The sequence below is a fragment of the Chitinophaga varians genome (assembly GCF_014529945.1).
GTDB lineage: Bacteria > Bacteroidota > Bacteroidia > Chitinophagales > Chitinophagaceae > Chitinophaga > Chitinophaga varians.
Genome location: NZ_JACVFB010000001.1, coordinates 1326447 through 1557132, shown reverse-complemented (window position 1 = coordinate 1557132; position 230686 = coordinate 1326447). Strand labels below are relative to the sequence as shown.

Genomic DNA, 230686 nt, shown 5'->3' with positions numbered 1-230686 from the left:
AACGATACAAAGGTACCCACAATGCCCGGTCTCCAACAGCTGTAAAATTGCCTTTTTTACGGGGTGATGCTGACAACAACTCCTTTCAACGTTTTAATTCACTCGGCAGGTAACCGAAGTGTTTTTTGAAAGCAGCGGTAAAGTGCTGCGGATTTTTATAGCCTACCATAAAGGAGATATCTGCGATGCTGGTCTGGCCTTCCAGCAGCTGTAGCCGGGCTTTCTCCATACGTACTTCATTCATATAACCAAATACTGTATTGCCGAACATTTCCTTGAAACCCTTCTTCAGTTTAAAATCGTTGAGACCGGCTTTAGTGGCCAGTTCGATGAGGGAACAGGGCTCCTGTAGGTTGTCTTCGATCAGCGACTTCACATGCAACAGTCTTTCGGCATCTCCGTTTCTCAGCACGGAGCGTGGTCCATCAGGTTCAGCGGCGCCCAGTTGCGCCAGCTGCATCAGCAACAGCTCCGTCACCTTCGCCTCCAGGTACACTTTTCTCAGGATATCCCCATAGGGACAGTGCAGGATTTCATAGATCACATTTCTCATCGTCGGCAGGATGGGCAGGCTTTTGTTGCCGATGAGTACCGGCTGGCCTTTTTGCAGCCCTTCACCGAAATCGCCCAGTGGCGCCAGCTCCGGCCCCATCATCCGTTCCAGAAAAGGCCGCATCAGTTTTATCTCCAGCGTAAAACGCCGGGTAGCGGTATATTGTAGTTTTCCTTTCACTTCCGGGAAAAAGAAGAGCTGGTGGCAACCATCGAAAATGGTCACGTTTCTGCTGCCTTTGTTGTTGCCGGTATATTCGGAAAAGCCTTTCAGCTCGAAATGCATTTTAAAGAAAGGGAAATCGTGACTGACTTCCAGCTCCAGTATTTTATCATGCCGGATATTACGGTGCTCGATGCAGATACCGTTGAGCAATATCTCCCGGGTAGTACCATGAAAGCCTTCCAGTCCAGTCTCATAGAGCGTTTCCGTGATTCCACCGGCTGCGGCGAAATTGTCCGGGAACTCCCGGACGATCATATTTTCCTTCCAGTCGCTGCTTCGTAAAATTGTTCTCATCCCACGATTCCTTTTTTTGTCATCAGGTGGTCAACTCCGTTCTGCGGCATTAAATACTCCGTTTCGCGTTACAGTCCCTTTACCGGGTGGCGTAACTTTGCCGACCAACCTGCAAATTTTTGTCAAACTTATTACGGGTGGCACAACCTGTACGCTCAAAAAGGGAATATTTCCGATCAATAAGGGAATTTCCTGTTTGGGTGCAGGCATTACTATGTATTATGACTAACAACTGTTCTATAAGATGAAGATGAGATTGAACCTATTTCTGTTGCTGGCACTGACCTCCCTTTTTTCCGCCGCACAGGCGCAGATCAGGCCGAAAGGCAGTATTGCCGGCATCGTAAAATCCAGTGACAACCAGCCCGCCGCTGATATCATTGTGTTGTTAAAAGGCACCCACCGCGGCACCGTTACCGATGACAAAGGCCGCTACCAGTTCGATAACCTCGCTGCCGGCGATTATATGCTGGAAGCGTGCTTCGCAGGCCTCAAACCTCAGCAGGTGAAGATTATACTACGTACAGGCGAAGACGTTACCGTTGAACCCATACGCCTGGAAGAGAGCACCCAGAAGCTACAGGAAGTAGTGGTGGTAGGCGCCGTGGAGAAATTCGCCAAAAAGAAAAGTGACGATGTGGCCCGTATGCCGCTGAAGAACCTGGAGAACCCACAGGTATATACCGTAGTGCCTAAGGAACTGCTGCAGGAGCAGCTGGCTGTAGACTTCCGGAGCGCCCTTGCCACTGCGCCCGGTGTCAGCAATGTCACGCTGGGCGTAGGCTCCGGCGGTGTAGGGCTGGGCATGCGTATGCGCGGCTTCAGCGGCTCCAACGCTGCCGGCGCTATCCGCAACGGTATGGCCACCAACTGGGTGTCTATGAGCGATCCGGTGAACCTTGAAAGCATTGAGGTGATCAAAGGCCCTTCTGCCACTCTGTTCGGCTCTTCGCTGGTCACCTATGGTGGTCTGGTGAACAGGATCACTAAAAAACCTTATGACTACTTTGGTGGCAACATCAGCTATACCGCCGGCAGCTGGGGCCTGAGCCGGGCTACCATCGACATCAACACCCCGCTGAACGCTGAAAAAGGGATGCTGCTGCGCGTAAATGCCGCGGTGGACGTTCAACGTACTTTCCAGGACTATGGCCGCAGCAACACACAGGTGATAGCCCCTGCTTTTACCTATAAAATCAATGACCGCCTGACACTGGACGTGGACTTTGAATACTTCCGCACCAAACGCAACTCCACCTATATCGGATTGGGCAACCCCGGTCCCCTCAAAGCAAAAAGCCTCGATGAGCTGGGCCTCGACTTCAACTACTCCTATACCAGCAATGACCTGCAAAGTGAAGCCAAAACCTTCAACGCCTTTGCCAAAGCTACTTACAGGATCTCTGACAAATGGGTATTACAGACCTTGTTCTCTTATGCCAATACCGACAACAATACCAACTACCTGTTTCTGCTGATCAATACCGATTCCACCATGCAACGGCGGACAATGTACATCCCGAGCATCTTTGGTGTTAATCAGATACAGCAGAACTTTACCGGTGATTTCAACATCGGCCGTATGCGCAACCGGTTGCTGGCAGGACTTGACTTCACCCAGATCACCACCACAGACAACCGGTGGATGATCAACTTCTATGATACGGTGAAAATAAACCGCCCGCCGGCTTTCATCAACCTGGAAAAATACCGTCAGCGTATTGCCAATATGCCGGCGCCTAATACCGTGGGCAGAAGGAACCAAAAAACTTACAGCGCCTACGTATCTGATGTATTGAACATTACCCCGCAACTGATAGCCATGGCCAGCGTACGGGTAGACCGATTTGAAAGTGAATACGACGACTACGGCCAAACGGCAGTATCTCCCAAATTCGGCCTGATCTATCAGGTAGTAAAAGATAAAGTTTCCCTTTTCGGTAACTACATGAACGGCTTTACCAACGTGCCTCCCGGCACCATCGCAGAAAAGCCGGCAGAAAAAACCACGTTCAAACCGGAACATGCCAACCAACTGGAAGGTGGTGTTAAAGTAGAATTACTACAGGGCAAACTCTCCGGCACTGCCAGCTACTATAACATCCGGGTACAGGATAAGCTGCGCCAGGACCCTCACAACCCCACCTACTCCATACAGGACGGCACACAGGAAAGCCAGGGCTTTGAAGCTGATCTGATCGCCAACCCGGAGAAGGGACTGCATATTATCTTCGGCTACGGCTACAACGAAAGCAAATTCACCCGCGCCGCCGCCAATATCGATGGCAAACGCCCCGCTTCCACGCCTGCCCATGTCGGCAACCTATGGATCAGTTATACCGTTCCCCATGGTAAGGTAAAAGGACTGGGTGCAGGCTTCGGTGGCAATACCCAGAGCGATTGTTATCTGAACGATACCAATACGTTTACCGCCAACGGTTTCACAAAATTTGACGCCACGGTATTTTATGATCGGCCCAAATACAGGCTGGGACTGAAGCTAAACAACGTCACCGACAAACATTACTGGACCACCGATTTCTGGGCCAATCAACAGCCTACCCGTCACCTGCTGGCCAACGCTGTATTTAAATTCTGATCATCCCGGGGGCTAAAGCCCCGGGCTACGAACTTTTTACCTGTAATATGAATACCAAAAACAACAAAAAATCATGGCTGGCAAGGTTGAACAGCTGGCTGCATCTGTGGCTGGGCATCTCGTCCGGCATTATCGTAGTGATAGTGGCGCTTACCGGCACCCTGTTCGTTTTCTGCGATGATATCATCGACGCGCTGGCCGGCAAAGCCCTGCATGTGGAGGTCATCAAAGAAAAAAAACTGACGCCTGAAACACTGGTGGCAGTGTTCCACCAGGAGCATCCTGACCTGAAAGCCTTTAGTTTCCAGGCTTACAAAGATCCGTCCCGCTCCTCCCGCATCGGGGCGGCGGATAAAGACGGCCATTTCAATTTCACCTGGATAGACCCTTATACCGGCAAATGCCTGACCACCAGCGGCGCTTATTATTTCTTTTATGTGGTGGCCCATGTGCATAGCGGCGAAATGCCATTCGGCAAAACCGGCAACCTTATCGTACAAATCGCCACCTGGATATTTTTAATAGAGCTGGTCACCGGATTGATCCTGTGGTGGCCCGTTAAATGGACACCCGCTACGCGGCAACAGTCTTTCCGCATCAAGTGGAAGGCCAGCTTCAGGCGGGTGAACTACGACCTGCATAATGTGCCCGGCTTTTACAGTCTCCTGCCTGCCCTGATGCTGACCGTCACCGGCCTGATCATCGTGAATGATACCGTAAAACGCTCCACGCACCAGTTGCTCGGCAGCCAACCCGATGCGTTTAAAATGATGCGCAAAAAAGCACTGCCTTTTGACAGCGCCCGGCCATTTGTAGCGCTGCACACCATCCTGGACGACTTGCTGCAGGCGCCGGATGCCGAGCAGGTACGCCTGTCTATCCCTAAAGACAGCGCCACCACGCTCTTCGCCATGTCTGGCCGCGAACTGGGCCTCAAAGCCCTCGATGGCCGGATGATGATGATAGACCGCTACAGCGGCCGGGAGATGACGTTTCCATCCGTTATCCATCGCAGCCTTGCCGTAGACGGCATGAACATGAACCTGCATATCGGCTTCTGGGCGGGATGGCTGGGTAAAATACTCACGGCCATAGCAGGACTGATCTGCGCCACCCTTCCCGTCACCGGATTCCTGATATGGTGGGGCCGCCGGAACAAAAAGAAAAAACGTGTAACCCATCCCGTTAATACCGCTATCACTCAATCATCATGAGAAAATTATATTGTCTGCTCTTCGGACTGCTATATGCGATGACTTCCGCCGCACAGGGGAACGTCTCCATCGGTAAAAAATATTCGCTGCCTTCTGTGATCCTTGGCGAAAAAAGAGATTACTGGATATATCTGCCCCCGGGTTATGACGATACTACGTATGCTCCTGCCCGTTACCCGGTCGTGTACCTGTTGGATGGTGATGCCAATTTCCATTCCTTCACCGGCATTCAGGAAATATTGGCGCAGGGGCCGTATGCCAGCATACCGCAAATGATCGTGGTAGGCATCCTCAATACAGACCGTACCCGCGATCTGACACCATCACCGGCGGGCCGGAAAGCTTATTACGACCCGAAAGCCACGCTCTATGCCAACAGCGGCGGCAATGAACGGTTTATCGCTTTTCTGCAGAAGGAATTACGGCCACATATAGACTCCGCCTATCGTACTTCCGGTTACAATATTTTACAGGGCCACTCTTTCGGCGGGCTCACGGCCGTTAACCTGCTCTTGCATCACACCCGGCTGTTCAACGCCTATGTGGTCATTGATCCCAGTCTCTGGTGGGACCAGCAGCTGATGTTACGGCAGGCAGACAGTATCCTTCCCCGGAAAGATTTTACCGGTACGAACATCTACGTAGCGATGGCCCACAAGGTAGTGGTACCGCAGGATACCACCACCGACCATCCCATGGCCATCCGTGCGTTTTCGCAACAGTTACAGCGGCGGCAGCCGCAGGGGCTGCGGTGGCAATTTCATTATTATCCCGAAGATGATCATGGGACCGTGCCGTTACCGGCCGCATTCGATGCGTTGAAGTTTATTTTCAGCGGACATCAGGTGCATGTAAAACAGGCCGTGCAAGACCCTTCCCTGATCACAAAACATTATGCGGAACTTTCAGCGAGGCTGGGCTTTACGTTTAAGCCTACAGAACGTTACCTCGACTGGTTGGGGAGCTATTGTCTGCGTATAGGCAGGACCGATCAGGCGGCCGCTATTTTCCGGATGGCTGCGGACCTATACCCGCAAAGTAAACATACCATGGAGCAGTTAACAAAAACCAGGCAACGATGAGGCATTGGCTTCATCGTTGTCTGAAATACTTAATTTGTTCCAGTCTGATATTAGCTTGTTCTTCAGTGAACTCATGTCGGGGCAAACTTTCCACCTGATGGAAACCGTTGCAACGAAGTTCTTTCACATCCGGCCCGATAGAAAACAGGTTGTATTCCCTGCAGGAGTTGCATTGAATAATCCACCAGTCCGTATCCGGCACACCGTGCCGTTTCTCCAGTACGAGCGCCTCCAGCGACTGGCCGCAACCCGTACAGGTTTGCGATCGGACTTCCAGGACCTCCTCTTCTTTCTTTCCCCTGAAAAAATCCACCACTTTCATCATAGTGATGAAAAAACTGCCGTAGCGCCATTTATTCAGGTCATCTTTCAGGTCAACTCTCACAATACCTGCCAGCTCATAAAAAGTATCACAGATGAAATCACGGTCTTCCGTATCAAAAACATCTTTGTTCAGCATTTTAAGTGCATCTTTCAACAGCTTTTTGTACTCTTTTTCGGTAGCATCTTGTCTGGCTGCCACCATCAGCTGGTCGGCGAAATGATTAAAGAACCGTTCCAGACCGTCGCGTATTTCGTCATCAGAAGGGTTCAAACCTCTGTCCCTGTATGCGGAATAAGAAAATTTGCCACGCTCTTTAAAATTAGACAGGGCGGTAATAAGGAATGGTTGCGTGTTCATGGCTGCAGATTGTTCCGCCAAGATAACTTATTACCACCAACTTTCGTGATTTAATGTGATGAAAAACGGCGCTGTGGTTTATCATAGTGTTATCTAGTGTTAACGGGCAGGCAAAAGCGTCCATCAATTTTCCCGGATACCCGCAGAGCGTCCGGTTTTCACCCAATAGCTCCTCACTGTGACCAATATACGTCCCGGGTTGTTACCCTTGGATGACTATTCCGTTTTCAATGATTTTATCGGGTTCATTAAAGCCGCTTTCACCGACTGATAACTCACCGTCAGCAATGCAATGATCAGCGCCAGCAAACCTGCCAGCGCCAGCATCCACCATTGTATTTGTATGCGGTATACAAAATCTTCCAGCCATTTGTCCATGATATACCAGGCCACGGGTACTGCGATGATAAAGCCGACGAATACCAGTTTGATGTAATCTTTACTTAAGAGGCCAACGATATTGGTCACCGTAGCGCCCAGCACTTTCCGCACACCGATTTCTTTCCGCCGTTGTTCCGTGGTATACGCCGCCAGTCCGAATAATCCGAGCGATGCGATCAGGATGGCCAATATCGTAAACCCACCAAACATTTTACCCAGGCGAGTTTCTTTTTTATACAGTTGATCGAAATGATCATCCAAAAACTGGTATTCAAACGGATAGGGCGTGTATCGTTTGATCGCCTTTTCAAACAGTGCGATGGTGCCTTGCAGATCTTCCGGCCGTATGCGGGCAGATATGTATCCGGTAGGCGTTTGGTCGAGCGTCAATACCAGTGGTCCGGGCACATGATGAATGGAATTAAAATGGAAGTCATGCACCACGCCGATAATCGTTCTTCTGCCGTGGCCATCGGAATAATCAAATCCTTTCGCGAGGGCTTCTTCCGGCGTCCAGCCGAGGGCTTTGGCAGCCGTTTCATTGATCAGGGCAATTGGTGCGCCGAGCGTATCGGTACCGAAATCACGTGAGAAACCGCGGCCGGCAACAGTAGTTAGTCCATATACGTTCAGAAAATCGTAGTCGATGCCCGTTGTGCGGCTGGCCAGTCTCTCCCCATTGCTGCCGGGCCAGTTGAGCATGGCCTGGTTGGTAATAAAACCGGTAGGGAGATACAGTGAATAACTCATGGACAAGATGCCGGGGTGACTGAGCAATTCCTTGCGGATCGTGCTGTAGTTGCGGCTCACTGCTTCATCGCTTACCCGGACGGCCAACACCTGTTCCCGGTTATACCCCAGGTTCTGATGCTGTACCAGTTGCATCTGCCGGTAAATGATAAAGCTTCCTGCCACCAGCACGATAGATACCGCATATTGCCCTACAATCAGCGCCCGTTGCAGGGAAAAACTGCCGGCGCGGATACCCTGTTTGCCTTTAAGCACCTGTGCCGGCCGCAATGCCGTCATCAGGAACGCCGGATAGCTGCCGGACAACAGGCTGACCAGCAACACCAGTAGCAGCAGGCCTGGCACCAGGAAAGGATTACCGATATAATCCATATGGAGGGAGCGGTCCATCAGCTGACTGAAAAACGGCAGCAACAGATGCGCCAGTCCCAATGCCAGCACCAGGGCCAGCGTTGTCATGATCAGGGACTCCCCGAGGAACTGCATCATCAGTTGACCGCGCATAGCGCCTGCCACCTTGCGCATCCCTATCTCCTGCGCCCTGCGGGCAGAGCGGGCCACTGCCAGGTTAGTATAGTTTACACAGGCCAGCAGCAGGATAATAAAGCCGATGGCCAGAAACAGGTACACATATTTATCGCTGCCACTTTGCTCAAACTCCAGTGTGTCGAGGTGTTGTGATTGCAGGTGAATGGTTTTCAGCGGCTGTAGCAGAAACCGAAGGCGGTCTTCCGGCCGCCAGCGCGACAGATGTTCATCGATGTAGGCATCCAGTTTTTGTTTGAGCTGCGGCGCATCGGCAGGATTGGCCAGCATGGCATAGGTGTAGATGCCGTTGTTCATCCAGGGGTCTTTCACCGAACAATCCAGGTAGTGAGGATCGGCGGTAACGGGAAGGATATACTGAAACTGCAGATGGGAAGTGGCTGGCACATCGGCCAGTATACCCGTCACCGTATGTGGCTGGTCGTGCTGATAGAGCAATGTTTTTCCCATGGCGTCTGCCGTGCCGAAGATCCTGCGCGCCATGGAGGCCGTGAGCACAATGCCGTTGGGCGTTTTCAGCGCCGTGGCAGGGTCGCCCTGCAAGAACGGGAACGTGAATATCTGCAGGAATGCAGTATCGGCGAAGATGCCCTGCTCGCGGAAATGGCGGTCGCCTACACTCAGCAGCGGATTGTTGGCCGGTTCTACCGTGGTAGCCGCCTTTACTTCGGGAAACTCCCGCTGTAGTGCGCCTGCCAGTGCAGGGGAAGTGGTGGCCCAGTAGTCCTGCCCTTTGGAAACAGGCCGTTGCTGTATCACCCTAACGATCCCGTCTGCATTGGCATGAAAACGGTCGAATGCCCATTCATGCTGCACAAACAGCAGTATCAGGATAAAACAGGCCAGCCCGATGGCCAGGCCGAAGATATTGATAAAGGAATATCCCGGGTTGCGTAACAGGTTACGCCAGGCGATCTTGAAATAATTCCTTAACATGGCGGTGATCATTTAAGCTATGAGGCAACAAGAATGCTGCCGCTTCCTGAAAATACACTATTAACGCCGCTTTGCAGCATTCCCGGGGCAAAATGCCTGTCCACATATGAACGACTGTTGTCCGGAACCGGACAACCAGACAGCCGATCCGATGTCAAAAATCATTATAGACAAAACTGTCTATAATAAAAAATAGCTTTAATTTTGATGATTATGGCCAGACCAGGAAATCCAAAAGAAAAATTGTTGACCACCGCTGCCCGGTTGTTTTTTGAGCAGGGGTATCAGGCTACGGGCATCAACCAGATACTGGAGGAAGCCGGCGTGGCAAAAGCCAGCCTGTATACACATTTTGGTTCCCGGGAAGCATTGGCGCTGGCTTATCTCAAGGAGGCGCGTACTGCCTGGTTCCGTGCTTTCACGACGGTCGTGGAGAAAGAAAAGAAACCGGTTGGCAGACTGCTGGCGATTTTCAGTTTTCTGGAAGAGAGCTTGCCTGCCCATGATTTCCGGGGATGCCGCTTTATCAATATGCAGGCTGAACTGGCGGGAGAAAGTCCGGTCCTGCATGCACAGATCAAAGCGCATAAGCAGCAGCTCCGACGTTACATCCGCCGGCTGGCCACCGATGCCGGCAAACCGTCCCTCACCGGTGATACGGCCTATCTGCTGTTTGAAAGCGCCATCGTGGAAAGCATGGTCCACCGCGACCTGTGGCCGGTAAAAACAGCGGTTAAACAGTTGAAAGCATTACTATCTGCCTAATTTTTTTCCACCCATAACAGACAAGTTTGTCTATAATTATTTTTTTGAGAGATGAAAAACGACTATCATACCCTGTTGCTCGACCAGCCGTTCGACACCATACTGGCGGCCGCTAAGGCGGCCATCACAGACAATGGCTGGCTCTTATTGCACGAAATCAATCCCCAACAGATACTCGCAGGACAGGGCTATCACCTGCCCGCCACCCGGCAGCTGTTTTTCTTTCACCCCTCCTATCTGCACGCCCTGTGGGAACAGGATGCCGCGGCGGTGATGGAGGCGCCGCTGAAACTATTGTTACAGGAGTTGTCCCCGCAACAAACAGCAGTGCGGTATTTTGATATAGATCATCACTTTGAAGGATACACGGCCCATATCAGCAGCATCGTCGCCGCCATTAAAACAAAGCAGGCTGCCTTGCTGGCACAGCTACAGGCAGTCTCCTCCAGTTGACCGGACTACCCTGCTTCTTGGCATCGGACTACGTTCGCCGGTATATTTATCCGTATACTTGCATGAATCAGTATTGAGACCATGACACCATTAGACCCAACCGCGTACCCTCAGCTGTTAGCCTCGCTGAAGGCCGCGCCCATCAATACCCTTTTCGCACAGGCAGTAGTGGATGGAAAGGTTAACGGGAAAGTATATACGGACCATGCCACCCATCCCACTACGTACTACATTGTGCATCCCTATGGTATGTCGCTGTTGTGGGGAGACAGTAGCGATGAGGCGTTTCTCCGGCAACTGAAAGACTATGTGGACAATACGCAAGGGCAACGGCCCGGCGAGGAATGGCTACAGGCCTTCCCTGTCAGCTGGGACCCGGTGCTGGACAAGCTTTTCAGAGATGAACAGCAGCAGCCGGTGGCACATGTGGAGCGGGACACCCGGCTTAATCTCACATTCAACGCCGACAAATACCGCGAGCAGCGCAAACAAGTGCCCGCGGAGGCGCCCATACAGATCACCACGGTGAGCCATGCAGCCTTTGACAACATGACCGGCACCGTTATCCCTACTCACTTCTGGAACAGCGCCGACGAGTTTGTCAGCCAAAGTATTGGCTACAGCGTGTATTACAATAATACCCTCGCTTCCCTCGCCTTCGCCGCTTTTATCGATCATGAAGTGCTGGAAATAGGCATCGAAACCTGTGCCGCCTTCCGGGGGAAAGGACTGGCTTATCATTCCTGTGCCGCACTGATCGACTATTGCCTTGAAAGAGGCCTGGAGCCCATATGGGCCTGCCGCGGCAGCAATGCCGGCTCGCGCAAACTGGCACAGCAACTGGGTTTTGAGGTCTCCCGGGAACTACCTTATTATAAGTTGTTGTTATAATACGCTATCAAAAGAGATGGTCGCCCGCAGAACTTTTTACTTCTGTTAACTGTTCTGACAGGTGACCATTTTCTTTTGTATGAAACACATCCTTCTGGCTATCCTACTGCTTTCGTACAGTAGGATTACATCTGCACAGCACCTGCTTGATGATGAGGATACGCTCCGGATTGGAGGTATACGTCAGGTCATTTCCGTCAAAGGCAATGCGGAGGGCCCGCTGTTACTGTTTCTGCATGGAGGACCGGGCGAGTCGCGTATACCGCAGATGGAGAAGATCACCCATGCCTTGCAGCCATATGCCATCATCGTCATGTGGGACCAGCGGGAGACCGGCAAAACCCTGGCGGTAAATCGTGCACCCCTGCCCGTTACCCTGCAACAGGTAGAACAGGATACCGACGAACTGGTAAAGGTACTGCTGCAGCGGTTCCGGCGGCAAAAACTGTATCTCATGGGTGAATCGTGGGGTACCATATTGGGGTTCCATACGGCAGCCTCTCATCCGGAATGGCTGGAGGGACTGCTGGTGGTATGCCCGGTCATCAACCAACAGCCCAGCGAACAATTGGCACTGCAAAAAATGAAAGTATGGGCAAAAGAAAATAAGCATGCGGTCGCCCTGCGGGAATTGAATACCGTGAAAATCCCCTTCACCAATAGTGATCAGCTTTATTATTCCCGGAAATGGATGCATGCCATGGACGGAGAACCCTACGCTGATACCACGATGGTGCGGTCTTATTTCGCCACCTGGTCGAAAATCTGGCTGGCGCCCTGGAACGAAGCCGCCAGGCAGAATCTGCCGGTCACCCTGCCCCGTCTCCGTTGCCCCGTCTATTTCTTCCTGGGCGGAAAAGATTATCAGACCAATGCACAAATCTCCAAAAGCTACTATCAAAAGCTGATAGCTCCCCGCAAACAGTTGTACTGGTTTAAAGACGCCACCCATATGGTCATGATCTCGGAGGCAGACAGCATACAAAAGATCATACTGGATGATATATGGAAGACTTCCCGGTAAAATAACTATCTCCTGACAATATAAAATTCAACCCTGATGTGCTATTTTCAAAAAAATTAGTACATTTGACCTAAATTTATATTTTATGAAAGCAATCATCATCGGTGGCGGCATAGGCGGCCTCACGACCGCTATTGCCTTGCAGGAACAGGGTTGGAACTATGAGATATATGAAGCGGCACCCGAATATAAAGCGGTGGGCGCCGGCCTTCTGCTGGGGGCCAATGCCATGAAAGTATATCAGCGGCTGGGCATAGCAGACGCATTGATACCACAGGGCGGACACCTGGAACGGTTGTACATAAAAGATTATAAAGGGAATGTTTTGCAGCAGATCGACAACGACCTGCTCCAGCAGCAGTATGGCTCCCGCAGTCTGCCCATACACCGGGCCACCCTTCAGGCCGCCTTGCTGGGGTATCTGGACGAGCCGGTGAGGACGGGGAAAAAATGCATCGCAGTAACAGAGACATCAGAAGGCATTATCGCCCGGTTTGAAGATGGCAGCGAAGCCAAAGGAGACATCCTCATTGCGGCAGACGGCATACGGTCAGCCGTGCGTGAGCATTACATCGGCAGCCAGGGCTATCGTTACTCCGGACAAACCTGCTGGCGCACCACCGTTAACATGACGCTGCCGGAGGCTGAACGGATCGTCACCTCTGAAGTGTGGGGCCGCGGCAAAGGTATCAGGGCTTCGTTTATGCATGTGGGTGGCGACCAGGTATATTTCTGGTTCACCAAAAGGCTTCCGGAAGGTATTCCGCTGACAAATGAAGAGGCATTGGCCCTGATCCAACGGGAGCTGGCAAATTTCAGCGGACATATGAAAGCCGTAGTGGCCCGCATCAATCCATCCCAACTGATACGGTCCGATCTTTACGACCTCGCCCCTACGAAGAATTGGCACAAAGGACGGGTGGTGCTGCTGGGTGACGCCGCACATGCTACCACACCCAATCTGGGCCAGGGCGCCAGTCAGGCTATTGAAGACGCCTACGTGCTGGCCGACTGCCTTTCCCTCCACTATGATCATGAGACCGCTTTCCGGCACTATGTGACCCGGCGGATGGCGCGCGCCCATAAGATCGTGCGTATATCCTGGCAGATGGCGCTGCTCACCAACTGGGAAGGAGGCATAGCCGTGGGACTCAGAAACTTTATGGTGCGTAATATGCCGGCCAGCGCCACCAAACGTCAACTGGACTTTTTATACAATATTGAACTGTAAATTTCCAGGTCGCCGGTATCGGTATTGCATAGCAGGATGATGGTGTTGTGGTCGTCCACACACCGCAGCAGACTACTGTTGAAGCCATTCATACTTCCATAAAAGCTTAAGGATCTTTTCCTGCAATACCTGTTCCCCATGATTATTTCACACATGAGAACTTAGGGTTTTCTCTTATTTGGTAACTTGCTATTCCAACAACTCCCAACCCTTGCCACATGAAAATAACAACGCTCCTCACCGCTCTCTCCATCGGATATTTTCCGGTAGTGGCGCAATCCACCAAACTGTTTGAGATCATACAGACGAATGTCCCGGATACTTCCCGTCAAAAAAGTACCAAAGACTTTTCCGGAAAAACCCGCTACTTCTTTGAAGATGAAGATTACGTAGTGAACAAAACGTGCAGTGGGGAATGGGGTGGCACGGTTTATTTCAGGAACAGAAAAACGGGGATGACATATGTTTGTGAGGCCACTTGTCCAGTGATCATCCATAAATTGAATGGAAAATACCTGGTTTCCTGCACACTCAAACACCTTTCCGGTTCATCCAGTGTAATTCAGATCGACCATCCAGACTCCCTTCAGGTATATACCAGGCCGGTAAAAGGCAAACGGGGGTTAATATCGGTGCGGGACGCCGAGTCAGCCTCCCGAAAAGGATGTATTACTTTACTGGAAGCCGGCCGTATCATTATACTCGTCAGCTTTCCTTATAAGGGTCGGTTGTACCACATCACCACAGACGATGCGCATACCTATGTATCTAAGATTGAAGACGGACGGTTTGTGCACCTGGACGTTGTTTCCGACAAAAGCCTATCGACGTTTGACGGTGGTGTTATCACAACCAAAGATGATCATTACATCGTCTTTTTCCATGAAAATATCCGGAAAGGTTATCTGGACATATCCGGCAACAGAATTGAGGTGAACACTTATCCGGAATGATCAATGAGGTTATCGGGGTAAGTAATAGTCCTTTTGGTGGCAATGTTTTTCACCCGCAGTGAGGATATCATCCCATGCCTGCCCTTTAGCATAAATTGATATCCATTCGGTACCGTTGGAAGCCGAAAAACAGATGGCAATGTTTCCGGCTTCTGCCTCCTCCCCACACTTTTTTACGGCACTCAGCGTATTGCCGGAATTAGGCGTATCGTTGAAAGACGGCCTGTAAGTATGTGGAAATAAGTCATTAAAATCTACCGCATCGGGTTTCAGCACAATGATGATGGAACCCCGTGTCCAGGTTCTCGCATTCCATAAGTATGCATGTCCGGTAAGACAGTCTTTGGAGGTATCCAACCGGAATTTTCCCTTATCACTTATCAGGATATCCGCATTGGCCTTATATAATTCGCTGTCCTTTTTTATGCCAAAAACCAGGGCGTACAGGCAGTTTTCCAGTAGCGGCCGGATCACCGTCTCATGTCCCGGCATCGGCTCCGTTTCTTCATAGTCGTGGTACAACGCTCCCGGCGGAATAAACTCTACAGACAACGGCCTGAAATATGCTGTTCCCATCTTATTTTGTTTGTCAATTATCTTTTTATCTATATTAGATCATCCCAAATACTCGACTATGCGTTTCTGTGTTTTCTGTAAAAACCTTCTGGTGATGATAATCCTGTTATACAGCCTTACCGGTTGCAAAAACAAACAGGCGAGCGCTCCTGCATCAGCAAAACAGGAGGCTATTCCCACCAGCCTGTACATAGACCATGACACCATCCTGACCACCATCAACCACGATACGCTTCGCCTTACGACAGAAGTGTATAATACCGTTGCTGATTATTTCCCGTCCCTGCTTTCCCCATCCTATGCCACGCATCCGGACGTACTATATCTCTCCGGGACCGGCAGCACCGGTGTATTTGAAAGCGAAGCCGGTCGGGATTATTTCTGCGAAGTTTATTATTTTTTTATGATGCAGCAAAAAAAGGCCATCGCACAAAATGGGACCCGGCTGCAATTACAGAAACTATTTTCTGCGATCAATGACCTGGAAGGCAGACTACACTGTGGTGGTACTTACTTCGGCCATCGACAGGGCAGGCTTCCAGCTTATGCAGTATATGCCGCCTACTACTATCCCGAGTACCAGACGGAAAAGACTTATGACATCACGCCACAAAAACGTCATTATATAGCGATGCTGCGGCAAATGACAGCAGACGAGATCACAGAAGATGATTGTATTGGCGCAGAACGACGGGCTATATCGGAGCAGCTGGCCAACATCGACAAACTGATCACCAGCAAGTTCTATCTCCGGGAATGCCTGACCTTCCAAAACGGGGGGTACGATTTTGAATAACTATTTACCGCATTCAAATGTCTTCCACAGCTGGTCCATCTGTTGCCATACCGTATGGCCGGCCGGTCTGGGCGACAGCTCCACGAACAACGCCTTCCGTTGGGCCGCTGCGCAGTCTTTTACATGTAGGGCAACGTGTAGCCGTATCGGTTGTACGCCCATATAGTCCAGCATATCAATTTCGCCAATGAACGTTTGTGCATCACCGGGCGTACTTTTTATCGGTGTCAGTTGCACCTTCACCGGCACTACTTTATCTGCCGGTATCCGTCGGGGACCGATATTACGGCCGACCAGTCCTTCATAATATGCTTTTAGATAAGATTCAAGGGTGGCTTTGTCCAGTTGTGGCTTTCCTTCCAGCCACCACAGAAAGCAGTAGCTCCAGTACGCTTCACTTTTCTGATCTCCCCAGCCTGGCAAAAAGCGCAGGTCTTCATATCCCTGGTATTGAATGGCCGGCGCGAAGTCGATGGGAAATTTCATCCTTTCCACCGCCCATCCCGTGGGTGTTCCCAGCTGATAGTTGCCTGGCACATTTTCCGGCAGGAAGCGCAGTTTACGCCGCACCCATTGCACCAGTTCTGTTTCATCCACAATAGACCAGGAATGTGGATTGCGTTCGCCATTAGCATTGCGACCGGGATATTTAGCCTGCATGAGTTCAGCTTCTTCATTGCCTTGCTGCTGCAGGCGGCTGATCATTTCAGAAGCCGCCGCGGCATTGACATCATAGAGGCTGTTACGTCTTTCTTTGATTTGCCAGGCCATGTCCAGGTCGTGGTAGCTTCTTACTGCCACGTGTTGCAGGAAACGCTCGTTGCCCGGCGCATCGCTGCCCATATAGAACGGGGAAATGGCCACGTAACGCGGCAGACTGCCGGGCAATTCCCCCAACTGGTCGGCCAGCATCTTTTTGACCATCTTTCCCTCATTGGTGCTCCTGGCACTGAAGTCTCTTTTGATGAATTTATCGTATCGCTGTAACAGATCAGGCATGTCTACCGGGCCATCCACAGAAAACACCGCTTGTGGCTGCACCGGAAATGAGGCCGGCTTCTCCCGGCACAATTCCGTATACCGCAAGGCCAGCGAGCCACCAGCTGAAAACCCACCTATCACAAACCGATTCGGGTCTGCCTTGTACCGTTGTATGACATCTTTCAACACCGCGTTGAGCCGTTGCTGCAACTCCTCCGACAACACTAAATTTTGCCCGCCACCTACCGCGATGGTCAATATATCGTTGGTCCAGGCGATGTTTTGTAATTTACTATTGGCAAACACCGCTTCCGGAGGATCATTGAAACCAGGCATCAGCACCATAACGCCCTGGATCTGACGGGACGCGGGCTGCAATGCGATATAGTAACCTGTGGAAGAAGCGGCGGAATCTACCACCACCGGCTCAAACTGCTGGGAAAAAGCTGAAACAGAGAGACAACAAAACAGGGTCACGCAGCGGGTAAAACGTGCAGGCATAAACGAGGATTTGTATCCAAGTTAATGCGCCGTCTTTTAAAAGAATGTTAAATCCTCCCCTGCCAGACAACCTCGCCTGTCTATTCTGCATAAAACCTTTTGGGATAACCTTCTATAAAATATTCCAACGTAAAGAAGTCGTCAAAAGAAGCCGGGGCTGTTTCCTCATAATATTGATTGACGACCTGTAAAAAGCCCTCCAGGTCAGGAGCGATCACGTTCCGGTCGCTATCTCTGTGCCAGAACTCCACCAGCTGTCCTTTTGTGCCCGTGAAAACGCCACCGGTATCGTAACAAATATAATCGCCGCCACCGTTATGAAAAATGGGAATCCAGGCTGCATGCCACCAGTTCTCCACGTCAAAATCAAAGCCAATCATGCCGGTCATTTCTTTTGCGACTTCCAATGCCTCCTGCAACGGCAGGAAACCGGAGTTATTGACAAACGCTTCGTAGCAGTCATCTCGTTGTCCGTTCTTCCACTGATAAAGGGTTTTGAGGTCTTCGGGCAATGTAATGGCATATGACTTTTCCAGTGCGGCTATCGCTTCTTCTGTCAGCGGGGCATTCAGGTGCGTGTAAAATTCCGGTCTCAATTGTGACAGGTATTGATCCAGTGTGGTTAACTGTTTTTGCATGGTGGTGGTATTTTGCATTAAAGCGTTATTCGGTTATCCGCAAGATAAGTCTTTCGATCATTTCTTTTTCTCCTCCAATTCCTTTATCAAATCTATAAATGGTTTTGTACCCGGCATCAACGCTTCACACCGTTTGGCCCACAGCAGGGCATCTGTCAATGCTTTGTTTTCAGACGATGGCAACAGCACAAAGGCTTTCGCGGCGGTATACAGCTGCTCGCTGATTTCTCTGGAATAAATTTCGGTGATGATTTTTCTCTCTTCCGCGAAGCCGGGAATTTTTGTACTGTCCTTCTCCCCTGTTAAAAAAGGCTGCATGATTTTATCATAGCGCCGTTTGTCTTCAGCACGAGCAGCATCTGTTGAAACCGCATAAGGGCGCGCTGCCATGATATAACCCGCTTTCTTTAGCAGCTGGTAGTCTCTGATCTGGCTGCTATACACAAGATCAAGGCGGTTAAGAAAAGCTTGTTGACCCTCCTGCAGCCCCGACAGCTGTCGCCCGAATGCCAGCAGCGCATTATATTCCAGCAGCCGCTTCTCCTTTAACGCCAGGCCGGCGCCGTTTCTCACCAGCTTTTCAAAGAGGCGACCGGATACTTTTGCTTTGGCGGTATCACTTAACTGATGATAGTGATTCATCAGGTATACGACCGTCGCGGTGTGTGTTCCGTTGACATGCCGGGCGAAGAAGAGCAGCGTACTGTCATCTTCCAGCACCGGTGCAGGGATGGTTTTAAAATAAGCGTCCAGCACTTCACTGTTGTCGAGATCTGCTTCCGCGAGGCGACGGAGATAATCCCTCAGGAACTGCGGGCTGCGGTCCCCTTCGGCGAACAGCTTTTCCAGATTGCCCGGATTGTGCTTGTCTGCGCCGGCCTTTACCGCCACATCGGCCAATCCGATGAAAGGCGCCTTCTCTCTTTCGCCCGTCACTTTGTGTACAACATAACCGCCACTGTTGAGGAACAAAAAAGTCGGATAGGCGCCCACGTTATACCTGCGGGATAGCTCCACGCCCTCTCCTTTTTCAGCATCCAGCTTATAGGCAATAAAATGAGCGGCATATTTCCGGGCTACCGTTGTGTCGGTAAACACTTCCCTGTCCATGTACTTGCAGGGGCCGCACCATTCAGTATATACATCCACAAATATCATTTTCTGCTGTCGGGTCGCCTCTTCCTGTACTTCCTTCCAGGAACCGTTAAAGAAAGATATGCCGTTTTGTGCCCGTGTAAGTTGGGCGGTAAAGATCAGGGTACAAAAGAAGATCAACTTTTTCATCGTCCGGAGGGTATTATGGTGGAATCGCCGGTAAATATAGAAAAAACAGGGAAAGGAAGAAATGTGGGGAAGTTTCTTTCTGCCCAGGCGTATGCGAGGTATCGGATCCGCTTATCAACAAAAAAAACAGATCTTGCACTTATAAAACGTTGGACGATGGGGCGCAAAAAAACGGTCATACCCATACATACACTGGAAACAGCCCATGGGGAAGGGATTGCCATACGCCAGCTGCGGGCCGCCAGTGCGGGAGATATTTATCAGCCGGAGGCCCACCGGGATGATCACTACCTTTTTCTGCTGGTAGAAAGTGGCCGTTGCCGCTTTATGATCGACTTTGAACAGTATGATATCAAACAGGGAGAAGTTATCTACGTATATCCGGGACAGGTACATGCCTGTGTACATGCAGATCACGTACAGGCGATCGCGTTATCCCTCGCACCGGAGCTGATACCGGCTGTTTACAGCAGCGCGCTGGAAGCGGTGAATGGCATGCAGCAGCCGACCTCCCCGGATACAGCTGCAACCGGCCTGCTACTCCAGGGGCTGCGATTGCTGGAGCAACTGCTGGAACAACCGGCAGACCTGCCTTTCCGTCAACAGATGCTCAACGGCGGCATCGACATCTGCACCGGTATTTTCACCGGAGTTTACCAAAACAGTAAACCGGCCGGCCATCATAGCAGCAGGCCGGAGACCATCATGCGCCAGTTCAGGGCTTTGCTGGTCAACAACTATCTTACCTTAAGGACACCTTCCGCCTATGCGGCAGCATTGCATATTTCCGCTACTTACCTCAGCGAAACCGTGACCGCCCAGTCGGGCTTTACCGTCAACCACTGGATACATGAGCAGCTGATGCTGGAAGCCAGGCGCCGCCTGTACCATACGGATGATACCATCAAAGAAATTGCGCATGGACTGGGATATGAGGACCACGCTTACTTCTCGCGGTTGTTCCGGAAAAAAACAGGCATCACCCCGCAGCAGTTTCGCGCGCAATCCCGAAAATAGTACCAGGCATCCCGGCGTTTGTCCATTTTTTGCGAGCCGTTAGTACAGGAGCTTTGCAGGCAAAACGTACAACCATGGCAATGAAAGTAATCATCGCAGGAGCCGGCCTTGGTGGCCTGTGCCTGGCTCAGGGCTTAAAAAAAGCGGGAATAGATTTTACCGTATATGAAAAAGATGCTGCGTTCAATAGCAGAACGCAGGGCTACCGCATCCGGATAGACTATTCCGGTCAGGAGTCGCTGTCCACCTGCCTCCCGGCCGATTTGTATGCCGCCTTTGAAAATACGGCTGCCGTGCCGGCGCCGGTGTATACCCTCGATACGCGCATGCAGGCGCTGGACAACAAATGGGTAGACCAATGGATAAAAGATGAAAGGGAGATACCTGCCGATCTGAAGGCCGACCGTCATACCCTGCGGCGGGTGCTGATCAGCGGTATTGAACAACAGGTGATTTTCGACAGAGACCTCACAGGATACAGCGTACAGCCTGACCAGACGATACAATGTTTTTTTGCCGATGGGGAGACCGTCACCGCAGATTTGCTGGTGATAGCCAATGGCGCCGCTTCAGCGCTCACCGCCAGCTGTTTTCCCGGCACCGGTTTACATGACACCGGCAATGTGTGCATCTATGGTAAAGTGCAGTGGGACGAGCAACGCCGGCAGCTGCTTCAACAGGGCACCAGTGTCATTTTCGGGGAAAATATCGCCGGTATCATTGACGTGATGGAATTCAACCGGATCAGTGACGCAGCGGTGACGCCACCGGAAGATTACCTCTACTGGGCGCTGATTGGGCAGCGCAGCAGTTTCGGGTTACAGCAGGACCAGTCACTGAGGTTATCTGTTCCTGCGCTGCAGCAGGCTATCGGGCAGGCCACCGAGGCGTTTCCCGCCGCATTAAGTCCCTTGTTCAGCGGTGCAGCCGTTACTGCCAGCGCTATTGTTCCCGTACGGCATTCCGTGCAGGGCCGGCGGGCAGATAACGCACCGGTGACGGTCATGGGCGACGCCATTCATACCATGAGCCCAGCAGCAGGACTGGGCGCCAATACCGCTTTACGGGATGCTGCCGCGCTGACAGCACACCTGAAAAAAACGATCGACAGTGGATTGTCACTGATGGAAACATTAAGAAATTATGAAGATCAGATGCTGACTTATAGCGCAGCAGCCATCGCTGCTTCCAAAAAAGGCAGTGCTTTACTTTACAACAGCGGGGAATAAACTGAAATTTAGTATATTAGAAGTAGCACCCGGAAACCGTGACGTTGAGCAGTGTACCGCTGATGTATATAGATGATCCACCACCGACAGCTTGTCCGTACGAATAGGTTTTGACTATTAGATTATAGAACTAATTGATTTTTCCTATATCCCTGTTGCCCTTACTTTTACAATCCGCACCAATACCGGTGCAAGCACATATTCCTTCCATACCCAAAATTGAAACAAATGGAAAATGAAGTAAAAGACATCAGTAAATGCCCATTTCATAATGGCACAATGAAGCACAATGTTGGCGGTGGTGGCACCAGAAACCCTGACTGGTGGCCCAATCAATTGAAAGTAAGTATACTCCGTCAAAACTCGTCTTTATCTGATCCGATGGATAAGGATTTTGACTATGCCGAAGCTTTCAAAAGCCTTGACCTGGAAGCTGTAAAAAAAGACCTTCATGCGCTGATGACCGATTCTCAGGATTGGTGGCCGGCAGATTTTGGCCACTATGGTCCATTGTTCATTCGTATGGCATGGCATAGTGCCGGCACCTATCGTGTGGGTGATGGTCGCGGCGGCGCAGGCGCGGGGCTGCAACGATTTGCGCCCCTGAACAGCTGGCCCGACAACGTGAGCCTCGATAAGGCCCGCAGACTGCTGTGGCCTATCAAACAGAAATACGGCCGTAAACTTTCATGGGCCGACCTGCTGATCCTGACCGGCAATGTGGCCCTGGAATCCATGGGCTTTAAAACATTTGGTTTTGCCGGCGGCCGTGAAGATGCATGGGAACCGGATGAATCCGTATACTGGGGCTCAGAAAGGACCTGGCTGGGTGGCGATATCCGCTATGCTCACGGCTCTCCCGGCGTAGTAGAAAACCACGGCGTAACAGTGACAGACGAAAACCCTGATGGAGACATCCACTCACGTAATCTCGAAAAACCGCTGGCAGCCGTTCAGATGGGGCTTATCTATGTGAACCCGGAAGGACCTGACGGCAATCCTGACCCGATCGCAGCCGCCAAAGATATCCGTGATACCTTCGGCCGTATGGCGATGGATGACGAAGAAACTGTTGCCCTCATTGCCGGTGGCCACAGCTTCGGTAAAACCCACGGCGCCGCTCCTGCCACCAACGTAGGCAAAGAGCCGGAAGCCGCCGATATGGAATTACAGGGCCTTGGCTGGGCTAACAGCCATGGCACCGGTAAAGGCGCAGATGCCATCACCAGCGGACTGGAAGTCATCTGGACCAAAACACCTACCCAGTGGAGCAATAACTTCTTCGAAAACCTGTTTGCCTACGAATGGCAACTTACCAAAAGCCCGGCCGGCGCACATCAGTGGGTGGCTAAAAATGCCGACAGCATCATCCCCGACGCTTATGACGGTCAAAAAAAGCACCGCCCCACGATGCTGACCACCGACCTTTCCCTGCGCTTTGATCCGGCTTATGAGAAGATATCCAGGCGTTTTCTGGAACATCCGGACCAGTTTGCAGATGCTTTCGCGCGGGCATGGTTTAAACTGACCCATCGTGATATGGGCCCTCGCAGTCGCTACCTCGGCGCCGACGTACCAGCAGAGGTATTGCTTTGGCAAGACCCTATTCCGGCAGTGGACCACCCGCTGATCGATGAGCAGGATATCGCCGCCTTAAAGACAAAAATCCTGGCTTCCGGCCTCACCGTATCGGAACTGGTGTCCACCGCGTGGGCGGCCGCGTCTACCTTCCGTGGTTCCGACAAACGCGGCGGCGCCAACGGCGCCCGTATACGGCTCGCACCTCAAAGATACTGGCAGGTCAACAATCCATCTCAACTGGAAAAAGTGTTGGGCAAGCTGGAAGGCATTCAGCAAGAATTCAACAGTGGCGGTAAAAAAGTTTCGCTGGCCGACCTGATCGTACTGGCCGGTGGCGCAGGCATCGAAAAAGCAGCTAAAGATGCGGGACAGGCAGTGACCGTACCCTTTACGCCCGGCCGTATGGACGCCTCCCAGGACCAGACCGACGTGGAATCAGTAGGCTTCCTGGAACCACTGGCAGACGGCTTCCGCAACTACCGCAAAGCTAAAATCCCGGTATCCACCGAAGAGCTGCTGATCGATAAAGCACAGCTGCTCACCCTCACCGCGCCGGAACTGACCGTGCTGCTGGGTGGCCTGCGCGTGCTGGAGATCAACTATGACGGTTCCAAACACGGCGTCTTCACCACACGCCCTGGTCAGCTGACCAACGATTTCTTCGTGAACCTGCTCGATATGGGAACAGCGTGGAAAGCTACCGGTCCGGATAAAGAAATATACGAAGGCACCGACCGCAGCACCGGAAAAACAAAATGGACCGGCACCCGCGCAGACCTGGTATTCGGCGCCAACGCTGAACTGAGGGCCGTTGCAGAAGTATATGGCAGCGCAGATGCGCAGGCTAAATTTGTGAAAGATTTTGTGGCCACGTGGACCAAAGTGATGAACCTCGACCGGTTCGACTTACACAGATAATCGTCTTATACGATGATAAAAAACAGCCTCCATATAATATGGAGGCTGTTTTATTTTTAGTCGTTCAATCCTTTTCCTTCCAGGATATAAGGCATATATTTTTCGATCCTTGCTATTCTCGTTTTGGATTGTTTGGCTGCGGAGAAGTACAGCAGATAACCTCTTTGCCGGCCGGGTGTCAGGGCTTCAAAAGCTTTCTTCAGCGCCGGCTTTTTATCCAGCAACTGCTGAAACTCTTCCGGCATATTAAACTCCTCCGTCTTTTTATATTCCACTCTAAAACCGGCTTTCTCTACTTCTATCGCTTCATACACATAGGATTTGATGGCACGTGTTAGTTTGACGATCTCCCGCACATTCGTAAAACGGATCTGGCGGGTAGCCTGTACATTTTCTGTCTGTATCACCAGGATACCTTCCGGATCGGCCATCAGTGCGCCTTTGAAGAACAGCAATGCACAGTACTCTTTGAATCCGTGCATCAACACAACGTTACTGTTGTTGTAGGTGTAGCAGGGAACGCCCCATTTTAGTTCTTCCGTTAGTTGACAGTCAAGCAGTATCTCTCTCAGTTTCTCAAATTCTTCGCGCCACGTTTCGGATCTTTCCATAAATGCGTCGACTTTTTCTGCGCCGGTTTTTGCCATAGAAGTAGGTTTTGGCTGGATTTTATTATTAAATGCTGAATTGGTTTTCCACCGCAATATAATCTGTATTCCCGAAAATATGCAGTCAGGAGCTATCTTTGAAAGCGTTTGTTATTTTTCCGGCAATCGTTATCTTTATTTCATGGCCATGTGATCTGTTGCAACATCTATCATCCACATCAAACCTCTTTTTGTTAAACTCATTCTATGGAAAAAATCACGCCGGGGGATATACGCTATTCCGATCTCGCAGAAAAAAGATTCAACAAACGTTATACAGGGAAGCCTGAATACATTGTATTACCTGCCTCTACAGCAGAAGTGACCGCAGCCGTGCAGGAAGCAGTGAGTAGTCAGCGGAGGCTGGTGGTGCGCAGCGGCGGGCATTGTCTCGAAGGGTTTGTGTCTGATCCGGCCGTGCAGGTATTGCTGGACCTCTCGCTCATGACCAATATCAGTTACGATGCCGCGCGGGCGGCTTTTATGGTAGAAGCCGGCGCCACTGTAGGAGAAATGTATCGCAGGTTGTTCCTGGGCTGGAGCGTAGTACTCCCTGCCGGAGAGCATCCGGGCATAGGCATGGGCGGACACGTGGCAGGCGGCGCCTTCGGCTTTCTCTGCCGGGAATATGGCCTGGCAGCAGACTATCTCTACGCCGTGGAAGTGGTGACCGTTGACACTTCCGGAAAAGCGCAGGCTGTCATCGCCACCAGAGAAAATAATGACCCTCACCGGGAACTATGGTGGGCGCATACCGGCGCCGGTGGCGGCAACTTCGGTATTGTTACCCGTTACTGGTTACGCGCACCGGATGCCACCGGCAACGATCCGTACACCGCGCTGCCTAAAGCACCGTCTGCCATTACCACTTTCAGGGTTTCCTGGGAATGGAAAGAATTTGATGAAGGAGCATTTAACCGGCTCGCAAAAAACTTCGGCACCTGGTGTCATCAGCACAGCAAGCCGGATTCCCCCACCCTGCCGTTGTTCAGCATCCTTTTCCTGAACCACCGGAACATCGGTAAACTGGAAATAAAAGGGCTGGCCACCGGAGCAGATGCACACCGGCTGATAGACCATCATCTGGCTGATATAGCCGTACCCGTTGGTATACCTTATTCGTTGCAGATCGAAGAAAGCCCGTGGCTGCGTTTTGCGCTCAATCCGTTCCCGGAGCTGTTTCAACCCGGCATGGACAGTGTGGCCGCCAAAGTAAAAGACGCCTATTTCCGTGCGCCGCTGACCGACAGCCAGATTGCAACGGCCTACCGGTACCTGACTGCGGAAGCGCCTATCGGTGGCGGATTAGGCATGGCCACCTACGGAGGCAAAGTAAATACCATTACCCCGGATGCCACGGCCACGGCTCAACGAAGCTGCATCATGGACGTAGCATGTAATACCGGCTGGCTAGATCCCAAAGGCGCAGCACCCAGCCTGGAATGGGTCCGTAATTTTTACAAAGATCTTTTTCCTGACACCGGCGGCGTACCGGTCCCCAACGAACAAACCGACGGCGCCATGATCAACCATCCGGACACAGACCTTGCCGACCCGGTATGGAACAAATCCGGCACTCCCTGGTATACCCTTTACTACAAAGACAATTACCCGAGGCTGCAACGTGTGAAAGCCAAATGGGACCCGTTGAATGTATTTCATCATGCCTTATCAATACAACCAGCCTGAAAAAAACGAAGCGGTGCACCGACGTGCACCGCTTAACTTATCTGCGATTATAAAGAAATCAGCTGACACCGCTGAAAAACATGTTACTGAGCTTTATAGGAGAAATCCTTGATATAAGCGCCTCCACCAGCTACAATAGTAGCATTCTCATTTGTTTGTACCTGACCGTTTATTTCAGCCTTATAAGTTAAGATAATCGGCTCTCCGTCCATGTTCGTACATGTCACTTTCAAAAAGGCAAAATCAAAAGGTTTAACGGTTTCCAAGACATAAGTCTTGGTACTTCCCAAAAACTTTCTATCGTCTACGCTAACATTATCCTGATTTCCCTGTTCTGCACCATTGATTTTCCATACGGGTGCGCCGTATTGACTGGCATCGTGATTACCTGCCTGTGCAGAAAAGCCGAGGTCGTCCATGTCGGAGACACCGTTTGCAGTAATCGTATATTTGATCGTTATCTTTTTGGCGGCAGGCGGATCATCTTTTTTGCTGCAACCGGTAAATGTAAAAGTGGCAATAGCCGCCAGACACAGTCCCCAAACAATGTTTTTTGCTTTTTTAGTTCCCATTTATGTGTATTGAAGGTTAGAATGAATGCAGCAAAGGTAGGCTGGTACTGTACCTGGGACAATACCGGGAAACCAGCATTTTACCTTACTGGTTTTGGGAACTATTGCCGGTACTATTACCGGGGCGATGTAAAGAACAAACTAAACCATAACACCTGATACTTAGCGGCATTCGACCAGTAGGCATGATCGTGCGCGCCTGCTGATTCTATATAAGTATGCGCCACATGGTGTTGGTCCAGGTATTCGTGCAGCCTGCGGTTATAAGCCAGGAAAGGATCTGCTGCCCCACAGCTGATCACCAGTTGTTGCTGACTGAATACAAAATACCGGGCATTGTCCATCACGTTGAAGTATTTCCACTTGGTGCTGTCTGCCCCTACCAGCTTATCGATACCAAAATCCGCCACCAACGGGAGGAAGTCCACCGCGCCGCACATACTTCCCAATGCTCCAAAACTATTGGCATGTTTGAGTCCCACATACAGCGCTCCGTGACCGCCCATACTCCAACCCATCAGGCCGCGCTGATCGCGGACCGCCATCGTAGGATAATGCTGATCGATATAACTCACCAACTCCTCTCCCACAAAGGTTTCGTACTGGCTGTTTTTTCTAACCGGGCTGTTGATATACCAGCTGTCAAACCCGCCGTCCGGGATAATAAAGAGGATACCATACTGATCTGCGAGTTCCGGCAACGACGGGATATCTTCCTTTAACGTACGGTCGGGGTTACCACTGTATCCATGCAGCACATATACCGTTGGAAAACGTTGTCCCGCTTTCGACTGTTTAGGAGATATGACCAGCGTACGTATGGGTTTTCCCATGGCGTTACTAAAGACAGCCAGTGTATCCACGGTGGCGGCCTTCACATGCGCAACAGGCGCCAGCACCAGCGCCAGCCACAGGGCGATGATCAAATGTTTCATATATTCTGTTTTAAGTGATAACAAAGCAACGATTGAACAACAGTCCGAAGCTGCCGCTCCGGTTGCTTTCAACAGCATGAGGCAAAACTAGCACGGTTGTTTAGTATAAACATTTACATATGTTGATGCCGGCAGTTTTTTTTACAACTCTTTACGGATACGGCTTAATTGCGTAGGGGTAACACCGAGGTAAGCAGCGATATGATGTTGGCGAAGACGCTTTACCAGCGTAGGGTGATGCTGGATAAAACTGAGGTACCGTTCTTTGGCGGTGAGGTATTTGAGGGTTATTTCCTGTTCTTCTTTGCGGGCTACCCAGTTTTCTTCGAGATAGTTGATCCAGAAAAAAGCCAGGTCTGTATAATGGTGCATGAGTTGTTTAAACTGTTCAAACCGGAATTCTATCAGCAGCGCGTCTTCCAACGCCTCGATGGCAAAGATGCCCCGCGTCTGTTTCACCAGTGCCGCTGTGGACGCCACAAACGAATGCTCCGCAAAAAAACGTTTGATCACCACGTCGCCGTTTTCCTGTATCGTATAATACGACAGCAGGCCGTGGCTCACGTAGGCAATTTTCTGCGGTATTTCTCCCTGGGAGAGGTATATTTCTTTTTTCTTCAGTTCCCGGAAATGCAGCTGCCCGGCGAATGCCTGCTTAGCCTCCTCCGAAAGCAGAGCATATTGCTCCATGGCAGCAAAGAAACTGGTCAACCTGTTATCCATCCGGAAGGCAATGTAGTTATTATTTTGCTACTGCCGGCCGGCGATAGCGGAGCACTTCCGCTTCAAACCGTGCCAGTGCCGCTTCCAGCTGCCGTAGTTGTTGCTTTTTCAGCGCAGCCGGATATATAAAGCTGTACTGGATACTGTTTATGATCATCTGTTTGATGTCCGCATAATGCAGGGAAGGATAACGGGTGGCCAGTAATACAAATTGCCGGGTGAGGTCTGTCCGGAGTACGCCGGCATCATCTGTACAAATCACTACGGGCACTTGGTGCGTATGATACAGCAGTACCGGATGCTGTTCGTTTTTTACTTTCAGAATAAATTCGTTGCTGCTCAGATTAATTTCAACCGGGACCTTCCTCCGGGCCATACTATCGAGAACTGTTCTGCAGGCGGTTTCATAGGCAATTGCCACACCATGGCCTATTCTTTTGGCGCCGGCCGTCAGTACGGCATCGGTAATATGCGTACGTAGCTGCTCCGGCCTCACCATCCCCATGGCCAGCTCTCCGGCATGCAGGGAATAAGGTACCTCCGGATAAAGACGGCTCAATTGGGCAAACATCAACATATGCAGACGGTAATCCCGCATGGAAACCTCCCCGTCTTCGCGCTTCAGCAAGTTTACGCCTACGACCAGCGAGCGCCGGTTGACCGCTTCGAAAGCCAGCAACAGTCGCCGATACACCTCCAGCGGCGCTTCCAATCTGGATGCCGCCAGCTGATAACGCAGCATAAAAGTAGTGTCGTCGATGTTAGCCTCCTGATGCAGGTGTTCCAGCCGGCGGAAGAAATTGTCCACCGCACTGCCCGCCCCATGCGCCAGCAGTGCGGCCCGGGCTTTATCCAGTATTTCAAATACCGCCAGGCTGTCTTTCAGCGAGGCAGCGACCAGTGATTTTTCCCAGCCGGCATTCTCCGGCAGGGTGATCGCTGTATCCAGCAGCCCGACCTGCGTTTCTATATACTGCACCTGTTCGTCCACTGCCCTTTGTTTCAGTTCCCGCAGGCCTTGCACCATCCCAAACGGAGCCACGAATGACATTTTTGAGAAGGTGGCAAAAAAGTGTTCATCGGAGGGGCGTAGCGATTCATTAAAATCCTTCACAGAGGCCATTCGCAGAAATGCCTGTTTAAGCGAGTCAAAACGCCCATTACGGGGCAATTCCGCAAAATGTTTCCATGGCGCCGGGTGTGCGCGGCCTGGCGTATCTATTTCCGCCGTAGCCGTGTTTATCCAGCCGTTGCTGTCCGAAAGTATCTGCCAATACGTTTCTCCATAAACAGATCCGGAAAAATGATGATGGAGATCGCCTCCTTTGGGCATAGCGGCAAAGAAAGTCGTTAATAACAGCGGATCACGGCGGACCTGTTCGAAGTAATCGCTGACCCGACGGGTGACGTCTTTTTCTTTGGGTATCGTCGTTAACGCCATCAGACCTGTTACACCGGCTGCTAGTATCCTTGTTTTGGTGACTTTCAACATACCGCTACCTGTTTTTTTCTTACTCCCAGGAGCACGAACCACACCAGCATCAATCCGCTTACCAGTATCTCCACCGGCCGGGATACCGTGCGGCTGTCGTCTATAATCGCGGAATAGTCTCCTGCAACAGATACCAGATGCCACATGAGGTACAGTACATTTATCTCCAGGGCCACTTTGAGCAGCCAGTTGATGTTGCTCTTCTGACGCATGGTAAACACCAGTAGTATGGAGGAGACGATTTTGACAACCGTGAGCGGGATGTCCAGGCTCCGGTGCAACTGGCTGAACTGATAAAACTCCCGATGCAGCCCGGCGCTGATGTCGTGGACGCTGTTCATCGTCATGATCATTCCTGGCATGCTCATTTGTATATTGAACAGGTAATACGACTGTAGGCACATCTCTGCCACGCAGGACAGGAAAAGGCCCAAAAACGCCATGATAGCGATGGTAGGAGCTACCGCGTAATGATCCATACAGATGATCAGAAAGGGATATAATATCAGGAGAGACCCTATGATCGTCAAAGCCGTAGACAGGCGGTGCCAGGGTATATCACCCAGGAACAAGACAGCATCAATAGTAGTGTCCTGTGGCGGATACTGCCAGTATACATATTCGCGAAAAGCCAGTGCCAGCAAGCAAAAGAGCATTATAGCAGCGCCGGACAGACAGGCAGCATAGGAAACAGGGCTGTTTTTCATATACGTTTTAATGTATTGAAAAATACACAATTCGGTGGAATTGTATAGCCTTTAGCGGATTATTGTGTTATCAGGCATTCTTCTGTCGCGCCACATTTTCATTCAAAAAGGCGCTGACTTCATGGAAGGAATAGGGTTTTGACAAGAACCCTTTAATATCGTCCAGTAATATCTTTTCTTTCGGGTGAAGGTCTTCTTTAATATTTTCCTTTGACGCACCTGACGTCAACACGATGGGGGCATGAGGTCCTCCTTTGGCCAGGGCTGTTATCACCTGTGCCAGTCTCATATCGGGAAGATAGGCGTCCAGGAAAATGATGGCGTAGTCATGGGTACGGTTCAATTCCACCGCTTTTGCCCCATTACCGGCGATGTCTACCTCAAAGCCCAGGTAAGTTTCGAGAAATCTGCACAGGTATTTTTGTGTAAAGGAATCGTCTTCGATCACCAGTGCTCTTAATCCCCGTCCATCGAAATATTCATTGTATTTAGCTTCTTCTTCCTCTTCAAACGTTGGATGTAGCGGGAACACCAATGTAAAAGTAGTCCCCTTCCCTGATTTGCTGGTCGCCTGAATAGTGCCGCCGAGAAGGGTCACCAGATTCCTGGTAACATACAAGCCAATCCCGCTGCCGGTTCCGGGGTTGCTGGTTGCATAGAGGTCAAATATCCTCGCTACCTGCTCTTCTGACATACCTACGCCCTGATCTTCAATCATAATTTTGAATTTTTCCCCGGCTTCCTGTACGCGTACAAAGATGTTGCATCCCTCCCGGTTATACTTGATCGCATTCTCCATCAGGTTACCCAGGATTTGCTTCAACTTTGCCCTGTCTATGAGGATATTATTGGGAAAAGTGGTTGTCACCATAAACTCAATGTGGATATTTCGTTGTTTCCCATAGTACTGATAGATGGTACGTATATCAGCTATAAACCGCCTGATATTGACAGGCTGGTTATTTGCCGGATTGGGCAGGCCCTGTTCTATTTTGGAAAATACGAGACCATTGTTGATGATGCTTTTAGCATGGTCTACCGAGACATGCAGGTCACTGACCAATTCATGTGCCGACAGTATGCCTGCCTTGCCCAAAACCTTTGCCTTGAGCATTTCGCTGATGGTGAGAATTATCTGGATCGGACTACGGAGTTCATGAGAGTTTTCAGCGATGAAGGCGTTTTTAATATGGTCCAGCTTTTCCAATTCCGCCTTCCTCATTTCGAGTTGGAGCATTTTTTCATGTAACTCTGCATAGAGGTTAAAGACAATCACCATATGCAGAAAAATTACAGGATAAATAATGTAACTGAGCAGGTCATTCTTACTATGAATTACAGCAGGAACTAACCGATGAGAGTAGTTCCATACCATTATCGCAAACAATACGCCCACTATTATCCATGCCAGCCATCTCTCTTTTGGGGAGGAGAAAATTAATATCACCACACCACAGTTAAAGATAAACATGGTATGTATCCCCGCAGCCGGCTCCAGCACCAAACCATAGTAAAGCGTGGCCATGTTTTGTAGCCCGAAATATAAGATGGATGTAAACTTTACATTTGTCGTCTTATTTATTCCCAATAATGCTATAAACGCAGCACATTCTATTACCGAAGGAACTAAAATTGCCAAGGTTGGTTTTACGACAAGATAAATCAGCAGGCCTGCGGAAACAGAGATAAAAGCGGTTATCTGGCTAAAAATACGGATTGTCTTTTTTATCGATGTCACCTTAAGCTCTTCAAGCATTGGGCTATGTTGTTTAACTGCCTTTAACATACAATGAGGTTATCATAACACTAACGTGAAAAAATACTAGCGGGATAACGCAAATACAAGAGCCATGCTTTTACATTTTAGTTATCATGAATGTAACGCTCTGAAGAACTGATACTGTTAATACAATGTTAACGAATGTAATATTAACAAATTAAAACGAGGCGGCACTCAACTAAATTTAACAAAAAACAAGAAAACCTGGCCACAAGCGGCCCGTCTTCTCGCTCCCATCGGCAGCGCATTATAGGGGAACATACAAGAAGTAAAACAGGGCCCGTTTAAAAGAATAAAACAACCCTCAGGGACATAACAGGCCCTCCAACCGCCATGATGCTGCGGAGACTAAAGCTGGCATAGGACCCCGCGTTTAAAAGAAAAAACTCAGTGGGCATGCATCATTTTGATGACTATATCTATCGTTATTCCAAGCAAAACAGCCACTATATAAAAGGAGAATGCGCCGGCCAGGTAGGCAACCAAAGCCAGCAGATAGTTGATGAGCTTCTTTTTATCAAAAAACTGCGCGATGGCCCAGGAGCAGTATCCAATTGCAATTGTGTTGCCGACGGCCACCAGCCTGATCTTCAGCACGCCCTGTGCCAGCGAGAATATCGCTATCATCAGCATGCCCATCCCCATCACAAAACACAGCAGGATCAGTATCTCAAACAAATTGTAACGGTACTTTCTGAACATCAGCTTCAACCACGCCGCGATGAATATGCCCATCATGATATTAGCATAGCCGTAATGCCCTTCAATCCACCTAAAAACCGCCATCATGGCTGTACTGGTGGTAGCGGCATGTTCTTTTTCAATATGGAAAAAGTGGGTAATGGTGGAGTATACCAAAGACGTGATGATGATAAAGATGACCGGCTTTACCAGCTTGTCCCTGTTTTTTGTAATAAACTCCCTGATACTATGGCCAGGCCTGAGCAGCAACTCTCTGATGGTATATAACAACCCTTTTTCAAAATGTAACAGGTGCCGGATCTCGTGCATCATATAATGGCTGTCGACCCGTTTTAACGCGGCAGGATGCCCGCAATGGCCACAGAACTTCTCGCCGAGAGGGGTTTTACAGTTGTTACAGGTTGCTATCGACAGCTCACTCATGAAAAAAAATCTTTACGTCAAAAATCAAAACAAAAAAATTATGAAAGCCTACACTTTAGTGTAAATTTGTCTTGTTCAGGCATACAAATGAAAGACAACCTATATTCCGGTCTGCTGACGAAGAATAAACTGGGCAATATCCCGGAGACCGTTCAACCAAAAGATTACCTCGACGTCGTGAAAGCATTCGCGCGACTGACCTATCAAAGCATTTACGTGATCGACTACACGGACATGTCGTTTGACTATGTCTCGGATAACCCGCTGTTTTTATGCGGCTATTCCGCAGCGGAAGTACTTCAGGCCGGATATGGCTTCTATTTCAGGCATGTACCTCCGGAAGACCTACAGCTATTGACCAGCCTCAATGAAGCGGGCTTCAACTTTTATCAGCAGCTTCCGGCGGAAGAACGGCTCTTGTACAGCATCACTTATGATTTCCACCTGATCAACCGGGACGGCAAACGCATTTTGATCAACCATAAGCTGACACCTCTCTTCCTCAACAGCGAAGGGAAAATATGGAAGGCCATGTGTATTGTCTCGATTTCCCATCATCAGACTGCCGGCAACGTCCGTATTTACAAACAGGGGTCCGACGAAGTGTGGGATTTGGGATTGACGAATAACGTTTGGCGGAAGTCTGACAAGCCAGCACTTACGGAAAGGGAAACGGAAGTAGTGCGCCTGCACGCGCAGGGCCTCACGATCAACCAGATCGCCCAGCGGCTCCATGTAGCGCCGGATACTGTCAAATACTACCGGCGGCGCATCTTTGAGCGCCTGAACGTCAGTAATATGGTAGAGGCCCTGTCTTATGCGGTGAACAGCAAAATTATCTGATAGCGGAATAGATCACTTCATTGACCTTTGTTAAACTCCCCACATCGTTATGATGATTTCTTTCGGAGTGGCCACGATGCGTTACCAGCCCAATGTCCGTCTTATATTCAAAGGCATGGCTTTCTTCTTCCGAAAAAATGAGATGGCTTGTCACAAACCTGGTGATGGTTTCCAGCTGATCTGCCTGTAAGTCCAGCGCTGTATTTTTCAGATGCCCGGCGATAGCGGCCTCAATGCCGGACCGCTCCGACTCCTTTCCGATAGTCAGCGGCAGCAACAGCCAAAACAATAGTGAGGGATCTGTTGCATCATTGTTCACGATGGCCTGCAGTTCCTCCCAGCTCAGCAGCGAAAGGTGGAAATGCCCGCCGGTATTGCCCAGATAGGTGTCGTTAAAAAAATAAACTGTTTCATGGGGATGAAACTCCGCGTAGAATGTCACCGACGCATTGAGGCGGTGCATATAGGTGTGGCCGTTCCATGGGTCGTCTGTTTTGCCCGTCAGTTCATCCAGCCACTCGCCTGTCGGCATGTCAAAATGCTCCGGCAGATAGTCAGTGAGTGTCATTTCCAACATATCATCGGAGGCAAAAGGGAATTGGGCTAGTAAAAACAGGCAGAAATTTCTGTCTGATAAATGAAGGTCCATGCTATTAAATTTATCTGCTCAAGTCCGCCGGTTTTTCTTACCGGCCCGGCCGCAACAACTTTCGCAGCTGGTAAAAGAAGCGCTCTATCAACCGAAGGTCTTGCGTTACTATTTCTGCATTACCTTTCAGCTCCTTGTCAAAGGTAAGCGTTTTATGAAAAGATGTTTGCAGACCGTTGGTCAGCACCACGTTCACATAGTAGTTGCCATCTTTATCCGGCGCATTGGCGATATTTTTCACCTTTCCTTCCACCATACCAAATTCCTGATAAGGATAGTTTTCCAGTTTAAACAATACCTTCTGCCCTGCTTTCACCTTCCCGGAATTGGTGGCAGGCACCTGTAAGCGGCCGATGAGCACATCTTTATCATCCGGCATTACGGACAACAATATATCTCCGGTTTTCACAAACTGGTGTTTTCCCAGGAACTGCTGGAAACTCACTACTCCGGTGGCGGAGGAAGTCAACAGATAATTCTGTTCCCAGGCGTTGAGCGACTTCCGTAGCTGTTCCAACAGTTGCCCCGTCTGCGACGACAGGTTGATTTTATCCTTTTGTGCGCTGATGGCGGCGCCACTGCGTGTTTTTTCCATGCCCAGCATGCCTTCCTGCAGCTGTGATATGGAAATATTGATGTTTTCGAGGTTCTGTTCTGCCTGTAAGAATTTTATTTTCTCCTGATTTAATTCCGCCGGTGACACCACCTTTTCTTTAAAGAGCTCCTGATACCGCTCCCATTCTCTTTTGGAGACTTCATACTTCGACTGCTCCAGCATTTTCTGCTGTTGCAGCGTACGTATCCGGCTACGCGACTCCGCCAGCCCTCTGTCGGCCGCCGCATAATCAGGGGAATAGGGCTGCAGCCGGGCATATAACTGTTCCTCTGTCAGCGCTTTGGCAAAAGCGTTATAGTCTGCCTGGATGTCACCCAACTTAAAGCCTGCCACCATGCCCAGCGGGAAATGTGCTGCGCCCTTGTTGCCCAGCGAGTCCATAATGTTTCGCAGCCGGATCACATCCCGGTAGTCAGCGGTAGACTGTAATACCATCAGTATCTGGTTCTTCGCCACCCGCTGATGGTCTTCCACAAAGATCTCTTCAATCCTGGTGTTCGAGCGTGCTTCCAGCTTCTCCGGTGGATTTTGTGAGGAGATGATGACCTGCGACGGTACAAACTCCGGATACTTTATCAGGTAACTCATCAGCAACACCAGCAGCAGCAGCAGGAAGATGGTCGTGTTCCCCCAGCGCACCATCCAGTTCGGAGGTTGCGCCAGAATATCCTGCACCCCTTCTGAATGCAGATGGATAGTGTCCAGTATTTCTTTTTTAGTTTCCAAGTTCCAATTGATTTTTTACAAGCCTGTAATATTCTTTTCTGAGCGCCACCAGTTCATCGTGACTACCTTCTTCTACCACCTTCCCTTTGTCCAGTACAATGATCTTATCTGCATTTTTTACGGTCGATAACCGGTGAGCGATGATCACCGCGGTTTTCCCTTTCAGAAAACCTTCAAGATTATGCATGATCGCCTTCTCTGTATTGGCATCCAGCGCGCTGGTAGCCTCGTCGAAAAATATGTACTCCGGTGCTTTGTAAACGGCCCTGGCGATAAAGAGGCGTTGTTTCTGTCCCCCGCTGATACCGATACCCTCGTTGCCGATTTTGGCATTGTAACTAAGCGGCAGCGTTTCAATGAAGTCCTTAATACATGCCACTTCCACTGCTTTTTTAAGCTGCTGCCGGTTGATGTCCTCCACCCCTATGGCAATGTTTTTGGCGATGGTATCATTAAACACATAACCTTCCTGCATCACCACACCACACTGATCGCGCCAGTGACGCGGGGATACATGCTGCAGCTGTAAGTTCCCGATCCTGATATCACCTTCACCCGGTTCGTAGAATTTCATCAGCAGCTTCAGCAGGGTTGTTTTACCACTACCGCTGGCTCCTACGATGGCTGTCGTCTTACGATGAGGGATACGCAGGCTCAGGTGCTCAAAAACCGATGCGCCGGCGCCTACGTACCTGAAGGAGACATCGTTCAGGACAATATCCTCTTCTGGTATGTCCATCGACGTTTGCATATCCGCCTGCTCTTCGTCGTCTTTGCTGTGGACCTCTGCCAGCCGCTCCAGTGCTATCTTCGCGTCCTGTGTCTGTTTCACAAAATCTATCAGCTGTATCAGCGGGCCATTCAACTGCCCCATAATGTACTGCACCGACAGCATCATGCCCAGTGTCAGATTGCCATCCAGTACCAATTTGGCGGCGAGGAAACTGACGAAGATGTCTTTCATCTGGTTGATGAAATTGGCGCCCACCATCTGCCACTGCTCCAGCGACAGGGCCTTTAGCCGGATTTTAAACAGCTTCACCTGCATAAACTCCCAACCCCAGCGCATTTGCTTTTCGGCGTTGTGCATCTTGATCTCCTGCATTCCGTTCACCAGTTCAATCACCTTGCTCTGCTCCTGAGATACCTGTGAAAACCGTTTATAGTCCAGTTCTTTTCTTTTTTTCAGGAAGAAGCCTATCCATCCTACTGATAAAGCTGCTCCCAACAGATAAATGAGGAACAACCGGTAGTCATACAGCAACAGTACGATGCTGAAGATAACCAGGTTCACCAGGGAAAAAAGCGTATTAAGCGACGAGTTTGTCAGCAATTGTTCTATCCGCTGGTGGTCATTGATCCGCTGCATAATATCACCGGTCATCCGGGTATCAAAGTAGCTGATCGGAAGCTTCATTATCTTGATGAAAAAATTAGAGACAATGGAAATGTTGATCCGGCTGGACAGGTGCAATAAAATCCAGCTACGGATCATTTCTATGCCCGTTCTACCGATGAACAGCATGATCTGCGCCAGTAGTATCAGGTAGATAAAATTCAGGTCGTGGTTCTGAATGCCGATGTCTACGATGCTCTGTGTCAGGAAAGGAAAAATAAGCGACAGCAGGCTGCCTGCCAGCAAGCCAACCGCCAGCTGTACGATCAGTTTTTTATAGCTGAGAAAATAACTGAACAGGAAGGAGAAGTCCTTCCTGTTACGCGGGGCCTCCGCTTCTGCCTCATAAAATACAGGCGTCGGTTCCAGCAACAGCGCTATTCCTTCTTCATCTTCGGCCTGTTTGCCTCGTCCCATCCAGCCATTGATGAACTCCTGCTGCGTGTATTTTATCAGTCCGTACGCCGGATCAGATACGTACACGAATACACGCCCTGCTGATTTCTTCACTTTATACACCACCACAAAATGCTGTTGTCCCCAGTGACAAATACAAGGCATCGGCGCTTCTTCCACCAGCGTATTGAAGTCTATCTTTACCGCCAGCGTTTTAAACCCCAACCCTTCAGCGGCGGTGGACAGCCCCAGCAAAGAACTTCCCTCCCGCGTGGTTTCCGCGAGCGACCGGATGACCTGGATGTCTGTCAACCGGCCATAGTGTTTACTGACGATTTTTAAACAGGTAGGCCCACAATCCTTCCTGTCCGGCTGCGTATAAAAAGGGAATGTCTTCAGCTTCATATTAGTTGTTTGTCTCTTTCAATCCATACCAGGCAATGGCAGTCTGTTTCATGGGATGTTGCGTCCATTCCTCCCATTCATTGGTATACGGGTCGTAGCCACATTTGAGCGGCTTGGAATGAATATCCTCAGGGTCTTCCACATAAGCCCGGCAGTCGGTGCATACATGCCTGAACTCACAGTCCCGGCACACGGCGATATCATCTTTGCGGATGCTGCCATAACGCTGAAATGACGGATTGTCCAGCACCTGCCGCAGTGAAGCGGTGGTTATATGCCCGAAGTCTTCCTGCATCGAGGGGCAGTTTTTAATATATCCGTTGAGGTTAATGCTCAGTTTTCTGTTGAGACAGGTATTGTAATGCTGGCTTTCGGTAAACAGTTCCAGATTGGAAACAAAATAATTCGCACGGATTTCGCCGCAGGCCGTACAGGAATTGACAGGCCTGTCGAAGAACACGACCGGTACCGAGCCGTCAAATATTTTATCCTGCCGCAGCTCCGGCGACGAGTGTATCAGCAACGACTTTATCCGTGGATATTGTTTCACCAGTTTGTCCAGCAGCTGCAGGTCCTGCGACTTATCGTAGGGCAATACCAGCTTGATATATTTCAGGGTTGTACCATTGAACCGCTCTACAAAGGCACGAATGTTATCTAATGACACGGCATGATAGTACCTGATTTCCAGCGCCTGCACATGCAGGTCAAACAATTCCCGGAAGAAAGACGCGGTATAGTCTATCGCATCGTTGTATTCAATGATCACATTGGTAACATCAGCATAGCGGTCCCAGCTAAGGTCCAGTGGGGTGAGTTCGGGCAACAGCTGATGGTCTTTAAATCCCAGTTCCCGGCTGATCACAAAATCAATGTAACCTTCAATAGTCTCCCGGTTGTCTTCCCCATAATGCGCCACACATTCTTCAATCGCATGTTGCTGCAGGAACAGGTATACGTCCGCCGTGTCATTGGGGATGTGGTAATACCTGCGCAGCTGTAGATCGCAGAGCAGCGACATACCGGCGCCTTTTACTATCCGGCAGTTAGCGTATATGTTTAAATATTCCATCAGAATTTGGATATCACTTTGTAAAAGTTAAAGAGCTCGAAACCTGTTGCGTTAATTTTAGCGGCTTTTTCAAACTTCAGGATGGGGCCGGGTGGCTGCCGTTCAACTTTCTCCAGGAAATACAGCGACAGCGGCAGTCCTTTCTTTTCTCTGAGGTTGCTGGTGAATTTCTTCTTCATGCGATATGCTTTTATGGAGTAACCGGGCCAGTTTCTTTTCCAGATAATAGTTACATGGATAAGACACCATGCCGAACTGCCCTTCAGGATTGATTTCAAGGAAATGATACTGGCCTTCCATGTCCACCATCAGGTCGATGGAGCCTGTCCGGAAGCCCAGTGATTTCATCAGCCCGTCCAGCTTCTTTTCCAGCTCCACGGGCAATTTATAAGGGACCGTTCTGTTAGGTCGTTGTGTATCATAGTTGCGGAAATCCTCTTTGGTTTTCCGGTTGTTTTGGGAAAAAATGGCCATAGAATAGCATTCGCCATCCAGGTAGAAGGTCCGTATCTCGAACTTCTTGACGATTTTTTCCTGTACCAGGGAAGGAAAAAATTTCTCCGGCACCATGCGCAGATTAGCGCTGTTAATGGTTTTGGTGAGCATCTTGTATTGATCACCATCGGCGTCTTCCAGGAAAATGCACTCACTGAGCGGTTTAACAATCAGTTCCCGGTAATTTTCCAGCAGTGCAGCGATGGCCACGCTGGTGGTCACCACTTCTGTGAAGGGCGTGGGAATACCATGTTGACGCGCCAATGCCAACACATGCAGTTTATTCAGCCTGTCTTCTGTGATGGGGTCATTCAGCCATTTGTGCCGGTCGATGGTATGGAACAGGAACGAATGTATTCCGTTGAACTCATCTATCAGAAAGCGTTTCAGCGTGTATTGCGTGTGGAAGTCCGGCTGTTTAAGGCTATATTCCACAGGGTAACTGTTGATCTTCCTCCGGTACCAGACCGCTGCTATGGCTGTATTATCAGGAAGATCTCCCAGGTTTTCAAACTGAAAAAAGTCCTCTCCGTTGACCCGCAGAAATGGTATTTGCAGGTAATCCATCCAGAGGCAAACATGATCGGTCGTGCTTTCGAGGTGTGATTGACTTAATATGAGGATCTTTTGAGACATGGTATGGCGTTGATCACCGGAAGGAAGGACTGCCGGAAGATACCGGCAGTCCCTTGTTTCCGGTCATTCGAATGACGGAAGGAGATGTTATTAATTGTCACGTTTGTGATCACACAGGTAAACATCAGGACCTGAGTAATGCGTTGGCGAGTGAATAGTGGTTCCGCAGGCTTCGGAATCAGCCAGCTCAGAGGTTAACTGATAAAGGCCACCCTTAATAGTTTCCAGGGATTCGATCTTTTTCGCGTTCAGTTTTGTCAGTTTGTTCATTGTTTTTCAAATTTTGATGGTTTACGATACTTTTTCGGGGGGTACTGATTACTTAGGGTCATTCCGGCAGTCAGTTACATAGTGTTGACCATTCCAGGTAGCAGAACTCTGCGTGGTCCTTTCCTGATCGTCGGCCATTTCCATGGAGAGCTGATACAGGCCACCTTTGATACTTTCCGGGGATGTTACCTTTTTGGTAACCAGTTTTTCTAACTGTTTCATGTGCGTTGAATTTTAAATCTGACGTAAAAGTAGGCCGCAGACACATCCCATGGGGAGCAGATGAATATTTGAGTGAGGCTGATCTATATTCGCAGTGTCTGACAAAATATTTGCGGCGAGGCGCTATGCCCGTATGCTGTAATTTTAAGGCAATATCCGGCTACAATTCATCAATAACCGTTAACAACCGGACCTTACGATCATTATATTTACGCGTTAGCACACGATAGCCTTATGCAATACAGCTTATTTTTGGGGGCGCTTGCCTGGTGCAGCCTCTCTTCCACCGTTCTTTCGGCACAACAACAGTATCGGCCTGATCATGCGGAAGTCATACAACGCTACCGTAAAGTACAGCTGCTGGACAGCCTTACCCGCAAAAAAGTATTCCGGCATAACGTAGATGCCAGCTGGCTTCCCGGCGGAACACAATGCTGGTATACCGTTTCTAACAGTCAGGACACAACGAAAATCTACTATCTGGTCAATGCCCTCACCGGCCGTAAAGAAGAAATAAAGGACACCGTCAGGATAAACCAGTTGATAACAGGCAGCACGCCACAGTCGCAGGTAGCACAGCGAGGCCCTTCCCGGTGGCAGGACTTTGAGACTGATTCCGTGTCATCCGACAAACAGTGGATCGCCCGCCTTATTAACGGCAACGTCTATATTCAATCCACCAAAGACAGCTCGTTGACACAGCTGACCACCAATGGCGCTGACAGCGGGCAGGCGGCCCGCTATGAAGCGCTGGCCTGGTCGCCGGACAGCAGGTACCTGGTGGGCTATCTCACGCGTCCCGTCATCGATTCCGCGGTATATCATATCCTGACGGATGTTCCGGGCACCACCCGTGGGCAGCTGCGTTCGCAGCCCTATAAGCAGCCAGGCGACCCATTTCCGGAATATCAGATGTACATTTTCTCCATCGCTGATAAAAAAGTGATAAAGACAGATGCGGAGCCGCTGGACTTCTTCGGCCCGCCGGTACTGCACTGGCGGCAACACCAGCCCCGTTATTTTTTGTATGAGAAAGTAGACCGGGGCCATCAGCGTTTTCGCGTCATCGAAACGGATGCCTATACCGGCACTACCCGTACCATACTGGACGAGCGGTCAGCTACGTTTATCTATGAGTCCCGTCTTTATACCCACTACCTGCCGGAGACCAACGAAATGCTGTGGACCTCCGAAAAAGACGGCTGGCGGCACATTTACCTTGTCAATACCCTCACTGGTACCGTAAAGAAGCAGGTTACCCAGGGCGAATGGGTGGTACGCGGCATCGACAGCGTAGATGCAAAGAAACGGGAGATATGGTTCCGCGCCGGTGGCATGGAGCCGGAAGAAGATCCGTATTTTGTCCATTACTATCGTATAGGCTTCGACGGTAATAAACTGACCCAGCTCACTCCCGCAGCAGGCAACCATCAGGTGTATTTTTCCCCCGACCGGAAATATTATGTCGATAAATACTCCCAGGTGAATGTTCCGCCGGTGAATGAATTACGGCGCACCGCTGACGGAAAACTCATCACCATTCTGGAGCGGGCCGATGTCAGTGCCTGGCAGGCCATAGGCGTGCCTTTCCCGGTGCCCTTCCATGCCAGGGGCCGGGACGGGAAAACAGACATCTGGGGCATCATGTGCCGGCCCTCCGACTACGACAGCACCCAACTATACCCCGTCATCGAAAACATCTATGCAGGGCCGCATGATGCCTTTGTACCGAAGAGTTTCATGAGTTACTATATCGACATGCAACGTTTGGCAGACCTGGGCTTTATTGTGGTACAGATAGACGGGATGGGCACTGCCAACCGCTCCAAGGCATTTCATGATGTATGCTGGAAAAATCTGGCTGATGCCGGTTTCCCGGACCGTATCCGCTGGATCAAAGCCCTGGCTGAAAAATATCCGTTTGTAGATACGACCCGCGTGGGCCTGTACGGTACTTCTGCCGGTGGACAAAACGCACTGGGCGGCCTTCTCTTTCATCCGGAATTCTACAAGGCCGCGGTAGCCTCCTGTGGCTGTCATGATAACCGCGTCGATAAACAATGGTGGAATGAACAGTGGATGGGATACCCGGTGGGTAAACATTACGAAGAACAATCCAACGTCACCAACGCCGGTAAACTGAAAGGCGATCTGCTGCTGATGGTGGGAGAAGCCGACACCAATGTGCCGCCGGAATCCACCTATCGTGTGGTGAACGCCCTGATCAGGAGCAACAAAACTTTTGAGTTTCTGCCGATACCAGGTATGGGACACAGCGATGGTGGGCCTTATGGCCGCAGCAGGCGCAACGACTTCTTCGTGCGTTACTTGCTGCAAGCGACGCCGCCGGACAGGAATAATCATGAGTAAACAGTAGAAAGCGGCGACGCCACCGAAGCGACAGCACCGCTTTCTTTTCTGGATGATTAACAGCGTCTGGTATTAAAATCGGGGCAGATCAAACACCTGGTTTCGGCGGTGTCGTTAGGTCCGTCAATCGTGTCGGTCGGTTCTGTGGGCCTGGTCCGGCCGCCGTTGATTTTTGCCTGCGCGGCGGCATTCAGCGAGGCAATGTTAATTTTGCTTAAAGCCAGTTTTTTGATTGCTTTCTTTTTCATGTGTTAGCATTAGCGGTGATAGAATAAAAGCTGTCGTAGCAGGTGCTACCGCCGAAGCGGTAGCACACATTTTTCCAGGATGATGATCAACAATTTCTCCTGGTGCCTACACAAAACACACAAAAGGTTTCCGCCGTGTCGTTAGTGCCGTCAATAGTGAGATCAGTGTCGTCGGTAGTTTTTCTCCCACCTTGAACTTTTGCCTGAAAAGCGGCATTCAGCGATGCAATTTTGATTTTGCTCAGAGACAGTTTTTTGATTGCTTTCTTTTTCATGTAATTGTGGTTTGAAGTGATAGAATAAAAAAAAAGAGGTATACAGTCCCGGGAGGGACCCTTGGGTTAATACTGATGATAGTGATGACAACAGGCATCGTGTGCAGGCATCGCTTTGTGCCATGCCCAGCCCGACCGTCAGGTTACTGACGGCTTAGATGTTTCGCTGCAACAGATTTTGGTAAAGTAATTATTTGAGTTAAAGCAATTTCTTCGCGCACCTTTGCTACAGGCAACGCTGCCGATGGCAGCTGTAGCAGGTGCTGCCACCTGAAGCAACAGCACCACATTTCATCCCGGAGTGATTAGCAACGCCTGGTGTTATAGTCAGGGCAAATCAAACACCTGGTTTCAACCGTGTCATTAGGACCGTCGATAGTGATAACAGTGTCTCCTGTGGTAGTCGTTCTCAAACCACCGTGAATTTTTGCCTGACCAGCGGCATTCAGCGATGCAATGTTGATTTTGCTCAAAGCCAGCTTTTTGATTGCTTTCTTTTTCATGTAATGTGGATTAGAGGTGATAGAATAAAAACAAAAGTTATACAGCACCAGGCGGGCCGTTGGGTTAATACTTGTTATAGAAATGAAAACAGGTGCGTGTGCCGGCACTGCCTCGTGCCACGACCTGACTGACGGTCCTCATACCGATAGCTCTGATAGTTCGCTGCGACAGATTTTTTTTCGACTGATTTGCTTATTGTGGGTTAAGTATTTGTTTGGGTTAAAAATCGTTTGGGTTAAAAACCGTTGCCCGACGAAAATAGTAAGTGCAACTGCGATCTCCCTGCAGGCCTAAAAAACTTATGTAAAAAATTCAGACCTGGTTTTATGCAGCTTCGTGATCACCCTGGTGACCACGAAGCCTCCCGGGTGATCAGCTGAAACCTGCTCCACTACTGGAACAGTTCATCGCTGAACTGTTCCCAAATGGTGGCTAGCGACTGTTGCATTTACAGGTGCGTTGCTACAAAAGATTGGGTATAGTCTTTAATCAGTTGCCTCACCGTTCTGAAGTGCTGCATGATCTCTTCCTCGCTGCCGGTGGCTTTCGCAGGGTCAGGGAAGTTCTCATGGAACCGTTGTGCGGTAGTAGGGAAAAAAGGACATCTTTCTTTGGCATTGTCACAGACGGTGATCACAAAATCGAAGGGAATATCCCGGTATTCTGTAACGTTGTTGGAGGTATGTGCGGAAATATCAATGCCATCTTCCGCCATGGTGGCGATGGCGCGCGGATTAACGCCATGTGTTTCCACGCCGGCGCTGTATACTTCCGCCTTGTCTCCGGCGAAGTATCTGAGATAGCCTTCCGCTATCTGGCTACGGCAACTGTTGCCGGTACAAAGGACTAATATTTTTTTCATGATGATGGGAGATATAAATATTGATGTTATTTATGCTTTGGCGCTGGTGATGGAAGTGCTGTACCATTTTCTGCGAAGCCGGAAAGCCACATTCACCAGAGCAATCAGCGCCGGCACTTCTACCAATGGCCCGATCACGCCTACAAAAGCCTGGCCGGAGTTGATACCAAAAACACCGATTGCCACCGCGATGGCCAGTTCAAAGTTGTTGCCCGCAGCGGTAAAGGCAATGGCCGCATTACGGGAGTAATCGGCCCCCATGGCTTTACCCAGCAGAAAACTGATGAGAAACATGACGGCGAAATATATCACCAGCGGCACTGCTACCCTGATCACGTCAAACGGTATCTGTACGATTAATTCACCTTTAAGGCTGAACATGACGACGATCGTAAACAACAGGGATATCAGGGTGACAGGGGATATAACAGGAATGAATTTTTCCTGAAACCATTTCTCCCCTTTCCAGGCGATAAGACGGTAGCGGCTGATGATACCTGCAGCAAACGGAATACCCAGATAGATGCCCACACTTGTTGCGATCTCACCGATGGACACGGCCACGGTGACGCCTTTCATGCCGAAAACAGCGGGCAGCCAGGTAATGAAAACATAGGCATAAACGCTGTATAACAGGACCTGAAAGATGCTGTTTAATGCTACTAACCCCGCCGCATACTCGCGATTACCGTCGGCCAGTTCATTCCATACCATCACCATGGCGATACACCGGGCAAGGCCTATCAAAATCAGACCGGTCATATATTCAGGGTAGCCATGCAGGAACAACACTGCCAGCACAAACATGAGGACCGGCCCTATCACCCAGTTCAGCAACAAGGACACAGACAGTACTTTGGTGTTTCGGAACACCTCTCCCATGTTTTCATATTTCACTTTAGCCAGCGGCGGGTACATCATGAGAATGAGGCCCACGGCCAGCGGGATATTGGTAGTGCCGGAAGACAGGGAATTGATAAATCCCGAAGAGGCCGGAAAAAAATATCCGATGGCCACGCCCACCGCCATGGCGCCAAAAATCCATAATGTCAGGTAACGGTCCAGAAAGCCCAGCTGTTTACGCCGGGCCGGATTACAGTTTTGCATGATATCGTCGTAGGTTTTTTAATGCTCATTTCGTTGATACGAATCAGCAGCAGCCCGGAGGGCAGCAAGCCGCATCTGCCGGTTTTTCGGCGTATACCGTTATGCTGTAAATACCGGTGTCGCCTGTACGAAATGCAGCTATTTCCGCTGCATGCAGATAGTTGGCCAGGATATCGTCCGGAATGGTGATGGTCTTCTCCTGCTGAATGGTGATGTTTTTGAAGCCGTTATTTTCGATCATCTCCAGATAGGTCTGCTTTTGTATGGCTCCGGACACACAGCCGGCATACATTTCAGCGGCTTGCTGAATGGTAGCGGGCAATGTTCCCTGTAAGACGATGTCTGAAATACTGAAATGTCCGCCAGGTTTGAGTACCCGGAATATTTCGCTGATGACGCCATTTTTGTTGGGCACCAGGTTCAGTACACAGTTGCTGACTACCACGTCTGCTGCATTAGCGGTGACGGGCATCTTCTCAATATCCCCCTGGCGGAATTCTACATTGCTGAAATGCAGCTTCTCTGCATTAGCGCGGGCTTTTTCAATCATGGCCGGCGTGAAATCGATGCCGATCACTTTCCCTGTTTCCCCCGTAGCCTGCCTGGCCACGAAACAGTCGTTACCCGCCCCGGAACCGAGGTCTATCACCGTATCTCCCTGCTTTATTTTGGCAAATTGCGTTGGTAGTCCACAGCCAAGGCCCAGGTCTGCATCCGGGTTGTAACCTTCCAATGCCGAATAATCATCACTCATGATATTGTATACTTCGGTAGAACAACAGCCGGAACCGCAACAGGAAGCAGCGTTGGTATCCTTGTCCTGTAAGGCAATCTCACTGTATTTCTCCCTTACGATTGCCTTCATTTGTTCATCAGTAGCCATGATATTTCTTTTATTGTATTATTGCAATATTGCGATATATCTACACAAAAAAATATTAACAGCAGGTTTGCTGTAAATCAACATCCTTAAAGAAGCTATTGAAGAGCTCCTTGTATTGTTTCCATACTTTCGGGTTGATACAATAACATACGCTCGCGCCTTCAATTGTACCCTGAATGACACCGGCCGTTTTCAGCTCTTTCAGGTGCTGGGATGTAGTGGCCTGTGCAAGCCCTAATTCATCCACCAAATCCCCACAAACGCAGGCATTCTTTTTTACAAGATATTGCAAAATGGCAATACGGGCCGGATGTGCCAATGCCTTGGCCATCGCGGCTATTTCATTCTGTTGCCGGGTGAATAAATCCGATTTCGTTGCTCCCATATTTTGATTGTATTATTGCAATATTACGATTAAATATTTAACCGCCAAAAGAAATTGTTTTTTAGCCAGTCGTATCTTTACAGCGTAGGAGATCGGTATCATAAAAAAGTTAAACTATGTCTGCTATACCCATTCAGTTAAAGTCCGTTATTACCTGCCCGCATTGCGGATATCAAAAAGAGGAAATCATGCCTGTCAATGCCTGTCTGTATTTTTATATATGCGAAAGCTGCCGGGAACGTCTGAAACCCAGGGCTGGTGACTGTTGTGTATGCTGCAGCTATGGCACTGTACAATGCCCGCCAATGCAGCGGGGGACCAGCAGTTGTTAAATGTCGCAAACACAAACATCACACCCCATCTTTCAGCACTTTGAAAACCATTTCTCTGTAACTATTGCCTATCGGCAGTTCCAGCTTCCCGATCTCCACGTCTTGTAGGGTGAAAGCCGTTACCCGGTCGATGTTCACAATAAAGGAGCGATGTATCCGCAAAAAACGTTTATCGCTGACCGTTGTTTCCATATCACCGATTTTATACTTCGCCATGAAAGTGGAGCCATCTGCCCGATGCAGCACCACATAGTCTTTCACGCTTTCTATGTAGAGGATGTCGTTGACGGGGATTCTGTTGTATTTGTTGCCTGTTTTCAGGAAGATATGATCTTCCTGTAGCACAGGGCGGACCGTAGCCGCCTGGGATTCTTTCGGAGAAAAGCGGGAATAGTAGCGTTCCACCGCTTTGAAAAAACGTTCAAACGTAACGGGCTTCAGCAGATAATCCACGATATCCAGCTCATAGCCTTCCAGCGCGTACTCGCGATAGGCCGTCGTAAAAATCACTGCCGGCGGCTGCCGCAATGTCCGGAGAAATTCAATCCCCGTGATCTGTGGCATCTTGATATCCAGGAAAAGAAGGTCGACCTGCCTGGTTCTAAGCTCCTGTGCAGCCTGCAGCGCATTGGAGCAGGTGCCCACCACTTCCAGGGTGTTCAACTGACCGATATGATTCTGCAACAGCGCTATGGCCAGTGGTTCATCGTCAACAATAAGACATTTTATTTTCACACCTGCTGATTTAAATGCAACTCCAGCTTCGCGGTAAATACCCGCTGTGCTGCCGTAGTTTCAAATGTATGGGTTTCCGGGTAAAGCAACGCCAGCTGTTGACGGATATTCTCCAACCCGATCCCCAGCTGCTGGTCTACCTTTTCACGGAAAGTGTTGCTGATCTCAAAGCTAAACCGGTCCCCGGTCTGCTTCAGCACAATCCTGATCTCCGGCGAACCGGCATCTTCGCCGGCGCCGTGCTTAAAGGCATTTTCTGTCAGCGACAACAATATCAGTGGCGCGATCGCTACTTCCCGCTCCATCTGATGCTCAAAGGAAATGACCAGCCGTTCATCATAGCGGAGCTTTTCCAGTTCGATGTAGTTCTGCAACAGCGTGATCTCCTGTGACACCGGTACATACATTTTCCCGGAACGATACAACAGCGTGTCCAGTATTTCCGATAACCGGGCAATGGAAGGCGATGTTTTAGGCGACTGCAGAATAGACAACGAGTAGATATTATTCAGCGTATTAAACAGAAAATGAGGGTTCAGCTGGGCCTTCAGTGCCCTTAACTCGATATCTGTCTTCTGCTTCTCCAGTTCCATCGCCCGTTTATTCACCACATATTGATCTATCAAAAGTTTGATAAAAATAAATACAGACGCAAAGGAAAATGCCTGAAAGAAGTAATTAAAAAACAGCGACCCCAGGTCCGTAAAAATTTCCGGCACCGACTCCTGCGAAAAAGGCCTTCTACGGACAAGCGGTTCCAGCAGGTACACCACGCTTAACCGGGATAACACCGTTAACAGATAAAGCGCCACCAGCGATGTGATAATCGTACGGTAATAATGTTTCCCGGTCAACAATCGTGGTAATACAAAATAAGCCAGAAAATAGGTAGTCGGGGCAATGATCCAGATATCAAATAAACCCAGCGAGAAAAAATACATGAGTTGTGCGATGGTAATTGGGTCCATATCCCTGACAGCATACCGGGTGGAAGCAAACAGGGTTACGCTCATCCAATAAATAAGATGTGCGGCAAGCCGGTATTTACCGGTGAATTGTATGATTCTTTCAATTAAAGGCATGATCTAAAAGTAGCAAACTTTAGGTCATATCAACCGTAGCGTCGACGAAATTGGTCGTTCCGCATATGAAAACGGGCAGCACGCAGCCAGACGCATTTTTCCACAAGAATCCACTGTCTGTGGTCAGGAATACGGCGCCGGTCGACTTGCCCCAAACGGCCTGCCCGAATGCTTCACATTTGCAGAAACTCAAGTAAAATGAAGCAGATATTCCTGATATTATGTTACCTCGGCATGACCATCCCGGCATTCAGCCAAACCTATACCCTGAAAGGCAGCATCCTGTCGGCAACAGCGAAAGGACCTGTCATCGGCGCTGCCGTACTGTTGCAATCCCAAAAAGACCCCACCCGGCAGTTCCGCACCGTATCCGGCCCTGATGGCGGTTTTAGTCTGGCCCTTCCGGCAGACGATTATACGCTTAACATCCGGGCAATGAATTTTACGCCGTACTTCCGGGCGGTAACACTGCCCAACAATACCGACCTGGGGAACATCCCCCTGACTGACAACGTGAAACAATTGTCGACCGTACAGGTACAGGGGGAAAAGTCCACCATCGAACTAAAAACAGATAAAAAAGTGTTCAATGTGGGCAAGGATATCCTGTCAAAAGGCGGTAATGCCAACGATATCCTGAATAACGTGCCCGCCGTCAACGTAGACATACAGGGCAATGTGTCCCTACGCGACAACCAGAACGTAAGGGTCCTTATAAACGGTAAACCATCCATGCAAACGCAGAACAACGGTTTGTCACAAATCCCCGCCGCCACCATTGACAAAATAGAAGTGATCACCAACCCCTCTGCCGCATACGAAGCACAAGGCAGCGCCGGCATCATCAATATCATACTAAAGAAAAATGCAGCGCTGGGATTCAATGCATCGCTGCAGGCAGGTCTTGCCAGTCCGAAGAACAACAGTGTCAATCTCAACGCCAGCTATAAAACACAGCGGCTCAATCTCTTCACGAATATCGGCTACCGCGATCAGGGCGTCCTGCTTGCGGAAGACATGGTGAGGGTGAATAAAAGTCCTTACAATCAGCTGCAGCAAACCAACCGCGCCGATTTAAACGCCGATAACATCAACTTCTATCTGGGAACGGATTTTTACCTCAACGAACGAAACACCATAACGGCCAGCTACTACCGCACCAAACGCCGTAATAAAGACACCAACAATTCGCTTTATCGTTACTATAACCTGCACGGCACGCAGGACAGCGTCATCAGCCGGCTGGAAGACTACCGGGAGCCGCAGATATTCAATGAGCTGGAACTGAACTATGTCAGGACTTTCAAACAGCCCAACAGAAAATGGACCACCTATATGCAATATGATTTCTGGAACGACGACGAAAACCAGCATATCCGGCAGTTCAACCTTCCCTCAGAAGCTAATGCCATTAACCTTATCACCCGCGACATCGAGAGCAGCAAGGATATTTATTTGCAGAGCGATTATAAACAGCCCTTGCCATCCGGCCAGCTGGAGACAGGCATCCGCGGCCAATGGCGCGCTATACGGAGCGAATACTCCGCTGCACAGGACGGCAAACCACTGGCTGGCAACAACAATAAACTTTTTTATGATGAAAATATATACGCCGCTTACGCGCAATACAGCAACAAATGGAAACGTCTGGAGGCCCAGCTGGGCCTACGTGGCGAGCTGTCCGCTATCCATATCAGTGACCGTGAGCAAACTATCGATAAACGTAAACAATACCTCGACTTCTTCCCTACCCTGCACCTGCAATATGGGTTCAAAGATGACTGGAGCTTACAAGCCAGCTATAGCCGCAGGATCAACCGCCCTAAGTTCTGGCAGCTGAATACCTTCGCCGGCCTGTCGGACCAGCGGTTCCTGCAACGTGGCAATCCGGATATCGACCCCATGTACACCCATGTCGTGGAACTGGCCCTGTTGAAGAAAACAGGCAGCTTCAGCGTAAATCCGGGTATCTATTACCAATATACCACCCACTACTTCGGCGCGGTCATAGAGCCGCAAACCGATGGCAATTTCGTACGGACATGGGCCAATATGGGCAACGAGCATCGGTACGGGCTCGATATGACCACCACGTACAATCCCTATACATGGTGGCGCCTATCATGGGACATCAATTGGTACTCCTATTCCCAACGTGGTGAATATGCCGGTAAAACCTATACAGCAGATAACACCACCTGGTTTACCACCGTTCGTTCGAGCATGCGGTTCCCTAAAATCCTGAACATCGACGGCAGCTTCACCTACCGCGGCAGACGGCAGGAAGTGCAGGTAACAGTGGCGCAACAGTACCGCGCCAACATTGGGTTTTCTAAAGATCTGCTTGGCGACCGGATGTCGCTCACCTTTAGCATCAACAATCTCTTCGACTCCAATATCTCCCTGGAGGAAATGGATGTTCCGGACTATTCAATGTACTACCGCCTTCAACAAAAAGGTATCATCTATACCGGCAACGTCGTATACCGGTTGAACCGGAAGAAAAGCCAGTCAGACCGTTTGCCTGCGGAGAAGTAACACCTCAAAACAGGAAAGCCGCTTACATGATGGATGTAAGCGGCTTTTTATTGAGTTGTTGTCATCAATATGTTAGTGTGCGGAACCTGGCAACAGCGCTATAATATGCACCAGTATATCCTCCTCAAATTCCGTTATCATTAACTTGTAAACGCCTGCACTACCAAAAAAGGGGCTGATCCTATAGTTTTTTACCAGCTGCTGCTTTTTGATGCCGATCGCATAGTACCAGTCGCCGGATGCTGAGCCGGTGATGATCACCATTTCGTCCAGTCGCATGATCTGCTTTCTGCCGAACGGCGGGTTTTCCCTATACACAGCGTTGGTGGCCTTGTCAAACTCATAGCGCACGTTATACCAAAAAATATAGTCTACCAAACCACGGATGACGAGACAGATCAGCAACGCTGCGCATATCACGATGACGCCCTCTCCCAGCCACCTATAAAAAATGGCCAGCAACAGACCGAGCGCCACGGCGGCGATCGCGTACAGCTTCAGGACGGCGGCCAATCGACGATTGGGTTGTAACGAAATCCTGTCTGGCGTTCTTACCACCCTCAACTTATCTTGCAAACTCATCATTGGCAATTATTTCTTCAATGTCGTTTAAAATATTTTGCATGGCCCTTTTGGTAATGCCCTGCGCCAGGGAGGCTGATTTTTCTTTGCCGTCTTTCAGGTAGTATACGTTCAGGGTAGTATTCGTCGTAATAAAATTTGTTCTGAGAGAATACAGTTCAAACTGCTGAATATCCGCGATAGGTATCGTATAGGCTGGCTTAATCAGGGCCATCTTTACGTTGATCACCTTCTGGTCCATGTCTACCACCAGCGATTTAGTGAAGGCGCTCAGTATAAATATCACTGCCAGGGCAAGAAACAGCCACATCACCCAGGGCGATTTGATATAGAAGCCGAGAAAGGCGAGGGCCAGCGCCAGTAGGATCACGAAAATACTAAATCCGTATTGGGGTTTCATTTTGTACACATTACCTACTCTGGTAAAATTTTTGGGTTGCTCCATGGTTTGATGTTCGGGTTATATGATCAGATTTTTCGACATTTACGGACGATGGATGCTACAGGTACTATCCCTCCTGTTGAAGGGCGGATAGTATAACCATGCCCGTTGGCAGGGAGCAAATTACATAAAATCGTTTTCATTTGTGATTTCCGGAAGTTATATTTGTTTACCTGACATATACGCCATGAATAAAGCGATGAAAATTTCCACGGGCATCCTGTTGCTGACTTTCCTCTTCCATCACACCCGGTTGTTCGCCCAGTCCGGGAACACCTATCAGAACCCGTTGCCCGTAAAATTCGGGGACCCTTATGTGCTGCATACCCGAGGCGGTCAGTATTACATGTATGGCACCGGTGGCGTGGCTAAAAATGGATTTGCGGCTTATTCTTCTACCGACCTTGTGCACTGGCAAAACGAAGGCCAGGTGTTTTATGCGGGGAACAAAAATGGCTGGAGTGATTCCACTGCCGCCTGGAATGGGGCCTATTGGGCGCCGGAGGTATATGAACACCAGGGCAGGTTTTATATGTTCTACAGTGCACAGTGGAAAAACAATCCCAACAGGGAAGTGGAGAATTTTCGTATAGGGGTGGCAGTGTCAGACAGTCCGGTCGGACCGTTCACCGACCTGTTTGACCAACCTGTTTTTGATCCCGGTTATCCGGTTATAGACGCTAATGTATTGTTTGACAAAAGTGGTCGTATTTTTCTTTATTACTCCCGTTGTTGTTATAAACACCCGGTGAAAAGTGAAGTGGCCGACCAGGCCAGGAAGAAGGGGTGGTTCGAGGCCATAGAAGAGAGCTGGGTGTATGGGGTTGAATTAAAACCTGATTTCAGCGGGGTGATCGGAGAACCGGTACTGCTCCTGCGTCCGCCTGTAAAAATGGACGATCAGCAGGCAGCGTGGGAAAGCCGTTCTGTTACCACCAGAGAAGTCAACCGCCGGTGGACAGAAGGTTCCGTCATCTTTAAAAAGGCGGACACCTACTACCTGATGTATTCCGCTAATTATTTCGGGGGCAAAAATTACGCGGTGGGATATGCTACTGCCAAAAGTCCGCTCGGCCCGTTTGTGAAGGCCGCCAACAATCCCGTATTGCAGCAAAACACGGACAAAGGTGGTGTGGTGACCGGCACCGGTCATAACAGCATTACCTATTCCCCTGATGGCAAAGAGATGCTTTGCGTATATCATGCCCGCACGCTGGCAACGGGTGATGAACGGGTGGTGTTTATCGACCGGATGAAGATATTAAAAGACGGCAGACTTGTGGTGGAAGGACCTACCACCCAGCCACAGTTGATACCTGGAAACCGGTAGAACGAATACGCGATTACACTCAAATCAGCAGCACATCATATATAAAGCAACATTATATTTTAAATACCGTGCGACGACATTCTTCGAATGGAATTTTTACCTACATTCGATGTGGTGATGATTGTCATCAGGATTCAATTCTCAAAATAACTACGTTAAAATATCTCCTGTAATTCCCTCACTGTTGAGATAACTCCATCAATGTAATAACCATTTCCTCACCATTTTAAATCTATCACTATGACAGAAAACACACAACCCATGATGTCCGCCGGGACAGAATTGTTTAACGACCCTAATTGTACTATTAACATCACTCCCCAGGGTGCCATCCCCAATTATCCGGGAACAGTATCCAACAAAAACATCACCGATGCGCAAAATGCCATCGGTCAGCTGACATTCGCCGATATATGGCGGCTTCCTCCTTTCCGGATTGAGTATGGTACCGTGCGGCTGGACGTGCAGGGCGCCATTGCAGGCGGTGGCCGCAACTGGCAGGTGCAAATCAATGGCATGCAGGGTGGTTCCACTATCTCCGCCACCCTCGTGCAGGGTAACCTGGCAACGGCTTCCTCCTCTGAAAGGCAACAATACGTGCAACGCATGGTGCGCAACGCGCTGGAGCAAAGCCTCGCATCCAGAAACGTGATGAATGTGAATGGCCCCTGCAGATGATTCCGCGCTTTTGATCCCCTGTTGAATACATCAGCCTTCAGGTCGTCGCACCTGAAGGCTGATGACCTTTGCCTATGAATGGCGCAGGTTAAATAGCCGGACGCATAAAGGAATAAGCCCTATCGATACCGCGATGAAAATCGCGACCCGTAGATAGTTGAGCGTCTGCCAGCGGGCTGTTTTAGCCGCCAGGTCTTTCACTACGGCATGCGTTTCCGCTATTTTCTGGAAGTTGATAATGTTAGGCGCGAAAAAGGCAAGCGTCCATACCCTTACGGCAAAGTGGACCGCAAATAGCGCCAGCAGCCAGTTCCTGGCGAAGTCAATTTTCCAGCAAAAGATGATCGCCAGTATAAAGGTGATCTCATGCAGAGAATGAAACACTATCCAGAAGTTCTTCAGGCTGGCTCCCCGCCCGTCCAGCAGCAACCTGAAATTGTCAGGAGGAGCCTCCGTCCATTTAGGCACAAATACCAGCGTTTCAAACAGCTGCGCCCCATTCATGAGGAAATATGCCAGGGTGGTGATATACAGCCATAGTTCGGCCCTTGTAAGATAACTCGTCGTGATATTCATCATTTTTATTGATCTTTTAAAGACAAAGAGCGAAAGAAACACTCCTATCGCTTTCGTTGCATTTTTAAATAAAATACATCTATTTCGATACAAATATAGCACAAAATCGGTTCCTCCAAATTATTTTGCCTACATTTACATCGAATTCGATATAAATCATGGGTGAACTCACAAAACTAATCAGTGCCTGGGAAGAATACATACAGAAAAACAACACTGCCTCCGCAGCAGAATTCTGCATGTATTTTTTAGCGAAAGAGCGTAATCAGCAATTATTCGGCGGGCTTACCCCTCCTGATCTGGACACTACCTTTGCGAAGCTGATAGGGAGGCTGGCGAACATGCAAACGACTTACTCCAAAATGGCCTTGCAGGACCTACCGGGGTTTGAACTGGAGTGGTTCTATTTTCTCAACACCATCTATCATTTAAAGGAAGTCAAAAAAATACAGGTCATACAGTACAACTTTGCGGAACAGACTACCGGCATCGACATACTCAACAAACTGAAAAAACTGGGATACATCACAGAGAGAACTGACCCGGAAGATAAGCGGGCTAAGCTGGTCAGCCTTACCAAAGCGGGAGAAAAAATACTTTTCAAGGTATACCAACTGCTGCATAAGCCCACGCTACTGATGTACAGCGATATCGATCATAAAGACAAACAGGTGGTCGTAAATATCCTGAGAGACACGGAAACCCAACATCAGGCAATACTCTCTAACATTAGAAATAAATCAATAGATGATCTGCTCTCAGAAACACTGGGGGAAGAAAAGATGGCACAGATCATGTCTGAACGGGAAAAAATGTTTAAACATTGGGATGCAAAGCGACGCAGCAAGGAATAGCGGAACACTTACGTCATTCCATGCCAAAGCCTGCGGTCTGCGCAGGCTTTGGCATGGAATAGTACAATATACTTATGCTTCGTTTTCTTTAAACAGTCTGCAATTGAAGTTTTGTTGTACAGTATGAATAAACCACAACCAATCTTCCAGCATGAGCTCACATACAGGTAATGGAATCTCATATCTGTTCTCTTCCTGCTCGATTATAACAGATTCCGCTGTTATTTGAATATCGTTCCTTCCTTCGGTTGGTATTGTTCCACGGAGAGCCTGTCTGACATCATCCAACAACGCTACATAGTGGCTATACGCATACTTTTCGTTAAATAGGTATTCCAGTTTTATATCACCTGGCCGATTAAGCGTTGCATACAAGGTAGTTACCTGATCATTTTCCATGCGCATAAAAAACCAGATGCCCCAGTCCTCTCCCATTGGTATTCCAAGTTCATTATAGGCCTTCCTGTGTTTGGGATAGGCGTTAGCGCTGACTGTTGCAAACCTGACAAACTGCTCAAACCAATGATAGTACAGCGGAGTCGGCAACACCTGTTCCAGTCCATAGTCTTCACTCACATACCGGGTTATATCCGGTTGAATGTCAATATACCCAAAGGGGTCTATTGCTCCTATCGAATCCTCCATCTTAGCAGGTAATGTTCCATCCAACACAGCTTTCACATCTGTCAATTGTTTCAACAGATCATCCATAGGAACGATCGGATTATGATCAAACGTACCCTGCAGCAGGCTTAACTCCTGATCCTGTGGCACTCCAATCGCCACCACGATCTTGGTATATTGTACCAATAACTTGTAATTCATACTACTAAGGTACACTTTCAATAAATGATGTTAAGATACCGCTCGATGGCGAAATGACAACTACTCTGATGGTAACATTGGTCCCCTGGATGTTTAATGCCGGGAAAGCGGCACCACTGGCCGGAGAACCTGCTGTACGGAAAGCATCACTGATATATCCCAGAATCTGATTCTCCGTAAAACTGGCCGGAAACATAGTTGACATATTTCCCGGTTTACGTATCCATATACCGGTTGTGTTCCAGCGATTGTTGGTTAGTATGGTTGTCATGTCCGGCACATACACTTCCGGCCTTATTTGGGCAACGTCCTGTCCTGCAATTTGACCTATGGAGGAATTGGCAATCGTATACCTGTAGGATTCCGGATTTTGCAGCACGGTACGCATACTGTGTATACCTCCCAACTTATACTCTACTGTAAAGCCAGGGGGTAAGCCCCGCAAGGCCGGGTTGGTAACAAAGTCGTTTTTAAGGTCCTCCCATATCATATCCCCCCTGTAGCTATTCCTAAATACGACTCCTCTACCAGGCACGGACACTGTCAGCTTAACTTCCCCATAGATCACATGCATTACCGTCTTATCCGTGATCTGTGAAACGAAATTATTGACTGTGCTGCGGGTGGCACCTAATCTCACCGTAGCCCCTGATAATGCCCGAGTAGACACCCTTCCCGCAGCAACCTCTGTAGCGGTGCCTTGCGGCGTGACCTCCATAAAGGGATGCTCCCCTGCGACAGCGCCGTTTTCGGCCAGATCTACCCAACCGTGGTTGGCTATCAGGTTACGATTGATCTGGGAGCTGAGTTTTTTGGCAGTTTCAATGTCTGCACAGGAAAGCAGCACAATGTCACGGTCGGCCGGTATTTTCTGAGCGATGATCCAGTCTCCCAGCGTTTCTGCTGTGAGTGTCTTATCCACCCCATTGGCCATGACTTTGAACACATCTCCTTCCCCATGCACAACAATATACACGGTGTTAGGATTGGCTCCTTTCATCCAGGTTCCCACGTGTTTCAGATCTTCACCGGCGATTAATATCGAGCGTTTACGAAGCTCTATTGCTTCATTCGCCAGTTCTATTGCTGTTCTGCGACTGGCAGCTTCCAGTGCTTCCTCCAGCAGTCGTCCGGCTTTTGCAGATGCCCAGGCTGTTCTCAGGTTCTTATAAGTAAGTGGCGCACCTTCCAGTAGTCTTCTTGCTTCGGAAAGGGTACCGCTCAACTGTCTGAACTTCGTATAGGCACTCACCGATAGGTTGAGCCCACCCACGCCCATATTGATGTAGTTGGTGGTAGCTACTATTTTATCCCAACCGGCATAGTATTCTTTATCTACCAGCAGTCCCTCCGAGGACAGCCGGTTCTTCTCCGCTTGCACGTATACATCAGCCGCGCTGACCACCCCTGCTACGTCTGTAGTCAGCTGTGTCAGCAGCGCGAGCGAACCGCCGCCCGATTCAGGAGCCAGGAAGAGGGCTGCGCTGATATTCAGTATATTGACTACCGTCCTCGTATTCCGCGCAGACACGGCACGCTTGAAGTCGCGGTGATACAGCCACGCCATATACGCTGGTACGGCTATCTGCTGCCCTTCATCAAAGCCTATTTCCGGCAGATGTATCGCTGCGGTAAGCACTACCGATTCAAATGGATCGTATTCTTCATCATAATTGATATACTGCTGCGGCCATTCCAACCTGGTATTGGGAGCGGAGATCGTCAGCGGGATCACCTTACGGTAGTAGTTCTCCGCCATGTGTATCTTGCCCGTACTGAGGAATTCCACTTTGCTGGTCATGTACGGCCCCACGTTGTATTCTATCGCGTCCTCTCTTAATCCGCCACGGATAGTATACACATTGTTGGACTTGAAGCCAAGCGGGAATTCAGTTTCGCCCGGATAGTAGGTGAAAGGGGGAACACCAAATATCTCGTCTTGGAAAGACCGTTGCGTGGGTGTTATGCCCAGCTGATCGCGGTATATGCCTACCCAGTTGGCCACAACATCTGCTACATCATGCACGTCGTCATATCCTACACCATTGAACCAGGTAGTGCTGTGGTCCAGCAGCTTACGCAGCCATTGGTAGTTATTCGCTTTAAAGCCATCTTTCAGCAACTTCACCCTGCCATCTTCCGGCGTGGTTTTTACCAGATCACCGACAATGAAGGCGCCGTCATTGGAGCTATACCATTTGGGGTCGGTATACCAGTTATTGTTACTACCTTCTTTGGATAACAGCTGTCCCAGGATGTATAACCTGTCACTGATAGGCAACAGCGAGAAGCCACAGGAGGCGTAATTACCGACCAGGATCGTGTGGATCTCATCCTGTCCTTTCTTCGCCAGCACCGCGGCGTGCAGGTCTGCTACCAGTTTGTTGCCATCTACGGAGAATTTCTTCAGCTCCTCTTCCACCCGCTGCTGCAGCTGGTTGTAGAACAAGTCGGTGGCCGTATTGTGACCGACGTTTTCGTTGAAGATCAGTTCTTTCAGCCTGGTACGGACAGTAGCCTGCCATACCGCCGGTTCCAGACAGCTCTTCACATTGGCGAGGTCGCTGGCTTTCAGGTTGGCCAGGGTGTAGAAAGTCAGGTAGTCTTTTACAGGGCTCTCTTTGGTCAGTAGTGTCAGCAGCAGGTCTTTCACAGACGCTTTCGTCTTATCACCGATCGTGAACGGCACGTCCTGATTAGCAAAGAAAAGATCATTGGCCGGCAATGTGAGCAATGGTGCGCCTTTCTGCTGCTCACCAATGCTTTCCACAAACGACTGCTTGTCTTTCGACAGGTCCAGATGAACCACTGAGAAGTCATTATACCTGGTCGATGATCCGCGGTAGGGCGCTGTCAGCGCAGTGGTATTATGGCCGGTGCTGAAACGGGAAGCGTAGGTAACGAAGGCACCATCCTTCACGCCCAGCAGTACCGCGATCGCATCTTCCGGCTTACGTGTGATGGTGATGGTGTCTTCATAGAACGACCCATTCTTCACCTTATATCCCTGGAAGGTATTGCCGTCGAAACGGGCAGAATAGTTGCTATCGCTGATTTCGAAAGACACCAGTGCGCCTAATGGCACAAGTTCTTCCGTCGGCTTTTCATTGTCAGGGGCGCCATGCCGCAGGAAGAAAGTTCTGTCGAGCGTGGAGAACCGCAGGTTCTTCGCTGCAGGTGGCAGCGTAATATAGGTGCCACCGGGAGTGATAAAGGTATAGGTACGGCCCGGCGTATTGTTCAGCGGGTCGAACACCTTCATATCAGAATAGCCTACGCTTTCCTGGTCGGCGTCGTTCTCCAGGAGGCCCCATACGTGGCCCGGATCGTGCACTACGTCCCATTGGTACTTCAGCAACGTATAGCCGTTGCTGTAATCCATCAGGTTGTCTGTAGTACCCTTTGGCAACGTGATACCGGCACTGAAGGTATGTTCCAGGGTGAAGGCACCGTGACCGATCTCGTGAGAAACGGCCCTGGCCACATTCTCCGGACTTTGGTCTTTTGTGAAGAGGAAACCGTATTGGCTTTGCCGCGGCATTTTACCGATCAGGTCCCCGTCTTTCAGGGCCACTTCATTGACCAGGAAGAGGTAAACGGCGTCGTCATCGATCTGATGTGATTTGCGGTAGGCCCTGCACAGCATTTTTTCTTCACCGGTGAAGCTGTTGCTGAGCGCGGCGCTTTTGCTGTCCTGCAGCAGGCTGTCGCCGTTGAGGTCCCAGGAGGTGTTGCTCCGGAAGCTATCGTCCACGGTGATCGTATAGGTGACGCCTACGCCGGCGTATGATTTTTCAAGCGCGCTGCGGATCTCTCTTTCCGGCGCCCAGCCGTTTTTACCCACCGGTACCAGCACCACCTTGCGTTGCTTCGGTGCGTAGCTGGCCACGAGTAATTTACCGATGCTGACCGGTTTACTTTTGACGGCGCATACCGCATATATTTCCTGCGCATCGCCGGCAGGACCGCCGGTGACGGTTATCGTGTAAACGTTGCCGTTATGAGTGGATGGATATACGATGCCTTTGCCGTTGACAAACTTCAGCGTGGCAGTGTCTATACTGTTATCTGTTACCGTGAGGGTGGCTGTTACCTTTTCCTGTTCTCCCGGAACGATGGCTTTGGCACTTACCCGGTAGGCGCCATCCGCCAGCACTTCATAGCTTTTATCCAGCACGGGTTTACCGTAGTAATCCTGTTTCCAGCTGTCGAAGGCGTATTTATTTCCTGCGGCGGCGGTAAAGATCACTTTGGCTTTGCTCAGATCGAGGGTTTTCAATGCCTCCAGCGCCGCCGGGTTACCGGCGAGGCTTTTATCGCGTTTACCCGCTTCCGTTACCTTTCCATTCTTATCGATGTTATACAGGTTGCCGTCGGTGTCTTCCAGCGTTATCGGCAGCGTTTTGTTTTTGGCTTTGTAGTCAATTACTTCCTGTTTGCCCGTCTCGCTGTCAGTGAGGGTGATCGTGCCTTTGTCCGTGTCAACGACGATATTGTCTTTTGTGAAGACGTGGAGTTTGGTGACGATATCCGGTACAACGTCGCCGGTAACGACCTGTCCTACTTCGTCGCCGCCACGCTCATGTTTGATACCATCTTCGGTGAATTTATCGATGCCTTCGGTGATCGCCTGCATCTCGCCTCTGATCACCACCAGGTCGGTATTGATGGTTATCTTTTTAAACTCCAGCGCCAAACCGGTACCAAATCCGGCAGTGATCACCTTTCCTTTTCCACTGAAGAGGCCATCGCCTCCGCTGACTTCCGTCAGCATAACATCAAAATGGCCAATCTTCACGATCATGCCGGCCGACAGGGAGGGCTGCGGCTGCGTGTTCTGGGGCGCCTGCAGGGAGTTGGCATCGCCGCAGGTGAAAGTCCGCGGTGCGTCCGTGGTGAGGGTCACCACCTCGCTAAAAGGACCATACACGCCGGCTACCCGCCACTGGAGCCGTGCTTCGTAAGTACGGCCAGGTTCGAGACTACGAACGTTGAGCAGGGTATCATTTGTTTTTTCTTCCGCATGCCAGTCATACTCCACGCCGTTTTTGGCGGCCGCTCTGTATTGTACGCGGTAGGCATCTACCTGATAGCGCGCATCATTGGCGGCCAGCGGCCATGACAAACGGATGCTGCGTTCACCCGTGCTTTTACCGGACAGTGTCGGTTTGGCAATGTGATTGATCTCGAAAGGATTGGTGCCCAGGTAGGTGAACTTACAGCTCAGGCTATATCCCTGATTGCTGTAGGCATCACGGCCGCTCTGGTCTTTCGCCTGTACAATCCAGGCATACTCCATGCTGTCTGTCAGCGCCGGTTCTCCGGGCCCGTAGGGAATGGTGGTGTTTTGCGTGGTGACCGTATAAATCGGCCTGGTACTGCGAATAATGTAATCGGGGTTACTTCCTTTGGGTTTTATTTCATACAGAGAAAATACATATTCCGTGATATTACCGGCTACCACCCCGGAGGTGTTCCGGCTGCTCCAGCTGAAGGTAAGAAACTGGGGGTCTCTTTTTTCCACCCGGCTGCCACACACAGGCAGATTGAGTAAGGGAGGGTCGTTTTTGCGGAAATAAAAAATGTTGGCGCCCGGATTACTCACCTGTACCGTCTGCCGCCGATAGTCATAGGCCGTAAACGTAATACGGTAGGCCCCTTCCGGGAGGGATTTATTTTTTTCATAGACGTCCCGGCTGAAACCACCTGTGAACGTGATGTTGTCTGAATGGAGATAGTCCGCCAGGTCTGTGCTGCTGATGATAGTAGGTACACCGGCCATCAGCGTCAGCGGCTTCGGCACAAAGTGCTGAGCGGTGCGCATGATCACCGTCCCGTTCTGCTCTATCGTCATTTGCAGGATGACATCATACGAAGGCTTGGTCAGGTCATTTTGTACCAGTATCACCCGCATCTTGTCGCTCCCGGGCACCACATAGTCCGGAAGATACACGCTATACGGCGGGATGATCTGGGTGCTGGCGGTGACGGGGTACTGTTGGCCGGCGACCGTAAGCCGGAGTAACAACAACAGCATCAAACTGAACAGGGGTCGGATAATTCTGGCGATCTGTGTATCTCTCATTGAAAAGAATGTGTGTAGTGAAGGGTATGGCAAACGCATCGTATCCGGGCCTTGACATGTTTTGTCCATGTTTCAGCCGGATGACAGCAGCATCTCGGTATGGGCCATTGTAATGCCTCCCGGGCAGTTACCTTGTTACAATGTTTCTTCGTGTATAGATATAGGATTCGTATTTATTATTACAAATATATTATTAAATATTAAATTAATAATTTTTATAAATTAATTTAATGCAAAATCAGGAAATGGAAAATCGGGGTTACCGGTACGTATACCCCTGCCCGAAAGGCCTGTCTGAAAACGACAAAGCCGTATCCATCTGATGGATACGGCTTTGTCGTTATTACACTAACACTGGGTGCTTAGTGTATACCGGAAGACGCGGCGATATCTACGTCAGCATATCGCCAGGCTTCCTCGAAAGCAGACTTCACTTTTTGTGCTTCCCCGTTTTTTTTCTGAGAGAGCAACGAACGATATAGCCCGATCAATGCCCAGCCATTCTTTTTCCACGTCTGCAAATCCCTGCGGTAAACACTTTCTGCTTCAGGGTATTTCCCGGCATCCTGGAGCGCCGCTCCCAGATAATGCCTGACAGAGAAGAACCAATCGGGCGGTTCGTTGTAATTCAGCTCATCTTCTATGGCTACCGCTTCCTTCAGCAAAGCAATGGACACGTCCGGATAGTGTTGTTTGGCGGCCATCCCGGCAGACAACACCTTAACGGCTATCTGCACCAGATCAGCGGTGGTATTGATTTCCCAAATGGTCAGGTGCCGAAGGGTGGTATCGCGGGCCGCAACTTTGACGCTGTCCAGCTCCTTTTGCGCATCAGCGACCCTGTTCTTCCTTAGAAAGGCCATCCCCCGCGCATAGTGCCAGATAGTCCGCGGATACAGCAGATCTTCTTTCGGCGCAGGCAGCGCCAGGATAGTGTCCCACATACCGAACTTCACCGCCACGTAATACGGGACGGTATAATAATGCTGTAAAGTGCCCCACTGCGGCAGCCGCATGATATCTTCCGCCGTATGCTCCCGTAATTTTTTGGCGGCCTTCCATGCCAGTGCGCCATTACCTTCCAGGGTAGCCGTTGCCGTTAGGAAGTGATAGTTGTGGGGATAATAACCCAGCGGATAGGCCCCCTGCGCGTGGCAGGCGGTGGTGTAACTGCTATCTACCGCCACGGCATGTATATTGGAAAGCGTACCCAAATGATAGTCGCCCGTATTAATATAAATATGGGAAGGCATGTGCGTCAAATGGCCGGAACCGGGCACCAGGGTGTCCAGCAGCCGGGCGCTGGACAGCGCTTTTTCAGGCGTGGCAGATGCTTCCATGGCATGAATATAAAAATGGTGCGCCCCCGGATGTCCGGGGTTGGCTTTGATCAGGTGTTCCAGCACTGCCAGTAATTCCACCGTCCAGGCATGGGGTTTTCTGGTCTGCTTTTCATATAAATCCCAGGGATGCAAATCCATTAATGCTTCTGCATATAATGCGCCGATATCAGGATCAGCAGGAAATTGACTGTATACCTTCTTCATGGCGGCGGCATAGGCAATATCCAGGTGCTTACGGTCGGCCGGAGCCGGCATTTCGTAGCGCGCAGCGAGCGCCCCGATCAGCGCCTTTTCTTTTTCTGTGCCGGAGGCGGACAGCGACCGGGCCTTTGCCGTGGCGACATAAGCACGCTGAAAATTATCTTCTTCCATGCCGGCATTGTAATTGGGGCCTAACACATACGCATATCCCCAAAATGCCATCGCACAGGTGGAATCCAGGCGGGTGGCTTCATAGAAAGACCGCGCCGCCTCGGCATGATTAAAGCCATATGCCAGCATCATTCCCTGGTTAAAGTACTCCTGCGCCTCCTTGTTGCGGGTCGAAATTTTAAAATCGATGCCCGTCAGCCCGTTCAGCTTAGGCGCCTTTTTACCGGAGGCATACCAATCCTTGTCCGTTACCCGCGAGGTATAACAGCGAATACTTTGTGATTTCTTATCCGTAGTCTGCGTTTCCCTGGTGTTGGTGCTGTTATGGCACGCGACCAGGAATAAAATCGAAATAAATGACAGAAAGCGTTGTCTCATGGGAAGCTTATTTGGTTGATTTACTGTTGTATAAGCTCCGCACTACTGGTACTGAAGAATAGGTATAGCGTCATTATTAGCCCTTACTAATGTACAAAAATCAACCTGAAAAGCGAAAATTAAGGATCGAAAAAGGCATTGAGCCGGCGCACCACCGGATAAGCCGGTTAAAATGAAACTACATTTTGTTAATTACTGCAAAGCCATATCTGTCAAAGAAGAGCATATTTGATATGGGCACATGCCTTTACCACGTATTGAAAAAACAACACTATGCCTGAAACTTCCCGGCCAGGGTCTCACCCCAAAGGTCTTTACATCCTGTTTGTCACTGAAATGTGGGAGCGGTTCAACTACTATGGAATGCGTGCGGTACTGATCCTGTTTATGACCAAGGCGTTGTTGTTCACCAAAGTATTTGCCGCCAATTTATACGGAAGCTACACCGGCCTTATCTACCTCACGCCGTTGATCGGAGGTTATATCGCCGACCGTTACTGGGGGAATAAACGTTCCATCATTATCGGTGGTATTGTGATGGCGGCGGGGGAAATCATTCTTTTTGTGAGCGCCTCGCTGTTTCATAGTTATCCTCCGGTATCGTTGCTGTTGTTTTTTTCCGGCCTGGGCTGCATGATTGCCGGCAACGGCTTTTTTAAACCGAATATTTCCTCCCTTGTAGGGCAACTCTATCCTGACGGAGATAACAGAAAAGATACGGCCTACACCATCTTCTACATGGGCATCAATACCGGCGGGGCGCTAGGGCCTATTATCTGCGGACTGGCAGGTGACACCGGTAATCCTGCCGATTTTAAATGGGCGTTTTTAGCAGGAGGCATCAGTATGCTCATCAGCGTGGTAGTGCAGGCCATATTCCATCACCGGTATGTAACAGCGCCGGATGGCAAGGTACTGGGACTAACGCCGGAACGCGTACCGGTGAAGCTACTGCAGCCCATTGCGATCATCTCCGGCCTGGCACTTTTCGCTTTACTGATGATCGGGCTGTTATACCTCGATGCCACCGTCATCAACTACCTTTCCTATCTGATGCTGGCCGCGGTAGTGCTGATCGCAGTCATCATTTTCCGGGATACCACGCTCACGCATATAGAAAAGCAACGGATCAAAGTGATCTTCATCGTTTCATTTTTCGTGATCTTTTTCTGGGCTGCGTTCGAACAGGCAGGCGCCTCTCTGACATTTTTCACGGATGAACAGACGGACAGGCAGCTGAACTGGAGCATACCGGTATGGGCCATTCAGGTGTTGTCCGCCGTTCTGTTGTATGTATTGTACAGCCTTTTCCGGAAGGCACAAAAACAGTTATCCAACCCGGCAGATCGTTTGTTGCGCCTGACGGTATACGGACTGCTATTGTTTTTCCTGGCAGGCATTGCCAGTGTGGATGCATATCTGCTGATGCGACAGCAATACAGCCTGCTGCTAACAGAAATACCCCCCAGCCTCTTTCTGTCGCTCGGCTCTATTTATATCGTTTTGTTCGCGCCATTTTTCGCGTGGCTGTGGCCGAGACTGGGAAAACACGAACCTTCCGCTCCTGTTAAAATGGCCATTGGCTTGCTATTTCTGGCAACCGGTTACTTGTGGATCGCGTTTGGGGTGAAGGACATCGCACCCGGAACAAAAGTGAGCATTATCTGGATCACCGGCATGTACGCCCTGCATGCTTTCGGTGAGTTCTGTTTATCTCCTATCGGCCTTTCTCTGGTCAATAAACTATCGCCGATTAAGTTCTCTTCCTTGCTGATGGCCGTTTGGTTTCTGGCAACCGCCGCCGCCAATAAATTTGCAGGGGTGCTCAGCACCCTGTATCCGGAAAAAGGCAGGACGGTGGTTTTCGCAGGATACGCTATTCGCAATGCCTACGATTTCTTCCTGCTTTTTGTGGTGATGGCAGGCGTATCAGCCATCGTTTTACTCATGATGTCTAAATGGTTATCCGCCATGATGACCGCCCGTAAATAACAAAAGCTCCCGTAAGCCAATGCTTTCCGGGAGCGCTTATTTCATAAAAAAAAGATCATCAGAAGTTAAATGCCTGCATCAATTTCCGGAAGATGGTATTGTTATGGTAAATACCCATAAAAGCCTCTGCCCCGGGACCGTAGGCAAATACCGGCACCATTACGCCGGTATGATCATCGGTAGAAAATTTACCACTGATTTTTCCGGTTGAAAGATCGCCTTCGGCGATGGTAAGGCCACCGGTTTCATGATCAGCCGTTACGACCACCAGTGTTTCGCCGTCCTTGTCGGCGAAGTCCAGCGCGGCTTTGATGGCTTTATCAAAATCGATCACTTCTTCGGTTACATACTGCAGATCATTGGCATGGCCGCCATCATCAATTTTGGAACCTTCCACGACAAGGAAGAAACCTTTTTTGTTTTGCTGCAACAGCTGAAGCGCAGCATTGGTCGTCCGCGCCAGCTGGTCGCCCCTTCCGGCTACCCGCTCTTCTTTTACCAGTCCCACCAGTTTGCCTTGTTTTACCTGCACGATATCATCCGTAGTATACTTTACCTGGTAACCTTTCCGGCTCAACTCCGTGAGGAGATTACGGCCGTCTTTCCGTTGGTCGAAATGTTCTCGGCCTGCTCCGACCAGCACCTCCACACCTGAATTTACATAGTCCGCCGCTATCTCCGCCTGCATGTCACGGGTTTTCTGATGGGCCGCAAAGGTAGCCGGCGTAGCATCCGTAATATCAGTGGTGACCACGATACCGGTTGACAGGCCATGCTGCCGGGCTATTTCCAATATGGTAGGCTGAGGTTTGCCCGTACTGTCCACACCAATAGCGCCGTTATAGGTCTTCTGCCCGATGGAGAAGGCCGTTGCCCCTGCCGCCGATTCCGTCATGTAGTTATTGGCGGAATTGGTCCTGGAAAAGCCGATGCATTTGATCCGTTCCAGGTTAAGCGAACCTTTATTGGCCGTCAGGCCTGCATAAATCTGGGTGGTGCCCATTCCGTCCCCCACCATAAAAATGACGTTCTTTATTTTGGGGCGAGACGGTGGTGGTGTGGAGCTGCACGACATGAGCAGCACCGGCAACAGCAGCCCCACGGCAGTAATATATCTATTCATGTAGTTCTTTTATCCTATAAAATACAACGTCTGTTTTTAAAATCCGGGATTTTGTAACAATACACCCTGGCTCAGGTTGATCTGCGACTGCGGTATCGGGAATATTTCATTCACGCCGGCCTTAAATGACGCGCCTTTCTGACTGTTGTATTTTTTCGCGAAATCATTCAGCACCTTCGCAGCTCTTTTGGTGCGCACCAGGTCATAAAAGCGGAATACTTCCGTCGCGTATTCCACCCTTTGTTCCTGCCAGATGGCTTCCCGCAGTTTTTCCTTATCCGTTACCGTTATATCCGGCAGTATCTGCGCATTGCCTTCGCGGGCGCGTGCCCGCACCTGGTTCAGCACCTGCAGCGCTTCCCGGGCATGTCCGTTTTCATTGGCCGCTTCGGCATACCACAGGAGGATATGTCCCAGGCGAAATACGATCTGATCTTTACCGGAGCTTTTAGGCTGGTCAGGCATTTCGTTTTTCAGGATCAGGTATTTCGTACAGAGGTAACCGGTAGCGCTGGTGCCGGTGTTGCCGATGGTGCCATCCGGCAATACATCGCCTGTTTTGTATACGGTGGCCTTTTTGCGGGGATCGCCAGGCTCAAAGGCATCTACCAGGTCCTGCGTAGGGTTATCATAGCACCAGCCGTAGGACAGCGGTCCGCGGGTCCTGCCATCTCCGTCGCCGGAGCCTTCTTCATCATAGAAGCGGGCATCATACTGGAAGTTGATCTCAAAGATAGCTTCCGCGCCATATTCCCCGTCAATGGTAAAATTGTGATAGTATACCGGGTCCAGGCTGTACTGGTGCGAATCGATGATCTTTTTAGTCCATGTTTCTGTTTCGGTGAATTTCCCCTGCATCAGGTATACCCTCGCCAGCAACGCCTGTGCGGCCCCTTTGGTAGCACGGCCGTAGTCCGCTTTATCCTGTGCGCTCTTCTCCGGCAATACGGGCTCCGCTTCCAGCAGGTCAGCTTCTATCTGCCGGTATATTTCTTCCTTGGTATTTCTGGGGATGTTGTAATCTGTCAGCATTTCTTTCGTCATCAGCGGCACGCCACCGAAGATCTGCACCAGGTTGAAATAGTAGTACGCACGCAGAAACCGGCCTTCTGCTACGTATACTTTTTTGGTATCCTCCTCCATCCCTTTTACGCCCGGCGCTTTATCGATGACGATGTTAGCAGCGTGTATGCCCTGATACAGTGTAGACCAGGCGTTTTCATAGAACGGGTTGGTGGCATTGGCGGTAAAAAATTCTACCTGTATCATGTCCGGATTATCACCACCATTAGCGCGGGTATCGTCTGAACAGACATCTCCGAAAACCCATCTCACATATCCCGGATAGTTGGTGCGGTAGTTGGATTGCAACGCCTTGTAAGCGGCGATCAGTCCCTGCCGGGCGGTAGCCGGCGTGGTAAAAAAAGTAGCGGTAGTCTGCTTACCGTGAGGTTCTATTTCCAGCAATTTGTTACACCCGGAAAACACACCGGCTGCCAGGAAAAGTATCGTTATACCTATTCGTTTCATCATCATGGCTATCAAATATTTTCAGTATTAAAAGTTTACGTTCAGGCCAACGGAAAGTGTGCGCGGACGCGGATAGTAAGCACGATCGATCCCTACGTCCAGCGGATCGCCATCGTTGCCGTCGCGCATACCTACTTCCGGATCGAAGCCATCATATCTGGTGATGGTAAACAGGTTCTCTCCTCCTGCGTACACCCTCACTTTGGCAATGCCCCATCTTTTGAGTAGTGACGGCGGCAGGGAGTAGCCCAGTTGCAGGCTATTGAGGCGCAGGAAGCTGCCGTTTTCAATCCAGCGGTCAGAAGGCCGCATGTTGTTATTAGGGTCCAGGATATTCACGCGGGGCTCTTTGTTGGTAGACCCTTCGCCGGTCCACGACTGCTCTTTATCCGGAGCGAAGTAGTTGGAGATGCCGGATGAATTGGTATAGTGTTTCCAGCCGGTATAAATCTGGTTGCCACCGCGACCGCTGATGGTCAGGTTAAGATCAAAATTTTTATACCAGAAAGAAGCCGTAAGTCCATAGGTACGGGTAGGCCAGGGACTGCCGATATAGGTCTGGTCTTTGTCGTCGATCACGCCGTCGCCGTTCAGGTCTTTGTAACGGATGTCACCCGGCGCTGCGCCAGGTTGCTTCGCCGCATCATCCACCTCTTTCTGGTTCTGGAAGATGCCATCTGTTACATACCCGAAGAAACCGCCGATAGGATGACCGGCCATTGTTTTGCTGACTCTCACGCCGCTGGTGATTTCACCGGCATAAAAGGCGGCGCCGTCGTTCATCAGGCTGGTCACCTCGTTGCGGTTAATAGCATAGTTCAGGGAGATGTCATAACCGAAAGTCTTTTTGCGGTTGCTGTGAAAGCCTACGGTAAACTCAAAACCTTTGTTGACCACATTGCCACCATTGACATAAGGCGCTTCGGATACGCCTACCGAAGCCAGGATGGGCAGGCGCACCAGGATACCGGAAGTGGCCCGGTGATAATAATCCGCCCCTACGGTGATACGGTTATCGAACAAGGTAGCATCAATGCCCAGGTCTGTTTCTTTGGTGGACTCCCATTTCAGGTCCATGTTACCGATGCTGGACGGTGTAGCGCCGAGGAGTACTTCCTGCTCTTTACCACGGCCAAACGGATACGGGATATTTACTTTCAAAGTGGATACGGTGGCGCTGGTAGACAAGGAGCTTTCATTGCCCAGCATCCCCCAGCCACCGCGTAGTTTGAGGTCGTTGATGAAGGTAACATCACGAAGGAAAGGCTCGTTGGACAAGCGCCAGCCCAGTGAAAAAGACGGGAACGTGCCAAAACGGTTGTTGGCGCCGAACTTGGAAGAACCGTCCCGGCGGACATTGACGGTGGCCAGGTAGGTATTCCGGTAGCTATAGTTCAGCCGGCCGAAATAAGACAACATGCCCCATTCGTCGCCGCCACCGCCAACATTCATACCGGAGGAGGCGAGGTCGAGGTATTGCAGCGAGCGGGTAAGGCTGGCATCAGCCGGCAGATTCTGTCCGTAAGCACGGATATACGAATCGTAGGAATGCTGCGCTGTCACGCCCAATAAGCCGTCGATATGGTGTTTACCGAAGCTGCGGCTGTAGTTCAATGTATTTTCCCAGGCCCAGTCTGTTCCGTTGGAAGCTTCCTCTTCGAGGCTGCTCACATCTTCTTTTTGTGAGTTGCTGACAAAGTACACGGGGATATAGGAACGTTCGCGGCCATTGCCCACGTTGATGTTGAACTGAGATTTAAAATTCAGTCCCGGCAGCAGGTCTGCCTGTGCATACATGGAGCCCATCAGCAGCCATCGTTTATTCAGGCGTTGAATATTTTCAACCGCGGCAACAGGGTTGTAGGTGTTGGCAAAAGGAGAAACGCCGTAACTTCCGTCAGGCTTCCTCACCGGCACGGTGGGCGCCATCTGGATGGCGGTGCTGATGATACCCCTGGCATCACTGTCGTAGTCGGAAATGCTGTTCCGCGTGGTGAACGCGTAGTTGAGATTCTCCCCGAATTTCAGCCAGCGTTTCAACTGGTGGGTGCTATTCAGCGATACACCGGTTTTGGTGTAATCCGTTCCTATCACCGTGCCTTTCTGTTTCAGGTAGCTGGCGCTCATACGGTACACCGATCCTTCTTTTCCGCCGGAAAACGCCACTTCGTATTTGCTTATAGGCGCCGTTCTGAAAATGGCGTCCTGCCAGTCGGTACCCTCGCCATAACTATCGGGTTGATCAAACACCGGCGCCAGTCCTCCTGCCTTCAGGGCAGCGTTGTAGTACCTGGCATAGGTAGCCGCATTGGTGAGCCGCAGTTTTTTATATACCTGCTGCATGCCGGTAAACGTATGCAGGTCGATTTTCATGGCGCCGGCGCTTCCCTTTTTGGTTGTTACCAGCACGACGCCGTTAGCACCGCGGGAACCATAGATAGCAGCGGCAGAAGCACTTTTGAGGATCTCTACAGACTGAATATCTTCCGGGTCCAGGTTGTTGATGTTACCAAATGGATTACCGTCTACCACGTACAGCGGATCGCTGTTGTTGATCGTACCGACGCCACGGATGCGGATCATCATGCCCGTACCGGGGGCACCGGAGTTATTGGAAACACTGAGTCCTGCCACCTTTCCCACCAGCGCCTGATCGAGGCTGCCGACGGTCCGGTTATTGAGCTGCTCTCCGGCAACGGAGCCCACTGACCCGGTGATGTCTTTTTTCTCCTGCGTGCCATAGCCTACCACCAGCACTTCGCTGAGCGCGCTGGAGGCTTGTTTCATGACGATGGCCAGTTCACGGGACTTGCCCTCCTCTACCTGTACTTTCATGATCCGCTGCGGTGCGAAGGAGATGAAACTCACCTCCACCGTATATATACCGGGATCTACGGAAAGGCTGAAAGAGCCGTCGCCTTCGCTGACCGCGCTTTTATTCAGCTCCGGGATGCGGATGCTGGCGCCGGGAAGCGCTTCCCCCTTTTCGTCCGTTACCTTGCCGGTGATCTTACCCGGGTTCACTTTCACAGGCTTCATCTCTTTTACGATCACGACGGTCTGGTTGATGATTTCGTAGCGATAGCCGCTGTTCCGTAATAAACGGTGCAGGATATCGCTGAGCGCTACGTTGTTGAAGTTGGTTTCGGCAACTGTTTTTTCATTTAGTGCTGCCTTGTCGAAGGCAAAGGATAATTTGCTGGCGACGGACAATTCTGAAATGGCAGCCGCCAGTGTTTTACCCTGCAGCCGGATTTGCAGCCGGATATGGCTCAGGTCCTGCGCAGTACCGGCAGCGGCGTGCAAACAAAGCGTTCCGGCCACCACCATGCCCAGAAGAAGTACAGAAACTCTCATAAGATGTTTAATGGACCCCGAAAGGTTTTTTTTCATAATTTCGAATCGTTTAAATGGTGATAAACTGTTTAAATACACCGGTATTCACAGACCTTCCCGGGAACTGAATACCGTGCTGAATGATGACGGAAGTTGTTTCCAGCAGCTTCCGTTTTTTTTATGTGTCAGATGGTTTAATACATACTGATTACCTGTTGTTCGATGCGATAGCGCGCCTGCGTCATACTGCATACGATGCGCATCACCTCTTCAATTTTACTGCTGGTAATAATGTTCATAGAAAAACGGACCTTCCTGATGTCCGCTCTCCTGGTTTGCAGGCGATAACCAAAATTGTGCGTCATGACCGCCGCCAGCTCATCAAACGAAACACCGTCGAGGTGAATGCTGCCTTCACGCCAGGCATTGGTGACGCCTGCCGCTTTCGTTTCGGTGAGGTAACTATGATCGGGTTTGTTGTAAGTCAGTTGCTGGTCCGGCAACAGCGTTGCCAGCGTATTCCCGCCCATCACGATGCCAACCTTCCCGGAGGCTACGTTGATGCGAATATCACCCAGTTCAGGATAGGCTTTGATATTAAAGGAGGTGCCGAGCACCAGGGTACTGATCGTGTCGGTATGCACCACAAACGGCTGTTCCGGTTGGGAGGCCACGTTAAAGAACGCTTCTCCCTTTAAATACACGTCGCGGTACCGGCCTTTGAAGCCGGCAGGATAGCTGAGGGAGCTGCCTGCATTGAGCCATACCTCGCTCCCATCGCTCAGTATTACTTTCAACATCTTACCGGCAGGGGAAACACTGCTGAGCAATACCGTTTCGGGTGGAGAAATGGGCTGCTGCTGTTTGAAAAAGAACACCGCACCCGCCAGCCCGAGCAATACCAGTACTGCGGCGGCCATCCGGAAGAAAGACATGGTTCTCCGTTTGGATACCGGCGCCGGCAGGTCGGGCATCTCAGCAGTTATCTGGCTATAGATGCGGTTACGTAGCCGGGTGCGCACCAGCGCCGCTTCGGCCTCGTCCCTGAATACAGGAACGGCCTTGTTATCGAAGGAAGCATACCAGGCATCCAGCCGGGCTGTTTCTTCGGGAGTGCAGTCGCCCTGCGCTTCTTTCTGTAGTAAATCGAGTAATTCGCGTTTGTTCACCTGCGATCTTTTATGAACATACTCGAACAACGCTAACGGATGTACCGGTCTATTTTAAGGCTTAACATGAAGGTAACATTGGTCAGTGCCGGGTTAGCAGCGCAGCCGTAACGGCCACGATCATATAGGTACTGGTATCGTTGGCCAGGTTATACCGGTGGAGCGCACTGCGGATCCTCTTAATGGCCGCACTGATCTGGTTTCTCACCGTCTGATGAGAGATGGCCAGTTCCTGCGCGATCTCTTCATTGGAAAGCATTCGTTTCCGGCTCATCAGAAAAACGGTCTGCATCCGTTCAGGCATACTGCTAATTTCCTTTTCCAGCAAGGTTTCCAGCTCTTTATGCATCAGGTGGGCATCGGGATGGGTTATATAACGGGGAGCCATCAACGCGGAACTTCTCTCGAAAGCTTCTTTCAACAAACTCTTTCTGTAATAATCGATGATCCTTCCTTTCAAAGCCTTGTGGAGGTAGGCCCGGATAGACCCTTCGCCGGCCATCACCGAAGGATTTTTAAGGAGCGAAAGAAACAGCTCCTGCAGGATGTCTTCCGCGTCCGGAGCCGACACGCGCCTGCAGGCTGTTTCGTACAATTCTTTCCAGTATAGTTCATAGACTTTATCAAAATGAGGCCTGCTTTGTTCGCCGTTGCCTGTTTTGCTATCTGATCCGCGCATCCTGCTTGCAATTAGGTGTTTATAATGCCACTGCAAAGCTCTGGTTTGCATGATAAAGTAGTAGCTGTTTACAGTAATTTAATGTGGACACATGAAAAGATGGCGAAAAGATACGGTTGTCTAGTTTAACCGTCCCTGCCTGATAATTCTGATACTGTAAGCATTCACCTCTTTCTTTTGCAGTGTTGCCGGATAATGCAACTCGCCCGCAACATACACATGAGGGGTATACGTAAAGTCCAGCAAAATGGCGCTGTATATATAAACCTGCAGGTCCATGCTCAGTACCGGTTTGGCATCGCCGGTGAGGAACGACGGCTTCTCATAATAAACAGCGGGCCTTATATAGGTTTCCTTTCCGACAGAGCGGTTGATCCACCTCAACATCATACCGCCGCCATACAAAAGCCTGGAAAAGCTCATATTGCCTTCCCGCACATCATCTGTGGCGGTATTGTTACGTGCATCCGCATCGTACTTATAGGTGCCGCTGTGTTTAAACCAGCCTCCTTCAGCAAATACATTGAATTTGGAATGTGCTTTGGCCGCCAGCTGCAACACCGCTGTAGCCCCATAGCTGGCATAACCGCCGCTGATGCCGGAGGTGAATGCGCTCATGCCGATATTCACCTGTGGCTTTACATAGAAGGACACCGGCCGGTTGTTAAAGAACCCGAGGTTAAATCCTGTATGGAGACTGAAGAGGTCACGTTCTTCTATATACGATTTGCTGGCGCCATTGCTCATGATTGGGGCATGTTCATATCCTAAGCCCAGCTGGAATTTGGCTGCAAAGGGCCTGCTGCTGTATCCATCTTTCAACATCGCCATAAAACCTGCGGTGGTTGCCGCCGCGGACGTATAAAGCACGTCCTCTTTCTTGTCTCTGTCTTTGGCTTCTGCTACCCTCACCTGACGGTCTGCCGCCTGCTTAGCTTCCAGTGCCATATTGTATCTTTCTTTGGCGAGCTGCTGGTCGTTCACGTCTGCCGTGCTGCTGCCTGCCGCCTGATAATTGCTCATGGCGCGTGCATAGTCCTTGCCGTTCATGGCCTCGTTGCCTTTTTGCATCAGGCCATTAAAGGTGTTCTTCTGCCTTTCCTTTATGGCTTCTTCCTCCGCGGCTTTTGCTGTCTGCGCTTTGTCCGGCTCGCTGACTCCTGTAGAAAGATCAGCCCTGGCAGCCGATTGACCCGGCAGGCTCTTTAATTTATTAATCGCATCTTTCACGACACTGATCTTATACGGTTCTCCGTAGGTGCCGTTCAACACCCGCTGGGTGCTGTAATAGATGTTTGTTTTGTTGTGGTCGTCCGGAATCTGCGGCAGCAGCTGATTAAATTCCGCGATTAACTGCTGCAGGTCCTCTTTACCGTTGTTGCCATTATTATTGCTGCCGGCGGTCTTGCCGCCGTCCGCATCATCACAATTGACAGCCTTATTGGTGTTGGCATTCTTCAGATCAGCGATGTTTATCCGTTTAACAATTTTAGCCTGCATTTTATGGACGAACGCTATCTTTTCGCCCGGCTGCACCTTGTGTACATCCCCGAAATGCACCTTCCCGTCTTTATCCAGCAGCTCAAAAATAAAGGTAACGGGCATCTTAAACCTTGACCGTACCTCTATATACACGTGTACCTGATAATTCCAGTCGTAGCCCTCCAGGGTCTTCGTTCTGTATTCGAGATAGGAACAGGCTTCGCTATGCCATTCGCTCCACTGCGGTTCTATTTTGGGAGGTGGTTGCACGCAACCCACCGCCAGCACATACATGGAATTTTCCACAGCAGCCTTTGATCTGGCTGCGGCTTTGGCCATGTTGATGGCCTCTGCCTCACTGGCTGCTCCGGACGCCCAGCCGCCCGTTCTGTGCCCGGCCGTATCTGTTGCCGACACTACGGCGTAACATCCATAAACACTCCGGCTGTATTGTAGTTGGGGAAACCTGCCGCCCCGTTGAAGACAATGTTTGTAGGCCTCATTGTCTCTGACACTGTTGGTGTTGTCATATCCGGCCGACCAGCCCATTTGGCGTGTTTCATAACAAAAGTAGACACTCAGCTGGCCCAGGCACACAGGGGTATTGATTGCCAGCAATGCTGCAATAAGTAGAAATCTAATCATTTTGGGAGATTTGTCGTTTGTCGCTGCAGGAAACGCCCAGACCGGGGGTTTCGCTTCGACAAAGTTATCTCCTGGTGAGGCATCAAAAAATAGCCAGGACTAGCTATTTTTATGCCGGCAATGAAGTAGCCCGCTATTACCCTGCCATACGATGCGTCACACCCAACCCTCTCTGATGGCTATTCTCACCAGCTCAACCGGTGTTTTGACAGCTGCTTTCGCCAGGAGGTTCTTTCGATGCGCATTCACCGTATGCAGGCTCACATACAATTCATCCGCGATTTCCCTGCTGCTTTTGCCTTCCACCACACATTTCAGGATTTCCCGCTCTCTTTTGGTGAAAGGATCTGCCGACCGGGTGATGACGCTGGTATCCTGAATATTATAATAGGATGGTTCATCATCCAGGCCGATGAGGGAGAAACAAGGCTTGCCCTCTTGTTTAATATGCGTGATATCGGTATGCAGACTAAGGGTACGATAGTAATTTTTTTCGTCGTAGTCAAGCTGGACAGCCTGATGGAGTATCCGTTGATACTGGTTCCATTTGTTTCTGACACGCACATCGTACTGTACTTTGTATTTCATAATTTTCTCAAAGGGCAATGCTTTGAAAAACTCTACTACCTGATACTCAAAGTTCAGGAAATACGGTTTATCCTCCGGATGGATATTCTCCATGAGGAAGGCAATGGTAAATTCTTCCGGATCATAACCCAGCACACGGGTAATATTACTGTCAACAAAATCCAGTTCGCTTTTATACATATTTAAAATAATGTAATAAAAATTACCTGCCTGGAAGATGTTAAACAGGCGCTTTTGTGCCTCCAGTTGTTGCTGCAATTGCGATTCGGTAATAGTCACATCGCGATCTGTGACAGTTTGCCAGAACTTCCTGGCAGTAAGGTAATAGTCGGTTTGGACCTTAGACATGTGGTTGATTTTGGGATATTGGTTGTAGGTATTCGGTGATATACAGCCCTAAAAATAGGCAATCTGCCAGAGTTATGATAGATTCCTCCCCCAAAAAATAATATATTGGTGATACGGCCTCCCCTTCTTCTCCTGGCAAGCCAATACCGGACAACAGTGTCCGGTTCCGAACATCCGGGCACACAAGGACCCGCTGAAACGTAGTATAGCAGGGACGGGCATAAGTGGCAACCTTCTTGTGAAGGTGGATTCATCCAATCAAAACGCACACCCATGTTTCAAAACTATCTTAAAATAGCCTGGCGTAATCTCAAAAAAGATAAGTTTTATACCCTTATAAATATCCTGGGCCTGTCACTCGCAACAGCAGCATTCCTGTTTATCATCAACTATGTGCGGTTTGAATACAGCTATGAGCAATGCTACCGGAATGCGGACAACATCTATCGTATTACCCTCGACAACTACAAAGACAGCGAATATGTGATGACCGATTGTGAAACGCATCCTCCGTTGGGCCCTCTGGTCAAAAAACAATTTCCGGAGGTGGTAGACTATGTCCGGGTAGAACATATGGAAGAAATTCCCTCCATCAAAACCAATGGAAGAGTTTACAAAGTAGATAATGCCTACGCCGTGGACAATTCCATGTTCACCGTTTTCAACTATGATTTTATAGAGGGGAATGCCAACAGGGCGCTTACCGCCCCTATGCAGGCGGTGATCACACAATCGCTTGCCCGCCGTATGTTTGGCCACGGATCGGCCGTAGGAAAACTCCTGCAGGATGGCGATTGGACCTACACGATTACCAGCGTTATTAAAGATGTGCCGTCCAATACCCACCTGAAATTCGATCTGCTCATTTCCTTCAACTCCCTGCTCAGCAGGGGCATTCAGCTGGAGTCGTGGAATAATAACAACAACTACACTTACGTACAGTTGCAGCCGCATGCAGACCTGGCCGCGTTCAATCATAAACTGTTGCAGGTTTCCAAAGAGAAGCTGAAGATGGACAAGCTCAGAGCAGAGCCTATAAAAGACATACACCTGTTGTCACACAAATCTTTTGAACCGGAGGAAAATGGCGATCTGAAAACCGTGCAGTTTATGCTGGTGATTGCCGTACTGGTATTGCTGGTAGGATCGGTGAACTATGTAAACCTGACTACTGCCCGCGCGGTGGACCGTACGAAAGAAACGGGCATGCGCAAGGCATTAGGTTCTTCCAGAATGTCTCTGGTAAAACAATTCATGACAGAAACGGTGCTGATAAACCTGATAGCGATGGCATTGGCGCTCCTACTGATAGAAGTATTGCTGCCGGCATATGTACAATTGACCGGCCGTCCTATTACCGCTAATTTTTTCCATTCCACCTTCTTCTGGCTCACGGCGGCCGCATTGTTCGTATTCAGCTGTATACTGTCCGGGCTCTACCCGGCGCTGGTATTGTCTGCGGTGAAACCGGTAAGCGTTACCCGCCGGTCATTTACCACGTCTTCCGGCAGCATATTATTCAGACGGGTGCTGGTGGTAGCGCAATTCTCTGCCGCCTTGATTGTATTGTCGGCCTCACTGATCGTGTTCCGGCAACTTTCCTATATGCGTCATCAGGACCTCGGACTGAGCACCGACCAGATTCTGGTGCTCCGCGCACCTGCCGGACAAGGCAAGGTCATCGATTCTATCCGCCGCCAGCAAAGTGCTGCCTTTCTCAGCAGCGTATCACAATTACCACAGGTAGAAAAAGTCGCCGCCACAGATGCCCTGCCAGGCAGCAGTTTACACGACCTTAGCACCACCAGTGGCGTTAGCCTGCTGGGGTCCAACATTGGGTTGAATTATACTTTCTATGCTTACGCGATCGACGAAAACTTTCTGCCACTGATGAAACTCAAATTGCTGGCAGGTGAAAACTTCAGGCCCGGCGTATCTAATGCAGATAAGATGATCCTTAGCCGGGAAGCCTGTCGCCTGTTTGGCTTCAACACCCCCGAGGAGGCGATCGGAAAAAAGCTCACCCTCTCCTGGACCAGTCTCGGTTACAGCACGATTGTCGGTGTAGTGGAAGACTATCACCAACAGTCCTTAAAAACTGCCATGCTCCCCATGATACATTGGTACCGGACCAATGGCGGCGTCTTTTTCTCTGCAAAACTAAACACCACAAATATCGACCAGACCGTTGCAAAAATGCAGCTGCTCTGGCAACAACAATACCCCGACTATCCATTTGAGTACCATTTCCTCGACGAAATGTTCGATGAGCAATACAAGGCAGATCAGCGATTTGGTAAAATCGTGGAGATATTCTCCGCCTTCACGCTGTTCATTACCTGCCTGGGTATTTTAGGGCTCACTGCGTACAACATCACCAAACGCAGTAAGGAAATCGGCATCCGCAAAGTGTTGGGCGCCTCTGTGGCCAGCATTGTCAACCTGCTCTCGCAGGATTTCGTTAAACTGGCAGCTATCGCCATTTTCATCGCTACGCCGCTTACCTGGTATATCATGAGCCGCTGGCTGCAGGATTATGCCTACCGTATACAAATACAGTGGTGGATGTTTGCCATCACCGGCCTGGTAACCGTTGCCATCGCCCTGATCACGGTCAGCCTGCAATCCATCAGGGCGGCCCTGGCGAACCCGGTTAAAGCATTGAAGTCGGAATAACGGAAACCATTGCCATCAGCAGTTTCCCGGAAGGTTGTTAGACAGCATAGCCGCTCCCTTTGAATAAACAGGACGATAAGTCTTATCTTCACCCCGACAAACCAATAGCTTAAAATCAGATATGATCAGGATGACGGAAGAAAAACTCGCTCATAAACTCTCGCTAAAAAAATACTGTGAGCAGATGATCCTCCAACGTATTGCCATCACACAGCAGGCAATGGACGAAGCGCAGGCTGCCGCCAATCAGGAAGGGAAAAGTTCTGCCGGTGATAAATATGAAACCGCAAGGGCCATGAGCCACCTGGAAAAAGATATGCATGCCAGGCAGCTGCTCGCCCATCAGGAAAGCCTGCATGCGCTTAGCGCCGTCAATGTGCAGGTTATCTATAACACTCCCGCAGCAGGCGCATTCATACAGTCCACCCACCACCACTTCTTTATCGGCGCCGGACTTGGCAAACAGGTGGTCAATGGAGAGACGGTCGTTTTTCTGTCTCCCATATCTCCCCTGGCACAACAGCTCATGCGGAAAAAAGTGGGCGATGAATTTGAGTTTAAGGGAAAAGAGCAGATCGTAGCAACCTATTAAGCATCCCGAATTCATTACCGCGACAAAGGAGAACCGTCCCATGCACCATCAAATATTTGCGCCCGGCACCGACCTGGCCACACTCGTGGAATGTTACTGGACACTGGAAAGCCCGAAGGAAAAAACACCTGAAAAAAACACCATCGTTCCTGATGGCAGATTGAAAATGATTTTCCATTATGGCGACCCCTATAAACGATACACTGAAAACGGTGACAGCTTCCTGCTGCCGCCATGTTTTGTGATCGGGCAACTCACACGCCCGCTCGACGTGGAACCCACCGGAGAAACAGGCACTTTTTTCGTTTGTTTTCATCCCTACGGATTTCTACCTTTTACCACCATCCCGATAAAAGACATGGAGAACACGGCCGTTCCGTTGGACCAACTGTTCGGTGAAGAAGGAACAGCCATCGGTCAACAGATTTTAAACGCTCCCTCCACGGCAGCAAGGATAGCATCCATTGAAACGTTTTTATTGAACCGGTTGACCAACACCCAAACCATCGACAACATTGTAAAATCCACTGTTGACACCATACTAACCGCCAAAGGACAGCTCTCTGTTGACGAACTTTCCCAACAAAGTAATACGCACCGCAGACAGCTGGTCCGCAAATTTTCATCCGCTATCGGGCTAAGCCCCAAACAACTTTCCAAAACCATCCGACTGCAGGCCACGCTTAAAATGTTGCTGAACAAACAACCCACCAGCCTGATTGCTTTAGCCTATGAAGGCGAATACTACGACCAGGCCCATTTCATCAAAGACTTCAAAGAGTTTACCGGCCTGACACCGAAAGAATTCTACGGAGATGATCTAAAAATGTCTTTGATTTTTGACAGAATAGACTGAGCCTGTCCCATTTTTACAATTTTATGTTTCCGGCAGAAAATAACTTTGCTGCCGAACATAAAACAATTTAACGATGGAAAACATCATCACCTTCTTCGACATTCCCGCTACGGATTTCAGCAGGGCCGTTTCTTTTTACAAAGCTATTTTAGCCGTGGAGATCAACGAAACCGACCTGTTCGGCACCAAAATGGGATTCTTCCCCAGTGACGGAAAAAACGTGTCCGGCGCCATTGTTCAGGGCAACGACTACCAACCCTCCATGAATGTCGTGGTCGCTTACCTGAACGGCGGTAACGACCTACAGGCCGTATTAGACAGAGTAGCCTCCAACAACGGAAAAGTAATGGTCCCCAAGACGCATATCAGTCCTGAAGTAGGATTTATCGGTATGTTCATTGATTCCGAAGGAAACAAAATGGCGGTCCACTCTATCAACTAAAGCAGATGAAAATATCCGTCCTGAATTTCCTGAAAGACCTGGAAAAGAACAACAACCGGGAATGGTTCAATGAGCATAAAAACCGCTACCAAAGCGCCCGTGCAGACTGTGCGTCCTTCGTGGAAGAACTGATAGCGGAAATGGCACTATTCGATCAATCCATCGGCCATGTAGCTGCGCAGCAATCACTTTTCAGGATATATCGAGACACCAGATTCTCTCAGAACAAAGATCCCTACAAAACCAATTTCGGGGCCAATATAGGGACCGGAAATGCCGGATACTACCTGCATATCCAGCCTGGACAGTCCTTTTTGGCGGGTGGCGTTTATATGCTCGAAAACGACAAACGGAAAACACTACGGCAGGAGATTTCCTATAACGCGGCTGCATTTCAAAAACTGATGCGTGAAAAGGATTTCTGTCATTACTTCGGAGGGTTGAGCGAAGAAGGAAAACTAAAACGTGTTCCCCTGGGTTTTGAAAAAGAAGACCCCATGGCGGAATACCTGAAGCTGAAATGTTTTGTGGCCGTCCATCCGCTTACCGACAAAGCGCTTTTAGAAAACGATGCTCCTAAGAAGCTGGCCGCTATTTACAAATGCCTGAAGCCGCTGAATGATTTTCTCAACGCTCCATTTTTATAGCCTGCAGCCAGGTCACTAAATTGCCGGAAAAGTTTCATTTTTGCAAATGAAATCAGTTTATGGCAAAAGGTACCCAATCACTTGAACAGTTTTACAGGGATAAGTATGGCAGCTTATCTGAAGACCTGCAAAAGAACATCGGTCAATTCAATGTTTTCAGGATTGAAGACAGGATTCGTACCGGTACTACCTCGCCTACCTATATCCGCAGGGATTTCTTTAAGATCATGCTTTTTCAGGGAGATGGTGTATTCCATTATGGCGACAAAAGTATTCCGATAAGCGGCCATACCCTGCTCTTCTTCCATCCCCAGGTGCCGTACACGTATGATCCGCTGCTTCCCGGCACCACGGGTTATTTCTGTGTATTCAGGGATGAATTTTTCAAAGAACAGCTGCGCGTCAACGTAGGCCAGCTGCCGTTGTTCACGATGGGGCCGCAACCGGTGTTTGCGCTGAACGACGACCAAACGCAGGAAGTAAAGACCCTTTTTGAAAAAATGGTCCGGGAGCTGGACTCGGATTACCGCTATAAATACGAGCTGATCAGAAGCTATGTCAGCGAGTTGATGTATGTGGCCATGAAGCTCCAACCGGCCAACGACGTGTATGAGCATCCCGATGCGGCCGCCCGGATCACTTCCGTCTTTACAGAATTGCTGGAGCGTCAGTTTCCCATAGAATCCACTTCGCAACGGTTTGAACTACGCTCGCCTAAGTCCTTTGCAGAAAAGCTTGCTGTTCATGTCAACTACCTCAATCGCGCCATCAAAAAAACGACCGGGCACACTACGACCGAACTTATCTTCGAGCGACTGACAGCAGAAGCTAAAGCATTGCTGAAGCACACTACCTGGAATATTGCCGAGATCAGCTACGTGCTGGGCTTTGAGGACCAGGCGCACTTCAACAATTTCTTCCGGAAACAAACCGCTATGACACCTTCTGGTTTCAGGCAGGTTTGAATTTGACAAATAATGGTTTGTTTCCCACAAAAACCGCGTCTATCAGCGAGGTAACTTTGTGCTTAAAATAGCACTATGAGTAATACAACAGTTTGGTACATCACCGGCGCCTCCAAAGGAATGGGGCTATCCCTCACAAAACAACTTCTGGCCAAAGGACAGCGCGTAGCCGCCACCTCCAGGTCCATCGGCGCTTTTGACGGGATCAAGGGATATGAAGACAACTTTCTGCCGCTGGAGGTAGACCTGCAAAGCGAGCAGTCCATCACCGCTTCGATCGCGAAAACCGTTGAGAAATTCGGGCAGCTGGATGTCGTGATCAACAATGCCGGTTATGGACTGGGCGGTGCTTTGGAAGAACTCACCTCAGCAGAGATTGAAACCAACTTTCAGGTTAATTTCTTCGCGGTGGTACACGTAATTCAACAGGCATTGCCTTTTATGAGAAAACAGCGGTCAGGCCACATCATCAATATTTCTTCGATCACCGGCTTTGCTCCGGGCACCGGATGGACAGTGTATTCTGCCGCAAAATTCGCGGTGAGCGGTCTTAGCGCTGCGTTGACAAACGAGCTGAAACCACTGGGGATCCATGTGACCAATGTGATGCCCGGCCAGTTCAGAACAAATTTTGCCAAAGCAGATTCCATCGCGTACAACAAGCACCAGATTGAAGACTATGCCTACCTCGGGGAATACCATGAAAAGATCAATAGCGTGGACGGCATACAATTGGGGAATCCGGATAAGATGGCAGATATATTCCTGAAACTGGTAGCCAGCCCTAATCCGGCCACAGACCTGTTCCTGGGCAGTGATGCCTACCACCGCGCCAACACCAGGATCACCCAATTGCAGACACAAATGGATACCTGGAAGGAAGATACTTTTGCTACGGATTTTGCGGAATAAAGTATGGGAGGTACGGCATGCCCGCCGCAGTGCCTATCATTATTTTCATGGTTCACCATTTAAACCTGTGTTTCCCATGAAAAAATTATGGCTGTTTGTTTCCTTCGTTACGGTAGGTATTTTTGTCGCCACCCTTTCCTCTTTTGGTTCCAAAGGCGATAAAAATATTGTCAATGCACGTAACGATCATCGTTCATCGACTACAACCTTAGCAACTACCTACTATCCCAGTGCCTGGAATGGCGTGGCTATCCAGCCGGGAGATGCAGGTTTTATGTACACCCGTACCTATCTGGTCAATTATGCCAGCAGCACGGCAACGCTCATGAACGGGCCTACCTATGCGATGTTCGCATTGAGTGAAACCTGCAGATATGAATGGCTGAATTCAAGCATTGACCCTTCCTGCACCTCAGGTTGCAGAACATGGTCTTACTATTACCATCCGGCCCCTACTTTCACTGCCAACATCAACTATCTGGCAGTTGCCTGTTTCGGAGGCGGAGGCGTTGATTTCTTTTCAACGATGAAACAGTAAATACAAGACACTCGTATATTTATTCCCCTGCCCAAGCCCGTCTTAATGCCAACTGTGATAACAAAAGCGGCATTGACGGGCTTGTGGCGTTCTGGCAATCCGGAAACATTTCGGACAAAGATTCAACGGCAGCTCATGCTGGTGGTCATTCCACACCCGTTTCACAATACTGTCTTTTGTTGCCTTATCACCATCAGCCATCATCGCAAGTACCCGCGGATCATCATTGAGCCATCCTTTTTCCTGCATCACGGACCGAATCGATGCTGGCTGTGTATTGTAGCCATATGCCATGGCCTTCTTTGCATCCAGTTCATCTTCTGTCATAAACTTCTCGCAGTATCGATAGATATAGTCTTCCAGTTCGGGGTACAGGGTATGCATATTATAGGTGGTTTTTATTAAAAGTAAACCGGTTTATGGCAGGACCGGGAAAGGTATACAGTAGTATTTACCGTTGTACTGTATTACCAGGCTGCCATTGAGTCCTGTATCAGTTTGCTGTAGTTCCAGTTTGTAAGGGTCTACATTTTCGCTGTCCAGGTCCTGGTACGCCAGCACAGCGATGGCGGCTGCTTTCTTTTCAGCGATGTCATACCGGTAAACTTTATCATCCTTGATGTAAAATACATAAAATACATTTCCCTGCTTCACCACCGGGGCATTGGTGGAATGATGTATGTCCTGGTCCACGATGAAGGTCTCGCGGCTCCTGGTATTGACCAGGTATAGCGTTCCGGGAGTATAGCTTTCAGCCACCTCTTTTTTCAACTGTATACTGATCCAGTCGCCCCCTACTTCCGGCAGCCATACCTTAAAAACGCTGTCCACCCGGAAAAGGGTGTCTCTTTTATCACTTAGGGAGAAGGTATAATATTCGAAGTCCCCCTGTTCCAGAGGCGCTATTCCTGCCCAGGCCACATTGGCTTTTACTCCGTTCAACATCCGGAAACTGTTCCGCTGCAGCGAATCAGGTAAGGCCATCATCTCCCTCTTCAACGTGTAAGGTTTCAGGGTGCCGGGCGCGATCAGGACAGCGGGCAATGAATGGTGTGTGGTGCCGGTTGACGGCGCTAAAAGGCTGTCTGCCGGTGGCGGTACAGCTACTTGCCTGCTGGACGCATGACACCCCGCCATCATGATACTGGCAATGATATAGCTGGTCAGAAAGAGAGAGGTCCTGCCAGTGCTTTTTCTTTTCATCTTCCTTTTTATTTGTCCCACCACCATCTGTAAAGCGACGGTATGGAAGGCAAACATATCACCTTTCATTCTACAAAGCATACGATCCTGTATGATCTTTTTATTAACCGTTGTCGTGTGTTCATGATAGTTATCAAGCTATAAAAGAGAGGGTGTCTTAAAAATAAATTGGAGACACCCTTTTTCCTTTTCAGTTTTTGAGGTAGGTTTATGCACATCATTGATCCGATCATGCAAGTACACCGGCACATTCCAACATATCCGCTCTCAGACTTCATTCAGCACATTGTTTATGTTAGTGGGTCATTATCAATACCTTACATCAAAGAGCTCCCGGAAGGCGGAATAAACCTCGTAATTGAACTGAATGAAAATACCCTGAATACAGTTTATCCGGAAATAAACACCGCCTGCAAAAAAGAGGTGAAGAATGCCTGGATCTCGGGGATGCAGAAACAGGCGATCCTTTACAAAAACAATCCCCATTCTACTATCATCAGTGTCCGTTTTACGGTGGGTGGCTTTTTTTCGCTTACGAAGATACCTATTAGCGCATTAGACAATGTAGGTGTTGAGGCCGAAGCTGTTTTTGGGAGTTCCTTCATGCGATTGTATGAAAAACTACTCAATGCTACCGCCATGGCAGAGAGGTTCTCATTGATCGAAAACTACTTTTTACAATATTCGGTTGAAGAGAACATGGGATACCATATCGTGAGATTTATAAACCAGCATATCGACAAACCCATTGACTGGCTAATACAGAAATCCGGCTATTCTCAAAAGCACGTCATTCACCTGCTTAAAACATATACGGGCTTTTCACCAAAATACCTGCAAAGAATTCATCGGCTACAGCAGGTGATTACTGAAATCCAAAAAAACAAGACCCATATCGACTGGTTCTCCATCATTCACCGGTACGGCTATTTTGACCAGGCCCATCTCATAAAAGATTTTGCCCATTTTTCAGGGTTAAAGCCAACGGAGTATCTGAGATCTCAATTAGCCCTGGATGAAAATGAGCTGGTGCCTGAAATGATCCTGCAATTTCCCAATGATCATCCGGATGCAAAGTAAACCCCCGACTTAGTGACAAGTGTCCCTGGTAAATTTTTTACAATGACAGGAGAAGCCTGCTGACTATTTTTGTACTCAACAAAATAAATACAACAATTATGAAACCTTTTAGCATCAACGTACCGCAAGAGACACTTAACGATCTGTCAGCAAGACTGAAACAAACGAGATGGACGGATGAACCTGGGAATGCCGGGTGGAATTATGGCACCAATCCGGAGTATTTGCGGGAACTGGTGCACTATTGGCAGACAGCGTACGATTGGAGAACCCACGAAGCGGAGATCAACCAGTTTCCCCAATACAAGACCGAAATAGACGGCATTACCATTCATTTCGTTTATGTAAAAGGCAAGGGAGAAAATACCTCACCGCTGATCCTGAGCCATGGATGGCCAGACTCGTTCTATCGCTTTCTCGAGATTGTTCCAATGCTGACCAATCCAACTGAAGGCGGTCATTCTTATGACCTCGTGATCCCTTCCATACCCGGGTTTGGTTTCTCCCAACAAACGGCCCTGAATAGCGATAAGACAGCAGCCCTGTTCAACAAACTCATGACAGCAGTATTGGGATATTCCACCTACTTTGCCGCAGGCGGTGATATGGGTACTTTGATCACGAAGTCGCTGGCCGTGCAGTTCCCAGACAATGTAAAGGCTATTCATTTAACTGATGTAGGCTATCCCAACGGCAGCGAGGACTGGTCAACGATGACACCCGCCGAACAGGCGTTTGGACAACAAATACAACATTGGTTCTTTACGGAAGGCGCGTTTAATATGATCCAGTCAACTAAGCCACAAACTCTGGGTTATGGGCTCAACGACAGCCCCGTGGGACTGGCCTCCTGGATCATCGAAAAATTCCATGCCTGGAGTGATCATGACGGAAATCTCGAAAATTCCCTTAGCAAGGACAAACTGATCACCAACATTATGATCTACTGGGTAAGCCAATCCATTAATTCATCCATCAGAACATACGCCGAGAATGCGCGCGCAGGTTATATGGGGGGGCTGCAATCCTCTCAACGGGTAGGTGTTCCAACGGGGGTGTCGCTGTTTCCCAAGGAAGCCCAATTCCCTAAAGAATGGGCGGAAAGGATGGCCCATGTCGTAAGCTTCAATATAATGGGCAAAGGAGGTCATTTTGCAGCGATGGAACAGCCTGAGAGCTATTCCGGGGAGCTTGCCGGGTTCTTTGGGAAAATGTGATCGCATTGCTGCACGGAGCCTGTTTCTCCGACAGGCATCATTTCATGACCGGAAGGTGTCTCAAAAATAATTTTGAGGCACCTTCTGTCGCATTTTGAAATAAATCATCTCAAAATGAGCTTTTTTTAACGGAGACAGTTATTGAACGATCCATTCCTGAATACCGGCGGCGTTTTCAGCGGGCAGCTGCACTTCCATTTTCAGGGCAGAAGTTTTCACGGGGTCAAACTGCACGGCGTTGTACTGGTCTTTTGCCGTGCCATAGCCGCTAACATTTTTCACCGGCACCCATTCACCGGCGCTTTTGTAATACAGTTTCCACGAAGCGGGTACGCGGCAGCCGCCAAAGGGACCATCATCATACCAGTATACGCTGGAAGAAGAGATGGTATACTCCTGGTCGAAATCGTACTGTACCCATTCCAGGGTGCCTTGTTTAGGCCACCAGTGAAAATACAGGGTGCTATTATCTTTCGAGTCCTTTGGCTCAAACTGGTCGTTCAGCGCCATGTACATCTTTTTGTTCGGGACAGAAGCGCTGACTTTACTTTTAGCAGCGATGGTGGGTATCGGTTTGGGGCGGGCAGCCGCCTCTTCATAGGGAATCCACACCGTCATTTCTCCGGCGCCACGGTTGGCCCAGGCGTAATAGGGTATAGCCGTCACCGTTTGGTGCGATTTTACCAATGCCGTGCTATTTAGCTGTCTGCTGGCCGACACGCCGTCCATCTCCAATACTGTAACGCCATTCAGCAGAGAAGGCTTGTAAACAGCTTTCACCACCGCATTTTTATCTACGATGATATGCTGTACAGAGGCATCTTTATTGTCAGGGCCTTCCAGGCAGTACATGATAGGACCGCGTTGCAGCGCGAAGCGGTTTTTATCTGCTTCCACGAGACTGTCGGCCAGCAGCTTTTGTATGTCCATCGGGAAATCCAGGCTGACCTTGTCGTTCGTTTTCCAGGTGCGTTCCAATACCGCATAACCTTTCTCCAGGCGATATTCCGCAGGCTGGCCGTTCAGGAGGATGCTGATCTTTTTTGGTGGGGTGCCTGGCGCATCCACATAGAGATGGCCTGGTACCGGTTTGTTCTGTGCCCACCCCGGAATGCGGACGTGCAGCGCGAAAGCGGCGGCTTTGGCCGGAGTTACCGTGATCTCCGTTTTCCCGTCCCACGGATAATTCGTGCGTTGGGTAAGCGTCACTTTTCCTGCCGGCAGCGTTATATCGGCCGTATTACCGACAAAAAGATTCACATACAGGTGATCAGCATGCTGGCCATATACGTAACCGGGCATGGAGGGAAGGAAACGGGTCATGTTGGAAATACAACAGGCGCATCCAAACCAGGCACTGCGCTGGTGCTGGCCCATGGAAGCCAGCGGATTAGGATAAAAGAAATGATCGCCGCTGAGGGATACGCCGCTGAGCAAACCGTTATAGAGCGTGCGTTCCATCACGTCGATATATTTCGCGTCGCCATGCAGCAGGAACATGCGGCTGTTCCAGTACACATTGGCAATGGCCGCACAGGTTTCCGCGTAGGCCGACATATTGGGCAAGTCATATGGCTGGCCAAAGGCTTCACCGTTGCCGGTAGCGCCGATACCGCCGGTGACATACAGTTTCCTGTTCACCACGTCCTGCCAGATATTGTCGATGGCAGACAGGTACTGCTGATTGCCGGTCAATGCTGCCACATCGGCCATGCCGGTATACATATAGGCGGCCCTCACCGCGTGTCCTACGGCTTCGTGCTGCTCCGTCACCTTTTTATAGGACTGGTTGTACTCGCCGCTATTAGGTTTACCCGGACCGCGTACATCGAGGAAAAACTTAGCCAGGTCGAGGTATTCCTTTTTGCCGGTTACGCGGTACATCCTGGTCAGCCCCGTCTCCACGATCTGATGGCCGGGAAAACGTTCTTCCTTGCCAAATCCGAATACGCTGACCAGCAGGTCGGCATTTTTTATGGCGATGTTCAGCAATGTTTTTTTACCCGTAGCCTGGTAATGCGCTACGGCTGCTTCAAACAGATGGCCTGAGTTATACAATTCATGGCTCAGGTCTTCTTCTTTTTCCCAGCGTTTGGCGCCCATCCAGGGATGGGGATGGGTGGTTTTCATGGTCCTGAAAGTATAGAGGTAGCCATCTTTCTCCTGCGCCGCGCCAATAATAGCGATCAGCGTGTCCAGATACTTTTCCAGTTCCGGATTTTTCTGCACCTGCAAGCTGTAGGAAGCGCCTTCGATCACTTTATAGAGATCTGTATCATCGAAGGTATACTCGGTCATTTTATCATCTGAAAGTTTGCCGGCGGCGCGTAGGAAATTGTCGATACGCCCCGTCTTCCGGCATTGCTCCAGCGTATAGGGAATAGACACGTCCGCGTTTACTTTTATTTTAGGCGCCCAGAAACTATCCGACACATGCACCTGCGTAAAGGGCACCGGCTGGATGGGATAATCCTTTTTCAGCTGGGCGGGCGCGGTGCTGGCAACTCCCAGGCAAACCAGCCATACTATCAGGATCTTTCTACTGAAAAAATTCATATCAATTGCCATTAAACAATTAAACATATTACGAACTTAAAAAGAGGTGCCTCTGATCATTCTAACCGGCCCATATACAGGACCGGCGCTGTTATTGGCGCGGGCCTGCAATTTTACCGTCACTGTTTGTTTCCCGCGGGTAAGCGCTATCGGCAACGGATATATGATCTCGTGGAATTTGCTGGCCTTGTATTGATTAAGATCTTCGGTGGCGATCTTTTTATCGTCGATGAGGACATCAAAAGTGCGGTAACGATTGTCCATTCCCCAATAATAACACAGCAGGCTGTTCTCCGTAGCACTGTCCACTTTCATGGTGAAGGTCAGCGCGCCGCCTTCCTCCGCGATGCGCCATTTGCGGCCATGCTCTTCGCCGGTATTGGTTTTATCTGCTGCCAGCTGATGATCTCTTTCCGGCTGCATTTCTCCAAGGCGCAGTATATCGACCGTACTGGCTTCTATCTGTTGCTGTCTTCTTTTCTCTGCGGCATATTTTTCCTGTTGCACGGCCCACTCCTGTGGTGTAAAAACGTCCCAGTATACACTGTAATGCTCATTTTGCACGGTACTGAAGGGTACCAGTTGAAGCTCCTGCGGCTGACCTACCTGGTGGGTCCGGAATACGAGCGACTGCTGCGGACCGCGGGCGACCCATTTGGCGGCATTGCGCTCCGGCGTTACCAGCACCGGAATACCAGTAACCGGGTCCGGTTCTTTTTCTCCCAGTATACCTGCGAGTACGACCGGTCCATATAGCAGGGCGATGCGACCGGGATTGTCCGGCATAGCTTCGCTATAGATGCCCATGGGAAGTGTCAGCGTTATCTGGTCGCCATCGTTCCATTTCCGGTCCAGCAAGAGGTAGCCGTCTGCTCCGACGATTAGCTTCGTTTGTACCTTACCGTTAACAGTTACCCGCGTACTTTCCTGTACCCAGCGGGGTTTGCGAATGCGCAAAGGAAAAGATGTTGCCTTTGTGGTGTGGATGGTCAACGATACTTTGTTGTCTGTTGGCAGCTGCGTGGTTTGTTCTACAGTGATGTTCCTTTCACGCCAATGCAGACGCGAAGGGATAAACAGGTTCACATACAAACTACCGTCTGTTCCCTCAAAATAAATGCTCTCACCATATTTCACGTGGTTCTCCATCCCTGAGCCCACGCAGCAGGTAAAGGTGTGGAAGGAATCGCTGAATTCCTTGCGGGCGCCCATTCTCAATGGCACGAAATAACACATCATACCGTTCTGATGGTTTTGTGAGGCGAGGATATGGTTGTACAATCCGCGTTCATAGTAATCCATCAGGTTGGCAGCGGGGCGCAGCGCAAACAGGTGCCGTGTCAACTTCAGCATGTTATACGTGTTGCACGTTTCCATCGTGTTGTCGGTCAGCTGGTCGTTCAGTTTATCCGCCGGCCCCAGGTATTCATAGTTACTGTTGCCGCCGGGCGCATAGGAATGATGGCCCGTCACGGTGTTCCAGAAGAAAGCCGCCGTGGTGCTGTCTTTCCTGCTGCCGGTGAGTTCATAGCGACGGATGCAACCTATCACTTTCGGTATCTGTGTATTGGAATGTTTGCCGGGCAATACGTCCAGCTGTGCAGCCAGGGAGTCGAGGATACGCCTGTCATGAAATTTGAAAGACATGTCCAGATATTTCTTTTCCGCGGTCAGCGCGTAGGTATTTACCAGCACATCATTCATGCCGCCATATTCGCACAACAACATTTTTTGCACCAGGGAGTCAGGGAGATGATGGACGATGGTCCCTGTCCAGTCGGCCATGCCTTTTTCAATCGTCAGCGCCTTTTTATTATCACAGTAGAGGTAGGCGTCCAGCAGACCGGCCATTATTTTGTGTACGGTATACCAGGGCGACCAACCGCCGTTCAGGTCAAATCCGCGGGAACGGATATTGCCTGCCGACACCTGCGCCCACAAGGTATCTTCGCCGGGTATAGCGCCCAGGTAGCCGGTCCGGCGGTGCTCCTGGCATACCGCCAGCTCATCAACGATGTAACTGACCCGGTCGAGGAAACGTTGATCGCCCGTAGCTGCATATTGCATGGCGCAGGCAGAGAGGTAATGCCCGAGGGTATGCCCCGCCAGTCCGGTAGACTCCCAGCCGCCGTAGCGTTCTCCTTTGGCCTTTAACCCCGCATGATTCCGAAAATCTGCCAGCAGCCTGTCGGGCTCCAGTATCAGCAGATAGCGGGCATCTGCTTCCATGGCTTGTCTGAACGGTCCGTCCAGCACCTGCACGTCCCGCAGGGGAAAAGTATATGCCTTCACCGGTACCACTGGTTTCACTTTTACATGAGCATCATGCCTGCCGGGCACATAAGATTGTGCAGCCACATGTGCCAGTCCGCTATGCAGCGCCAGTAAAACAAGGAATAACTGCTTCATAACAACGCCTACTTGTTTATTTTAGCCCTGATCACGTAAAAAGACCAGGGTGTAATTTCTGTACGGATCGTTTTGCCTTTGATGGTGATGTTCTTTTCTTCCGGGGCAATACCCATCGGCTGTTCCAGCGAATTAGTCTCCTGGAGATGGCTGCTCCGCAGGATGGTCAACCGGCCATTGGCCGCCAGGCCTTTTACCCCTTCTACCGCCACTGTTACCGGTTTGACGGAAGACGCCGCGTTTACCAGTTTAATCACCAGTTCGCCACTCTTTTCATCCACTACCGTAGAAGCATATACGCTGTCTTGTCCGGTGATCACCTGGTTATCTTTTAGTATCGGCACCACCGCGGTGCCTTTGTTATTGGCGTAGAGTTTCTGCACGTAGTAGTTGGGTGTGCCATAGGAGCGCAGGTTATCGAACCAGATGAGGTCCGGCGCCCACTGCCACCCGTCCACATGTGCCAGCAGCGGCGCATAAGAGGCCATCTCCACCACATCGGCATTGCGTTCCAGGCCCGTCATGAAAGCCGCTTCCGTCAGAGCGCTCTGCCAGTTATTTTTGTGCTCGCCTTCAATGCCCCTGCCGTGCGCGGCATACTCACCGGCAAAGATCTTCGGCCCTTTGCGGTCGTAGGTGTCGTACCGGGCCGCGTTACTGAGGAACCATTCCGGTGAACTGTAATAGTGCTCGTCGAGGATATCTGCCTGCAATTTGCGGAGCGTATCGTTGAGGAAATTAAATTTATCGCCTGACGGACCGGGGCCCAGACTATTGACCAGCCTGATATCCGGGTATTTATTTTTGATGGCCTTTGCAAACAGCGTATATCTTTCTACGTACTGCGGGCCCCATTGTTCGTTGCCCACGCCTATCATTTTCAGGTTAAACGGAGCAGGGTGCCCCATCTTCGTTCGCAGCGCGCCCCACCTGGTATGAACGTCGCCGTTGGCAAATTCGATCAGGTCCAGCGCGTCCTGGATGTAGGGGTCCAGTTCGTTGACGGCCACCACTTCGGCACTATTATACTGGCAGGCCATCCCGCAGTTGAGGATCGGTAGCGGTGATGCGCCGATATCTTCTGCCAGCAGGAAGTATTCAAAGAAACCGAGGCCAAACGACTGGAAGTAATCCGGCGCGGCGCGGTGGGCAAACTCAGTATTCCAGCGGTTGATGATCAGCTCCCGCTCGTTCACGTCACCCACCGTTTTTTTCCACTGATAGCGGTTCCCCAGTTCGCGGCCTTCCACAATGCAGCCGCCGGGAAACCGGAGGAAACCGGGATGCAGATCGGCCAGTAACTGCACCAGATCGGCGCGGAGACCATTGCCGCGTTCTTTCCAGGTATGTTGCGGGAACAGGGAAATCATATCGGCATCGATGACACCGGTGCCGGTGAAAGTCAGCTGCAGCTTGCCTTTCTGCGCGCCGGCAGTAGCCGTAAAACCGGCTTTATATTGTTGCCAGTTATCACCGGACGGTGATATGGTAGTCGCACCGATGGTTTTACCGGCATCATCGAGCAGCGTGATGGTGAGCTTTACCGCGCTGCCGGCCCGCTGCCGCGCATACAGGGAGAAGTGGTACTGCTCCCCTGCTTTAATGCCCATCCCACGAAAGCCTTCATTGACCAGCGCAAAACTACGTGCAGCCGGCAGGGTTATCCGGGCAAAACGGGGATTGGAACTGTTATTCTCCTTACGGTTGATGATCGTGATCTCCCCTTTGGAAACCGCGTCTTCAGGGATAGTCCAGCCCATCAGCGGAGCGCTGAATTCAAAGGAACGGTTTTTCACCAGCTCCGCATAAATGCCTCCGTCGGCACTGAAATTGATGTCTTCAAAAAAGATACCCCACATGCCGGGAGACACAGTTGCTTTTACGTCTGCTGCCTTCACCGTAAAACTCAGCGGCTGCTGAGCAGTAGATGGAGCAGCGTACATGCCGGCCAACAAGGTCAGGGAGGCGATGACAGATTGTATTTTCATATGCGCTAATTCCTGTTTTTCATGGTATACGAATGTAATGGCATACAGGTTGGCACTACACTTTAATTGTCAATAAAACAATTATATTATTTTATAAAAAAAGTGTTCCCGGCGGGAACACAGGTCGTTGTACGACTACAGCGCAACAGCGCTTGTTACAAAGCGCTGTTGCGCAATATATGCGGATCGGGCACGAAGTTTAGAAACGCATGAAAATTGGCATTATACTTTTTCCGGTCAATCTTGTAGTACCAGGCGCCCTTTTTGGAACTCAGCTTGTCTTTATCGGCCAGCTTCACCAGCAGTTTGGTAGAAAGCACCTTGCGGCTGAAGTTACCTTTATCGAACGTGGTATGATATACGGATTCATACAATTGTTGTAGCTGCGGGATGGTAAACTTGGCTGGCAGCAACTCCAGCAGCAGTGGGTGCAAAGCCGCTTTGTAGCGGAGCTTTTCCTTTGCCAGGTCCACCATCGCTTTATGATCAAAGATCAGGTCAGGATGATGATTGATCGGGAACCATACTGCATGGAAATCTTCGTTGAGCTGTTGCTTGTACTTCTGGATATCTATGAGCGCGGTATAAGCAACAGACACCGTACGTTCCACGGAATCACGGGATGGTGAACTGAAGGCATGCAACTGCTCCATATAAATACCATCCAGTCCCGTGAGATTTTTCAATACCCTACACGCTGCCTCTTCCGCACTTTCATGCTCTTGTATAAAACCGCCTACCAGGCTCCACTTGCCTTTACAAGGCTCAAACCCTCTTTGTATCAGCAACAGTTTCAGTTCCTGGCCATCGAATCCAAAAATGATACAGTCAACGGCGAATAACAACCTGGTCTGCTGCGAGTATCTTTTCATAATAACAAATTAGGAGATGAAAGTACAATATATTGATGGGAATTCCCACACTCCTACCAGAAGCGGATATACAGGGCAGATAACAACAATAAGATGGTTACGATCAACACGGTGGTTGCCGGGGTGATCTTAAACATGGCACGGTCCAGCACAAACGCTTTGGGATTGACTTTGGGCCCTGCGAAACTGATGAGCACCATCACGATCATGGTAAACATAAAAGCCAGCCCCATGCAAATAAGGAAAGGTATCTCATAGCCGCCTTTTCCATTGGGATAAGCCGTATAGCACCAGGTTTCATGACCCAATACCGCTGGTGCAAACTGGTTGAAGAACACACACAGGGTGAAACCCGTGATGATGCCCGCCACCGCAGCCGCGCCGGTAGTACGTTTCCAGAACATGCCCAGCAGAAACATGGCGAACACGCCGGGACTGATAAAGCCGGTATATTTCTGGATAAAAGTAAACCCTCCTTCCCCACCGATGCCCAGCAAATCGTTCCAGGTGAAAAGGATGCCCAGCAGCATGGCCGTTATCACCGTGATGCGACCGGTCCATACCAGTTTTGCCTCTGAAGCGTCTTTCCTGATGTATTTACGGTAGATGTCCAACGTAAAAATAGTGGAGATACTATTGGCCTTCCCCGCCAGGGAGGCTACAATAGCAGCCGTTAAAGCCGCGATGGACAATCCTTTCAGCCCGGAGGGCAGAAAACCCAGAATAGCCGCGTAGGCTCCGTCTTTACTGGACAGACCGGGCAGGTGGCCGTTTTTCTGCAATACATAGGCAGCAATACCGGGCAGCATCACAATCACCGGCATCATTATCTTCAGCAGGCCGGCAAAGAGGATACCGTGCCGGGCGGTTTGCAGATCAGCGCCCAGCGCACGTTGCGTAATGTACTGGTTGCAGCCCCAGTAGTTGAGGTTGACAATCCATTGTCCGGCTGCATACATGAGTATGCCCGGCAGCACGAGATATTTGTTGATATATTCCTGTGAGGAGCCGGCAGTTGGCTTGGCCAATATCATATGAAAATGGTCTGGCGCATCTTTCATCAGGGCATTAAAACCAGCCAGGGCATTATGTCCCAGGCCAAACTTTTCACTCACCAGCGTCAGTGCCATATAGGTGGTGGCCAGTCCTCCGATGATCAACACCCCTACCTGGATCACATCCGTATAACCGATCACTTTCATGCCGCCCAGCGTAATAATGATAGCAAATACAGACAGCGCGATCATCACCACATGCAGGTACTCTCCGCCCAGCAGACCGTTGATGGCCAGTGCGCCGAGGTATAAAATAGAGGTCAGGTTCACAAACACATAGAGGAATAACCAGAATACCGCCATGATCAACGCTACCGTTTCGTTGTAGCGTGTTTTCAGGAACTGTGGCATGGTATAAATTTTATTCTTCAGGTAGATGGGAATAAACCAGACAGCGATAATGATCAGTGCGATGGCGGCGATCCATTCGTAGGCAGCCACGGCAATCCCCACAAAGTAGCCGTCGCCGCTCATACCGATGAACTGCTCAGCAGAGATATTTGACGCAATCAGCGAAGCGCCGATGGCCCACCAGGTAAGCGACCCTTCGGCCAGAAAGAAATCTTTTGTATCTAAGTCGGTTTTCTTTTTCTTCCTGTATATCCAGTAACCATATACGGCCACCACGATGAAATAAATAATGAAGACGAATATATCGCCGGCGGAAAGAACGTTTTGCATAACGGGCGTTTTATTAGCTTAGGGCTGAAGAAGTTGGCATAGCTGCTGCCGGAGCATTCCTGGTGTTTCTCCTGGAATACTCCGGCAGATGGGTTTATTGATAGCAGGCATCGTTCCAGCGCAGCTCATTTCTGAACTCTCGGAGGTCCGTGTTTTTACCGATGAGGGCCAGTTCAATACCAGCCATGTCTGCAAAGTCCTGCATATGGGCAGCGGTCAGGTTCTGGCTGTAACAGGTATGATGGGCGCCTCCGGCCAGTATCCACGCGGTACAGCCTTTTTTCATGTCCGGATAGGGTTTCCATAACACGCGCGCTACCGGCAGCTTCGGCAGGTCCTGCGGTGGCGTCACGGCTTCCACTTCGTTGACCAGCAGGCGGAAACGGTTGCCCATATCCACGATGGAGGCGTTGATAGCCGCACCGGCAGCGGCGTTAAACACCAGCCGCACCGGGTCCGCCTTCCCGCCTATTCCCAACGGATGTTTTTCACAGAAAGGTTTGCCAGCGGCGATAGACTCGCAGATCTCCAGCATGTGGGAGCCCAGCACCATGGGGTCGGCCGGATTAAAGTGGTAGGTATAATCTTCCATAAAAGAATTGCCACCCGGCAAACCGCTGCCCATCACTTTCATGGCCCTTACCAACGCGGCCGTTTTCCAGTCGCCTTCGCCGGCAAAGCCGTAGCCGGCCTTCATGAGGCGTTGTACCGCGATACCGGGCAACTGTATCATCCCATGCAGGTCTTCAAAAGTATCAGAGAAGCCTTTGAAATTTCCTTCTTCGAGGAAGGCTTTCAGTCCCAGTTCTATCCTGGCCGCATCTTTTAGCGCAGGGTCCTGCAGCAAAGCGGCAGATACCGTATAGGCGTCGCCGTATTCTTTCACCAGCACCGCTACGGCGGTATCGGAAACACCGTTGATCACCTGTACCAGATCGCCGATACCGTGGGTATTGCAGGAGAAGCCCAGCTTCGACTCAGCTTCCACCTTATCACCGTCTGTTACTGCTACATAGCGCATGTTGTCTCCAAAACGTACAAAACGCGCGCCCTGCCAGTCGTGCCAGCCGGCAGCCACTCTGGCCCAGGCGCCCAGCTCTTCCAGCACTTCCGGGTCCTGCCAGTGCCCGGTGATCACCTTCCGGTTGATACGCATGCGGCTCATCATAAATCCGAACTCTCTGTCTCCATGCGCGCTCTGGTTGAGGTTCATAAAGTCCATATCTATTTCGCCCCAGGGGATGTCGCGGTTGAACTGTGTATGCAGGTGGCAGATAGGTCTGGACAAGGCTTTCAGTCCACGTATCCACATCTTGGCGGGCGAGAAGGTATGCATCCAGGTGATGACACCGATACAATTGGCCGTGCTGTTGGCTTCCATGCATACGGCATAAATTTCATCCGGTGTTTTTACCGTGGGCTTGTATACCACGGTAACGGGTATACGGGCATCTCTGTTGAGCGAAGCCGCAATTTCCTGGCTGTGGGCTGCCACCTGTTTTAATGTTTCCTCGCCATATAAGTGCTGGCTACCTGTTACAAACCAGATCTCGTAGTTTTTCAGATTAATCATGTTCGTTTGTTTTACTGCCCATAGTAGGAATTGGGTCCGTGTTTACGTTCAAAGTGTTTTTTGATCAGCGCGTCTTTCAGCCGGGGTGCGTTCCCGTTAATGGACTCTGTGAGATAAGCCATTTGCGCCACCGACTCCAGTACGGCGCTGTTGTATACTGCTTTGGCAGGTGTTAGGCCCCAGGTGAAGGGCGCATGGTTCCCTACCAGGACCATTTCTATTTCTTCGTATGACAACCCGCGCTCCGCCAGCGTGTTCATGATCTGGAAGCCTGTCTGATATTCATAGTCTCCCGCAATCATATCATCCGGCATGGGTGGTGCGCAGGGGATATCGATGGTATTATGGTCTGCATGGGTGGTGCCATAGATAGGGATATCACGCTGGCTCTGTGCCCATGCCGTAGCATAGGTAGAATGCGTATGCACGATACCGCCAATATGTTCCCAGTGTTTGTACAATACGGCGTGGGTGAGCGTATCAGAGGAAGGACGTAGCTGCCCGTCCACTGTTTTGCCGTCGAAGTCGACGATCACCATTTTTTCGGGCGACAACTCCGCATAAGGCACGCCGCTGGGCTTGATGGCAAATACGCCCAGCCCGCGGTCTGCCGCGCTGACGTTGCCAAAGGTGAAGATGACCAGTCCCAGTGCAGGCAGCTGCATATTGGCATCATAGGCCGCCTGACGGATATGTTGATACTGTTGCATAGTTAGTCATTGTTGATGGTGGTGGTAAACGCACCTAAGGCTTTATATTTCCGGTACCTGTTTTCGTATAGGCCGGTGTAGCGGCCGTTAGGCTGATAGGTTACTTCAAAGCCCTGCCCCATGGCCTCCATCGCGTCTTCCACTCTGGTGAAGATGCCGGCGGCAGTGGCGGCGAACATCGCTGCGCCCAGCGCGCAGGTTTGTTCCGAGCGGTGTATCCGTATGGACATGTTCATGACGTCGGCCATCATCTGCATAATGAAGGCCGATTTTTTCGCCACGCCGCCGATGCCGATCAGTCCTTTTACCGGCACTCCTTCCCTTTCGAAGCGCTCCACAATGGCTTTGGCGCCGAAGCAGGTGGATTCTGCCACGGCACGGAAAATGCGTGGTGCGTCCGATGCCAGGTTCAGGCCTGTGAGGGTGCCTCTGAGCGACTGGTCCGCATCGGGGGTACGGCGCCCATTGAGCCAGTCGACGCCCAGCTCATCCTGCTCCTGCGGAGAGAGCTGCGCTGCCTGCCTGGACAGTTCGGTGATCATCCTGCCGGAGGCCTCCTGCGCCAGCTGGGCGGCAATTTCCGGCGTTATGAGCGGGGAAGATGACACCAGGTGTTGTAACGGCCACGCCAGTACGTTGCTGAACCAGGCGTAAGCGTCTCCAAAGGCAGACTGCCCCGCTTCCATGCCCATCATACCGGGGATCACGGAGCCGGGCACCTGTCCGCAGATGCCTTTCACCAGTTTGTGTTCCATTTCTTCCATGGGCGCCACCAGCATATCGCAGGTGGAAGTGCCCATCACCTTGCTGAGGTGGTAAGGCTCTATTTGCCCGCCTACAGCGCCCATATGCGCGTCGAAGGCGCCGATGCCGATCACCACGGCCGTGGAGAGCCCCAGTCTCTCTGCCCATTCCGGGCAGAGGTGACCGGCGGCTTCGCCCGCAGTATAGGTCCTGGTAAAAAGCCGTTTGGTAAAGCCCTGCAACAGCGGATCTACCGCAGAGAAGAAGGCATCCGGCGGAAGGCCGCAAAATTCGGTGGCGAACAACGCTTTGTGGCCTGCGCTGCAAATGCCGCGTTTCATCTGCCGGATATGTTTGCCTCCCGACAGCAGGAACGGTATCCAGTCGCAATGCTCCACCCACGAGTAAGTGGCATTCCGCACCGCTTCGTCTGCCCGGAGGATATGCAGCAGCTTGGCCCAGAACCATTCCGACGAATAAATGCCTCCCACGAAGCGCAGGTAGTTCTGTTCAAAGCTGGCGGCCGTAGCGTTGATGGCGGCCGCTTCTTTCAGGGCCGTGTGGTCTTTCCACAGCACAAACATCGCATTGGGATTATCCCTGAAAGCGGGCGTGAGTGCCAGCGGTGTGCCGGTTTCATCTACCGCAACCGGCGTGGAGCCGGTGGTATCCACGGAGATGGCTTTGATACGGGCAGCCGCTCCGGGGCCCGCCTGTTTCAGGCATTGCCGGATGGTGGCTTCCAGCCCCTCGATATAGTCCAGCGGATGCTGGCGGAACCGGCTTTCGGCGGCGTTGCAGTATAGGCCGTCCTTCCAGCGCGGGTAATAAAATACAGCGGAGGCAATCTCCTGTCCGTTGTGCACATCTACAATGATCGCACGCACCGAGTCGGTACCATAGTCTACTCCTATTACCCAGGATGAGCTCATATGAATTATCTGATTGACGTTTATTTTTAAAAAAACAAAAAGAACAATTGGCGGGCGTTATTTCCGTGGAAAACAGCAGGCAACAGGTGCACTATCGCATACATAACGGCTTTGTCTTTTCATAACATGGATTAAAAATCAACACAGCATGTCTTGCTGTTGTGACAATTCAAAAAAACAAAATAATTGTCATATTCACAATTAAAACATCAAAAAAAACTTTTAAAAAAGATAAAACATTGATCTGTAAAGTATTTCCGGCGATAATAATTTTGCTTCCGTGGCCTATGCCCCCCAAAAGCAAGAGGCACCCGGGAAAATGGCGCCTCTGTTAACTCCGCATGTTGAAACACAGGTTATGTCATCCAACTATGTGTACATCATCCCCGAACATCCCATTATCCTGTAACGGGCGATTATTTTGCTACGGCAGCTTTACGGCTGCACGGCCCTGTCTATTCTTACCGCCACCCCGGAGGCGCTTCTACGCCACGAGGCCCGGAAATTATTCCAACACCATCAGAAACCCGCCATCGGGCTTCATTTCCACTTCTTTCACCGACGTTTTTTCGGCAGTGATATGGTTGATATGAAAAGAGAAGGCATCATCGCCATCTGCCATAAGCAGCCCTTTACTTTTACCAAAATCGGTAAGGGCTACCTGTATCTTTTGGGGTACCTGCTGTGCATTGATCCCCGCGATGTACCACTTCCTGCCCGCTCTCCTGGCCAGGACCACATACCGGCCAGGATATCCGCCCAGGAACTTCACATCGTCCCAGGCAGCAGGCAATGCACGCAACACTGCTTTTACCTGCGCGTCCACCTTCGACATGCCTTCCGGAGATTCCGCGTAGTGTTGTATCCCTGAGAGAAACAGGACAGACAATGCCAACTGAAACCCATTACTGGTTTTTCGTTGAACACCGGACGACACCTTGTACAAGTTCACCGGCGTATAATCCATGGGATCAAACACATTGCGGGTAAATGGCAGTACTGTACAAAGTTCAGCTTCCTTGTCAGCGTCCGCCTGATTAAAGGTGACATTCTCAAATCCCCGCACCGCCTCGGTTGTCAGCAAATGGGGATAGGTACGTGCCCACCCTCTTGGCAGGGTAGCGCCATGGAAATTAACCAGGAGTCCATTAGCGGCAGCATCCTGCAGTATGTCGATGTAGTATTTAATAACAGACTGCCCGTCACCGGCAAAGAAATCTATTTTCACGCCTTTAATACCCATGTTTCTGATGCGTGCAAATTCCCGCATGCGGCTTTCGTGGGTGAGCAACAGGTCCTTCGGCGTGTATTTTACGGTATTCCAGTCGCCGGCAGAATTGTACCAGAGCAACAGCGACACATTTTTTTTCTGCGCATAGTCCGCCAGTTCTTTTATCCGGGCATACCCGATCTTCCGGTCCCAGTCAGCATCTATTAAGCAGTATTGCCAGTTCATCTCCGCCGCCAGATTGATGTACCTGATCTGTTCATCATAGGTAATAAAATCATCCTTGGAGTTGATCCAGCTCCAGGAAGCCTTGCCAGGTATGATAAAGGAGGTATTTTGGAGGACAGCCGGCTTCGCTACATCTGTCCCTGCTGTGGAAGTAATAATGGTTTCAAGCGACCCAATGGTCATTACCCGCCATGGTAAAGAAAAGGGCAAAGCAGCATGAGGGAGATAGCCTTTGCCGGTGATGACCTCCCTCGGGTCAGGGAATCCTATTTTAAAGTTACCGGGCGTACTGCCGGATAGTAAACGGGTGGCGCAATAATTACTGTCGAGCCCTGATTCAGTCAGCAACACCCAGCTGTCTTTTACTTTAAATAAGGCCGGGTACACCCAACCGGTTTTGTTCTCTCCCACATTGGCGATGGGCACCTCCCTACGATAATGTTCTTCATAGGCCGGATTGCTGCTTTCCCATCCCGATTTCGCCACCTGCATGGGTTGCAGCCAGGTGGTTGTTTCTCCGGGAAAATTAAACGTGGTATTTTCCTTTATTACCTGTTTAACACCAATCGACCTGCCTGTGAGCAGATACTTAAACGCCACGGCGTCATTGGCCACCTGAAACACAATGGCCATCTCTGTTTTCTTTTCATCGACGTAATGCAGTATCCTTTGATTCGCCTGGTAACTGACGGATGATTTTTTATAATAGATCATCCGGTAGCTGTCGCGCACCAGGCGGGTATCGGAGGCTGATACAAAACTAAGCTGACGCGACATATCGGCATCCGCCAGCTCCAATCCCAGCAAGGAGGAGTCTATCACCATGGTGCTATTGCGCTTCACACGGTAGTAGATGGTCCCTTCGCTTCCGCTCCATACAGATACCTGTATTTGATGGTCCGGACTATAGATCTGCACAGCCGCTGATTGTCCGGCTACACGTGTCAGCGACAGGAAAAAGATGGACAGGATAAATGATACGCTTTTCATAACTATTAAATGTATATATGCCGCTGTAGGGCGGCCGGGAAACGTGGTAACACCAAATGTAATAAATAAATGTCAATATGACTATTATAATTTATGGCCATCATCAAAAAAGCCGGATGTAGGACATCCGGCTTTTTTGCATAAGGAAAGTGATGTTATTTACTCAGCAGTCGCTTGTTGACCACCTGCATCAGTAGTTCGCGCTGACTGCGGCTTACCGGCAGGGTATGTCCGCCTACCTGCACCATGTTACTGTCCAGTTTACTCACCTGTTGGAGGTTGACAATATAGGACTTATGGATTCTCAGAAAGCTGTCTGCCGGCAGCTGTTGCTCCACGTTTTTAAACGTCAGGTAAGCAATGATTTTAGTATGGATGGTCTGGATGAGGACATAGTTCTGCATACTCTCTACGAAAAGAACGTCAGACAGCATCACCTTTTCGTATACCTGTTTATGTTTCACGAAGATATAATCCGTTACCGGGGCTTGAGGCGCAGCGATCGGCTGTTGACGTGCCCTAAAATAATCCTGTGCTTTCAGGACGGATTGGGTAAACCGTTGCAGGGACAATGGTTTCAGCAGATAGTCCAGCACATTGAGCCGGAAACCATCCAGGGCATAGTCCGGATAGGCGGTCACCAGGATCGTCATCGGCGGGTCGGACAGTGTTTCCAGCAGATGCAGTCCACTTATTTTAGGCATATTGATATCGAGGAACATCAAATCTACCGGGGTTGTCTCCAGCGTTTCCCGTGCAGACGCCACATTATGGCAGGTAGCGATCAGCGACAGGAAGTCAAATGTTTTGATATACTTTTTTAATCCTTCCCGGGCTAGTGCTTCGTCGTCTACGATGATACATTTAATTTCCATACGGCAATTTTTATCAGAGAACATTGATTTTTATTTCCAGGTAGACCATAAACAGGTCTGTTGTTTCTTCTATCCGCAGGAAATGCTGGTCCGGATACAGCAGCGTCAGTCTTTTCCGCACGTTGGCCAGTCCTATTCCTTTAGCGCCGGGAGCCGCCTCCGAGGCAGCCGGGCCGTGCTCTTTACTGTTTTTGACCACAAAGAACAGCGTCCCTTCTTCCAGGAAAAGATCTATACGGATAAAGTTGGGCCGGTCCGGAAACTGAGATACATGTTTGAAGGCATTCTCTACAAAGGAAGTAAGGATCAGCGGAGAGATATAACAAAGCGGCGGATGCGGTTCCCAGTTGCAGGTAACTTCCAGCTCATGGCACCGCCGTTTATTTTCCACGTTGACATAGTTCTGGAGGTAAATAACTTCCTGCTGTAAGGGAATGGCGGGCCTGGAGGCATCATAGAGCTGATACCGTAACATATCGGAGAATTCCAGCACCATCTCTGCCGCCTGGCTGGCATCTCTTTCTATCAGCACATGGATGCTGTTCATCATATTGAACATAAAATGCGGGTTCAGCTGGTCCCGCAGCAACGTCAGCTCCGCTTCCAGGTGGGTATTGCGAAGTTTCTCATGATCGATCATGGTTTTAGCATACTCCTGATAAAAACGGATACCGCAAACCGTTCCGCTGGTGAAAAGCATCCCGATGAAGAGGCCGGGAAACATGGTCTGCATGCCGCACGCCTGCGGGTCTGCCATTACTTTTCTAACGCTGTTGCACAGTGTTGGCAAACTGGCATACACGGTGATCCAACTGGTGACGAGACAGATGATCACCGTCAGCATGGCAAACAGCAGCATCTTCCGGTGCTTTATAAAATACGGGAGCATCCAGTAACAGAGGATAAAGGTGATAAGCGTACCCGGGACCGATTCCATCAGCCCCAACTGAAGTGCTTCCCGGTTAGGGAGCCCCTGCATGCGGACCTGCAAAAAGGTGAGGCCCATGTCCATTGCCCAGATAATAAGGATGACAGGCCAGGTTTTTGTCAGGAAGAATGGCTTAGGCATTAGTCGATTTTAATGCAAAAAAGTAAAAAAAAACCAAATGGAGCGCGATTCGCTCCCCGCTCAGTGCTTATTTATAGCAGGTCGTCCGGCATTTCTGCTCATTAGTCAGCAATTCCGGTGTGATGATCAAAATTCATATAGCCGGGTAAATATTCTCTCTTTCTTTGCAAATGTAAACCGGAAACCAGTAGCAGAGAGAGAAGCTACAGCACTTCTCCTCCTGTACTATGCCTTGGCACCGTTGTCATATTAACAAACCATTTGTCTAAGTAAAAACCTAAACTGCAATTTTATGAAACATCGCAAAACGGAGCGAAAAGTTCATCAGTCCCGACTATCTGTAGCCCTGTTGGGAGTTACCCTGTTAGCAGGATCGGCCTGCAATAAGTTACCATTACCAGAAGGAGGCCATGGTACCGGCACCGGTGGGAAAACACCGCCTACCACCCCTGCTCCTGCTCCCGGGCTGCTTACCCGCATCAATATGGGCGGCACCCAGGGACTTATTCAGCTGATCAGCTATAACCAGCAACGGCAGCCTGTGCTGATTACCCAATATGCCGGTAATATGCTAACAGAAAAAGATTCTGTTATTTATGACACCAACGGTAAACTGCAAAAAGTGCTGAACTACTCCCCCGACTTCCTGACAGCCGGAAAATTTACGTTGTCCGGCAATACAAAGTTTGAATGGGACGCTGCAGGCAACATCACGCGGAAAGCAAGTTACGACCAGGAAACAGGCAAGCTGGAAGAAGATGAACAATACACTTATGACGCCAACGGCAATCTGGCCACTGTTACCGCTGTAACAGGCGGCGGTATCAATCTGAAGTTGGTCACCACGTATTCCTATGAGCAGAAAAACATCCATAAGGAGACGGTCACCGATGGCACTAAAGTCATCTCCCAATTGTCTGTGACTGGTTTTGATCAGCACCCCACCCACATCACCCATCCCCTGCTGCGTTATTTGCTGGATGGCTCCGGACACGAGGTATTCAGCGAGCAAAATCCGCTGGAGACAAAGAAGATCCAGTACGTCACCCTTAACGGTAAACAGGACTCCCTCGTAACGGTACAAAAGAATGCTTATGAGTATAACACTGCCAATCGCCCGGTAAAAGTGGCGTTTACCACGACTACCTATAGTGTCGGCAATCAGCAGCCTGTTAACGGTAAAGGAAATATCGGCTACGAATATAGCAAGTAACCAGATTCTTTAGTACAGGAAAGAACAGGAGCATCCGGGCAGGCCGGATGCTCCTGTTATATTTTATCAGTCAATTAAATTTTGATCTCTTAGGTAATCAAAAATCAACTTATCGACCTCGGAGATTTTGTCTTTATCGGCATACTTCAACCATTGGAAATTTTCTATTTCCGAGCATTCTTTCAGCACGCCCCTGTAATTCGCCATGTAACAGGTCATCTTCACATAAATCCCGTCGGGGTGGCTGTCTGCCTGCGCCTCGAAGGTCCCTACAAACTTCAGCGTAGCCGGCTCCAGCTCCACACTCAGTTCTTCTAAAATTTCACGACACAATGCCTGTTCATCGCTCTCCCCTTCTTCCCTTTTGCCGCCAGGTATATAATACTTCTGCTTTCCATGGGATTTTGTAGATAATATCGACTTGTTATTAATTTCTATCCAGGCGAGCTTGTCTATTACTTTCATATATATTTTTCGAATATGGTTTCCTGTAAAATGAGATGCGTAATTTAACAATAAATATTTTTCATCTTCCCCCCAAACTCCGGAAGGCCGGAAAAAATCATCTGCCATTAGATAACTTTAGCGAAAATTTGCTTAAATAGCATTCACGTACCAGATGGTTTCATCTGACGCAAAGGTGATCACAAAAATCAAAGTATGACTATATCCGAATATATCAGTAGTATGCCGGCCGACAGGCAGGCGCTCCTCACCTCGCTGCATGAAACGATCATCGCGAACGACCCGGGTGTGACGCCGGTCATTAAACCAATGATGGGAAAAGAAATGATCCTTTACGAACAGCGTGCCTACATGAAATACGGCCTCGCGAGCACGCAGAAATACATGTCATTGCATTGCCTGCCTATTTACATGAACCCCTCCCTGCATGCGCAATACGAAAAATTGCTGACAGCAGCCAAATTCCAGAAAGGCTGCATCAATTTTCCGGATGCGGATGCCATGCCACTTACCGTAGTAACAGCGCTAATTACGGATTGTGCAGCTATCAACATTGCTGATATGCTCGAAAACCGGAAGAGAAATAAAAAGTAAATATAAGCCCCTGCCCCATGCAATTGTATAACGGTCGTTTGTATCCGGAAGAGATCATCCCCTATCTGGAGCAGTTTGATAAAGAAGGCTATGTAACCGAATTGAAAAATGTCATCGATCTTGGATTTCAGCAGATGAGCCAACACAAATCTGTTGAGATATATACCTGCTGCATTGCCACCAACATCTACGATTTGGAGACAACCGTTTCTTTCGACGATTTTGAGACCAGTGCTCAATATAGAAGGCACTTGTTCGCTGCGCTGGAGAAGCGGTACCGCCTGAAATTCGAACAGGGAAAATTGTCAAAAAGAGACCGCGTGCCAGATATGAACAACATACCACGTAATTACGATGAACCGAATAAATATGCATTCCCGCTTATCGCCCGCGTGAAAAACATTTCTATTCCAAAGAATTTCGAATTTTATACCCAAAGAAAATGCTGGTATGAGATTTTTCCACTTCAACAGGAGGTATTGCAATATGCAGTCGGACAATTGAACAACCTGCCCCAACTACATCCTTCCTTCGAATTGTTTTTTATTGGCATGGAATCAAAGGAAGGATTTATTTACAGAGGGTAAGCGCCCATCTTTTGTTCTACAACACTTTCGCTAAGGCAGCGCGCCTGTTTAGCAGGCATCGCCCATTGTTTTCCCTGAACCGGTGCGCATACCGATACCTCCCCCATGAAGTTTGCAATATTTTCCTTATATTCACTTAAAGCGTTTCCCCTATGCGTTTAAAGTTGCTGACTTTATTGGTCCTGTTATGTATAACCACCAAAAAAGCATCCTCCCAATCCGTGCTGCCAGCCAAAGAAAAAGTATTATTGCAGATGGACTTCGACGATCCCGCTAATCCAATGGTGCCCAATATCATTCACGGTGATACTGCCTCCGCCATTGTGCAGAACGAACACTATGTGCTGGATGCCAAAAAGGCCAGCCGCTTCTGGGCGTTGAGATTAGGTACGCCCGCTGAATATTTACCTACCTGCAATATCCTGGAAATGAAGATGAAGGTAGTGGCAGATTCTTCCCGGGTCCCATACGGGATCCTGTGGCATTCCGTTCAAAGCTCACCGGGGGTCTTCAATGAATTTGCTTTTTGGGTTTATTCAACAGGTGAATATGTCATATTTGCAAAAACGAATAACACCGTTTATACGATCTCCGAATTAATGGAATGCTCCTGTATAAATAAGGGCACTTCGGCTTATAACACTTTACGCATCGAAGAAATACACGCCGGAGAGTTTCGGTTTTTCATCAATGGTAAAATGGTACACCAGGCTATATTAAGGGTTCCGCAGTTTACGACCTTTGGATTCTATACCAATGAGCATACGACGTTGTATGTCGACTATGTAAAATTTGCGGAGCGAACCGAACAGACTAACTAATAGCGCCACTGTCCCGCCAATTCTTTGATTTTCACAATTATTGCTTTGATAACACCAACCGCGAAAGCAGTATGAGGTTATACCTTCGTCTCATGAAAACTCTAACCAGCAAAGTCGGCGTAGCAGACGAAAAAGACCTGATTCTACGGACGCTTCATGATTATCTGCAAGGGCGTCCGGTAAAAGACATCGAAAGGCTCCGGCGGGCGTTTCACCCTGATGCGTACATCAGGACCATCATAGACGGACAGTTGGTCCGGTGGGCGTTGCCACAATACCTCGACCTGGTAGCCCAGGCGACCATACAGGAATGCCAGCCTGAACTCCTTTCCTACACCTGGGATGGTGATACAGGGTCCGCTCACGTGCAGTTAACTTTTGCCACCTTTCGGTTCATTGATCGGTTTAACCTGATAAAGTTAGACGGGCAATGGCTGATCGTGGATAAAGTTTCTTACCGGCAAGAATTGTAACATCTACGATAGTGTAAACACGAAACCCTCCGTGGTGGAGGGTTTTATGTTTTCATGCAGTACGGCTTAATACTATAAACCACTAATGATTCCCGATGGACAATCTTTACTTCTCTTCCTGCAACACTACATGCTTTATGTTTTTCCGGTCGTAAGTATAAGTAATATGTACCAGTCCATCGCGGGTCTGTATAATGGCCGGGTAGCTGAACTCTTCTGTGGTGCCGTTTTCCAGCACCGCAACATCTTTCCATTGTACTCCATCACGGGAAGCCGCTACCCGTAGGCGTGAGCGGCCATTAAACCAATCTTTGCCCGGCAGGTCCGGATTATACACAATCAGTTGTAACCCATTTTTCAATGTCACCGCGTCTGTCCCGGAGTTGGGATTAGGCAGCGATGTTTCTGTTAAAGCAGACCAGGTCACCCCATTATCCGCTGACCACGACTGCACCACCTTGCCTTGTTTACTCCTGCACAAAAGTTGCAACTTTCCGTCATGATAGTGGAGGATACTCGGCTGTATCACATCCAGTTTGGAGCTGGTATCTATCGGGATGACTTTCCATTGGCGCAAATGAGTATCCGTTTGTTCTATCTGAATTCTCCAGTGGCCGCCCTCTTCTTCTACGCTGGACGGACAAAGCACGTTATTCCCCAACACCAGGGCCTTATTTTTCACAGGCCCTATCACGTTAGCAGGCAGGCGCACGGCGGCCGACCAGCTACGACCATTATCTGCTGAGGTTTTCATCATGCCCCACCATTCCCGTGGATTAGGCCCCACCTTGTAAAACAACACCAGTTTGTTCTTCAACGGCAACAATACCGGATTCCAGCACGGATAACGAACCGTGTCGTCCAAAACACCGGTAGCCACTACGGTTGGTGTAACGCCACCATGCGCCGGAATGGTTCCGGCCCAAATTACCACGTCCTTCGCCCCTTCATGCGTTCCGCCGAAGCAGGCCACATGCAGGTTTCCGCCTGCGTCCTCCGCAAGCGTAGAGGCGTGACAATTATTAAAAGGGGGATGAAGGAAGAGCAACTCCTCTTTCACCGTGCGCCAGTGAGATTGCCCCATTGCAGGGAAAACACCTGCAAGCAGGCATAGCAGAACGAATCCGTAGTTTCTCATATTTACCAAAAACAATTACTTTTTGGTAAAATAGGGAAAAAAAATCAGGTTATACAAATGACACAGCGCTCAACAGCAGGCCTGTTCCCCTTGTCTTTAACTGTAAAATCAGCAGTAATACCAGTACTTATTTCATCGCGTAGTTAAGATAACCACCGTCTATTACCACTTCTGTGCCGGTGGTAAAGCTGGCCGCATCAGAAGCCAGGAACAATACGGTCTTTGCAATCTCATCGGCATGGCCCAGCCGTTGCATTGCCGTGGCGGAAGAATACCTGTTGAATATAAATGTTTCTCAGGGAAATGTCAAACATAACGAAGGACGGCAACCCCGTCAAAATCTGTTTCATCTATTACAAAAAAATATCGAATTTACAGTGCTTAATGAAAGTAAAGGACCATTTTAATATTTTGTACCATAAAACTAATTTAAACCATGAAGTCCAAAGTAATTTTATCGCTTTTGTTTCTAGCTACTTGTTTTACTGCCTTTGGTCAGACAAAGAAATCCGAAAAATCTCAAAAACTCAACATGACTATTACTGAAAAAGGCCTGATTAAGGTATCCATCATGTACCCCTATGCAGAGGGTAAAACTTTCAATATGGAGTATTATGAATCTAAGCACATGCCTATGGTCGCAGGTCTTTTAGGATCAAATCTGGTTAAATATACTATTGAAAAGGGGCTTTCAGCCGGTACTCCCGACCAGCCTTTACCTTATATGGCTATTGGTATATTTTATGTAAAAAGCTTAAGTGAATATCGAGCGGCCCTCGCTCCACATCTGGATGCGATTCGTGCGGACTTCGTCAACTACACCAATACCATTCCTTCTATTTTTGTGAGTGAAGTTGTAAAGTAAAGCGAGCTTTCAGAATGCAGTTATATTTCATGATAAAGCCCGCATAGTTGCGGGCTTTATCATGAAATATAACGGTCCTTTTATCAAGGGTTGATTTTGTAAGCCGGGAACGTCCGGAAATCAGCGTAAAATATAGCCTGGCGCACCTTGTTTCCTTGTGGATCAATAATGTAAGGAGGCAGCCAGTCTTTATTGTTTTCATCAGGGAAGGCCATTGCAAAGAAAGTACGGTCCGCACTGGGATCAGCATTGAATACATGAACGGCGCCCTGTACTCCTGGCGGAGGGGATGGCGTATCCCGCACCCGTGTGCTGTACGCATAAAAAGCAATACCTGTTTTATCCCAGATGGTTTCATCCTGCGGATACATAGAAAAAAGCACAGCAGTTCTGTTTGCCTTTTTCACATACCTGTATATAGGCACTGTTCCGGCCTGCTGTTGCGTGAAAGCATAAAATTCTTTTCTAAGCCCATAATACCCGGGGGTTAGCTGCTTATCATACAAGGGCCAGCCGGGAGCACGCGTTGGGTCAACATACAGATCATATGACTTGCCGTCTGCTGTGATCGTCAGATATACCGGAGCCAATGAAGTGTTCTCAAAACCAGCTGGCGGGTCAATAAATTCAACATTGCCTCCGGGCAGGATAGATAACCTGTACTCCTGCATTTTTCGTCTGAATAGTTCCTCTGGTGATACTACTGCATTTTCAACACCATAACTATTAAGACTATAGGTAGTCATAGATTGTGGTGAAGATGCCCTTATCCTCAGCGATATCCTTCCGGTCATTTTGTTAGCCGGTAATGTAGCGTCTATATAATCTGCCACCCCGGTAGTGGAGGTCGCAGTATATGTTTTTGCCGGGCCAATCACCAATGTTTCTGTGCTGCTAATATATACTACATCTACAACAATCGTATTAAACATGTTATCTGGTGTATAGCCCAGATTGTAAGTTGCCTTAAAGGCGGTAGCTTTTGAAGGATCAACAATCAGGTTCTTATTTTGATTGGCGGGTATATTAAAGATTTGTATGTAGAAGGAGGCTTTTACATGTAAAGCCATCATGCAAATTGCTGCAAACATTAAAAGTTTCTTCATGGCCTATTTTTTATTTTCCTCATAATCAGTTAAAGCGTCATCGTAGCTAACCACATTGATGTGATAGATGGAAAAGAAACCATTTTTCTTATCGTAGCCTACGTCACTATCCTTCAGATGGTATTTTTTAACGATGAACGACCGGACAGCTTCTGCTTCAGCGTTAATTTGCAGTTTTTCAGCAGGCGGCGGTGCTGGTGCTTCTGTGGCGGATTTTTTACAGCCGAGCGCGCATAGCAATGCCATGGCACCGGCTATCACCGGACTAAACATTTTTGTGTATTTCATTATGGCGTGTTTTGTTCTACATATTTAAAAGCCGGAGGTAGGATGGGTTTTACATGGTTTCCTGTACTTCAGCGGGCAAAAAAAACTATCTGATAAGGCAAAAGTACCTCATGCCTGTCTTCCCTGATAGTATGAAAACGACATTTTCTGATGGCTGGTGGATACGCTTGTTCTCATGGAAGAAAATCTCAAAAAGATATTATTCTAACTACTGATAGCTGATTTACCGCTGTAAAACCAGACAGCGACAGCGGCTAATACAACCAGAAGCAAATAATGCCAAAGTGCATTGCTCCAATACTCGTTAATCAACTGGCGGCGCGTTGCTTCTGCTGGCCAGCTGGAATAAATACCGCGCTGCTCTTCATGGATTTTACGGAAACGGGAATAAATGTAGCTGTATTTCAAGGGGAAGTCAAAGGTGAAAAAGGATTTCAATTGCTTCATACTTGCGTTTCTCATATCCCGCTTTTTCATATTAACGGTTAACATAACGGCAAAATATACAGCATTAAATCTGTAAGATCAAAAAATATTCTTATCCCTACCCGGGCCTATAAACCTTTGTCCGGCGGGCCATACACATCACAACACAGTCCGTAACACATATCTGATAGAATAAAATACACGTATAATTGTTAAAATATTTGATTTTTGAAAGACTTTATTGTTATTTCGTATCAGAGAAAGGACTTCATTTTATACCTCAAAACTGTAGTAGTACCCCCGTTAGAACCTAGCCCAATAGTTTATTCGAATTTTCCTCACTTTAACTAAACATTTAAACCTATGTCACATTTCACTCGGATCACATTGATCCTGTTTGTCTCTCTTATCCAAATCGGATTATTATCTTGCTCAAAAGGCGCCGAAAGTAACGAATGTAAAAAGTGTGGGCCTATGCCTGTCGACAAAGTGCTTCAGGTTAAGGCCGGAACTATTGAAAGAACATTCAATTTATGGAAAAACGATGGTCGTAACAACAACTACGATTACTGCATCTTGGATGAGCAAACCACTGTGCCAGCAGAAGAAGTAGCTACATCTTTAGATGCCTATCAGTTATCCGGGAACGTGGATATAAAGCCTTCAGAGCTTGTCGGAGTAGCCTATCTCGTCAGCAAAAACCTATCCAAAGGTTCAGCTTATACCATCATAAAACCTGATATTGTAGCGATCATTGTCTATTATGATATCAAAGATCAGATGAACGTAAAGGTTTTGACTCAAGAAAATGGAATGTTTAAAGAGATACACGAGTTAGCGTCAGAGACTAATGTTATATCGTTTAATCACTTTTCAATCCTGGCTTCTAAATATTTCAACCAAGGTGTCAAATCCATTTCTACCGTACTCTTTTCCGATAATAAAAAACAGGAAAATAGAAATAATTCAATCGATAAATTTAGGTACAAGCTGTCAAAATATATCCAAAGACAAATGCTGGCTAAACCTACAACCGGGCCTATCGGTGGTGATGACTTTTATTATGTTAAGCACTTCAAGGATAATGAAATGTGTGAAGGGCCATGTCTTAGAGGTGGGTCTATGAGTTGCGAACGAAGGCCATTCCTAACGTGCAAAAGCTTAAAGGAATGTGTCACCGGCAAAATGCAACCTTGGAATACGTACACGGTAGATAACGATCCGCGCAACCCTACTCTTTATGAATTTCGAGACAATTTTATGATTAAATCCGGGTTGGGTCAACACTTTGTAGAGGATTACTACTATGTGAGTACAGTACTTCAAAATAGCCTTAATGCACAGGTGGCAGGGGAAAGCTATGCTATACTGGACAATGAAGTAATACCAATAGTCAGCAAGTTGCTCACTTCTCCACAGAGTAATGATGTATTAATAAATACCAAGTCCAGAGCGAACCTAATTGCTTATTTGGATAATGTAAAAACCCTATCCAGCGATTCGATGTATTTGGAGATTATTGACGAGTTAAAAGGGAACATACAACATGCCGAGGGAAAAACCGTAAAATATGTGCACGACAAAGTACTCGCAACACAATAAGGATAAGCTTTGCAGCTTACTCACGTTAAAATTTTTCTATTGAAATCCACACAAAAGGGGTTGTATCAAAAATTATGATATGGCCCCCTTTTTCGTACTGATAAGGATATGTGTTATCTTAGTAAAAGCTGATTAACCTGTATAAAGTACGGGAAAGAAATCGGGGTTATACAAAAGGAACTCGACTAAATACTCAACTAAAAAACAAAACCCCGCGACCAGCGCGAGGTTTGTAACTTGTCTGTGATCCCGCTGGGACTATATCAAAGGCTTAATTAGCGCTGCTTTTCGAGGACTCATTAGCTACTGTAGACGATTTTGTAGACTCGTGAAATAGCTTATTTTGTGAGGGTTTGAAAGAACTTGCAAACAGTACAAAGGTACGAAAATCCTTGCCAAATTGGTACAAATCAGAGGAAAATAAATTGAGACTATCTTCGATCTACCGCATCTTAAATGAGTTTGGCTAATTGGCTAATCTGATTCAAATCTAAAATGAGTAGATCATTTACTTCTAGCAAATTTGCCAATAATTTCTTGAAATAGTCTTGGCTGATGGTTAAGTCTTAATCCAACAGTTTGAACAAGATGATATTTTACAAACTCGTCAAATGGAAATGTATCTGTTACTGGATCAGTACTGGAAGTATATTTGTGGTAGGCTTCCAGGCAGTCTATCAAGTCTAGATGTCCATCGCAAAAATATTCTTGAAGCTGTATGAGGGTCTCAATATGGATGATAACAAGCGGAGCAATCTTATTTTCAGGCAATTTTAATTCTTTGATATGATGTTGCATTCGGTCATTAAGAAAATAATTGACACCAGCACATTCCAAACTCACATCTGTGTGGACTATTATCGGGTAGATTATGACATCATTTGTTATGTCGTCAATCCCTGATTTTTGATAGATGCCTTCCAGTAACATCGATACGCTGTTTAGTAGTTGCGTAATTCCCTTACGCTTGCCACTAATATCTCTTTCTAGTCGTTCAGCAATGCCATTTTTTATATCCTCAATTTTTTTTGCGTACTTGACAGTGGCAGGCAACAATATATCCTTAAACTCAAACAAACAGACATTCTGTCCTTTTCGTAGGTAGTAGTCCGGTTCTCCAGACAATAGTTTTTGTTTTAATTCTGCGCCCGATTTACGAACATTACCATAATTAGCAAAACAGCCTGCGATAGTTGTATAAAACAGTACATGCTCAGAAAAACCGTCGCCTAACTGTTGCTTTAACTTGGAAAAAGGCAAGCCTGTGATGGCCGCAAAGTCGAACAAAAAGCCATTATAGAGCTTGTCAACGAAAAACCGAAAATCAAGGAATATAAAGTGGCTATTCTCAAAAGCGAATAAAGGATAGGATCGTATCTGCTTGTAATCATTATCTATAGCAGCATAACCATTAATACTCAGCCGCCGAAAAAAGTCAAAAACTGGCTTATCCCGCAACTCCATCGAGGGAGAAGGTGGTACGGTCGTCATCATTTTCAAAATGGGTGAGATCAAATGCCACAAGTAGTGCTCATAGGAGGGTAGGTTGAGAGCAGTTAGGAATTTGTCTAGGAGTGTCCCATAGTCACTGTGTGTGCTGCAAAATTCAAAAAAGTAATGAATCTTTATCACTTGTATTGCATAATTCTTAAAATTCCGGTTCTCAATATCTCGGATGTGTGCGAACATGATGAGATCGGCATATTTTTCTGTTGTTCCGGTTCCATCCCATTCAAATGCGTCCACCTGATGGTGCAATTCCTCTGCATTAAACCATAACAACAGCTTCAACATTACGCTGTAATCCTCGCTATCTAGATTTCGGACAGACTGAGCATCGGCATGAACCAGCAAGTACTGTATAAGGTTTAGACAAGGACGCCTATCGATAAATTTAAAAGATGGTGCAAGAATTAGTTCATTGTTTTCCATTACAAATTGCAACACCTGCCACTGTGCCGCATTTTTCATTTTTAATATCCAGGAAAACAGGCTCCGAGACTGAAACTCCGTATCATCTCGCTTACGAACGTTGAAAAGGTGCAGTACATGAGCAATAAACTGAACTGCCGCCTCTAGGGGCAGGTGCCTTACTAATTCAACAACATCAACTGCATCATCAAAAACGTCCTTGTAGACAAGTAAGTATTGTCGTTCGAACTTGACTTTATCCATTTCTCTTTTTTGGGTAATTTTAGCGCCGCTTTCGAGGATTCATTAGCTACTGTAAACGATTTTGTAGACTCGTGAAATAGCTTACTTTGTTTGAGTTTGAAAGAATGTGTAATTGCTATAAAGATACGAAAACCCCTGCTGAATAAGCATAAGCAAGGATAAAATAAATTAATGCACTAAATATAGCGTATATACGCTGATAACCGGCCGAACCTATCTACTTATCTTGTAACGCTTCCCCTTTCGCAACGCCCCAGCCTGTTTTAAAATATTCCTTAACTTCAGGATACTTAAACTCAAACCAATATGGGAAAATTTGTTATCACCAAGGACTCCAAAGGCGAGTTCCGTTTTAAACTGAACGCCGGAAATGGAGAAACTATCCTCGTCAGTGAAGGCTACACCACCAAAGCAAATTGCGAAAACGGCATTGAATCTGTACGCACCAATTCTCAGCATGATGAACGATTCGAGAAAAAAACATCTACTAACGGAAAACACTATTTTAACCTGAAGGCCACGAATGGCCAGGTGATTGGCAACAGCGAAATGTACGAAAGTGCTGCCAGCCGTGACGGAGGTATTGCTTCTGTTAAGAACAATGCTCCATCGGCTACCATCGATGACAAAACTGTATAAGAGATCTTTGTACATAGCTGGGCGGAAGGCCCGGCTATGTATCCTATCTATCGACTACTTTAGAAACTCCTGGACACTTCTCTCCTCCAGTCCAGCATACCGGCAAAACTCTGTCACCGTAACAAAAGTATTCTTCCCTTTCCCGTTCATTACTCGTATCTGCTGCAAGATCTTCCTGGCAGTGCGTTCACCTCTACCGGTAATATTCATCACATCTTTTGCATAAATCACTATGCGGTTAGGTACTATTTTCTGCGAAAATGGCATAATCGGAATGGAAATTTTTCTGGATTAAAATGCCGGCTTAGGTTTGGGGTGGTTACCGCAAAAATACTGCATCCTGCGCAGATGTGAGCCTAACGGGCTTGGCTAAGTAAACAGCCCATTTTTTCATTCAATTGTTTCTATATGGCAAGACAAAGTGGAATCATTCCCCTTAAAGGAACAATAGGCAATATCACCTTTTACAAAACGAAAGCCGGACACCTGGCACGTGAGAAAGGCGGTGTAGATGCCAGCCGGATCGCAACAGATCCGGCGTTTATCCGGACCCGGGAGAATGGCGCTGAATTCGGTCGTGCCGGCAAAGCCGGTAAGCTGTTACGCACCGCCTTCCGGGCGCTGCTCCTGAACATCGGGGATAGCTATATGTCCTCCCGCCTGACCCGTGAAATGGTTAAAGTGATCCAGGCAGATGCAACCAATGTACGCGGTCAGCGCAACGTCATTGACGGTGAGGCGGAGCTGCTCAAAGGTTTTGAGTTCAACAGTAATGCCCGGTTGGGCGGTACGTTGTACGCACCGTTTACCACGGCCATTGATCGCGCTGCCGGTACCCTGATCGTCGATATTCCGCCGTTCGTTCCTGTCAACATGGTGGCCGCGCCTGCAGGTGCTACCCATTTCAAAGTTTTGGCAGCTGGTGCAGAAATCGACTTCGAGGCAGAAACGTTCATCAATGGCAATACGGCCAGCGCTGAATTGCCCATCGATGCCACTGCTACCGCCGTCATGGCTTTGACCGTAAACGTGACAGACAACACTATTAAGCCGTTGTTCCTGGCGTTAGGTGTAGAGTTTTACCAGCAAGTTAACGGGGCTTTGTATAGCCTTAAAAACGGCGCTTATAACGCGCTGGCGCTGGTAGACATCTCCGGTATGCCGGCAGCACCAAACCCGTAATAACTGGCCTGTATGGGCCGGCTTTTCCTCACCTCTAAAATTGTGCGTATGAAACTTGCACAACGACTCACGGCATCGACACCACCTTTTTTCAGTAAGGTGCGCAATATAGGTTTGATCTTGACAGCGATTAGCGGCGCCCTGATGGGTATTCCTACCATCCCTGCCATCATCGTAAAAATTGCCGGTTATATCGCTGTTGCCGGTACTGTTATGAGTGGGGTCAGCCAGACAGCAGTGTCAAAGGAAGGCGGTTAGACCGCTGTTAAATAGTTTCCCGGCTAAGGTGTGGTTACCTTTGGGATTTGTTTGGTTGTAAAGGCTTCCGCGCGAGCGGGAGCCTTTACCTTTTGCCCTGTAATTTCTCTTTAGCTTCAAATGCTTCAATTACAGCCATAACGTATTCTCTATTGATCGGTGAAAGTTGTTTGATTTTCTCTGCTAGTGCGTCTTCTCGGTTAATATCTCTTATCAAAAAGTCCAGTGAACTGTCCAGGACTTCCGCAATTCTGGCGGCTATTTCAATTGAGGGTTTTGATTCATCGCGTTCATACTTCCCTATAATATCCCGCGATGTGCCGGTCGCATCGGCCAGCTCCGTCTGTGTTAACTTTTTTTGTTTTCTGGCTATGGTAACTTTTTCACCAAACGTCATAATGGATGATTTTCGCGCTAAACTACTGATTTAAAATTTAATATGAAGTAAGCAGCCTGAATGAACTACCAAACCGAAAAAGTAGATTATTATCAACTTTATATGACAATAAAATGATCTAAAAATCTACAAAGAACAACATTTAAGTTTACTATTATCTACATTTTAGTTATATTTGTAGAAATTAATCAACTTTATGAAAAACCAGCCGAATGAACGAAAAGCCAAACTGCATTATAAAAGTTCGGAACGCCTCTGTCACTGGATAAAAGTGCCATGGTTAAACCTATCCGGCATATGGCTACAACGAGCCGGCTTTGACATTGGAGATAGCATCTCTATTGCTATTGAAAACCGAAAACTGATCATTACAATTACCCGCAAAGCGCCTCCTGAAAAACCATTTTGGCAGAAATAGGACAACTCCATCTGAACACCAGGTGACTGAGGGCGGACTGTATCATGAACCGCCGCCCGCAGGACACCCGGCACTTAACTGTTAACCCAAAACATATTTAATGAAACACCGCAAATCGCCGACTTAGTCCGGCAGCGAAAACCGTATTCTAATAGTTACACCAACAGAATACAAACCGGGAATGCAACATTGTTTTTAACCTCTCCAACCATTTTTATGATTCATGTTTATACTGACACCTCAGTTATTGGAGGTTGTTTTGATAAGGAATTTAAAGAACACAGCAACGCGCTGCTTAATGAGTTCAGATTAGGTATAAAAAAGCTGCTTTTGTCGGATATAGTGATGATGGAGCTGGACCCTGCGAAAGATGAAGTAAAGGCCAAATTAACGGAAATTCCGAACCGTTATAAGATTGAAATCAAAGGGCACCCCAAAGCGATTAAACTAGCAGAAACCTATATTGCGGAAGGAGCCCTGAGCAATAAATGTTATAATGACGCACTGCACATCGCGTTGGCCACGTTGCACGGGGCTGATATCCTCGCCAGCTGGAACTTTAAACATATTGTAAATCGTGACCGGATTAAACTGTATAATTCTATAAATTTGCGTATGGGGTACCGCATAATTGAAATCAGGACCCCGCGTGAAATCTTAAAGCCAAATGACCATGAAAAAAAGTAAAAAGTATGACGCAGTGGCTGAAGTAAGGAAAATCAGGGAAGAGTTGAGCCTGAAGTATTGGGGCCATCCTGATTTATTGTTGAAAGACTTGAAAGAAGCCAGGGAAAAATTTCACCTGGAACAAAAAGCCCTAAAAAGGCGTTAACCCTCCCCCACCTCCTTTTTCTCAAATTCACAACAGCATTAGTAAAGGCTTGCCGATATGGCATATCAGTAATATTTTGCTGTGCCGGTAGGCTTCTGTTTATGATGATTCACCCGTTTAACCAGGTGCGGGGGTGCTGTGTCTTGGTGAGGCCGGGGCCGATCCATTGGGGGGACCGCTGCGGTCCGGAGGCTGCCGAGCGTGAAAGAACCGCTTTTTTAAAGTAAGTAAACAGATAGGCCCGGGGTGATCCCGGGCCTATCTGTTTACGGCATTAGTTTTATGCTGTTTACGGTTGCAAAGTACACCATGACTACCTGCCGGCAGGTCAACTCAGGAAACTCCCGGGCAACGGCTTCCTGCTCGCGTGTGGTGAGTAAACGGCTGGCGCCATTAGCATAATTGTAGATAGCCCAGTAGGTAACAAACTTTTTAATGTAAAACATAATGGTTGTGTTTAGGGGGTTAAAAGGTTGGTGTTCAAACGCCCCCGGGGGCAGCTTTTAAAAGAAAAAAGGGAAAAAAAGAAAGCCCTCTTCGCACCCAGCGCAGGTGGATCTACCAAAAGGAAACGGAATAAATGCGTGGGTAATGTCCTCCAATGGCTTGATATCGCTGGTGCAGGATAAAATGCTGAGGATATATTCTAAAGCTTTATGCCGTAGTCTTTTGGTAGATCCACCTGGTGCTGGGTATTTTTGCTTTCTTCTTTTTCGCTTTTTTCATTTAAATGCTGTCCCATTATGGTCTCCGTTTTATTCTCCCCGTTCATCTCCCAGCTGTTGATCAGAGTACAAACGTTGGGCAGCTATAATCTTCCGCTAAAATAGGATTACTGTCGCCCCGCCCCCGCCGCCCCTCCACCCCCGGCCGCTGCGGCGGCAGCCAGAGCGCAGGCCCTGGAGCGCAGCGGAAGGGCCAAGCGAGGGCGAGCCGCAGCAGGCCGCGCCTTCGACCTATGTCTGGCCGGGAGCGCCAGCGGACGGCAAAATCAAAAATGAAAGGCCGGGGGTGGCGGGCGGGGGGCGGACAAAATGGGCAGCGGAGGGATGGCGGGCATAAAGGCCGCCAATTGTAAAAACAGCCCTTAGCCAGACCGGGAGCTGCCCGAACGAAGGCGGAGGGAGCGCGAAAAGGGTGACAGGACGGAGCGCAGCCCCTGTAGCGAAGCGGAAGGGGCAAGCGAGGGACTGGCGCCCTTTTTGCCGACTGACGCCGGAGTGAGACCTTTATCCAGCCAGCTTTATACCAATTATTAATAGGGATATGTTATTTTAATGATTTGTATTAGTATTTAATCTGTAGATTCGATCTTGTTCTGGACGGAATAAATTCCGACCTACTTTCAAGTTCGAACATCATCAATGGGGACCAAACAAAATTGGATAATGGCATTAATGTCGATATATTTAATAATTCGCAATAGGCAGCTAAAGCATACACCTATTTATCAAGTCGGCATAATGCTTTCGTAATTCAGATGAAGCGTGCCCCGGGACCCCAAAACAGGATAACAAAATAGGAAGGCATGAGCTTTTTTTTGTATACATACAATAATTTTGTTACTATGTCCTCACATAATGTGGAGTTTTTCTATGTACGATATTAAATACAATTGAAGATGACAATAAAGTGCTGGAAAGTGAACTGTGGTGATGCCATCACAATCCGTTCAGTAACAAATGAAGGACGAGCAGTTAACTTATTTATTGATGGTGGGTACCTAGGTACCTACCGGGATACCATCAGAAAGGAGATAAAGTGGTTACAGGAAGAGGGCGAGGTCATTGACCGGTGGATTATAACCCATACAGACCGCGATCACATAGGTGGCGTCATCGCTTTTTTAAGGGACTCGGGAATTAGGAATAAAGAGGCGCTCATTAAGGAGTTCTGGTTTAACTGGAGCAGTTATCCCTACAAACTACCTTCTAATTTACTTTCTACAGAGCAGGGCATGACGCTCAGGGATTACCTGAGAGAAACGGGTAACCTCTCCGAGGAGGATATTGTAGCAGGTGCTGTGGAAGACGACTGGCATGGTTTGCACATCAAGATTCTCTCCCCCAACCGGCAAAAACTCAATGCGAGCAAGCTCGCCTGGGCGGAGGATGAAAGCGAACTAATGGTTTCCGCAGATTTGTCTGACTACAATAAAACAATCGAGGAGCTGCAGGCAGAACCCTTCGAAGAGGATACAGATGTGTATAATGGTAGTAGTATAGCAATCCTCCTGGAAAAAGGCTCATTCCGTGTATTATTACTGGGCGATGCACACCCGTCTGTTATCATAGAGAGTTTACAGAAGTTAGGGTATTCAAAAGAGAATAAGCTGTCAGTAGATTATATCAAACTATCACATCATGGAAGCAGAAGGAATTTTTCACCGCACCTCCTGGAACTCGTATCTTGTAACAACTTTATCCTGCTTGGTAATGGCATCTCCCACAAACTACCGAATAAATGGACACTGGCGCAGATACTGACAAGCGCCCAGCGTACGGAAGAGCCGGTCAACTTTTATTTTAATGATAACAGTGATGAACTGAAGAACATGTTCTCCGTTGATGAGGACGTAAATAAGTATGCATTTAACTGTCACTTTACAGATACTTCCTGTCTAATAATTGAACTGCTTGACCAATGAGTATAGCTTTACCAGCAATAGAACAAAGTGTAACCGTACGGCTGTCTTGCCATGGGCAGGTTGGTACGGGTGTGATATTACCAGCTGGTACCCTTGGATTTATCTGTATCGCAACTGCAAAACATGTCATTACCGGAAAGAAATTTGATAAGCCGGCGGCGAATCTTGTCGTAGACAAGATCGTTGATGGAAACAATGAACTACAAACGGTCACATTAGCTGCCAGTGACTACATTTTCTATTCACAGCCAACAGAAGATATCTGCATTCTGGTCCTGCGAGCGGATCTGTTGCCCATCAATTATAACATAGCAGAACAGCTGCAATTTGTAGACAACATTCATAGACAGGCGGCGTGCAGTATACGCGGATATGCCAGCTTGGAAAAGAACAAGGAAAATGTTTCCATTGCATGTATTCACCAGGAGAATAAAGCAGGTAGTCCCTACCGCTTTAAAATTCAGTCTACAGAAAAATTGGATACTCGGTACCAGGAAGAAACTGAGACAATGCAGGGAATATCCGGCGGCGGTGTTTTTTTACATGATGATGGTATGACACAGCTGGTGGGCATCGTGCTGGAATATGCAAATGTCAACTATTTTTACTGCATTCGGCTTAATGCAGTAAACGAACTGCTTGCTGAGGCTGGTCATGCACTGCTTCCATTTGTGCAGTTGGAAACTGACCCGACGATCAAAAAAGCCATAATGCTCCTGGAAAAAAATGAACGTATCCTGAAAGCTAAGATCCGTGACAAGATCGGTAACCTGCATATCAATCGAATACAGGGCGAAACATTAGCGAAGGAATTATCAGGAGCTCATTTCCTACTAATACAGGGAGATGCGGGTGCTGGAAAGTCTGCTCTGGCCAAACAGGTGGCCATGCAACTCGATGAGCAATCCGGAGTACGCCTTTTCATGTTTAACGGGGAGCAGTTTAGTTATGATAGCATAGATGAAGTATTAATTCAAATGGGCCTGGACGTTCAGATTAAAAATTTACTCAATAGTCCATTATCGCAGACAGAAAAACTCTTCTGGATTGATGGCATTGAGAAAATTATCGAAACAAGCAAAACAGGAGCATTTACGGACCTCTTAGAACTGGCAGCTGGTGACCCATCCGTCAGAATTATGGCCACTTCGCGGAGTTATGCAAATCAACAGTTTCTGTTCCATTTCTCAGCACAATTGCCCCCAAAACGATTGCTTCATGAGGTGACACCTCTATCTAATGAAGAACTAGCAGAGGTAACGGTAGCATATCCAGGTATACACGAGCTTTTGCAAAAAAGACAATTAAACGCGTTTTTAAGAATACCGTTTTACCTTAATTATGCTGTAAAGGCAGCAGCCAGGTTTGAGGCGCAACCGGAAGTAAACCTTTCCGATTTCAAAACTATACTCTGGGAGGAAGTCATTGAAGCAGATACAAAAGAACGGGGACGCGTATTTGAAACGATATCTGTAAAACGGGCAAAGGAAATGTCCTTATTCACCGTTGTCGAGGCAGAAGAGAATATACTAAAGCGTCTTTTGCAAGACCACATAATTATTTCAGAAAATGACATATTAAAGGAGCGATTTACACCCGCGCATGATGTATTGGAAGACTGGGCGCTTTGTCGATATATCAAAAGGCATTTTAAGGGACAAACCGACCCGAAAGTTTTTTTTGCTGCAATTGGAACGGAGCCGGCGATACGCAGGGCTTACAGGCTCTGGTTAACTGATGAACTTCAAACGGCTCCCGAAGAGGTCAACAGTTTTATAAATTCAATTATATCCGAAAAGTCAATTGAACCTTACTGGAAGGACGAAACGCTGGTATCGCTGTTGAGAAGTGACCAGGCGGAAGTGTTTTTTACCCGAAATGAACAAGCACTGTTGGCTCATGACGGTTTATTGCTTCATCGCATAATTAATCTGCTCAGGACTGCATGTCTTGACCCTGTAACCGGTTTTACCTCTTGTGGTAATTATATGGTAACCGGTTCGGGATGGGCTGCCACTATTAGGTTTATCCAGCACCACTCCCAAGTTGTGCTGACATCCGGTAAGATTGTTGATCCGGTATTTCAACTGATAAATGCCTGGTCAAATAAGCTGATTCAAACAGAGAGGTTCGTGTTGCCACCTGAATCAAGGGAAGCAGGCCTTCTATTACTGGCCCTGCTCAACAGGGTGAAACCTAGGGGATATAATGGAAACACGAATCGTCGTGATCTGGATGACCTAATTGATCAAGGGATTCGAACCCTATTCCAGTTGGTGGAGCCTGTTAAGAAGGAGCTGGCTGATTTTCTGCGCACAGCCATTGTCGGAAGCAACCGTACAGACGGGCCTGTCGATTTCCAGGCATTGAGTTTTTACCGGCAAGTGATTAAGTGTGCGTTTGATGATGATGAAAAATCCAATATCTGTCTTTGTATCGTACTGCCCATGGTTGTAATTGAGCTCATCCAGGCAGTAACGACACCGGCTGTAGAAAGACACCGGTATACTAGTTCCAGATTTAGTAGCACTTATGAACGGGAGCCTGAAGAAGCGTATGGGATAGATCTACCGTATGAGTTGACTATTTATACGGCGAGCGCTCTCCATACTCCATTCTATCATTTACTCAAGTATCATCCCTTTGAAACGATTAAACTCATCTTGCAAATAATCAATAAAACAGTAACAAGTTATCGCACCAACCGTCTGGACGAACATGAAGTCTTAGAAGAAATTACGCTTCATTTCGAGGAAGATATTATTAAAAAACAATTTGGGAATTTCACCTGGTGGAGGATGTACCGTGGGAATGCGCATGGTACGCCTGTTTTCCTGCAATGTATGCTGATGGCTCTGGAAAAATTTCTTTTAGAAATAGCGGCTTCTGATGACATTATCACAAGAGAAAATTTTCAGTCTATTTTTGGCTGGCTGCTGCGAGAAAGTGATTCCATAGCCATTACAGCCGTACTCGCCAGCGTAGCCCTTGCATTCCCCGCAGCAGTCGGTAAATCTATTTTACCGCTTTTCAGTGCAAAGGAAATTATTCTCTGGGAAAACGAACGTTCCATTTTCGATTTGCCACAATCTTTCCTATTTCTTCCAGATCGATACGATGAAGAAAGAAAAGTTTCTGACGATTTGCCACACAGGAAATACCTTCAGGGGTTTAGTAGGTTAATCTTTGGGTTGCAGGCAAATGGTGGTAGTATAAGGGAAGAGATCTTTGCTATCCTCGACAGGCATAAGGCAGCCCTCACGACTACTGATGGAATAATCTGGCGGAAAACGCTCGCTGAAATAGACATCCGTACCCATGTGCTGGAAAAAGATGAGGCAACCAAAACTGTTTGGCTTACTCCTTCCTATGACAAGGAAGTACAGGATTTTATGGACGAAGGCAAAAGCAAAATAGAGAAAGACAGTCTATATGTCCAATATAATAACCGTATCCGCAGTGCGTATGCAAAGGATGTTGATGATATGACTGTTTCTGAATGGCGCTCTATTCACAAGTTGTATATGGAATCTGGCGAACGCAGGAGCTATTTTGCACTTCCCGCCCAATTGGCGATAATAGGACAACGAGAACTGGACATTCAACTTATTGCCGAGGAAAGGCAGTGGTGTTTTACAACACTAATTAGTTTTGCAGAAAGCCTGATTTCCACTAGAGAAAACCGGGAGAGATTTATTAGGACGGAAACTTCATTTGATATTCTAGAAATTTTGCCTGTACTTGAATTCCTTCCCAGGTTGTTGGCGTACTGGCCAAAAGAAGCGGAGCAGAAACTTGTTAAATGCCTTATTTTAACTTTACTAACGGCACCGCTCTACGATAATGAAGCTCACCAATTGTTAAAAAGCATCCGTCAGAACCTTTGGGAACTGGATCAACCTTTTGCACAACGATGTGTAAGTTATCTGGTAGCTTACACGTATGCCGCTGAACAACTTTCTGCTCAACATGATCGTTATACTACACCTAACCCTGTACCAACAGAGCAGATGAAAGCAGCCCTTATTTTGTCCGTGCTGGAGGACCAGTACCCGAAACTGGAATATGAGGGATTGCCACTTACTCATATAACCAACAGGTATTTATTTTCCGCGTTCATTATTATACCATATGAAACAAGGGATCCGCAAATGTTGGGATTGTGTTTTTACTATGTAAAATTGCATATAGGTGCATTGGAAGACAATATTCAGGAAAGAAACAGTAACAATTATTCGGATGAACGCCGCCATATTATAGATTTATTCCCCTTAATGATATTGAGAGCTTCGGTATCATTCGGTGAAGAAGTCATGGCCTTCCTGTACAATGCCTATCTGCCTAATCTTCGCTTTGCTCATATTCCCATTCAGCCTCCAAGAGAGGATTTCATCAATAAAATCCTTACTGGCTTTGCAAATACAATAGATGGAGAAGCAAATATGGAGGTGATTAATCGTTTCTGGCATTTGTGGCAGCACTTCCACCAACTAAATGTGAATGCAGGACAGCAGAAGTATGGAAGGACAATGCTGCTGAATTTGAATTGGAAAATGGCAACTACCCATTGGCCTCCACTTGAAGGTCGCGAAGAACTACTATCTGAATTAATTAAATATTATGGCCAGAAGGAAATGTTAGCTGTCATCACACTTGTCACGACAGCAGGTAACCAGACACTCATGCCAGTGGGCATTTCCTGGGTTAAGGAGTTATTGAGCACATCGTCTTTCTCCACAGACTTCCTGAAACATCCAATTTGTGATCTTTTCGTCGAACGTGCCTTTTTTAAGTTTGGCAAAGAAATCCGGAAGAATCCGAAGCTGACATCTGATTTCATAGTTATTCTTAACAGAATGATCTGGCATAATTCAACGGTTGCTTTTTATACCAGAGAGGAATTGATCACGTTCAAGGCTACCTAACCTCTATTAAAGGTTCAACATCCACGACAGTAAAGGAAATAGGCCGGTCAAAAGCAACTTGATTCCGGTTCACAATTCCATAAGCAGATAAGGAGGTTGCTGGAAGGAAATACGGCTTCTTTGATCCGACAAAAGTACTCCTCACCTAGCTTTCAGTCATTTTACTTAGCTTTCAATCCATTCGAAATTTGGTTCACGTTTCCAACACTCTAGGTTTGTCTGTGGCGGTTCCTAAGAATCTCTCCTCTCTCCCTTTGACAACTAAAATAACACTTTGAGAAATGAAACTAGTGCACATTTAATCGTCAACGTCCTCAAATATACTTCTTTCACCAGTGTGTTCAATCGGGCTTGATGCATCCTCTAGCTTTCGTTTTGGCCTAGAAGATTCTAAATCCTCGTTCGCCTCAACGATCCAGTTTCTAACTTGAACCCTTTCGTTACTACAGGCATCCAGTACTTCGGGCTCTCCTAAAAAAACTCTCTCAAGAATATTTAGAGACCGGTTGAAGGTAACCATATAATCGTCAGGATCCATACTATTATCATAATTAGATTCAAAATCAGAGCGGACGTCCGCCAGACGATGTATTAAACCACTGCGTACCTTAGAGAGAAGCGTATCATACTCACTTTGGGTAAAGAGATCACTAGCCTCATCCCGGTCATCAAGTGCTTTCAAATCATCACCTGTAACGCAATATTCTGTTAGAATTTCAATAATTTTTATTCTTTCCTTTTCCGGTAAGAGACCTTCCTTGTATAAACGGATCGCAAGCTCAAGCTCTGCGGAAGCATCAAGGTACAAACCAATTTCGGTTACCTGCTTCAATAAACTTGGATTTTTGTCAATATATGCTACTAAAAAATCTTTATTACAGCGTGAGGTTAAGAAACGTAGTAGCCGTCGTTTAGCGTCCCACAAGGACAGGTGTTCAGTTTTATAAGTGCCACTTTTTGTAAATAACTGCAACCGGCTAACAAGCAAAGGGTACAGCTTTGGGGGAACAACAATTGCATTAACATAACCTATATCACCACAAGTCAACTGTGAAAATAGTTGCTCTATCTTACCACCCTGTAAGTATATCTCCATTAGCTCCGGGTTTCGAATCAATATCTTTGAATAGGCGTCACCGATGGTGGGATGCTTAAACTGCCAAAATGGCCCGCTATCACTACTAGTAGTATGAACCATACTACCATTAAGTGATGCCAGGGCAGAAGTACAACCTGCTAAAGAGCTGCCCAACCTCTTTAAAGCGGTTTCCTCAGACTCTTGGAGTTCAATAGGACTTTCCAGTTTGTTATTACGCATATAAATCAGTCCTAGCGCTGACTTGCAATTAGAATCCAGCCCATCTATAGTATTTAATAAATGTTGCTCCTGGCTTTCCACAAAATGCATAAGCTCGAAATAATCCAATTGAAGACCCCTTGTAAAAGCTGGATCAGAAAGCCTTCTGGCGGTTTCAGGAACAAAACGTTTGTGCGAGGCAATATCATCAAGAAGGGGTTTAATCTTCTTCTTAAAGGAGTTAGGTTGCCTGCCCAGCTTTAGATGATTGTATAGTATCTGCCTTTTTTCATTAAGGCTAAGATCATGAACGTCAATTACAACCTGGCTTTCTTTTAATATTGGAAAGGCGCTATCCTTCAAATCATTTCGGGCAGCATTATATATGTAATCTCGCGAGGTCATTACCACTTTTATGCCTTGGCTTATCATCGTCTTTACTTGGGCAAAAACATGATTCCATGCATGAACAAGAGAAGACTCGTACTGGGTAACTCCAAAAGCGTCGTCGATCCAGAAAAGCTGGTTAGGGTTATCAGGATTCCAATGTTCTATTACTTTTTGTGGTGTATCTAACTTAAGGGTAAGAGCAGACCATTGATCGAGCGCAGACATCGCCAGCATCGAGGCTATAGTTGTCTTTCCTGCCGCTGGTTCTCCAATCAAGAGTACAAAGCCATGATCACTTAAGGCCCTGGATGCCTTATGATAAGATTCGGTGATAACTATTTTTGCAAGATCTTCCTGCATTGAAGCAAGCAACGCCCTCGCCTGCGAATATGCTCGTTCATCAATAATCTGACTTAAATCACCAAGACCGTATAATCTGGGGACAGCGGTCCTTAGCTTCATATTTTCATGTATCTGGTCGCATATCCATGTATATCCATAACAGACAGCGTGTTTAACCCCTCGTTTCTTCAACTCCTGAATGATCTTTACGTCGGTGCTGCCGGAAACGCCGGAATTTGTTATCACCACATAACAATCACACATATTCATTTTAACAAGCCGATCAACCTTCTCTAACTCATCTTTTAGATCAGATAAGGTCAGATTTTTATCTTTCCGTACCGTAAATTTACACTGTATTACAAATTTGCCACTCATCGTTTCCATGCCCTTGGGAGTCCATATTCCTGAAAAAGCACCATCTCTTCCACCATCTTTTGTATCGAGAAATGAAATAACCGTTTGCCCAAGAATCTCCCTCGTAATACTCAAACATAGTTTCTGAAAGCTATGCCAGCCGAGAGAGTGGAGGTTGTAGTTTCTATTTAACATATTTGTTTAACACTGTTGTAAATTTATTATTTCCCTTGATAGTCTTTTACCCTATCATATTTCACTAAGCACAATCGTTATTTACAATAAATCTTTTCAACTATCTTCTAGTTCTAGATAGCCTATCAAGCTCATTCAAACAATTTTTATCCGATATTACTTTAAAGAGCACGCTTTTATCCAGGGTAAGATTAGCTACTTCCTTTTCAGTCCTTTCAAGTTTTCCTTTATCGGGACAACAGCAATAAATATTCGCCTGCGAAAATTGTAGCAATTCAATTAAAGCCATGATTCCAGCATTCATTTCAGCCTGCTCTATTCTTCTAAATGTCCTTATTAACGAATGATGCTTCGATAATGGAAATATAAATTCACTATCAAATATATTCTCCGGATTATCTTTTCTAAAAAGAAAAGGATTATCAGAACAAATATTATTTCCCTGCCCGTTGTATACAAGCTGCCAGTTTTCTAAATCGAGGTTATTTCGGCTCTGCATCATTTGTATCGTAGATATGAAAGGTTTAATACTTCTTGCGAAGTAATCGGAATTAATAATTTCTTTTGTTTTTTCCTCATCAACTACACCTGTTTGGGAATTACGAATTGCCATATTTTTTGTAAAATCGGGATCGCTGAAATACTTTCTCATATAGTATTCGTCATTCCCTGGAAGTCTCCAGAAAACTGTTGAAACAAACTCTTGCAAATGCAACTTTTCGTCAATGGTTAGATCTGGTACACTTGTGCTAGCTTGTATTTTCTTTAGCAAACCTTTATGCCTATCATCCATATAACTATACATCGTTTCTGGAATATCAGTTATCACACCATTGAATTCTATAAGATTTCTATTGTCATAGAATTTTGACTTGGGATAAAAGTTCTTTGGAGATATTTTCTTTCTCTGACAATCATAAATTGAAAATGTGCCATTTTCATTAGTAAACCCATTCAAGTAGAATTGTGGTAGATAATGGTGTTTTTCTGACCTGACCATGTTTGGAAAATAAGTGTAATTTAAATTTTGATTGTCTTTAGCGTATATATTCAATCTTACTTATCTGGCAATTCATCGACAAGTTTTAACGTCCGACAAAATGTTTCTCTTGCCACTCTGCTTACCTCTTAAATTTCTTAGGAAAACTTTCTCTTCAATTTGAATCTCCCTCAACTTTTCAAAATCACCAGATGATGATTTGATAAGCACCTCATAAATAAAATTCATCAGCAATATCAATTTTTAGTACCCTCTTCTTCAAAAAGTAAAGATATCCGCCTATTATTCTTGCTAATAGGACAACAATTGAATAATTGTCCAGCCATTCCTCTTGTTAATGGGCACATGCTGGAAAATCCGCAAGATGAACTAAGCATCTTTCTTAAGTTGCTCTCTAATAGCGAAATACACTGCCTTATAATTGGGTCGATCACTTGGCCATACCATGTTTTTGCCATAATGAAGATCCCAAAGCTTATAACCTTGGACAGCTACTGCCCATAAGTAGTGATCATCATCTATTTTTAAATTTTCCAGATAAACACCAAGTCTATCATCGGTATCGGGGTAACCTTCTGATTTATTGCTTTCCTGAAGCATCAAAATGCTAAATAGTCCGACTAAGATCCCAAGCTCCAAGGTATCCTTGCCAGAAGGAGTTGTTCCTCTTAGGACCAATTCAAGTGCCCGAGCATCTGCCTCTTTTTCTTGATTTATACTTAGAGCAATGCCATCCTTCCGACTCATAGGAGCATTAGCTTTGGTGTGTTGAAGTTCTATATGAGCAAACTCATGGCCAATTACGAATTTCATGGCATTAACACAGACTGCATTGACTTTTTCAATAAGGTCCTGTTGATTTTCGGGATAGTAAGCCGGATTGGGCAGTTTTAGATCCCAATCTTTATTTTCATTCTTTATTAGCATAGCGTAGTCAAATAAATCTAACCCTTGCTTTACTAGTTCTTTGTCCGGCTGTTCATTCTGATTACCTAAATAATTGTTTTTGCCCAGTTTTACCGTTATCTCATGATGAAAAACCATCAAGCTATAGGCCATACACCAGATAAAGGAAGCTAGGCCCTCAGTTACATATATATGTGTATCCATTGCAAAAGGGCTTTTAACGCGAGTATCCATTGCATCATAGGTAATTTCCGGATCAATTTCTCCTTTACCGATAAGCTCCTTGGCATATTCTTTAAATCCGGGAAAAAGGTTCTCAAATTCATGGAGGAAATTATTCTGTAGTACTGCAACTGGTGATTGCCCCTTAAAGCCAAGAGAACGATGATCAATCATAATGAGAATTATTATAGGTTATAATATAAATTCTTACGAGTTCAAGTAACAAAAGAGATAAAATCATATTCTACTTCTACTATGACGTTGGGCGTCTCCTAATAAGCGACCTCCAACTAGGATTTACATCTATATGCATCAAAGACCAAACAGAAAAGCACACTAGCATTAGCTGCCTCATATATAAGGCTTTTATGGGTAGTAGCAGCGTCATTCTAAAATAATTTGAGTGAGATTATTCTCTAAAGCCCGACCATCTGCCTTCACGAAGCATTATCTCGGGCTTGTTCGAATAAGTATGTTTTGCATACGATAGTTTATATTGGATAGATAACGTCTTCGCAAATGCAAACGCGCATTCTAACAATTTATCCAAGACAAATTTTACTTGTTTTTCAGTTGGGATCAAAAGATAATCGGACGCAATTTCTTCTACTGAGAGATACTGTTTAATCAGCGTGAGTTTAGCAATCGATTTTGATCCGAGAGTTCGGTCTCGGTGGGTAATGTCATGACGCAAATCGACTAATACCTCTGTCAGGGTGGCATAGTTTAGATCGAAAACATTATCTCCTTTGCTAATGGCATCTAGAATCGGAAATTCGCCCGTAAGCCATTTCCTAATGGCTGTACCACTTGTAGGACGGTTACTAAACGGTTTTGAAGATATTTTTTGACTATTAACCAAAACCCTGATTTGCTCCCAGGAGGAAACGATGGCTGGCAATTGAAATCCTAACACAGCAGCTCTCTCACTGTCATAGGACAAAAGCGCACTAAATATATCTTTTAAAAATCCTTCATAATATTCCATTGTTGTAGCTAAATTACGAGCCGATTCCCGAGATAGCAATATTTCCATATGTACGCTCTGATGGAATTTTCGAAATACGTCAATAAAATAATTATCAGACATTTGCTTACAACAACAGGGGTTTGCTTTTGTTACTTGGCTACACTAGAATAAACGCAACTTTAAAACAACTAACACAATATAAATATTTATTACCAATAACTACTGATCATGTGCATATTTTCTGTTGGGCCATCTCGACCTCCACAACGGCCTATTCTCATCAACTCAGCCTATTAGTGAAGTGAAGTCAATTTTTCATGATAATGGCTTCCAGTTACATAGCAGATACACATTTTACACATATAATACATAAATTACATATTATAAAACTCAATACTCCTTGGGAACAATGTTCGAATGAAGATGTAGGCGGGTTCCAGTAACGCCTGTGCCGACAAAAGTAATGAACGCAGGATACATAATATTTTTCAGGATGCTTTACCGTCTTTTATCTATGGAGCTGGCATCAAACGCAATCAGGTTGAACATCGCCCGCATCCTACTCCGCAGCCTATTCCCATACATTTCCTTCAGCTCTTGGCTGTTCAGATTCGTTGTCACATGGGTAAGCATCTTACTGGAGATTAACAAATCATACCGCGAAAGTAAAATCTCCCCCATCACATTACAGTTATTCCCCCAGTAGTTCACCGGCTGCTCTACGCCCAGGTCATCAAAGCAGTGCAGCCGCGGCACATTGGTATACGGAAAAAAGGCGTTAGTACTATACCGGCTGATGATGTCGTACCCTATTTTGCTGAATTCAAAACTAATCTGCCGGCAGGATACCATATGCGGCCGGTACGACTCTGGCGTCAGGGCTCTCATGAGCGTCATAAGGGAGGTTTTACCGCATCCAATCTTACCAGTAAGGAGTATGCCCTTATGCAGGTCGATCCCTTCCGCAGCGGCAATTGCTTCGTCCTGCAGGAAGTAGGCCAATAGTTTAACCACCACCGGCCGGTCCACATCATCGAGCCAGAACTGGGGACCGTAGATATTCTTTCCATGTGCTTCCAGCTGCTGGAAGAGCTGGTAGTAATCATAGGGGCTCTGAGTAGCTTTTGTGTTCATTGGTGTGGAGCCTTCCTGCCCCGGTTGATGATCTGGTATGTTTGTCATGATGCTCAGGTTTGGGTGGGTGAATATTGAGTATCCATTTATGGGCGGCGGCCTGCCAGTCGGTGATTAACGTTTTGCCGCCCTGCCGCCAGCCGTTGGCCTGGTAGTGGTGGAAAAATTTGCCGGCTTCTGCTTCCGGGTAGCTGCAGGTGGCAAAGAGTTCCTGCACCTCGGAAAGCGAGGGAAGAATCCGCGGGGCGCCCGGTGGATTTTCCGCACCGGGTGCACCCGGATCGTCCAGGAGGTTTTCAGTTTCATTTTTATTTTTTTTTGTTGGGGGCGGGAGCCTGTTTTCTCCCCCACGTTTATTATTGTTTATATGTTTATTAAAGTGTCCCAGTTTTGAGCAGGTCATGTGGCTCACTTTTGGGCCTCATAGAAGCGGCTTTAGGGTCCTGAAACAGAAATAGCTGTTCAGGGTGAGGATCTGCGATGAAATCGGCCAGGGGAATGATGGATACGTAGCTGGCAGCATAAGCCTGCCGTGCCTGCGCGTAGATGATGTAACGACAATGGTCCAGGTGCTTCAGGCAACGTACATAGGTACTCCGGGAGCCGATGCAGGAAAGGCTCATGACTTCTTCGCGCAAGATGGGAAAGGGATTCTGGAAACGGTGATAGTTCCAGACCTGAAACAATGCCAGGTACAGGCTTACATGATTGGCCTGTAAGCGGGTTTCTTTCCGCACCTGTGCGAAGAAAACATTGAGATGTTTGATGTAGTTGGTATGAGCTGCTAGCGTCGGCATCAAGAACGCTTGACGGTTTTTCGGGTACCTTCCATCAGTTGGAGAATATCGTCGTAGTCGTAGAAGATTAAGCCGCCTATTTTGGTGAAGGACAGTGTACCGTTGATACGCATGTTTTGAAGAGTGCCGGGAGAGATGTCCAGCATGTCGCGGACTTCATAAGTTTTAAGCCATTTTTTGGGTTGGAGAGCCGGAGCGTTGACGAGTTCCCGTAGTTCCCGGAATAATTCTGTTTTGAAGATCGCCAGATCTTCGCGGGTAAGGATTTCTGCTGCCATATGGTTTGGGTTTGTTTGTTATGGCAGCAAAAGAAAAATTATTACTCACGCAAGAATAGTTACAGGGGTTTCACAACCCCTTGTAACTATTTGATAATCAAAATTAAAAATTTGATATAATTATTTTTACAATATTAGAATCGGCGCATGACAGGTAAATTCGGAACTGCTGCAGGAAATAATCGGCTATCAGGCAAGCAACCACGTTTAACCCTTTATGCGACTGATTGATTAGCTTCATGAGTAGATCGCGTACAGACTTAGACACGGCAGCATTGTCGTTGTAGAAATTGTTCCGGAGACTGCTGGGAGAAATACTATCCTGCTTAACGGAGGTGAAGAAGTACGAAAAGAAGTCCAGGACTTCAGCCCTATTCTTGTTTACATAAATACCGCTATCCAGCAACAACTTTAGAATATGGCCGATTTGCGGAACTGAAAAATTGGTTTGCACCTTAAAGTCTTTCCAGCGGCTTAACTCCTCCGGGAGGTGTGCTACACCTGATGTGGCGTTGATTTCCTTGTGGTAAACAATTTCTTCTGCCAGCCACGATTGCATTTTATGCTGAAGCGGAGGACGTTGGGAATTGAATACAAACGCAGGTTTCTGGGTGGCCTGGCTAATCTTCTTCTGAAGAAACATCAGCCGTTCCAACTTTTCCCGGAAGGTGGGAAAAGTGGTCAGTTCTTCGGTGATCATAATGCACCAGTATTCAAAATAGTGTACGTTGTTGAAATTGATAAACAGCAACAGCTCATGCAGCATTTGCGGAAATACGGCCTGCTCTCCACTGACATCGAGTAATTGAAATAACCGTTTATTCATTTCTGTTAGATAGTGCAGCTGCTGGTAGGTGATCGGGGAACTTGTATGGATGCTCTTTGTTAGTTCCAGAAAGGGCATGAATACAACATTTTGCAACTGCTCGTCTACGCCGGAAGATAAGAAGCCGGCTTTCAACAGCCCTACGTCTTCCCGGAATTTCGACTGGGCTTTTAACAGATAGGATGGAGGAACTTTGCAGTTAATGTCGAGGTACCGTTCAAATTTTTGTTCAAGGTGTGTCAGTAATTCAGCCAGATGGAGGTAGAGGATTTTGTAAAGGTTTGACCAGGTGTTCTTTACTGTGGGCTTGGCGTCATCGAAAAGACTTTCTGCCGGCAGGCTTTTGGCTACGCTGGTCATCAGTGTGACCAGCTGTCGCTGGCTTTCTTGTATGAACCATTCTATCTGCTTCTCCTTTCGGAGGTCGTACAGATAGTTGCCGGTGCATTCCAGGATTTTGTTTTTTTCGTTGATGATGTCTTTAATAGCTTGTGTGTAGAACGGTTCGTCAGGGTGTTTTTGTTCGGTTGACGCTTGTTGCAGGTCAACGTGAATAAATTTTTCAAAAAAGGATAATGGGTAATACTGCTGCATATTATTGGTTTTAAAATGTGCGCGAGTATGGATTTGGTTGCGTAATGGTCTTTCATAAATCACATGATCGGGGTCTGGGGTTGTGATACGCTAAGTATCAACAGGGTTTGCAATAAAATATATCGGACAAGAAGAAGATGTTAACGAATTGTTAACCAACCACTTCTAGATAGGTAGGATACAAAAAGAACCAGACTTGGTAAGTTTAAATTATACCGAAGGTCTCTTTAGATAGATTCTCTTATAACCATTCTCATCTAAGGTGAATTGATATTGCCATAATCATATATAATCCACATCTCTATCGAATTATTACCAATAATTCTTAGATTAGAAGTAATAATACGTTTTGATTAATGCTAAATAAATTTTACTGGGCCCTTCCCGCACATCTAATGTCTCGAGATCAGCAACACGTTGAATACGATCTCACAGAATGCTTGAATACATTTAAAGCGAATGAATTTTGGAAAAGAAAAATCGCTTATGATAGTCAAGTTGGGCTAACCCCTGAAAATCTGGCTAAGTTTAGTTCAATAAAAATCAAGTTAATTCCTCATAATGGGGTACATTTCAGAGTACATAACCACAGCCATACTATCCTCACAGATTTACTAGGAAACATAGATTCTGACCTACAATACATAGTTGAGAGGGGTAACCTACGAACAGCAAAAAGCCTTGTTATTGTGACGATAGAATATGAAAGTGATATTCCCTTAATGACAAACTGTAAAAAGGAGAATGAGTTTGATCCTGAGCGTATATTTAGTTTAGATGAAGACTTTCAAATGATTTATCTGGAGTGCCAAACATTGGCCAACGAAATGGCCTCATTTTTTTTGACAGCGCTTCATCTAGTACATCCCACCAGAAACTCTGGTGTTGAAACAGGATTTCAACAGTCAAGTGGGCTAATTGTTTTTGAAAATGATAATGGCAGATACTATAGCGACGCTCATTCTGATATTATCACTCATCCGGTATTAATCGAGAGCAGTAACACCATAACTTTGGCTGGCACCCTGGACATCTTGGCGAATGTTTGGCATAAAGAATTATGGACGATACATAGTTACTTAAAAGCACTGCGCTCAGATCGTATAGAAATAGACAATTTTCTTGATTTAATGTTCACACTCGAAAGTTTTTTTCCAGATCAGGCAAGTGCTGAATTTATTAGAACTACGGCATCTATACTTTGCGGCGACACACTTAAAGATGCACAGGAAATTGATTTGAAATTGAAGGTTGCTTTTAAGATCAGAAACGAGGTTGCTCACGGTGGCATTCATTTCAGAATTATGGATTATTTCGCCTTTGGATCAAAAAAATATTTAATCCTATTGCTGTTTTGGGATCTAAAGACTATTGTTACCAATTTGATGATTCATGCCATGAAAAATCTTCTAAAACCAGAAAACCACCAGCAGAACAAACTCAGTATCACAACCAATGATCTTTACGAAAAATTTTATTCAAAACAAACGAATTAACAAATATTATATATAATAAATACAGCAGCTAGATTACAACTCTAACTGCTATATACTGCTATAAATACTGCTATGCTACAACCTTGCTCAACATGGATTCCGGCAATTTAAGGTTAAACCGGTGCTTCAATACCTGCATATCTTCACTCACTTTGCTGGCTACTATCTTAGCATATATCTGTGTAGTGCGTATGGATTTATGCCCCAGCATGGCGCTCACGGTTTCCAGCGGTACACCGTTGGCCAGTGTTACAGTAGTAGCGAATGTATGCCGCGCCGTGTGAGTGGTGAGGTTCTTCCGAATACCACAGAAATCAGATATTTCTTTGAGGTACCCGTTAAAACGCTGATTGCTTTTAATAGGCAACAGTACATTGTTGGCAACACAATGCGGATGTTCACGATACTTCCGCAGGATCTCTTTAGCTAACGGTAACAGGTGAACGTTTTCGCGGCACCAGGTCTTTTCTCTGTTTTTCACGATCCAGTCATCGCCATCGAAATATTTAGAGATACTATCGGGAGTGAGCAGCAGGGCATCTTTATAGGCGTAGCCGGTGAGCGTCATGAACACATAGGCGTCTTTGGCTTCCTGCAGGCGGGGAATGGAAAGTTCTTTGTGATACAGTATACTGAGTTCTGCAACGGTAAGTATATCACGCTCCGGGTTGATATAGGAACATACATAATCCTGCAAGGGGTTACACTGTAACCATTTCCGCTGAACCGCCAGCTTTAACAGCTGCTTGGTGTTCTTCAGGTATTTCATAGCGGTGTTATCCTGGATACCTTCCGTCAATGTAAGATAGTCGAAGAAATCTTCCGCGAAGGAAAACTCAATTCTTTCGAGGGGGATATCTTTCATTTTGAGAACACCGGAAAGAAAGGCTGTGATCTTATCCTTTGTGGTGAGCCATTTTTTGTAGGTGCTGTTTTCCCGCTTTCCCTTGTCTACTTTTTCTTTGAACTTCCCGTTATGAAAGTCTACAACCTGCAACAATGTTTGTTTTTCCTGATGAACGCCCAGGTAAGCGTTTTTGATCATGGTGGGAGTAACAGTTGCTCCCTGCTTCTTCAACAGGCTGTAATGCCTGAGCAGCTCACCTCTGACATGCTGGATCTGGTTGTTGATTTCAATAACCTCCGCTGATCTGCCGATTACGGCGCTGGCTTTCTTATCAAATTTGGAAGGGTCAACCTGATAGCCGATAGAAAAACCATCTTTAGGTAATCCGGTAACAGTCATACGGACGCAGATGGTTGCTTTACCTTTGGGGTTCAACGTGTCGTACCGGAGATAAAAGAGGATTGATAAATCTTGACTTACTTTCATAGTCTACTAAGTTTTGGTTACCGATTTTTGGTGTTGTTTGGTGATTTTTAGTTTGGCTTGCAAGTCATCAAACCCTTTGCCGGTAAGCATCTCAGAAAAATTCGTCTACAGTAAATTAAAAAATTTTACTGTAGACGAATTTGTAGACTCTCTAAATCGTTTGATATGATTTATCTTTTTATCATAAAAACAGAAAAGCCGCATAAATCCTACGATTTAAGCGGCTTTAATTTCCTTTGATAATCTTGTGGTGATCCCGCTGGGACTCGAACCCAGGGCCCATACATTAAAAGTGTATTGCTCTACCAACTGAGCTACGGAATCATTCCCTTTTCTGAAGGGAGTGCAAAGATAGAAAATTATTTATTCCAACCAAATATATAACAACATATTTTGCAACTACTTACTAAAAATATTTATCGTGTAGTTACGCTTCTTCTTCATCTTCTGTTATTTCTTTTACTGCCTTCTCCGGAAACAGCGTTCCCATATTCTCGAAGCGTGTATTCAGATGCAGCCGCATAGCGGTACGGAAAGCGTCTGCAGTACCGCACTTCAGGATCTCCAACAGTGATTCATGTGAGATGATCTGTTTCACCTTCCAGTCTTTACGCCGCGGCGCATAGGTGGCAAACAGGGTATTGAGCAGGTTCTGGAAAGCGTAGAGTGATTTGTTGCCGGACATTTTATACAATGTGCTGTGAAAACGTATATCCAGTTTCGTTAGTTGTTCTGAGTCCACCGTCATGTTTTCTTCTTCGATGATACGTTGCAGCTCATTGAGGTGACGTTCTTCCTTATGCAGAAACAGAAAATCGGCCATGCCTATTTCCAGCATCAGGCGCACCTCGTACAGGTCCTTCAGCGAGTCCTTGTCCAGCGTACCGGAGGAAAGGATGGTCTTAAAGCCATAGAATATATTCGGCGACGTGAGCACAGTGCCCCGCTTACGTTTCGTTTCAATAAAGCCGAGGATACGCAGCCGGCTCAGTGCTTCCCGCAATACTACCCGGCTTACGCCCAGTGTTTCCGCCAGCTCGTTCTCTTTAGGCAGCGAATCACCCAGCTGATAGCCTTTCTCCGAGATATACTTCAATATTTTCCTTTCAATCTGCTCCGCCAGGGTAAGGTCCTTTTGCATCGATTAAGTAGTATTTATTGTTTTTAATTGTTCCTAAAAATAATCTTTTTGCTGAATCACAGACAATTTTCTACCAATAAAGGTAGAAATTCGAATTAATATGTACTACAAATAAATTAATTTATATACTTTTAAAGCGAAATAAGGCCAACATTTCACTAGTTTTTCAATTTTAAGTACTACATATTATAAGAGAATCGCAAAAACAACTAGTTTAAAACACCCGCTGCAGCATATGTACTACTTAAAGTGAACAAACCCAACCAACATCTAAATATTCACGGTTATGAAAAAACAACATCTACCACGTTTGCACTGGCCGGGAAGCTGGTTACTGGTAGCCCTTACCTGGTTTTCTTTCTTACCGGTAACGGCACGACAACAACCACCACAGGAATCTCCCGCCAGAAAAAATATATCCGTCACCGGTAGGGTCACCGACGCTGCCAACCGCCCTATGCCCGGCGTAACAGTCCTTCAGAAAGGAACACAGAACGGCGTCATCACCGATGCTGCCGGCAACTACCGCCTACAGGTACCCGCAGACGCGACGCTGCTGTTCAGCATTATCGGCATGGACACCCGTGAAATGCCCGTCAACGGCCGCCCACAGCTATCTGTAGCCCTCAGTGAGAAATCCACCTCCCTCAATGAAGTAGTGGCCATCGGCTATGGCAAACAATCCCGCGCCACACTCACCACCGCCATCTCCCGCGTCAACTCCAAAGAGTTTGAACACGCTCCCGGACAAAATCCACTGCTGCAAATGCAAGGCAAAGTGCCAGGCCTCACCCTGCAGGTCAACAGTGGCCAGCCCGGCGCCGATCCACAGATATTCCTCCGCGGCGGCACCACCACCTCGCCGGAAAAAGACGCCCCCCTGCTGATCATCGACGGCATGGTGTCGCAAGGCATGCGTAGCATCTCCGATATGAACACCGACGACATCGAATCGGTACAGGTACTGAAAGATGCAGCCTCCACGGCCATCTACGGCGCACGCGCGGCCAACGGTATCATTATCATCAAAACAAAATCCGGAAAAGCCGGCAAACCACGCGTCAGCTTCGGTTTCAGCTACGGAATGGAACAACAGGCGAAACAATACAAGTTCCTCAGTGCACGCGATTACATCTACGTAAGCCGCAAAAACACGATGGACTTTAACAAAACCAATCCCGACTTCTATCTCACCGGCGGCCGCTATGGCATGTCTACCGGTAATCCACGCAACTCCAAAAACACCCTCGAATTCCTTGACACCTATATACAAAACTACGGTCAGGCCTATGTGGACCACCTCCTGCACGAAGAAGGCTGGGAAACCATGACCGATCCGGTCACCGGCAAACAACTGCTGTTCAAAGGCACCGACTATCAGGATATCACCTTCAACAACGGCCATAAAAAACAATACGATATCAGCGTAAGCGGCGGCAGCGATAAAGGCACCTACTACCTGGGCCTCGGTCATACCAATCAGGATGGTATCATCGCCGGCACATTCTATAAAAACTACAATGGCCTGTTCAACGGTACCTATAAATTGAGCAACAAGTGGACACTCAATACCAACATGAGTTACCAGGTGCGTTATTCCAATTCACCCAATAACGACAACAACGTGTTGAGCCGCTCCGTTACCCTACCGCCTACTTACCGCCTCTATTACGAAGACGGCACTCCGGCGCCGGGAGAAGGCATCGCCTCCTTCCGCAGCCGCCTGCACGAAATCTATTACAAGGAACGGTATACCGATATCAAAGTATATCGCACTACCTTCCAGCTGGGCGCCGACTGGGACATCCTGCCGGGACTGCGCTTCTCCCCTTCTTTTGCCTGGTTTACCACAGAAGGAAAAGAAAACAAGTTTGAAGCGTACAATGAAACCAATCCCAACAGAAATGCTTCGGCAGCACATAACCTAAACAGACATACGCAGGCCGACGCGGTGCTCAACTATGACAAAACCATCAGTGGCCGCCATCATTTCAACGCGATGGCCGGCACCAGCTACATCAACGACTACGACTACAACATGAGCGGCAGCGGCTACGGCGCACCAAATGACAACATCCCCACGCTCAACGCCACCAAAGTGGAAACACAACGTACCTCCACTTCCGAGTCAACGGAAATACTAATGAGCTACTTCGGCCGGTTGAACTACGACTTCGATAACAAATACCTGTTCTCCGCCAGCATCCGCAGCGACGGCTCCTCCCGCTTCTCCGACAATCACCGCTGGGCTGCCTTCCCGGGCGTATCTGCCGGATGGAACCTGCACCACGAAAATTTCTGGGAACCACTGCAACCGGTGATATCACTGTTTAAAATCAGAGGCAGCTGGGGACAGGCAGGCAATAACGCCCTTTCTATTTTCGACTCACAAGGCCAGTACAGCACCTCTCTGAACAGCAACCTGCTGAGTTATATGGGCAACACCGGCATTCTCAATACCACGCTGCCCAACACTGACCTGGTATGGGAAACCACCACTTCTGTGGATGCGGGCCTGGATATCGGATTATTGAAAGACCGCATCACTATCCTGCTGGATTTTTACAATAAGATCACCGACAACCGTTTGTTCGATAAACCGCTCGACGCCACCACCGGCTTCAGTAAAATCCGCAGCAACTACGGCACTATCCGCAACCGCGGCATCGAAGTGGAACTCAATGCTACACCTGTTAAAACGCGAAACTTCACCTGGAACACCAGCATCACTTTCGCCTTCAACCGCAGCACCGTGGTATCCCTGCCTACCAATGGGGAAGCGAAAAACAGGATCGGCGGCAACTACATCTTCGACGCCGGCGCCGGTCAATACGTAAAAGTAGGCGGCCTCGCTGAAGGCGAACGTTTCGGCGGCCGATGGGCCTACCAGCTCGACGGCGTCTATTCCACCGATAAAGACGCCGCCACCGCGCCCTACGACGTAGAAGCCAACGGTCGCAAGAAAACAGGCGGCGACGCCATCTGGCACGACTTCGACAAAAACGATACCATCGACTACCGCGATATGACATTTATGGGGTACATCCGTCCGGATAAACAGGGCGCTATCGTCAACACCCTTACCTATAAAGGCATCAGTCTCCGCATTGTAGCTGACTACGCCCTCGGACATGTGATCGACAATGGTTTCAGAGGAAAAGCCAACGGCAGCTCCCGCAACAACAACCAGGCGCTCACCGATGTTATCAGCGATGATATCTGGAAACAACAGGGCGACCAGGCCAGCATTCCCAAATACACCGTGCAAAGCGATTATGATTATAATTTCAAAAACCATAACCGTGCTACCAACGGACTGGGCAACGATGGAACGGCGAGCAACAACTCCCTCTATTATAAAAAAGGAGACTACCTCGCCCTCCGCGAAATATCGCTGAGCTACAGTATCCGCGCGGCCCTGCTGCAAAAGGCCAGCATCAGTAGCATCGACGTATTCGGCGGTATCTATAACATCTGCTACTTCACCCAATACGACGGCTTGTCGCCCGAAGTGTTCACCGGCGTAGACCCCGGTCTGTATCCACGTCCCCGTCAGTATAATCTTGGTGTGAAAGTCAATTTCTAACTGCAATCTAACCATCATGAACAAACGCTTTCTGATATACAGCTGCCTGATCGCTTTACTGCCGGCCTTTTCCTGTAACAAGGTACTGGAAGTAAAAACCGTTTCAGACATCACCAATGCCAGCTACTGGAAATCACCCGGCGATGTAACCGGCTACCTGACTGGTATCTATGCCCTGCTCCGTGGTACGGTCAACGATAAAAACTATTTCAACACCACTTATTATATGGAAGACCGCAGCGATGCCTTCATCGCCGGTCTGGAAGGCGGTATGTCCACTGCCTGGCAACAGAATCTCAACAGCGCCAATGCGCCCAACTGGCTGAACTATTACAATATCATTTATCATTGCAACCTGCTGCTGAAAAATGCGCCGGGCATCAATTTCCCCAACAGCACCGACCGCGACCGCGCTATGGCCGAGACCTATTTCATCCGCGCCTATACCTATTTCTGGCTGGTACGCACCTGGAGCGACGTGCCACTGATGCTGGAGCCCGTGGCCAGCAGCAACCAGCAACAGCCTTCACGCGCCGCCGCCACAGACATCATGGCACAGCTATTAAAAGATATCGATGCCGCCATCGCGCTGTTTCCAGAAGGTGCTTTCGTCAACAAAAGCCGGGCCTCCAAACCGGCCGCCTTCACCCTGAAAGCAGACGCCCTGCTGTGGAAAGCCAAAGTGCTCAAAGGCAATGACGCCGACCTGCAGGACGCTCTGACAGCGCTGCAACAAGTGGAAAGCACCGCCGGCCTTACCCTGCTCGACAATTTTGCTTCCATCTTCGCCACCAATAACAAGGCAAATGCAGAAATCATTTTTTCTGTTTATTTTAAAAAAGATGAACGGAGCGATATGTATGGCAGTCAGCTGAAACCAAGAGATATCTTTGTGCAGGACGCCATCAACAAAAATGACATTGCAGCGGCTAAAAACGGCGCCCGTAGCCAATATATGCCCAGCCCGAAATTTGAATCCATGTTTACCGACGCAGCCGACAAAAGAAAGAATGCCTCTTTTATCAAAGCCATCGGGCCCAACAATAAACTGATCGGCGTATTTGATAACAAATTCAGAGGCACCAAAGACACAGACTGGTTCTACGACGCCGATATCGTCATCTACCGGTTCGCGGAGATATTCCTGCTAAAAGCGGAAGTACTGGCAGCCCTGGGACGTGTATCCGATGCCGTTACTGCGCTGAACCGCACCCGGACGAGGGCGGGCATCGGCAACTATGCCGGTCCCATGGACAAAACCAGCGTGGAAAAAGAGATTCTGAACGAGCGTTTCCGGGAGCTGTGGCTGGAACAGAAAAGATGGCCCGACCTGCTACGTTTTCACTATGCAGGCACCATCAACGTATATACGGAAGTGCCTAATCTGAACGGGAAAAACGTACCCCTGTATTTTCCTATTCCGAAGGCGCAGATAGACCTGAACCCGAACCTGAAACAAACTGCCGGTTACCAATAAACCCATCATTATGAAACGGACCACCTTTAAAACACTGCTGTTATTCACCGCCGGCCTTTTCCTGCTGGCCTCCTGCAAGGGCGGCGGCAGCGAAAACATGACACCGGCGCCGCCGCCCGGTAACAATGGCGGCAATACCAACGATACTATTCCGTTTATTTTCCGGGAGAAGACCGGCGGCTATAGCTGCTATCGTATACCCGCCATCGTTAGGACAAAGACCGGCATCCTGCTGGCTTTCGCCGAAGCACGCAAAAACAATTGCAAGGATGAAGGCGATATCGACCTGCTGGTAAAACGTTCCACCGATGGCGGCAAAACCTGGAGCGACCCCATCATGGTATGGGACGACGCAGCCAACACCTGCGGCAATCCGGTGCCGGTGCTCGATGAACAAACAGGACGCCTCCATCTGTTGATGACCTGGAACCTGGGCGAAGACAATATCGGGGCTATCAATGCTGGCACCAGCAAAGATACCCGCCGCGTATTCACCACCAGCAGCGACGATGAGGGGCTTACCTGGGCGCCCGCCAAAGAAATCACGAAAGACGTAAAGAAACCGGGATGGGCATGGTATGGCACCGGCCCATGCCATGGCATACAACTTAAACGTGGCGCCCATAACGGCAGGCTCGTGGTCCCGTGTGATTATATGTCGCTCAAAACTGCGGATAGCCCTTCCCGTGATTCTGCCCATGTCATCTACTCCGACGACCATGGCCAGAGCTGGAAACTGGGCGGCGTTGCCAATAAAGACCACGGGGCGGAAAGCACGGTGGCGGAGCTGTCTACTGGACAACTGATGCTCAACATCCGCAACAGCGCCGGCGGCGCCAGGCTGGTGGCCAACAGCACAGATGGTGGCGCTTCCTGGCTGCCGGTCAGGGCCGACTATACGCTGGTAGAACCAGTATGCCAGGGCAGCCTGCTCTCCTGGAAACAATGGCTGTTCTTCTCTAATCCGGCCAGCACCGCCCGGGAGAATATGACCATCCGGCTTAGCACCGATGATGGCAACAACTGGAGCAAATCCTGTAAAATATACGGCGGACCTTCAGCTTATTCCGATATCGTGATGCTGTCAGAAACAGCGATAGCTATCTTTTACGAAGCCGGCTATAAAAAGCCCTATGAAGGGATTGCCTACAAAGTAGTACCTGTCACCGATTTTAAATAGAGAGATATGAAGACCAGCGTTTATGCCTGCCTGTTATGGATGTTCTTTTTGCCGAAGATGCTGCTGGCCCAGCGTGATAGCCTGGCACTGTTCAGCGCGGGCGCCGACGGTTACCGCAGCTACCGCATCCCGGTGCTGCTGACTGCCCCCAATGGCCACCTGCTGGCCTTCTGCGAGGGCAGGAAAGAAAGTGCCGCCGACGCCGGCGATATCGACATCCTCCTGAAACGTTCCGCCGACGGAGGCCGTACCTGGTCGGCCACACAGGTGGTATGGGACGATGGCGCTCACACCTGCGGCAATCCCTGCCCGGTGACAGATGCCGCTACCGGCACCATCTGGCTGCTGCTGACCCGCAACGAAGGAACGGACAAAGAACACGATATCATTCATAAAACGGCGACGCATACACGCACCGTCTGGGTGTCTAAAAGTAACGACAACGGCGCCACCTGGTCGAAGCCGGAAGACATCACCGCTACCACCAAAGACCCTTCATGGGGCTGGTATGCCACCGGACCGGGCATTGGCATACAGCTGCAGCACGGACCGCATAAAGGCAGACTGGTAGTCCCCTGCGACCATAGTTATGACGACAGCAGCGGCCATGTGGCCAAAGGACCTTTCGAATACGGCTCCCACGTCATCTACAGCGACGACCACGGCCAGTCGTGGCAACGGGGCGGCAACATCCGCCCTAAAGTCAACGAATGCCAGCTGACCGAACTAGCCGATGGCCAGGGTGGACTGCTGATGAGCCTCCGCTCCTATTTCGGCCGAGGACTACGTTCCCAGTCCACCAGCCACGACGGAGGCCTCCACTGGAGTGCTCCCGCCGACGTGCCTTCCCTGACAGATCCTGTCTGCCAGGCCAGCATCATCCGCTACCGCTGGCCCTCACGTAAACGCAACGGCATACTGCTGTTCCTCAATCCGGCCAGCGACAAACGTATGAACATGACGCTCAAAGCCAGCACCGACGATGGGCGCAGCTGGCAACTACTGCGCGTGCTACACGCCGGACCGGCCGCCTATTCTTCACTGGCCGTACTGCCCAACGGTGATGTTGCCTGCCTGTATGAAGCCGGCGAGAAAAATGCCTACAGCCAACTCATCTTCCAAAAAATCAGCAAAAAAATTATCCGCCATATCCATCAACAATAAGCACAACGAACACATGAACGACATGACAGCAACACGCATTCAGGGACTGGTGGCCGCACCATTTACACCTATGCACGCCGACGGACGTATCCATACCGAACGGATACACGAAATAGTACAAACACTGATCAGCAACGGCATCAAAGGGATGTTCGTCTGCGGCAGCACCGGCGAAGGGCCGTCCATGACCACCGCCGAAAGAATGGAAACAGCCGCCGCCTTCATCCGCGCGGCAGATAAAAAACTGAAAGTATTTGTACATGTGGGCCATAACAGTCTGCAGGAAGCACAACAGCTGGCTGCGCACGCCCAGGAACAGGGGGCCGATTTTATCTCCGCCACCCTGCCTACCTATTTTAAGATACAGTCCATACAAGGGCTGATCGACAGCCTCGCTGCCATCGCCGCCGGCGCGCCCAGGCTCCCGCTGTTCTATTATAATATCCCCGCGCTCACCGGTATCTCGCTCGATATGGTGGCGTTCCTTGAACAGGCCGCCGGCAAACTGCCTACCCTTGCCGGTATTAAGTACACGGCGCCTTTCATACACGATTTTCAGGCGTGTATGCATGCCAGTGAGGGACGCTACGAGCTGCTGTACGGTACCGACGAAATGTTGCTGAGCGCCCTCGCCACCGGCTCCCATGGCTTTATCGGCAGCACGTATAACTTCGCCGCGCCATTGTACAACGACCTGATACAGGCTTTCACCGATGGACAGCTACAGAAAGCGCAGCAGTGCCAGTTACGCTCCGTGGAAATGGTACGGATCATCGTCAAATACGGCGGACTGCGGGCACAGAAAGCCATGATGCGCATGATAGGCCTCGACTGCGGTAACGTCAGATTACCACTGGCACCTTTTGAAGAGAACGAGTATATTTCCATGGAAAAAGACCTGCGTGCCATCGGTTTCTTCGACTGGTGTACCCGGGTGCCCAAACCATAAAATCCACGTTCATGAAAAAGTTGCTTTTGCTCAGCATGCTGACAGCCAGTGCTTATATCGCGCAAGCCCAACAAGGTCCACCCATTCCTTTATATCCGCAGGGGGTGCCGAATGCCAAACCCGCACCGGCCGGCTATCAGGAAGACGCCGACAGTAACCGCGTACGAATGATCACCCGGCCGGAGCTGATTCCTTTTCCGGCGCCCGCCGGCAAAGCTACCGGCGCAGCAGTCGTGATCTGCCCGGGTGGCGGTTATGGCAGTGTGGTAATAGGCCGCGAAGGATACGCCATCGCACGGCGTTTCCAACAGGCAGGCATCTCGGCTTTCATTGTGAAATACCGGCTGCCGGATGACCGGATCATGCCCGACAAATCGAAAGGTCCGTTGCAGGACGCGCAACGTGCCCTGCAAATTGTACGGCAACGCGCGGCCGAATGGGGCCTTCAACCCGGAAAGACCGGTATCATCGGTTTTTCAGCGGGCGGCCATCTCGCTTCTACAGTCGGTACCCATTTTGAACACCCGGTCATCGACAATCCCGGACAACTCAATCTCCGCCCGGACTTCATGATACTCGTTTACCCGGTGATCAGCTTCACTTCGTATATGCATGCCGGTTCAAGGAAGGCATTGCTGGGAGAAAAACCTGATAGCGCCCTGGTAAAACTGTACAGCAATGAATTACAGGTAACGGCCAACACGCCCCCCACTTTCCTGCTGCATGCACAAGACGATAAAGTAGTGCCGGTACAGAACAGCCTGCTGTTCTACAACGCACTGGTCAACGCCGGCGTAAAGGCAGAGATGCACCTTTATCAGAACGGCGCACATGGCTTCGGGCTGTACAACAAAACCACGCAGGACGATTGGTTTGAGCGATGCCTGCACTGGATGCAGGCCAATAGCTGGATACCATGACCAGCGTAAAATACACGTCATGAAAAAACTGATTCTTCCTTTATTATTGATATGGGGTATGTCTTTCCGTACAACTGTCAGCCGCGGCCAGGAGCCGCCGGCCAGCTATTTCTCCTGGGGACAGCTCCCGGCGCTGCCGGACAACTATGGCTTCGCCGGATCTTTTGCCGGTGTGTCTAACCAGGCCCTGCTGGTAGCCGGCGGCGCGAATTTCCCGGATGGTGGCGCCCCCTGGAATGGCGGCGTTAAACAATGGCACGATCAGATATGGGTGCTGGAAAAACCGGGCGGTCCATGGAAGCAGGCCGGTAAACTGCCGGTGCCGCTGGGTTATGGCGTGTCTGCCACCTGGCAGGACGCGCTGATCTGTGTAGGGGGCAGCAACAAGGATGGTCATACCAACAAGGCGTTCCTCCTCCGCTATGCTAACGGTCAGGTACAAACGGAGCTGTTGCCCGATCTGCCTGTTACCTCCGCTAACGCCAGCGGCGCCCTCGACGGTGACGTCCTGTACATCGCTGGTGGTACCGAGGCGCCTTCCGATACTACTGCCACCAAATATTTTTGGGCAATAGATCTTTCCCGCCCTGCCGGCAGCCGGCGCTGGCAGGCGCTTCCACCCTTTCCCGGACCGGCCCGTATGCTGGCGGTGGCAGGTGTGCAACAACATCACTTTTACCTGTTTAGTGGCGTACATACGTATACGTTACCCGGCGACGCTACTATCCGTCGCACCTTCCTGACAGATGCCTGGTGTTATGGACCAGGCAAAGGATGGCGCAGTATTGCGCCACTGCCCCATCCTGTTGCCGCAGCGCCCAGCCCCGCCTTTACGGCGGGCCAGTCGCAACTGCTGATCTTCGGTGGTGATGACGGAAAGTATTTTGAGCAGAGCGGCCAATTAAAAGAACAGCATCCGGGCTTCTCCGATGATATCCTGGGTTACAATACCATCACCGACAGCTGGGCGGTTACCGGCCGTATGCCGGTGCAAAAGGCGGATGACAGCGTCACTAACCCCAACGGCAGCACGTGGGCGCCGGTAACCACGCCAACGGTGGTCTGGCAGGGGCAGCTGATCATCCCCGGCGGAGAAGTGAGGCCCGCCACCAGAACACCCCGGGTACTAACGGCCACGCCTACACAGCCGCCAAGTGGCTTCCGGCTCACCGACTGGCTCGTGGTAGGATTGTATTTCCTGTTGGTGGTAGGCATCAGCGTAATGGTATCACGCAACATGCAAAACACCACCAGCGATTTTTTCCTGGGTGGTGGCAAAATACCATGGTGGGCCGCCGGCCTCAGCATATTTGGCTCCAAACTCAGCGCCCTCACGTTCATCGCCATTCCGGCCAAAGCCTTCGCCACGGACTGGGTATACTTTCTCAACAACATGATGATTGTAGTGGTAGCACCACTCATCGTTTATTTTTACCTGCCCTACTTCCGCAAGCTGAAGCTCACCAGCGTGTATGAATACCTGGCCATCCGTTTCAGTCCCGGTGTGAAACTGCTGGGCAGCTTTACCTTTCTGATATTTCAGATCAGCCGGTTGGGCATCGTGATATACCTGCCGGCGCTGGTGCTAAGCGCCGTTACCGGGGTAAACATCATTATCTGCATTGTGGCCACCAGCGCCATCACCACTGCATATAGCGCCTCAGGCGGCATTGAAGCGGTTATCTGGACAGAAGTGATGCAGGTGGGCGTATTGCTGGGCGGGGCCCTGCTCAGTCTCGTATTCATCTCCCGTTCGCTGGACGGCGGTTTCGGGCAGGTGTTTACAGAAGCAGCCGCGCACGGCAAGTTCCGGCTGGCGATCCTGCAATCGGATATTACGCAGCCTGTGCTCTGGGTAATTTTTGTCGGCGGCTTCCTGACACAGCTGGTCACCTACTCGTCTGATCAGGTGGTGGTACAACGTTACCTCACCACTTCCACAGAAAAGGAAGCCCGGCAATCGATCTATACCAATGCCCTGTTGGTGATACCAGCCTCGCTCATCTTCTTCCTGGTGGGCACCGCACTCTGGGTATATTTCAGACATCACCCGGCCCACCTGAACCCGCACGGCAATACCGACGATGTGTTTCCATGGTATATCTCCCAACAGCTGCCGGCAGGACTTGCGGGACTGGTGATAGCGGGCCTTTTTGCCGCTACCATGTCCACCATCAGTTCCAGTATGAATGCTATCGCGACGGTGATCACCACCGATTTTTATCCTTTGTTCAGGCCTTCGGCCGATGACAGACAACGATTTGTATTCGCCCGCAGGATGACGGTGATGCTCGGTGCACTGGGCTGTGGCATTGCGCTCTACCTCGTGTCTTTGCACAATACCTCTATCTGGGACCAGTACCTGAAAATCATCGGGTTGTTTGGCGGATGCCTGGCAGGCATGTTCCTCGCCGGTATCTTTATTCCAAAAGTGAATGCGCGGGGAATCATCATTGGCTTTACCATCAGTGCCATTAGCCTGTATTTTGTACAACGATACACCACGATCAACTTTTTCCTGTACCCTGCCGTAGCGGTGGTGATTTGTGTGGTGACCGGGTATGTGGCTTCTATGGGCGGCAGCAAAGAGGCATCTCAGGCAGTATAAAAGCGGGAACTGTTGACAGCGTTGTGTGCAATAATTGCATCAGCATTAGTCGCAGCAACCTTCGTAAGACACTCATTTTCAGCCGTTTTTATTTCGGCATGTTTTTCCCGGTTAATTTTAAAAATCCGTTTTTTATGAAACGCAACCGTCACAGCAGAACGGCTAAAATGAACCGGGGCCGTTCTCATCACGAACAGGATGAACGGACCAACAACCCAACATCCGAACAGAACACGCAGAACCGGGAACAACCTATTGATACTACTAAAAAACATGGTGAACACCGTAAAGGAAAATAACACAAAAAGCCCCGGGCATAAGCCCGGGGTTTATTTTTCCGTGCGTCCCGTCCCTGTTCCCGTTCCCATCCCCATCCCCAGGACTAAAGTCCTGGGCTAAAAGTCTTGGGCTAAGATGTAAAATGAGAATCACGGACTGGGTGCTTATTTTCCTTTGTGCAGCTTCACATCCAGCATCTTCATAAAATATCCTCCCACCACGCTCCTTGCCTGAAACCCTACTTTTTTACCATCAACTGTTTCATGCCAGTCACTTAACGGAACTCGTGTAGGCGTTTCAGTGATATACTTATACAGCGGTTGTACAAAGGGTGTCATATCGTCCGCTAATACTGCGGTCCACATAATCCAGTCAGATTTTGTGTAAGTCTTCCGGCTGTCGAGTGGCAGGCCAAAGGGTTGTTGTTTTCCGAGGTAATAGCTTGTCTCCTTACTGTAAACAGCCTTTGGAAAGAGATGATAATCAAGCACTTTGTCCCATACCATATTATACTTCTGACTCCAGGTGCCCGGCTTGCCGAAGGCCAGCGTATAGTGGTCCCCGTCAGCAGCCAGGTCCTGCCATCTTTTAGCCATATCACGGGCCTGATCGTTGTATCGTGTAGCCGTTGCCGTTTCACCCAGCATGCCGGCCAGCATCGCATATGACTTGATGCCCATGATAGCTTTTAGCGAAAGGTTGGCATTACGCGCCAGATGCCCGGCAAAGTCATCTGTACATAACTGATTAGCCGGATCAAACCCGGCCTGCAGGAGGTAGTCGGCCCAGGTAGTCAGCGTTTTCCAATGTGCTTTCGCGTAACCGGCATTGCCCTCTACCACCGCCAGCGCACCCGCCAGGATCAGCATATTACCGGATTCTTCCACAGGCATATCTTCCCCATATACCTGCCCGTTAGCTAACGGATAAGTACCCAGATCATGCGCTGCAAATGGTTTGGTGTAACGTCCGCTTTCGGAATATTCAAAAATGCCGGTCATCATGCCCTTCAGCAGATCAGGGTTATACAGGAGGAAAAGAGGAGCCGATGGATAGGTAATGTCTACCGTATTAATACAGCCATTGCTGAAATTTTCTTTAGAGAGAAACAACAACTCTCCTTTGGGACCTTTCACCAGTTTGTGGGCGGCCACACTCTGACGGTACGCCAGTTCACACAAAGCAGCATACTGTTCGCCGCCGGCGGCGATGGCATCGGTACGCAGCTCCTTATCAAATGCCTCACATTGCTGTTGTACAGCGGCATAATCTTTCAACGCCGCGTTGAGCGCGTTTTCGATGGTAGCAGCCGGGGTATCTTTCCACCACGCTTTCAGATTGGTATTAAAGTACTGGATGGCGTAGAGGTCATCATATCCAAGCAGGAACAATTGCTCCTTCGGCGCAGTGCCCACCATTCCCAGCGACACGCTGGTGCTCAGCATCTGCTGAAGGTCTTTGTTGCCCTGGCCCGCCTTCCTGCCAGCAAAGCGCTGCGCTGCCTCAGCCGGGGAACTGACATACTGTGAAGGTTTCGCTGACGACGGCGCCCCTACATACAGGTAGCCCCAGTCGATACGCAGGTCATCTCCCTTCTTCTGCAATACCGGCTGCTGTACAGTGCCGGCTTTCAACAGGGACAGCTGCCCGCTGGTAAACTGCTTCGTGGCAACCGGCTGCAACGGCTCATTGACGGCCAGCCCGGTAGACGCGCCAAAATACACCTCCACCGCATGCTGCCGGGTGTCGGTCGCATGAACACAATAGGAAATGTAAGACACCGGCCTGGACATCAACCTAAGGTCCCGCACGAGCAAGGGCGATGTAAAGGTCAAAGTAAGGGCTATCTGTCCGCACCGGAACTGATACACCGTTTGGGTGGCATGCACCGCCACATCCGTCTGTTGTGCAGGCACAATGCCTGTTTCCGGTCCACCGGCGGAGGCACCCAGTACCCGGTACGTGACGCCGTCCACCTTCACCATGCCAGACAACGCCTGCTGCGCGCCTGTCCAGTGAACCGTGTTAGATTGATTCAGCGTGTCGGTATTGGACCAGACACTGAAATATGGATCGTGGGTTATCAGCGGGTAAGCGGGCGCTTTTTGCTGAGCATGGGCGTGGTATCCGGTGATACCTACACATAAAAGGACCAGGATTCTCTTCATAACGGGAATATTAAGCGTATTTTTTACAGTTATGAAAAATAGTAACCTTTTTCAGGAACAAAGCAGAAAAATGATGAGTGGTACTCCGATGGCCATGATTACTGCCGGCTTGCCCGATAGCGAAGCGCAGCGCAGTAATGACGGCAACTTTAAACCGACAGGTCGGATATCAGTGCGAAGATTACATTATATAGCTGACATTAAACAGCAGGTCTTATTGGAGCGCGCTAAGAAAGGATATCATCGCGCATGGATACCAACATCGGGGTGGAAAAAAAACGCAGACCCTGCAAACGCCTTGGAGGCCCTGAGAAGCCTTTTTAGTACGTTATTCAGATCTGCGCGTATCTTAAGTCAGATTATTTCGGAGCGCAAAAATAAAACAATTAAAATAAATTTTCAACTAAAACCAGATAAACCATTGTGGCTGCCAGCGTACTAAACTGGCGACAGCCCAGATGAGTACCGCCATGCCCAGGCTGCCCAGCGCTTTCCGGTTTTTCCAGGAGTAACCTAACAATACCGGCACCTCCCAATATTTCACAATTACATACAATAACAGTCCGCCGAGACCGATCCAGTTGAGCATCGGAATTGTCCGTTGCCCACCGGCCAATACACAGGCACATAACCAGCCCACGGTGAGCAGCTGCAGCCAGATATAGTTCTTTGTTTCGCAACGGGTCACCTCTTCGATCGACATGGGCAGCAGCATACACGCCAGCACCGCCGAGGTGGCGATCAATATTTCCGGCAGCATTGCCGGCAACGACACCAATACGATCCATAACAGCAGCGTGGCAGCAGTATATACGGCCAGCAGTTTATCGGCACGCCGCGATTCCACCGGAAACGGCAGTACCAGCCGCCTCAGTACGGTATGCAGATAAATAACAGGCGGTAAAGTAAACAGCGCCACCATGCCCGGCACCATCACCTCATAGGCGTACCAGTCCTCCGGAACACGGAACATCAGCCAGCCCAGTGCCAGGGTGGCCCCCAATGCCGGCAGCCCCACCTCGATGATGGCTTCCTTAGTGGTGCTACGCCTCTCCAGATGGTCCACCACATGTTCCAGATAACGTTTGATCAGGTCTTGCCGTGTAGCCACCGCCGTTAGCTGCGCCCACCAGGTGAAAACAGCTACCTGTAAAACTACCGTGCGCAACATCTGGTCGCCTATCAGAACACCCCAATAGATGCCGGCCACGCTGAGCAACAGCAGTTCCCAGGTCAGCATGCGCGGTGAGAAGATCCTGCGGAACAAACGATACAGCTTAGCATACAGCCAGCCATATATACGGCTCCAGTAACGGCTCAGCAACTGAATCAGGGAATATGCCGCGATGAGCCCCGCCAGCCCTATCAGCATCCGCGAGGCGGTAAACACGCCACGCAGCGCCTGCAACCGGGAAGGTTGCTTTACCTTATATACCAGCTCTGTATTGGTCAACAGCTCCGTGGCCAGTATACCCGCTTCCTCGCGGTTTACTGCTTTCAGTTCCTGCGCATGCCGCTGCCAGAAACTGTCGGCCACAGGCTGCCCGGCGTACGACTGTAACGTACCGTATTGATATAATAATTTCTTTTGGGAAACAGAAAGCCCCGACAAGGTCTGTGCGAGGTCATAATCCCGGGTTTGGGCGTATGCAGAACAGGTTAACATAACAATGATGACCATGATTACTGCTGATCGAAGCCTACAGCTAATACTCATACAATTCATTTTCTTACAGAAACATCCTGCAATATAAACAAACGGGAGTAGATCTTTCGTTTATATCCCCGATCAGCAGTACCCCGGGGCTGAAGCCCCGGGTATCATGGTCACCACACTTATAATTTTTGGAGCGGGCCGTCTTTCACGCTATACTCCAGTTTCAGCGTGTATCCGCCGCCGCCTTCCACAAAATCTACTTTCAGCGGGTGCCAGCCTTTTTCCAAAGCTACCTGGCCGCTTTTCTGTAAAGGAGCATGCCAGCCATCGTTGTTCACCACCGTTTGGTTGTCGATATAAAGCATACCGCCGTCATCACAGGTGAGATAGAAACTGTAGATGGCCGTTTCCGGCGCATAAAAATAACCCTGCAGGCGGGCGCCGAAGGCTTCGCCATGGCCCAGCCCCTCCGGGATGATCACCTTGTCGGTATGCAGCGTACTATCCGGTGTAGCCTTTATTTTAGCCGTGGTTTTGAATGCGCCTTTGAAATAGTCCAGCTGAAAGCCTGTCGTAGCCGGCTTGTTGGCCAATGCTTTAGCATACGCCTCCTGACGGTAACGAAGGGTGTATATGTCCCCGCGGTTGCCCATCGGGCTGAAAGCCGCCAGCTTAAAGGTTTGCGGAGCCGTTACCGGCAACGCCGCCGGCAAAACGGGCGACTGTGGGCCGGGAATGGAACCGTCGGTAGTGTAACGTATAGTCATGCCGGTTAAAGGAGCCTTTACTTCCAGCATGCCTTTATCGACAAATACATTGTCTTCTGTAAAGCCTTCCAGGTCAGGTAAGCGGTAATGTACGCCCAGCTGATCGAGGCGGGCAAATTGTTCGTTTAACCGTTGGAGGTAGTTGTCATAATGCTGCCGGTGTGTCCATAATACCTCGGCGAGGGCGGTCATACGGGGCATGAACATATAGTCCGCACGTTTCTCGGAAGGGATGTACTCCGTCCAGATATTTGCCTGTGCGCCCATGATCGTTTTCGCTTCCGTGGCGGAGAGGCCTTTGGGCACCGGTTCAAAGTGGTATACATTGCCGAGGGAGTTCCGGTCGGGAGTAGCGTCGAAGTAGAGCGGATTGCCGGGCGTCATGATCACCTGATTGCCGTGGCGGGCAGCTTTCACCGGAGCGTCGGGCACCCAGGCGCGCCAGTACATGAGGATGGCCGTGGGACTGATACCGCCTTCCAGGATCTCGTCCCAGCCGATCAGCACTTTGCCCTTGCTATGGAAGAATTTCTCCATTCTTTTAACGAAGTAGCTCTGCAGCTCTTCCACACTTTTCAGGTTGTTGGCCTTCATCACTTCTGCGCAGCGCGGTGAGGCAGCCCAGCTGGTTTTCTCCACTTCATCGGCGCCGAGATGCATGTATTTAGAGGGGAAAAGCGCTGCTATCTCCGTATATACGTCTTCTGCAAAACGGAAAGTGCTTTCGTTACACGGACAGACAGGCGTAGAGAAATCCTTGCCCCAGCCGGATTTACCGTCGCAGGTCAGGAAAGGATAGGCGCGGATAGCGGCCATCATATGGCCCGGCATATCTATTTCCGGGATGATCTCTACGTGGCGGGCCGCCGCATAGGCGATGATGTCTTTCATCTGGGCCTGCGTATAGAAGCCACCGTAGAGGGTTTTACCATCTTTATGGATAACATGCTCCTGGTCGATCTCCATGTCCGGGTTCTCTTTGGCTTTCTGCATGCAAACAGAATCCTGGTTGTTCCATTCTCTCCAGGCGCCTACGGAAGTCAGCAGGGGATATTTTTTGATTTCGATGCGCCAGCCCTGATCGTCCGTCAGGTGCAGGTGCAGTTTGTTCATCTTATACAGCGCCAGCAGGTCGATGAATTTCTTCAGATAGCTGACAGAGAAAAAGTGGCGGGACACGTCGAGGTGCATGCCGCGCCAGGCATATACCGGATGATCTGTCAGCTGCATAGCCGGAATGGCCACCGACCGGAGGTTGCCGGTAGTGCGGCCTTCGATGGTGGCCGGCATCAGCTGTCGCAGCGTAACGATGGCCCTGAAAAAGCCGGCCGGTGATTTAGCGCCAATCTGCAACTGCTGCGGCGTTACCTGCAGGGTATAATCTTCCTCCCCTGCCAGCGTCAGGTCCTGCTTCAGCACAATAGCGTTGCCGGAAGCGATGGTAGCTGTTTTCAGCGTAGTGCCAATACCCTGTTTCACCAGTGCCTGCAGCTGTGCCGCCTCATTGGCAAATGGGCGCGCATTAGCAGGCAATACCAGGCGGGTATTGCCGGTAATGGTAAAGACTCCCTCCATCGGGACCAGCTGCTGCGGATAAGGAATAATCGGATAACGTTTTTCCTGGGCACGGGCGGAATGAAGCCCCATGCCCAACGCCAAAGACAGCGTCAGAACGAAAACTCTTCTCATAAAAAATTCTTGTTATAGCATGATTTCCAACAAGCAAACCTAACAAGAAAAGAAGGCGCTTCCTAATGGGATATTCCCATTTTCGGGTCTTATTTTATAGGTCGGTCGCTAATTTCAGGCGCTCGAAGAAGGTGGTTTCATCCAGCTCCCTTACCTCTCCCGGTTGCATATCCCCCAGCTCCATGTCTTCAATAGACACACGGATCAGACGCTGGCAGCGGTGATTGAGCGCGCCTACCATTTTGCGCACCTGATGGTATTTGCCTTCCGTGAGGGTGATCAGCAACCAGGTATGCGGCGCGCGCTCCGGTGTTTCCGAAGGACGGAGCAACAAGCCGGCGGGCCTGGGTACAATAGATGCTTTATGAGGTACCGCCATATATTCCAGCTGCCCCGTAATAGGGATCCGGACACCTGTTTGCAACCGTTGTAATGTCTCCGGCAACATATGCCCTTTGACCCGTACGAGATAGGTACGCTGGTGTGGCCGTTCTCCCTGAAACAGCAACCGGGTTATTTTTTTGTTGGTCGTGAGCAGCAGCAATCCTTCCGAATGGTTGTCCAGCCGGCCGATCGCATGCGTCCCTTCCGGAAATTGAAAATCCAGATCACCCAGCAGATTCACTTTGTCTTTATCAGAACTGATGAACTGGGAGACCATGTCATATGGTTTGTAGATAATGAAATAACGGTGCCTCATGTGGCTGCAAATTGGCACAATTCAGCGGAATTTCCATAAAGGCTTTCCCGGGGGCGGCTCCGGGCGGGACAATGCAGGTGATTGGGTATATAAAGGTTCGTTGGATAACAGTCCCAGCATCACCGGCGTGCCGGCCAACTGAAACGGCATCCCCGCATAAGGCTGGGCCAGTATCACCCGATGCTGATAGTTTTTATCGTAGAGGACGAACATAAACGCTTCTCCCGAGATCTGCATTTTATCATCGGTGTACAGGGCATCTTTCACGTAAACAGCATACAGAGGATCGTTTTCGCGGAGGCGTTGATCAAACCAATCGTCTGCTGTGGGGAGGCAGGGCGCCTCTTCCATTTGCTGTCCTTCGGCATTCACCAGCAACAGAACAGGGCTCAGGGAGGCAGCGTGGTTATTTTTCAAACCGGCCACATATTCCAGCATTAGCGAAAAATGGTTCATCAATTCATTGGAAACATCCTGTAGTCCCTGCATAGCAGACAGTATTAGGCTTACGTCCTGACTGGTAAAAACCAAACATACAGAATATTACTGATAAAAAAACGATCATTAAAAACCCCGGGCTAATGCCCGGGGCTACCAATTGTTTATCTTAATGATGTGATAGTTGTTCCAGAACAGTAGGATCTTGTATTTCATGGTCCCTTGCCAATAACAGCACTTTGGAGATCAGCTCTGCTGACTTCGGGTCTTCGTCCACAAACGGGAGGAAAATCCGGCCTCTGTGCTGGGAGTGGACGGGCAGAATAGAAATATATCTTCCCGGCAACTGATGCACTACCGCGCTTCCCAGGTGCACGCTGTATTCGCCTAATTTACCTTTGATGGTGGCGTGATTACCGTTCACCTTCACGTTCGGGAGCTTAAAGAGCCGGACGGTTTCTTCCAGCAACACCTTTCTCATTTCAATGGAAGAGTGGCTGGCTTCCGGATCTACCCCGCCCACATGGGCTACGCTCACCACGAGGTCCAGATCGCGCATCACTTCACTGAAGATCAGCGGAGAAATATCTTTAAACGCTACCGGCGTATATGTTTTAAGATCGTGGAACTTAATCGTCTCCAGCGTGGGGCTTTCCACTTCCGCTGGTGAGAACCAATCGGCCATCGCATATATTTTGGCGACGAAGCCTTCCTTGTGAAACACTTTCTGCAAGCCCTCCTCGTAGTCCACTTTCCAGCCTCTGGTTTTGAGCAGGGCGGCTGTCTGTGTGGGCTGCACCTGATGACCGGCATAACGGCGGGACACCGACACCTCTTTCAGTTCATCTTCCAGCGGCACGTACAGCTCCCGGAAAATCTGTTTGAACGGCTGCTGAACAGACTTCTCAAAGCAGTAGCGCTGATAATCGCTCCACACGCCTGCCTGATGCAGGTCGCTGCTATGTGCAATGCGGATGGCATCTTTGGCGGTGAGCTTCGTCGCTTTTCCGTTGGCGTCTGTGAGGCTGCCGCTGTGATAGAAGCCGTGCGCCTTATCGGTGATGAACACCAGTTTTTCCAGATGTTTGGCAATCACCGGATGTTCAAACAGCGTGGAGATTTCCTCAAAAGTAAACACATCGCCGCGTACCATGGCATCTTCCAGTCCTTTGCGGGAACGGCGGAACTGCTCACGCAGCGTTTTCCGGTACTCGTTCAGCTCCTCTACTTTCTTATCCTTTTTGTATTTCGGAGGAACAGCCTTTAACTGCTTATCCCCTTTGAAGGCCACCACATCAGCCTGACCTTCTTCGTCTATCACCAGTCCAATCATCACGTCGTCGTACTGCACCTGTGTTTCTTTAGACAGAATGCCCTGCACCTGCCGGGTTTCCATGGCCCACGTCAGTCGCTGCGGATCTGCATAACCTGCGTTACGCGCCAGGTTTTCCATGGCAATTCTCAGTGCCAGCGCTTCGCTGGATTGTTTCTGTGCGCCAAACTGGCGACTTTCTTTTTTAAACTGCTGAAGATATTCATAGCGGGCCAATACGTCTTTTTCCGGATTGGTTTTGCTCAATGGTATCAGGCCATAGAGGCGCAGGTAATCCTGATCACGCTTTTCTTTTACCTTCTGCGTCACTTCCTTGATCTTCAGGTCGCCGGTGATAACGTCAGCGTATAAACGCGCACGACGGTGCGCATTACCATCACTGATAAATTTGGCCGCTTCGTATACGATAGCCCAGCGTTGTTTGCCCAGTTCTTTATAGGCTTTTACAAACCAGTCTTTGTCTACCGCGCCATCTTTAAAGTCTTGCAGGTCTACCGCAGAATAACGGGCAATTTCACTTTCCGCTTCCGCATTTTGTTCATTGCCGGCTGATTTGGTATGGGCGTGCATCCACCAGATGGCGGAGTCCAGTCCTTTCCAGCCCAGGTGCTGGCTCACAAACTTTTGCCACTGTGGCGCGTAGACGGCAGCTTCTATCAGCTGTGCTTCCGTCAGTTTGACTTTCTTCACCGTTTCATCGAACAGCTCCCGGGTATCTTCCGGCAATGGGAAACAGCATTTCAGCAGCAGGCTGAATACTTTCTGTTTGCTCATGGCTTCGGTGTTATAGGTATAGACATACCCACGATTGAGCGTTGTTTTCCCGAGGCCGGCCCATATTTCACCAAAACGTTTAACGCCGTAAATAGCTCCCAGCACCTGCACCATATGGGTTACAGGCGTAGCGGAGTCTCCCCTTTTCAGTTCAATATCGAGGAAATGCTCCCTGACCTTCAGGAACATCTTTTCGAGGAAGGGATGTTGCTCAAAGTAGTGGTCTTTGTTTTTGCCTTTGCGGCTGCCGGACAACGTACGCATGTTCTCCGGGCTGATCAACCCGCGGTACATCTCACTTTCAGATATTATCCCGGCTTCAAATGCGCTGATGAATACCTGCAATGGTGGCAGATAACCTGGCGCCATTTCCGGCAAACCGGAGAACTGCCGCCAGTGGTAAAGGTTCCAGCAATCTTCTATCAGCTGCTTGTCGGTGGGCATCGTATATAAATACTCCAGAAAACTTCCGATCTTCGAAATGCTTTGCCAGCCCGTCACACCATGATAAGCTTTTTGTCTGAACTGTAGCAATTCCGGGGACAACGCATTAAACACCCGTTTACAGCCTCCTAAAAGAAACGCTTCCCGTTGTTCAAACGGATGAATTAACTGAAGAACGCTGGCCACTTGCCGTACCGGGTGATTGTAGTATTGATAACGACGATTGTTACTCAGCGTTTCCGGTAGTACGTTTTCGTAAACGGGCAGGAACTGTTTCATGATAGCTCCCCCATCCCCTTCATGCTCCATGTTATGCGCGAGGTTCATCAGGGAAGTCAGTAAGAAAATATCCCGTGGCGTAAGGCCGCTTTCCTGATACCAGGCCTCCCATACTTCCGGCAGCGGATAGTACGAATATTTCTCTTCGTCAGAAGTGAACTTATAGGTGTATATCTTGCGGTTCTGGAAGCTGTTGCTCAGCAGCACCATGGATTTGGAATTGTCATAGTTCTCCACTTCGTATTCGTAAGTGGCATGTTGCTGAAACAAATCAATGAGTTTAGTGAACTGTTCATGCAACTGCTCCAGGGGCATCGAGAAGCCGTAAGGCCCTTCCGCCAGGCATTTGCCATAGTAATCGTTGGGATCTGCCGGCGGTAGTATTACCGGCGAGATAGCAGCCGGGTCATATAATCCGTAGCCAGTCTCCGCAGAGTAAGACAATACATTGTTGTCTTCCGAAAGTTGTGATAATAATATTTCTTCTTTCTGGGAGACATTTTTTCTTTCTCTGAAAGTGGTGATCCATCCGGCACGCTGTGTAGCGAGACGATTACCTTTTTGGAGACGCAGCGCGATATCCAGTCCACCGAGGCGTTGCTCCACATCGCCCTGCAGGAGCTTCTCTGTTACCGCGGTCACGATATCGTCCTGCTGGCTCAGCACCATGTCGATTGCCTTGCTCCTTACGGAGGCGCCTTTACGTTTTAGTATATCCGTAAACGTTTCCATTTCCGGCAGCGTAAATTGCTGGCCATGGAGGGCGTTAAATGCAATAGACACCACATATTCTCCTCTGTCTTTCAGCAGGCGCAGCGCGAAGTTTCGCTGAAATGGCGTCAGCGGCCCCTGTTTTTCCTCCTGTTGGTGGCTATACGGAGAATACCCTTTCAACAGGCTACGGGACAGTTGTTCACGCAGGGAGACATTCATCTCATCAAAATACCCCAACACCATCTCCAGCCTGTCTTCCCGGTCATTGATCATTTTGATCATCGCATCGAACACGTTGTTACGTTCATATTTGATGGTCAGCCACGAGAATATATTTCCTTCAAATGTTTTTTCCTTTTCTTTTACCTGTTGAATGATGGCATGGAGCCTGTCGAACAGCTCAGGGAAGTAGGTATCATAATGGGCTGCGTTATAGTGGACCTTGTTGTTGATGATCACCACTGCTCTGGCTATTACGGCCAGGTCGGTATCCAGCAGGCCTCTATAGGCAGCCGGCATGTCTACATTATAGTAACTGGTTTCCACGGCGAACTTCAATGCCAGGGAGCGTTTTTCAGCGCTCTTGTCTTCCAGCAGTTGAAATACCAGCGGTGGCGTAGCCATGACATCCAGTACGCCCAGCGCCCACAGCGCCATATATACCTCTGTATTATTTTTGCTTTTTACGGCCGCAGGGATGGTGTTAGGCGCCTCGAGATATTCCAGGCCTTTTTCCAGGAAAGTACGGACGGTGGTTTCTTTTTCTGCTTCCCAGAAAAGACCGGCCCATACGTCCAGTGCCCGAACAACAGACGAGAAGCGGGTCAGCTTATTGTCCAGTACTACTTTGAGCATGTATTTCAATGCGCCTACCGACGTTTCATCCAGTGATTCCATCACAGCCTGGCGCAGCCCCTCCTGCCGCTGCGCGGCGAGGAGCAGCTTTTCCACCAGTTCCCACGCCGCCTGCTTGTTGCTGGTCAGCAGCGCTTTGATCAGCACGCGGCTCACCTTTCCATTCGGATCTTTATTATAGATAATATCTTCACATGCTTTAAAGAAGGATTCATTGCCCAGATCGATAGCGGCGGCCCATACACGGAATAAAGCTACCTCCAACAGTTGTCCTTCGCAACGCAGCTGTTCCTCCAGGGTCAGGTCAAAGCAGATGAATTCCACTTTAGGATAGTAGGAAAACTGGTGAGCCTGAGGGATAGCCTGCCGCAGGAATTCCAGCTGTAGCACGAAATGGACCTCAGGATCGCCCGGTGCCCGGAAAGAGCGACGAGCGTAACCTGTCTGGTACATCTGATAAGGTATCTGATGCCAGGCATGTTTAACACAGGCGCCTGTTTCCTTGCCGAAGAGGTATTCCAACAGGTTGGCGCCTTCCGCCGTGTCCCAGAAACCGCTTTTCAGCAGTTCCTCCAGGCGGACATATTTCTCGTCCTTATAGGTAATTGCAAATGTTTGGTAGTAGCCATGTTGCTTTTCACGCGCCAGCAGTTCGTTGAGCAGGATCAACACTATTTCGGCGGTGTCCTTTGTCAGCAGCGGATGTGTGGTTTCGCCGCTGTAAACGGCTTTCAGGTCGGTGACCAGATTTTCGATGTAATGGGGTTTAGTCCTGGTCTTCAGGAATTCTTTAACGTCCATGGTCAAACAAATTAAGGTATGGTAATCGGGTTAAAAAATGAATGTCGGCATCAATGTTTTTTACCAGAAACTACCGGCGAGGAAGGTCAGCCGGATGAAGGTAATCACGGTTTCGGGATGTAGTACAAAGGTACGATCAAGCCCCTGTAACTCCTCCTCATCGGCGAAAACAGCGAACAGTCCATCTTCATAAGCCAGCATCGCTGTCTCCTGTGCTTTGGCCAGATCGGCTTTATTTTCGTTGTAGATACTGCCAAAGCCCACCTTTCCGGTGCCTGTTTGGTCGGTAATCTGTTCCCGGGAGAGAAAGGGCAAAAGATTTTTCTCTAAAGGCTTGTCGTTATAGGCAGTCACCTGTTGTTTGACAACAGCTGCCAGCAAGGCGCGGAGTGACGGGTTAACGGGCAAATCATCTATGACAATCTTTTGTTTCTCTATCAGCGCGTGTTTTCTGCCAGCTTGCCTGGCATTAATAATCAGGTCCATTCTATAGTCTTATCGGTACACAAACAAAGTTCAGTAGCGAAGATAGGAATACCGGCCGAACATCAAAAGTTATTTTTTAATGGTCCACCATGGCTGTAAGGCCAGCCAGATAAGGGCCGGCAACAGGTGCATGGGCGCTGTCAGGCCGGGGAAAAGCTCCGGCGCGGGGATATCCAGCGGAAGGCTGACCACAAAAGGGATAGCGGCGCTGCCTACCGAAAACAACACCAGCCAGCCATTGAAACTACGGGGCACTTCTCCTTTCCAACGTTCCAGCAGCCAGCAGACGATCATCATCACCATTGCAGCGCCTATGTTGGCGCTGACGATGGCCGCTGCCGGCGCCACCCGGGAAAAATCCACCCCCAGCGCCGTCTGGTAAAAAACGGCGTACCCCACGGACAATGCTGCCGCGATCAGGCCGGTGGCCATGCCACACCGGAAAAGTACAGGTCGCATATTATTTGGCAGTAACAGGAACGGTTACTGTAAGATGGGTATAATCGGATTCATCGCCCCGGGGAGTAGTAATGCCAAAGTCGCCGCGGTTGACTTTAAATGCCCCCTGGAAAACGCCTTTATCACCATTACGAGTGAAAGTAAAGGGAATGGTGAAAGGCTTTTTAATGCCGTGCATATCGAGCGTACCTTTCGCATCATAACCGGCAGCGGTTTTTACCACTTCGGAAGAAACAAAATGAATGTAGGGATACTTGTCCACGTCGAACCATTTCTCGCCCCGGGCATGGCGGTTTTTGAGGCCGTTGCCGGTATTGATGGAAGATACGTCCACCAGCACATCGAACTTTGCGGAAGCGGGGTCTTTTTCATCAAATATGACGGAGCCTTTCATAGACTCAAAAGCACCATCTGCATACTTACCGGTGAATTTGATGGAATATCCGCTGCTGATCTTCCAGTTTTGGGTAGTGATAAAGGTAAAAGCAGCCATCAGCATTACCAGCAAGGCAGCTGCCGGGTAAAGGATCTTTTTCATGAGTAACAGTTTGTGTTTGCAGGGCAAAAATAAAGCCGGCTTTGATACAAAGCCGGCTTAAAGTTACGTGATTTATAAGAGTTTAGCGGCTAACGACTAATAATAAACCGTACATCCCTGCTCTCATTTTCCGTTACCACCCGCAGGATAAAGATACCGTTGTTGACGCTTCCCAGCGCAATGCGGTCGTCTATCTGTAACGCGGGACTGTACGGCTGTTTCGCCAGGATACGTCCGTTCAGGTCGAAGACGGACACCAGCACCTGTTGTTTGCGTTTCAGTTTTATCTGGAAACGGAAATTGCCATCATTGGGATTGGGCGACAGCATCACCGTATCTATCACGGAAACGGGCACCGTGTACGAAGGACCGGCGAGCGGGTCATAGGCGCTGATCTGGATATCTTTGCGCAGTTGGTAGGTACATTCCCCGAAGGTGGCTTTCATGGCCACCCAGTAGGCACCGGCTGTTGTGAATTTGATCAGCGGCGTACCGTGATCGTAGCCCAGGAGAATAGCCTGCGGATCGAATGTCCAGCTGACGAAGTCTGGTGCGGGCACACTGATTTCCTTGATCACCAGCGTATCGTAGGCATTTTTCCGGGAGGCCACGAGGAAGTTCACATCCGGCTTCACATTTCGTTTAGTGATGCTCGTTGTGCCGGCAGCGCCGCAGCCGCGGGCATCCTGTACCTTCATCGCATACTCCCCTGCGCCGAGGTTAGCGAAACTGTTGGTATTGGTCCATGCACCGTTGTTCAGCGCATATTGATAAGGCAGCGTACCGCCCAGTACGGTGGCTTCCACGGTGCCGTCATCTACCCCATCGCATATCTGCGATGCGGTGACGGTGAGCCCCAGCGCTGCCGGTTGCGCCACCTCGTAGCTGTAGGACTGGCCACAGCCTTTGCCGTCCGTGACTTTAACGGTATAACTGCCTGCGGTGATGTTTTGTGCCTGGGCGCCGCTCACGCCAGCGTTGCTCCATTGATAATTATAGCTGCCATCGCCGCCGGAGGGCTGCAACACGATAGCGCCATTGGCCTCGCCGTAACAGCGTACGGGCGTTACCGTAGCCGTGGCCGTTACCGGCGGGTACATTTCTTTCACGGGGGTGACCACCGTCGCCGCGCAACCGTTTACGTCTTTTACCGCCAGCGTATAGTTGCCCACCGGCAGCGCGCCAAATACCGGCGATGCCTGTGGTGTTCCGTTATTCATGGTATAGGCATAAGGGGTGGTACCACCAGTCGTTTGCAGCGTAATGCTGCCGGTAGGGATACCGCCGCAGGCCAGATGGGTAACGTCGGATACGGCCAACGATACGGGTGCTGCCGGTTGTTGCAACACGATGTTTTTCGTGATTTCACAACCGCGGCCGTCTTTTATTTTAACGGCATAGTTACCTGCCGGCACAGTGGTATACTGCGATTTTCCCGTATAGGCGCCGCCGTTAACACTGAATAAATATCCCTGATAGCCGCCGTCATTGCCACCGGAGGCCACGAGGCTGAAGGCGCCGTCCGACAGACCATAACAGGAGATCTGCATGCCATGAAAATCGCTCGTAGTGGCGGTAGCTGCCAAAGGCGCCGTAGGTGCGGTAATAGATACGGCATTGCTGACAGCGGAATAACACCCAATGGCATCTTTTACCCGGATGGTATAACTACCTGCCACCAATGGTGTTGTATTGGCAAACGACGTATAGTTGCCACCGTTGAGGGCATATTCATTCACCAGCTGACCGCTGCCACCATGGGCCTGCACCTGAATGGTGCCGGAGGTACCGAAACAAATGATGTCGTTTCGGGTAATATTGTCAATAGTGATAGCCGGGTTCACAGAAAGGACCTGTACAGCCAGTGTATTACCGCAGCTATTGGCATCCCGCACCGTGACAGTATAATTGCCGGCAGTAAGGCCGGAAAACACCGTACCCGCCTGCCAATCGGTGCCATTCAGGCTGTATTGCAAAACGCCGGTACCACCGCTGCCGGCTACCGTGATGCTACCACCCGGTATAGCGGCGCAACGCACATCCTGCTTGCTGACCAGCTGTATGCTTAAGGCCTGTGCAGATTCAGTAAACTTATAACTCAGGGTAGTCGTACAATTCCGACCGTCTTTCACGGTGAACTGATGCATGCCCGCTTTGATACCGGTGATCAGGGACGAGGGACCGAAAGCCCCATTGTCTATCGCATAGGTATAACCACTGTATGCCGCTCCATTACCACCGGTAGCGGTCAGTTGCACAGCACCATTGTCGCCACCGGCACAGGAAATATTATATCCGTTGTAGTCAGAGAATACGCCGGAGAGCAACAGCGGCGCCGACGGTGTTGTAATAGTGAGCTGCTGGTTGTAACGCAGGCTGCATCCGTGGTTATCGGTCACTTTCAGCGCGTAAACGCCGGCCCCCAGTCCGCTCCCGCTGGTATAGGGTTTAGCGGTAGCCCAGTTATCGGTGCTCAGGCTGTATTGATAGTTACCGTCACCGCCGGTAGCGGTCATGGTGATGCTGCCGGTTGAACCGAAACACAGTATATCCTTTACCGTAGCGGCCGTGAAAGCCAGCGCCGGATACAGCGGTACGATGGTGAGTGTAGTATCTTTTGTACAACCATTAACATCAGTGATATGCAGCGTATAATTGCCTGCCGGCAGGTTGTTGGCCGTAGCGCCGGTGATCGTGGTGCCATTGAGCTGCCAGCGGTAAGGCGCTGCGTCACCCATGATATTAGTGGTGATGCTGCCGGTAGACTGCCCAAAGCAGGTCACATCCAGCTTGGTAGCGTTGATGCTCATTTGCGGCTGCGTTAAGGTAACGCTGCCGGACGTTTCGCAGCCACGGGCATCTTTTACACTGATCGTATAAGTACCTGCTGTTAAATCGGAAAACAAGCTGACCGATTGATATGTGCCGTTGTTCAGTTTATACTGATACCCCGTATAGGTGCCACCGTTACCTCCTGACGCCAGGATGGTGATTTTACCATCCGCGGCGCCGTTACAGGAAACCTGAAACCCGTTGTAGGCCGACAGCTGTGTAGTGAAACTCAATGGCGCCGCAGGAAGGCTTATATCATAGGCATTGGGCAGGTCCAGCGTGCAGCCCTTTCCATCCTTAATACGGAAATGATAACTGCCTGCCGTATGTACCTTACTGCCCGGTGTAAAGGCCGTATAGTCGGTACCGTTCAGGGTATAGAAGTAAGTATAGGTATTATCTCCCCCACTGGCGGAGATATTGATAGCTGCGCCATCCGCCAGGCAAACCGCCGGCGTGATCGTTGCGCCACCGGATTGCAGCGCCGGCAGCTCTGTAATGGAGACCACACTGGAAAGGACCGAGCAGTTGGTGGACTTACTATCGGAAACGGTTACACGATAGGTACCTGCACCCAGCGCGTCTATCTGTGTATCAGTATTAAACCAGAAAGGATTGGTGGTCCAGACGCCGCCTTTCAGCTGTTCCCATTTGTAGGTATAGAATCCGGAACCGCCGCCGGCCAGTGCTTTCACGACACCATCCTGCGCGCCGTTGCAGCTGATATTGGTGGTTTGCAGGTTTACCTGTAACGGTGTTGGTTCGGAGATGATCACTGTTTGGGAAATAGCGTCATTGCAACCGGCTACATTATTTTGTGCGATAACGGTGTAGGTACCGGCTTTTAATCCGTTAAAAGTACCGGTACTGTTGCTCACCGTAGGTATACCGGTCCGTTGCAGCACAAACACGTAGCTGCCGGAACCGCCGCTGGCGGAGTATTGCAGCGAGCCATCGCTGCCGCCGAAGCAGGTGACCATATTGAGGGCATCCTGTATTAAAGTCATTGCGGGCACAGCATTCAGGCTCACTGTTCCGGTCCACCCTGTACAGGAAGGATAGTCCATGTTCTTTATTTCCACGGAATAGTCGCCGTTGCTTAACCCTCCAAAGGTATAGTTCCGGGAAGTGGTGACAGCGCTCTGTTGCTGCAACACAGCGCCTTTATACAAATTGTACTGATAGTTGGTAACACCCGGATCGGCCACGATACTGATGCTGCCATTGCCCGGAGAGGTACAGGTGGGCTGTTGTGGCGTCAGCTGTCCCTTCACCTGTGGTGGTTGGGTAATAGTGGTCCCCACCGTTTTGATCGTGGAGCATGTTCCGTCTCTCACCTCTGCTACATAAACTCCGGCCGGTAGGCCTGTCCAGCTCATGGTATTGGCAGCTGCACGCTGTTCTGCGCGGAAAATATTGCCGTCTTTTCTCAGGGTAAAAAAGTAGCCGCTCTTAGCGCCGTTACCATCAGCAGCTGTTACCGCGATGGAGCCATCGCTGCCGCCGTAGCAGCTCACATTGGTGGTGGTGCCAAGGCTCTCCGACAACTCCGTTAATTCGGTCATCGTCACCGGAACCGGTGTAAAACAGTTCCCTGCATTGGCAGAGGGATTGATCACCCATAACGTATAATCACCTTTAGGGACGTTGGTGATGGATATGCCTCCGGCCACCGGTACTACGCCCTGGCTCCAGTCCTGCTGGTCGCCGCAGTTGGACACCGTGCCTGACAGGCCCGGGTCACAAGGTGTGCTACTGTTCCCTTTACGTAATATCCACCGCATCCCCGCAAAACCGCTTGTAATGGCGCTGGCAGGCAGGGTAATGGTGCCATTCGTTTGCCCGGGACAGTTAGGCACAATGGTCAGCTGGCTGGCATCTACCTTAGGCGAAGGTGGCTGAAAAGTGATCACCTTCGTACCGGGAGAATAGGGAGAATAACAATAAACGCTGCCGTACCTGATTTTAGCACGACAGCGGAACGTGATATTCGTAGTCCCGGCAGCAATCTGCGGAAACAGTTTCACCGGAATAAACCGGTATTCATAATACGTCGTAAAGCTATATTCTGAGGGAGGTAAATCTGTCCAGTCGTTAGGTGCACCGAGGCTGTACTGCCACTCTACGGCCATTTCACCATTAGAAATAGGAAACAGGTCCCAGTTACCGGGTGATTTGATACTGGTCAACTGATCGCCACAGATATTATTGGAGGCGGCTTCCACGGCATTGGGCGCAATCATCACATACATCAGTTTCACCTGATATCCGCTCTTATTTACATACGCCTGTGGGAAGTCCCGTCCCGATTGAATCCAAGCCTGGTCTACCGGATAACCGCTCTCCAGTGCGAAGGCAGTTGACATGGCACCATTGATATAAAAGTCCAGCTGAGGTGTATAATTGGTTTCCCCTCTGTAAGTACTCCCACTGCCTATAGGAGAATTACCATAGAGCGGGTATCTGTCGGGATTACCATAGATACCCATGGCCAGCGACCCATTGACGGGCGTTGCATTGCTGACGCTGAGGTAATAGGTGACCGGCTGGGGCAGCAACACGTTCTCGTTGATCTGACTGTACGCTAACTGGTACAGCCCCAGTAGGAAGATGTTTAAAAAGATGTATCGGTAGAACATTCTCATGAGCAGGGGCGGTTTCATTTATCAAAATGAATAGGTATAGTTAAGTGTACTGGTCAACTCATTGTATCCCGGTTGTGTGCCGCTGGCACTGCGTAGCAGCCACATCACTGATGCACCCACGTTGTGAGTACGTTTGTTGTTCAACAGTCTCCGTTTACTTTCCGTGCTTACGGACTCATTCCTGGATTTGGGTTTGGGAGAATAGTTGATCGTCAGACCGGTATTGAATACAGTGCTATTGCTGTTGTTTGTTACCCCCGTATTTTGGGAAGAAGCCTGTGTTATATTGTAGGTAGCGGTAACGCCTGTACGCAGTGTTTTATCCAGGTATTGTTTGTTGGCGCTCACACTCGGTCCCATGAAAGTCGTATTGAGTCCGGCGGCTGTATTGCGATAATAGTTCAATGCCCCGCTAAGCGACAATGCCCGTGGTTGCAGGCTGTAGGAGTAGCTCAGGTTAGACGTAAAAAATTTGCTAAGGTTTTCGACCGCATCTTTTGCCGTGCTTTTATCACTGGCATACTGATAGGAAGAATTCAGGGAGATGGAGTGCTGTACCTGTTTGGTACCGGTACGGTACATGATCATACCATTGTAGCTGTTGTTAACCTGATAAAAATCCAGCGTGTCCAGTGGATTATTGAAGTAGGGATCTATCAGTGGCCGCACGCGGGTGTAGTTGCTGAAGTTGGAATAGCCCCCATTGATGGCCCAGTGTTCATTTGGTACGATGTTGGCGTTGATATTGGCCACCAGTCGTTGCGCATCACTGCTTTTACTGTTATCGAGATTATTGACCTGCATCCCGGCATTGGCGGCGATATTCACCTTGCCACCGAACAGCTGAAAGGCCGGCGCCACCGTGATGTTGCGCATATCGTTCACGACGTTGTAGGCGCCCAGTGTTACGTAGTCCGGCGCTACCCTTTCGTAACGCAGCTGTATCGTATAAAAATTACCGGTGTATCCCAGCCCCGCCTGGATGGCATCAAAATAACGGGTGCTGCCGGTAGGCGACAGGAACTTACCAAGGAAGTTGGAAGTGCCTCTGCTACTGTCAACAGCGTTTTTTTCAGAGCGGATATCACGGTTAAGCGCAGACACGGAATACTCCACCTCCACGAAGACGCGCTTCAGCAGGTTTTGGCGGACATTAAACGCCATGGCCACGTTTTCACGGGGTGTGATGGTTGCATCGTCCGGGATATAGGGAATAGAAGAAGCTTTGTCTTTTGCTTTGAAAAGTGATACCGTATAGGCGTTGCCTTTATCTTCGTAGCCCATTTTCACGCCATAGCCTATACGTTCAAAAGCAGCACGGTTATAACTCTCCGGGTGTAGCACATCGAAAGGCACTGCTTTCAGCAGTTTGCCGTACATGGCAGACAGGCGCCATTTACCGGGTGTGAGCTCTACGCCTACCCCATCGAACAGATGCCCCGCCAGTGTGTAGTTACTGAACTGCATGCTGGTGGTACCGAAGTAAGCCCGCGCCCATTTATAGGAAGGTGCAAAACGAAACTGGTTAAACGGCTGGGAATAGTTACGGCCCTGATTACTGTAGCTAAAAGAAAAAGGCATATCGTAACCAAACAGGTTGATGTTGAGGTTACCATTGAGATACCAGGCAAACGGATCGCGGCGGCTGTCGATGCCGCTGGCCGTGTACGTGGTAGTGCTGGCGCTGATGGAGCCACTCATGGTCACTCCCTTTTTCACGCCCAGCTGGTCCAGGGCTTGTGACAGTGCAACAGTAGAAGTTAACAGCAACAACAGGACAGACAATGCTGCCAGGCAACAGTGCTTTTTACACATGGGTATAGGGATAGGGCTTAGTTATTTCATATCAAATATATATTTATTTTTAATTTATTAATATTATTTATTTATAAACAGGCATAGTATCTAATGATCAATTACTTATGTTCCCTAATATTTACAGTTTTTCTATGTCGGCAGCTACTATTGACAGATCATTATCAAACTGATGTCCTCCGGCAGACAGTTCACGAAAAACCGCCCAGGGTATTTGTTGCTGATAACGTTTAAAATGATCAAATGGCACTACCTCATCATCCTTGCATTGATAGAAAAAAACAGGGAGTTCTTTGGGCAATTTATCAGCAAAATGTTGCTGTAATTTGAGCGGCTGCACCCAATCCTGCGTCCCGCTCCAGAATGGCGGGGCTACCAGAAAAACGCCGGCAACACCCTTCCTGACGCTGTTTTCAGAAAGATATTTCAGTAACAGGGAAGCGCCGAGTGAATGTCCTGCTAAAATAAGAGCGTCCTGAGCGGCCACCAGCTCGTCGATCTGGCGTAGCCATTCCGGTGCAAAATCGGGAGCAGTTTCATCGGGGAGCATCTGCGGATAGTGCACGGTATAATTACTACCCAATGCTGTTTGCAGCGAGGCTACCAAAGGTTGATCCGCCTTATAGCCTCCGTTGCCTCCACCTTGTATGAATAACACTTCTTTCTTCATATTGATTAGGTTGATGTTAATTATCTTAGCATGTAATTATCTTAATTACTAAGATAATCAACATTGACACATTTGCCAATAAAAAAGTCGACGGCTGACGATATATTTTAAAACAATTACTCACTGCGATTGTATTTCCATTGTTTGTTTATTCTTTTCATATTCCAAACCCAATTCCACATTTTTTCAGCACTAAAAAAACCTAATCTATGCAGAAGTCCTCATTACTCACGCCGGTATGGGCAGGCAGTTTGTTGCTCTTAAGTTTGTTTGCCTGTAAGCCCAACACCGATGATCTTTCGAAACCGGCGAAAGTCCAACAGCAGGCATCCACGGAACTGACGCCGTCGCAGGTGTGTATCGCGTACTACATCACTGACGGCAGAAACCCCGGATTTAAACTGAAGGACATGCCCGACAGTGTAGACATGGTGGTCCTCTTCGGGCTTAAGTACTGGTCGCTCCGCGACACGACACAATTGGCTGCCGGCACCGGCATGATGGCCAACTTCACCTCTTACCAGGACCTGTATGCGCAGATCAGGCAACTACAGGCAAGAGGCATCAAAGTATTGCAGAACATCGACGATGAACAAAGCTGGCAAACCAATACGCCCGGCGGTTTTGCTTCTGCTAATGCCTTCGGCGACACGCTGAAGGCACTGTTGACAGACCGGATGAAACTGGACGGCATCAGTCTGGACGTAGAGCATTCCGGCGCCAAACCCAGTCCCATCCCACCGTTCCCGGGCTACAGCATCACCGGCTATTACAACTGGTACAGTGCCAGCATGGCTGCCAATACGCCATACCTCGCTGTAATAGGCTCTCTCGCCAGATACTTTGGCGTGGGCACTACCCAACAATTGCAGATCGCTTCCGGCGTAGACGTGTATGCATGGGGACCTATCATGAAAAATTATGGCAGCAAATTCAACTACGTGGGGCTACAGACTTACAATGCAGATACGAACAGGCTGCGTATCACCATGAAGTACCTCGTGGACTCCAACAAAGTAGCGGCCAACAGGGTACTCTTTGGTTCTTATGCCGAAGGCGGCACCAGTCAGGCTAAAGACGTCGTTACCGCCAAATGGGTTCCTGTTCAGGGGAAAAAAGGTGGTATGTTCATCTATACCTATAACTCCAATCTGCCTTATGCAGAGGCAGTGAAACGAGCGCTTAAATCCATCTAATTAAAAAGCAATTTTGTGGTATTGTTCAGTACCTGCTGCAGCCAGCCATATTCCGGCAAAGCCTGCAGCTGTTGCAACAAGGTGGCCGGCAGTCCGGTTGTCCCGGTGAGTGCGCCCGCTATCTGACCAGCAATGGCAGCATTGGTGTCTGTATCCCCACCGGCACCGATGACGGCTTCAAACATAGCATGCATGCCTGTTTGCGCCACGCGGGACGCTGCGAAAACGGCCAGCGGTACTGAATTCACCACATATCCATTGGTACCCAGGCGGGCAGCATCGGCGATCGAAAAAGCGGCGTCTTTCTCCTGCAATAGCAGCAACCTGTCCCTCACGCTTGTGTCGGGCAGTTGCGGCAGCAGTAACGCCAACAGATCGTTGCTGCCGTCCCAGGTGCCGTCCAGTGCGGCCCGTATAGACAGCACTACCGCCAACGCCCCTACGTAGGCTTCGTCATTACGATGGGTAATCCGGCAGATATCCCGGACCGTTTCTCTTGCATACACAGGCAGAAAAGCATAAGGCGCTATTCTCATGGCAGCGCCGTTGCCGGCAGCATATTCTCCCGTACGTCCTGCCTGGCTCCAGTGCGCGCCCACAGATAATTCCTGCAAAGCCTTTAGTGTGCTGGCCCCCAGTCCGGAGAAACGCCCGGAACGATAATACCGTAACATCATGGCTACCATCGCCTCCGGAGCCGGCATTTCCTGGTGCTGCAATGCTTCACAGGCAGCGAGAGTAAGCTGTGTATCATCTGTGAGCTCCCATTTCCCCGATGGCGCCGGTGGTTGGCCCCAATAATACGTAGCCGGATTTGCCGGCTGCGCATTTTCATAGCTGCTGCCCCATGCATCACCAATAGCACCAGCGAGTATACAGGCTTCAAAACGGTCCTTTACTGTCAGCATCCGCATTTTTGTTTTGGGAGCATGAAGATAATACATGCCACCCAAATAATATTTTCGTACTACCGTTCCCGTTGTAATGTCAATTGCTCTCCTTTTGTAGTGGTAAAAGAGAGCAGTGCGCCTTTCAGCACCCGCGCCTTTTTACCATTGCGGTACAGCGCCACCGCAGTATTCCAGGGGTTACGTATGTTACAGACGCCTCCCCGGGTAGCTTCCAGCTTCACGAAGGGAATATCCCCGTGTCGCATGGCGGAAGTCACCACAAAGCCACCACGGCACAATAATGCATACTGCGCATCCCACGATTTGGGCCAGGCGGGAAACACATGGATCACATTCTCCTGCCCGGGCCCTGCGGGCACACTCTGGCATAATGCCAGCTGCAGCGCTTCAGCAGCTCTCCCCAGCCGTTGCACGTTGGTGGTTTGATACCCTTCGCTCAGGTCCATACGATTGGCCAGCACTTCTTCATTTTTACGGCGCCGCAACTGATTAGGCACCAGATACTGTACCGCTTCCGGTCTTCCCAGCAACGCCCCTGTGGCCGGTAGTTTGGAGAGCACATAGATGCCTGCGGTACTGTCGATGCCATTATCGAAATAGGTATTGTAAGTATCATTGCCGGTTTGCTGTATATCCCGGCTGCTTTCCAGCGTACAAAGGTCGAAAAACCATACCGGCATAGTGTTGCCGTCCGGATGCCAGGACGGATTGCCCTGTAGCACGGGCAACAGGGAACGGACCCAGGTGGTTTTACCTTTCTCCTGCTGCACCGGCAGCGGCGACAAATGGTCCAGGAACTCCTGCCATACGGGTAGCATGTTACTGTCGGCGTGCAACAAACGCGCGGCTTTTATCACCACCGGGAAAATACCGCGCATGGCGGATATCTCTTCCACTGTGTTGTGCCCGTCCCATATCGATTCGTTGTCGTTGATATGATAGATATGATACCGGCCATCCTTTTCCTTACGGACATTCGGGAAATGCCGGTAAAACTCCGCCACGCCTTTCAGCATGGGGTAAGCCCGCTGACGCAGCCAGGCGGTGTCCTGCGTGTATTCATATCGTAGCCAGTATTGATAAGCTATTTTAGCGCCACGGGAGAAAATGTGGCTCACATGGCCGAAGGTGCTGTTGCTTTTGGTGCCGGTATGCCAACGGCCGTCCTTCCAGCCTTCATCTTTTTTCCAGTTCCAGCGGCTCAGGAACGGCATCTGCGTATAGGCGTAATCTTTAAAGGCCTGCGAGCGCTGCTCCCAGGGTTTCTTTACCAGATACAGCTCCCGCATTTCCGCAGCGATGCTGTCCGGTAGCGCCGGCGTGTTGTCAAAGCCGGTCGTTTCCGGAATATAGATACCCTCGCTGCCCCATTGCTGCCGCGCAGCCATAGCGTATGAATCATACGCCCTGCTGTACATGTCAAACATGGGGTCCAGCAGTTCAGGATGATTGGTCTGGAACAAAGCGTTGTACAGGCAACTTTGATTGGCGCCCCAATAAAGATGTCCCCACTTGCGTTCATCGCCATTGGTAGACCATAACATACCATTGAATTTTACCGGGTATTTTCCGCGGGAACTACTGCCCATGATATATAGATACCAGGCGTAATGCTGCGCGATGTAATCTGCCTGTCCGTCATCACTATGGAGCTGTATGTAGGACCGCTGCCAGAACTGCTGCCACCAGTCGCGGTTATCCTTCAGCAACGCTGTAAAACCTTTTTGGCGGGCCGCTTCCAGTTTACGGACTGCTGCTTTCACCACATCTTCCGAAGGATCAAAACTGGCAGCGGTAGCTGCATAGATCGTAAATGCCGGGCTACCGGGCAACGCTCTCAATCTCACAGTAGTGGTCGTGTTCTGCTCCGTCTCTACAGCGCGGCCGCTGACGGCAGCCACCAGTGCGCTGCTACAGTAATAACCATCTTCCCTGAATTCCTGGGTCAATATGATATAGTCTCCCTCCTGCCGTAGTCTGGACGTGGCCACATGGCTCGCTTTGCGGGTGACGGGCATCCTTAACATCCTCAATTCGGTGGTCACCGGCAGGGATTCCCGCCGCTGGTCGTTGACCTCCAGGGCCAACACGTCTTCCTGCTCCCATACCAGCCCACGGGCAGACACGTTCCGGCCGGAGATGGTGGTCAGTCCGTCGTAGCAGGACAAATGCTGATGAAATGCCGGCGCCGTAAACACTTCCTGCCCGAAATCCACGTCCATATAACCGGTACCGCCGCAGTAGTCCGTATTCCTTTCATAAAAACTATTGGAAGCAGAACTGTTGCCAAATACATCCACCCGGTTCAACTGGAATTTGAGCGAGGAAGGCACGGTCCATACCAGGGTGCCCATACGGCCGTTGCCGACCGGCATCCCTTCTTCCGGGCGGGCCACCGGACGGACATAGTCCAGGTCCGCAGCGCCTGCGATAGCAGCATAATTGACCGTGTCTTTATTATCCGTATAGGCGTACAGGTGAGTAACGGCACACAGGCCGATACCTAACAGGGGAATAAGGTGTTTCATACAGTGGTATTTACTGAGTACACCAAGATATTCCGGTTAACGATCAATTGTTGATAGCAAATTGCTGAAGGATGCTGGTATTTTAGCCTGCTAGAAATACTTTTCAAAGGCGACACCGTAATTGAACAACAGGTTTTCCCTGTCGGTACGGTTCAGTTTATTGTACGTCATAGCTGCCGTGAGACTCAGCCAGCTGCGTAGTTTTATGGACATACTGTTCACACAACGGATCATGTAGTCGTCCCCATGCATGAGCGAATTCTGAAAGTAGTTGCTGCCTTCAAACACGATCATATTGCGAATGGTCCATTTATACTGCACCCGAAAAGAGTTACGTACGGTGCTGTAGACGTCCTGGATGGTGTCATGCAGGAACAGGTTGCTGTTTTCAAACAGCAACCCGTCCGTAATATTCAGTATGGCATTGGGCCGGCGTATGAGATCATAACCAACGCCCACGCCGCCCTGGAAGCGGTTATTAATTTTCAGGGAATAACTTTTGTCATAGTTGGCCAATCCCCAGTAGTAGATCTGCGCGGTATCGGTATATAAGTTAAAATCCACGGCTGCCGATACGTCATTATTGGTCAGTGATGCATTATTTTTTCCGTAAACATAACTGGCCCCTGCATTGAGGGAGACCTTTTTCTTGCTGACTTTAAATGCCAGGTTGTTATTCAGCAGGTACGAGTTACCATCGTTGGTGCGGTTAATAGACCCGGTGGAAGCATATTTGACCAGATAGTGCGTAGAGTCACTAAACTGGGCAAAACCGGTATAACCATACAGCATGACAACAATCAGGGCAACTATTCTCTTCATAATCAATTTCTTAATATGTTAGCGGTGTTTTATGCCGCAACAATTAACGTGCCCGAAGTTGTCGTGTCTGCCATTAAAACACTTCCTGTTTTAAAGCATCTGCCCAGATCTGATACCCTTTTTCTGTCGGGTGAACGAAGTCGTACATGATTTCCTTCAGCAGGACTCCTTCCGGTGTCAGCATTTTCGGACCGATATCCAACAGGCGGATATGTTCTTTCGCCGCGAATGCTGCCAGCAGGCGATTGGTTTCATTGATCACCGCCCTGCGGGGATGATCCGGTTTTTGTTCCCGGGGGAAAACAGCCATCAGCACAATTTTAGCTTGTGGTACTTTAGCACGGATACGGCCACAGACGGCCGCAATGCCCTCCACAATTTCCGCCGGCGTGTTGGCGCGGGCGTTATTCGTCTGGCTGGTGTTATTGGTGCCAATCAGCAGCACTACGGTACGTGGATGCAGGCCATCCAGCTGTCCGTGGTCCAGCCGCCATAGTACGTTCTGTGTCCGGTCCCATCCAAATCCGAGGTTGAGCACCCGGTGGTTGCCATACAAAGCAGCCCAGGCTTCCGGGCCGTTAGCTTTACGCAGCTGGCCGTCGGCGCTCCTCAGCAGTGGGTAGCCGCCAAAGAAATGGGTGATGGAATTGCCGATCATGACAATTTCCGGATCGATGGAGTCCTTTATGCGCAATACTTCCGCATGCCTGGCCCACCAGTCGTAGCTGTCATTTTCCAGTTTGGAAACCGGAATGATAGCCGTATTGGCCGGCAATGCTGTATCCCGGCTATGATCGTTCATGAGTTGCGACAGTAAAGGCTCCATAGCTTTGGCCCAGGCGAGGGCGCCAGCGGGGCTGGGATGCAGCCAATCGGGCATCTGGTCCTGCCGGATGGTGCCGTCGAGGTTGAGGAATACGTGGTTCACGTCGCAATAGAACACATGCTCATTGTCTGCCAGCTTAGACGCCAGTTCCGATGCCCGGTCCAGTATCATGCGGTGCGATGTAGGGTTAGGGCCGTCATAGCTGCCGGGAAAACAGCGCAGCAAAAGGATTTTAGTATCCGGCAATTTTTGCCGCAGCAGTTGCACGATCGCTTTCATGCCACCAGCCAGCTGGCCGGCGGTATGGCGTACCGGGTAGTTCTTTTCATCGATATTGTTGGTGCCTATTTCCAGCGTCACCACTTTAGGCGATTGCCCTTTCAGTTCACCGTGTTCGATATTCCAGAGGATATTTTCAGTACGGTACCCACTGAAGCCCAGATTCAGCGCCTTGCGGGGGGCAAAGAACTGGTCCCATACCGGCTGATAGGTCGGTTTTTCAAAGTTATGGGTGATGGAATTACCGATCATGATCAGGTCGTACTGCTGGGCAGCTACCTCATTCAGCTTCTGTTCGTGGCGTTTGCGGTTGCCACCTTCTGTAGGCACCGCCGCTGTATTCACGCCGGGTGACAGGGTGTCCGGCTTTTCGAGGAACGACTGCAACAATGCCGGCCAGTGGGCTGCGGCGCCGCGCAGTGGTTTTTCCATGCCGAAGCCGTGGCCTCCGTCCGGCAGCAGCTCGTAGCTGCCTTTACCATCGTAGCCTTTCCATACTTTGCCATATTGTATGCAGCTGCTGACCCACTCCTGCCGGTCATCTTTCGCGATGAGGGTAAAGAGCCGCGAGCGCAGCGCCGGTGGCGGTAACACCGCCGGATATACGGAGCCGGGGCTCGTTTCGTGGAGGTAGGCCGGATAGATCAGCAGCAGATTGGCAGGCTGTGTAGCCACCGGCAGGTGTTGTATCGTGCTGGCGGCCAGATGTCCGCCGGCAGAGAATCCCATGATGCTGAGTGTTTTGTTGTGCAGCCCTAATTGGCCGGCCTTGTCCTGTAGCAGCTGCCAGGCTTTCAGCGCATCTGCCAGCGCAAGCTTGCGGGTATCCGGACCGGCAGCCACGTGGTATTCCAGCATGGCCACATCATAACCAAGTTGATTGAGGAAAGCGGCCGTCATGCTGCCTTCAGACTTCACGGCGAGGACTTCGTAGCCGCCGCCGGGGAACAGCAATACCGTGCCTTTTGCCGGTTGGTGGCTGGCGCGGAACAACTGCAATAACGGTTGCCTGACAAGATGGACCAGGTCGTCTTTTTCAACGGGATTACCTTTCGGTAGCGGCGCGCCATCGAGCGAGACATAACGTTGCGCCCAGGTTACGACAGGAAAACACAAAAACAGGAACGTGGCCACATACCATGCGCGCCCGGATAATGTCGGGAATATCTTCATACATTTAATTCAGGTGATACAAAGTAGAAAAAAAATTCAGTTCTGTATACTGCTGACGCCATAGAAGACCTTATTCCGCACCGGGCGCTGTTCTTTGTTTGCTGACAGGATTATTTGGGCCACCAGCAGAAATGATGGGAGAGAAAACTTGTCGTGATGACAATGATGCAAGCCTCCTGGACCTGCGTTAAAATGGGATAGTCAATTTTCAATAGCCTGTGATCATCTTATGCTGAACAGCGGCCATGATCAGCTCCGCCACATTTTTCACATCAAATTTCTGTAGCAGATTACGCCGATGTGTTTCAATAGTGAGCGGGCTTACATTCAGCTCCTGCGCCATTACGGGCGTGGTTTTGCCCTGTGATACCAGTTGCAGTATCTGTTTTTCCCGCTTGGTTAACGTAGGCACCTGTTTGAATTCATGTTGTGCCGGACGGGTAATGATTTCCTTTACTTCCTTGCTGAAAGCGATCTCCCCTTTCAGGGCTTCTTTCAGGCAATTGAGTAATTCCGTGGAAGAAACATTTTTCACAAGATATCCGCTGGCGCCGTTCTGTAGTATCTGGAGAATGATGCTGCGTTCAGTATGGTTGCTCAATGCCAGCACGACTGTATCAGGGGATAATTTTTTGATATCTCTGCACAGGTCCATGCCACTGGTGTCCGGAAGCATGATGTCCAGCAGTACCAGGTCCACTCTGTTGTGCTGCAAAAAATCCATAAAGTCTTTTCCCCGCGTGAAGCTGCCGGCAATGGCTATTTGCGGTTCTTCCTTCAGGAGGGTTTTTAGTCCTTCGATCACAATAGGATGATCATCAACAATGGCGAGGACAATATTGTCATTCATCAGCGACATGGGCACTACAGTTTCTGTAAAAATGCTATAATATCCTTACATGAAGAAGGGGGTGCCTCAAAAATACCGGGAAACCAGTAGATAAAAATAAAAAACGGCCCCCGGGTTTCCGGTGGGCCGTTTTTATCATGATGCGCCTTGTTAGAGGCTGGCTTGTACGTCTTTGAGCTTCATGGTCATAGACTGTGCCGTGTGCAGCGTCCAGGCGTCGTATTCCTCAATAGCCTGTAACCTTTCGGCCTCTGTGATGAAACCATGTTCCACTACCTGCGGGCCTCTTAGTTCCGCCACTTTTGACCAGATAGCCGCCCTGTTGGGGAAGCCTGCCACTGCCCTGCTGTATTTTTCATCCGCGTTAAAGGACTGAATGTTACGGTAACCGGCTTTTTCAAAGAGGGCTGGCAGATGGTCCGCTATTTCATTGTCCATGCCGGCATCTGCGCGCCATCCGAGGAAGGCCTCATAGAAGCGCAGCATACTGGCGGGTGGCACAGGGTCCCACTCCAGTTTGGTGTGGTTGTAATCCAATATCGACACATGGCCGCCGGGCACCAGTAATTCGCGGAAGCGCAATAAAGCCGCCAGCGGGTCATTCAGCCATTGTAATACCCTGGCAGAAACAATGACGTCATATTTTCTGTTCGGTTGCCAGGTGTACAGATCAGCATTGATCAGTTGCAGGTTAGGTACATCCTGTTGGTCTTCCAGTCCTTTCGCGATCAGGTGTTCACTGCTGTCGATACCAGTAGCGCTGCCCTGCGGTCCTACTATATCTGCTATGCCGGCTGTGATGGCGCCGGTGCCGCAACCTACGTCCAGTACGTGCATACCGGGTTTCAGCAGGGGCAGTAATGTTGCATAACTGTTTTGTAATGTTCTGTCGTCCAGAATGATGGACGTTCCTTTTGGCATGGTGGCCCTTTTGGAGGCTTTGTCCTGCATATAGCTATTTATTTTTTTTTCCACCACCCGTGTTTACCACTGGCAGTTGTTCTTATTCCACCACCCGTATGCCGCTGGCAGTGTATCGTATTTCCCTTTTGGGTGTTGTAATGGCATCGATGACTTCCTGCGGTTTCCGGGCATCTTTGGCATAGTGTTGTAGTTCCTCTACGGAAGTAATATGCTGAAAAGCTTCGCCGTCCAGCACAATGGTTTTCCCTTTGATATCGAGCGGAACAAAGAAGGCATAGTCTTTCATCTTCACAAACGCTGTGGTGCTGTCATTTATTTTCAGTTGCATCCAGCATCCTTTTTTAGGACACACGTCCAGTACCTGGGCTTTGACTTTCACCGCCACTTTACCGGTGTCGTTCTTTAACAGGGACGGGAGTTTGGCAGCATCTACAGCACCGGCTGCCGTAGTACCGGCACCGTAAGTGGTATTGAGGGTTGCTTTTCCTTTGGGGGGTTGTGCTACCGCAGCCAAACCGGCCATCATCAACAGTAGGCACAACATTGCTTTGTATTTCATGTTCAAATAGGTTTTGTACTAAGATAAGAAAGAACTATTGACTATTACTATAGACTATTCTTTACATATCTTACAAAAACGTTAAAACTCCGGTAAACGGTCAGATGCCCCTGGCATTAAGTCGTATATTTGACGCATCAAAAAATGCGTGGAACAAATCACGCATCGATAAATACCCCCCGGCCCCAGGGCTAAAGCCCCGGGCTACTTCCTACACACTGCTATCTCTGTTGTTGTTCTTTGTTGTGATTGTATTACTTTAAAAATATATTGTCATGAAACGATTGGAAAACAAAGTAGCCCTTATCACGGGCGGAGCAGGAAGCATCGGCCAGACGACCGCAAAATTGTTTATCGAAGAAGGTGCTAAAGTAATCCTCGTAGACCTCGACGAATCGGCGCTGAAAAAGGCAGCGTCAGCGCTGGGCCCCAACGCGGCCTATGTGGCGGCTGATGTTACGGTGGCTGCTGACGTGGAACGATATGCCAAAGAAGCCGTTAAAAAATTCGGAAAGATTGATATTTTCTTTAACAATGCCGGCATTGAAGGCGTAGTGAAACCTATTACTGAATTTCCCGAAGACGTGTTTGATAAAGTGATGGCGGTGAACGTAAAAGGCGTTTTCCTGGGCTGTAAGTATGTACTGCCGCAGATGAACGACGGGGCCAGTATGATCATTACCTCTTCTGTGGCCGGTTTGGGCGCCTCCCCTAACTTCGTGGCCTATACGACCAGCAAACATGCGACCCTGGGCATTATGAAAACGGCCGCGCTGGAAGCCGCTCCCCGCAAAATACGTGTCAACAGCATACATCCGTCACCGGTAGACAACCGGATGATGCGTTCCATAGAAGAAGGTTATGAGCCCGGCAAAGGTGAAGAGATGCAGAAAATGTTCGCTGCCGGCATTCCGCTGGGCCGTTATGCCCAACCGCTGGAAATCGCCAAACTTGTCCTGTTCCTCGGATCAGACGACAGCCAGTTTATCTCCGGCGCCCAGTATGTGATTGATGGCGGTTCTTCCGCTAAATAACTGTCTTACTAACCCATTCAGATAACGGCTTCCCTCAGACGGGGGAAGCCTTTCTTTTTTATTATTGGTCTTATATAGTATGTGCGTAAGTAATCACCTCTTTCACGGGCTCGAAGCCGAGGCGTGTATAGATAGGCAGCCCTGCCTTGGAAGCGTGGAGCACACAATAACGTTTGCTGTCTTCCACACATTCCTTCAGTAACCGCGTTGTCATGGCAGCGGCCAGTCCTTTGCCCCGGAAGTCAGGCAGCGTGCCGATAAAATGCAGCCCGGCATTACCGGCTTCATCGTAAAATATCAGGCCACTGCATGCCGCTGCGCCGTCAACGGTGCCGATAAAGACTTTTATTTTGTCTTCCTGTCCAAGCAAACGGGCCACTACGGCGCCGTCTACACGATAATTAAAAGAGCCTGCTGCAATAGTGGCGAAGGTGTAAGCATCGGCCTCACTTTCGGCCAGCCGGAAATGGATTTTGTCGGAGCATTCACCGGGAGGATTTTCCCTGAGATAGATGATCATTCCCTGCAGGGTCAGTTTAGGCTGAAAGCCTGCTGCTGTCAGTTGTGGTGCAAAAGCTTCTGCTACAGAAGCGGTGAAAGTGACGGCATCGGGCAACAGCCCTTCTTTTATCTGCGTGGAAATTTCCGCCAGTGCTGCTGCATCTTGTACATCAAATACGCGCCGGGGCCAGTCGGACCCTTCAGGCATAATGGCTTTAAAAGAAGGCGTCGTAGTGAGCAGTCCGGTCCGCTCTCCTACGTACGCCCAATGTTCAAACAGGTTTCCGATAATATGTTTTTCGTCTTGTTCCATGTGTCTAGATAAGACTACAAAAATAGCAGTCTCACCGTTGTAAGTAGTAGTCCAGTGTTAAATGGGGCGGTAGTCCAGTTGACCACTTCCTTACTTACAATAAGCCTTCAGCAATTGCGGTGCCTGCTGCGATCCCAGCACCGCTGCCTGTTGCAGGTCCTGACACGCTTTAGGCCTGTCATTGAGCATCAGCCAGCTCACGCCGCGGCCCAGATAAAGGTCTGGCTCCGCAGGTTTCAGCGCGAGCGCCGCGGTAAAATCTGTCACCGACTGCTGCACGTCCCGCTTCCGGTCGCGCTCATATACGCCCTTGAAATACAACAGCCGCTCGTCTTTCGGCCAATACTGCATCAGCGAAGCAAAGAAACGATCATTGTCTGCCGCCTGCGGCCAGAGCTTCACGAACAGCACTGCCAACGCTTCTTTCTTCGGGTTCTGTATCACGTATACCGGAGAAAACGTACTGTCGTTCAGGAATGTGTTGATCGGCATATTCGTATAGTTCTCACCGGTATAGTGCGATTCCCAGACGACCAGCTGCCCTGGGCGCATCGCCGCTTTACTACCGGCAGATATCCCTCCGGTGCGCACGGTATCATTCGGGTGTCTCCCCGCAGCCCAGAAATACCAGGGGTGATTACAATACACCTTCTGCTGTTGTAATGGTCCCTTACCCACAAAGGCCGTCATCCCGTTCATGCCCCATCTTTCTTCGTTGCCATGACTCAGCGGATTTTCGTAGTACAGGGTAAACAACACCTGCCATATCAGCAACGCTGCTGCCATGACATATGGCGGTTTGCCTTTCTTTGAAAACACCGGCAACACAGCCAGCAGGCAGCATACTACCAGCGCCATGAATATCGTATAGTCTTTCTTCTCCGGGTCATACGTTTGCCGCAGATGCAGTTCATCGGTAAAACTCAACCATGCTACGATGATCATGAACACCACGAATAGCCATAGCTCCTTCCGGTCACGGGGCTTAGCCGGTTTGGCGTTCTTTTTGGCAGCAGCAGGTGCTGTAAACATCTCCCACCAGTAGTTGAAGCCATACACGCCTATCACGGCGGCAAAAGGCGCCAGCGTGATCAGGTTGCGCAACGCCCCGCCCGACTGTCCCAAATCCATAAACACCGCGAAGAAGACATAGATCAGAAACCCAACGGTGAACTGTAACATGATAAAGTAATCGGCCAGCATCTTCCGGAGATTCTCCATATATCCCCAGACAAAAAAGAAAAAAGACACCGGCCCCAGTACATACACATACTTACCGATATGATGGGTGAGGCTCACATGTCCATAGCGGTTCTTCTTTTCTCCACTGGCCAGCATTTCCTGTACCAGCGCCAGCGGCTGACCGGTATAGGCGAACAACCCCAGTCCCCATGCGGCCAACCCCGCCCCCAGCAAAGGAATATAGCGGTACATTCGTTGCTGTATCAAAGGGAATAGCCAGAAAGGCAGGAACAACACGCCCTCCGGACGGGCCAGTGGTAACAGTCCCCCTACCAGTGCAAACCAGCCAAACTGTTGGCGATAGAAAAAATAGAGGCCCAGGCAAACTAAAAAAGAGGCCAACGGCTCTGTCATGGCGTCTCTGGAAATACCAAACAGGAATGTCTGGAACAACAGGAAAACCATCGCGACCCATGCATGTGGCACGCCTTTATGCTTCAACGCCCTGTACAGTAAAATACCAGATCCTGCTGTCAGCAATACCATCGTCACCACTACGCCCATTCTACCGAAGAGCTGTACCGGCAAATAAAACAGCACCACAAACAGCGGCCTGTTCCACGAAGAGAAAAACTCCTTCGGATGATTACCGGCGTCCTGCACGTTGAGGAAGCGGCTGATAGCATCATCATCCCAGGTATAGTTGGATAGCTGCGACCATACGAGGGAGACCAGCACAAATATCAGCGCGCAGATCAGATAATCGTATTGTTTCCATTTTTTCATACTGCCTGTTTTTCTTCGTGATATTCCTGTTCTGTATTGATGTCCCAAATGTTGTCGCGGCTGGTGACGCCCTGCATGATATTATCCACCGCCGTCATGGCTGTGAGCATAGAGTGGTCTGCATTGTTGTATTTATGCATGCCATTGCGGCCCACGAGAAACAGGTTACTGATGGTATCTGTATACTCCCGTAATTCATCGAACTGCTGATAGGTACCGAAATAAGCGGGATACGTTTTCTTCATGCGCACGATGGTGCTGTCTCTCACATGTTCCCGCCGGATGATACCGATTTTTTGCAGTTCATCGATGCCAAAGTTAATAAACTGCTGATCTTCCATGTTCCATAGTTCATCGCCTTCATTGCAGAAGTATTCCAATCCTATCCATACGCGGTCCGGGTCACTCACCATGAAGGGGCTCCAGTTATTAAAGATCTGCAGGCGACCTACTTTCACATCATTTTCCTGTATGTAGATCCAGTTGTCTTTAATGAGGCCATGTTCCTGCTCTACCACCAGTTTATCCAGCAGCAAGCCTACCGTCACAAAGTCGCGGTATTCCAGTCCTGCGGCTATGTCCCGCACCCGTTGCGGCACCGGGCCGTCCATGGCTGCCACCAGATCTTTTACCGGCATGGTGGAGAAGAAGTAATCGCCCTGAAAATGTTGCGCGGTTGTTTCCACGCCTGTAACGCGACTATCTTTCATTTGAATGCCTTTCACCTCCTGATGCATGTGTATTTCTCCGCCCATGGCCCTGATACGTTCCGCGACTTCTTCCCACAGTTGTCCCGGTCCGTATTTTGGATACAGGAAACGTTCTATCAGACTGGTTTCTGTTTCCTTTTGGTGGATGTCTGCCGGCTTTTTGGAAGCTGTCATTTTCTGCAGCGCATGTTTGATGGTTTTAGACACGGAAAGTTTTTTGATCCGCTGGTGGCCCCATGCGGCGTCTATTTCATTACAGGGCTTTCCCCATACTTTCTCCGTATAGTCTTTGAAGAAAGTTTTGTACAGTACTTTCCCGAAACGTTTGATAAAAAAATCTTCCAGTGTTTTTTCCTGTTTCCGGTAGAAGACACGGGTATACCCATACGAAACCATGATCCTGCAAAGCCGGAACAGTCCTAACTTTGAGATGGTGCTCATCGACATGGTGAGCGGATACAGAAACAGTTTCCGCTGGTAATAAATGCGGGACAAGCGGTCGCGGATGAGCATCACCAGATCAGGGTTTTGTTGCGTAGGCTGTTTAGCCGCCACCATGAGCGTGCGTTCCTGCCGCTGGTAGCGGATGCGTACCTGTTCGGACGGAGCGCCGATAGGCATGATTTGCAGCCACCAGTCCATTACACGATCTGATTTGGAGAAGAACCGGTGACCACCGATGTCTATGCGGTTGCCTTTATAACGCACAGTTTTGGAGATACCACCGATATCCCCGGATGCTTCCAGGATGATAGGTTGAATGTCTGTACGGGTAAGCAGTTCGTAGGCAGCTGTCAGTCCCGCAGGGCCTGCGCCTATAATAATCGCTGTTTTTTTGTTTGTCATGGCTGAAATAGCTAAGCGGAATCATCACTTTCTTCCAGCACTATTCCTGTTGACAAACGGCAGACATCTCCCTAAAAATTTCACGGTTACCGCTAACAGGTACCATGGTAAGAACAGGAGCCTGACAGCAGCCTTCCAGCATAGTATGGCATAATAAAAAGCACGTTCCATCATCATAAAATATTCGTGATACCAGCCTGCGCAGGGCCAATTTTTTTACTAACTGCTACTAATACACGATGATGGAACAATACCCTTATGTCAAGGCAAAAAAAAGTCCGGGAATTTTCCCGGACCTGTATTTTCAGGAGAGTTGACCGTTAAGGCTGGCGAGCCGGTGAAGCTCATCGAACGTGGCCACGATGGTACTACCGTTGTAGGTGGCGGACAATTCCCTGTCTTTCATGCTCACCTCAAATGCTTTGGCTTTGAGGTAGCTGGCCAGCGCCTGCTGATGGTCCATTTCAAACAAAGAGATCAGTTGCGGGAAAACAGTCAGTACCCGTTGCGGGCTGGCGGTGCGTACCTGATCGACCACGTCACTTTTGATGGTTACCAGTAATGCGCCGCTACCATAATCGGCCACGTAATATGCGCTGGAGCCAAACATACCGGAAGCGATCAGTCCAATATAATGGACTTCGTTCAAAGAAGCCTCGAACTGGCTGTTGGTAAACAAGGGCAGCTGATGCTGTTCACCATAGGCTTTCAGTTGAGCTGCCTGTTGTAAAAGATTTTCAGGGAGATTGGACTGGGTATTGGCCCAACCCCAGAGGAAGGTTTCAGACGAATGGGAGAAAGTGCCCATAATCTGGATAGGGAATGTGAGCTGATCACCGAAGCTAATCACTCCTTCGTTGAGGTCAGCAGTCCAGTTGTTATCACCGATAACGGCGGACAGATCATTCTGTTTATCCAGTGCAATACCGCCGTATTGTGCGATAAGGTCCTTCGCGGACAGGGCTGTTGAATCAGACATGTTACTTCTTTTTTATTATCAGGGGGTCAAGATACGTTATTTAGAGGGATTGACGTAAATTGTACAGGTAATTCCCCCCGACTGGCATTAGGAAGTCATGTGATCAATCCCGTTTTCCCATCATCTTTCATTACCCTAAAAAAATAAACAGATGGCTAACAAAGTGAACATCGTCCTCGTGCATGGCGCCTGGGGCGAAGGTATGCATTGGAACAAAGTAATTCCTTTACTGGCGGCCGAAGGCCACAATGTGGTAGCTGTCCAGTGCCCGCTGACATCATTGGCAGATGACGCAGAAACGGTACGTCGCACCGTCAGTCAGCTGGAAGGTAAATCGTTGCTGGCGGGTCATTCCTATGGTGGCGCTATTATCACCGAGGCTGCAGGTAAGATACCGGGAACCGCAGGCCTGGTGTATATTGCCGCTTTTGCGCCGGATGAAACAGAGAACCTCGCTGCCTTATTACAGAAAGGGCAACCGGCGCCCGGCGGCGCTAACATCTATCCGGACGAGTATGGTTTTCTGTGGATTAAAAGAGACAAGTTCAGGGAAAGTTTTTGTCAGGACGCCACCGCCGAAGAAGCCCTGGTGATGGCTTCCACGCAACGGCCTATCGCGGGGCGTTGTTTTGAAGACAAGCCTACCAGTACCGGATGGAAACATTTCCCGGTATGGTACCAGGTATCTTCCGAAGACCGGATGATACCACCCGATGCCCAGCGGTTTATGGCAGACCGCATGAAGGCAGAAACCATCACCCTCGATGCCAGTCACGCTTCGCTGGCCACCCGGCCGGTAGAGATAGCGGGCTTCATCAGTAAGGCTGCGGGCGCCATCTGAAATTATCCAGAGCTGGCCTTTCCGGTCGGCTCTGCCCTATCTTCCCTATATTCGCGGCGTAGCATTTTAACGAAAAGAAAACCATGCAACTGGAAGTAACCCTCCGCCGTATTACTGTAAACAACGTAGAAGACATCTGCGATCTAAGCAAAACCCTTAGTCCCGCGCAACGCAATAAGGTAGCCGACAACGGCGAATCCATTGCCATAGCCCATTATTCCGAAGATGCCTGGTTCAGGGCCATCTATGCAGGTGAAGAGCCTGTGGGTTTTATCATGTTGCATACCGGCGCCGACTGGAGCGACGGCATCGATTTTCCGAACATGTTCCTGTGGCGGTTTATGATCGCCGGTCCGCATCAGGGAAAAGGATATGGCAGAAAAGCCATCGGGCTGGTACTGCGCAACCTCGCCGCCCGTAAAGTTTACGAGCTGTATACCAGCTGTGGCGAAGGCGAAGCCAGTCCCCTGCCCTTTTATCAGCAGCTCGGATTTACACCTACCGGCGACTGGTATGATGATGAGATGGAACTGAAGCTCACCTTTACCGATGCTACCGTGGCGCAATTATTGGGCTGACGCCTTCTCCCGGATACCGGCAAGGTGATGATCATCATGTTCGGCCACAAAGTAAGCCAGGTCAATGATGCGCATCGGCGTCTTCAAACGCGGGTGCAGCGCGGTATTATCCAGCTGCGCTTCCTTCAGCGCCAGCAACTTTTTCACCAACGATGCCCGCAGTTCCCGGAAACGCAGCAGCAGTTCCGGGAGCGCGGTCGCGTTGTGATTGGCCTGATGGGTACGTTGATTCGTCAGGTCCGCCACGCGTAGCTCCGGCAGCCCATTGATAAAATCATCGAACCGGCCGGACCATAGCGGCTCCATATCCGATAGGTGCCCGGCTTCCTCCTTGACAGACCATTGTTCGCCGGCTTTGTGGGCCAGCACCGCCTCCGCTATGCCGCGTGTCAGTTCTTCCAACCGGGCCGGCGTGCCGGCGAGGCGCTCAATGATGTCCGGCATCACGCCGTTGTCTGTGATGACCGGAAATGACCGGTCAAACCATGCTGTCCTTTTCATGACTGCGCTTTATAGAAATCATACAATGCTTTGATATCGCCGCTGCAAAGCAACGGCATTGCGGCTTTCAGCTTATCGTCGGGCCAGTTCCACCACTCCATTTCCAGCAACCGTGCGATGTCTTCTTCTGCAAAACGTTTCCGGATTTCCCTGCCCGGGTTGCCCCCCATGACGCTGTAAGGCGCTACGTCTTTGGTGATCAGCGCCCTGCTGCCGATAATGGCGCCGTGGCCTATTTTCACGCCCGGCATGATCATCGCCTCTGTGCCAATCCACACATCATGGCCTATTACCGTATCTCCCGCAGGTCTGAAACCATCGATACTACCCTCAAAGGCCGCCACCTCCGGCATATAAAAGAACGGGAAGCTGGACACCCAGTCATGGCGATGGCCCTGGTTACCGGCCATAATAAACGCTGCGCCGCTGCCGATAGAACAGTAACTCCCGATGATCAATTTATCGACGTCCGTTCTGTCAGGCATCAGATACTTCGCACAATCATCAAAAGAATGACCATGATAATAACCCGAATAATAACTATAGGCGCCTACGATAATATTAGGATTGGTAACCTGTTCCGATAATAACTTGCCACGAAAAGGGCTTTCAAAATAATTTTCCATGCTACTCTTTTAAATCAGGAACAGCAAGGTACGATTTAGTTGATGAAGTATGGCGGATGTTATGGTTCTTCACTGCGCATGGCTTCCAGCCTTCGGCTGACTGATTTCATATTGGTAGCCACAAACACCAGCAGCACACCCAATGAAAACACCTGTATCAGCACACTAAAGATGCCTATTCTCAAAAAAAATGTCTGGGTTTCCGGTGTGAATCTGATGACATCAAAGACGCCTAACAACAAGGTAACCAATGTCAATACTTTGCCTAATCGAGGTTTCAGGAAGGCTGCCGCCAGCGCGGCGACTGCCATCCCCAAACCAAAACCGTGCTTTATAGACAGGACAATGTTTGTTGTTTGCGTAATGTAGGCAGCATAGCCCAACTGTAGCACCAATATAGCCAATGCGAGCCAGCAGAGATAACGTTTAATAAACATAAGTACGGAATAGATAACTCCGCCAAGATACTGTTTTTAGGCTACTGCCGCATCTGCTGTTTCGTGTTGAACTACCACTGTCTTTTTCAGCATTCCTTTCGTCAGCAGCATCACCACGGCCAAAGCGGGCGGGATAATGAAGCAGCCATAGAGCCAGGTCACCGCATTCATGGCGCCGGCCACACCGCCCGGATGCGTCATGCCGCCGGCATTGGCAATGAGGCCGGACAGCGCCGCACCGAATGTCATCGCCATCAGTTGTACGGTGGTGATGGAAGCAGCAGTCAGCTCTATTTCGTTGGGTGGTGCCAGTGAGAACACCCGTACCACCAGGTGAGGCCATGGCAATCCGATACCAACACCGATCAACAGTAAGGCGATGCAAAGACCCACCAATACGTAGATGTTGTATGGTGCCCCTGATAGCCATACCATACCTGCTAATCCAACGATCATGAGCAGCGCACCGATAAGCGCCAGCGTCATCAGGGCGGAGGCTTTGGCGCCGGAGAGAGACATGGACCCGACCGTCCAGCCAAATGCCACCAATACGGTCAGATAACCGGCTTCCAGCGCCGTAAAGCCATGTATGGTTTGTTCGAAGTAAGGGATAAATATCTCCACCGCCGCTACCAGCGCCAGCAACACAATGATCAGGTATACCATGCCCAACGGAGAAGACAGCCGATAGGCGCCGGTAGGTAGCAGTCTTACCTGGCTACCCCGCTCTGATCTCACCAATAAGGCAATCAATAACAACGCTACCAGCAAGCCTGCCAGATTATACATCAGACTTTCCATCACGCTGCCGATAGAAACCGCCAGGGCGGATAACAACAGTAATAACAGCTTGCCGACCGGGACCGGTGTCCTAGCGCCTGCCGTATGTTGGGTGGGCAAAATAAATTCGGTGAACACCAGCAACAATACACCAATGACCAGGATAACGGCAAAGGCTGTACGCCAATTACCATATTCGGCAAAGATACCGCCCACAAAGGGCCCTACAAAAGCGCCCACGCCCCACATGCCTGATATCAGCGCCATGGCCCTGGCCCATAACCGCGATTCAAAGATGATCCGGATCATGCCATAGGAAAGCGCAAACAACAGTCCGCCACCCAGTCCCTGTACCGCTCTTGCCAACAGCAACACGTACATCGTGGGCGCTGCCATGGAGATAACTGCGCCTGTTGCGAAAAGCAAAATGGCCCAGCGATAAGCCTTTCGGGGGCCGCTGACCGATAATAAGCGGGCGGACACCACCGAACCAATAATAGAAGCCACCACGAATATGGTCGTATTCCAGGCATAGTAGGCAAGCCCACCTATCTCCCGGACAATAGACGGCATAATGGTGGCCACTATGTAAATGTTGGTCACATGCAGTAAAACACCTAACGCCAGCGCGCTGGCTTTGTATTTATTATTCCCCGCAAACAAATCGGTCCAACCGGCATTGGTTGCTGTTTGAGCTTTTGTATCCATACTGTTTATATTCAGATGTAGTTACAAAAGTCGCTCGTTTTTCAGGTGGCATCAATCTCCAAACAGCGGAAAAAACAACCAATTTTACGGAAGCTGCCGGTATTCTTTTGGGGTAAGGCCGGTTTTCAGTTTGAAGAAGCGGGTAAAGTGGGAAGCATTGTCAAATTTAAAATAGTCAGCCACTTCTTTTACGGACAGAGAAGCATATTTCAGCTGGTATTGCATTTCGAGCAATAATCTTTCATGGATCACTTCGAGGGCGGTCTTTCCCGTTTCCTCTTTCACCGTTTCACTGAGATGTTTGGCGGTGACGCCCAGCAGCACCGCATACTCCGCGATGGTACGCAGTTCGATGAACTGCTCTTCCACCAGTTTCTTGAATTGAAATGTGAGCTGATACTGCCGGTTCATATTTTTCCGGAACCGCAACAGGCAATATTCACAAGCCCGGTTGTAGTCGTACAGCAACTCGGTGAGCACGAGGCGTATCACTTCAAAATGAAACGGGCGGTTGCCATCATATTCTTCCGCGAGTGTCTTAAACTTACGGTGCACGCCGGGCAGCGCATTATCCTCCAGCTCAAACACCGGCGGATATTCCGGGTGCAGGTACAGCAGGTCATCGATGACCTGTTCTTTGATATGGCTCTTGTATAAAAAGCTTTGGGTAAACAATAGCTGTTGCGTAGCAAAACCAGGTGTGATCCGTTCCACCGAAAAAATCTGCTTCGGTGATATGATGGCCATATGGCCGGGCGCCAACGTAAAACGGTGGTAGCCCACCGTAACGTCCATCTCTCCCTGCAATCCCAGCATCAGGGTGTAATAGTCGTTCTTCACCGGCTGACCGGCTTTCAGGCACTCATTATTTTTTAGCAGGACAAATTCGGCGTCGTTGGACAACATGGTTTCACTGGTTTCAAAACAACCAAATTTACGGATTCTGTTGTTTGTAAAACCAGTGAAATCCGGGAGAACTATGCTTTCAGTGTGTCCAGCGCGCCAAAAGCATGGTCTATCACGATTTTCCAGGTGCCATCTGCCTGTTGCCGCATTACCTCTATCCCTTTGGCGCTCACTTTCACCTCTTCTCCCTCGGTGATGTTCCATTCAGAGCGGCCTACAGCCAGATCGCCTGTCTGCAGGCAATACACCGTTTTAATTTCCATGGTGCCTTTGACAGCCAGGATGGCTTTCACCGCCTCCTCGAACTGTTCCTTGCCGGCGGTCACTTTACCCGGCTCCGGTACCATGATACCGTTGTAATCATAAATCGTAAATACCGTATTGAGATCGCCGGTATTGAAAGCGGCTGCCAGTGCAGCGTGTACGTCTTCTGCCCTTTTAGGTAAATTCATATGCAGGTTTTTAGTGAGTTTAAGCAAAAACAGGTTCGAAACTACCCGCCGTGGTGATAGCGTCCGACAGCTGACCGATGTTGTCATATACTTTATGGTAGAGGAAAGGCCCCATGCTGACGCGTTTCACGCCGAGCTTTTCGAGGACATCGAGCGCCGGCAAACCAGGCATACACATGACATTCAGCGGTAAACGCGTTTCCCTGGCCGCCGCGCTGATCGCCGCTTCCTCCGTTATACAAGGCAGGAAAATACCATCTGCGCCGGCAGCTTCGTACAACCGTAGCCGTTGTACCGTCTCTTCCTCCTTGTTGGCCACATTCAGTAAATAGGTATCACTGCGGACATTCAGGAAGAGGTCGGCGCCCGCTGCGGTGAGCCTGCTGCGGAGGTTTTCGATGGTAGCTGCAAAGGATTTTGCCTCCTGCAATACGCGGCCCGTACTGCCGATGGTGGAGTCTTCGAGATTGATGCCCGCCACTCCTGCTTCCAGTAACCGGGAGATGTTGGCGTAGATCGCTTCCGGAGAACTGCCGTAGCCCATTTCAATATCAACGGACAAGGGTATACGCAGTACCGCTGCCATGCGGCGCACGATGAACAGGTAATCGTCGAAAGGCATCCCCTCCCCGTCTTCATAGCCCAGACTGGCCGCCACGGCCGCGCTGGAAGTGGCTACCGCAGAAAAACCCTTCTCCTGGAAACGACGGGCGCTTTCCGGGTTCCACGCATTAGGCAATACCAATAAACGTTCCTGGTGTAGTTCTTTAAATACATTAAACATTGATGACATGGTCACTCGTTTGAAAATGGATAAATGTTGTTTGTTGACAACACAAAACTACGGCAGCAGGAAAGCGTGAAATTGTACAGATCGGAACAGTTTAGTTTAACTATTGGACACCGCCAGCGTCACTGGCGACTGGTCGGGCATGTAACCGGAAGGGGTATGGCCGGTAAAGGATTTGAACTCGCGGATAAAATGGGACTGATCGAAATAACCGCAGTCATAAGCAATGGCCGTAAGCGGCGCTTCGTTCCGGATCACCAGCTGTAAGCTGTTCTGGAAGCGGTGGATTTTACTATATAGTTTGGGAGTAAGGCCGGTGTATTGGACAAACAGTTTCTGCAGGTAACGGGAGGTAATACCATAGCGGGCGGCCACATTCTCGATGTTATCAAAAAAACCGGGTTGGCGGATTTCATGCATCACATGGTCCAGCATGGTCACTTTTGTATGCCGCTTTTCCGACCGCAATATCCGCTGCCACAGAAATTCTTCCAGTAACAACAAACGTTCCTGCCAGGTAGGTGTTTCCAGCAGCCGCGCATGCAGGGAAGAGACCCCGTTGCCGGACACATCGCGGAAGTCACTGACCTGGTCATTGAAGAGGTCCACTTTTTCGGGAAAAAAGACAGCCGCGGCATGCGGAAAAAAACGAACGCCCAGCATGGTATTGCGACCGACAGAGCGTACCGGCAGCGGTTTGGTGACCTGGCCCCACAGTTCTACCTGCGGCGTAGTCTTAAATCCGGCACCACTATCGGTTAACCAGTGGCCGGTACCCAGATTAAAAATGATTTCCATGTTCCCGCTGGGGAAAACAGTGTCTTCAAATGCCGTGGCAGCATCTGATTCGTAAGTGTAGTAACACTTTACATACTGTTTCAGCCTGTCACCCGGCTTTATTTCCTTGTATTCCATGGCCATTGCAGGTACCGGAAGGTACAACAAATCCGGTCCGGGGTCAAAAATAATCTCTTCCTGCCAGGTGGAATTGTACAAAACGGAACAAAAAATCTCTACATTCACCGCTCGTTTTTCAAAACAAAAAACTATGGAAACATCCGACATCCTTTCTGTCATACAGGCGGTATTTAAAGGCGCTGATGCACGCGACTGGCCGTTGGCAGAACAATCCTTTGCCCCCGAAGTGTTGTATGATTACACCTCTATGGCCGGCGGACAACCGCTTACCCTTACCCCTGCCGCTATTATTGGCATGTGGAAGCAGTTTTTACCCGGGTTCGATAAAACCGAGCACCTGATTTCAGATTTTAAGATCACGGAAGAAAGCAACACCGCAGCAGTACAGTTCACCGGCCACGCCACACACGTGATCGACAAGGCCGTGTGGATCGTGGAAGGCACTTACGAAACCAAACTGACACGCCTGGCAGACCACTGGCGACTTACGTTCTTCAAATTTAATCTGCAAAATCAGGAAGGCGACCTCCAACTGCCGGCACTGGCGCAGGAACGTGCATCTCAGCCCCAGCGCTGAAGCCCTGGGCTACGATGAGTTTAGTTATCTGTCACGGCAAAAGAATGTATAAAATGCAACAGGGCTGACTTTTTTTGAGCCAGCCCTGTTGCATTTTATCTTATGGTATATGCTATTTCTTTTGTTGCGACAGGAAGTTTACCAGTGAGGCAAACTCCTCATACGACAGCGCGTTGGCGAGGCCGGTCGGCATCATGGACGTTTTCATTTCCTTACGGCTGAGGATATCCGCCGTTTTTACGGTGTATACCTCTCCGGCGATGTCTCTCATCACTACTTTGGTGGCTGTTTCTTCCGTAATAAATCCGACGTAGGTCTTATTACCTTTAGCCGTGACCGTTACCGTCGCGAAACCCTGGGAGATAGATGCATTCGGCTTCAGGATGGATTCAGCGATCCGCTCGCGGTTCATGATGGAGCCGATCTGTCCCATGAAAGGACCTTTCATTTTTTCTTCCCTGGTGAGACTGTGGCAGGCCACACATCCCTGGTTGACGAACAGTATTTTGCCTTTGGCCGCATCGCCTTTTATTTGTTTTACTGCCAGGAGCACATCCTCAATAGATGATTTACCTACCTGTCCTTTTTTGCTTTTGATTTTTTCCAGATCGACTTTGGGTTCTTTGGTCGCCACGGGTTCTGTCTTTTTCAGCGGAGCGAAAGCAGCGATCTCCATTCTGTGGCGCGCATCCAGGTCTCTGAAAAGCTCCATGCGTGCCGGATCAGCTTTCTGCGCTTCTTTCTTCAGGAATTTTTCGATTACCGGTGATCCTGCCCACAGTACAGCTTTGTAATACGGGCCATGAGAATCGGGGCGGGTACCCCACCACCAGGAGGCGTCGTAGTCGCCTTCTTTTTTATACAGGCGGGCCAGCGTGGTCAGGATCTGCTTTCTCAGTTTCACATCTTTCGACTGCTGATAGGCAGCGATTAGTCCGTTCACCGCTTTCTCGTCATGCATATACCGCAATGCCCATAAGGCCAGCGCTCCGTTGGCGCCGTTGATGGCAGCCACCGCTGCGTCTACCGCGTGAAGCGCTACCAGCGCGCGCACGGCCAGATGAGGCAATACAATCGCAGCATTAGGCGTAGCATGCGGGCCTTCTTTATCTTTCACCGGCGCTACAAAGGAGGCCGGCACTTTCGTTTGTAACAAAGCAGTGGCCGTTTCTACGCGGCCTAAGCGGCCCAGTCCCACGATCGCTGCCGCACGCACACGGGGCGACGCATCTTTCAGTCCTTCCAGGAAAGGTTGCTCCGGAACATCTGCCAGCAAACCTTTGCGGTCTGCCAGGGCCCTCAGGGCATGTTCTCTTATCGCAGCCTCTTTCGACAGCTCCACCAGGGCGGTGATGCCGTTTTTCCCTGCTGCCTGCGCATAGGTATACAGGCCGGCCACACGGGCATATAAGGGCTGCTGCACATCGGAGGCGATCTTTAATGCCGCGGCAATTCCCTGTGGATCATTCCGCCGCAGCAATTCACGGGAGGCATTTAACCGGGCCACCGCACTGGCTGACGTCAGCATGCCCACCAGTTCATCCACGGAGACTTTCGCCGGATCGGGGAAGGCTTTATAGGTCCAGTTGTTCGGCACCGCCCGCACTACAAAGCCGATGGTATCGCTACCGGAATAACCCGCGCCATCCCATGCGGAGAGGTAAAGTCTGCCTGACCCGTCCACATCCAGGTCCGTGATCTGGGGCAGTGCTATAAAATCTTCTTCCTTTTGTGTGAACGTCGGTCCATCCGGTGTTACACGGTGAATATACAACATGCTTCTGCCCCAATCGGCCATCATGGGAACGTTGTTATATTTCTCCGGCCAGTTGGGTTCAGCCATAAATAAAGCGCCGGTACCGGAGCCTCCTCCGAGGTCTGCCAGCGCAGGTATGATTTCATCTGTAAAATGCTGGAACAATACCGGGTATCCGTATTCGCCGGATTGGAGATGGTGGGAGAACCGCACATTCCATCCGCCGCCATCATTGGTATTTTCCCTGGTGAACACATTCATGTAGGGGTCGATAGCCACATCATATACGTTACGTGTACCATGGCTGAATACCTCCATTTCTGTACCATCGGGGCGTACCCTCACAATACCACCGCCCAGCATGGTCAGCTTTTTACCGGAACGGTCTGTCGCGTCATGGAAGCCGAAGTCGCCCACGGCGATGTAGATCCAGCCATCAATACCCATGCGGATACCATTGGTAGCATGGTCTGTACCTCTCTCCTGGATGTATTTGGTGTTGCTGAGATGCTCCACCAGCGGTTGAGGAGGGCCATCTGCTTTACCATCGCCATCTTTATCTTCGAACACCACCAGCGCCATACCGGTGGCTTTCCCTGTTTCTTTGGAGAAGGTGGTATGTAATACAAAAACCTGGTTGCCCATGACAATAATGCCACGTGGATTATCGACCTCCGCAAAATCGGTATGCTGGTCCATTTTGCCATCGTTGTCCTTGTCCACCAGCTTCAATATCCGGCCTTTTCCCGGGTCTTTGCCGAGAGAGCCGATCATGTCCACGCCGACAAACACCTCTCCTGTTGGCGCAACAGCCAGGCAGGCGGGGCTGGGCGTAACAGCAGGACCGGAAAATCGTGTGATGGTTAATTCATTGGGCGTGGTTTGGGAATACCCTGAAAATGGTTTTACTGCGATGAGCGCTGTAAGGGAACAGGCCACCGCAAATGGAAATCTCATCATTGCTAACTGCATGTGTAATAATATAACAGGAATTTTAAATGCAGGTCAATATATAAAAAAGTTTTTCCAGAATCAGAATTATTACTTGAGAGGTCAGATGGAGGTGTTATCGGGTTTTCGGTTACGCTTACATCCTTATTGTATACTGTGTAATATAAATTCCAGCATCGGGTCTTTGTCCCATACCTTATGCTGTAGTGATGTTGTTATCCTTACATCCGGCAGTACCGGCCCGTTTTTCTTTTTATCGCAATTCACCCCGTGGCTCAGGGAAGTAGTGGATTGTATCCTGATTTTACTGTTCGGGAGATCTATCGGAAACGCCTCTCCGAAATCCTGTACATTTTCGCCGGTAGGCTCTCCGATGATGGTAGCCAGTCCATACGTTTTCACCACGTCAGCGATGGCCATGGCGCTGGAAAAGGTGAATGGGCCGGTGATGAAAGACACGGTGCCTTCAAACACAGAATCCTTTTTGAAGGGGCTGTCTCCCGGGGTACAGTCCTCATGCTCCCACACCGTGCCGTTGGCATGTTTCAGATAGCTGTCGGTGGTATCTCCTCCGGCTATCAGCATATTTTTGTAAGGCTGACTGATTCGCCAGCTTTTACGTCCCCAGGCGTATTTTTTATGGGTGATGTAGCTAAAGAGCAGATCGCCCAGTAGCGTGTTTCCGCCGCTGTTTTGCCGAAGGTCTATTGCCAGGTGATGGATATGGGCTGCTTTGAATTGCCGGAAGCAGCTGTCCAGGAAAGTGCGGAACGCATTAACGTTGCCGCTCAGGCTTCTGACGTCGATATAGCCCAGCCTGTTGTGTAATATACTATACGTGTACGGCTGTACGATATGCGGCATGGTGGCTGTCAGCGCCTGTCTGAAAGGGACGCCGGCGGATATGGTTGTATTGCCGGTAGCTCCTTTGTTGTCTTTATAACTCAGCACAAAAGGAGGTTGTATTCCCTTTAAAAACAAAAAATAGCTCAACAGGCGGCAGGACGCTTCCTCCCGGAAAGATGGCAGTCCGGCCATACCGACTAGTATTTCTTCGTAAAGGGCCGTCATCTGCCGGCCATTGATGGCCGTGATTTCAGCGCCTGCCGGGATATGAAGCTCGGTGGCCAGTTTAACGGGAATATACAACCGGTGTTTTTCCTGCACCAGTTTATAGGGAAAGAACTGGTCTTTTTTCAGTTCATCCCTCAAAAAAAGTTGTCCTAATTGCGGCGTCGCATGTGCATCGCCCAGCAGGGCTGTAATGCGATAGAACGTCCATAGCAGGTCGCGGGTATTGATTGAATCGCCGATGGAGCGTTTGATTTTCTCTACGCCGGCGTCGTAATCTTTTTGCGAGGTATATGTAAATGGCGCATAGTGTGATGCGCGCATGGTACGGGTGTATTCATCGATATCTGCTATGGCCTGCCCGCGCGACAGGGTTGACTGAGCCAGGCTGATATTCGTTCCCAGCAGCAGTGTTAACGGGAATATCCAACTTTTAAAATTCATATAGCCGTTATTGTAAGGTATCAAGGCGGCCAAATATAATCAAATTTGCATCGGAATTGATTAACTTGCTGCCCCTATATTCCTGATACCATGGAGCAACAGTCTACCATCTTCGACGAAAGTTTTGACCAAATACGCACCTTGCGCCGCCGCAACCTGATGCCCATGTGGCTGAAAGTATACACCTGGGTCACCCTCGGCTTTGGAATGCTCTTTTCCCTGCTGATCTTTTTCGAGTCGATTTCAGATTTCGACGGTCTCCCAAAGGACAATGCCGGTTATCTGGCAGGTTTTGTCATTGCGGGCATCCTTATTTTAGCGATATACCTGACGCCCGCACTCCTGGTGTGGCTGGAAGTTAAATGGGCTATCTGGTTCAACATCATCATTGCTGCTCTCTGGGTTATCACGATCCTGACAGCAACGATCATATCCGGCACAGATAATCTGTATGTGGGCGTCACGATAATTTATTTTATCCCTTTCTGGGCGGGACTGTTCCCCCTACGACGCAAATGGACAAAAGAAGCCGTTTCCGGACGCGCCCTTCGCAGAAAAGCATTTTAAATACAATTTCATTTACCCTATACCAACGATCATGACCCAACCTTCCTCTATTTTCGACGAGAGCTTTGAACAGGCCGGTCCGCGCCGCCGCCGCGACCTCCTGCCCAACTGGCTCAAACTATATACCTGGATTATTATCTGTTTCAGCATCATCAGTTTTCTGTATGTGGCATTCACGAAGCCGGACGTTGATTTCAGCAAAATTCCCCATCCCGAAATCTATCGTACGGCCGTGATTATCGGCAAAGCGATTCCTGCCTCCCTGTTTTTCCTGATGGGACTACTGGTATGGATGGAATCCAGAGGGGCCATCCGGCTCAACCTGATCGTCGCTGCCATCTGGTTGTCTGCCATTTTATTGCTGGTGCTCACCGGCGGTTTGGACAACCTGATCTTTGGCATATACCTGCCACTCTTTCTACCCTATTGGATAGGCTTGTATCCTTTACGGCAACAATGGATAGCTGCCGTATCCGGACGGGCGACAGGGCAATAAACTATCCGGTTGAAAGCACCCACTATCTCACCACCTCATAATGCGCGCCGATAACACCGGAGTTCAGTTGTGTGGAGCGGAGCATTTTCAGCTTCATCGGTGTTTTCAGGTCTTTAAACATGCGGGTGCCGGCGCCAAGGCACACGGGCTGGATGGTCAACTGTAATTCATCGATCAGGTCCAGGTCCGCGAAACTCTGTGCCAGACCGGGGCTGCCGAAGATCACCAGGTCTTTTCCCGGCTCCGCTTTCAACTTTTGTACTTCTTCAGCGATGTTGTCTTTGATCAGTCTGGTATTGTGCCACTCCGCTTTTTCCATGGTGGTGGAGAATACTACTTTGGGAATTTCCTGTACCCATCTGGCGTGATGGAGGCTGTGTTCACTGGCAGTCTCCGGTTTTTCCAGTACGGTAGGCCAATAGCCGGCCATCATGTCGTAAGTCGTGCGGCCATACACCGGCATGCCCACGGTGTCTACTATCTTTCCGGCATAGTCCTGTAACTCCTTGTCATAGGAGATCCAGCCCAGGCCACCGTTTACGTCGCAAACATAGTTATCCAGTGATACGTGCATGAACAATACTACTTTTCTCATTTTTTTAGTTTTTGTGGTTTTATGTTTTTGGATAGATGTCATTACAGCTCAGTAGCCAATGGTGGCCGTATTTGTCCGTCAACACCCCAAACAGGCCCCCTGCGACGGTATCCTGCAGCGGATAAGAGGCCACGCCGCCGACAGCCAGTTTCCGGTAACATGCTCTCGTTTCTTCCTCCGTATTACAATGCAATAATAGGGAAACCGTGTTGCCTTTAATCAACCCTTCTTCACCGACCATATCAGAGCCTGTCAGCACCAGGTCGCCACTTACCAGCGTAGCCTGTATCACCGCGTTCCTGACCGGCTCCGGCAGCGCTTCCACGGGGTCTGTTTCCCCTACGGTCCGAAAGGTCAGCTGGCCGCCCAGGCACTCCCGGTAGAAGCCCATCGCCTCCCGGCAATTGCCGTCGAAAGTGAGGTACGCGCTAATTTGTATCATTTCCCTATTTTTGATGACAACACAAAGCTACCCCTCCGGTGGAAAACCTGCGGCAGGGTTTAGTGACAATTGAGGACGGCGAAAACGACAACACCATTGTCATAACAACTGACCATATGAAACACATTTCAATTCTCATACCCAGAGGCCAAAGCAGCCTGGTAAATATCGAGGGAAGCCTTCAAATACTGTCGGAGGTCAACGCCATCCGCGCTGCCAGAGGTGAAGAACCGCTGTTCAACATCCAGCTGGTAGGCCTCTCTCCTAATACCAGCCAGCGCAACGGCCGGTTCACCATCAATCCGGATGCCCTGATCAGCGAGGTACATCAAACAGACCTGATCATCATTCCTTCCCTGCAGGGCGACCAGCAGCGGGCAACGGAAATGAACCTGGAATTTATCCCCTGGATACTGGAGCAACGCCGGCAGGGAGCCGAAATCGCCTGCCTTTGTATCGGCGCCTTTTTTCTGGCGGCCACCGGTTTGTTGAACAACCGCCCCTGCACTACCCACTGGCAACTGGCAGGACAGTTCACCCGGATGTACCCCGAAGCGAAAATGGTGCCCTCCCAGCTGATCACCGACGAAGACGGCCTCTATACCAGCGGCGGCGCCTTTGCCTACCTGAACCTGCTGGTATACCTGATTGAGAAATATGCCGGCCGGGAAATGGCCATCGATATCGCGAAAGGATTCCTCATAGATATAGACCGGAAAAGCCAGTCTCCCTTTATTATTTTCGAAGGACAGAAAACACACGACGACCCGGAAATCAGGATGGCACAGGAGTTCATCGAAGAAAATTACCCGGAGAAAATCACCATCGACTTCCTCGCCAATAAATTTTCTATCGGCCGGCGCAACTTTGAACGGCGGTTCCAGAAATCCACCAACAATACCGTCAATGAATATGTGCAACGGGTAAAAGTAGAAGCCGCCAAACGCCGGCTGGAAACCACCCGTAAAAACATCAGTGAGGTCATGTACGAAGTGGGTTATACCGACACCCAGAGTTTCCGGGAGATATTTAAGCGACTTACCGGCTTAACGCCGGTGGAGTATCGTAACAAGTACAATGAAACTGCAATCGCGTAAGATCTTTTTAGGCAAAACAGCATCCACCGAAATTTATCCTTCTGTATACCGTATTCATCGTGCCAGCAACACGTACTGCGCTGATATTCCCATCTTTTCCCTTATTTTAGCGGTTTGGCAGTGAGCTGTCATGCATAACCTATATCACGTACACCATTTGATTCTACATGAAAAAAGCAAGTAATCATCCGGCAGCATTGCCTTTCCTGTTCCTCTCCGAGATGTGGGAGCGCTTTGGTTTTTATCTGATCCTCGGTATTTTCCAGTTATACCTGACCGACACGGCGAAAGGTGGCTGGGGCATGGACCGTGCTACTGCCGCGGATATCTTCGGCACTTTCATCGCTTTTGTGTACCTGACACCGTTCCTCGGTGGCCTGATCGCCGACCGTAAGCTCGGTTACAGCAAATCCATTATCATCGGCGGGATACTCATGGGCATCGGTTATATGGGGCTGGCAGTACACAATCTCACCGTTTTTTATCTGTCGCTTGCGCTGATCTGTATCGGGAATGGTTTTTTCAAACCGAATATTTCCACCTTACTGGGAAATGTGTACAGTGATGACCGGTACCGCAGCCGGAAAGATACGGGGTACAACATTTTTTACATGGGGATCAACATCGGCGCGTTTATCTGCAACTTCTTTGCTGCCTTCCTGCGTAACACCATCGGTTGGGGCGCGGCCTTTATTGCCGCTGGTATCGGGATGTTCCTCGGCGTATTGATTTTCATCATCGGCATGAAACATTATCGCCATGCCGACGTACGTAAACCTGTACAGGAAGGTGATATGCCGCTGAGCAAGATTTTCTCCGTGGTATTTCTCCCGGCCATCGTAGTAGGTTTGGGCGCCTGGTTCATCCCCGGCAACATCTTCGGTTCCGACTCCACAGATGCGTTCATTTTCGCCTGCATTCCGATTTTATTATTTTTTGTGTCGCTGCTGGTGAAAGCCGATGCGAAAGACCGCAAGCCGCTGTCAGCGCTGCTGGCCATTTTCGCGGTCTCCATTGTGTTCTGGGCCGTATTCAAACAGAACGGTACCGCACTGACCACCTGGGCACAATACTATACCGACAGAGAAATTCCTTCTGCCATTCAGCAGCCGGCACAACGGCTTTATCTGGCTGAAACGGTTGTCAACAAAGCCGATTCAGTGACCGCCTACGACGATGAGTTCAGGGTAATACGGGATGCCGCCGGCAAACCGCAGAAAGTATGGGATAAAGTGCCGTATTTCAAAAACGTGGCACCCGAAAAAATGCCTGCAGCAGGACAAAGTATCAGTCTGTACAACACTGAATTATTCCAGTCTATTAATCCGTTCTTTGTGATCACGCTCACGCCGTTGATCGTGCTTTTCTTCGCCCTGTTGCGGAAAAGAGACAAAGAACCCTCTACGCCGTCTAAAATAGCCTGGGGCCTGCTGATATCCGCGCTGTCTACCCTGATGATGGTGGGCGCCGTATATGTATGCAGCAACGGCGCTATCAAAGCATCGCCCTGGTGGCTGATCGGTTGCTACGGCATCATTACCGTGGGAGAACTGTTCCTGAGCCCGATGGGGTTATCGCTGGTGTCCAAACTGAGTCCGGCACGCATCACGTCGCTGATGATGGGCGGCTGGTTCCTCGCTACTTCTATCGGCAACAAACTCTCCGGTATTCTGGCCACGCTATGGGACAATTATGACAACAAAGCGAATTATTTCCTTGTCAACTTCCTGTTACTGGGAGGTGCGGCCGCGGTGATTTTCCTGATGCTACGCTGGCTGAACAGGATTTTCAAAGAGTCCGTCAGATAACGGAAACGACTATATGTTTTTCAAAGAGCAAAGTGGTTCAATCACTTTGCTCTTTTTTTTATCCAGTGACAAATGCTTTCCGTACTGCGGATATGCAGCCGGGTACCGTCCTAGCTTTGCAGCGATTTCAACTATCCTCTTTACGCAAACCACTTTAAATGAAACCTCGGAAACTCCTATGCAGTCTCATGTTCATCATGACGCTACTTTTCAACTTATCGTGCAAAAAAGAAGCGCAACAGCCCACCAAAGACACCACCGCCGATGTTTCTTCCGGCGCTTTAGACAAGATTAAAAAACTCGGCTTCAGCACCCACGGCGTGGTCCGCAGGGACAGCGGTTATGTGGTGGAAGGCGATATCTTCCTGTCGGATGCAGACCTGAACAAAACCAGGGCTTATGCGCCAACACTGCGCGTCGCCAATGCTGAACAGTATATGACCACGTACGTCGTCAGGAGCCTGCCACGGGTGATCACCGTTTCTGTGGCCAACCTGCCGGCTGTTTACACCACGGCAACAGACATCGCCATTGCCCGTTACAATGCATTGGGGCTGTTGCTCACCTTTCAACGCGTGGCCACCGGCGGTGACATCAGCATCGTTCATGCCAATATGGGCGACGGCGCTTTAGGCTTGTCCGGTTTCCCCGACGTCTATGGCCATCCGTATAACTCTATCCAGCTGAATTCAAATGCCAATGGTTTAGGCTCCAATCCGGACCAGTATTACCTGGCTACCGTGATTGCGCATGAGCTGGGCCACAGCGTCGGCTTCCGGCACACAGACTATTTCAACCGTTCCTTTAGCTGTGGCTGGTCATCCAGTCCTAATGAAGGCGACGGCGGCATCGGCGCTATTCCTATCAATGGTACGCCTGCCAGCGAAGACCCTAACAGCTGGATGCTCGCCTGTATCGGCACCGGCGAAAACAGGCCGTTCAACCCTAACGACGTCACCGCCCTGCGGTTCCTGTATGGACGCAGCAGCGGCACCCAGGTCATCCCCGATGGCACCTACAAAGTGACCAGCCTATCCAGCGGCAAAGTACTGGATGTACACGGCGCCTCTACAGAAGATGGTGGCCGCGTTGTACAATGGGGCTGGAATGGCGGCAATAACCAGCAATGGTCATTTGGCTACATGGGCAACGGATACTATCGTATCATCAGTGTTAACAGCGGCAGATCGCTCGACATCAACAACTACTCCCAGGAAGACGGCACGCCCATTATCCAGTACACCTGGCATGACGGTTTCAACCAGCAATGGCAGATAACTCCCAACGGCGACGGTAGTTTCACCATCCAAAACAGGAACAGCAGAAAAGTACTGGACGTAACCGGCAATTCACCAGATGATGGCGCCAGCATCATCCAGTTTACGCCCAATGGCGGCAACAACCAACGCTGGAGGCTGGAAAAGCTCTAAGCTGAAAAAATGTTTGCTATAAAAAGGAAACCAGCCCTTACTGCTGGTTTCCTTTTTTGTTTTGTATTTTTGATCAATACTTGATCCATAAACATCCCGGAATTATGACACTGGAATTCAGACAAGCAACATCAGCAGATGCAGATCAGATCTGGAACATACTGGAAAAAGCCATCGCCCGCAGGAAGGCCGAAGGAAGTGACCAGTGGCAGGATGGATATCCCAACCCCGCTGTAGTGGCCAACGACATCGAACATGGTTACGGCTTCGTACTGGCCGCCAGGGATAAAATAGCCGGCTATATTGCGTTGCTGATCAACGATGAACCAGCTTATGCGGAGATCAAAGGGACCTGGTTAACCGACGGTGATTTCGTCGTGTACCATCGTGTAGCCATCTCCGATGATTTTCTGGGCCAGGGCCTGGCGCAGCAAATGCTGAAGGCCGTTGAAGACTATGCGGCAAACAACGGCATCAACAGCGTACGGGCAGACACCAACTTCGACAATAAAGGCATGTTGCGTATTTTCGACAAACTGGGCTATACCTATTGTGGCGAGGTTTTCTTCCGTGGCGCAGCACGGCAGGCATTTGAAAAAGTACTGCCTTAACTTAACAACCCATGAAACAGATCAACACCCTTGCAGGACTGGAGCTGGCACAAATTGGCTGGGTAGTTCCGGACATACACGCCGCCGCGGCTTTTCTTACCACCACGTTAGGTATCGCGGGCTTCCCTCCACCGGAGCAGGTGCGTGCGCAGGACCTGGACATGACTTACTACGGCCAGGTGGTGCCCGGCGACTGGCTCACTACACAAACTTATAACGGCGGCACGTTCATTGAGCTGGTGCAGCCGCTTTCCGGTCAGAGCATGTTCCATGATTATCTCAACCAATACCCGGCAGGCGGTACACAACACCTCGCCTTCCGGTTGCCGGTCAGCGGTTTCGAACAAATCACCCGAGAACTGCGCGAACAGGGTTATGAAGTGATCAGTGAGGTGGACCATCCTATTGCCCGGATGGCGTTCTTTGATACCTACCGGACATTAGGCGTAGTCACAGAAATTATGGGCATTACGCCGGCAGGATGGAAAGCCATTGAACAAATGGAGAAGGCCGGGTAAGCATATTGATAGATACGGGAACGCCTGTATTTTTTTGACAGTCGGGAAAATGAGCTATATTTATTACCTAACACCCCCGGCCCTACGTAACGACAGGATCTAACACCATCATTTCCGACACCCTCGTTTGCTATCATAACTCCTTATATCATGAGAAAGCTGGTCTTCCTGGCATCGCTGTTTTTCTGTTTTGGCAATGGCTTCGGACAATCCTCCAGAGCAAGCCTCTTTATTGATTCTTTTGTCACTAAGAATAATTTCAACGGTACCATCCTGCTGGCCAGAAAGAACAAAGCCTGGTATAAAAAAAGTTTTGGCTCCGCCAACTTCCAACAGCAGGTGCCCAACACCGCCGATACCAGGTACAAGATCGCGTCGATTACCAAAGCTTTCACTTCCGTACTGATACTACAGCTCTATGAGCAGGGAAAAATTGATCTAAACAAATCTATCAGCGCTTATTTGCCCGATTATAAAGGAGAGGGCGCCAACAAGGTAACCATCGTACAGCTGCTGAATATGACTTCCGGTATCCATAACATGGATGCTGATCTCACGCTCGAGTCGGCGCTGAAAAGCGGTATGCCGCAGTATTCACTGCCACATACCTCCGATGAAATACTGACATTGTTCAGCAGTGGCAAACTGGAAACCGAGCCGGGCAAGGTATGGGACTACAACAACGCCGATTATATTATTCTCGGGAAGATCATTGAGCGTGTCACCGGCAAAACCTTCGAGGAGCATCTGCAGGCCGCGATCCTGCAACCCCTACAGATGGCCAATACCGGCATCGCCTATCAGCATAAGGTCATCCCCCGCCTTGCTGATACTTATTTCTACCGGGATGATATCAAAGCGATGGTCAATGATCTTCCGGCATTCATGGAAAACTGGTATGCCTCCGGCGCCATGTACTCCACGGTGGATGATATCCTGAAGTTTACAAATGCCCTGTTTGAAAAGAAACTCTTACAACAAACCACCCTTGACCTGATGTTTACCTCCGGATTAAACGAATACGGCTACGGTGTATGGGTATACAAAGATTACGATATTCACCATAAGCACTATACCATCATCAAAAGGCCCGGCTCCATTATGGGTGCGCAGGCCATGCTGTTTCATGTGCTGGAAGAAGGTGCCACGATCATTATCCTCAGCAATACAGCGACAACCAGCCTCGATGAATTTGCGGCGAAGATTGCGTCGCGGATTGTTGAATAACGTTCCTATATTTTACGGGTCAGATGAATCTGAGGTGCCTCCTGTAATTTACCCTGCGCCAAACGGCCGAATTCGAGGATATAAGGTTGCTGGTTGTGCGCGTCCAGTCCTTGCTGGTCTTTCCATATTTCATAGAAGACGAACAGATTTTCGTCTGCCGTTCCCTGGTGAAGGTCATACTGAACATTGGCATCTTCCTTCCTGGTTTCTTTTACCATGTTCTGTAGTACAGCGGCCACCTCGTCGCGGTGTTCCGGCCTGGCTTTAATAGTAGCGATCAAATAAATACTCATGACAATTGTTTTTCAAGGATGATTACTTTTTCCAGATGTTGGAGATAGTCCTGCTGATAGTTTTCTATCCGCTCCTGTGTGGCATTTTTTTCCAGATCGTGAAAATGGAATCCATCTATGTTGTCCATGCCCACAAACTGGTTCATTTTATGAAAACCGAACAGCACTCCGTCATCTACTGACTGCTGATCAAAAAATTCTCCCGGAAGGGTGAATGCCGTGTCTGGCGCATTCCAGGTAGTGGTCACCATGTATTTTTTGCCTTGCATCAGTCCACCTGTCCCATAGTTGATAGCAGGGTTTTTCCGGCTTCTGCCATCGCTGGCATACATGCCGTTCTGATGCCCGGCCGTGAACACTTCATCGATATATTTTTTAAAGCGGTTAGGGACCTGAAACCACCAGATAGGAGTATGATAGATAACGATGTTCGCCCATTTGAAGTTTTCCACTTCCGTCATCGCCTCAAAGTCATTATTAGTATTGCTAATACGATATTCGAAACCTTTCCGGTCAAGAAACCTCATCGTCCAGTCCGCCACAGTGTCGTTAAACTTCCCGCCCGAATGTGCGAAGACTTGTCCTGCGTTGATAATGAATACCTTCATTGTTGTAAATTTTAATTATTAATGATGCAAATTTCCATCACTTTAATACATCATCAAAATAATTTAAATAGTAGTATTCTATCATAAAAATGATACATCCATCAGCAGGAACAACTGGATAAAATCTTCTGCTTAACATTTTAGAAGATGTTTAATCTATAAATTGCCGCCCTTATCAACCCCGCACTATGATCACTGTTCAGCTAAATGCCCCTTTGTCCACTGCTATCCGGCATACTAAAAAACCATTGCAGCATGTCAAAATATAACCTCGAAGCCCGGTACTTCGTACTGGAAAATTTACGTAAGCTGGATGACATGCTGCTGGATACCCTTTGGCAGTTATTTACGCAAATCTGTAAGTTCTGGCAGACGACCGACAAACCGGAAGCGATGAAATCCGACTTTCTGATTTTTATCTCCAATCGTATTGAGATAGATGTAAGATACCTGGCCGAATATGTTAATTACGGAGAGGTGATCCGGGAGTTAACGGATGAACTGGGAGAAGCTGCGGCCTTCCGGCGGTTGTTTACCGATACAGCAGCCAATATCACGCCCGCGTTTACCAACCTGGCCAGGGCCAAGCAACTGGTGGTCAATGAGCTGATCGCCTTAAACCTTGCCCTGGGCGGATTTAAAACCTTCGGCGATCCTACGGTGGCACAAGGCGTGCCCCTCAACTACCCCGGATACATTGGAGGAATGAACCTTCGTGACAATACCCCTTATCGTACTATAGCAGATTAATCATGCAAACAGAAATTGTGGTCATCGGCTCCGGTGTAGCCGCCACCGCCCTGGTAACCAAAATATTGGCCAGCAGGCCTCATACAGCCATTACCGTACTGGAAGCAGGCGGAAAGATCAAGATGCGTGATTTTGCGCTCTATCAAAACTACCTGATCACCAACAAGCTTCCCTTCGACAGCCAGAACATTTATGACTCCTGCCATGACCTGTCTTATCCCGACAGAGACAGGCCCGGAGAAAATAAATTTGAAGGAGATACAGAAATTCCGATGACAGGCGCCCGTGCCTTTCTGTACGGAGGATCTACGGTGCACTGGGGTGGATGGGCTTTTCGTTTAAAACCGGAAGACTTCCACCTGCGCACCAGCCTGGAAAATAAAGGCATCGTTCCGGGAGACGTGATCGACTGGCCGATCGATTACCCCGAAATGGAGCCCTATTACCACGAAGCGGAACACTTCATCGGTGTTTCCGGCGACTCTGAAGACACGACAACGCCCAGGTCCGGAAAGTACCCTTTCCAGGCATTTCCATTTACCCTGGAAGACGGACTTTTTATTGACGCTTTTAAAAAATTCGCCGAACCGGTCAGCTATTCGCATTTGCCAATAGCCCGCTACGGCGATACGCATGCCAATAACAGCCACGGGCCCTGTCATACTACCGGACTATGTAAATACTGTCCGTTTGGAGCGCGGTTTGTGGCGGCCAACAACCTCGACGACCTGGTACAGTCGGCCCGCTATCCGCATCTTCAGGTACTGATGCATGTCATCGCAGATGAAATACTGATGGACAGTAAGTCACATGCTACCGGCGTAAAGTATTTCAACAAAAAGAAAGGCGCCTGGGAAACGGTGGAGGCGACTATTATCATCAATGCTGCCGGCGCTATCGAAGGCCCCAAACTACTACAGCGCTCCGCCCTCAACTGGTGGAAAAACGGGATTGGCAATGATAATGATCTGGTAGGCAGGTTCCTTATTTCGCACCCTTACTTTTTTTTCAAAGCGGTATTGCCCGGTAACCCGCAAATGCTTCAGCCGGAAATGGGGTTCCCCACCCTGGTGTCCCGTCACTACGACAGTCCGGCGGAACAGCACAAGGGAAAATTTGTGCTCATCAACCCGCCTACTTCTCCCAAAGTGAACCTGGTACGCTCCGTTACCAGCGGCAAAACCAGAGCGGACATCATACAATCCATTCAAACCAATACCACGGTACAGTTACAGGGCATGGTGGAAGTTTTCAGCGACCGCAGGAACCGCGTGGAAAACACAGAGAAGAAAAACAGGTTTGGCATGAAAGAGACCAAAATAACGTTCTCCAAAAGCAAGGATTTTGATAACAGGATGCAGGAAGTGAGCGCCATCGCCGAGACTATCTTCGGTCATATGAACGCCGTAAGCCCCGGTATTGAAAACCCTATCTCCTGGCGGGCCGACCACGCCGCCTGTACCACCAGAATGAGCCTTACGCCTGAAGACGGCGTAGTGGACCGCGACCTGAGAGTACACGGCACTTCCAACATATACATGTGTTCCAACGCCGTCTTCTCTTCACTGGGCGCTGTCAACCCCACCCTCACCCTTACCGCCCTGTCTTTAAGATTGGGCAGTCATCTGTTAAATCAATTAAAAGATTAGGTATCCTTCTATATGAATCTGCAAGATCAACTGTTACCAGTCAAAGAGAAGCTGCAAAAAGCGATAGAGCTGGAACTGGCCACCATCCCTCCATACCTGACGGCTTTATTCAGTATTCGCCCCGGCACCAATGCCATGGCCGCTTCGATCATCAGAAGCGTGGTCATGGAAGAAATGCTGCACCTGCTGCTGGCAGGCAATCTGCTTTCCGCCGTAGGCGGCAGTGTGAAACTGGGGAAAAACAATATCCCCGTATATCCTGTTCAGATGGAATTTCAGGGGAAGCAGTTTAAAAACAGGCAATTCGATATACACCTGGCCGCTTTCAGCGAAGATACGATCAGCGTTTTCCTTCAGATAGAACTGCCAGACGGCTGGGGTGTCCCGCAACTCGAATTTGACAAGATCACCGTGCCCGGCTTCACTATCGGAGAGTTTTACCGGGGCATCAAAGATGATCTCGCGCATCTCTGCAATACCTACGGAGAACAAAATGTCTTCACCGGCAAAAAAGAGCACCAGGTATCAGAAGAATATTTCTGGCGTGGCGGCGGTACACCGATCATCATTGCCAATCTTGCTACGGCAGCTGCTGCGATAGACCTCATTATTGAACAGGGCGAAGGCACTACCGAACCTATTGCCGTGAAAGCCTTTAGTTTTGCCGCTACCGATGAGGTGCCGCATTATTTCCGTTTCAATGAAATCTATCATGGCCGGTTATACTCCCAACAGGATGATCCTCATCTCCCTCCTACCGGCGCTGTCATAGATATCGACTACCAGGCTGTTTTCCCCATTAAAACCAGTTGTAAAAGCAGTGATCTCCGGCAGTTTCCTGAGTTGGACTATCTCAACAATCTGTTTAATAACAATTATGCTACCATGCTCTCCCAGCTGGAAGAGGGTTTCAATGGTAATCCGGCTGCTTTTTATACCGCCATCCTGAATGGCATGCATAAGTTATCGCCCCTGGCTTACAACCTTGTACAGCTGCCTATTCCCGGCGACCCCAAAGGGCGGCATGCAGCCCCCAGTTTCGAATGGCATCGTGATGTTTAATAGTAATCTACCACTTATGAATAAAATCTACCGTATTGAAAATGGGGTGGTCGTTCCTGACGGCACCACTGTTTATGAAATCATTGGCCCGGTACAATCCAAACTGGCGAAGCTTCCCATCATCGATGCCGAGAGCCTTGCCTACGGAGAGCTGGACCCCGGCGAAAAATCACATGTCCATGTCCACCCTGTCATCACGCATCTCACCTGGGTGGTGTCCGGCACCCTCACCGTAGGCATGAAAGATGCTGCCAGCAAGGATATGTATTACATAGAAGTAAAGGAAAGGGAAACTGTTTTGACACAGCCCGGCACCTTTTTTCAGTTGATCAACAACAGCGACAAACAATGTCAGGTGTTATACATCGTGGCGCCAGCCTTCATTTTTGAAGTGAATGAACAAGGCGAGGTGTTATACAACGACCAGATAGTGCTGGACCTGAGCTGGGACCAGCTCAGGCAACAAAACTGGCAGGTCCCCGAACTACAGGATATGGGAAAAATTATCGCTGCCCGAGAGGCATCATTACAACGGTTAAAACAACAATAATCGACCTATGGGAAGCATGATAGAAATCAATGATACGCTGGTCATCTCCACAGAGCAAGGGTTTCCGGACAGCGTTCTTCAATTGGAAAAACATCTTAAAGAGCCGATCAGGTTTGACCAGGTAAGCGGAAAGATCTTTTCTTTTTACAAAAAAGAGCGGGCGAGGATTTACCAGAGCGACCCTGTGCGGGTATACCTGGTACAGTATATCAACGGGAAATGGTTGTTCTGGGGAAAGATATACATACAATCGCAGAGCATCAACAAAAAGCTGGACGCACAGGGCAACTGGAAAACAGACGACTGGGAAACCAGTGGCACTTTTATCATCACCGATTTATACGAACCTGCATATCAGCAGGAGTTTACCAAAAGAGAGTCTCCCGCAGGCAAAAGTTATTTCTAAGCAAACAGCAGTTATGGATTCCTTTATTTTAAAAAGAGGTAATACGACCATCCAGCTGGAAAAAAGTGAAGACCAGATAGCGCTGCGGCCGGAGAAAACGACGGACCTGGCAGCCGCCATGCCAGCGCTGGGAGGCGATATGGAATGGTCTGACACCAACAAAAAGCTGGGCGGTTTTCATCTCATCAATATCAAAGGCGCTGAAAATATTGACAGAACGCTGGACCAGTTGCGCGAACATGAGCTGATAGCCACGGGCTCTCATGTCTATCATACGCCCCAAAGTCAGGTACCTTATGTCCCTACCGGTAAGCTCACGTTACGCTTTACCCCTGGCACCAGCGATACCGTCAAACAGGCCATCCTGGACGCCTACAAGCTGATGGTGGTAGCATCCAGGGTAAAGGAAAATCCGGCCGGAGGCAAGCAGGAAACGTTTATCGTCGCTGTTACGCCGGACTCTATGAACCCCTTGAAGGTGGCTTATGAGTTGCAGCATCACGACAACATCCTGCTGGCAGAACCGGACCTCTCTACCCCGGGGAAACTGGCCCAGTTTGCCCTGCCGGGCGATCCTCTTTTTAAGGAACAGTGGCACCTGCAAAATTCAGGCGTCCAATTTGGCAGCAGTCTGGGGCTCAAAGCAGGCGCAGATGCACGGGTGGTGGAAGCCTGGCAGAAAATGCAATCGCTGGGAAGCCCCGACTGCATTATTGCCGTCATCGACGACGGATTTGATCTCACACATCCTGACCTCGGCGGTAACGGAAAGATCGTGGCCCCATGGGATTTCCAGACACAGTCGCCCGACCCTTCCCCCCGAAAGAAAACGCCATTTGATGGCGACTATCACGGTACCGCCTGTGCCGGCCTGGCACTGGGCAACAGCAATAACGAAGGTATCACCGGCGTGGCGCCCTCCTGCCGGCTGATGCCCATCCGATGGAACGAAAACATCAATGATGACAACATAGAAGCATGGTTTAACTATGCCGCCCAAAACGGCGCCTGGGTGATCAATTGCAGCTGGGGCGCCTCTCCCGCCTACTACGTCTTATCCACCAGGCAGCTGGAAGTGATCGAAGACTGTGCCCGCAACGGTCGCAACGGACTCGGTTGTGTCATCATTTTCGCAGCCGGCAATGCTAACACCAATATCAACGATCCTGCGCACGAATCCGTCAACGGCTTCGCCATCCATCCGGACGTGATCGCCGTAGCGGCGTCCACCAGCAGAGACGAACGGGCTGGTTATTCAAATTATGGCAGGGAAATATCGGTGTGCGCCCCTACCGACGGGCAGGGAGGCCGCGGCCTGCTGACCACCGACGTGAGAGGCACTTTTACATTCCAGGGTATTGAATATGCTGCCGGTTATGACGCCGGCGACTATACGAAAATATTTGGCGGCACCTCCGGCGCCGCTCCTGTAGTAGCCGGGGTATGCGCGCTGATGTTGTCCCACAACCCGCGGCTGAAAGCTGCCGACGTAAAACAGATCCTGCAACTGTCATCACGCCGTATCGGCAACGCTGCCGACTATACGAACGGTCATTCCGAATATTATGGTTACGGCTGCGTGAATGCAGCCGCCGCTATCGATATCACCTCAAACCACCCCTACACATGAATCCAAAATCAAACGCCCCCACCCCAACTGTCACTGTAACGCACGCCCCCCAGGAACTGTGGGGCCCTGTCAGGCATAAATTTATCGCGATGGAAGCCGACAAACTACTGGCGCCGCAAGCCAGAAAAGCGGTCAGCGACCTGCTGGCGCCCATCGGCCAAAGCAGCCTTGCCGAAATAGCCACCTGGGCGGATGAAATAAAAGGCAACGCTCCCGATGATGTCGAAACCACGCAGTTTCTGAAGGACTTCCCTAATATGGTCCACAAACACTGGCATTTTGTAGACTTGCCGCTGGATGTTACCAGCTACGACCGCCAGCAATACGCTGCTTTCACCAGCGAAACAGACGTCGTGCAAATGATTGCGAAATCGGTAGACGTGCTGCAGGGCAACTCCCGGATGATGAGCCCCATCAATGCCCTGCGCTGGCTGACACACCTGGTCGGCGACCTGCACCAGCCCCTGCACGTGGCCTGTAGTTATATTGATCATGACCCGGACCCCACCCTGGTCACCGATCCGGCACTCATCGTAGAAAAGGGATTGACGCAGCAAAGTGACCAGGGCGGCAATGCGCTGTTGCTACCGCTCGCACACGATACTACGCTTCATGCCTATTGGGACTCACTAATCCCTTCCATAACACCTGCGGCTGCCGCCGACGCCTTACATCCTTCCTCAACAGATGCGCCGGCAGGACCGCCCCGCTTATGGGCCGAATCCTGGGCGATGGACTCCGTAAAAAAAAGCAGGCAGGCCTATCAATCTTTACAAATCACAGAAAAGGCCGATAAAAAATTTCGTGTCTCCTGGGAAGGAGAAAAAGCGTACAACGATCGCTGCGCACCATTAGTCGGTGAACAATTGATGCTTGGCTCCAAACGTCTGGCTTTGTTAGTCAATACACTATTTGCCGGATAACTTCTTTCAGAAAACCCACTATTAAAACAGAAGACCTGCGATCAGCGCGGGTCTTCTGTCTGTCAAACGGTCTTCATACCATCAATAAAGGCTCCGGACAATCAGGCGTTATGGAATCTTGTGCAGTTTGCATCTTCCTGGAAACGTAAATATGAAATCATCCATTTTGATACTGTTGGTTATCGGATCTGCCATTACCGCTTACGGCCAACAGAAGGTTGCTGATATCCCATTGCCCACAGGATATGCACGGATAGCACAGGAGCGGAAATCCTTTGGAGAATGGCTACGGAATTGCACCCTAAAATCAGACAAAACTGTATATCTGTATAATGGCTCCCCTAAAAAAAATCAGCAGGCACAATATGCAGTGCTCGATATGCCTATAGGAGAAAAGAACCTACAGCAGTGCGCCGATGCTGTGATTCGCCTGCGGGCAGAATACCTGTACAACAAAGGCCCGGTTGCAGCAATTGCCTTCCGGGCGACAGACGGCACACGAATCGACTTAGCCGGCTGGCTGAACGGAGACCGCTTTGTACTACAGCAGGGGAAACTGCTGCGGAAGCGTATCGCAGCACCAGGACAAGGCAGAGCTTTGTTTGAAAAATACCTGGAAACGGTGTTCATGTATGCTGGTACGGTTTCTCTCAGTCGCGAACTATCGAACGTCCAGGCAACACAAAACATAAAACCAGGAGATGTCTTTATTCAGGGGGGCTCTCCCGGCCACGCGGTTATAGTGATGGACGTAGCGCAGCATCGCTCTGGCAAAAGGATCTTCCTGCTCGCCCAAAGCTATATGCCCGCGCAAGACATCCATATACTTAAAAACCCCGCTTCCGGTATGCCCTGGTATGATGCAGACTTCGGCAGCAGGCTAAATACTCCTGAATGGGTATTTAACACTGGTTCTCTCAAGCAATGGTAAATATTAGGTAAAAAGTCCGGGAGCAATTCATTCGGGTCAACTAACGATATCGTTCAATGCCCGGAAAATATTCAAAGGATATTCTGCCAGCCGGTTGCATAAATAGAGGTACCACTCTTTCCCATAAACGAAATACAACTTCGCCGGATACCCTTCTTCTTTTAATTTCTCCAGCTGTTCGGTCTGAATACCATACAGGCTCTCGAATTCGTATTTGTCTTTATCCGGGTTATATTGTTGGACCAATGTTTTGGCCTGCTGTTGTACCTCGTGATGGTGCGTGGCTATGGAACACAGATGACCTTCCGACAACAGTTGGCCCACATACCCAAGATACGCCTCATCCAGTTGTGCTCCCCTCGGCATGGAAACGCCGGGTGCTGTTTCAAATGCGCCTTTGACAATCCTGATCCTTCCGGGTTCTTTTATCAGTTCTTTAAAATCATCTTTCGAACGGTAAAGATACGCCTGCATGGTAATGCCCACGCCGTTGTATTCCTTCACCGCACGCTTGTAAGTATTCATAATAGCGTCTGTCCGTTCGGTCCCTTCCGCACTGATAATCACCTCAGTCCCACTCCGGGCGGCTTCCGAACAAATGGCCATCAGGTTGTTAAAACAAAGGTCTTCGGACACCGCCAGTCCAATATGGGAAAGGTCCAGCGAAACAGTTGAATACAATTTCCCGTTGCTGATTTCCTGACATATCCGGATAAACTCGTTGGTGGCAAGCATCGCCTCCTGCTCGTTCCGGGTGCTTTCGCCCATAAATTCCACGGAGCATTTAAATCCGAGTTGGTTCTGCTGAATCACCTTAGTCAGTGTTTCCTCCAGTGTTTCGCCTCCGATGTATCTGTCGGCCGCCTTTTTTAATACGTTAAACAACACCTCGTTCTCCAGAATAAATTCCTTGGCCTGTTCATTCAGCGCCGCTTTCTTCAGGGCTGCTGATCCTATACTTAATAACTTATCCATTGGTTTCACGTTTTATGGACTAAATGTAAGGATTATGCGAAGACATTTCACCAGGAGATAAGTGTTCTTTGAATGAAAGCCGGCAGCCCCGCATACAGCACCCTTCCGGGAAGGTGTGCTGTATGCAGGGCTGCTAATTACTATATCGGGTTTAATTTTTTATAAACGTCACGGCACTGTTCCTGTTGCTGCCGTCGCCACTGATCTGCAATATCCATACGCCCGCAGGAAGACGGCTTACATCCAGCTGGACGGTATGGGAGCCATCATGAGCAGCTTCGTAGTATACCTGCTGCATGCGCTGTAAGGTAGTGTTGTGGAGAATCGACAGGTAGAACTTCCCTCCTGCCGGAGCAGCGAATTTGACGTTCAGTACATTGCCGCCAACAGGATTGGGATACACCACGGTGGTGCTAACAGCCTGACTGATAGCTGCTGTGCTGCCACAATCGCGGACGTAAGTCCAGGGCTGTCCGGCTCCGCTGTTCTGGTCCGGCGGATTGTTTTGTGTCCACCAGTTGGCCTTGTAGATTTTTCGTTTATAGACGGCCTGGTTGCCGGCGGCATAGGCTTTGGACGACAACCATTCGGCGATACCGCCACAGCCGGTGTCAGTCCGGGGACCGCCGGTACAGGCGCCCAGCAGCTCCCAGGTGTCGCTGCTGCCCGGAACGCTGGCACTGCCAGCCCACCACTTATTACGGTAGATATTATTGTTGTAGAGCACAATATTTCCGGCGGCGGTGTAGTTCTGGGAAGCCTGCCACTGGGGAAGATTAGCGCAACCTTCAAAGGTATTGCTGTTCCATACGGCAAAGCTCACCGTAGAGGAGACGGTGTCCAGGCCATTTCGTATACCCCTGGCCGTAGCCGTATACTTGTTATATCCCGGCGGTGTCCATTGTATAACAGAGTCATTGAAAAGCTGTCCGTTAACGATGATCTGAATTTTACTGATTTCATTACGGGGATCGTTTTTGGCAACGGCCACAGTAACGGGGCCCAGTGATGTAGTGGAGAGGATTCCATTGGCGGGTTGTACGAAACGGATAGATGTAAGGCTGGCACATTCCCCGTTGTCGACGGTGAATCTGGACATATTGGCGCATCCACAGTTGGCGGTATTATTACCACCGTTCAATTCCAGGCTTACCTGTTTGATGGTGGCATAGCGTTGGAAGTGGGCGATGCGGCTGAGTACTTTGGCATTTTCCTGGCCGCTGCCACATTCAATACCACCGTTAATGATATTGACGGTGGCGCCGAATCCCGGCTTGATACCAGCAGCCTGTTGGGCAGGCGTGGGCGTCCATTTGCCGGGGACCATTACATCGTGGCAGGACGGCTTGGGATACTGGGGCGCCATCCAGAACCAGAGACCGGTTTCAAAAGCGATGACGCCATCCTGTATTACCTTTTCCGGATTGGCCAGCAACACATTTTTGTCGCCGAAAATCAGTTCACTGGCCTGGCCATAGTTGTAGTTGTAACTAAGCTGGATGGGGCCTCTGCCATGATACGATTTCCCCGGTGCGGGAGGGTATATGGTGTTGGTCTCATCCCGGTAACCGATGTTGTTGGTGCCTTCGTAGCCTTGTTCTTCCCGGAAATACAATCCCCAGGCGTATTGCCCGCCGGGTGCTGTGGGCCAGCCACCGGTTGTTTCCTGGGAGATGTTGGCCAGAAAGGCTACCAGCTCCCTTTTCCGGGCATTGGTATCGCCTTCGCCCGCGTAGGTGCCATAGTCCAGTACCTGTGTAACAATGGCCAGGCCATTCCAGGTAGGATCATTAAAACCGGGATCGGTCCTGATCACCGTGGTAGCGCCGGTAGTCTTGTCGGTACGGGTGATCCGGTAATAATCAGTACCACAGCGCCTTTCCAGCAGCACTTTGATGTTGGACATCCGTCGCACCGCTTCCACGAAGTTGGCATAGGAGTAGAAGTCCTTAGCCGGGCTGGTAGGCAATGTTCCGGCACCGGTACGGTCGTCCGGATTAAAACGGTGAGGAAACATGACATCCCATTCCGCACTGCTGATCAGTGTGGATACAGATGTGTCTACGACTAACGGCGTGCCCGCCGGATTTGCCGGCCTGCCGGCTGATGCACGTGACCAGCTTAACAGGCATAGTAATACAATCGTAATCAGAGGGGGGATTTTCATAACTAGCTTGTTTGAAGAGTGGGAAAATGATCATTAAACTACAACCCCACATTGCTACAATACAGCAGCTATGCCCCGAAAGTATAACCGTTACCGATATACTAAAAATTATCATGATCACTGCAACGACAGGGCCATTGGGCTTTACCAGCCACAAAATGCAACCGATAATTATTTGTGACCGGCGAAAAAAAAATTTCCGCATAAAATAATTCGTACTTATAACAAAAGCCGCACAACCTATCGGGGGTATTCAGTTGAGGCTACATTTAGTTGTAAAAGGCCGACAATTTGAGGCGCCTGATGGATTTTAGATCAGACTTTTATTATCTTTATAAAGATGAACTTTTCCTCTGTAGCAGCGTCTGAGACCCAATTGCAGTAAACAATTCCAATTTCAGCATAGTCAATTCAAATCGCCCATGGCGTGGCCATCCTGGCCAAAGACAGGGCACCATCATCTTTTAAATCCTCAATGTTATGAAAAAGAAAAACCCGCAGTACCCAAAACTCACCCTGAACAAAAAAACAGTCGGTGTATTATTACAGGAGCCAGGCAACATGCTGGCTGACAACCAGCTCGCAGCGTTAAAGGGCGGTCGCCTTACCACTATCGGAAGGACCTGCATTCCCCTGACCTTCGGACCTGGATGTGACATTCACTAAAAAGCAGTGCCATAAAACAGCAAAGCGGCATCCATCAAATGATGGATGCCGCTTTTACTTATTAGCGGTAATCAATCAAAACTCAATATCATCCGCCACATTGCCTCCCTGAGCAGCAGCAAACTGTTGCTGGTATTTGGCTTTATAGGCATCCTGCTTCGACGTATATGCCTGGAAGTTAGCCTGGATGTCCTGGTGGATCTGTTCGCTCCAGATAGACGCTGCAATCTGGAAATCCCCGAGGGTGATGCCATATTGATCAGCCACCCACTGTGCCCCGTCGAGACCGTATTCGTAGGCAACAGACCTCGCCACTTCCAGTTCCTGATAAAAGTCTTTATCAGATTTTATTCTTTCTGTATTGGCGTTTCCTTCTGCGGACGTGTTGGCTTTCAGGTTGCTGAATTTAGGATGCTGGTCTGCCTGACCGAAATATTGACCAAACAAGGTAACAATCTCGAAAGAGGCGTCCTGCTTCATGCGTTCAGGCCACAGGAGGTTAGCTTCCTGCCATACGGGCAATTCCACACCAAGGGCGGTAGCCACATCGGCTTCACTCAAACCGCTGCCTAATTTTGCGCAGGCAGCGCTGTAATCTTCCAGGGTGATGCCGTGAATGGGGGCTAATAATGGATTTTCAGACATAAACAAGCTATTTATAATGATTAAAAGTATACTCTTCCAATAATCGCTGATAGAACTTTTCGTTCTCTTCCGTCATATCCGGCACGATCTTATTCCATTCGTCAAACATGGCGCGCAGGTATTTTTTATACAACGCAGGATCTTGCGGGCGACTGTTCTCATAGTCCAGGCGAAGTGCGGCAGTACGTTGCTCTGCCAGCTCCCGCGCGTTGTGCAGCACCATCCTGGCGCCGGTAGACGGGCTGAAAGTATTCTGCGACTGACAGAACGGACAGGCAATGTAAGTATCGATGAAAAACATCTGCGGGATGGTGATATTACCACCGCATTGTTTGCAGGCGAAGCGGTCCCTGATTTTTTCGAAGGCTTCCAGCTGTTGCTGGTAGGCACTTTCCAGGTCTTTTTCTCCGGCGGCGTTCCGCAATGATTCCAGGGCTTCATTCAGCCTTTCATCGAAAAGATTGTGCCGGTCCAGGCAGGCCATCCGGAAATTGTGGACATACCCGTGATATTCGCTGCCGGCAGCTGTGGTAATAGCCGGCAAAGCCGCTTCCGTGCAGTAGATGAAGGAAATGATATTTTCCTCTTTCACGTTAATGGCCTTGTCCCGCATGTTGTTGATCTGTCCGACCAGTCCCTGCAACATATGATAATGCGAACGTTTATACGGGTCCGTGTCTTCGTTAAACACCTGTTGCAGTTCAGGTATGCCGGCCGTGGTCAGTTCACGGATGCGGGCTTCGAGTTTGTCCAGAAAAACAAACCAGCGGTCCTGCCTCGTTTTCAGTTCGGCCAGCAGTTCGGGGTTACTGTATTTTTTCTCAAAGAAACCAAACATGTATCAGGAGTTATTTTCTTTTTTGATGTGAATGCCGTCGGTAAGCGTGATGTTCATGAATTCGAAACCACAATAGGCACATTGGGTAAGGCCCTTATGATAAGCGCGTCCGGCGCCGCAATTAGGACAATCGCGGATATCCATTTTTGCTTCTTCCTCCGGCATGTCTCCACCATAGTGTTGTTGCGTGGTGGCTTTTTGTTTGAGCTTTTCCAGGAAGGAAGCAGTTCTTTTTTTGTTCTCGTCGGTCATGGTAGCACTACAGTAATTTCAGCAGTT

General features: G+C 49.4%; 199 protein-coding genes and 1 tRNA gene (1 of these 200 running past the window's edge). 79 read left to right on the top strand and 121 right to left on the bottom strand.

Annotation, left to right across the window (positions count from 1 at the left end; all coding sequences use genetic code 11):
• Positions 1 to 85 precede the first annotated feature (85 nt).
• A complete protein-coding gene (locus tag ICL55_RS05840; RefSeq protein WP_188095094.1) occupies positions 86 to 1072 on the bottom strand; it encodes a helix-turn-helix transcriptional regulator in 987 nt (328 codons plus the stop codon).
• Positions 1073 to 1322: 250 nt separating this feature from the next.
• Between ICL55_RS05840 and ICL55_RS05835 the strand changes: the two genes are divergently transcribed.
• From ICL55_RS05835 to ICL55_RS05825, 3 genes are read left to right on the top strand one after another with little or no spacing between them, the layout of a single operon-like run.
• Complete coding sequence (locus tag ICL55_RS05835; RefSeq protein WP_223151323.1) at positions 1323 to 3671, top strand: TonB-dependent receptor; 2349 nt, start codon at positions 1323 to 1325, stop codon at positions 3669 to 3671.
• A 47-nt stretch (positions 3672 to 3718) separates the two neighbouring features.
• The gene (locus ICL55_RS05830; protein ID WP_188095092.1) at positions 3719 to 4885 is read left to right on the top strand and encodes a PepSY-associated TM helix domain-containing protein; all 1167 of its coding nucleotides are present in this window, start codon (positions 3719 to 3721) and stop codon (positions 4883 to 4885) included.
• Complete coding sequence (locus tag ICL55_RS05825; protein WP_188095091.1) at positions 4882 to 5967, top strand: alpha/beta hydrolase; 1086 nt, start codon at positions 4882 to 4884, stop codon at positions 5965 to 5967. Before ICL55_RS05830 ends, ICL55_RS05825 begins: the two co-directional genes overlap by 4 nt.
• A 10-nt stretch (positions 5968 to 5977) precedes the next feature.
• Here ICL55_RS05825 and ICL55_RS05820 read toward each other — a convergent pair whose 3' ends face one another.
• The gene (locus ICL55_RS05820; protein WP_188095090.1) at positions 5978 to 6649 is read right to left on the bottom strand and encodes a DUF4844 domain-containing protein; all 672 of its coding nucleotides are present in this window, start codon (positions 6647 to 6649) and stop codon (positions 5978 to 5980) included.
• Between the two features lie 216 nt (positions 6650 to 6865).
• The gene (locus ICL55_RS05815; RefSeq protein ID WP_188095089.1) at positions 6866 to 9262 is read right to left on the bottom strand and encodes an ABC transporter permease; all 2397 of its coding nucleotides are present in this window, start codon (positions 9260 to 9262) and stop codon (positions 6866 to 6868) included.
• Between the two features lie 213 nt (positions 9263 to 9475).
• Here ICL55_RS05815 and ICL55_RS05810 point away from each other — a divergent pair, with 213 nt between their 5' ends.
• From ICL55_RS05810 to ICL55_RS05785, 6 genes are all read left to right on the top strand, one after another.
• Positions 9476 to 10027, top strand: a complete 552-nt coding sequence (locus tag ICL55_RS05810) for a TetR/AcrR family transcriptional regulator (RefSeq protein ID WP_188095088.1) — start codon at positions 9476 to 9478, stop codon at positions 10025 to 10027.
• 51 nt (positions 10028 to 10078) lie between these two features.
• The gene (locus tag ICL55_RS05805; RefSeq protein ID WP_188095087.1) at positions 10079 to 10480 is read left to right on the top strand and encodes a DUF302 domain-containing protein; all 402 of its coding nucleotides are present in this window, start codon (positions 10079 to 10081) and stop codon (positions 10478 to 10480) included.
• 81 nt (positions 10481 to 10561) lie between these two features.
• On the top strand, positions 10562 to 11371 hold the full coding sequence (locus ICL55_RS05800) for a GNAT family N-acetyltransferase (RefSeq protein ID WP_188095086.1): 810 nt from the start codon (positions 10562 to 10564) through the stop codon (positions 11369 to 11371).
• A 79-nt stretch (positions 11372 to 11450) separates the two neighbouring features.
• Positions 11451 to 12395, top strand: coding sequence for an alpha/beta fold hydrolase (locus tag ICL55_RS05795; RefSeq protein WP_188095085.1), 945 nt, complete (start codon positions 11451 to 11453; stop codon positions 12393 to 12395).
• Positions 12396 to 12480: 85 nt separating this feature from the next.
• Positions 12481 to 13626 (top strand): FAD-dependent monooxygenase, encoded by a 1146-nt coding sequence (locus ICL55_RS05790; RefSeq protein WP_188095084.1) that lies wholly within the window; start codon positions 12481 to 12483, stop codon positions 13624 to 13626.
• A 218-nt stretch (positions 13627 to 13844) separates the two neighbouring features.
• Entirely contained in the window at positions 13845 to 14579 is a 735-nt protein-coding gene (locus ICL55_RS05785; RefSeq protein ID WP_188095083.1) for a hypothetical protein, read from the top strand.
• 9 nt (positions 14580 to 14588) lie between these two features.
• On the opposite strand, the gene ICL55_RS05780 is transcribed toward ICL55_RS05785, so the two are convergent.
• On the bottom strand, positions 14589 to 15155 hold the full coding sequence (locus tag ICL55_RS05780) for a hypothetical protein (RefSeq protein WP_188095082.1): 567 nt from the start codon (positions 15153 to 15155) through the stop codon (positions 14589 to 14591).
• Positions 15156 to 15249: 94 nt separating this feature from the next.
• Here ICL55_RS05780 and ICL55_RS05775 point away from each other — a divergent pair, with 94 nt between their 5' ends.
• The gene (locus ICL55_RS05775) at positions 15250 to 15951 is read left to right on the top strand and encodes a hypothetical protein (protein WP_188095081.1); all 702 of its coding nucleotides are present in this window, start codon (positions 15250 to 15252) and stop codon (positions 15949 to 15951) included.
• Here ICL55_RS05775 and ICL55_RS05770 read toward each other — a convergent pair whose 3' ends face one another.
• From ICL55_RS05770 to ICL55_RS05760, 3 genes are all read right to left on the bottom strand, one after another.
• A complete protein-coding gene (locus ICL55_RS05770) occupies positions 15952 to 17433 on the bottom strand; it encodes a hypothetical protein (protein ID WP_188095080.1) in 1482 nt (493 codons plus the stop codon). It lies immediately after the preceding gene.
• 80 nt (positions 17434 to 17513) lie between these two features.
• Positions 17514 to 18071: an SMI1/KNR4 family protein gene (locus tag ICL55_RS05765; protein WP_188095079.1), complete on the bottom strand. Its 558-nt coding sequence runs from the start codon at positions 18069 to 18071 to the stop codon at positions 17514 to 17516.
• A gap of 57 nt (positions 18072 to 18128) precedes the next feature.
• Positions 18129 to 19355 carry a thioredoxin family protein gene (locus ICL55_RS05760; protein ID WP_188095078.1) on the bottom strand — a complete coding sequence of 409 codons (1227 nt, stop codon included), beginning with the start codon at positions 19353 to 19355 and terminating at the stop codon, positions 18129 to 18131.
• A 156-nt stretch (positions 19356 to 19511) separates the two neighbouring features.
• On the opposite strand from ICL55_RS05760, the gene ICL55_RS05755 reads away from it, so the two are divergent.
• From ICL55_RS05755 to katG, 3 genes are all read left to right on the top strand, one after another.
• Positions 19512 to 20372, top strand: a complete 861-nt coding sequence (locus ICL55_RS05755; protein WP_188095077.1) for an AraC family transcriptional regulator — start codon at positions 19512 to 19514, stop codon at positions 20370 to 20372.
• A 74-nt stretch (positions 20373 to 20446) separates the two neighbouring features.
• Positions 20447 to 21601, top strand: a complete 1155-nt coding sequence (locus ICL55_RS05750; RefSeq protein WP_188095076.1) for an FAD-dependent oxidoreductase — start codon at positions 20447 to 20449, stop codon at positions 21599 to 21601.
• A 228-nt stretch (positions 21602 to 21829) separates the two neighbouring features.
• The gene (gene katG, locus ICL55_RS05745) at positions 21830 to 24100 is read left to right on the top strand and encodes a catalase/peroxidase HPI (RefSeq protein WP_188095075.1); all 2271 of its coding nucleotides are present in this window, start codon (positions 21830 to 21832) and stop codon (positions 24098 to 24100) included.
• Between the two features lie 56 nt (positions 24101 to 24156).
• On the opposite strand, the gene ICL55_RS05740 is transcribed toward katG, so the two are convergent.
• Positions 24157 to 24711: a YdeI/OmpD-associated family protein gene (locus ICL55_RS05740; protein WP_246496150.1), complete on the bottom strand. Its 555-nt coding sequence runs from the start codon at positions 24709 to 24711 to the stop codon at positions 24157 to 24159.
• Between the two features lie 243 nt (positions 24712 to 24954).
• On the opposite strand from ICL55_RS05740, the gene ICL55_RS05735 reads away from it, so the two are divergent.
• Complete coding sequence (locus tag ICL55_RS05735) at positions 24955 to 26436, top strand: FAD-binding oxidoreductase (RefSeq protein WP_188095073.1); 1482 nt, start codon at positions 24955 to 24957, stop codon at positions 26434 to 26436.
• Positions 26437 to 26519: 83 nt separating this feature from the next.
• Here ICL55_RS05735 and ICL55_RS05730 read toward each other — a convergent pair whose 3' ends face one another.
• The 7 genes from ICL55_RS05730 to ICL55_RS05700 form a co-directional block, all read right to left on the bottom strand.
• Positions 26520 to 27008, bottom strand: coding sequence for a hypothetical protein (locus ICL55_RS05730; RefSeq protein ID WP_188095072.1), 489 nt, complete (start codon positions 27006 to 27008; stop codon positions 26520 to 26522).
• Positions 27009 to 27124: 116 nt separating this feature from the next.
• A complete protein-coding gene (locus ICL55_RS05725; protein WP_188095071.1) occupies positions 27125 to 27943 on the bottom strand; it encodes an alpha/beta hydrolase in 819 nt (272 codons plus the stop codon).
• A gap of 141 nt (positions 27944 to 28084) precedes the next feature.
• Positions 28085 to 28666, bottom strand: coding sequence for a Crp/Fnr family transcriptional regulator (locus tag ICL55_RS05720; protein ID WP_188095070.1), 582 nt, complete (start codon positions 28664 to 28666; stop codon positions 28085 to 28087).
• Positions 28667 to 28685: 19 nt separating this feature from the next.
• On the bottom strand, positions 28686 to 30158 hold the full coding sequence (locus ICL55_RS05715) for an amidohydrolase family protein (RefSeq protein ID WP_188095069.1): 1473 nt from the start codon (positions 30156 to 30158) through the stop codon (positions 28686 to 28688).
• Positions 30152 to 30865 (bottom strand): hypothetical protein, encoded by a 714-nt coding sequence (locus ICL55_RS05710; RefSeq protein WP_188095068.1) that lies wholly within the window; start codon positions 30863 to 30865, stop codon positions 30152 to 30154. The genes ICL55_RS05715 and ICL55_RS05710 overlap by 7 nt, the downstream gene beginning before the upstream one ends.
• A 70-nt stretch (positions 30866 to 30935) precedes the next feature.
• The gene (locus tag ICL55_RS05705) at positions 30936 to 32390 is read right to left on the bottom strand and encodes a hybrid sensor histidine kinase/response regulator (RefSeq protein WP_188095067.1); all 1455 of its coding nucleotides are present in this window, start codon (positions 32388 to 32390) and stop codon (positions 30936 to 30938) included.
• Positions 32391 to 33032: 642 nt separating this feature from the next.
• Positions 33033 to 33770 carry a DUF3667 domain-containing protein gene (locus ICL55_RS05700; protein ID WP_188095066.1) on the bottom strand — a complete coding sequence of 246 codons (738 nt, stop codon included), beginning with the start codon at positions 33768 to 33770 and terminating at the stop codon, positions 33033 to 33035.
• A gap of 87 nt (positions 33771 to 33857) precedes the next feature.
• On the opposite strand from ICL55_RS05700, the gene ICL55_RS05695 reads away from it, so the two are divergent.
• Positions 33858 to 34613 (top strand): helix-turn-helix domain-containing protein, encoded by a 756-nt coding sequence (locus tag ICL55_RS05695; RefSeq protein ID WP_188095065.1) that lies wholly within the window; start codon positions 33858 to 33860, stop codon positions 34611 to 34613.
• On the opposite strand, the gene ICL55_RS05690 is transcribed toward ICL55_RS05695, so the two are convergent.
• The 7 genes from ICL55_RS05690 to ICL55_RS05665 form a co-directional block, all read right to left on the bottom strand.
• Positions 34606 to 35262 carry an Imm19 family immunity protein gene (locus ICL55_RS05690; protein ID WP_188095064.1) on the bottom strand — a complete coding sequence of 219 codons (657 nt, stop codon included), beginning with the start codon at positions 35260 to 35262 and terminating at the stop codon, positions 34606 to 34608. The genes ICL55_RS05695 and ICL55_RS05690 overlap by 8 nt on opposite strands.
• 37 nt (positions 35263 to 35299) lie before the next feature.
• Positions 35300 to 36604, bottom strand: coding sequence for an HlyD family secretion protein (locus ICL55_RS05685; protein ID WP_188095063.1), 1305 nt, complete (start codon positions 36602 to 36604; stop codon positions 35300 to 35302).
• Positions 36594 to 38801: a peptidase domain-containing ABC transporter gene (locus tag ICL55_RS05680; protein ID WP_223151321.1), complete on the bottom strand. Its 2208-nt coding sequence runs from the start codon at positions 38799 to 38801 to the stop codon at positions 36594 to 36596. Before ICL55_RS05680 ends, ICL55_RS05685 begins: the two co-directional genes overlap by 11 nt.
• 1 nt (position 38802) lies before the next feature.
• Positions 38803 to 39873, bottom strand: coding sequence for a grasp-with-spasm system SPASM domain peptide maturase (gene gwsS / locus ICL55_RS05675; RefSeq protein ID WP_188095062.1), 1071 nt, complete (start codon positions 39871 to 39873; stop codon positions 38803 to 38805).
• A 102-nt stretch (positions 39874 to 39975) separates the two neighbouring features.
• On the bottom strand, positions 39976 to 41004 hold the full coding sequence (gwsG, locus tag ICL55_RS05670) for a grasp-with-spasm system ATP-grasp peptide maturase (RefSeq protein WP_188095061.1): 1029 nt from the start codon (positions 41002 to 41004) through the stop codon (positions 39976 to 39978).
• Positions 41005 to 41094: 90 nt separating this feature from the next.
• Positions 41095 to 41274 carry a hypothetical protein gene (locus tag ICL55_RS35070; RefSeq protein WP_223151319.1) on the bottom strand — a complete coding sequence of 60 codons (180 nt, stop codon included), beginning with the start codon at positions 41272 to 41274 and terminating at the stop codon, positions 41095 to 41097.
• A gap of 48 nt (positions 41275 to 41322) precedes the next feature.
• The gene (locus ICL55_RS05665) at positions 41323 to 41496 is read right to left on the bottom strand and encodes a hypothetical protein (RefSeq protein WP_188095060.1); all 174 of its coding nucleotides are present in this window, start codon (positions 41494 to 41496) and stop codon (positions 41323 to 41325) included.
• Positions 41497 to 41730: 234 nt separating this feature from the next.
• On the opposite strand from ICL55_RS05665, the gene ICL55_RS05660 reads away from it, so the two are divergent.
• A complete protein-coding gene (locus tag ICL55_RS05660; RefSeq protein WP_188095059.1) occupies positions 41731 to 43866 on the top strand; it encodes a S9 family peptidase in 2136 nt (711 codons plus the stop codon).
• A gap of 56 nt (positions 43867 to 43922) precedes the next feature.
• On the opposite strand, the gene ICL55_RS05655 is transcribed toward ICL55_RS05660, so the two are convergent.
• From ICL55_RS05655 to ICL55_RS05625, 7 genes are all read right to left on the bottom strand, one after another.
• A complete protein-coding gene (locus tag ICL55_RS05655) occupies positions 43923 to 44114 on the bottom strand; it encodes a class I lanthipeptide (protein WP_188095058.1) in 192 nt (63 codons plus the stop codon).
• 86 nt (positions 44115 to 44200) lie between these two features.
• Positions 44201 to 44389: a class I lanthipeptide gene (locus ICL55_RS05650; protein ID WP_188095057.1), complete on the bottom strand. Its 189-nt coding sequence runs from the start codon at positions 44387 to 44389 to the stop codon at positions 44201 to 44203.
• Positions 44390 to 44694: 305 nt separating this feature from the next.
• A complete protein-coding gene (locus ICL55_RS05645) occupies positions 44695 to 44892 on the bottom strand; it encodes a class I lanthipeptide (protein WP_188095056.1) in 198 nt (65 codons plus the stop codon).
• Between the two features lie 449 nt (positions 44893 to 45341).
• Entirely contained in the window at positions 45342 to 45755 is a 414-nt protein-coding gene (locus ICL55_RS05640; protein WP_188095055.1) for an arsenate reductase ArsC, read from the bottom strand.
• Between the two features lie 30 nt (positions 45756 to 45785).
• A complete protein-coding gene (gene arsB / locus ICL55_RS05635; protein ID WP_188095054.1) occupies positions 45786 to 46862 on the bottom strand; it encodes an ACR3 family arsenite efflux transporter in 1077 nt (358 codons plus the stop codon).
• Between the two features lie 43 nt (positions 46863 to 46905).
• Complete coding sequence (locus ICL55_RS05630) at positions 46906 to 47745, bottom strand: arsenite methyltransferase (RefSeq protein WP_188095053.1); 840 nt, start codon at positions 47743 to 47745, stop codon at positions 46906 to 46908.
• 55 nt (positions 47746 to 47800) lie between these two features.
• On the bottom strand, positions 47801 to 48130 hold the full coding sequence (locus ICL55_RS05625) for an ArsR/SmtB family transcription factor (RefSeq protein WP_188095052.1): 330 nt from the start codon (positions 48128 to 48130) through the stop codon (positions 47801 to 47803).
• Positions 48131 to 48246: 116 nt separating this feature from the next.
• Here ICL55_RS05625 and ICL55_RS35385 point away from each other — a divergent pair, with 116 nt between their 5' ends.
• Entirely contained in the window at positions 48247 to 48462 is a 216-nt protein-coding gene (locus ICL55_RS35385; RefSeq protein WP_281392437.1) for a GDCCVxC domain-containing (seleno)protein, read from the top strand.
• 18 nt (positions 48463 to 48480) lie between these two features.
• On the opposite strand, the gene ICL55_RS35535 is transcribed toward ICL55_RS35385, so the two are convergent.
• Both ICL55_RS35535 and ICL55_RS05615 read right to left on the bottom strand, forming a co-directional pair.
• Positions 48481 to 49197 carry a response regulator gene (locus tag ICL55_RS35535; RefSeq protein ID WP_188095051.1) on the bottom strand — a complete coding sequence of 239 codons (717 nt, stop codon included), beginning with the start codon at positions 49195 to 49197 and terminating at the stop codon, positions 48481 to 48483.
• Positions 49194 to 50279, bottom strand: coding sequence for a sensor histidine kinase (locus ICL55_RS05615; RefSeq protein WP_188095050.1), 1086 nt, complete (start codon positions 50277 to 50279; stop codon positions 49194 to 49196). The genes ICL55_RS35535 and ICL55_RS05615 overlap by 4 nt, the downstream gene beginning before the upstream one ends.
• 198 nt (positions 50280 to 50477) lie before the next feature.
• Between ICL55_RS05615 and ICL55_RS05610 the strand changes: the two genes are divergently transcribed.
• Positions 50478 to 52817, top strand: a complete 2340-nt coding sequence (locus ICL55_RS05610; RefSeq protein ID WP_188095049.1) for an outer membrane beta-barrel family protein — start codon at positions 50478 to 50480, stop codon at positions 52815 to 52817.
• 72 nt (positions 52818 to 52889) lie between these two features.
• Here the strand turns inward: ICL55_RS05610 and ICL55_RS05605 are convergent, their stop codons facing one another.
• A complete protein-coding gene (locus ICL55_RS05605; RefSeq protein ID WP_223151317.1) occupies positions 52890 to 53402 on the bottom strand; it encodes a hypothetical protein in 513 nt (170 codons plus the stop codon).
• A complete protein-coding gene (locus ICL55_RS05600; protein ID WP_188095048.1) occupies positions 53383 to 53799 on the bottom strand; it encodes an EbsA family protein in 417 nt (138 codons plus the stop codon). Before ICL55_RS05600 ends, ICL55_RS05605 begins: the two co-directional genes overlap by 20 nt.
• 229 nt (positions 53800 to 54028) lie before the next feature.
• On the opposite strand from ICL55_RS05600, the gene ICL55_RS05595 reads away from it, so the two are divergent.
• Positions 54029 to 55171: a glycoside hydrolase family 43 protein gene (locus tag ICL55_RS05595; protein WP_188095047.1), complete on the top strand. Its 1143-nt coding sequence runs from the start codon at positions 54029 to 54031 to the stop codon at positions 55169 to 55171.
• Positions 55172 to 55411: 240 nt separating this feature from the next.
• Positions 55412 to 55849, top strand: a complete 438-nt coding sequence (locus ICL55_RS05590) for a hypothetical protein (RefSeq protein ID WP_188095046.1) — start codon at positions 55412 to 55414, stop codon at positions 55847 to 55849.
• Positions 55850 to 55921: 72 nt separating this feature from the next.
• Here ICL55_RS05590 and ICL55_RS05585 read toward each other — a convergent pair whose 3' ends face one another.
• Complete coding sequence (locus ICL55_RS05585) at positions 55922 to 56428, bottom strand: transposase (protein ID WP_188095045.1); 507 nt, start codon at positions 56426 to 56428, stop codon at positions 55922 to 55924.
• Between the two features lie 155 nt (positions 56429 to 56583).
• Between ICL55_RS05585 and ICL55_RS05580 the strand changes: the two genes are divergently transcribed.
• The gene (locus ICL55_RS05580) at positions 56584 to 57279 is read left to right on the top strand and encodes a MarR family winged helix-turn-helix transcriptional regulator (protein WP_188095044.1); all 696 of its coding nucleotides are present in this window, start codon (positions 56584 to 56586) and stop codon (positions 57277 to 57279) included.
• A gap of 72 nt (positions 57280 to 57351) precedes the next feature.
• Here ICL55_RS05580 and ICL55_RS05575 read toward each other — a convergent pair whose 3' ends face one another.
• The 3 genes from ICL55_RS05575 to ICL55_RS05565 form a co-directional block, all read right to left on the bottom strand.
• Positions 57352 to 58104, bottom strand: a complete 753-nt coding sequence (locus tag ICL55_RS05575) for a hypothetical protein (RefSeq protein WP_188095043.1) — start codon at positions 58102 to 58104, stop codon at positions 57352 to 57354.
• A 4-nt stretch (positions 58105 to 58108) separates the two neighbouring features.
• Entirely contained in the window at positions 58109 to 64189 is a 6081-nt protein-coding gene (locus ICL55_RS05570) for a fibronectin type III domain-containing protein (RefSeq protein ID WP_188095042.1), read from the bottom strand.
• Positions 64190 to 64551: 362 nt separating this feature from the next.
• Entirely contained in the window at positions 64552 to 66282 is a 1731-nt protein-coding gene (locus ICL55_RS05565) for a hypothetical protein (protein ID WP_188095041.1), read from the bottom strand.
• Between the two features lie 273 nt (positions 66283 to 66555).
• On the opposite strand from ICL55_RS05565, the gene ICL55_RS05560 reads away from it, so the two are divergent.
• A complete protein-coding gene (locus tag ICL55_RS05560; protein ID WP_188095040.1) occupies positions 66556 to 68274 on the top strand; it encodes a peptide MFS transporter in 1719 nt (572 codons plus the stop codon).
• Between the two features lie 58 nt (positions 68275 to 68332).
• Here the strand turns inward: ICL55_RS05560 and ICL55_RS05555 are convergent, their stop codons facing one another.
• From ICL55_RS05555 to ICL55_RS05525, 7 genes are all read right to left on the bottom strand, one after another.
• Positions 68333 to 69397 (bottom strand): alkaline phosphatase, encoded by a 1065-nt coding sequence (locus ICL55_RS05555; protein ID WP_188095039.1) that lies wholly within the window; start codon positions 69395 to 69397, stop codon positions 68333 to 68335.
• A 36-nt stretch (positions 69398 to 69433) separates the two neighbouring features.
• Positions 69434 to 70933 carry a RagB/SusD family nutrient uptake outer membrane protein gene (locus ICL55_RS05550; RefSeq protein ID WP_188095038.1) on the bottom strand — a complete coding sequence of 500 codons (1500 nt, stop codon included), beginning with the start codon at positions 70931 to 70933 and terminating at the stop codon, positions 69434 to 69436.
• Positions 70934 to 70954: 21 nt separating this feature from the next.
• Positions 70955 to 74284 carry a TonB-dependent receptor gene (locus tag ICL55_RS05545; protein ID WP_188095037.1) on the bottom strand — a complete coding sequence of 1110 codons (3330 nt, stop codon included), beginning with the start codon at positions 74282 to 74284 and terminating at the stop codon, positions 70955 to 70957.
• 173 nt (positions 74285 to 74457) lie between these two features.
• Positions 74458 to 75432 (bottom strand): FecR domain-containing protein, encoded by a 975-nt coding sequence (locus ICL55_RS35530; RefSeq protein ID WP_188095036.1) that lies wholly within the window; start codon positions 75430 to 75432, stop codon positions 74458 to 74460.
• Between the two features lie 82 nt (positions 75433 to 75514).
• A complete protein-coding gene (locus tag ICL55_RS05535) occupies positions 75515 to 76111 on the bottom strand; it encodes a sigma-70 family RNA polymerase sigma factor (protein WP_188095035.1) in 597 nt (198 codons plus the stop codon).
• Between the two features lie 120 nt (positions 76112 to 76231).
• Positions 76232 to 78238, bottom strand: coding sequence for a hypothetical protein (locus ICL55_RS05530; protein WP_188095034.1), 2007 nt, complete (start codon positions 78236 to 78238; stop codon positions 76232 to 76234).
• A 156-nt stretch (positions 78239 to 78394) separates the two neighbouring features.
• Entirely contained in the window at positions 78395 to 79174 is a 780-nt protein-coding gene (locus ICL55_RS05525) for a LuxR C-terminal-related transcriptional regulator (protein ID WP_223151315.1), read from the bottom strand.
• 273 nt (positions 79175 to 79447) lie between these two features.
• On the opposite strand from ICL55_RS05525, the gene ICL55_RS05520 reads away from it, so the two are divergent.
• From ICL55_RS05520 to ICL55_RS05485, 8 genes are all read left to right on the top strand, one after another.
• Positions 79448 to 81850, top strand: a complete 2403-nt coding sequence (locus ICL55_RS05520) for an ABC transporter permease (protein ID WP_188095033.1) — start codon at positions 79448 to 79450, stop codon at positions 81848 to 81850.
• Between the two features lie 121 nt (positions 81851 to 81971).
• A complete protein-coding gene (locus tag ICL55_RS05515; protein WP_246496149.1) occupies positions 81972 to 82442 on the top strand; it encodes a GreA/GreB family elongation factor in 471 nt (156 codons plus the stop codon).
• A 40-nt stretch (positions 82443 to 82482) separates the two neighbouring features.
• The gene (locus ICL55_RS05510; RefSeq protein WP_188095032.1) at positions 82483 to 83298 is read left to right on the top strand and encodes a helix-turn-helix domain-containing protein; all 816 of its coding nucleotides are present in this window, start codon (positions 82483 to 82485) and stop codon (positions 83296 to 83298) included.
• A gap of 73 nt (positions 83299 to 83371) precedes the next feature.
• Positions 83372 to 83740, top strand: coding sequence for a VOC family protein (locus ICL55_RS05505; protein WP_188095031.1), 369 nt, complete (start codon positions 83372 to 83374; stop codon positions 83738 to 83740).
• A 5-nt stretch (positions 83741 to 83745) separates the two neighbouring features.
• Positions 83746 to 84387 (top strand): DUF2461 domain-containing protein, encoded by a 642-nt coding sequence (locus ICL55_RS05500; RefSeq protein WP_188095030.1) that lies wholly within the window; start codon positions 83746 to 83748, stop codon positions 84385 to 84387.
• 59 nt (positions 84388 to 84446) lie between these two features.
• Entirely contained in the window at positions 84447 to 85352 is a 906-nt protein-coding gene (locus ICL55_RS05495) for a helix-turn-helix domain-containing protein (RefSeq protein WP_188095029.1), read from the top strand.
• Between the two features lie 75 nt (positions 85353 to 85427).
• The gene (locus ICL55_RS05490; protein WP_188095028.1) at positions 85428 to 86264 is read left to right on the top strand and encodes an SDR family NAD(P)-dependent oxidoreductase; all 837 of its coding nucleotides are present in this window, start codon (positions 85428 to 85430) and stop codon (positions 86262 to 86264) included.
• A 76-nt stretch (positions 86265 to 86340) separates the two neighbouring features.
• Entirely contained in the window at positions 86341 to 86802 is a 462-nt protein-coding gene (locus ICL55_RS05485; protein WP_188095027.1) for a hypothetical protein, read from the top strand.
• A 42-nt stretch (positions 86803 to 86844) separates the two neighbouring features.
• On the opposite strand, the gene ICL55_RS05480 is transcribed toward ICL55_RS05485, so the two are convergent.
• Together ICL55_RS05480 and ICL55_RS05475 are read right to left on the bottom strand one after the other, a co-directional pair.
• Entirely contained in the window at positions 86845 to 87186 is a 342-nt protein-coding gene (locus ICL55_RS05480; RefSeq protein ID WP_188095026.1) for a hypothetical protein, read from the bottom strand.
• Between the two features lie 33 nt (positions 87187 to 87219).
• On the bottom strand, positions 87220 to 88005 hold the full coding sequence (locus ICL55_RS05475; RefSeq protein ID WP_188095025.1) for a hypothetical protein: 786 nt from the start codon (positions 88003 to 88005) through the stop codon (positions 87220 to 87222).
• A 210-nt stretch (positions 88006 to 88215) separates the two neighbouring features.
• Here ICL55_RS05475 and ICL55_RS05470 point away from each other — a divergent pair, with 210 nt between their 5' ends.
• Both ICL55_RS05470 and ICL55_RS05465 read left to right on the top strand, forming a co-directional pair.
• Positions 88216 to 89085 (top strand): helix-turn-helix domain-containing protein, encoded by an 870-nt coding sequence (locus tag ICL55_RS05470; RefSeq protein WP_188095024.1) that lies wholly within the window; start codon positions 88216 to 88218, stop codon positions 89083 to 89085.
• Positions 89086 to 89183: 98 nt separating this feature from the next.
• Positions 89184 to 90302, top strand: coding sequence for an epoxide hydrolase family protein (locus tag ICL55_RS05465; RefSeq protein ID WP_188095023.1), 1119 nt, complete (start codon positions 89184 to 89186; stop codon positions 90300 to 90302).
• Between the two features lie 138 nt (positions 90303 to 90440).
• Here the strand turns inward: ICL55_RS05465 and ICL55_RS05460 are convergent, their stop codons facing one another.
• The 11 genes from ICL55_RS05460 to ICL55_RS05410 all read right to left on the bottom strand — a co-directional run bounded on the left by ICL55_RS05460 (position 90441) and on the right by ICL55_RS05410 (position 108212).
• On the bottom strand, positions 90441 to 92858 hold the full coding sequence (locus ICL55_RS05460; protein ID WP_188095022.1) for a glycoside hydrolase family 127 protein: 2418 nt from the start codon (positions 92856 to 92858) through the stop codon (positions 90441 to 90443).
• Between the two features lie 36 nt (positions 92859 to 92894).
• Complete coding sequence (locus ICL55_RS05455; protein ID WP_188095021.1) at positions 92895 to 95267, bottom strand: glycoside hydrolase family 127 protein; 2373 nt, start codon at positions 95265 to 95267, stop codon at positions 92895 to 92897.
• Between the two features lie 8 nt (positions 95268 to 95275).
• Positions 95276 to 97255: an alpha-L-arabinofuranosidase C-terminal domain-containing protein gene (locus ICL55_RS05450; RefSeq protein WP_188095020.1), complete on the bottom strand. Its 1980-nt coding sequence runs from the start codon at positions 97253 to 97255 to the stop codon at positions 95276 to 95278.
• A 155-nt stretch (positions 97256 to 97410) separates the two neighbouring features.
• Positions 97411 to 98127, bottom strand: coding sequence for an NUDIX hydrolase (locus tag ICL55_RS05445; protein ID WP_188095019.1), 717 nt, complete (start codon positions 98125 to 98127; stop codon positions 97411 to 97413).
• Between the two features lie 53 nt (positions 98128 to 98180).
• Positions 98181 to 99863: a sodium:solute symporter family transporter gene (locus ICL55_RS05440; protein ID WP_188095018.1), complete on the bottom strand. Its 1683-nt coding sequence runs from the start codon at positions 99861 to 99863 to the stop codon at positions 98181 to 98183.
• A gap of 94 nt (positions 99864 to 99957) precedes the next feature.
• Positions 99958 to 101436 carry an L-arabinose isomerase gene (gene araA / locus ICL55_RS05435; protein ID WP_188095017.1) on the bottom strand — a complete coding sequence of 493 codons (1479 nt, stop codon included), beginning with the start codon at positions 101434 to 101436 and terminating at the stop codon, positions 99958 to 99960.
• Between the two features lie 11 nt (positions 101437 to 101447).
• Positions 101448 to 102146 (bottom strand): L-ribulose-5-phosphate 4-epimerase, encoded by a 699-nt coding sequence (locus tag ICL55_RS05430; protein WP_188095016.1) that lies wholly within the window; start codon positions 102144 to 102146, stop codon positions 101448 to 101450.
• Positions 102147 to 102148: 2 nt separating this feature from the next.
• Entirely contained in the window at positions 102149 to 103822 is a 1674-nt protein-coding gene (locus tag ICL55_RS05425) for a ribulokinase (protein WP_188095015.1), read from the bottom strand.
• A gap of 505 nt (positions 103823 to 104327) precedes the next feature.
• Complete coding sequence (locus tag ICL55_RS05420; RefSeq protein ID WP_188095014.1) at positions 104328 to 106268, bottom strand: glycoside hydrolase family 97 protein; 1941 nt, start codon at positions 106266 to 106268, stop codon at positions 104328 to 104330.
• Between the two features lie 155 nt (positions 106269 to 106423).
• Positions 106424 to 107143, bottom strand: coding sequence for a LytR/AlgR family response regulator transcription factor (locus ICL55_RS05415; protein WP_188095013.1), 720 nt, complete (start codon positions 107141 to 107143; stop codon positions 106424 to 106426).
• Between the two features lie 13 nt (positions 107144 to 107156).
• Positions 107157 to 108212, bottom strand: a complete 1056-nt coding sequence (locus tag ICL55_RS05410) for a sensor histidine kinase (protein WP_188095012.1) — start codon at positions 108210 to 108212, stop codon at positions 107157 to 107159.
• 292 nt (positions 108213 to 108504) lie between these two features.
• Here ICL55_RS05410 and ICL55_RS05405 point away from each other — a divergent pair, with 292 nt between their 5' ends.
• The gene (locus tag ICL55_RS05405; RefSeq protein WP_188095011.1) at positions 108505 to 109425 is read left to right on the top strand and encodes a hypothetical protein; all 921 of its coding nucleotides are present in this window, start codon (positions 108505 to 108507) and stop codon (positions 109423 to 109425) included.
• A gap of 66 nt (positions 109426 to 109491) precedes the next feature.
• Here the strand turns inward: ICL55_RS05405 and ICL55_RS05400 are convergent, their stop codons facing one another.
• Positions 109492 to 109998, bottom strand: a complete 507-nt coding sequence (locus tag ICL55_RS05400) for an NUDIX hydrolase (RefSeq protein ID WP_246496148.1) — start codon at positions 109996 to 109998, stop codon at positions 109492 to 109494.
• A gap of 87 nt (positions 109999 to 110085) precedes the next feature.
• Here ICL55_RS05400 and ICL55_RS05395 point away from each other — a divergent pair, with 87 nt between their 5' ends.
• From ICL55_RS05395 to ICL55_RS05380, 4 genes are all read left to right on the top strand, one after another.
• On the top strand, positions 110086 to 110484 hold the full coding sequence (locus ICL55_RS05395; protein ID WP_188095010.1) for a DUF1801 domain-containing protein: 399 nt from the start codon (positions 110086 to 110088) through the stop codon (positions 110482 to 110484).
• A gap of 17 nt (positions 110485 to 110501) precedes the next feature.
• Complete coding sequence (locus ICL55_RS05390) at positions 110502 to 111071, top strand: hypothetical protein (RefSeq protein WP_188095009.1); 570 nt, start codon at positions 110502 to 110504, stop codon at positions 111069 to 111071.
• 152 nt (positions 111072 to 111223) lie between these two features.
• Positions 111224 to 111892, top strand: a complete 669-nt coding sequence (locus tag ICL55_RS05385) for a hypothetical protein (RefSeq protein WP_188095008.1) — start codon at positions 111224 to 111226, stop codon at positions 111890 to 111892.
• Between the two features lie 92 nt (positions 111893 to 111984).
• A complete protein-coding gene (locus ICL55_RS05380; protein ID WP_188095007.1) occupies positions 111985 to 112365 on the top strand; it encodes a nuclear transport factor 2 family protein in 381 nt (126 codons plus the stop codon).
• A 106-nt stretch (positions 112366 to 112471) separates the two neighbouring features.
• Here the strand turns inward: ICL55_RS05380 and ICL55_RS05375 are convergent, their stop codons facing one another.
• Both ICL55_RS05375 and ICL55_RS05370 read right to left on the bottom strand, forming a co-directional pair.
• The gene (locus ICL55_RS05375) at positions 112472 to 113503 is read right to left on the bottom strand and encodes a sialidase family protein (RefSeq protein ID WP_188095006.1); all 1032 of its coding nucleotides are present in this window, start codon (positions 113501 to 113503) and stop codon (positions 112472 to 112474) included.
• Positions 113504 to 113630: 127 nt separating this feature from the next.
• Positions 113631 to 113789: an SDR family oxidoreductase gene (locus ICL55_RS05370; RefSeq protein ID WP_343067715.1), complete on the bottom strand. Its 159-nt coding sequence runs from the start codon at positions 113787 to 113789 to the stop codon at positions 113631 to 113633.
• Positions 113790 to 113939: 150 nt separating this feature from the next.
• Between ICL55_RS05370 and ICL55_RS05365 the strand changes: the two genes are divergently transcribed.
• On the top strand, positions 113940 to 114368 hold the full coding sequence (locus tag ICL55_RS05365; protein WP_188095004.1) for an EthD family reductase: 429 nt from the start codon (positions 113940 to 113942) through the stop codon (positions 114366 to 114368).
• 83 nt (positions 114369 to 114451) lie between these two features.
• On the opposite strand, the gene ICL55_RS05360 is transcribed toward ICL55_RS05365, so the two are convergent.
• The 3 genes from ICL55_RS05360 to ICL55_RS05350 all read right to left on the bottom strand — a co-directional run bounded on the left by ICL55_RS05360 (position 114452) and on the right by ICL55_RS05350 (position 116224).
• Positions 114452 to 115474 carry a hypothetical protein gene (locus ICL55_RS05360; protein ID WP_188095003.1) on the bottom strand — a complete coding sequence of 341 codons (1023 nt, stop codon included), beginning with the start codon at positions 115472 to 115474 and terminating at the stop codon, positions 114452 to 114454.
• Between the two features lie 3 nt (positions 115475 to 115477).
• A complete protein-coding gene (locus ICL55_RS05355) occupies positions 115478 to 115762 on the bottom strand; it encodes a hypothetical protein (RefSeq protein ID WP_188095002.1) in 285 nt (94 codons plus the stop codon).
• 204 nt (positions 115763 to 115966) lie between these two features.
• On the bottom strand, positions 115967 to 116224 hold the full coding sequence (locus ICL55_RS05350; RefSeq protein ID WP_188095001.1) for a hypothetical protein: 258 nt from the start codon (positions 116222 to 116224) through the stop codon (positions 115967 to 115969).
• Between the two features lie 438 nt (positions 116225 to 116662).
• Between ICL55_RS05350 and ICL55_RS05345 the strand changes: the two genes are divergently transcribed.
• Positions 116663 to 117790, top strand: a complete 1128-nt coding sequence (locus tag ICL55_RS05345) for a hypothetical protein (RefSeq protein WP_188095000.1) — start codon at positions 116663 to 116665, stop codon at positions 117788 to 117790.
• 504 nt (positions 117791 to 118294) lie between these two features.
• Here the strand turns inward: ICL55_RS05345 and ICL55_RS05340 are convergent.
• Entirely contained in the window at positions 118295 to 119965 is a 1671-nt protein-coding gene (locus ICL55_RS05340; protein ID WP_188094999.1) for a hypothetical protein, read from the bottom strand.
• Positions 119966 to 120271: 306 nt separating this feature from the next.
• On the opposite strand from ICL55_RS05340, the gene ICL55_RS05335 reads away from it, so the two are divergent.
• From ICL55_RS05335 to ICL55_RS05325, 3 genes are all read left to right on the top strand, one after another.
• Positions 120272 to 120604 (top strand): YegP family protein, encoded by a 333-nt coding sequence (locus tag ICL55_RS05335; protein ID WP_188094998.1) that lies wholly within the window; start codon positions 120272 to 120274, stop codon positions 120602 to 120604.
• Between the two features lie 408 nt (positions 120605 to 121012).
• On the top strand, positions 121013 to 121786 hold the full coding sequence (locus tag ICL55_RS05330) for a hypothetical protein (protein ID WP_188094997.1): 774 nt from the start codon (positions 121013 to 121015) through the stop codon (positions 121784 to 121786).
• A 48-nt stretch (positions 121787 to 121834) separates the two neighbouring features.
• Positions 121835 to 122044, top strand: coding sequence for a hypothetical protein (locus ICL55_RS05325; RefSeq protein ID WP_188094996.1), 210 nt, complete (start codon positions 121835 to 121837; stop codon positions 122042 to 122044).
• Between the two features lie 85 nt (positions 122045 to 122129).
• Here ICL55_RS05325 and ICL55_RS05320 read toward each other — a convergent pair whose 3' ends face one another.
• A complete protein-coding gene (locus ICL55_RS05320; protein ID WP_145670805.1) occupies positions 122130 to 122441 on the bottom strand; it encodes a helix-turn-helix domain-containing protein in 312 nt (103 codons plus the stop codon).
• Positions 122442 to 122637: 196 nt separating this feature from the next.
• Here ICL55_RS05320 and ICL55_RS05315 point away from each other — a divergent pair, with 196 nt between their 5' ends.
• From ICL55_RS05315 to ICL55_RS05305, 3 genes are all read left to right on the top strand, one after another.
• Positions 122638 to 122859, top strand: a complete 222-nt coding sequence (locus ICL55_RS05315) for a SymE family type I addiction module toxin (RefSeq protein WP_145670806.1) — start codon at positions 122638 to 122640, stop codon at positions 122857 to 122859.
• Positions 122860 to 123075: 216 nt separating this feature from the next.
• Complete coding sequence (locus ICL55_RS05310; protein ID WP_188094995.1) at positions 123076 to 123546, top strand: PIN domain-containing protein; 471 nt, start codon at positions 123076 to 123078, stop codon at positions 123544 to 123546.
• Complete coding sequence (locus ICL55_RS05305) at positions 123533 to 123691, top strand: hypothetical protein (protein ID WP_168764094.1); 159 nt, start codon at positions 123533 to 123535, stop codon at positions 123689 to 123691. The genes ICL55_RS05310 and ICL55_RS05305 overlap by 14 nt, the downstream gene beginning before the upstream one ends.
• Positions 123692 to 123957: 266 nt before the next feature.
• Here ICL55_RS05305 and ICL55_RS05300 read toward each other — a convergent pair whose 3' ends face one another.
• Positions 123958 to 124137, bottom strand: a complete 180-nt coding sequence (locus ICL55_RS05300; RefSeq protein WP_188094994.1) for a hypothetical protein — start codon at positions 124135 to 124137, stop codon at positions 123958 to 123960.
• A 1175-nt stretch (positions 124138 to 125312) separates the two neighbouring features.
• Here ICL55_RS05300 and ICL55_RS05295 point away from each other — a divergent pair.
• The gene (locus tag ICL55_RS05295) at positions 125313 to 126338 is read left to right on the top strand and encodes a ComEC/Rec2 family competence protein (protein WP_188094993.1); all 1026 of its coding nucleotides are present in this window, start codon (positions 125313 to 125315) and stop codon (positions 126336 to 126338) included.
• A complete protein-coding gene (locus ICL55_RS05290; protein ID WP_188094992.1) occupies positions 126335 to 131263 on the top strand; it encodes an NACHT domain-containing protein in 4929 nt (1642 codons plus the stop codon). Before ICL55_RS05295 ends, ICL55_RS05290 begins: the two co-directional genes overlap by 4 nt.
• Before the next feature lie 298 nt (positions 131264 to 131561).
• Here ICL55_RS05290 and ICL55_RS05285 read toward each other — a convergent pair whose 3' ends face one another.
• The 9 genes from ICL55_RS05285 to ICL55_RS05245 form a co-directional block, all read right to left on the bottom strand.
• Positions 131562 to 133844, bottom strand: coding sequence for an nSTAND3 domain-containing NTPase (locus ICL55_RS05285; RefSeq protein ID WP_188094991.1), 2283 nt, complete (start codon positions 133842 to 133844; stop codon positions 131562 to 131564).
• Between the two features lie 100 nt (positions 133845 to 133944).
• Entirely contained in the window at positions 133945 to 134844 is a 900-nt protein-coding gene (locus ICL55_RS05280) for a DUF4238 domain-containing protein (protein WP_188094990.1), read from the bottom strand.
• A 369-nt stretch (positions 134845 to 135213) separates the two neighbouring features.
• On the bottom strand, positions 135214 to 136146 hold the full coding sequence (locus ICL55_RS05275) for a phage exclusion protein Lit family protein (RefSeq protein ID WP_188094989.1): 933 nt from the start codon (positions 136144 to 136146) through the stop codon (positions 135214 to 135216).
• A gap of 235 nt (positions 136147 to 136381) precedes the next feature.
• Positions 136382 to 137008 carry a hypothetical protein gene (locus tag ICL55_RS05270; protein WP_188094988.1) on the bottom strand — a complete coding sequence of 209 codons (627 nt, stop codon included), beginning with the start codon at positions 137006 to 137008 and terminating at the stop codon, positions 136382 to 136384.
• Between the two features lie 432 nt (positions 137009 to 137440).
• Positions 137441 to 138124 carry a P-loop NTPase family protein gene (locus ICL55_RS05265; RefSeq protein WP_223151313.1) on the bottom strand — a complete coding sequence of 228 codons (684 nt, stop codon included), beginning with the start codon at positions 138122 to 138124 and terminating at the stop codon, positions 137441 to 137443.
• A complete protein-coding gene (locus ICL55_RS05260; protein WP_188094987.1) occupies positions 138045 to 138479 on the bottom strand; it encodes a hypothetical protein in 435 nt (144 codons plus the stop codon). Before ICL55_RS05260 ends, ICL55_RS05265 begins: the two co-directional genes overlap by 80 nt.
• Positions 138451 to 138873 (bottom strand): hypothetical protein, encoded by a 423-nt coding sequence (locus ICL55_RS05255; protein ID WP_188094986.1) that lies wholly within the window; start codon positions 138871 to 138873, stop codon positions 138451 to 138453. The genes ICL55_RS05260 and ICL55_RS05255 overlap by 29 nt, the downstream gene beginning before the upstream one ends.
• Positions 138873 to 139151, bottom strand: coding sequence for a helix-turn-helix domain-containing protein (locus ICL55_RS05250; protein ID WP_188094985.1), 279 nt, complete (start codon positions 139149 to 139151; stop codon positions 138873 to 138875). Before ICL55_RS05250 ends, ICL55_RS05255 begins: the two co-directional genes overlap by 1 nt.
• A gap of 103 nt (positions 139152 to 139254) precedes the next feature.
• On the bottom strand, positions 139255 to 140571 hold the full coding sequence (locus ICL55_RS05245; protein WP_188094984.1) for a hypothetical protein: 1317 nt from the start codon (positions 140569 to 140571) through the stop codon (positions 139255 to 139257).
• Positions 140572 to 140927: 356 nt separating this feature from the next.
• On the opposite strand from ICL55_RS05245, the gene ICL55_RS05240 reads away from it, so the two are divergent.
• Positions 140928 to 142067, top strand: coding sequence for a hypothetical protein (locus ICL55_RS05240; protein ID WP_188094983.1), 1140 nt, complete (start codon positions 140928 to 140930; stop codon positions 142065 to 142067).
• A 70-nt stretch (positions 142068 to 142137) separates the two neighbouring features.
• On the opposite strand, the gene ICL55_RS05235 is transcribed toward ICL55_RS05240, so the two are convergent.
• From ICL55_RS05235 to ICL55_RS05225, 3 genes are all read right to left on the bottom strand, one after another.
• The gene (locus ICL55_RS05235; RefSeq protein ID WP_188094982.1) at positions 142138 to 143400 is read right to left on the bottom strand and encodes a site-specific integrase; all 1263 of its coding nucleotides are present in this window, start codon (positions 143398 to 143400) and stop codon (positions 142138 to 142140) included.
• Between the two features lie 248 nt (positions 143401 to 143648).
• A tRNA-Lys gene (locus ICL55_RS05230) sits at positions 143649 to 143724 on the bottom strand.
• A gap of 103 nt (positions 143725 to 143827) precedes the next feature.
• Positions 143828 to 144541, bottom strand: coding sequence for a FadR/GntR family transcriptional regulator (locus ICL55_RS05225; protein WP_188094981.1), 714 nt, complete (start codon positions 144539 to 144541; stop codon positions 143828 to 143830).
• 286 nt (positions 144542 to 144827) lie between these two features.
• Here ICL55_RS05225 and ICL55_RS05220 point away from each other — a divergent pair, with 286 nt between their 5' ends.
• The 8 genes from ICL55_RS05220 (at position 144828) to ICL55_RS05185 (ending at position 156724) form a co-directional block, all read left to right on the top strand.
• Positions 144828 to 148127 (top strand): SusC/RagA family TonB-linked outer membrane protein, encoded by a 3300-nt coding sequence (locus ICL55_RS05220; RefSeq protein ID WP_188094980.1) that lies wholly within the window; start codon positions 144828 to 144830, stop codon positions 148125 to 148127.
• A gap of 16 nt (positions 148128 to 148143) precedes the next feature.
• Positions 148144 to 149604 carry a RagB/SusD family nutrient uptake outer membrane protein gene (locus ICL55_RS05215; protein WP_188094979.1) on the top strand — a complete coding sequence of 487 codons (1461 nt, stop codon included), beginning with the start codon at positions 148144 to 148146 and terminating at the stop codon, positions 149602 to 149604.
• A 10-nt stretch (positions 149605 to 149614) separates the two neighbouring features.
• Positions 149615 to 150784, top strand: a complete 1170-nt coding sequence (locus ICL55_RS05210) for a sialidase family protein (RefSeq protein ID WP_188094978.1) — start codon at positions 149615 to 149617, stop codon at positions 150782 to 150784.
• A 6-nt stretch (positions 150785 to 150790) separates the two neighbouring features.
• Positions 150791 to 151948 (top strand): sialidase family protein, encoded by a 1158-nt coding sequence (locus ICL55_RS05205; protein ID WP_188094977.1) that lies wholly within the window; start codon positions 150791 to 150793, stop codon positions 151946 to 151948.
• Between the two features lie 22 nt (positions 151949 to 151970).
• A complete protein-coding gene (locus ICL55_RS05200; RefSeq protein WP_188094976.1) occupies positions 151971 to 152897 on the top strand; it encodes a dihydrodipicolinate synthase family protein in 927 nt (308 codons plus the stop codon).
• Positions 152898 to 152908: 11 nt separating this feature from the next.
• Positions 152909 to 153817 carry an alpha/beta hydrolase gene (locus tag ICL55_RS05195; RefSeq protein WP_188094975.1) on the top strand — a complete coding sequence of 303 codons (909 nt, stop codon included), beginning with the start codon at positions 152909 to 152911 and terminating at the stop codon, positions 153815 to 153817.
• A gap of 19 nt (positions 153818 to 153836) precedes the next feature.
• Positions 153837 to 156425 carry a sodium:solute symporter family protein gene (locus ICL55_RS05190; protein ID WP_188094974.1) on the top strand — a complete coding sequence of 863 codons (2589 nt, stop codon included), beginning with the start codon at positions 153837 to 153839 and terminating at the stop codon, positions 156423 to 156425.
• A 134-nt stretch (positions 156426 to 156559) separates the two neighbouring features.
• The gene (locus ICL55_RS05185) at positions 156560 to 156724 is read left to right on the top strand and encodes a hypothetical protein (protein ID WP_188094973.1); all 165 of its coding nucleotides are present in this window, start codon (positions 156560 to 156562) and stop codon (positions 156722 to 156724) included.
• A 144-nt stretch (positions 156725 to 156868) separates the two neighbouring features.
• On the opposite strand, the gene ICL55_RS05180 is transcribed toward ICL55_RS05185, so the two are convergent.
• A complete protein-coding gene (locus ICL55_RS05180) occupies positions 156869 to 158872 on the bottom strand; it encodes a glutaminase family protein (RefSeq protein ID WP_188094972.1) in 2004 nt (667 codons plus the stop codon).
• Between the two features lie 31 nt (positions 158873 to 158903).
• Between ICL55_RS05180 and ICL55_RS05175 the strand changes: the two genes are divergently transcribed.
• On the top strand, positions 158904 to 159314 hold the full coding sequence (locus tag ICL55_RS05175) for a hypothetical protein (protein ID WP_188094971.1): 411 nt from the start codon (positions 158904 to 158906) through the stop codon (positions 159312 to 159314).
• Here ICL55_RS05175 and ICL55_RS05170 read toward each other — a convergent pair.
• The 11 genes from ICL55_RS05170 to ICL55_RS05120 all read right to left on the bottom strand — a co-directional run bounded on the left by ICL55_RS05170 (position 159276) and on the right by ICL55_RS05120 (position 178768).
• Positions 159276 to 160538 carry a hypothetical protein gene (locus ICL55_RS05170; protein ID WP_188094970.1) on the bottom strand — a complete coding sequence of 421 codons (1263 nt, stop codon included), beginning with the start codon at positions 160536 to 160538 and terminating at the stop codon, positions 159276 to 159278. The genes ICL55_RS05175 and ICL55_RS05170 overlap by 39 nt on opposite strands.
• Positions 160539 to 160708: 170 nt before the next feature.
• Positions 160709 to 162985 (bottom strand): family 20 glycosylhydrolase, encoded by a 2277-nt coding sequence (locus ICL55_RS05165; RefSeq protein WP_188094969.1) that lies wholly within the window; start codon positions 162983 to 162985, stop codon positions 160709 to 160711.
• A 94-nt stretch (positions 162986 to 163079) separates the two neighbouring features.
• Complete coding sequence (locus tag ICL55_RS05160; RefSeq protein ID WP_188094968.1) at positions 163080 to 163685, bottom strand: pseudouridine synthase; 606 nt, start codon at positions 163683 to 163685, stop codon at positions 163080 to 163082.
• 21 nt (positions 163686 to 163706) lie between these two features.
• Positions 163707 to 164174 carry a hypothetical protein gene (locus ICL55_RS05155; RefSeq protein WP_188094967.1) on the bottom strand — a complete coding sequence of 156 codons (468 nt, stop codon included), beginning with the start codon at positions 164172 to 164174 and terminating at the stop codon, positions 163707 to 163709.
• Positions 164175 to 164292: 118 nt separating this feature from the next.
• Positions 164293 to 169323: a DUF4132 domain-containing protein gene (locus ICL55_RS05150; RefSeq protein ID WP_188094966.1), complete on the bottom strand. Its 5031-nt coding sequence runs from the start codon at positions 169321 to 169323 to the stop codon at positions 164293 to 164295.
• Between the two features lie 60 nt (positions 169324 to 169383).
• Positions 169384 to 169809 (bottom strand): hypothetical protein, encoded by a 426-nt coding sequence (locus tag ICL55_RS05145; RefSeq protein WP_188094965.1) that lies wholly within the window; start codon positions 169807 to 169809, stop codon positions 169384 to 169386.
• Between the two features lie 69 nt (positions 169810 to 169878).
• Entirely contained in the window at positions 169879 to 170268 is a 390-nt protein-coding gene (locus tag ICL55_RS05140) for a hypothetical protein (protein ID WP_188094964.1), read from the bottom strand.
• A gap of 1 nt (position 170269) precedes the next feature.
• Positions 170270 to 170806, bottom strand: coding sequence for a YceI family protein (locus ICL55_RS05135; protein WP_188094963.1), 537 nt, complete (start codon positions 170804 to 170806; stop codon positions 170270 to 170272).
• An 89-nt stretch (positions 170807 to 170895) separates the two neighbouring features.
• Positions 170896 to 176283, bottom strand: coding sequence for a T9SS type A sorting domain-containing protein (locus ICL55_RS05130; protein ID WP_188094962.1), 5388 nt, complete (start codon positions 176281 to 176283; stop codon positions 170896 to 170898).
• A 21-nt stretch (positions 176284 to 176304) separates the two neighbouring features.
• The gene (locus ICL55_RS05125) at positions 176305 to 178098 is read right to left on the bottom strand and encodes a hypothetical protein (protein WP_188094961.1); all 1794 of its coding nucleotides are present in this window, start codon (positions 178096 to 178098) and stop codon (positions 176305 to 176307) included.
• 121 nt (positions 178099 to 178219) lie between these two features.
• Positions 178220 to 178768 carry an alpha/beta fold hydrolase gene (locus ICL55_RS05120; protein ID WP_188094960.1) on the bottom strand — a complete coding sequence of 183 codons (549 nt, stop codon included), beginning with the start codon at positions 178766 to 178768 and terminating at the stop codon, positions 178220 to 178222.
• A gap of 209 nt (positions 178769 to 178977) precedes the next feature.
• On the opposite strand from ICL55_RS05120, the gene endOF3 reads away from it, so the two are divergent.
• Positions 178978 to 179964: an endo-beta-N-acetylglucosaminidase F3 gene (gene endOF3 / locus ICL55_RS05115; protein WP_188094959.1), complete on the top strand. Its 987-nt coding sequence runs from the start codon at positions 178978 to 178980 to the stop codon at positions 179962 to 179964.
• On the opposite strand, the gene ICL55_RS05110 is transcribed toward endOF3, so the two are convergent.
• The 7 genes from ICL55_RS05110 to ICL55_RS05080 all read right to left on the bottom strand — a co-directional run bounded on the left by ICL55_RS05110 (position 179961) and on the right by ICL55_RS05080 (position 188836).
• Positions 179961 to 180872 carry an ADP-ribosylglycohydrolase family protein gene (locus tag ICL55_RS05110; protein ID WP_188094958.1) on the bottom strand — a complete coding sequence of 304 codons (912 nt, stop codon included), beginning with the start codon at positions 180870 to 180872 and terminating at the stop codon, positions 179961 to 179963. The two genes, endOF3 and ICL55_RS05110, sit on opposite strands and share 4 nt — an antisense overlap.
• 59 nt (positions 180873 to 180931) lie before the next feature.
• Positions 180932 to 183403: a glycosyl hydrolase family 95 catalytic domain-containing protein gene (locus ICL55_RS05105; protein WP_188094957.1), complete on the bottom strand. Its 2472-nt coding sequence runs from the start codon at positions 183401 to 183403 to the stop codon at positions 180932 to 180934.
• A 90-nt stretch (positions 183404 to 183493) separates the two neighbouring features.
• Positions 183494 to 184225: a DUF481 domain-containing protein gene (locus ICL55_RS05100; RefSeq protein WP_188094956.1), complete on the bottom strand. Its 732-nt coding sequence runs from the start codon at positions 184223 to 184225 to the stop codon at positions 183494 to 183496.
• Positions 184226 to 184298: 73 nt separating this feature from the next.
• Positions 184299 to 186503, bottom strand: coding sequence for a GDSL-type esterase/lipase family protein (locus tag ICL55_RS05095; protein ID WP_188094955.1), 2205 nt, complete (start codon positions 186501 to 186503; stop codon positions 184299 to 184301).
• 208 nt (positions 186504 to 186711) lie between these two features.
• Positions 186712 to 187362 (bottom strand): response regulator, encoded by a 651-nt coding sequence (locus ICL55_RS05090; RefSeq protein ID WP_188094954.1) that lies wholly within the window; start codon positions 187360 to 187362, stop codon positions 186712 to 186714.
• A gap of 141 nt (positions 187363 to 187503) precedes the next feature.
• Positions 187504 to 188304, bottom strand: coding sequence for a class I SAM-dependent methyltransferase (locus ICL55_RS05085; protein WP_188094953.1), 801 nt, complete (start codon positions 188302 to 188304; stop codon positions 187504 to 187506).
• A gap of 52 nt (positions 188305 to 188356) precedes the next feature.
• Positions 188357 to 188836 carry a DUF4920 domain-containing protein gene (locus ICL55_RS05080; protein ID WP_188094952.1) on the bottom strand — a complete coding sequence of 160 codons (480 nt, stop codon included), beginning with the start codon at positions 188834 to 188836 and terminating at the stop codon, positions 188357 to 188359.
• Between the two features lie 275 nt (positions 188837 to 189111).
• On the opposite strand from ICL55_RS05080, the gene ICL55_RS05075 reads away from it, so the two are divergent.
• Positions 189112 to 189870: an SDR family NAD(P)-dependent oxidoreductase gene (locus tag ICL55_RS05075; RefSeq protein ID WP_188094951.1), complete on the top strand. Its 759-nt coding sequence runs from the start codon at positions 189112 to 189114 to the stop codon at positions 189868 to 189870.
• A 70-nt stretch (positions 189871 to 189940) separates the two neighbouring features.
• Here the strand turns inward: ICL55_RS05075 and ICL55_RS05070 are convergent, their stop codons facing one another.
• The 4 genes from ICL55_RS05070 to ICL55_RS05055 form a co-directional block, all read right to left on the bottom strand.
• On the bottom strand, positions 189941 to 190684 hold the full coding sequence (locus ICL55_RS05070; RefSeq protein WP_188094950.1) for a GNAT family N-acetyltransferase: 744 nt from the start codon (positions 190682 to 190684) through the stop codon (positions 189941 to 189943).
• 90 nt (positions 190685 to 190774) lie between these two features.
• Positions 190775 to 192652: a hypothetical protein gene (locus ICL55_RS05065; protein WP_188094949.1), complete on the bottom strand. Its 1878-nt coding sequence runs from the start codon at positions 192650 to 192652 to the stop codon at positions 190775 to 190777.
• Positions 192649 to 194208, bottom strand: coding sequence for an NAD(P)/FAD-dependent oxidoreductase (locus ICL55_RS05060; RefSeq protein ID WP_188094948.1), 1560 nt, complete (start codon positions 194206 to 194208; stop codon positions 192649 to 192651). Before ICL55_RS05060 ends, ICL55_RS05065 begins: the two co-directional genes overlap by 4 nt.
• A gap of 304 nt (positions 194209 to 194512) precedes the next feature.
• Complete coding sequence (locus ICL55_RS05055; protein ID WP_188094947.1) at positions 194513 to 195187, bottom strand: DUF6882 domain-containing protein; 675 nt, start codon at positions 195185 to 195187, stop codon at positions 194513 to 194515.
• Positions 195188 to 195338: 151 nt separating this feature from the next.
• Between ICL55_RS05055 and ICL55_RS05050 the strand changes: the two genes are divergently transcribed.
• Both ICL55_RS05050 and ICL55_RS05045 read left to right on the top strand, forming a co-directional pair.
• Positions 195339 to 196028 (top strand): alpha/beta hydrolase, encoded by a 690-nt coding sequence (locus ICL55_RS05050; RefSeq protein WP_188094946.1) that lies wholly within the window; start codon positions 195339 to 195341, stop codon positions 196026 to 196028.
• 83 nt (positions 196029 to 196111) lie between these two features.
• On the top strand, positions 196112 to 196606 hold the full coding sequence (locus ICL55_RS05045; RefSeq protein ID WP_188094945.1) for a GNAT family N-acetyltransferase: 495 nt from the start codon (positions 196112 to 196114) through the stop codon (positions 196604 to 196606).
• Here the strand turns inward: ICL55_RS05045 and ICL55_RS05040 are convergent.
• The 8 genes from ICL55_RS05040 to ICL55_RS35525 form a co-directional block, all read right to left on the bottom strand.
• Positions 196595 to 197107, bottom strand: coding sequence for a DinB family protein (locus tag ICL55_RS05040; RefSeq protein ID WP_188094944.1), 513 nt, complete (start codon positions 197105 to 197107; stop codon positions 196595 to 196597). The two genes, ICL55_RS05045 and ICL55_RS05040, sit on opposite strands and share 12 nt — an antisense overlap.
• The gene (gene catB, locus ICL55_RS05035; RefSeq protein WP_188094943.1) at positions 197104 to 197733 is read right to left on the bottom strand and encodes a type B chloramphenicol O-acetyltransferase; all 630 of its coding nucleotides are present in this window, start codon (positions 197731 to 197733) and stop codon (positions 197104 to 197106) included. The genes ICL55_RS05040 and catB overlap by 4 nt, the downstream gene beginning before the upstream one ends.
• A gap of 59 nt (positions 197734 to 197792) precedes the next feature.
• Positions 197793 to 198170: a hypothetical protein gene (locus tag ICL55_RS05030; RefSeq protein ID WP_188094942.1), complete on the bottom strand. Its 378-nt coding sequence runs from the start codon at positions 198168 to 198170 to the stop codon at positions 197793 to 197795.
• A gap of 36 nt (positions 198171 to 198206) precedes the next feature.
• Positions 198207 to 199658 carry an MFS transporter gene (locus ICL55_RS05025; protein WP_188094941.1) on the bottom strand — a complete coding sequence of 484 codons (1452 nt, stop codon included), beginning with the start codon at positions 199656 to 199658 and terminating at the stop codon, positions 198207 to 198209.
• A gap of 84 nt (positions 199659 to 199742) precedes the next feature.
• On the bottom strand, positions 199743 to 200564 hold the full coding sequence (locus ICL55_RS05020; protein WP_188094940.1) for a helix-turn-helix domain-containing protein: 822 nt from the start codon (positions 200562 to 200564) through the stop codon (positions 199743 to 199745).
• 71 nt (positions 200565 to 200635) lie between these two features.
• The gene (locus ICL55_RS05015) at positions 200636 to 201016 is read right to left on the bottom strand and encodes a YybH family protein (protein ID WP_188094939.1); all 381 of its coding nucleotides are present in this window, start codon (positions 201014 to 201016) and stop codon (positions 200636 to 200638) included.
• A 19-nt stretch (positions 201017 to 201035) separates the two neighbouring features.
• Positions 201036 to 201809, bottom strand: coding sequence for an isocitrate lyase/PEP mutase family protein (locus ICL55_RS05010; protein WP_188094938.1), 774 nt, complete (start codon positions 201807 to 201809; stop codon positions 201036 to 201038).
• 96 nt (positions 201810 to 201905) lie between these two features.
• Positions 201906 to 202829 (bottom strand): DUF6597 domain-containing transcriptional factor, encoded by a 924-nt coding sequence (locus ICL55_RS35525; RefSeq protein WP_188094937.1) that lies wholly within the window; start codon positions 202827 to 202829, stop codon positions 201906 to 201908.
• A gap of 25 nt (positions 202830 to 202854) precedes the next feature.
• Between ICL55_RS35525 and ICL55_RS05000 the strand changes: the two genes are divergently transcribed.
• On the top strand, positions 202855 to 203301 hold the full coding sequence (locus ICL55_RS05000; protein ID WP_188094936.1) for a nuclear transport factor 2 family protein: 447 nt from the start codon (positions 202855 to 202857) through the stop codon (positions 203299 to 203301).
• A 112-nt stretch (positions 203302 to 203413) separates the two neighbouring features.
• On the opposite strand, the gene ICL55_RS04995 is transcribed toward ICL55_RS05000, so the two are convergent.
• Both ICL55_RS04995 and ICL55_RS04990 read right to left on the bottom strand, forming a co-directional pair.
• The gene (locus tag ICL55_RS04995) at positions 203414 to 206017 is read right to left on the bottom strand and encodes a DUF7133 domain-containing protein (protein WP_223151312.1); all 2604 of its coding nucleotides are present in this window, start codon (positions 206015 to 206017) and stop codon (positions 203414 to 203416) included.
• Positions 206018 to 206152: 135 nt separating this feature from the next.
• Positions 206153 to 207523, bottom strand: coding sequence for a S41 family peptidase (locus ICL55_RS04990; protein WP_188094934.1), 1371 nt, complete (start codon positions 207521 to 207523; stop codon positions 206153 to 206155).
• 90 nt (positions 207524 to 207613) lie between these two features.
• Between ICL55_RS04990 and ICL55_RS04985 the strand changes: the two genes are divergently transcribed.
• Together ICL55_RS04985 and ICL55_RS04980 are read left to right on the top strand one after the other, a co-directional pair.
• Positions 207614 to 208090: a hypothetical protein gene (locus tag ICL55_RS04985; RefSeq protein WP_188094933.1), complete on the top strand. Its 477-nt coding sequence runs from the start codon at positions 207614 to 207616 to the stop codon at positions 208088 to 208090.
• A gap of 31 nt (positions 208091 to 208121) precedes the next feature.
• A complete protein-coding gene (locus tag ICL55_RS04980; protein WP_188094932.1) occupies positions 208122 to 208586 on the top strand; it encodes a hypothetical protein in 465 nt (154 codons plus the stop codon).
• A gap of 22 nt (positions 208587 to 208608) precedes the next feature.
• Here the strand turns inward: ICL55_RS04980 and ICL55_RS04975 are convergent, their stop codons facing one another.
• Both ICL55_RS04975 and ICL55_RS04970 read right to left on the bottom strand, forming a co-directional pair.
• On the bottom strand, positions 208609 to 209181 hold the full coding sequence (locus tag ICL55_RS04975) for a dihydrofolate reductase family protein (protein WP_188094931.1): 573 nt from the start codon (positions 209179 to 209181) through the stop codon (positions 208609 to 208611).
• A gap of 19 nt (positions 209182 to 209200) precedes the next feature.
• Positions 209201 to 209623, bottom strand: a complete 423-nt coding sequence (locus tag ICL55_RS04970) for a VOC family protein (RefSeq protein ID WP_188094930.1) — start codon at positions 209621 to 209623, stop codon at positions 209201 to 209203.
• Between the two features lie 116 nt (positions 209624 to 209739).
• On the opposite strand from ICL55_RS04970, the gene ICL55_RS04965 reads away from it, so the two are divergent.
• The 6 genes from ICL55_RS04965 (at position 209740) to ICL55_RS04940 (ending at position 216314) form a co-directional block, all read left to right on the top strand.
• Positions 209740 to 210720 carry a GlxA family transcriptional regulator gene (locus ICL55_RS04965; protein WP_188094929.1) on the top strand — a complete coding sequence of 327 codons (981 nt, stop codon included), beginning with the start codon at positions 209740 to 209742 and terminating at the stop codon, positions 210718 to 210720.
• Positions 210721 to 210887: 167 nt separating this feature from the next.
• Positions 210888 to 212528: a peptide MFS transporter gene (locus tag ICL55_RS04960; protein ID WP_188094928.1), complete on the top strand. Its 1641-nt coding sequence runs from the start codon at positions 210888 to 210890 to the stop codon at positions 212526 to 212528.
• 158 nt (positions 212529 to 212686) lie between these two features.
• A complete protein-coding gene (locus ICL55_RS04955) occupies positions 212687 to 213958 on the top strand; it encodes a M57 family metalloprotease (protein ID WP_188094927.1) in 1272 nt (423 codons plus the stop codon).
• 104 nt (positions 213959 to 214062) lie between these two features.
• Positions 214063 to 214569: a GNAT family N-acetyltransferase gene (locus tag ICL55_RS04950; protein ID WP_188094926.1), complete on the top strand. Its 507-nt coding sequence runs from the start codon at positions 214063 to 214065 to the stop codon at positions 214567 to 214569.
• A gap of 11 nt (positions 214570 to 214580) precedes the next feature.
• The gene (locus ICL55_RS04945) at positions 214581 to 215087 is read left to right on the top strand and encodes a VOC family protein (protein WP_188094925.1); all 507 of its coding nucleotides are present in this window, start codon (positions 214581 to 214583) and stop codon (positions 215085 to 215087) included.
• A 150-nt stretch (positions 215088 to 215237) separates the two neighbouring features.
• The gene (locus ICL55_RS04940; RefSeq protein ID WP_188094924.1) at positions 215238 to 216314 is read left to right on the top strand and encodes a serine hydrolase domain-containing protein; all 1077 of its coding nucleotides are present in this window, start codon (positions 215238 to 215240) and stop codon (positions 216312 to 216314) included.
• A 5-nt stretch (positions 216315 to 216319) separates the two neighbouring features.
• On the opposite strand, the gene ICL55_RS04935 is transcribed toward ICL55_RS04940, so the two are convergent.
• Complete coding sequence (locus ICL55_RS04935; protein WP_188094923.1) at positions 216320 to 216607, bottom strand: putative quinol monooxygenase; 288 nt, start codon at positions 216605 to 216607, stop codon at positions 216320 to 216322.
• Entirely contained in the window at positions 216604 to 217215 is a 612-nt protein-coding gene (locus ICL55_RS04930) for an NAD(P)H-dependent oxidoreductase (protein ID WP_188094922.1), read from the bottom strand. The genes ICL55_RS04935 and ICL55_RS04930 overlap by 4 nt, the downstream gene beginning before the upstream one ends.
• A 255-nt stretch (positions 217216 to 217470) precedes the next feature.
• Between ICL55_RS04930 and ICL55_RS04925 the strand changes: the two genes are divergently transcribed.
• The 8 genes from ICL55_RS04925 (at position 217471) to ICL55_RS04890 (ending at position 225116) form a co-directional block, all read left to right on the top strand.
• The gene (locus ICL55_RS04925; RefSeq protein ID WP_188094921.1) at positions 217471 to 217965 is read left to right on the top strand and encodes a hypothetical protein; all 495 of its coding nucleotides are present in this window, start codon (positions 217471 to 217473) and stop codon (positions 217963 to 217965) included.
• A 2-nt stretch (positions 217966 to 217967) separates the two neighbouring features.
• Positions 217968 to 219614, top strand: a complete 1647-nt coding sequence (locus ICL55_RS04920; protein ID WP_188094920.1) for a GMC oxidoreductase — start codon at positions 217968 to 217970, stop codon at positions 219612 to 219614.
• Between the two features lie 12 nt (positions 219615 to 219626).
• The gene (locus ICL55_RS04915) at positions 219627 to 220676 is read left to right on the top strand and encodes a ferritin-like domain-containing protein (protein ID WP_188094919.1); all 1050 of its coding nucleotides are present in this window, start codon (positions 219627 to 219629) and stop codon (positions 220674 to 220676) included.
• Between the two features lie 16 nt (positions 220677 to 220692).
• A complete protein-coding gene (locus ICL55_RS04910; RefSeq protein WP_188094918.1) occupies positions 220693 to 221226 on the top strand; it encodes a cupin domain-containing protein in 534 nt (177 codons plus the stop codon).
• Positions 221227 to 221233: 7 nt separating this feature from the next.
• Complete coding sequence (locus ICL55_RS04905) at positions 221234 to 221632, top strand: hypothetical protein (protein WP_188094917.1); 399 nt, start codon at positions 221234 to 221236, stop codon at positions 221630 to 221632.
• Between the two features lie 13 nt (positions 221633 to 221645).
• Positions 221646 to 223262, top strand: coding sequence for a S8 family peptidase (locus ICL55_RS04900; RefSeq protein WP_188094916.1), 1617 nt, complete (start codon positions 221646 to 221648; stop codon positions 223260 to 223262).
• Positions 223259 to 224185, top strand: coding sequence for a S1/P1 nuclease (locus ICL55_RS04895; protein ID WP_188094915.1), 927 nt, complete (start codon positions 223259 to 223261; stop codon positions 224183 to 224185). The genes ICL55_RS04900 and ICL55_RS04895 overlap by 4 nt, the downstream gene beginning before the upstream one ends.
• Before the next feature lie 151 nt (positions 224186 to 224336).
• Positions 224337 to 225116, top strand: a complete 780-nt coding sequence (locus ICL55_RS04890; protein ID WP_188094914.1) for a DUF4846 domain-containing protein — start codon at positions 224337 to 224339, stop codon at positions 225114 to 225116.
• 36 nt (positions 225117 to 225152) lie between these two features.
• Here ICL55_RS04890 and ICL55_RS04885 read toward each other — a convergent pair whose 3' ends face one another.
• Both ICL55_RS04885 and ICL55_RS04880 read right to left on the bottom strand, forming a co-directional pair.
• Positions 225153 to 226091 carry a proline dehydrogenase family protein gene (locus ICL55_RS04885; protein ID WP_188094913.1) on the bottom strand — a complete coding sequence of 313 codons (939 nt, stop codon included), beginning with the start codon at positions 226089 to 226091 and terminating at the stop codon, positions 225153 to 225155.
• Positions 226092 to 226242: 151 nt separating this feature from the next.
• Complete coding sequence (locus ICL55_RS04880; RefSeq protein ID WP_246496147.1) at positions 226243 to 228258, bottom strand: glycoside hydrolase family 19 protein; 2016 nt, start codon at positions 228256 to 228258, stop codon at positions 226243 to 226245.
• 480 nt (positions 228259 to 228738) lie between these two features.
• On the opposite strand from ICL55_RS04880, the gene ICL55_RS04875 reads away from it, so the two are divergent.
• Entirely contained in the window at positions 228739 to 228924 is a 186-nt protein-coding gene (locus tag ICL55_RS04875) for a hypothetical protein (RefSeq protein WP_188094912.1), read from the top strand.
• A gap of 75 nt (positions 228925 to 228999) precedes the next feature.
• Here ICL55_RS04875 and ICL55_RS04870 read toward each other — a convergent pair whose 3' ends face one another.
• The 4 genes in view from ICL55_RS04870 to ICL55_RS04855 are tightly spaced (at most 7 nt apart) and all read right to left on the bottom strand, a layout consistent with a single transcriptional unit that may run on beyond the window.
• Positions 229000 to 229569, bottom strand: coding sequence for a DUF6620 family protein (locus tag ICL55_RS04870; protein ID WP_188094911.1), 570 nt, complete (start codon positions 229567 to 229569; stop codon positions 229000 to 229002).
• Positions 229570 to 229576: 7 nt separating this feature from the next.
• Complete coding sequence (locus tag ICL55_RS04865; RefSeq protein WP_188094910.1) at positions 229577 to 230407, bottom strand: hypothetical protein; 831 nt, start codon at positions 230405 to 230407, stop codon at positions 229577 to 229579.
• A gap of 3 nt (positions 230408 to 230410) precedes the next feature.
• Complete coding sequence (locus ICL55_RS04860) at positions 230411 to 230659, bottom strand: hypothetical protein (protein WP_188094909.1); 249 nt, start codon at positions 230657 to 230659, stop codon at positions 230411 to 230413.
• A 7-nt stretch (positions 230660 to 230666) separates the two neighbouring features.
• Positions 230667 to 230686: the 3' portion of an SPFH domain-containing protein gene (locus ICL55_RS04855; RefSeq protein WP_188094908.1), read on the bottom strand. 937 nt of this gene lie beyond the right edge of the window; 20 of the gene's 957 nt are visible here — the last part of the coding sequence; its start codon lies off the right edge, out of view; the stop codon is at positions 230667 to 230669.

What these genes read in the sequence shown, in the direction of transcription:
- ICL55_RS05425 (WP_188095015.1), bottom strand. Translation starts at nt 103,822, where the DNA reads ATGAGCTCATCCTGGGTAATAGGAGTAGACTATGGTACCGACTCGGTG.
- ICL55_RS05560 (WP_188095040.1), top strand. Translation starts at nt 66,556, where the DNA reads ATGCCTGAAACTTCCCGGCCAGGGTCTCACCCCAAAGGTCTTTACATC.
- ICL55_RS05175 (WP_188094971.1), top strand. Translation starts at nt 158,904, where the DNA reads ATGAAAAATAGTAACCTTTTTCAGGAACAAAGCAGAAAAATGATGAGT.
- ICL55_RS04945 (WP_188094925.1), top strand. Translation starts at nt 214,581, where the DNA reads ATGAAACAGATCAACACCCTTGCAGGACTGGAGCTGGCACAAATTGGC.
- ICL55_RS05690 (WP_188095064.1), bottom strand. Translation starts at nt 35,262, where the DNA reads ATGGACCTTCATTTATCAGACAGAAATTTCTGCCTGTTTTTACTAGCC.
- ICL55_RS05125 (WP_188094961.1), bottom strand. Translation starts at nt 178,098, where the DNA reads ATGTGTAAAAAGCACTGTTGCCTGGCAGCATTGTCTGTCCTGTTGTTG.
- ICL55_RS05710 (WP_188095068.1), bottom strand. Translation starts at nt 30,865, where the DNA reads ATGAAAAACAGCCCTGTTTCCTATGCTGCCTGTCTGTCCGGCGCTGCT.
- ICL55_RS05170 (WP_188094970.1), bottom strand. Translation starts at nt 160,538, where the DNA reads ATGTTAACCTGTTCTGCATACGCCCAAACCCGGGATTATGACCTCGCA.
- ICL55_RS05415 (WP_188095013.1), bottom strand. Translation starts at nt 107,143, where the DNA reads ATGGAAATTAAATGTATCATCGTAGACGACGAAGCACTAGCCCGGGAA.
- ICL55_RS05765 (WP_188095079.1), bottom strand. Translation starts at nt 18,071, where the DNA reads ATGCAAAAACAGTTAACCACACTGGATCAATACCTGTCACAATTGAGA.
- ICL55_RS05450 (WP_188095020.1), bottom strand. Translation starts at nt 97,255, where the DNA reads ATGAAAATACAATCTGTCATCGCCTCCCTGACCTTGTTGGCCGGCATG.
- ICL55_RS05410 (WP_188095012.1), bottom strand. Translation starts at nt 108,212, where the DNA reads ATGCCTAAGCCATTCTTCCTGACAAAAACCTGGCCTGTCATCCTTATT.
- ICL55_RS05300 (WP_188094994.1), bottom strand. Translation starts at nt 124,137, where the DNA reads ATGTTTTACATTAAAAAGTTTGTTACCTACTGGGCTATCTACAATTAT.
- ICL55_RS04890 (WP_188094914.1), top strand. Translation starts at nt 224,337, where the DNA reads ATGAAATCATCCATTTTGATACTGTTGGTTATCGGATCTGCCATTACC.
- ICL55_RS05760 (WP_188095078.1), bottom strand. Translation starts at nt 19,355, where the DNA reads ATGAAAAAGTTGATCTTCTTTTGTACCCTGATCTTTACCGCCCAACTT.
- ICL55_RS04980 (WP_188094932.1), top strand. Translation starts at nt 208,122, where the DNA reads ATGACCCAACCTTCCTCTATTTTCGACGAGAGCTTTGAACAGGCCGGT.
- ICL55_RS05225 (WP_188094981.1), bottom strand. Translation starts at nt 144,541, where the DNA reads ATGCAAAAGGACCTTACCCTGGCGGAGCAGATTGAAAGGAAAATATTG.
- ICL55_RS05595 (WP_188095047.1), top strand. Translation starts at nt 54,029, where the DNA reads ATGAATAAAGCGATGAAAATTTCCACGGGCATCCTGTTGCTGACTTTC.
- ICL55_RS05020 (WP_188094940.1), bottom strand. Translation starts at nt 200,564, where the DNA reads ATGTTGTCCAACGACGCCGAATTTGTCCTGCTAAAAAATAATGAGTGC.
- ICL55_RS05285 (WP_188094991.1), bottom strand. Translation starts at nt 133,844, where the DNA reads ATGTTAAATAGAAACTACAACCTCCACTCTCTCGGCTGGCATAGCTTT.
- ICL55_RS05590 (WP_188095046.1), top strand. Translation starts at nt 55,412, where the DNA reads ATGACAGAAAACACACAACCCATGATGTCCGCCGGGACAGAATTGTTT.
- ICL55_RS05395 (WP_188095010.1), top strand. Translation starts at nt 110,086, where the DNA reads ATGACTATATCCGAATATATCAGTAGTATGCCGGCCGACAGGCAGGCG.
- ICL55_RS05360 (WP_188095003.1), bottom strand. Translation starts at nt 115,474, where the DNA reads ATGAAGAAACTTTTAATGTTTGCAGCAATTTGCATGATGGCTTTACAT.
- ICL55_RS04955 (WP_188094927.1), top strand. Translation starts at nt 212,687, where the DNA reads ATGAAACCTCGGAAACTCCTATGCAGTCTCATGTTCATCATGACGCTA.
- ICL55_RS05250 (WP_188094985.1), bottom strand. Translation starts at nt 139,151, where the DNA reads ATGGCAGCAGAAATCCTTACCCGCGAAGATCTGGCGATCTTCAAAACA.
- ICL55_RS05640 (WP_188095055.1), bottom strand. Translation starts at nt 45,755, where the DNA reads ATGAAAAAAATATTAGTCCTTTGTACCGGCAACAGTTGCCGTAGCCAG.
- ICL55_RS05045 (WP_188094945.1), top strand. Translation starts at nt 196,112, where the DNA reads ATGCAACTGGAAGTAACCCTCCGCCGTATTACTGTAAACAACGTAGAA.
- ICL55_RS05805 (WP_188095087.1), top strand. Translation starts at nt 10,079, where the DNA reads ATGAAAAACGACTATCATACCCTGTTGCTCGACCAGCCGTTCGACACC.
- ICL55_RS04865 (WP_188094910.1), bottom strand. Translation starts at nt 230,407, where the DNA reads ATGTTTGGTTTCTTTGAGAAAAAATACAGTAACCCCGAACTGCTGGCC.
- ICL55_RS05495 (WP_188095029.1), top strand. Translation starts at nt 84,447, where the DNA reads ATGGCAAAAGGTACCCAATCACTTGAACAGTTTTACAGGGATAAGTAT.
- ICL55_RS35070 (WP_223151319.1), bottom strand. Translation starts at nt 41,274, where the DNA reads ATGAACAAACTGACAAAACTGAACGCGAAAAAGATCGAATCCCTGGAA.
- ICL55_RS04995 (WP_223151312.1), bottom strand. Translation starts at nt 206,017, where the DNA reads ATGATGAGATTTCCATTTGCGGTGGCCTGTTCCCTTACAGCGCTCATC.
- ICL55_RS05390 (WP_188095009.1), top strand. Translation starts at nt 110,502, where the DNA reads ATGCAATTGTATAACGGTCGTTTGTATCCGGAAGAGATCATCCCCTAT.
- ICL55_RS05465 (WP_188095023.1), top strand. Translation starts at nt 89,184, where the DNA reads ATGAAACCTTTTAGCATCAACGTACCGCAAGAGACACTTAACGATCTG.
- ICL55_RS05190 (WP_188094974.1), top strand. Translation starts at nt 153,837, where the DNA reads ATGAAAAAACTGATTCTTCCTTTATTATTGATATGGGGTATGTCTTTC.
- ICL55_RS05305 (WP_168764094.1), top strand. Translation starts at nt 123,533, where the DNA reads ATGAAAAAAAGTAAAAAGTATGACGCAGTGGCTGAAGTAAGGAAAATC.
- ICL55_RS05665 (WP_188095060.1), bottom strand. Translation starts at nt 41,496, where the DNA reads ATGAAACAGTTAGAAAAACTGGTTACCAAAAAGGTAACATCCCCGGAA.
- ICL55_RS05575 (WP_188095043.1), bottom strand. Translation starts at nt 58,104, where the DNA reads ATGAATTACAAGTTATTGGTACAATATACCAAGATCGTGGTGGCGATT.
- ICL55_RS05815 (WP_188095089.1), bottom strand. Translation starts at nt 9,262, where the DNA reads ATGTTAAGGAATTATTTCAAGATCGCCTGGCGTAACCTGTTACGCAAC.
- ICL55_RS05420 (WP_188095014.1), bottom strand. Translation starts at nt 106,268, where the DNA reads ATGAAAAGCGTATCATTTATCCTGTCCATCTTTTTCCTGTCGCTGACA.
- ICL55_RS05570 (WP_188095042.1), bottom strand. Translation starts at nt 64,189, where the DNA reads ATGAGAGATACACAGATCGCCAGAATTATCCGACCCCTGTTCAGTTTG.
- ICL55_RS05820 (WP_188095090.1), bottom strand. Translation starts at nt 6,649, where the DNA reads ATGAACACGCAACCATTCCTTATTACCGCCCTGTCTAATTTTAAAGAG.
- ICL55_RS04940 (WP_188094924.1), top strand. Translation starts at nt 215,238, where the DNA reads ATGAGAAAGCTGGTCTTCCTGGCATCGCTGTTTTTCTGTTTTGGCAAT.
- ICL55_RS05485 (WP_188095027.1), top strand. Translation starts at nt 86,341, where the DNA reads ATGAAAAAATTATGGCTGTTTGTTTCCTTCGTTACGGTAGGTATTTTT.
- ICL55_RS04950 (WP_188094926.1), top strand. Translation starts at nt 214,063, where the DNA reads ATGACACTGGAATTCAGACAAGCAACATCAGCAGATGCAGATCAGATC.
- ICL55_RS05505 (WP_188095031.1), top strand. Translation starts at nt 83,372, where the DNA reads ATGGAAAACATCATCACCTTCTTCGACATTCCCGCTACGGATTTCAGC.
- ICL55_RS04935 (WP_188094923.1), bottom strand. Translation starts at nt 216,607, where the DNA reads ATGAGTATTTATTTGATCGCTACTATTAAAGCCAGGCCGGAACACCGC.
- ICL55_RS05095 (WP_188094955.1), bottom strand. Translation starts at nt 186,503, where the DNA reads ATGAAGATATTCCCGACATTATCCGGGCGCGCATGGTATGTGGCCACG.
- ICL55_RS05275 (WP_188094989.1), bottom strand. Translation starts at nt 136,146, where the DNA reads ATGATTGATCATCGTTCTCTTGGCTTTAAGGGGCAATCACCAGTTGCA.
- ICL55_RS05630 (WP_188095053.1), bottom strand. Translation starts at nt 47,745, where the DNA reads ATGGCTACTGATGAACAAATGAAGGCAATCGTAAGGGAGAAATACAGT.
- ICL55_RS05615 (WP_188095050.1), bottom strand. Translation starts at nt 50,279, where the DNA reads ATGCCTTTAATTGAAAGAATCATACAATTCACCGGTAAATACCGGCTT.
- katG (WP_188095075.1), top strand. Translation starts at nt 21,830, where the DNA reads ATGGAAAATGAAGTAAAAGACATCAGTAAATGCCCATTTCATAATGGC.
- ICL55_RS04975 (WP_188094931.1), bottom strand. Translation starts at nt 209,181, where the DNA reads ATGAGAAAAGTAGTATTGTTCATGCACGTATCACTGGATAACTATGTT.
- ICL55_RS05680 (WP_223151321.1), bottom strand. Translation starts at nt 38,801, where the DNA reads ATGAAGCTGAAGACATTCCCTTTTTATACGCAGCCGGACAGGAAGGAT.
- ICL55_RS05525 (WP_223151315.1), bottom strand. Translation starts at nt 79,174, where the DNA reads ATGTCTAAGGTCCAAACCGACTATTACCTTACTGCCAGGAAGTTCTGG.
- ICL55_RS05265 (WP_223151313.1), bottom strand. Translation starts at nt 138,124, where the DNA reads ATGACAAACATACCAGATCATCAACCGGGGCAGGAAGGCTCCACACCA.
- ICL55_RS04875 (WP_188094912.1), top strand. Translation starts at nt 228,739, where the DNA reads ATGAAAAAGAAAAACCCGCAGTACCCAAAACTCACCCTGAACAAAAAA.
- ICL55_RS05735 (WP_188095073.1), top strand. Translation starts at nt 24,955, where the DNA reads ATGGAAAAAATCACGCCGGGGGATATACGCTATTCCGATCTCGCAGAA.
- ICL55_RS04880 (WP_246496147.1), bottom strand. Translation starts at nt 228,258, where the DNA reads ATGAAAATCCCCCCTCTGATTACGATTGTATTACTATGCCTGTTAAGC.
- ICL55_RS05700 (WP_188095066.1), bottom strand. Translation starts at nt 33,770, where the DNA reads ATGAGTGAGCTGTCGATAGCAACCTGTAACAACTGTAAAACCCCTCTC.
- ICL55_RS05040 (WP_188094944.1), bottom strand. Translation starts at nt 197,107, where the DNA reads ATGAAAAGGACAGCATGGTTTGACCGGTCATTTCCGGTCATCACAGAC.
- ICL55_RS05480 (WP_188095026.1), bottom strand. Translation starts at nt 87,186, where the DNA reads ATGCATACCCTGTACCCCGAACTGGAAGACTATATCTATCGATACTGC.
- ICL55_RS05800 (WP_188095086.1), top strand. Translation starts at nt 10,562, where the DNA reads ATGACACCATTAGACCCAACCGCGTACCCTCAGCTGTTAGCCTCGCTG.
- ICL55_RS05195 (WP_188094975.1), top strand. Translation starts at nt 152,909, where the DNA reads ATGAAAAAGTTGCTTTTGCTCAGCATGCTGACAGCCAGTGCTTATATC.
- ICL55_RS05755 (WP_188095077.1), top strand. Translation starts at nt 19,512, where the DNA reads ATGGGGCGCAAAAAAACGGTCATACCCATACATACACTGGAAACAGCC.
- ICL55_RS05550 (WP_188095038.1), bottom strand. Translation starts at nt 70,933, where the DNA reads ATGATGATGAAACGAATAGGTATAACGATACTTTTCCTGGCAGCCGGT.
- ICL55_RS05785 (WP_188095083.1), top strand. Translation starts at nt 13,845, where the DNA reads ATGAAAATAACAACGCTCCTCACCGCTCTCTCCATCGGATATTTTCCG.
- ICL55_RS05070 (WP_188094950.1), bottom strand. Translation starts at nt 190,684, where the DNA reads ATGGAACAAGACGAAAAACATATTATCGGAAACCTGTTTGAACATTGG.
- ICL55_RS05810 (WP_188095088.1), top strand. Translation starts at nt 9,476, where the DNA reads ATGGCCAGACCAGGAAATCCAAAAGAAAAATTGTTGACCACCGCTGCC.
- ICL55_RS05780 (WP_188095082.1), bottom strand. Translation starts at nt 15,155, where the DNA reads ATGGGAACAGCATATTTCAGGCCGTTGTCTGTAGAGTTTATTCCGCCG.
- ICL55_RS05290 (WP_188094992.1), top strand. Translation starts at nt 126,335, where the DNA reads ATGAGTATAGCTTTACCAGCAATAGAACAAAGTGTAACCGTACGGCTG.
- endOF3 (WP_188094959.1), top strand. Translation starts at nt 178,978, where the DNA reads ATGCAGAAGTCCTCATTACTCACGCCGGTATGGGCAGGCAGTTTGTTG.
- ICL55_RS05245 (WP_188094984.1), bottom strand. Translation starts at nt 140,571, where the DNA reads ATGCAGCAGTATTACCCATTATCCTTTTTTGAAAAATTTATTCACGTT.
- ICL55_RS05315 (WP_145670806.1), top strand. Translation starts at nt 122,638, where the DNA reads ATGAAAAACCAGCCGAATGAACGAAAAGCCAAACTGCATTATAAAAGT.
- ICL55_RS05445 (WP_188095019.1), bottom strand. Translation starts at nt 98,127, where the DNA reads ATGAAAAGATACTCGCAGCAGACCAGGTTGTTATTCGCCGTTGACTGT.
- ICL55_RS05775 (WP_188095081.1), top strand. Translation starts at nt 15,250, where the DNA reads ATGATAATCCTGTTATACAGCCTTACCGGTTGCAAAAACAAACAGGCG.
- ICL55_RS05205 (WP_188094977.1), top strand. Translation starts at nt 150,791, where the DNA reads ATGAAGACCAGCGTTTATGCCTGCCTGTTATGGATGTTCTTTTTGCCG.
- ICL55_RS05000 (WP_188094936.1), top strand. Translation starts at nt 202,855, where the DNA reads ATGGAAACATCCGACATCCTTTCTGTCATACAGGCGGTATTTAAAGGC.
- ICL55_RS05510 (WP_188095032.1), top strand. Translation starts at nt 82,483, where the DNA reads ATGCACCATCAAATATTTGCGCCCGGCACCGACCTGGCCACACTCGTG.
- ICL55_RS05460 (WP_188095022.1), bottom strand. Translation starts at nt 92,858, where the DNA reads ATGAATTTTTTCAGTAGAAAGATCCTGATAGTATGGCTGGTTTGCCTG.
- ICL55_RS05830 (WP_188095092.1), top strand. Translation starts at nt 3,719, where the DNA reads ATGAATACCAAAAACAACAAAAAATCATGGCTGGCAAGGTTGAACAGC.
- ICL55_RS05365 (WP_188095004.1), top strand. Translation starts at nt 113,940, where the DNA reads ATGAAGTCCAAAGTAATTTTATCGCTTTTGTTTCTAGCTACTTGTTTT.
- ICL55_RS05145 (WP_188094965.1), bottom strand. Translation starts at nt 169,809, where the DNA reads ATGGACCTGATTATTAATGCCAGGCAAGCTGGCAGAAAACACGCGCTG.
- ICL55_RS05055 (WP_188094947.1), bottom strand. Translation starts at nt 195,187, where the DNA reads ATGTCTGATTCAACAGCCCTGTCCGCGAAGGACCTTATCGCACAATAC.
- ICL55_RS05240 (WP_188094983.1), top strand. Translation starts at nt 140,928, where the DNA reads ATGCTAAATAAATTTTACTGGGCCCTTCCCGCACATCTAATGTCTCGA.
- ICL55_RS05335 (WP_188094998.1), top strand. Translation starts at nt 120,272, where the DNA reads ATGGGAAAATTTGTTATCACCAAGGACTCCAAAGGCGAGTTCCGTTTT.
- catB (WP_188094943.1), bottom strand. Translation starts at nt 197,733, where the DNA reads ATGGAAAATTATTTTGAAAGCCCTTTTCGTGGCAAGTTATTATCGGAA.
- ICL55_RS05455 (WP_188095021.1), bottom strand. Translation starts at nt 95,267, where the DNA reads ATGAAGCAGTTATTCCTTGTTTTACTGGCGCTGCATAGCGGACTGGCA.
- ICL55_RS05715 (WP_188095069.1), bottom strand. Translation starts at nt 30,158, where the DNA reads ATGTTGAAAGTCACCAAAACAAGGATACTAGCAGCCGGTGTAACAGGT.
- ICL55_RS05625 (WP_188095052.1), bottom strand. Translation starts at nt 48,130, where the DNA reads ATGGGAGCAACGAAATCGGATTTATTCACCCGGCAACAGAATGAAATA.
- ICL55_RS05210 (WP_188094978.1), top strand. Translation starts at nt 149,615, where the DNA reads ATGAAACGGACCACCTTTAAAACACTGCTGTTATTCACCGCCGGCCTT.
- ICL55_RS05100 (WP_188094956.1), bottom strand. Translation starts at nt 184,225, where the DNA reads ATGAAGAGAATAGTTGCCCTGATTGTTGTCATGCTGTATGGTTATACC.
- ICL55_RS05255 (WP_188094986.1), bottom strand. Translation starts at nt 138,873, where the DNA reads ATGCCGACGCTAGCAGCTCATACCAACTACATCAAACATCTCAATGTT.
- ICL55_RS05490 (WP_188095028.1), top strand. Translation starts at nt 85,428, where the DNA reads ATGAGTAATACAACAGTTTGGTACATCACCGGCGCCTCCAAAGGAATG.
- ICL55_RS05500 (WP_188095030.1), top strand. Translation starts at nt 83,746, where the DNA reads ATGAAAATATCCGTCCTGAATTTCCTGAAAGACCTGGAAAAGAACAAC.
- ICL55_RS05725 (WP_188095071.1), bottom strand. Translation starts at nt 27,943, where the DNA reads ATGAAACATTTGATCATCGCCCTGTGGCTGGCGCTGGTGCTGGCGCCT.
- ICL55_RS05155 (WP_188094967.1), bottom strand. Translation starts at nt 164,174, where the DNA reads ATGCAGGGACTACAGGATGTTTCCAATGAATTGATGAACCATTTTTCG.
- araA (WP_188095017.1), bottom strand. Translation starts at nt 101,436, where the DNA reads ATGATTAATCTGAAAAACTACGAGATCTGGTTTGTAACAGGTAGCCAG.
- ICL55_RS05010 (WP_188094938.1), bottom strand. Translation starts at nt 201,809, where the DNA reads ATGTCATCAATGTTTAATGTATTTAAAGAACTACACCAGGAACGTTTA.
- ICL55_RS05260 (WP_188094987.1), bottom strand. Translation starts at nt 138,479, where the DNA reads ATGACCTGCTCAAAACTGGGACACTTTAATAAACATATAAACAATAAT.
- ICL55_RS05080 (WP_188094952.1), bottom strand. Translation starts at nt 188,836, where the DNA reads ATGAAATACAAAGCAATGTTGTGCCTACTGTTGATGATGGCCGGTTTG.
- ICL55_RS04900 (WP_188094916.1), top strand. Translation starts at nt 221,646, where the DNA reads ATGGATTCCTTTATTTTAAAAAGAGGTAATACGACCATCCAGCTGGAA.
- ICL55_RS05140 (WP_188094964.1), bottom strand. Translation starts at nt 170,268, where the DNA reads ATGCGACCTGTACTTTTCCGGTGTGGCATGGCCACCGGCCTGATCGCG.
- ICL55_RS05655 (WP_188095058.1), bottom strand. Translation starts at nt 44,114, where the DNA reads ATGAAAAAGAAAGCAATCAAAAAACTGGCTTTAAGCAAAATTAACATT.
- ICL55_RS05130 (WP_188094962.1), bottom strand. Translation starts at nt 176,283, where the DNA reads ATGAGAATGTTCTACCGATACATCTTTTTAAACATCTTCCTACTGGGG.
- ICL55_RS04920 (WP_188094920.1), top strand. Translation starts at nt 217,968, where the DNA reads ATGCAAACAGAAATTGTGGTCATCGGCTCCGGTGTAGCCGCCACCGCC.
- ICL55_RS04860 (WP_188094909.1), bottom strand. Translation starts at nt 230,659, where the DNA reads ATGACCGACGAGAACAAAAAAAGAACTGCTTCCTTCCTGGAAAAGCTC.
- ICL55_RS05235 (WP_188094982.1), bottom strand. Translation starts at nt 143,400, where the DNA reads ATGAAAGTAAGTCAAGATTTATCAATCCTCTTTTATCTCCGGTACGAC.
- ICL55_RS05280 (WP_188094990.1), bottom strand. Translation starts at nt 134,844, where the DNA reads ATGGTCAGGTCAGAAAAACACCATTATCTACCACAATTCTACTTGAAT.
- ICL55_RS05135 (WP_188094963.1), bottom strand. Translation starts at nt 170,806, where the DNA reads ATGAAAAAGATCCTTTACCCGGCAGCTGCCTTGCTGGTAATGCTGATG.
- ICL55_RS05325 (WP_188094996.1), top strand. Translation starts at nt 121,835, where the DNA reads ATGAAACTTGCACAACGACTCACGGCATCGACACCACCTTTTTTCAGT.
- ICL55_RS05705 (WP_188095067.1), bottom strand. Translation starts at nt 32,390, where the DNA reads ATGGCCACGCTTTACTATGGTTTGGTGCTGGAGCCGGCTGCGGGGATA.
- ICL55_RS05720 (WP_188095070.1), bottom strand. Translation starts at nt 28,666, where the DNA reads ATGGATAACAGGTTGACCAGTTTCTTTGCTGCCATGGAGCAATATGCT.
- ICL55_RS05520 (WP_188095033.1), top strand. Translation starts at nt 79,448, where the DNA reads ATGTTTCAAAACTATCTTAAAATAGCCTGGCGTAATCTCAAAAAAGAT.
- ICL55_RS05535 (WP_188095035.1), bottom strand. Translation starts at nt 76,111, where the DNA reads ATGCGCGGATCAGATAGCAAAACAGGCAACGGCGAACAAAGCAGGCCT.
- ICL55_RS05835 (WP_223151323.1), top strand. Translation starts at nt 1,323, where the DNA reads ATGAGATTGAACCTATTTCTGTTGCTGGCACTGACCTCCCTTTTTTCC.
- ICL55_RS05385 (WP_188095008.1), top strand. Translation starts at nt 111,224, where the DNA reads ATGCGTTTAAAGTTGCTGACTTTATTGGTCCTGTTATGTATAACCACC.
- ICL55_RS05660 (WP_188095059.1), top strand. Translation starts at nt 41,731, where the DNA reads ATGCAATACAGCTTATTTTTGGGGGCGCTTGCCTGGTGCAGCCTCTCT.
- ICL55_RS05580 (WP_188095044.1), top strand. Translation starts at nt 56,584, where the DNA reads ATGGGTGAACTCACAAAACTAATCAGTGCCTGGGAAGAATACATACAG.
- gwsS (WP_188095062.1), bottom strand. Translation starts at nt 39,873, where the DNA reads ATGGAATATTTAAACATATACGCTAACTGCCGGATAGTAAAAGGCGCC.
- ICL55_RS05440 (WP_188095018.1), bottom strand. Translation starts at nt 99,863, where the DNA reads ATGCAAAACGTTCTTTCCGCCGGCGATATATTCGTCTTCATTATTTAT.
- ICL55_RS05650 (WP_188095057.1), bottom strand. Translation starts at nt 44,389, where the DNA reads ATGAAAAAGAAAGCAATCAAAAAACTGTCTCTGAGCAAAATCAAAATT.
- arsB (WP_188095054.1), bottom strand. Translation starts at nt 46,862, where the DNA reads ATGCAAAACTGTAATCCGGCCCGGCGTAAACAGCTGGGCTTTCTGGAC.
- ICL55_RS05515 (WP_246496149.1), top strand. Translation starts at nt 81,972, where the DNA reads ATGATCAGGATGACGGAAGAAAAACTCGCTCATAAACTCTCGCTAAAA.
- ICL55_RS04930 (WP_188094922.1), bottom strand. Translation starts at nt 217,215, where the DNA reads ATGAAGGTATTCATTATCAACGCAGGACAAGTCTTCGCACATTCGGGC.
- ICL55_RS05015 (WP_188094939.1), bottom strand. Translation starts at nt 201,016, where the DNA reads ATGAATTTACCTAAAAGGGCAGAAGACGTACACGCTGCACTGGCAGCC.
- ICL55_RS05380 (WP_188095007.1), top strand. Translation starts at nt 111,985, where the DNA reads ATGAAAACTCTAACCAGCAAAGTCGGCGTAGCAGACGAAAAAGACCTG.
- ICL55_RS05530 (WP_188095034.1), bottom strand. Translation starts at nt 78,238, where the DNA reads ATGATTAGATTTCTACTTATTGCAGCATTGCTGGCAATCAATACCCCT.
- ICL55_RS05825 (WP_188095091.1), top strand. Translation starts at nt 4,882, where the DNA reads ATGAGAAAATTATATTGTCTGCTCTTCGGACTGCTATATGCGATGACT.
- ICL55_RS05075 (WP_188094951.1), top strand. Translation starts at nt 189,112, where the DNA reads ATGAAACGATTGGAAAACAAAGTAGCCCTTATCACGGGCGGAGCAGGA.
- ICL55_RS05085 (WP_188094953.1), bottom strand. Translation starts at nt 188,304, where the DNA reads ATGCAGGACAAAGCCTCCAAAAGGGCCACCATGCCAAAAGGAACGTCC.
- ICL55_RS04970 (WP_188094930.1), bottom strand. Translation starts at nt 209,623, where the DNA reads ATGATACAAATTAGCGCGTACCTCACTTTCGACGGCAATTGCCGGGAG.
- ICL55_RS05840 (WP_188095094.1), bottom strand. Translation starts at nt 1,072, where the DNA reads ATGAGAACAATTTTACGAAGCAGCGACTGGAAGGAAAATATGATCGTC.
- ICL55_RS05320 (WP_145670805.1), bottom strand. Translation starts at nt 122,441, where the DNA reads ATGACGTTTGGTGAAAAAGTTACCATAGCCAGAAAACAAAAAAAGTTA.
- ICL55_RS05750 (WP_188095076.1), top strand. Translation starts at nt 20,447, where the DNA reads ATGGCAATGAAAGTAATCATCGCAGGAGCCGGCCTTGGTGGCCTGTGC.
- ICL55_RS05605 (WP_223151317.1), bottom strand. Translation starts at nt 53,402, where the DNA reads ATGATGAGTTTGCAAGATAAGTTGAGGGTGGTAAGAACGCCAGACAGG.
- ICL55_RS05090 (WP_188094954.1), bottom strand. Translation starts at nt 187,362, where the DNA reads ATGTCGCTGATGAATGACAATATTGTCCTCGCCATTGTTGATGATCAT.
- ICL55_RS05030 (WP_188094942.1), bottom strand. Translation starts at nt 198,170, where the DNA reads ATGTTTATTAAACGTTATCTCTGCTGGCTCGCATTGGCTATATTGGTG.
- ICL55_RS04910 (WP_188094918.1), top strand. Translation starts at nt 220,693, where the DNA reads ATGAATAAAATCTACCGTATTGAAAATGGGGTGGTCGTTCCTGACGGC.
- ICL55_RS05740 (WP_246496150.1), bottom strand. Translation starts at nt 24,711, where the DNA reads ATGGAAAGATCCGAAACGTGGCGCGAAGAATTTGAGAAACTGAGAGAG.
- ICL55_RS04895 (WP_188094915.1), top strand. Translation starts at nt 223,259, where the DNA reads ATGAATCCAAAATCAAACGCCCCCACCCCAACTGTCACTGTAACGCAC.
- ICL55_RS05065 (WP_188094949.1), bottom strand. Translation starts at nt 192,652, where the DNA reads ATGAAAAAATGGAAACAATACGATTATCTGATCTGCGCGCTGATATTT.
- ICL55_RS04925 (WP_188094921.1), top strand. Translation starts at nt 217,471, where the DNA reads ATGTCAAAATATAACCTCGAAGCCCGGTACTTCGTACTGGAAAATTTA.
- ICL55_RS04990 (WP_188094934.1), bottom strand. Translation starts at nt 207,523, where the DNA reads ATGAATTTTAAAAGTTGGATATTCCCGTTAACACTGCTGCTGGGAACG.
- ICL55_RS05555 (WP_188095039.1), bottom strand. Translation starts at nt 69,397, where the DNA reads ATGAATAGATATATTACTGCCGTGGGGCTGCTGTTGCCGGTGCTGCTC.
- ICL55_RS05330 (WP_188094997.1), top strand. Translation starts at nt 121,013, where the DNA reads ATGGCAAGACAAAGTGGAATCATTCCCCTTAAAGGAACAATAGGCAAT.
- ICL55_RS05310 (WP_188094995.1), top strand. Translation starts at nt 123,076, where the DNA reads ATGATTCATGTTTATACTGACACCTCAGTTATTGGAGGTTGTTTTGAT.
- ICL55_RS04960 (WP_188094928.1), top strand. Translation starts at nt 210,888, where the DNA reads ATGAAAAAAGCAAGTAATCATCCGGCAGCATTGCCTTTCCTGTTCCTC.
- ICL55_RS05375 (WP_188095006.1), bottom strand. Translation starts at nt 113,503, where the DNA reads ATGAGAAACTACGGATTCGTTCTGCTATGCCTGCTTGCAGGTGTTTTC.
- ICL55_RS05050 (WP_188094946.1), top strand. Translation starts at nt 195,339, where the DNA reads ATGGCTAACAAAGTGAACATCGTCCTCGTGCATGGCGCCTGGGGCGAA.
- ICL55_RS05645 (WP_188095056.1), bottom strand. Translation starts at nt 44,892, where the DNA reads ATGAAAAAGAAAGCAATCAAAAAGCTGGCTTTGAGCAAAATCAACATT.
- ICL55_RS04965 (WP_188094929.1), top strand. Translation starts at nt 209,740, where the DNA reads ATGAAACACATTTCAATTCTCATACCCAGAGGCCAAAGCAGCCTGGTA.
- ICL55_RS05790 (WP_188095084.1), top strand. Translation starts at nt 12,481, where the DNA reads ATGAAAGCAATCATCATCGGTGGCGGCATAGGCGGCCTCACGACCGCT.
- ICL55_RS05730 (WP_188095072.1), bottom strand. Translation starts at nt 27,008, where the DNA reads ATGGGAACTAAAAAAGCAAAAAACATTGTTTGGGGACTGTGTCTGGCG.
- ICL55_RS05795 (WP_188095085.1), top strand. Translation starts at nt 11,451, where the DNA reads ATGAAACACATCCTTCTGGCTATCCTACTGCTTTCGTACAGTAGGATT.
- ICL55_RS05405 (WP_188095011.1), top strand. Translation starts at nt 108,505, where the DNA reads ATGAAACATCGCAAAACGGAGCGAAAAGTTCATCAGTCCCGACTATCT.
- ICL55_RS05160 (WP_188094968.1), bottom strand. Translation starts at nt 163,685, where the DNA reads ATGAGGCACCGTTATTTCATTATCTACAAACCATATGACATGGTCTCC.
- gwsG (WP_188095061.1), bottom strand. Translation starts at nt 41,004, where the DNA reads ATGTCTCAAAAGATCCTCATATTAAGTCAATCACACCTCGAAAGCACG.
- ICL55_RS04985 (WP_188094933.1), top strand. Translation starts at nt 207,614, where the DNA reads ATGGAGCAACAGTCTACCATCTTCGACGAAAGTTTTGACCAAATACGC.
- ICL55_RS05585 (WP_188095045.1), bottom strand. Translation starts at nt 56,428, where the DNA reads ATGATGAATATCACGACGAGTTATCTTACAAGGGCCGAACTATGGCTG.
- ICL55_RS05475 (WP_188095025.1), bottom strand. Translation starts at nt 88,005, where the DNA reads ATGAAAAGAAAAAGCACTGGCAGGACCTCTCTCTTTCTGACCAGCTAT.
- ICL55_RS05600 (WP_188095048.1), bottom strand. Translation starts at nt 53,799, where the DNA reads ATGAAACCCCAATACGGATTTAGTATTTTCGTGATCCTACTGGCGCTG.
- ICL55_RS05770 (WP_188095080.1), bottom strand. Translation starts at nt 17,433, where the DNA reads ATGCCTGCACGTTTTACCCGCTGCGTGACCCTGTTTTGTTGTCTCTCT.
- ICL55_RS05400 (WP_246496148.1), bottom strand. Translation starts at nt 109,998, where the DNA reads ATGGCAGATGATTTTTTCCGGCCTTCCGGAGTTTGGGGGGAAGATGAA.
- ICL55_RS05340 (WP_188094999.1), bottom strand. Translation starts at nt 119,965, where the DNA reads ATGGATAAAGTCAAGTTCGAACGACAATACTTACTTGTCTACAAGGAC.
- ICL55_RS05470 (WP_188095024.1), top strand. Translation starts at nt 88,216, where the DNA reads ATGCACATCATTGATCCGATCATGCAAGTACACCGGCACATTCCAACA.
- ICL55_RS05355 (WP_188095002.1), bottom strand. Translation starts at nt 115,762, where the DNA reads ATGAAATACACAAAAATGTTTAGTCCGGTGATAGCCGGTGCCATGGCA.
- ICL55_RS05215 (WP_188094979.1), top strand. Translation starts at nt 148,144, where the DNA reads ATGAACAAACGCTTTCTGATATACAGCTGCCTGATCGCTTTACTGCCG.
- ICL55_RS05270 (WP_188094988.1), bottom strand. Translation starts at nt 137,008, where the DNA reads ATGGAAATATTGCTATCTCGGGAATCGGCTCGTAATTTAGCTACAACA.
- ICL55_RS05695 (WP_188095065.1), top strand. Translation starts at nt 33,858, where the DNA reads ATGAAAGACAACCTATATTCCGGTCTGCTGACGAAGAATAAACTGGGC.
- ICL55_RS05200 (WP_188094976.1), top strand. Translation starts at nt 151,971, where the DNA reads ATGACAGCAACACGCATTCAGGGACTGGTGGCCGCACCATTTACACCT.
- ICL55_RS04870 (WP_188094911.1), bottom strand. Translation starts at nt 229,569, where the DNA reads ATGTCTGAAAATCCATTATTAGCCCCCATTCACGGCATCACCCTGGAA.
- ICL55_RS05350 (WP_188095001.1), bottom strand. Translation starts at nt 116,224, where the DNA reads ATGAGAAACGCAAGTATGAAGCAATTGAAATCCTTTTTCACCTTTGAC.
- ICL55_RS04885 (WP_188094913.1), bottom strand. Translation starts at nt 226,091, where the DNA reads ATGGATAAGTTATTAAGTATAGGATCAGCAGCCCTGAAGAAAGCGGCG.
- ICL55_RS05185 (WP_188094973.1), top strand. Translation starts at nt 156,560, where the DNA reads ATGAAACGCAACCGTCACAGCAGAACGGCTAAAATGAACCGGGGCCGT.
- ICL55_RS05180 (WP_188094972.1), bottom strand. Translation starts at nt 158,872, where the DNA reads ATGAAGAGAATCCTGGTCCTTTTATGTGTAGGTATCACCGGATACCAC.
- ICL55_RS04915 (WP_188094919.1), top strand. Translation starts at nt 219,627, where the DNA reads ATGAATCTGCAAGATCAACTGTTACCAGTCAAAGAGAAGCTGCAAAAA.
- ICL55_RS35385 (WP_281392437.1), top strand. Translation starts at nt 48,247, where the DNA reads ATGTCTGCTATACCCATTCAGTTAAAGTCCGTTATTACCTGCCCGCAT.
- ICL55_RS05345 (WP_188095000.1), top strand. Translation starts at nt 116,663, where the DNA reads ATGCCTGTCGACAAAGTGCTTCAGGTTAAGGCCGGAACTATTGAAAGA.
- ICL55_RS05430 (WP_188095016.1), bottom strand. Translation starts at nt 102,146, where the DNA reads ATGCAACAGTATCAACATATCCGTCAGGCGGCCTATGATGCCAATATG.
- ICL55_RS05220 (WP_188094980.1), top strand. Translation starts at nt 144,828, where the DNA reads ATGAAAAAACAACATCTACCACGTTTGCACTGGCCGGGAAGCTGGTTA.
- ICL55_RS04905 (WP_188094917.1), top strand. Translation starts at nt 221,234, where the DNA reads ATGGGAAGCATGATAGAAATCAATGATACGCTGGTCATCTCCACAGAG.
- ICL55_RS05545 (WP_188095037.1), bottom strand. Translation starts at nt 74,284, where the DNA reads ATGAGAGTTTCTGTACTTCTTCTGGGCATGGTGGTGGCCGGAACGCTT.
- ICL55_RS05565 (WP_188095041.1), bottom strand. Translation starts at nt 66,282, where the DNA reads ATGAGACAACGCTTTCTGTCATTTATTTCGATTTTATTCCTGGTCGCG.
- ICL55_RS05025 (WP_188094941.1), bottom strand. Translation starts at nt 199,658, where the DNA reads ATGGATACAAAAGCTCAAACAGCAACCAATGCCGGTTGGACCGATTTG.
- ICL55_RS05165 (WP_188094969.1), bottom strand. Translation starts at nt 162,985, where the DNA reads ATGAGAAGAGTTTTCGTTCTGACGCTGTCTTTGGCGTTGGGCATGGGG.
- ICL55_RS05060 (WP_188094948.1), bottom strand. Translation starts at nt 194,208, where the DNA reads ATGACAAACAAAAAAACAGCGATTATTATAGGCGCAGGCCCTGCGGGA.
- ICL55_RS05610 (WP_188095049.1), top strand. Translation starts at nt 50,478, where the DNA reads ATGAAGCAGATATTCCTGATATTATGTTACCTCGGCATGACCATCCCG.
- ICL55_RS05105 (WP_188094957.1), bottom strand. Translation starts at nt 183,403, where the DNA reads ATGAAACACCTTATTCCCCTGTTAGGTATCGGCCTGTGTGCCGTTACT.
- ICL55_RS05120 (WP_188094960.1), bottom strand. Translation starts at nt 178,768, where the DNA reads ATGAAGAAAGAAGTGTTATTCATACAAGGTGGAGGCAACGGAGGCTAT.
- ICL55_RS05150 (WP_188094966.1), bottom strand. Translation starts at nt 169,323, where the DNA reads ATGGACGTTAAAGAATTCCTGAAGACCAGGACTAAACCCCATTACATC.
- ICL55_RS05110 (WP_188094958.1), bottom strand. Translation starts at nt 180,872, where the DNA reads ATGCTGACAGTAAAGGACCGTTTTGAAGCCTGTATACTCGCTGGTGCT.
- ICL55_RS05295 (WP_188094993.1), top strand. Translation starts at nt 125,313, where the DNA reads ATGACAATAAAGTGCTGGAAAGTGAACTGTGGTGATGCCATCACAATC.